Raw genomic sequence first — 222,441 nt, 5'->3', positions numbered from 1 at the left:
GGCCGGCGGCCAATATAGACCGACGGGAAGCGCCACCGTGCGGGGCGCGCCACGCACATGCCGCCATAGTCCGGTTGATCAGGGTTGACCCGGCTGGCGTTCGGCCGACGTCGTCACTTCTCCGGGGCGGCGCAGCATCTTGTCGACTTCGCCCGCGTGCATCTCTTCGACATGGATCATCTGACGGGCGAACTCCTCGAGTGCAACGGAGCGGTCCTCGACCAGCGCGAGCAGTTCGCGATAAAGCGCCAACGCGAGGTTCTCGGCTTGCAACGATTCACGGAGGATCGACGAGATATCGAATGTGTGCGAGTCGAGGAGGGGACCGATCGCAAGCGACGGATAGGCGCCCAGTGTGGTGATCCACTCTCCGACCTGCTGTGCGTGCAACAGCGATTCGTCGGCCTGCTCGCGCAGCCAGGATCTGATCGGAATGCGTCCGAATCCGAAAACAAGAAATGAGTAGTGCGTATATCGAACGACGCCGGCCAACTCGGATTCAAGAATCCGGTTCAGCACCGCAACGACGTTTTCCTTGTCTATCTCTGCCATTTTGTATCTCCTTTTATGTCACCGCCGCAGCCACATTCCGCGATTCGCCGCTCGTATCACGTCATATGATCTTGACGGATATTGATTAAATGTAGTCCCGCAAGGCGATCGCGCAAGGCGTTAGTTCGAACATACGTGTTTGCGTCGGGCAGCGGCGAGCGGGAAGGACATCTTATTGCAGGCTAGAGCGGCGTTTTCTTTCGTGGCAATTTGACATAATATAAATTATCAACACATTGGTTGTGGCGGCTTTGTGTAAATGTCGTGTTCTGGCCATTTGGAAATGTCGTGTTTGGACCTCGTTATGCTTGCCGGTTCCTCGTGGGACTGGGCAGCACGCAGCAGCATCCAAGCCAGGCTATGTTGTGCACAGGCAAAGAACAATGGCACACAACGGGAATACGGATTTGAAAGCTAGCAGACCCGTCTCCCCAACGCATGCTTCCATTCCTCAATGCTTGCCATACGTCGACACATACTCCGCCAACCCCGTCCACTGCGGCGAACTCAGCAATTGCGGATGATCCCTTGCCACCTGAAGCGCGACATTGTGAAAACCCTGCGCCGTATCCGACACTCCCGCTTGCACCGTCCCATTGAATACAGCCGCCGCTGCCTGCATCGGCGCACCGGCCAACGCAGGCACAGGCTGAGCAACAGGCTGACCATTAAGAGCACTTGCCAGCCGGTCAAGTTGCGCGTTGCGAGTGGTGACCGCAGCGGAATACTCTTTCTGCGAGTCGAACTTCTCCGCGAGCATCTGAAGTACCGCAGTGTGGTCGAGTTTCCCTGAGAAGACGCTCCCCGGCGTCACATACGGCGATACAAGAAACGCCGGCACCCGCAGCCCACTAGTCTTGAAAGAATACCCTGCGATATCGACAGCAATATCCAACGGCGCCACGTGATCGAAGAACCCGCCGTGCTCGTCATACGTCACGATCAGCAGCGTCTCTTTCCACCTGGCCGGATTCGAAATCAAGGTCCGGTAAATATCAGCGATGAACGCTTGCCCACCAGCCATCCCTGTTGGACAGTGATCGTCGTTAGCGGTGTTGTGAGGGCCGTCTGTGTATTCCGGTTCGATGAAAATCACTTTCGGCAGAATGCTGTTGCCCTGCCAGTCACGGGCAAACCTCGAATACCGCCGGAAGTTTCCGCCGGCGTCGTTGAGCGGCAGGGTCAAGGACAGCACGATTTCCGGAAGCCATTCCTTCATCAGGCTGAAGAACGGAAAGAAGCTCCCCGACTGATAGACACCCCAAGGTATGCCGCGCTGGCGGAGCCAATCATAGACAAGTGGCTGATCGGGCAGAAAGCTCAGCCCTTGCACGTTGTCGCTGATCAGGCTAGTCCCCGCCATCGCCATCAGGCGATTCGCCTGGGTTCCTGACGGCAGCGGAGCAAACCAGTTGTCGCACACGGTGAAGTGTTTCGCAAGAAAGTCGAAAGTGGGTAGAGTGCGAGCGTCGTAATAACCCATCACATCGGCCAGATTCGACGGTGCCGGTTTGCGGGCTGCATAGCTCTGCACGAATCCGCCGAGTTCCGGACATCCTCCGGGCACACACGGCGTGTAGATCTGCGTGGCGATCGGAGCGCGGTCGTGAGGCGGGTCCGATATAGCAGGTCCATTCGGACTCAACGCATGAATGGGATATTGCTTGCCGTTGTATACGTTGATGAAGTTCGCCTGCCATGTCGGATCCGCGGAAAGGCCGTTGACCTGGCTGCCGTTCAAGCTCAGATATCCGAGTGCGTGATCGAAGGAACGGTTTTCCATCATGACAATCACGATGGTGTCAATCTGGTCCAGAGCAGTCATCAAAGCTCCTAGAGCACCCGGCATTCAGCGTAAACCAATTCAGTATCGGAAAAGGTAGACGAAAACCATCGCTCTCACGTCTCAGGTAATTCCCTAAGGTCACGACATGAAGTGCCTGATGTCATCGCCTTCACTCCCCTCTGCTCCCACGCAGCACGCTGTTGTCACTCGCGACCCATAAATTGAAGGCGCTGTACCCTTTCAATCCATGAGAGCCGAAATGACAAAGATCAGATGGCATCAGGCAGGAACCGTTGCATTGCTGTTCGCTAGCAGCGTCTCGCACGCGGGCACGCCGTCCGTCGGCCACCGCGAACACGATCATCGCCGACGAGACGAGTGCCGGCGCGACCAGCGTTGAGCGACGTGATCGAACGCATTCCGGCGATCGGTCAACCCGCTCAGGTTGATCGCGGTCTGCGCGCTCTTGCTAGCCCTCTCAAGGCGTGCAGTTCGAACCCAGCTTCACCTTGCGCTTATCCAGTTGCAGACGGTTGCCGCTCAGTTTGACCTTGCCGGAAAACGAATCGCTCTTCCACTGGATCTTGCAGGTCGACGCATCGATCGCATAGACCACCTGCTCGCTGCCGGAATACGTGGAGACGAGAACCTGCTTGCCGTTCGTATAAAGCGGCCGCTCGACGATGCTGACGTTCGCATCCACAGAGCACGATGCGCCACCCGCGCGGCTCAGCGTGACCGGACCGAGCCAGGCCGTCGGACTATCCGTGCCATCGCTCTGACCCAGATCGATCGACAAATCGCCGACGCTGACCTTGCCCGTGCCGGGATTCACTTCGCTGTAGTGACACAATTGCGCGAAGGCAACCGGACCTGCGATCAACAGACCGGCAATGGTTATGACCGCTCGCGTGATAAGACTCTGCTTCATGGTTTGATGGCGTAATACTGGACGTTCGCGAGATCCGCATGCGTCCAGGAAAAGTTAATGGCGGTGTTTTTCCGTCCGGCGCCGCCATATCGGCCCCAATACGCGAGCGGATAAGGTTTCGATGGGCCCGGCATGATAATCACGACATGGCCGTGATGTGTGGCCTTCAATCCGGCAACCACAAGATAGCCGAGTGCGGCATAAGCGACGGCCTTATCGGCATCCGAATCGAGTTGCGTCCACGGTGCGCGGCCAATGGTGTCGATAATGCTGTTCGCATCACCCGTCAGCGTAATACCGAGTTCCGCGGCGACTGCCTTCAGGAACCCGCTGCAATCGGCTTTCCACTGCGTCCAGTGGTTCTCACACAGGGTTTTGATATTTTGTCCGCCAGCCATTATCGTTATCCGCTTCGCATGTGATGTTGTCAGTTTTTCTCCGGCCGCAAAAAGCCGCGACGTAAGCAAAGCCGCGACGTAAGCGTTCGGATTATAACGAGGCTTACAGAAATGTAAATCAATGAATGGCGCGGTGTGGTGCGAATTAAAAAATCATGTATCCATTCCGAATGCAATCGCATTCCGCCCAAGCCTTTGCCACGATAATTGCGCGCTCTGCCCGATCCGCCTCGCACCAATAAAAACTTCACTCCATTTAACAAACCGACGCAATGAAATTCAGTGCCCTGCTCGCTTCAGCCGCATGCGCATTGAGTGCCGCGAGCACCGCCGCGCTCGCCAACCACGGTATCGGCGGAACCGGGAAACGCGTGCCGCCGGTCCTCTCAAGCGACCGATATCTCGCTCGCCGTGCGCACCGCCTCTTGTTATAATCCTTTCACCAAATCGAACAAAACATAACGCCCCTCCACACACTGCGCGACAGGAGCTCCATGCTGAAACCCGACCGCCTCCGCGCCCTTGCCGATGCGCTGGCCAGGCAAAACGTGATGCGCCTGCGCGACGCCGCTGGCCTGCTGGGCGTTTCGGAAATGACTGTCCGTCGCGACATCGCCGGCAGTCCCGAGCGATTCACGTATCTCGGCGGCTATATCGTCAGCGCGACCGACGTCCCCAATAACGCCGGCTATTCACTCGAAGAAGAAAAAGACCACTTCGCGCAGGCCAAAGCCGAGGCGTCGGCGATCGCGGCGGGACTCATCGGCAACAACGAAACGCTGTTCATCGACTGCGGCACGACGCTCACCACGCTGGCCCGGCTGATTCCGGTCGAGCGGCATGTCACGGTGGTGTGCTATTCGCTGAACGTCGCGGAGATTTTGCGGCGCAAACCCAATGTGCGGATGATTCTGCTGGGCGGCGTCTATGTGCCTTCTTCAGATTCGTTCGCAGGCGAAGAAAGTCTGGAGATGCTGCGCCGCATGGGCATCAACAAGGCGTTCATTTCCGCGGGCGGCGTGGACGCGGCACGCGGCGTGACGTGCTGGAATTTTCATGAGGTCGCGCTCAAACAGGCGGCCATGGCCAGCGCGGTCGAGCGCCATCTGGTGGTGGACCAGAGCAAGTTCGGCGTCGTCAAAGCGGTGCGTTTCTCGCAAGTCGACGACTTCGACTCCATCATCACCGAGAAAGGCCAGGAACACCGCAAGCGCCGCTAAGCGCGCTAGCCGCCTCTGCATTGCGACGCCCGCAACGCAGAGGCAGCAGGTTGATTCGATTCAGTTCTTCCGCTGCAAGGCAAACAGCGTCCCGGCGATCAGAATAAACGCGCCGATGATCACCTTCTGCCAGGTGCTCGGCACGCCCACCAGAATCAGCACGCTATTGATCAGCGTGACCAGCACCACGCCGAGCAACGTGCCGGCTACCGTCCCCGTGCCGCCCGTAATGCGCGCACCGCCTAGAATCACCGCGGCGATCACGTCGAGTTCCGTGCCCACCAGATCGAACGGATTCGCGAGCCGGTTGTTCGAGACGTGCAGAATACCCGCGATGCCGGCGAGCATGCCGGTATAGCCGAACACGAACAGATGGATCGCGCGCAGGTTGTAGCCGAGCCGCTCGGCAATCGCGAGGCTGCCGCCCATCGCATAGACGCCGCGTCCCATCATCGTGCGATTCAGCAGCCACCACGTCACTATCGCGGCCGCCACCAGTGCGATCACCGACACCGGCAACACCGCGCGTAAGCCATCAGCCGTGTGATAGAAAAACAGCGGAATGCGGCCGAAGCGATCCATGCTGTGCGGAATGTTCATGAAGAACGTCGTGCCGATGAACGTCAGCAGCAAGCCGCGATACAGATACTGTGTGCCGATCGTGACGATCAGCGAAGGCGCCTTCAACCGATGCACCAGCAGCCCGTTGATGATGCCGAGCACGACGCCGCCGAGCGCGCCCGTGATCAGGATCAGTGCAAACGGCGCATCCGGCCACCACGCGAACACCGCCTTGGTGATGCCGTACATCGTCAGCGCGGCAATCGCGGTGAACGACACGTCGATCCCACCGGACGCGAGCACCACCAGCGTGCCGAGCGCGAACAGCGACATCGTGGTCGCCGAATGCAACAGGTCGAACAGCGTCGCGACCTGGAAGAAGCGCGGATTTATCGCGCCGACAATCAGGCACGTCACCGCGATCAACGCGACGGTGAACCATTCGGGATTACGCGCGAGCTTGGCCCGCAAGCTCGGCGGCTTGACCTCGGGGGCGACTTCGACGACGGTCGGGGTGGTCATGGTCTGGTTCAGGCGCGAATCGATGCGCGAGTTCATAAATGGGAACGTCCTTTATGCAGCTTCCGAAAGCAGCGCGTGATACAGATCGGCTTCGCTCAGCGTGTCGGCCTGGTATTCACTGGCCACACGCCCTTTCTTCATCATCAGGATGCGGTCGCAGTTCTGCAGCAACTCGGGCAAATCGTCGCTGATCAGAATGATGCCGATGCCGCGTTGCGACAGGCGCTGCATGATGCGGTAAATGATGTCCTTCGAGCCGACGTCGACGCCGACCGTCGGTCCATGCAGGATCAGCACACGTGGGTCGATGGCGAGCCAGCGGCCGATCAGCACGCGCTGCTGGTTGCCGCCCGACAGCGATTGCACGGGCTTGTCGACGCCCGGCGTGGCGATCTGCAGATCCTTCACCGTCTGTTCCGCGAGCGCCTGCGCGCGGGTGCGGTCGATCTGGCCGAAGCGGTCACGCAGGCTGGAGATCATCGCGGTGATCACGTTGTCGCGGATCGGCTTGTCGAGAAAGAGCCCTTCGTTCAGGCGGTCTTCCGGCACATAGCCGATGCGGTGGTTTTTCGCGTCCGAGGGCGTGCGCAACGAAATCGCCTTGCCATCGAGCGTTACCTGCCCGGCTTGTGCCGGCGCGACACCCGCGAGCGCGCGCGCGAGTTCGTTGCGCCCCGAATCGAGCAGCCCGGTAATGCCGAGAATTTCGCCGCCGTGCAGCGCGAACGACACATCGCTGAACTGGCCGGCGCGCGTATAGCCTCGCACGTCGAGCACGACATTCTGCTCACATGCGCCTTCACGATAACGTTCGTTCGACAGATGGCGTCCCGTCATCAACTCGCTGATCTGCGCCTTGGTGAATTGCGCGATCGGCCCTTGCGCCATTTTCTGACCGTCGCGCAGCACGATCACTTCGCCGCCGATCGCATAACACTCGTCGAGCTTGTGGCTCACGAATAGCACGGTGACACCCTGCGAGCGCAGATTGGCGAGCACGGCAATCAGATTGTCGACTTCCTTCTGCGTGAGCGACGTGGTGGGTTCGTCCATGATGACGAACTTCGCCTCGCTGGCGATTGCGCGGGCAATTGCCACGAGCTGCCGCGTGGCGAGCGGCAATTGTTCGATGAGCGTCGCCTGAAACTCCGCGTTGCCCGGCAGGCCGACCGCTTCGAGCGCGCGCGCCGCAGTGCGCGCCAACTCGCGCCGGTCGAAGGTGCGGGCCAGCTTGCCCGCGTGCGTGGCCAGCTCGGACGTGAGCGCGACGTTTTCGGCCACGTTCATGTTGGGCAGCAGCGAGAGGTCTTGGTAAACAGTTTCGATGCCGGCGGCGAGCGATTCGAGCGCGGAGAGCCGCGCATGCCGCACGCCTTCGATCACGAGTTCGCCTTCGTCGGGCGGTTGCGCGCCGGAGATGATCTTGATGAGCGTGCTCTTGCCGCAACCGTTTTCGCCGAGCAGGTGATAGATCTGACCGCGCTCGAACGACAGGCTCACGCCGCGCAACGCATGCACGCCGGTAAAGCGCTTGTGTACGCCGACAACCTGTAAAAACGGCTGCGACGCTTCCGACTGTGATGACTTCGTGGAGGTTGCGTCTTGATTCATTGTGGCGAGTCGCAGGTTGAGGCGTCCCCTTTCAGGGACGCCATGACACATGAAGCGAAAGTCAAAGCCGCAAAAAAGCTCAGAACGGATACTGCTTATAGTTCGACTTGTCGACGTTCACCCAACCCTGCCCGCGCACGATGATGCCCTTGCCCGGACCTTTCGCGACCGTCACCTTCGTATAGCCAGGAATGCCAAGATCGGCGCCGTTCTCGACCGTCTTGCCGTCCACCAGCATCTGCGCGACCTTGTTCATCGCGATGCCCGCGAGCTTCGGATCCCAGAACGCGATGCCGTTAATGGCGCCGCTTTCGAGGAACTTGCCGGCTTCAGTCGGCAGACCCGTGCCGTAGACGCAGATCTTGCCCTGCATGCCGGCCTCTTCCACCGCGCGGCCAATGCCGATCACATCGAGCGACGACGAACCCTGGAAGCCCTTCAGGTCCGGGTGCTTGCGCAGCACTTCCTTCGCGACTTCATACGCGCGCTCACCGTCGTTATTGGTTTCGAGCTTCGGCTCGACCAGGTTCATCTTCGGATATTTGGCCTTGGCGTTGCCGATGCCGCCGTCCGCCCATTGCACCTGCGAGCGGCTGCCGAGCGAGCCGACCAGCACGGCCCACTTGCCGTCGTCGTGCATGCACGAGGCGAGACGTTCGTTCAGACCGGCGCCGTAGGCGGTGTTGTCGAACGCCTCGATGTCGACCATCGTGTTCTTGGCGTTGTCGGCTTCATGCGTGACCACCTTGATGCCGCGATCCATCGCCTTCTTCAGCGCGGGTTCGAGCGTCGGCGGATCGTAGGGCACCACGGCGATCGCCGTGACCTTCTTGGCGATCAGGTCTTCGATGATCTTCAGTTGCTGTGCCGCGTCCGCACGGCCAGGGCCGGTCTGATACGCGTTTATGTTGGGGTTGTCCTTGGCGAACTGCTTGACGCCGTCGTCCATCCGGTTGAACCAGTTGATGCCGGTCACCTTGACGACCGTGACGATCGTTTCGTTCGTGGCAGCCTGCGCGGCAGCGATCACACCTACCGTCAGCGCGGCCGCTGCGAGCGCGGCACCCAGTCGAGTCAATTTCATGCGATGTCTCCTTTATCGTTCGATGTCGCCCACTTCACCGTCACGGACAGCCAGGGCTCGTTGTCCGCCGCGTACTGAAACTTTGTCGCGCGCCACTACCGCTTAGGCGTCGCACTCGAAGCGGCGGCGCTGCTTCCGCCGCCGAAGCCGAAGATCGCGCGCACCCGTTCGCCGCCCGCAAACGCGAGCGACAGCAGCAACAGAAATCCCCACGCGCAATCGCCGAAAAACTGCGACACGCCCATCAGGTTGAACAGGCTGGAGAGAAACTGCAGCACCGTCGCGGCGAAGAACACGCAAATGATGCGGCCATGCCCGCCCGCGGGATTCACGCCGCCCATCACCGCGATCAGGATCGCGATCAGCAGATAGGAGTTGCCGTAGTCCCATTTCGCGCTGGACGTATGCGTCGCGCTGATCAGCCCGGCCAGCGACGCGAGCACGCCGCACATCGCATAGGTCGTGATCAGCATCCGCGCGCGCGGAATACCCGCATAAAACGCCGCCTTGGGATTGGTGCCCATCAGATAGAGACGCAGGCCGAATGGACTGCGCTTGAGCAGCCACCCCAGCACGATCACCGCGGCGATAAAGATGCAGAATGCGATCGGCACCTGGAACACCGTACCGTTGCCGATATTGGACAACGGGTCCACGTAATCGACGTGCACCGAGGCGCCGTTGCTGAGCACCACTGCAAAGCCGGTGAACAGCAACTGCGTACCGAGCGTGCAGAGAATCGGCGTGAGCCTGAGGCGCGCGATCACCACGCCGTTCAGCAGTCCGCCGAGCAAGCCCATCGCCACCACGATCACGCAGAAGAGCGAGGTGTAAAGCGCGGGCGAATCGTCGCCGTTGACGAAGCGCGGCACGACCAGCGCGGCGACCATGCCGGACAGGTTCGCGAGCCCGACGCCGGACAGGTCGATGCCGCCGTTGCCCGACACCATCGAGAGCATGATGCCGAGCGCGAGCAGGCCGAGTTCCGGCAACTGGCCGCCCATCGACTGCAGATTGTCGATGTCGACGAATTGGCCGCGCGAGAGCCACGTCGCGACCAACACGACGAGCACATTGACGATCAGCAGAAAATTCAGTTGCCGGTCGCCGAACAGCTTTCCAGCGGTGAACGAAGACTTCATGGTGACGAGATGCTCCTTCAGGCTTCGCAAACGGTCAGGATGACTGGGACACGCCGGCCGGCTGGTTCGGCTGGCTCAGCACCTGATTCACTTCGTCGAGCGTCGGCATGGAAGGCGCCGTGCCCGGCCGCGTCACGGAAATGCCCGCGAGCGCGCAACCGAAACGCAGTGCGGCGATGGCGTCGTCGCCGCGTGCGAGCGCTGCCGCGAAGCCGCCCGTGAAGCCGTCGCCGGCGCCGGCGGTTTCCACCACGCGGCCGCAGTGGTAAGCGGGCACGAGGATCGATTGCGTCGACGAATGCAGCAGCGCGCCGCCCTCGCCCAGCGTGACGATGACCGTGCCGACGCCTTTGGCGAGCAGCACGTCGGCGGCGCGGCGGGCGTCGTCGGCATTCGCGATCGGCACGCCGGTGAGCGCGGCCGCTTCGGTTTCATTCGGGGTGATGTAGTCGCACAACGGGAAGATGGCGTCGTCGAGCGGCATGGCGGGCGCCGGATTGAATACGGTGATGACACCGTGCTTGCGCGCCACTTCCAGCCCACGGCGCGCAGCGGCGAGCGGCTGTTCGAGCTGCGTGACGAACACGCGAGCGGCGGCGATGTCGGCTTCGATTGCGTCGACGTCGGCGGCTTCCATCGTGCCGGCCGCGCCCGACGCGACGATGATCGCGTTCATGCCGGTGTTGTCGTCGACGAAAATGTGCGCCGCGCCGGTCGAGACGCCGTCGATCACCGACGCGCGCGCCGTGATGCCTTCCGCGGCCCACGTGGCGCGTGCAATGGAACCGAACGCGTCGTTGCCGATGCGCGTGCAGAACACCACTTCCGCACCGGCACGCGCGGCCGCGACCGCCTGATTCGAGCCCTTGCCGCCCGGCCCCATTGCGAACGCCGTGCCCGCGATGGTCTCGCCGATCTGCGGCATACGTCCGGCGCGAAACGTCAGATCGGTGACATAGATGCCGAGAATGACGACCCGTCCCTTTCCGTTTGGTTGCGTAGTCGTGTTCATGCGCGCTCCCTTTGCTCCTGAACAGCCGGGTTCAAGGGGATGTCCTTCGATGCCAGAGCTGCGCGCGGCACCTCGGCATGGAACAGCGGATCCAGATTCTTCAGCACGTTGTCTCCTCCATTTTCTGGTTGGCGTGCGTGTCTTTACTCTAAGACGTTTGGTACGGCTGCCGATCGGCCGGTCAATCTCCGTACGGTATCCAGATGTTCTTGACCTGCACGGCCTGGCGCAGGAATGGCCGGCCCTCGCTCGAACGGTCGTACCAGTCGAATTGGCGGCCGTGATCGACGAAGGTCCGCTTCAGATTGCCGACCGATTCGCGCTCGACCAGCGTCGAATCCGCCGCGCTGCCGAAGCACCAGACCGCATCGACGTCGTCGTGTTTGACGAGCGCGGGCAGCAATGCACCGCGTTCGCCCGTGACGATGTTCAGCACGCCGCCGGGCACGTCGGACGTCTCGGCCACCTGATAGAAGTCGGTGACCGTGAGCGGCGACGCCTCGCTTGGCAACACCACCACGCGATTGCCCATCGCCAGCGCGGGCGCCGCCAGCGAAACGAAGCCGAGCAGCGGCGCCTCGTCCGGGCAGGCGATGCCGATCACGCCGAGCGGCTCATGCATGGCTAGCGCGACGCCGCGCAACGGCGGCGTGTGCACAGCGCCGTCGAACTTGTCGGCCCATGCCGCGTAAGTGAAAAGACGTTGCACCGAGGCGTCCACTTCGGCGCGCGCGGCGGCTTCTGTCGCGCCGTTTCGCACCACGAGCTGGCGCACGAATTCGTCCGCGCGCACGGCCAGGTTTTCCGCCAGATAGAACAGCACTTGCGCGCGGTTATGCGTGCTCGCCTGCGACCACTTCTGCGCCGCGCGCGCCGCCTCGACCGCGTTGCGGATGTCCTTGCGATTGCCCGCGGCCACTTCGCCGACGGGCGTGCCGTCCGGCGCATGCACCGGCAGCGAATAACCGCTGTCTGGACGCGCCTGCTTGCCGCCGATAAACAGCTTCGCGGTGCGATCGATCGACGTCACGTTCGACAACGGATCGAGCGTGGCCGGGTTGTTCGTAGCGGCTTGCGCCGTCCGACGCTCCGCAAGATTGAGCCAGGCGCGTGGTTTCAGATATTCGTAGATGCCCTCACGCCCGCCTTCACGGCCATAGCCCGATTCGCGATAGCCGCCGAAGCCGACCGCCGCGTCGAACAGATTCGTCGCGTTGATCCAGACGACGCCGCTTGCGAGCCGCGGCGCGACATCGAGCGCGCGGCCGATCGTCTCGCTCCACACGCTCGCGGCCAGTCCGTAACGCGAGTTGTTGGCGAGCGCGATCGCTTCATCGGGCGTACGAAAGCTCATCGTCACGAGCACCGGCCCGAAGATTTCTTCTTGTGCCAGCGTGGAAGCCGGCGCGACGCCAGTTACGAGCGTCGGCGGATAAAAGCAGCCGTTAGAAGGCATTGTCGTGTCAGGCGACTGCCAGACCGAGCAGCCTTCACGGCGGCCGGTTTCCACCAGCGACTGAATACGTTCGAGTTGCACCGGATCGACGATCGCGCCGAGGTCGATGCTCTTGTCGAGCGACGTGCCCACGCGCAGCGTCTCCATGCGCCGTTTCAGTTTGGCGATGAAGCGCGCCTCGATGCCTTCCTGCACGAGCAGCCGCGAGCCCGCGCAACAGACCTGCCCCTCGTTGAACCAGATCGCGTCGACGACGCCTTCTACCGCGCCATCCAGATCCGCGTCGTCGAAGACGATGAAGGGCGACTTGCCGCCGAGTTCGAGTGTCAGAGATTTGCCCGAGCCAGCCGTGGCCGAACGGATCAGCCTGCCCACTTCGGTCGAACCGGTGAATGCAATCTTGTCGACTTGCGGATGCTCGACCAAGGCCGCGCCAGTGCGTCCGTCGCCCGTGACGACGTTCAGCACGCCAGCGGGCAAGCCCGCGCGATGCGCGAGCTCCGCGAACAGCAACGCGGTGAGCGGCGTGTACTCAGCGGGCTTCAACACGACGCAATTGCCCATCGCAATCGCCGGCGCGATCTTCCACGCGAGCATCAGCAGCGGGAAATTCCACGGCACGATCTGACCGACCACACCGAGCGGCGCGTAATCGGCGAACTCGCTCTCCTGCAACTGCGCCCAGCCCGCGTGATGCAGGAAGTGACGCGCGACGAGCGGCACGTCGATGTCGCGCGTTTCGCGGATCGGCTTGCCGTTGTCGAGCGCTTCGAGCACGGCGAAGAGCCGGCTATGACGCTGCACCATGCGCGCGAGCGCATACAGATGCCGCGCCCGTCCGGCACCGCCCAGCGCGAGCCAGCCCGGCTGCGCGGCGCGCGCGGCAGCCACGGCGGCGTCGATATCGGCCTCGTCGCCCTGGGCGATGTCCGCGAGCCGGTCGCCCGTCGCGGGCGCGTGCGAAGCGAAGCGCTCACCGGCCGCGGGCGCATGCCACGCGCCGCCGATGAAATGCCCGAAGCTGCCCTCATGCTGCGCCAGCCAGGCGCGCGCGGGTTGATCGTCCTCGGGTGCGGGACCGTACTCCATCGATGAAAAATACTCGGCTACGCTCATGGGATCGGTCTTCTGTTCAGGCTACGGGGTGACGGTTGAAAGCGGAGTAACGGCCGCTCACGTAATGTTCGAGCTGGCGTTCGATATCGGCCAGCAGGCTCGACGCGCCGATGCGGAACAGCTCCGGTTCGAGCCACGCACGGCCGAGTTCTTCCTTCATCAGGATCTGGTACGTCAGCACCGACTTCGCACTCGACACGCCGCCCGCCGGTTTGAAGCCGATCAGCACGCCGGTGCGTTCCTGGTACTCGCGGATCATGCGCACCATCACGAGCGAGACGTCGAGCGTCGCGTTGACGCCTTCCTTGCCGGTGGAGGTCTTGATGAAGTCGGCGCCGGCCATCATGCAGACCATCGACGCACGCGCCACGTTCGAGAGCGTGCGGATGTCGCCGGTGGCGAGAATGGTCTTCAGATGCGCCGGACCGCAGGCCGCGCGGAAATCGCGCACTTCGTCGTAGAGCGCCTGCCAGTTGCCGGTCAGCACATATTCACGCGTGACGACGATGTCGATTTCCTGCGCGCCGTCCGCGACGGACGCCTCGATCTCTTTCAGTTTCAACGGATGCGGGATCAGGCCGGCGGGAAAACCCGTGGAGACCGCCGCGACCGGAATGCCGCTGCCTCGCAGCGCATCGACCGCCGCCGCGACGAACCGGTGGTACACGCAGACCGCGCCCGTCGTGATGCCTTGCGGCGCGATGCCGAGCGCTTCGAGCAGATCGGCGCGCACGGGTTGGCGCGCCTTCGCGCAGAGTCGGCGCACGCGGCCTTCGGTGTCGTCGCCGTTGAGCGTGGTGAGGTCGATGCAGGTAACGGCTTTGAGCAGCCAGGCCGCCTGGGCATCTTTCTTGACGCTGCGGCGCGTGCCGAGCGTGGCGGTGCGCCGTTCCACCGCCGACTGATTGACGCGCAGGCCGTCGAGCCAGGACGCGTCGAACGGCATACCCGGATTGCGCTCGGGATGGACGATCGGTGTGCCGCGCAGCGCGACGACCGATGAAGACTGCAATGGGGCTTCTGGCATAAGACATCCGAAAATATGATGCGACGCACAACAGCCGCCGACAATTTGTTCGCACTTATGCTACAACGATTGATAGAATCATAACAAGCTTTGCGAGCAATCGTTACACAAGCAAGCGCTAAAGCCCGGCGAACGCCCGTGAATGTTATTGACGCACCATATTCATGATGCGAAGATCACAACACGGTTTCGGCCGGATAGCGTTATACAAAGAAAAGAATTCGTCGCGTGGACGAAGGAGACATGCCAGATGAGTGAGCCGGTTGCGGTCGCGGCCGCGTCATCGCCTCAGGTTCCATTGATCCGTGTTGCGGGCGTCACCAAGCGATTTGGCGGCGTGCAAGCGCTGCGCGGCGTCAACCTCGAAGTGTTGCCCGGCGAAGTCCATGCGCTGCTCGGTGAAAACGGCGCGGGCAAATCCACGCTGATCAAGATCCTAAGCGGCGTGCATGCGTACGACGACGGCGTCATCGAAATCGCCGGCCAGACGGTGGCGTTCGACTCGCCCGCGCAATCGCGCGACGCCGGAGTCGCCGTGGTCTATCAGGACTTGAGCTTGGTCGAATCGCTGTCGGTCGGCGCCAATCTCATGTTGGGCCGCGAGCCGCGCACGCGTCTGGGCTTCGTGAAGAACCGTCAACTCATGGCCACGGTCGGCGAGTTTTTGCGCTCGCATGGCATTCCGCTCGATCCGAAAGTGCCGGTCGGCTCGCTGCCCTTCGCTTACCGGCAAATGACCGAGATCTGCAAGGCCCTGATGGGCGAAGTGCGCGTGCTGATTCTCGATGAACCCACTTCCGCGCTGACGGGCGGCGAAGAGCAGATCCTGTTCGACGCGATTCGCGCGGTCACGGCTCGCGGCGTGGGCGTGATCTACGTGACGCATCGGCTGAACGAGGTGTTCCGGATTTCGCAGCGCGTCACGGTGTTTCGTGACGGCGCGAATGCCGGCACGTTCACGACGGCACAAACGGATATGAAGCAACTGGTGGCGGCGATCGTCGGTCCCGCTCACGCCGCGTTGCAAGCACGGCAGAAAACCGCGGTGGGCGACGGAGCGGTCGCCGCAACGGCAAGCGCGGTGACGACATCTGAAGAAGCGTCCAATGCCGGCGCTGCGCCCGTGCTGAAGTTATCGAACGTCAGCAACGATCGCCTGCATCACATCGACCTCGTGCTTCGCCGCGGCGAAATCCACGGACTCGCGGGATTGATCGGCAGCGGACGCACCGAGATTCTGCAAACCATCTTTGGCCTTCGCTCCGTCGATGCCGGCGCGATCGAGATCGACGGCCGAACGCGTGCGCGTATCACCCCCGCCGAGGCCATTCAACTCGGCGTCGCGCTCGTGCCGGAGGATCGTCATCTCGAAGGGCTCGTGCTCGATCATTCGATCGAACGCAATCTGACGTTGCCGCGCTTGCCGCATTTTTCCCGCTGGGGTTGGCTGCGCAGCCAGGCCGCCGTTCAGCAGGCGAAGCGCTCCATGAAAGAGTTGGCCGTCAAGGCACCCAACTCTTCCACCGCGGTCAAGTTCTTATCCGGCGGCAATCAGCAGAAAGTGGTCTTCGCGAAGTGGAATCATCCTCGACCCAAGCTGCTCATGCTCGATGAACCGACTGTCGGCGTGGATGTCGGCGCCCGCGAGGAAATCTATGGCGTGGTGAACGACGCCGCGCAGGCGGGCACGGGCGTGCTCATCGTGTCCTCGGACCTCGATGAACTCTTGCGCCTGTGCGACCGGATTTCGATTGTCGCGGACGGCTGCATTGTCAACACCGTCGAGCGTGCCGAACTCGCCAACGCCGAAGCGCTGCATCACCTGATCCAACTTTCCCGTTCTTCCCTCGAGGCGTCCGCAACATGAATGAATCTGTCACGCCGCTGACGGCCGAACGGCAGGCGTCGCCGCCGCAGAAAAGCCGTATGCGGCGCATCGCGCAAGCCCTGCTGCAAGGCGACCGTCCTTATGCGCTGTATGCCGCGTTCGCGATTCTGCTGGTGGTGTTCAGCTTCGCGTCGCCGTGGTTCTTATCCATCGACAACTTCCTGAATATCGGCCGGCAAACGGCGCTCGTGTCGATCATCGCGATCGGCATGACCTTCGTGATCATCGCGCGGCAGATCGATCTTTCCGTGGGGTCGACGCTGGCGCTGTCGGGTATGTCCGCGGCGCTCGCGATGGCGTATGTGGGCAACAACTGGGTGATCGGCGCGATTGCCGGTATCGGCACCGGCGCGATCGTCGGCGCGATCAATGGGATCGTGACCACGCGGGTCAATATTCCTTCGTTTCTCGTCACGCTCGGCACACTGAGCGCCGCGCGCGGACTCGCGCTGATGGTCACGACCACCAAACCCGTGATTATCGACAACGACTCGTTCATCTCGATCTTCGGCGAGGGCGACATTTTCGGCGTGCCGGTGCCGATCATCTGGACGCTGCTCGCCGTGATCGCCGGCATTCTGCTGCTGCACTACAGCGTGTTCGGCCGGCAGATCTACGCGGCCGGCGGCAATCCGACGGCGGCGCTCTATTCGGGCATCAATACGCGGCGCGTGACCACCCTCGCCTTCATTCTCACCGGCATGCTGGCCGGTCTTGCCGCGCTCGTGCTCTCGGCGCGCTCGCATGCGGCGCGGCCCGACGTCGTGCAAGGCATGGAACTGGATGTGATCGCCTCCGTCACGCTCGGCGGCTGCAGTCTGTTCGGTGGCCGCGGCTTCGTGCTGGGGACGTTGCTCGGCAGCCTGATCATCGGCACGCTCAATAACGGGCTTGTGCTGCTCGGGGTGAGTTCGTCGCTGCAACTGGTGATCAAGGGTGTGATCATCGTCGCGGCGGTTGCTTTCACCAGAAAATAGCCAGGAAGTAGCGAGAAAGTAGTTCGGACGTGAAGACGTGAAGCACAGACATGAAGACCAACGGAGGAGAAACATGAAACAACGTCGTGGTTCAAGAATAGCGTTAGCCAGCGTTATGGCGGCGGCCGCCGTCGCTTGTCTGGCTTCCCCGGGTGCTTACGCGCAATGCGTAACCGGCATACCCGCGGGCTCGATCGGCCCGAAGGGCATCGTCGGGCAAGGACCGAACGGCGAAAAAGCCGCCTCGGTGGATGCCGTGAAGCTGACCGACGCCGACATCGCCAAGATCAAGGCCGGCAAATTCAAGGTCGGCATTTCGATGCAGACCATGAACCTCGACTGGTCGCAACTGCAGGTGCAAGGCATCACCGATACGCTGAAGAAGTACGGCGTGGAAGTGATCGGCACCGCGTCGGCGGAGTATCAGGTCGACAAGCAGATCGCCGATATCGAGAACACGATCCAGCGCCACCCGAACGGCATCATCTCGATTCCGGTCGACGGCACGGCGACGGCCGCCACCTACAAGAAAGTGTCCGCGGCCGGCATCAAGCTCGTGTTCATGGACAACGTGCCGACCGGTCTGAAGCATCCGGAGGAATACTCGGCGATGATCTCGGCGGATAGCGAAGGCAACGGCCAGATCGCGGCGAAAGTGCTCGCCTCGTGCGTACCGCAAGGCGCGACGGTCGGGCTCGTGAATTTCGGTGTGGATTACTTCAGCACGACGGAACGCACCAAGGCCGTCAACGACTGGCTGAAGAAAAACCGTCCGGACATCAAGATCAAGCAGGTCGCGTTCACGGACCCGTCGAAAGTCGGGCAGATCGCGGGCGACTTTCTCACCGGGAATCCGGACGTGAAGGGTCTGTTCGCCGTGTGGGACCAGCCGGCTCTGGACACACTCACGTCGATGCGCGCGCAAGGCGTGACGATTCCCATGACGACGGTCGACCTGGGCCTGCAATCCGCGATCGAAATCGCCAAGGGCGGACCGCTCAAGGCGACCGGCTCGCAGCGTCCATATGATCAAGGCGTGGCCGAGGCCATGGCGATGATGAAGGCGCTGATTGGCCAGACGCCGCCGGCGTGGATCGGTGTGCAATCGTTGCCGGTGGTTCAGTCGAACGTGCTCGAGTCTTATAAGACCGTGTTCAAGAAGGATCCGCCGCCGCAGTTGGCGGAGGCCTGCAAGAAGGCCGCGCCGGCTTGCGGTTGACGTTTGAAAGCGGCGCATGGCCATCCGGTGTCATCGTGGCTATGCGCGCAGTACGAAGTATCCCCACGTCATCGCGTTAGTTGAGCTGAGGTTCTTCGGTTGCGTGCAACAACTCTTCGATGCAGTCTCTTGTGTCCGGCGTCTGGTAAAGCAGGAAGGCAGCGAATCTTTGCGCTTCCGCTTCCCCGCTTCCCCCTGCCTTGCATCGGGTGAGCGGTTGCTGGTTATAGGTCATCCACGCCTGCCAGAAAGAATCGTCAAACTGCTTGACAAAATGCTGATGGAAACTCCCACATACTCTTTCTATGCCTGGACTGTACGCGACCATTTCCGACATGAATGTTTTTGTACCCGCTTCATTTGGAAGTTGCCTCATGAAATTCTCAAAACTACCGGCATCGTCGCGTTGCTCCAGTAGGTATCGAACAATATATCCTTTGCCAAACTTGCCCAGAAACGTGAACTCAATACCACCGGCCGAGTAGTCGGAAAATTCAGGCCTGCTGCCCAGTTCGGCAATAAGATGTGCGACGCCTCCGGCTTTCTCCGTCGTTGACTGGCAGTAAAACGAGGCTTCGCGCACGCTGCGCGCAACAAAGTCGACCGCCAGTTCCTGAAGACTCGTCCCGGTTCGAGCGCTTCTGAGGCTGCTCACCACGTCGCTGAAGTTGATGTCGCTTTTCGGACCCTTACTACACCATGCCAACCAGTTTGAATACAGATTCCTCGCCGCCTCATCCAGTCCGGGAATGATCGCGGCATCCAGAGATTGGCAAATATCAGAACACGACTTTGCTATTTCACTCGTGGCCAGCCAGGAAGCGACGCGCGTATCGTACTTTTTCCCGTTGACTTCTTTTGTCTGCCGCGCAATCTCGTCGATCACCCAGTGCGGGAACGCAACCCGAGGATGCGCGAGAAGTCGAAGAATTCGCCCGTCCTGCTCAGCGACCGGGATTCCCCGCGAAACGACGACGTACTCCGCCGCGGCCACCTTGGCCGTAGCCCAGATGGATTTCAATTTTGAATCGAGGTTGTCGTTGAATTGGACAAAGTCACTCGACAACATAAAAAACGGCTTGAGCGCCTGCTCAAGAGACTCCGTCGCGTATCGCTGGTTTTCACGCCTTTCCGCCTGGGCACTCACAATCAGCGCGGTTTTGGCCGTTTTCAGCGAAGCATAACCGAGAAAAATAGCGGCAATCGCCCCAATGAGCGACACGGCAACGCCGAACGTCCCTTGAAATAAAGCGCCGACTGCCTGCGCCGCGCCAGCGACCGCGTAGCGGTTGGAATCCTTTGCACTGGAGGCAATCGTGATTCTGGAGCTGATCACGTCCCAATGCTGCATCAACGCATAGAAAGCCCAGCTCACGAAAATCAGAAAAGCAAGTGAAACCACTGAAAACAGCAATTGAAGCCAGAGTTGATTTTTAATTTTCATCCGAAAGATCGCTCGCATTCATCGGCTTATCGATTTTTCCAACAGGTTATTCTGGACGCAAAGTTATCGGCGAACCCACGCAATCAATGGTATTGGTCACGCTTCACGCGATTGACTGACATCAGACTGCGTGCCTGCAGATCTTTTACGGCATCACACGCTGGAACTTGAGTTATGAGGACACCCCGTCCGCAGGACTGTCTCAAATGCGCTGCGCACGCCTCCAATGGGGTCGGGCGCGAATCCTGCTACTCGATAGACCTACTACGTCGATTCGAACGAGGAGAAAAGATGACCCTGCTTATTTACCTGGTTGGCTGGATCATTCTGATCGGCGGCGTGTCATGGGGATTGATGGCCATGCACGTCGCGCAACATACGATTGCCATCGTGGCGGTCATTCTGCTCGGCGTCGCCGTCATCACCGGCGCGACACGGGCACGCAACCGCGACCGTTCGTAGCGTCAACAATCTGTCGCCTGCCGGAAGCAGCCCGCTCGATACGATGGTGAATTGGCGGCTGACGCCTCCCGACGACCATAAGCGGATGGCGGCCGGTTCGCTCCATGAATCGAATGGCCGGGCCGCCCGACCTCAATTCGAAGACGACTCCCCGTTCGCCGCCGGCACCTGTGCGGTGTGAACCGTAGCGGCGTTATCCGCGCGATGCTCGATCGCATAAAGCTCCCGATTTCGCGCTACTTCGTCATCCGTCAGCGGATAGTCGTCATCGTGTGACGGCACCAGCCCTTCGGCTTGTGCCTGCTGCAACTGCGCCATCACGTCGGCGCGCGTCAGACCCGACGTGCTGGCTTGCGCAAAGGCATTCGCGCCGAACGTCAGGCTGAGTGCGGTGACGGCAACGGCAGTAAGCAATTTCATGATGTCTCTCCGGGTAGGGGCAAGCGATGACTGGGTAGCCACACGCCTCCCATTCTTGTCATTTCCCCTGTCCGGGCACTGACCTTCAGATTACCGTTTTGTTATCTACGCCGGCCTCCCGAAATGCCGCGCGAAGCCCGCCTACGTCCCGCCGATTCGCATCAGCATCCACATAACAGAACGGTAATCTAACCGACGGCAGTCGGTCAGCGCCACCCCGCCACACTCCTGACTCACGAAGCCCGCGTCACGCGCCCCCTGCAGCACCGCATCGGCGCGTGCCTCCATCGGCCTCTTTTCAGGAACCCGTCATGTGGATTGTCAGGCTGGCGCTGCGCCGCCCTTATACCTTCGTGGTCCTCGCCGTGCTGATCTTTATCGTCGGCCCGCTCGCGATACTGCGCACGCCGACCGATATCTTTCCGAACATCGATATTCCGGTGGTCAGCATCGTCTGGAGCTATAACGGCTTCTCCGCGCAGGACATGGCCAACCGCATCACGTCGAACTACGAGCGCGCGCTGACCTCGGACGTCGACGACATCGAGCACATCGAGTCGCAATCGCTGAACGGCGTCTCCGTGGTGAAGATCTTTTTTCATCCGGGCGCGGACATCAATCGCGCGATTGCGGAGGCGGCGTCCAATTCGGCTTCGATCCTGCGCGTGCTGCCGCCCGGCACATTGCCGCCGAACATCATTACGTACAACGCGTCGACGGTGCCGATCCTGCAACTCGGCCTGTCCAGCAACACGCTCTCCGAACAGCAACTCTACGATCTCGGCAATAGCCAGATCCGCACGCAACTGGCGACGGTGCAAGGCGCGTCGGTGCCGCTGCCGTTCGGCGGCAAGGTACGGCAGATCATGGTGGATATCGATCCGCGCGCGCTGCAGGCCAAGGGACTTGCGCCGCTCGACGTGGTCAACGCGGTCAACGCGCAGAACCTGATCCTGCCGGGCGGCACGGCGAAGATCGGCACGAAGGAATACAACGTGCAGATGAACGGCAGCACCGACACGGTGGCCGCGCTCAACGATCTGCCGATCAAGACCGTGGCCGGCGGCGTGGTGTACGTGCGCGACGTCGCCCATGTGCGCGACGGCTACGCGCCACAGACCAACATCGTGCGCAGCGACGGCAAACGCGCCGCGCTCCTGACCATCGAGAAATCAGGCAGCACCTCGACCCTCACCATCATCCAGCAGGTCAAGGCGATGCTGCCGCATATCGCCGCCGGCCTGCCGAGCGCGCTGCACATCACCGCGCTGTCCGATCAATCGGTGTTCGTGAAGTCGGCCGTGGTGGGCGTGGCGCGAGAGGCGCTGATCGCCGCCGCCCTCACCGCCTTGATGATCCTGCTCTTTCTCGGCAGCTGGCGCGCCACGCTGATCATCGCGGTGTCGATTCCGCTCGCCGTGCTGACCTCGCTGATCGCGCTGTCCGCGCTCGGCCAGACCATCAACATCATGACACTCGGTGGCCTTGCGCTCGCCGTGGGGATTCTCGTCGACGACGCCACGGTCGCCATCGAAAACATCACGCATCATCTGGAGAACGGCGAGCCGTTGCACGACGCGATCCTGAACGGCTCCGGCGAAATCGCCGTGCCGACTTTCGTCTCGACGCTGTCGATCTGTATCGTGTTCGTGCCGATGTTCCTGCTCTCCGGCGTCGCGCGCTATCTGTTCGTGCCGCTCGCCGAGGCGGTGGTGTTCGCGATGATCGCGTCGTACTTTTTCTCGCGTACGCTGGTGCCGACGCTCGCGATGTATCTGATGCGCGCGCGCAGCAATGCGCCGGTCACCGGCAATGGGCCGATTGCGCGTCTGATCCGCTTTCAGGCCGGCTTCGAACAGCGCTTCGAACGGCTGCGCGAACGCTATCGCGGTGTGCTCGGCGCGGCGATCGCGAGTCCGCGGCGCTTCGTTGCGATCTTTCTGCTGCTTTGCATCGGCTCGCTCGCGCTGGTGCCGTTCGCCGGGCGCGACTTTTTCCCGGCTGTGGATACCGGCGAAATCCGCCTGCATCTGCGCGCGCCGACCGGCACGCGGATCGAGGACACCGCGAGCATTACCGACCAGGTCGAAGCCCGCGTGCGCGACGTGATCCCGAAGCAGGAACTCTCGGCGATGCTGGACAACATCGGCGTGCCGGTGAGCGGCATCAATCTGACCTACGACTCGTCAGACCCGATCGGCCCCGAAGATGCCGACGTGATGATCACGCTCGCGCCGCAACACAAGCCGACCGCGCAATACGTGGCGACGCTGCGCACAACGCTGACGAAAGACTTCCCCGGCGTCACGTTCGCCTTTCTGCCCGCCGACATCGTCAGTCAGATTCTCAACTTCGGCCTGCCCGCGCCGATCGATATCCAGATCGTCGGCAACAAGCTGGACGCCAACCGCGTGGTGGCGAATCGCCTGCTCGCGCAACTGCGCGGCGTGCGCGGCCTCGTCGACGCGCGCATTCAACAGCCCGGCGACGCGCCCGCGATCAACGTCAATGTCGACCGCACGCGGGCAATTCAGGCCGGTCTGTTGCAACGCGACGTATCGCAGAACCTGCTGATCGCGCTCTCCGGCAGTTCGCAGACCACGCCGAATTTCTGGCTCGATCCGCGCAACGGCGTGAGCTATCCGCTGATGGCGATGATGCCGCAGTACGACATCAACTCGTTGCAGGCGCTCGCCAATATTCCGGTCGCGCAGAGCGGCGGTGCGATGTCAGCCGCGGCCACGGCCGCGTTCCCGGCGAGCGGCGCCGGCCCCGCGCCGCAGAACCTGCTCGGCGCGTTGAGCACGCTGACACGCGGCACGCAGCAAGCGGTCGTCTCGCACTACAACGTGCAGCCGGTGCTCGATATCTTCGCGTCGACGCAAGGACGTGATCTCGGCGGCGTGGCGGCGGATGTGAACCGCCTCGTCGATCAGATCCGGCCGCAATTGCCACCGGGCGCGTCCATCGTCGTACGCGGCCAGGTGCAAGCCATGCACGATTCGTTCAGCGGCCTCGCGAGCGGCCTCGTGTTCGCCATCGGCCTCGTCTATCTGCTGATGGTGGTCAATTTCCAGTCGTGGCTCGACCCGTTCATCACGATCAGCGGCTTGCCGGGTTCGCTCGCCGGCATTGCGTGGATGCTGTTTAGCACCGGCACCCGCCTGAGCGTGCCGGCGCTCACCGGCACCATTCTGTGCATCGGCATCGCCACGGCCAACAGCATTCTCGTGATCAACACGGCGCGCGAAGTCCACCACGGCGGCAAGCCGCCGTTGCAGGCCGCGCTCGAAGCCGGCTTCAGCCGCTTCCGTCCGGTGCTGATGACGGCGCTCGCCATGCTGATCGGCATGCTGCCGATGGCGCTCGGCCTCGGCGACGGCGGCGAACAGAACGCGCCGCTCGGCCGCGCCGTGATCGGCGGCCTTGCGCTCGGCACGGTGTCGACCTTGCTGTTCGTCCCCGTCGTCTACGGGATGGTGCATGCGTGGCTCGACAAACGCCGCGCGGCACGCAGCGAAAAAACGGAATCCGCCGTCCCCGCCCGCACTCTTTGATTTCAACGAGACCTTTCCCATGAACGATTCATCACTTCTGCCGGCGTTGGGTGGGCAGGCAACCACGGGCGTGGAAACCGCCGGCACCGCTCACGCCGCTGACGCTGCGCAAGCCGGCGCGGCCGCTCAGCCTGCAAGCGGCAACGAAAGCATGCACGCCGCCGACGCCGCGTCCCACCACGCCACAAGCGCAAAACCGCGCCGCCGTCTCTGGCCGCTCGCGCTGAGCGGTCTTGCCGCGGTCTTGCTGATCGTCGGCATCGTGCCGCGCCTACATGCGAGCGCCGCGCTCACGCAGCAAACGCAAGCGCAAAGCATGCTCAGCGTATCGGTCGTCACGCCGCGCGCCGCGCCGGCCGTCAACGAACTGCTGCTGCCCGGCGCTGTCACGCCGTTCGCCGAAGCATCCATCTACGCGCGCACGAGCGGCTACCTCGCGCACTGGAACACCGACATCGGCGCGCAGGTGAAAAGCGGTCAGATCCTCGCGACGATCGAAGCCCCGGATCTGGACGCGCAACTGCGCCAGGCCCGCGCCGACGAAGCCACCGCGCAGGCCAACTTCGACTACGCGAAGACCACCGCGCAGCGCTGGCAGGAGATGCTGAAGACCCAATCGGTCGCACAGCAGGACGCGGACACCAAGGCCAGCGACATGGAAGCGCGCCGCGCGATGCTGGCGTCGGCGCAGGCCAACGTCGCGCATCTCGCCGAACTGGTCTCGTACGAGAAGATCACCGCGCCGTTCGACGGCGTGATCACCGCGCGCAACGTCGACGTCGGCGCGCTGGTGACGGCGGGCGGCACGCCCGGCACCGCGGGCATGTCGGGCGAGCTGTTCCATATTCAGCAGAACGGCGTGCTGCGCGTGTTCGTCGACGTGCCGCAGAACGACGCGCCGTACGTCACGCCGGCCACGGGCGTGTATCTGACCGCCCAGCAGTATCCGGGCCGCCACATTGCCGCGAAAGTGGCGCGCAGCACCGGCTCGATCGATCCGTCGAGCCGTACGCTGCGCGTCGAGGTCGACGTCGACAACAAGGATGGCGCGCTGATGCCCGGCGCTTACACACAGGTGCATCTGCAATTGCAATCGACCACGCCCGCGCTCGATTTACCCGTCAGCGCCCTGCTGTTCCGTCCGGACGGCGTGACGGTCGCCGTGGTCGACAGCAACGGCCGTGCGCTGCTCAAGACCGTGCACATCGGCCGCGATTTCGGCACGCACGTGGAAATCACGACGGGACTCGCCGCCTCGGACCGCGTGATCGACAACCCCGGCGATTCGATCGCCACCGGCCAGATGGTTCAGATCATGCCGGCCATGCACGGCTGAGTGCTCCGTCAGATAAAGGATTTGCCGATGATCAACCTGTCTCTTTCACGGCCTTTGCCGCGCCGCGCGCTGGCGGCCACGCTGATCGGCGCGCTGCTCAGCGCGTGCTCGACCTTGCCGCCCTACCAGCGCCCGAGCGCCGAGATTCCGTCGCACTACGCAGGCGCCGTGCATACGGGCGCCGCACCAGGCTGGGCGCAGGCCGTGCCGGCCGACGCCGCGCCGCGCGGTCCCTGGTGGACGATCTTCAACGATCCGGTGCTGAACCAGCTCGAGGCGCGCATCGACGTGTCGAACCAGACCGTGCGCAAGGCCGTTGCGCAAGTTCAGCAAGCGCGCTCGATGGTGGACTATCAGCGTGCCGGTTTCTTCCCGACCGTCACCGCCGGTGTTGCGCAGGACCGCTTCCGGACCTCGCAGAACGTCGAAGGGAGATCGCTTGCGGGCAAGACCGTGCCGGACTATTCGGCGGGCGTGGCCGCGAGTTGGGAGCCGGATCTGTTCGGAAAGATACGTGACAGCGTGAATGGCGCGCAGGCCGACGCTCAGGCGAGCGAGGCGGACCTCGAAGGCGTGCGCCTGTCGATGAGCGCCGATCTGGCCGTCGACTATTTCGCGCTGCGCTCGCTCGACACGCAGAAGAAGCTACTCGACGACAGCGTGAGCGCCTACGCCGCCGCGTTGAAGCTGTTGCAGCAGCAGCTGAAAGACGGCGCGATCGATGCCTCCGCCGTCGCCCAGGCCACGACGCAACTCGAAGCGACGCGCACGCAAGACACCGACATCGACGTAACGCGCGCGCAGATGCAGCACGCGATCGCCACGCTGATCGGCGAACCGGCATCGACCTTTACGCTGCCGCCGAACGGTTCGGCCGTGACGCCGCCTGCGATTCCCCCTGGTGTGCCGTCGCAACTGCTGGAGCGACGCCCCGATATCGCTGCCGCCGAACGGCGTGTGGCATCCGCCAATGCGCAGATCGGCGTGGCGCATGCGGCGTTTTTTCCGGATCTGGTGCTGGCCGCGAGCGCCGGTCTCGAAAGTACGTTTTTCGCGCCGTGGCTAAGCGCGCCGAGTCTGTTCTGGTCGCTCGGTCCGCAACTGGCCGGCACGCTGTTCGACGGCGGCAAGCGCAAAGCCGGCCTGCACGGCGCCACGGCGCAATACGACGGCGCGGTCGCGGACTATCGTCAGTCGGTGCTTGTGGCGTTCCAGCAGGTCGAGGACAACTTGTCCGCCCTGCATTCCCTCGCCGACGAAGCCGCCAGCCAGCAGCGCGCCACCACGGCCGCGGACCTGTCGTTGCGGCTCACGACGAACCGCTTCAACGCGGGCGCGGTCAGCTATCTCGACGTGGTGGCCGCGCAGACGATTGCGCTGACGAACCAGCGAATCGCGGATCAGATTGCCGCGCGGCAGTTGGAGTCGAGTGTGTTGTTGCTGAAGGCATTAGGCGGGACGTGGGATGGCGAAAGCAAGAGCGCGGCGGGGCCGCTGTAACCGGTTGTACTGCCTCACCTGGCGCGCGGGAACATCAATACAAAGCGCGTGCTGCGCCCATCGCTCTCCGCATGCACCGAGCCGCTGTGCAGTTCCATGATCGTGCGGACGATGGCAAGCCCAAGCCCCGTCGACCCCGTGGACCCTTGCGACAACCCCGACGAGGGCAGCGAACTGCGCGACGGATCGACCCGATAGAAGCGGTCGAAAATCCGTTCGAGATGCTCGGCGGGAATCGGCTGCCCCTGGTTCTCCACGGTCACGCGCACCGTGTCGGCCGACGCGCTCGCGTCCAGCACGATCTCGCCGCCCGGCGGCGTATACCGAATGGCATTGGCGAGCAGATTGCTCACGGCGCGGCGAAACAGTTCGAGATCCGCCGTCACGCTGGCCGCGCCGCTCACGCGCACGCGCACATTCGCATCTTCGGCAAGGCCTTCGAAGTAGTCGGCGATATGGGTCAACTCCTGCCCCGCGTCGAACTCGCGCAGCTGTTTGACGAACTGCGGATGCTCGGCGCGCGCAAGAAACAGCACGCTCCCGATCATTCGCGAGAGCCGGTCGCACTCTTCCAGATTCGAGGCGAGCAGCGATTCGTATTCATCGACGGAACGGGGCCGCGCGAGCGCGACTTCAGCGGCGCCGCGCATGTTGCTGAGCGGCGTGCGCATGTCGTGCGCGAGGTCGGCGGTGAAACGCGACAGACGCTGGAAACCATGTTCGACGCGCTCCAGCATCGCGTTCAGCGAGGCCACCAGCGTTTCGAGTTCGCTCGGCACCCGCGGCACCGCGATCCGCGTATGAAGACGGTTAACCGTGACGAGGCTCGCGCTCGCCGCAATATCGCGCAACGGCCGCAGCGCGGCACGAATCAGCAGGTAGCCGAGCAGCATGGCCAGCGCCACGCCGGCCACGCCAGCCATGTTGAGTTTGTCGCGGTAACGGTCCAGCAGGCGCCAGCGGTCGCTCATGTTGCGCGCCACCAGCAGGCTCGCCGTGTCGCCATTACGCAGCCGCGCGTCCGTGAAAATGCCGCGGATCGGCGCGCCGCCGCGGCCGGTCCAGTCGCCGATATCGGTCTCGGTGATGCGCGCCGTCGCGGCAACGCGCGTGAGCGGCGGCAACCCTGCGACGGTCGCGGCGTCGCTTGCCGCATCCGGCGCGGCGAGCGCGCCGGCCATGTTGTGTTCGATCGCCCGCCTGCCGTCGGGATCGAACACTTCCATCGACAGCGCTTCGTTGCCGAGCACGACGCTAGTCAAGCGCTCGCTGTGGTCGCGAATGCTTTGCGCCGAATCCAGCTCCTCAGCGAGGCGCCGCGCGTGGCGCGCCGCGAGCACGATGTCGAGATTGTCCTGCGCCTTGATCTGCTTTTCGAGCGCGAGATACAGAAAGCTGCCCACGAGCACGAAAACCGCCAGCGTCGTCGCGCCGAACGCCAGCGCCAGTGTCGCGGCAAGCGAGCGGCCGCGCATCAGGCAGCGTCCTTCAGTTCGAGCACATAGCCCACGCCGCGCACGGTGTGGATCAGCTTGACGGGAAAGTTGTCGTCGATCTTGGTGCGCAGACGGCGGATCGCCACTTCGACCACATTGGTGTCGCTGTCGAAATTCATGTCCCACACATACGACGCGATCTGCGTGCGGCTCAGCACTTCACCCTGACGCCGCGCGAGCAGTTGCAGCAGCGAGAATTCACGCGGCGTGAGGTCGATGCGCATGCCGCCACGCTTCACGCGACGGCGGTTCACGTCCATTTCCAGATCGCCTACCTTGATCAGTTCGCTTTCGCGCGGCGGGCCACGGCGCGCCAGCGTGCGCACGCGCGCCAGCAATTCGACGAAGGCGAAGGGTTTGACCAGGTAATCGTCCGCGCCGAGTTCGAGGCCGCGCACGCGATCGTCGACGTCGTCGCGCGCGGTGAGGAACAGCACGGGCGTGGTGCGCGTGGCGCGCAAGGTCTTGACGATGGTCCAGCCGTCCATGCCGGGCAGCATCACGTCGAGCACGATCACGTCGTACTCTTCTTCCTGGGCGAGGATCAGCCCTTGCGGGCCGTCGTTCGCCACGTCGACCGCATAGCCGGATTCTTCCAGGCCTTTCTTGAGGTAGGCCGCTGTTTTCAGCTCGTCCTCGATCACCAGGATTCGCATCGGTTACTCCGCTTGGCGTTGACGGTGAAATCATACCGTCAAGCACTCGGGCGGGTGATTACGATCCGGTAATGTTCATGCGCATCATTCGGGATGCGGGCCGCCCGTTCCGACGGATCCTGCATGGCCGGCCCCGGAGCCTGGCCTGTTTCCCGCGCATGCGGCGCCGCAGCACCGGCGTGCCGCAGTCTCGTCATCCTGCCGAACAGGCCGCGGGACGCGGGCCGCCCGCTGCAATGCGGCGTAACGGCGGTTTCGGTGAGGATGCGTCGATATGCGCTCGTGCCGGCGCCGCGAGGGTTGCGATCTATTCGACGTTGTCCGCGACATCGGTCATACGGATCATGTGCGGTTTGACGACGTCGTCCTCATCATCGTGGTTGTCAGTCGGCGGATGGATCAAGGCCTCGAGCCGCGCCTTGGTCGCCAGAAACTCCGGCGACGTGACCTGCGAATAATCGCGCGGCCGCGGCACCGGCACTTCGATCAACTCCTGCACCTCGCCGGGATTCGCCTTCAGGACCAGAATGCGGTCGGCGAGAAAAATCGCCTCGTCCAGATCGTGCGTGATGAACAGCACGGTCACGTCGATGTTGCGCCAGATATCGAGCAGGTGCGTCTGCATCTTCGCGCGCGTTTGCGCGTCGAGCGCGCCGAACGGTTCGTCCATCAGCAGGATGCGCGGCCGGTTGGCGAGCGCGCGGGCAATCGCCACGCGCTGCTTCATGCCGCCCGACAACTGATGCGGATAGGCATTGGCGAATTTCGTCAGACCGACCAGATCGAGCCATTGCAGCGCCTCGCGTTCCGCATGCAGGGTGCTGTGGCCGTTCATCTTCAGACCGAACATGACGTTCTTCTTGACCGTCAGCCACGGAAACAGCGTGTAGCCCTGAAACACCATGCCGCGATCGGCGCCCGGCCCCTGCACGGGCTTGCCGTCGAGCAGCACGCTGCCGCTCGTCTGCCGTTCGAGCCCGGCGAGAATGCGGATTAGCGTGGACTTGCCGCAGCCCGACGGTCCGATCACGCAGACGAACTCGCGCCGGTGCGTCTTGAAGTCGATGCCGTCGAGCGCCGTGCACTCGCCTTGCGGCGTCTCGAAGCGCTTGCCCAAGTCACGAACTTCGAGAATCACTTCGCGCGACTTGAGGCGGTCGAAACGCTCGCGTACCGCTTCGGACTGGATCAGGTACGACGGAACGGGTTGCGGATTTAACATGATGGAATCCTTTGAATACGGTGCGGTGCATGCGATAAGCCGGGTCACGAAGCCGTCCGCTACGCCTTGAGCGTGCGGTCCCACGGAAACAGCTTGCGGCCGAGAAAGGCCAGCACGAGATCGGTGCCCAGGCCGATGATGCCGATCATCATGATCGCCGCGTAGACGTTGTCGAAATGCTCGTAGCGCGCCTGCTGCGTGATGTACCAGGTGATGCCGGAACTCGTTCCCACCAGTTCCGCCACGATCAGATAGGTCCACGCCCAGCCGAGCAGAATGCGCTGATCGCGGTACAGGTCGGGCAGGATGCCTGGAATCACCACGTGCGTGAGCAGCTTGAGTTTCTTCGTGCCGAGCGTCATGGCGGCTTCGAACAGGCCGTACTCGAGCTTGCGCGTGGTGTTGGCCACGATCAGCACTTGCTGGAACAACGTGCCGATCACGATGATCGCGATCTTCGGGCCGTCGTAAATACCGAGGATCGCCACCATCAAGGCGCCGAACGCGGGCGCCGGCAAGTAGCGGAAGAACTCGAAGAACGGCTCCTGCAAGCGCGCGATCGCGCTGTACGTGCCGCACACGATGCCGATCGGCACGCCGATCACCGACGACAGCACGAAGCCCCAGAAAATCACCTGAATGCTGTGCCATAGGCTCTGATGCAGCCACACGCCGTCGCGGGATGCGGGCGGCGTGGTGAACGCGGTGTAGAACGCGCGCAGCACTTCGTGGGGCGCCGGCAGATACACCGGGTTGACCGGTTCGCCGGCCGGCAAGGCCGCATGGGCATCGCGCGCGTGCGCGAGTTCGTCGGCGAACACCGCCTTGTCGACGCGCATGCCCGGCTGGAAATAGTCGACGCTGCCCGGAGTGTCGATCAACACTTGCGGATGCCAGATGAACGGCACGTAGCTGACCAGGCACCAGACGAAGAGCGGCAACAGGAACGAGCCCGCGCCCAACAGCCATTTGCCGCGCACGGAGAGTTCGCGGCGCACAGCGAACCATTCGGTTCTGTCAATGACGGCCATGTGATTCTCCGGGGCGGACAGCGGTTGCGTCATGTGCGGACGTTGAGGCCGCGGCCCTTTGGTCGCGATCGTCGCTTTCGTCGAGCCATGCGCGCGCCAGATCGAGCAGCATGGCGTCCTCGTGCGCGCGCGCGACGAAGGTCACGCCGAACGGCAGGCCCGCGTGTCTGCCGACCGTGCAGGCGCCGGCCGGCACCGCCAGCGCGGACAGGTCGAGCAGGTTGACGAAGTTCGTGTAGTAGCCGAAGCGCGAATTCACGCGGATCGGGTCCGCTTCCAGTTCGTCGACGGTGGCGGTCGTCGCCGAGGTCGGCGTGACGATGGCGTCGATCCGCTCCCAGACTTCGGCGGCCTGCATGCGCAGGAACGCGAGACGGTCGAAGGCCGCGAACGCATCGGCCGCGCTCCAGCGCGCCGCGCCGCCAATGATCTCGCGGATCACCGGATGCAGCGCGTCCGGCTGCGTGTCGACGAACTCGCGGATCGCCGCGAGCCGCTCCGCCACCCACGGCCCTTCGTAGAGCAGCCGCGCGGTGGCGAGAAACGGCTCGAAGTCGATCTCGATCAGTTCGGCGCCGGCTGCACGCAAGCGCGTCAGCGCGGCGTCGAAAGCGTGCGCGTACGAGGCGTCGCCGAAAAATTCGAGCTGGTTCGCGCGCGGCACGCCGAAGCGCACACCACGCAGGGACGCTTGCGCGGCACGCGGTGCGGAACTCTGCGGCGGCTGGAATTCGCGGGCATACGGGTCGTTCGCCGTCACGCCGCGCGCGGCGTCGAACACGCACTGCGCGTCGTTTGCCGAGCGCGCGAAGATCGACACGCAGTCGAGCGATTTGCACGCCGGCACCACGCCGAGCGTGCTCAACACACCCTTGGTCGGCTTCAGTCCGATCAGACCGTGGAATGCCGCGGGCACGCGTCCCGATCCTGCCGTGTCGGTGCCCAGTGAAAACGCCGCCAGCCCAAGCGCAACCGATACCGCCGAGCCGGAACTCGAACCGCCCGACGCGTAGCGCGCATCGAGCGCGTTGCGGCAGGCGCCGTGAGGCGAGCGCTGGCCGGACAGACCCGTGGCGAACTGGTCGAGATTGGTCTTGCCGATCGGAATCGCGCCGGCTTCGATCAATCGCGTCACCACCGCGGCGCTGGCCGTGGGCGTGTACGCATAAGCGGGACACGCGGCGGTAGTCGGAATGCCGGCCAGGTCGATGTTGTCCTTGATGGCGAACGGCACGCCGTAGAGCGGCAGCGAGTCCATGTCACGGCCTTCGAGCGCATCGGCGTAACGCATCATCTCGTCGCGGCTCAAAGGACGGATCCACGCGTGATGCGGGTCGTCGCCCGAGGTACGGGCGGCGACCGCTTCCACCAGTTGCGCGGGCGTGAGGCTGCCGGCGCGATAGCGCGCCCGGAGCGCGGCGATCGACATGAAGCGGAATACATCGTCGTGTGATTTCATTTGCACGTAGCCTCCTCGGTGGCGTCGGCTGCAATGCCGGCGCGCATCACCATCAAGCGTTGTCCCGCGACGACTGCCGCGCCCTCCGCGCAATCGATCGTTTCGATGACGCCGTCGCCGATCGCAGTGACGGAGATTTCCATCTTCATCGACTCGACGATCGCGACCACCTGCCCGTCGCTCACCCGTTCGCCCTTGCTGACGAGCAGCTTCCACACGCTGCCCGACACGTCGGCGACGATGCCTTGCTGGCCGGCCGCGAGCGCGTCGTTCGCCGGGTTGCCGGCGGCGGCTGCGTCGCTATCCGTTTCACCGACGTATTCAGCATGTCCCGCCGCGTTCCAGCGCTCGCGTTCCGCGTCGAAGGCGGCTTGCTGCGCGCTTTTGAACGCGGCAATCGACTCGGCTTCGTCCTTCAGGAAGCGGTTGTACGCGCCGAGGTCGAACACAGACTCTTCGATCTTCAGACTCGCGCGGCCCGCGATGAAATCCGTGCGCAGCTCCGCCAGCTCGGCCTCGCTGACTTCGTAGAAGCGGATCTCATCGAAGAAGCGCAGCAGCCAGGGCTTGCCCGCCTCGAACTCGCGCGTCGTGCGATAGCGGTTCCACATCTGCACGGTGCGGCCGACGAACTGATAACCGCCCGGGCCTTCCATGCCGTACACGCACAGATACGCACCGCCGATGCCCACTGCGTTCTCCGGCGTCCACGTGCGCGCCGGGTTGTACTTGGTGGTGACGAGCCGGTGGCGCGGATCGAGCGGCGTCGCGACCGGCGCGCCGAGATAGACATCGCCGAGACCCATGACGAGGTAGCGCGCGTCGAACACGATGCGCTTCACGTCGTCGATGCTCGCCAGCCCGTTGATGCGGCGAATGAACTCGATATTGCTCGGACACCACGGCGCGTCAGGACGCACCGACTGCATGTAGCGCTCGATCGCGATCCGCGTCGACGGGTCGTCCCAGGAGAGTGGCAGATGAACGATGCGGTTCGGCACGCGCATCGCGTCCACGGCGGGCAGTTCGCGCTCGGCTTGCTGCAGATGCGCGAGCAACGCATCGTGCGACAGCACGCGGTGATCGAAATGCACCTGCAGCGAACGGATGCCCGGCGTCAGATCGATGATCCCCGGCAGCCGGTGCGCGTCGAGCCAGTTGATCAACGCATGCACGCGGAAGCGCAGGTTCAGGTCGAGCACGAGCGGACCGTATTCGATCAGCACGTTCTGATCGCCGGAGCGACGATAGACCACGCCGGTGCCCTCGCCTGCGGTGGGATCGCGATAGAGGATGCAATCGTGTGCCGGTTTGCCCGTCTGCGTCACGTGTTGCGGCGCGGCGAGCGCCGCTTTGACCGGCACCCGTTCGAAGCGCACCGTATCGCCGGGACGCAGTTGGCCGAGCTTCCACAATTCCTCGCCCACCACGGTGACCGGACACACGAAGCCGCCGAGGCTTGGACCGTCGGGGCCGAGAATCACGGGCATGTCGCCGGTGAAATCCACCGCGCCGACCGCGTACGCATTGTCGTGAATGTTCGATGGATGCAGCCCCGCCTCGCCGCCGTCCGTACGCGCCCATTGCGGCTTCGGGCCGATCAGGCGCACACCCGTGCGGCTGGAGTTGTAGTGCACCGTCCAGCGCGTGCCGTAGAGCATCGCGATGTCGTCGGGCGTGAAGAAGTCAGGTGCGCCGTGCGGGCCGTCGAGCACGCCAAGCGTCCAGTCGTGCGTCAGCACCGGAATCCGCGCCGCGTCGAGTTGCGCGCCCGCCTCGCCGCGACCCGCGCCATCGGCGAGATGCAGCACGTCGCCCTTGCGCAACGCGCGCCCCGCGTGGCCGCCGAACTGGCCGAGCGTGAAGGTCGCCTTGCTGCCCAGATAGTCCGGCACTTGCAGGCCGCCCTTCAGCGCGAGACACGCGCGCATGCCGGCGCCCGTCACCCCGCCGAGCTTGAGCACCGAACCCGCCGGCGCGCGCGTGACCTGCCATAACGTGACAGGCTCGCCGTCGAGCGTGGCCGCGAGTGGCGCGCCGCCTAGCACGAAGAGCGTCGCGGTGTTCAAACGCAGCGTGGCGCCGACCATCGCGCATTCGAGCCCAGCGGCGTCGGCGGGATTGTCGAGCAGTTCGTTGGCGAGGCGGAACGACAGATCGTCCATCGGACCCGAGGGCGGCACGCCGATGTCCCAGTAGCCGGTTCTTCCGGGCGTCTGCTGCACTGTCGTCTGCACGCCGCCGTCGAGCACGTCGATCGTATGCGGCGCGAACATGAAGCGCGACAGGAACGCGGTGGTCTGCTCGCCGCGCGCAAACGTCGCCGATCCGGCAATGGCGCGCAAATAGTCGAGATTGGTCTCGATGCCATAGAGCTGCGTTTGCTCGAGCGCGGCGCGCAACGCGGCGAGCGTGGCCTCGCGCGTCTCGCCTTTGACGATCAGCTTTGCGAGCAACGGATCGTAGAACGCGCTGATTTCCGTGCCCGAATCGACCCAGGTGTCCACGCGCGCGCCGGGGGCGAACGCGACATGCGTCAGCACGCCCGCACTCGGTTGAAACTGCTTGTGCGGGTCTTCCGCATACAGGCGCACCTGGATGCTCGCGCCCTGCGGCGCGGGCGCAAGCGTGTCGAGCGGCGCGAGTTCGCCCTCGGCCTCGCGAATCATCCACTCGACCAGATCGATACCCGTGACTTCTTCCGTCACGCAGTGCTCGACCTGCAATCGCGTGTTCACTTCGAGGAAATAGAAACGGCGCGTATCGGCATCGAAGACGAACTCCACGGTGCCCGCGGATTTGTACTTCACCGCCTGGGCGAGGCGCACGGCGCTCGCATGCAGCATGCTTCGTTCCGCGTGGGTCAGACCAGGCGCGGGCGTCTCCTCGATCACCTTCTGGTTGCGCCGCTGCACCGAGCAATCGCGTTCGCCGAGCGATATCACCCCGCCTTTGCCATCGCCGAAAATCTGTACTTCGATGTGGCGCGCGTTTTCGACGAACTTTTCGAGGTACACACCCGCGTTGGCAAAGTTCGCTTCGCCGAGCCGTGCAACTGATGCAAACACGCTCTCCAGTTGCGCCGCGTCGCGGCACAGCGACATGCCGATTCCGCCGCCACCCGCAGTGCTTTTCAGCATGACCGGATAGCCGATCGACTCTGCCTCGCGCAACGCCGCGCTTACGTCAGGCAGCAGCCCGGTGCCCGGCAGCAAGGCCACGTCGTTGGTTTGCGCGAGCTCGCGCGCCGTGTGCTTCAGTCCGAACTCGCGCATCTGCTGCGGGGTTGGCCCGATGAAGCGGATTTCCGCGTCGTCGCACGCTTGCGCGAAGGCGGCGTTCTCGGACAGAAAACCGTAGCCGGGATGCACGGCATCAGCGCCGCACGCACGCGCCGCTTCGAGAATCGCCGCACTGTTCAGATAGCTTTGCGACGCGAGCGCGGGGCCGATGCACACCGCTTCGTCGGCGAGCATTACATGCATGGCGTGGCGATCGGCTTCGGAATACACCGCGACCGACGCAATGCCCAGACGCTTGAGCGTGCGAATCACGCGGCAGGCAATCTCGCCGCGATTGGCAATCAGGACTTTGTGGAATCTCATTGGGCGTCCCATATCGTCAGTCGCACGGGCGTCGGGTTGTAGCCGTTGCACGGATTATTCAACTGCGGGCAGTTCGAAATCAGCACCGCGACATCCATCTCGGCGCGCATCTCGACGTATTTGCCCGGCGCGGAGATGCCGTCCTCGAAAGTCAGTTTGCCGAGCGGCGTCACCGGCACGTTCATGAAGAAGTTGATGTTGCTGACGATGTCGCGCTTGCCGAGTTGCGTGCCCACGCCGCACGTGCAATGCGTGATCGCATGCAGGAAGCTGTCGCGGCAGCTATGCATATGGCGCTTGTCGAGCGCATAACGCACCGTATTGCTCTCGGCCGCGCAAGCACCGCCGAGCGTGTCGTGGCGGCCGCATGTATCGGCGACGATGCTCAGCATCGGCTTGCCGAGGTTCGACATCAGCACGCTGCCGGCGGACAGATAGAGATTGCGTTGCGCGCGGATCGTGTCCTGCGCGCTATAGCGTTCGAGCGGATCGGCGCTGTTATAGAACAGCGTGTCGACCGCCTGATTGCCCTCCAGGTCGAGAATGCGGAACACCTGTCCGCGCTTGACTTCATGCAGCCACGGTTCGCCGGACGGCAGCGTGAGGTCGTAGACCGCATGACGGAGTTCGAGCTGGCTTTCGATGATAGGCATCGCGGGTCTCCTTAAACGAACAGACGGTCGGTATTGACGAAACCGCGCCCGTTCTCGGGGCACGCCGAGCGGCAGGGATCGTCGGCCGGTACGCAGGCGTCGGATGCGTACGCGCGGTACGCGATCAGCTTGACGGGCTTCGGTTCGTATTCGGATGAAGGGTCGAGCGGATGCGGCGTGCTCGAGAACGCGGCGAGCGTGTCCATTTCGAAGCGCAGGTCGAACGCGGCGCCGGCCGGTGAATGGCCCGCTACAAAGCTGAGCGCGCCGTCCTCGCCGATCGCGAGTTTGCTGAAGAAGTTGATGTTGGCGACGAGGTCGCGTGTGCCGAGCCCGTGCTTCGCCAGTTCGAGCAGCAGGCTGTCGCGGCCATTGCGGATCATCGCGTTGCGATGCTGCTGGTAACGGGCCTCGCCGTATTTGCTCGCAGACAATTCGGCGTCGCCGACGCCGCCGAGCGGATCGTGCCAGCCGAGCGTGTCGGCGGTGATCGAGGCCAGCACGCGGCCCATATCCGAATAGAGCACGTGGCCGTGCGTCAGATGCGCGGTGTGCTGCGCCTTCAGCGTATCGGCCATGTTGTAGCGTTCGAGCGGTTCGTCGTGCCGGTAGAACACGGCGGCCAGATTCGCGCCGCCTTCGGTATCGACGACGCGCAACGCCATGCCACGGCGCAGCACGCCGGACCAGTGCGTGCCGGCGGGGATCACCGTTTCCCACGCCACATGCGGGATCGGTGCGAGATCGACAGAGGATTGCGTCGACATGGAGGCTCCAGGTATCGGTTGGGAATAAGCATGAGAGGGCGATTGACCGACATCGCGACCTCCCGGGCTTTTATCCCTCCGTGGAGCCTCGCCGGCGCCTTGAAAGAAGGTGAACGGCAAGACCGGATTGCTCTCGGACCAGGCATCGTGCGCATGAAAGCGTCCGACCGGAACCCTAGCGATCCTGAAGATGATGCAAATTACTTCGCACCTCTCGCTGCGTAGCTAAGCGAGTTGTGTGCCAGCGCCGTGTTGAAGATGCGGCGAGCGCAGCGTGGCAAGGGATTGGATGCGATGAGCGGTGTAATTCGTTGTGCGTGGGACGATCGCTCCCGCACCAGTGCCGCGTGCGAAACCGCACCAGTTGAATGCGCCGGGCACCACGATTGGGCTCGATGTCCGCGCGTTTGACGCCAGAACATGGCGCCGGGCGATGGCATGGTGTGTGCGTATCAAGGCGCCACGTCCACTACCTTCATCACATGACCATGCCGACGCTTGCCGCTATTCGACGCGCGCTGTACACCCTGTTGTCGGCACGTTTCATCGAGTTGCAAAAGCAACAGCGCCGCTCGTAATCAAAGCGGCGCTGTTGTCGTGACACGGTGCATTGAAGCTCTGCTATCCGATCTGCGAGCGTTTTTATCTCAATCTTGAGGACTCGGCTCGGCGCTCGCATACCGCGCCTGTTGGCCGAAGCTCGCCAATGCCTTCGAACCATCGGGCAACGCCAGTTGTCCTCGTTCCAGACGTTCCTTCAGATAGGTAAAGCTCTGCGCCGTCTGCGCGAACAGATGGTCGCCGGCCGAGACAGGTGGGTATTTCGCCGCCGCCTCGGGCGTCGAAAACTGCGGCAACGGAGCGACAACCGTGTGATAGTCGCAGGCGAAAAAGAGCGGAAACGAGTAGCGCTCTTCCCTCACTTTGCGCACGCGATGCGACGTAGCGACATAGGTCCCGCCCGTCCACACTTCCAGCATGTCGCCGATGTTCACGACGAATGCGTTCTCGACCGGCGGCGCATCGATCCACTCGCCCTCGCCGTTCATCACTTCGAGTCCGGGCGCGGTCGGCAGCAGGATCGTGAAGCATTCGTAGTCGGTATGCGCGCCGATGCCAGGCCGGTCTTCCGCGGACGGATCGAGCGGATAGTGGATCAGGCGCAACTGGCTCGGCGGCTTGCGCAGATATTGGTCAAAGTGCTGTTCAGGCAAGCCGAGCGCGAGCGAGAAGCCGCGAAACAACGCGCGCCCGAGTTCGAATGCCGCTTCATAATAGCCGCCCACCGCCTCGCGAAAACCCGGCTGCTCGGGCCACGTGTTCGGGCCGAGCATCGGTGTGCCGGCGGTCACGTCGGGGTCGTCGGCGGGCAGTTCCCGGCCGGTGTCGAAGGCTTCCTTCCTGTCGCGCTTGCCGCCCGCGAAGACTTCCTCGCCTTCGGGCACATAGCCGCGATGCGCATCCGACTTGCCGATGTAGTAGCGCATCTTCCATTCATGTTCGGCAGCGAAGAAGCGCTTGGCCTGCTCGATCAGCGCGCGTTGCTGGTCGCGTGACACCTGGTGGCCGGTGACGTAGAAGAAGCCGGCCTCGCGTGCCGCGCGATCGAGTTCGCGGGCGGTCGCAAGGCGCCGGGTCTCGTCATTGCTGAAAAGGCCGCTGACGTCGACGATGGGTAGCTGCTGAAAACGTGTATGGGTTGGGCTCATGAGACGTGCCTAGGCAAGCTGCGGGTTAGTTTGCGATTGCGTTTGCTCTTGCCGCCCTACGTGAACCTTGCGGGCGGCGAGAAATGCAGCCAGATGGCGGCGTTCCTCGCGCCCCATCCAGGTATTGATCTCCCACAGATCGGCCACCGGCGCGTTGGTAAACGGCAGCGTGTGCAGATAGCCGTCGGGGCCGAACTCCGGCGTCATTGTCGTAACGGTGTAGCCCTGCTCGATCTGCGCGGTCCACAGCGCTTCCCAGATCCGCTGATGCGAGGCGAGGCAGTCCGCGTACTCGGGCGCCGCCGGATGCGGCACCTGCGGACCTTGCGGATAGCCGACACGGCCATGCAGATGATGCGCATGCGGCGCCAGTTCGAGGATCGTGTCCCATTCGCTGTCGAGCAGCCGCTCGCACACCGATACCCAATGGCTGAAGTCGCAGGTCAGCTTGAGCGCGGGCACGGCGCGCGCGACGTCGCGGGTAATCCACGGATTGAAAAACGAGCGCCCGCGATGTGTTTCGAAGCTGCAAATAACCTCGTGCTTCGCGGCGATCTCCACCGCGCGCGAGAAAAAGTCCACCTGGGCCGCGGCCGGCCACGCGTCGCAACCGGCCATCACGTTGAAGAAGCGCGGTTCGAGCGGTTTGCCCCAGACGATCTTCTCTTCGAAGTCCCGCAGATGATCGGCCGGCGTCGCCGAACGCTCCGGCACATAGCTGCCGGCCGTCGTGATCTCCGCGATAAAGCCGAGGCCTTCGTCCGCGATGGCCTGCGCAAACGCGTCGCGCGCTTCGCCGCCGGCCGGCACCGGCGCTTCAATGCCGTCGAAGCCGGCCGCCCGCACGAGCGGCGCGGCATCGCGAGGGCCTCCGTCGAATCCCCAGAACGTCTTGAACAATTCGAATTTCATCGCCTCTCCATTTACATGCAAAATTGCATGCAATAGTACACAGGAAAAGCGCGAGTCAATAAACTATCTGTGTGTGGTCGTGCATTATTTTCGCGCGCCCGATTTCCGGCTCAATTAGCACTTAAACTGTGCAGCCCTCCTCCTCGTGGTGAATCGATGAAGAAGAAAATTGCGCGTACCAAGGGGCAAGCCGTCGCGCGCGCCATTCTCGACATGGACTGGCAGTGGTCGGCGCATTTCGGCGATCTCGGCTTGAACGACCTGAACTACAGCGATCTGTTTTGCCGCATGTGGGTGGATCAGGACGACTACTTCGCCAAGACCGCGCTGTATGAGTTCATGCCGGGCGTGAGCCGCCGCACCGCCGTGCGTTACGTGCAGGAGTTGATCGACAGCGGCTGGCTGCTGGAGACGAGTTCCGCCGAGGATCGCCGCATCAAACAGGTGAGCCTCGCGGCTTCGATCGAGGAACGGCTGGAGCAGTTTCTCGCTTATGTGCATCAACGGTTTGCGGCGCTGGATTGACAGCGCGTGCGCGGCGCTCGTATTGAAGCGCTCGCATGGCATGTGCCGAGAATCCCCGCTGGCATATTTCTCGCTAGATGATTGACCGAGAGGTGCGGCAGCATCGCATCTTAGGGATGCTAGGGTTCCGGTTCGCGAGAATGTCTGGTCCGAGAGCAGCCCGGTGCGCCGGCCGGTTCGCTTGCAATCTGATTGCAGGCACGAACCGCCGGCCGCACTACACGGCGGGACAAAAGCCCGGGAGATTGGCGATAGCAATGTCTATCGTGCCTCTCCGTGGCCGGTGTTTGTCTCCCGCAGTTTCCGCGTGTTGTCGTTCTCTCGCGGGAACCGGTCATGTTGTTTCATCGCGCAGTCGCCGCGCGATCCAACTCAACAATCGCAATTGACCGGTCTCCTGGAGAAAACGATGAAACGCTTCGAATCCGCCCGTACGTCCCATGGTTCGCTCACCTCGCCTGCCCGCTTCGCCTCGTCCCTGCGCGTGCGCGGCGCGCTTGCAGCGGCGGCCGCCGCCCTTACTATCGGTTTTACCGCGGGTCTTGCCGCCAGCCCGGCGCAGGCTGCGGCTGCTCCGCTCGCCATCGGCTATAGCGACTGGCCCGGCTTCGTCGCTTTCCAGATCGCCATCGAAAAAGGCTGGTTCAAGGAAGCCGGCGTGGACGTCAATTTTCAGTGGTTCGATTACTCGGCGTCGCTTGATGCGTTCTCCGCCGGCAAGCTCGACGCGGTCGGCGCGACCAACGGCGACGCGCTCGTGACCGGCGCAAGCGGCGCGAAGAACGTAATGATCCTGCTGACCGACTATTCGAGCGGCAACGACATGATCGTCGCCAAACCGCCGGTGCGTACAGTGGAAGGATTGAAGGGCAAGAAGGTCGGCGTCGAAATGGGCCTCGTCGATCACCTGCTGCTCGACACGGCGCTCGAAAAACACGCGCTGAAGGAATCGGACCTCACGCTCGTCAATGCGAAGACCAACGAATTGCCGCAGGTGCTCGCCTCCTCCGGCGATGTCGCCGCGGTCGGCGCCTGGCAACCGAACGCCGGCGAAGCGCTCAAGCGCGTACCGGGCTCGCGGCCGATCTTCACCTCCGCCGACGCCCCCGGCTTGATCTACGACGCGATCACCGTCAATCCCGTCAGCCTGCAATCGCGCAAAGCCGAATGGGCCAAGGTGATCAAAGTCTGGTATCGCTGCGTGGCTTATATCAACGATCCGAAGACGCAACCGGACGCGGTCAAGATCATGTCCGCGCGGGTCGGCCTCACGCCGGCGCAGTACCTGCCCTTGCTGAAAGGCACGCATCTGCTCGACTCGGCGGCGGCGAAAAAGGCCTTCACCAAAGGCGACGGACTGGACTCCGTGTACGGTTCGAGCGTGAACGCCGACAAGTTCAACGTGCGCAATGCCGTGTACAAACAGTCGCAGAACGTGAGCGCCTATATCGATCCGGCACTCGCCAACGCGCAGTAAGCGACCCGCCAGGCACAGCAACCATCACCGCTGAAATAGCCCGCGGACCCGAAACTGTTATTCTTGCGTCTCTCCCGACCGTCAACTGGTCGCCTGCCGCCTTCGGGCGGCACTCCAAGCGGCGCTTTGCGCCCGACTTCCGAGAGACAGGAATTTGCATGTTCGGTTTTCTGCGCGGCTATTTTTCCAATGACCTGGCAATCGACCTCGGCACGTCGAACACCCTGATTTACATGCGCGGCAAGGGCATCGTGCTGGACGAACCCTCGGTGGTTTCGATTCGTCAGGAAGGCGGTCCGAACGGCAAGAAGATCATTCTGGCCGTCGGCAAGGAAGCAAAACAGATGCTCGGCAAGGTGCCGGGCAATATCGAGGCGATCCGCCCGATGAAGGACGGCGTGATCGCCGACTTCAACATCACCCAGCAGATGATCAAGCGCTTCATTCAGATGGCGCACGAGTCGCGTATGTTCGCGCCGTCGCCGCGCATCATCATCTGCGTGCCGTGCGGGTCCACCCAGGTGGAGCGGCGCGCGATCAAGGAGGCCGCGCACAGTGCGGGCGCCTCGCAGGTCTATCTGATCGAGGAGCCGATGGCCGCGGCCACGGGTGCGGGCCTGCCGGTCTCGGATCCGACTGGGTCGATGGTGGTCGATATCGGCGGCGGCACCACGGAAGTGGGCGTGATCTCGCTCGGCGGTATCGTCTATAAAGGCTCGGTGCGCGTGGGCGGCGACAAGTTCGACGACGCGATCGTCAATTACATTCGCCGCAACTACGGCATGCTGATCGGCGAGCAAACGGCCGAAGCGATCAAGAAGGAAATCGGCTCTGCGTTTCCGGGCTCCGAGGTCAAGGAGATGGAAGTCAAGGGCCGCAACATGTCGGAAGGCATTCCGCGCAGCTTCACGGTGTCCAGCAACGAGATTCTCGAAGCGTTGACCGATCCGCTCAACCAGATCGTCTCGGCTGTGAAGATCGCGCTGGAACAGACGCCGCCGGAACTGGGCGCGGACATCGCCGAGCGCGGCATCATGCTGGCGGGCGGCGGCGCGCTGCTGCGCGATCTCGACCGGTTGCTCGCCGAGGAAACCGGCTTGCCGGTGTTCGTCGCCGAAGCGCCGCTGACCTGCGTGGTGCGCGGCTCGGGCATGGCGCTTGAGCGCATCGACAAGTTCGGCGGCGCGTTTTCTTACGAGTGAGTCTGGCGCCCATCCGCGCGCTCAGGACGCTCAGGACACTCGGGCCACTCAGGACACGAACGGCAGCTTGCTATCGCGCGCTGCGGCGAGCATGGAGAGCGTGATCTTGCGCACCTCCAGCTTGCTCTGCGTGATATGCGCGCGCAGCAGAATGATCGCTTCGGTCAGGCGATTGCGTTCGATCAGGTTGAGCATGGTGGAATGCTCGTCGTAAGTGGCGCTGGTGCGGTGCGGCTTCAGAAAATCGAGCCGCCGCACAATGCGGATGCGCTCGGTCACTTCGTTATGCACGCGCAGCATTTCCGCATTGCCGGTGGCGGCGACCAGTTGCCGGTGAAAGTTTTCGTCCATGCCGAACATTTTCACCGGATCGCTCTCGCGCAATTCAGGCACGACGCACCAGATCGCCTTCAATTCCTCGACGGCCGCATGCGCGACATCGCCGCCCGCGCCCACCCGCTCCACCGCCGCGACTTCCAGCACGATGCGTAAATCGTAGAGTTGGTCAAGCTGATCGAAGTTGATCGGCGACACTTTCCATCCGCGCCGGAAACCGACCTCCAGATAGCCTTCGCGTTGCAGACGGAACAGGCCGTCGCGCATCGGCGTGCGTGAGACGCCGTAGTGCTGCGCAATGCCATTCTCCGAAAAGCGGTCGCCCGGAAACAGGCGAAAGCTGAAGATGTCGCTCTTGAGCTGCTGATAGACCTGCTCGGCGAGCGGGTTGGCCGCGGCCGGCGCCGCAGGCGTCTCCTGCATGCCTGAGGCCGCGGGCGTCTCCAGCAGATTCGTCGGGTCGTCGTTCATGATGCCAAGGTCCCTTTTTTCTTATTATCAGCGTTTCACGGCCTGGCGATAAGACTCACGTGCGCGGCGACGATTTTCCAGCTATCGTCGGGACCGACCCTTGCCCACGTTTGCATCTGCCGCCCGAGCAAGGGCGTGGCTTCGCTGGTGAATTCGGTGCTGACGGTGGCGAAGTCGGTGCCGAAAGTGGTTACTACAGTTCGATGCAGCTTGCGCGACTTCGGCACCGGCTCGCAGCACTCGCGCCAGGCGCGAATCGCCTCGCCGCCATGCTGGATTTCGGCGATGCCGTAGCGCACCGTTTCCGGCGTGTGCCAGAACAGCGCGTTCATCGCCGCGACGTCGTTGTCGACCAGCGCGCGCTCGTATTCGATGAACGCCGCGTGCACCTGTGCCACGATTTCGGGCTGATTTACTTCCATGCTGGGATTGTCTCGTCGATTGTCATGAGTGAAACAAGGGGCGCGGTCCAGCCGACAATGCCGCCTTGCGAACGCACCATGTCGAGCGTCGCCTGTTTGAACGCGGGGAAATAGCTCGCGGTGGCGTCTTCGACCAGCAGGCTGTCGTAGCCACGGTCGTTGGCTTCGCGCATCGAGGTTTGCACGCACACTTCGGTGGTTACGCCGGCAAACACCAGATGCGTGATGCCGCGCATCGCGAGTTCCTCGCCGAGCCGGGTCGCGTAGAACGCGCCCTTGCCGGGTTTGTCGATCACCAGTTCGCCGGCCAGTGGCGCGAGCGGTTCGACGATCGCATTGCCGGGCTCGCCGCGAATCAGGATGCGCCCCATCGGCCCGGCATCGCCGATGCGCGCATTCGGCGCGCCGCGCAGACGTTTGGCCGGCGGACAGTCGGACAGATCCGCCGCATGTGATTCACGCGTATGCACGACGAACCATTCATGCTTGCGTGCGAACGCGAGCAACGCGGCCACGGTCGGCACGATTTCAGCGAGCAGCGAGACATCGTTGCCGAGCGATTCGCCGAAGCCGCCCGGTTCGATGAAATCGCGCTGCATGTCGATCACGACCAGTGCGGTTTTCGCGGCGTCGAAGCTGAACGGGCCAGGTTGGGCGTCGATGGTCAACGTGTGGGTCGATGTCATCCGATGGCTTCCCTAAGTTTCTCTGCGGGTACGACGTGCCGCGTGGGCGTGTCGCCGTGGCCCGCCATATGCTGGCCGAGCACGGTGCGATCCGCGCGTGCCGCCGGGGTTTCGAACACCAGCTCGCCCTCGGCGATCACCATGATGCGGTCCGCGAGTTCGAGCAGTTCGTCGAGGTCTTCGCTGACCAGCAGCACGGCCGCGCCCGCATCGCGCGCGGCCATCAGACGCGCATGGATATCGGCCACCGACGCGAAGTCGAGCCCGAACACGGGATTGGCGACGATCAGCACATCCACCGGCTGCCCGAGTTCGCGCGCCAGCACGGCGCGCTGCACATTGCCGCCCGAGAGCGTGCCGATCGCTCGTTCGGGTACGGGCGGGCGCACATTGAATTCGCCGATCAACTGCGTGGCACGCTCGCGCATGGCGCGACGATCGAGCCACCAACCGCCGCGCCGCAACGGCTCGCGGTCGAAGTCGCGCAGCGCGAGATTCTGCGCCACGCTCATGCCGCCGACGCAGGCGTTTTTCAGCGGCTCTTCGGGAATCGCGAAGATCCGCCGTTGCGTCATCTGCTCGCGCGTCGCCTGGTACGGCTTGCCGGCGACCTGCATGTCGCCGGTCTTCACACGACGCTGGCCGACCAGCGCTTCCACCAGTTCCTTCTGACCGTTGCCGGAGACGCCCGCAAGGCCGAGAATTTCGCCGGCTCGCACGGACAGCGTCGCGTGCTTCACAGCTGTGTGGCCGCGATCGTCTTCCACGGATACATCGCGCAACGCGAGACGCACTTGAGCCGTTTCGTCGAGCGGCTTGCGCTGAACACGTTCTTCCGTCACAGCGGCCATGACAGGCGCGTCGGTCGTTGCCACGGTGCCCATCATCCATGCGGCGAGTTCATCGCGGCTCGTATTCGCCACTGCACTGGTGCCCACCTGACGACCTTTGCGCAACACGGTGACGTCGTCCGCGTAGGCCATCACTTCGCGGAACTTGTGCGTGATCATCAGCACGGTCAGCTCGCCGCGCGTGGTCAGGTCGCGCATCAGGCCGAGTACTTCGTCGGCTTCCTGCGGTGTCAGTACGGAAGTCGGTTCGTCCAGTATCAGAAAGCGCTGTTGCAGATAGAGCTGCTTGAGGATTTCGAGCTTCTGCTTTTCACCGGCGGCGAGGGCTGCGACCGGCGCGTCGAGCGGCAAGCGAAACGGCATGCGCTGCATGAATGCGGCGAGCGCGGCTCGTTCCGCTTTCCAGTCGATTTTCCACGGCATCTGCCCGCGCGCGAGCAGCAGGTTTTCTTCGACGGATAATCCCGAGGCCAGCGTGAAATGCTGATACACCATGCCGATGCCGAGCGCTTGCGCGTCGCGCGGCGAGTGGATGTGCACCTCGCGGCCATCGGCGGCAATCTGTCCGTCGTCGAGCACGCCGTAGCCGACGAGTCCCTTCACGAGCGTGCTCTTGCCCGCGCCGTTTTCGCCGAGCAGCGCGTGGATCGTGCCGGCCTTCACCTTGATCGAGACGCCGTCCAACGCGCGGAACGCGCCGAACGATTTGCTCGCATTCAGCACTTCGACACCGAGGGCTTGCCGTACGGTCGACATGATCATCCACCTAGCGTTAGCAGCAGAGCGCCGGAGTCCGACACCGTGCCGAACACGCCGCCTTGCATCGTGATCATGTGCAAGGCGGCGTCGTGATTGCTTTTGTCGGTCGCGCCGCAGCAGTCGGCGAGCACCGTGCATTCGAAACCGCGGTCGTTGGCTTCGCGCATGGTCGTATGCACGCAGACGTCGGTCGTGATGCCGGTCAGCACCAGATTGTCGATGCCGCGCGTGCGCAGGATCAGTTCGAGATCCGTCGCGCAGAAAGAGCCTTTGCCCGGCTTGTCGATGACGATCTCGCCCGCCAGCGGCTTCAGTTCGTCGATGATGTCCCAGCCCGGTTCGCCGCGCACGAGGATCTTGCCGCACGGGCCGTCGTCGCCGATACCCACGCCGTCGGTGCCCGCACGGCGGCTGCGCCAGCGCTTGTTGGCGGGCAGATCGGAGAGATCGGGCCGGTGGCCTTCACGCGTGTGGATGATCGTGAAACCCTGCTCGCGCATCGCCTTCAGCACACGTTTGATCGGCTCGATCGGCGCACGCGTGAGCGAGAGGTCGTAGCCCATCTTGTCGACGTAGCCGCCGTGGCCGCAGAAATCCGTCTGCATGTCGATGATCACGAGCGCGGTGTTGTCCGGGCGCAGATTGCCGTCGTAGGGCCAGGGGTAAGGTCTCGCTTCGATGAATCGGGTCATGGTCGGGTTATCCTGGGTTGGGTTCATGAGATCGACGCGGTCGAATGTGCGCGACCATCTCAGCGTGTCAGGCTCAGCTCGCCGGGCGCGCCCGCCAGCGTGCGATCCGGACGGCAATTGATGATCATGATCACGAGCGTCAGCACATACGGCGCGGCGTTGTACAGGTAGTAGCCGCTCGTCACGCCGATCGCCTGCAACGCGGGGCCGAGCGCGCCCGCGGCGCCGAACAGCAACGCGGCCCACAGACAGCGCAATGGCTGCCAACGCGCGAAGATCACCAGCGCGACGGCCATGAGCCCCTGCCCACTGGAAAGCCCTTCGTTCCAGCTCCCCGGATACACCAGCGACAGATACGCGCCACCGACGCCCGCGAACACGCCGCCCACCGCGGTCGCCGCAATGCGCACGCGTGTTAGTGGATAGCCCATCGCGCGTGCCGTTTCCGCGTGATCGCCGACGAGCCGCAGCACCATGCCCCAGCGCGTATTGCGCAAGCCCCATTGCAGAACGAAGGCGAGCGCCACGCCGATCACGAACAGCAGGTTCAGATGCAGCGCGTTATGCAGTTGTGGCGACGAACTCCACGCGCCGAGATCGATAAACGGCAGCATCGGCGCTTGCGGTTCGATAAAAGGTTTGCCGAGATAGAACGCGAGGCCGGTGCCGAGCAACATCAACGCGATACCGAAGGCAATGTCCGACACGCGCGGCAATGAGCACACGAGGCCGTGCAAGCAGCCGAGCAGCAAGCCGATCGAGCCCGCGGCGAGCACGCCGATCCATGGCGAGCCGCTCAGAAACGCGCCCGCATAACCGCTCATCGCGCCGGAGACGAGAATGCCTTCCAGGCCGAGATTCACGCGGCCGCCCTTCTCGGTCAGACACTCGCCCAGACTGACGAACAGATAAGGCGTGCTGACGCGGATCGCACCGGCGAACAGCGACAACAACAGAATGACGATGGGCGAATGCATATCAGGCATGGGTCTGCTCCAGTTGCACGGGAAGATCGGTCTGCGCGGCGGCCTGCAACTTCACGCGCCACGCGGCGATGCGGCCGCCGAGCGCTTCCCACGCGAGCAGGTTGGCGAACAGCAGGCCTTGCAGGACGAGGGTGGTGGCGTCGGGCAAATCGAGGCGCCGTTGCAGCAGACTGCCGCTCGCTTCGATGCCGCCGATCATCAGCGCGCACGCGATGATCGCGAGCGGATTCTGGCGCGCCGCAAAGGCGACGAGAATGCCCGCGTAACCGTAGCCCGCGAGCAGCGACGCGTTCGCGCTGCCCTGCACCGCCGCGACTTCGAACATGCCGCCGAGTCCGGCCGCGGCGCCGCCGAGCACGCACGCGGTCAGCGCGAGCGTATTGACGGGCAAGCCGACCAGACGCGCGGCGCGATTGCTGCCGCCCACTACGCGCATCGCAAACCCTTTGGTGCTGAACTTCACGAACACCCACGCCGCGATGCACGCGACGATGCCCCAGAACAGGCCCCAATGCGTGTCGAGTCCGGGGATCGAGCCGATCATCATCGCGTCGGGCACGGGCAGCGTCGACGGTTTGTTCAGGCTCGCGGGATCGCGCAGCGGCCCTTCCACGAGATGCTTGAACACGGCGATCGCGATATACGACATCAACAGACTGCTGATGGTCTCGTTGATGCCGCGCCATTGCCGCAATGCGCCGACCGCGCCGATCCAGACGCCGCCCGCGAGCATGCCGGCAAGCGCCATCAACGGCGTGGCGATGAGCCAGGGCGTGTTATGCGGCAGCATCTGCGGGACGATGGCGGCGCACATGCCGCCGAGTGCGAGCGCGCCCTCGCCGCCGATCACGATCAGCCCGACCTGCGCCGGCAAGGCGACGCACAATGCGGTCAGCATCAGCGGCGCGGCGCGCAGCAACGTGCTCTGCCACGCGAATGACGAGCCGAACGCGCCCTGGAAAATCAGCGCGATCGCGTCGGGCGCCGGTTGGCCCTGCACCAGCAGGAACAGCGAGAACAGCAGCAAGGTGCCGAGCACCGCCAGCACGGTCGGCAACGCGGGCAAGAACGAGAGCATCACTCTCGCGGCAGAGGCATTGGGGCGCATCACGGCTCCTTGATTGACGTAAACATCGTCACGCAAACTTCGCCGTCGTCAGAATCAGATCTGGCCGACGACGCCCGCGACCAGATAATTCATGCTTTCCAGCGTGTAGTCGGTCTGGCTGTGGCTCGCGCCCGAGGCGATCGCCGTGCCGCCCTTGTTGTCCTTCATCGGGCCTTTGAAGATCACGAAGTTGCCGGCCACCATGCTGCTTCTGATCGAGTCGGCGTTCTGCTTCGCGGCGGCCGTGACTTTCGCGCCGTACGGCGACATCTTCACGAAGCCCTCTTTCAGGCCGCCGCGCAGTACGTTGGGTTGCGGCGTGCCGGCTTGCGCGCCCGTCACCAGTTGCTTGTACGGCGTCGCCCAATCCCATTCCGCGCCGGTCAGATAACCCTTGGGCGCGAGCGCGGCCTGGCTCGCGTGATAGCCGCAACTCATCGCGCCACGTTTTTCCGCGGTCTCGACCACGACCTTCGGACCGTCGACGTGACAGGTCAGCACGTCGCAGCCTTGATCGACGAGGCTGTTGGTGGCCTCGGCTTCCTTGACCGGCATCGACCAGTCGCCGGTGAAAATCACCTGTGTGGTGATCGACGGATCGACCGACTGCGCGCCGAGCGTGAACGAATTGATGTTGCGCAGCACTTGCGGGATCGGTTTGGCCGCGACGAAGCCGAGCTTCTTGCTCTTCGTCATATGGCCGGCGACCACGCCGTTCAGGTACTGGCACTCGTCGATATAGCCGAAGTAGCTGGTGATGTTCGACGGGTTGCCCTGCTTCCACAAACCGCCGCAATGGGCGAATCGCACCTTCGGATACTTCGCCGCCATCTTCAGCACGTGCGGGTCGAAGTAGCCGAACGAGGTCGCGAAGATGAGCGTGGCGCCGTCCTGTTCGATCATCGCTTCCATCGTTTTCTGCACGGCGATGGTCTCGGGCACGTTCTCTTCTTCCACCACCTTCACGTCCGGCATCTTCCTGATCACCGCGGCGGCTTGCGCCTGCGCCTGGTTGTAGCCGTAGTCGCCGCGCGCGCCGACGTAGATCACGCCGACGGTGGTCTTCGGCGCGGCGAACACCGACTGGATGGGCAGAATATTGCCGAGCGCCAACAGGCTGGCGCTCTTGATGAAATGGCGGCGGCTGGTCATGGTGTCCAATTCCTGATCGAGGGTTAAAGAGCGTTGGCCTGAGGGTTGGCTTGCGGCTTTGGCTTAAGGCTCGCCAGATACGCGAGCCAGCCGCCGAACGACGTGATGTCGAGCGCGCCGCTGTCGTCGCTTACCGCCGACGGCTCGCAGATAAACCCTTTCACGCTGTGGCCGTCGGCGAGTTGCAACGTGCCGATGCCGAGCGGCGCGGGCACGTCGGCGACGAATTGGCCGAAGGTGCGCAGCGGCACTTCCCACAATTCGATGGCGATCGGCTGGCCTCGCTGCTGCGTCGAGCGCACGAGGCCGGGTTTCGGTGGTTGCGTGTTGGCGAGCGCGTAGAGCTTGTAGCCGGGCGCGGTGTGCGTCGCCTTCACGAAACGCGCGCCGGCTTGCTGGAGCTGCCAGTTCAACGGCTGGCCGCGCAGATGCGCGCCGACCACCGCGAGGGTGATGGCGGGCTCCTGGAACGGCAACGGCTGGATGAGCGTGTTCGTTGTCGTCGAAGCCTCGATGCCGTTCGCGAACAACGCCTGAATCCGCGCGCCCAGTTCGGCAAGACGGCGGTCCGCGCCGCTCGGCGCGATCAGTGTGACGCCGGCCGGCAAGCCGTCGCTGCGCCGCTGACACGGCACGGCCAGCGCGCACAGATCGAGCAGGTTGACGAAGTTGGTGTAGTAGCCGAGCTGGCTGTTCAGTTCGACGGGATTGGCCTGCACGTCCGCGATCAGTGGATGCGTCGGCGTGGTGGGCACGATCAGGACATCGATCGCGTCGAAGAGCGCTTCGGCGTGCCGCTTGAGATCGGCCAGCGCGTACTGGCCGTTGAACGCATCGGCGGCGCTGAACTGCTCAGCCTTGCCGATCACTTTGGCCACGACCGCATCGATCGCTCCGTGATGGGTTTCAAAGAAACCGCCGAGCGCGGCGCGCCGTTCCGCGACCCAGGGGCCGTCGTATAGCAAGGCGGAAACGGCCTTGAGCGGTTCGAAGTCGATCGCTTGCGTTGGCAGATGGAGATGCGTCGTGAGCGTGTCGAGTGCGCTTGAAAACGCCCGGCTCGCGATGGCGTCGCCGTAAAACTCCAATCGCTCCGGCACGCCGATGCGCGGAGCCGAACGCAGCAGGCCAAGGCTCGGCACCTTGCGCGAGTAGCCGTCGAGCGAATCGAAGCAGGCGATTTCGCTGAGCACGCGCCAGGCATCGCCGACGTCGTGCGCGAACACGGAGATCGTGTCGAGGCTTCGGCACGCGGGCACCACGCCACGTTTGCTGACCAGTCCCAGCGAAGGTTTCAGACCGACCAGACCGTTGAATCCCGCCGGCACACGTCCCGAACCCGCGGTGTCGGTGCCGAGCGAAAACGCCACGCACCCCGCCGCCACGGCGACCGCCGAGCCCGAACTCGAACCACCCGACACGCGCAGTGGCGACTCGGTGTGCCGCACGGCGCCATACGGCGAGCGCGTGCCGACGAGGCCGGTGGCGAACTGATCGAGATTGGTCTTGCCGATCAGGATGGCGCCGGCGTCGATAAGCCGCTGCACGGCGAAGGCCGATGCGTCCGGCGTATAGCTGAAGGAGTCGCAAGCGGCCGTGGTCGGCAAGCCGGCGACGTCGATGTTGTCCTTGACCGCGAACGGCACGCCGAACAGCGGCATGTGTTCGAACACCGCGCTGCCCTGCGCGTCGTACAACGCTTCGAGCGCTTTCGCGCGGGCCTGCAGGTCGGCAGTCGGCACGCGCAGAATCCAGACTTCCGGCCGGTCGATGGCGTCGATTTGCGCCAGCGCCAACGATACGGCTTCGGTCGGCGTGAGGCTTCCCGCAGCGTATGCCGCGAGCAGACCGTTGACCGTCATGGGTGAGGAAATAGACACCTGTTTTTCCTTGAGTTCAATCTTGAATACAAGTTTGGACTCAAATTAGCAGGAGCTATGCCAGTTGCTTTTTCCGCCGTGGAAATTCGGTTCAACGCCAAGCCAGGAGGCACTTCGCCAATTCAGTCACAGCGGCCGCGCCGGTCATGAAACGACGCCACTCCGCGCTTCCGATGGTGCAGCGCTCACCAACTCGGGGCTCACGCGCCCTGGATTCGCGCCGACTCGCGCATCGGCAACGCGGGCTGCGATGTGCCGGCCATGATGAACGCGCGCCCATTTCATGCGCCTCGTTTTGTGATCTTGCCGCTCACGCGTATGACCGAAACATTCGCGGCACGCGAGCCTAACGAATCCGACGACGCAACGCGGTTCGCCACGCGGGCCGAATCGCCAGGCGCGCACACATCGCCGGTGTGTTTAGCGTTAGCGAAGCGCGCCGGCCTACGTGCTACTCGACGGCTCATCATCCAAAAATTGGCGATCTATACTCGCGGCACCTTCCGGCGAACCTTCAGCAGCGGAGCCTCGATGCACAATCTGAAACCCGCCGGCACGCATGGCGGCATGGTCACCAGTCCTCATGCGCTGGCAAGCGAGGCGGGCCGCGACGTCCTGCGCGCGGGCGGCAACGCCATCGAAGCCGCCATCGCGATCGGCGCGGCGCTGTGTGTGACGTACCCGCATTTCACGGGACTTGGCGGCGACGCCTTCTGGGTGATCGGCGACCGGCAAGGGACGATGCGCACGCTATCGGGCATCGGTCAGGCCGCGGCGCAACTGCCGGCGTTCAACGGTGCGATCCCGTTGCGCGGTCCCGCGTCGGCGATCACCACCGCCGCGACCGTCGATACATGGCATCAGGCTTACGGGATCAGTCAAAGTGCCTGGGGCGGCGAGCAGTCGTGGTCGTCGCTGTTCGACCGTGCACTCGAACTTGCCGCCGACGGCTTTCCCGTCACGCCGTCACAGCATTTCTGGCAAACCATGCGCGCCGACGAATTGCAGGCGTTGCCAGGTTTCGCGGCAACCTTTATGCCGCACGGCCATATTCCCGCGATCGACGAGCGCTTCATGCAACCGGCGCTGGCGAAAAGCCTCGAGCGCATTGCGCGTTTCGGCGCACGCGAATGCTACGAAGGCGACCTGGCTGAGCGAATCGCCCATGGTCTACGGCAAGCCGGCTCGCCACTCAGTGCTAGCGACCTCGCCCGCACGCATGCGCGCAACGAAGCGCCGCTGCGTGTCGCTTATCGCGGCGGCGAACTGGTGAGCCTGCGGCCACCCACGCAAGGCGTGACGACCTTGCAGATCATGGGCACGCTGGAGCGCTTCGATCTTGGATCGATTCCGGAAGGCAGCGCCGATTACTATCATCTGCTGGTGGAAGCCGTTAAATGCGCGTTCGTGGATCGTGACCGTTTCGTCTCCGATCCCGAGTTCAACATCGTGCCGGTCGACGAGATGCTCTCGCCCGCCACGCTCGACGCCCACGCCCGCACGATCCATCAGCGCAAAGCACGCGCATGGCCGCATGTTTTCCGTCCGGGCGATACGGTATTTATCGGCGCGACGGATCGCGAAGGCCGCAGCGTGAGCGTGCTGCAAACGGTCTACTTCGACTGGGGCAGCGGCGTGGTGGCGGGCGACACCGGCATTCTGTGGCACAACCGCGGCGCGTCGTTCAGCACGAACCCCGCGCATCACAACGCCGTGCAGCCGGGCAAGCGGCCTTTCCATACGCTCAACCCCGGCATGTATGTGAAGGACGGCCGCCCGCAGTTACTGTTCGGCACGCAAGGCGCGGACGGTCAGCCGCAAACGCTGGCCGCGATTCTCACGCGGTTGATCGACTACGGCATGGACCCGCTGACCGCCCTCGCCCGTCCGCGCTTTCTGCTCGGCAAGACTTTCTCCGACACGCGCGATGCATTGAAACTCGAAGCGGACGCCGGTGCCGACGTATTCGCGGAACTCGCCGCACGCGGACACGAGGTGAGCGCGATCGATGCGCAAAGTCCGTTAGCGGGGCATCCAGGCGTGATTCGCATCGACGCGGACGGCGCGGCCACGGGCGCGCACGATCCTCGCAGCGACGGCCGGGCGCTCATGGTGTGACGCGACGGGCGCCGGCGCGTCACTCTAACGTGAACCGGTCCCGCGTCGTCACATAGTCGCTCGCGCCGAAGCGGCCCACCGGGAAATAGTGTTGCAAGCGCACGCGCCACGTTTCCGTATCGATCAACTCGTCCCGCGCGTGCAGCCGATGCACGCGTCCGATGAAAATCTGCCGGCTCGTCGTCTCCAGCGTCTCCCACGTCGTGCACTCGAACGCGACCGGCGCTTCGGCGATGCGCGGCGGCTTGACGTGTGAACTGGGCACCGGCGTCAAGCCGACTTCGACGAGTTCGCTTACGTTCGGCGGCAGCCTTTCACCACAGCGATGCATTTTCCCGGCGATGGCTTCGTCCGCGAGATGCACCACGAACTCGCCGGTGCGCACGATATTCACCGCCGTGTCCTTCAGCGTGCCGTCGGCCACGCGGTTGACGCTGATCATCACGATCGGCGGCTCCTCGCCGAGCATGTTGAACATCGAGAACGGCGCGGCGTTGATCGTGCCGTCGGCGCCGAGCGTGGTGACGAGCGCGATTGGACGCGGCACGATCAGGCTCGCCATCAGCTTGTAACGCTGGTATTCGGTGATCGCTTCGAAGTCGATTTCCATGTCCGCCACCTAGTTGGGAGTCACTGATGCGGTGATGCCGAGCAACTGGCCGAGGCTTTTTTCGCCGCGCATCCGCGAGGTTTCGATCCGTTCTTCGAGGTCGCGCAGATGCGCTTCCATATGCGCGATCGCGCCCGCTGCATCGCGCGCCTCGATGCAATCGACGATCGCCGCATGCTCCGCGTGTTCGCACGGCGCATGCCCCGGCGGTTCATACACGCCGACGATCAGCGAGCAGCGCGAGACCAGTTCCTTCAGATAGTTTTGCAGAATCGAGTTGCGCGCCAGCGCGGCGATGCGCATATGAAAACCGCTGGCGAGCGTCGCCCAGGAAGGCTGGTCGAAGCGATGCATCGCTTCATGTTCGCTCGCGAGTTGTTGGCGCAACGCCTTGATGTCCTTGGCGTTCGCGCGCTGCACGGCGAGCTCGACCAGCATCCGTTCGACGGAGCGCCGCGCCTCGAAGATCTCGCGCGTTTCCTCGGGCGTGGGTTCGGCGATCACCGCGCCCTTGTTCGGCCGCAATACGACGATGCCGTCATACGCGAGCTTTTCCAGCACGCGCCGCACCACCGCCCGGCCCACGCCGAACAACTGGCACAACTCGGGCTCCGGCAGTTTCGTGCCCGGCGTCAGACGATGATTCAGCACGCCGTCGAAGATCGACTGGTAGATGCGCGCGTCGAGGTCCGCGTCGTCTTTTGGGACTTTCTTTGCGGTGGCCGCGCCGGCTTTCGCGTTCACGCGACGGCCGGGCGCACAAGGCCGTCCCGCTCCAGCACATCCATATGAGTTGCAATGGCGCCCGGCGTGGTGATCCACACGTCGCCCCGAACGCGCGCCGCGGCAATATGCTCGAGCGCGCGGCGCAGATGCCGCAAGCGATACGGCTGCCCGATCAGATACGGATGCAGTGCGATGCCCATCACCAGCGCCTGCGGCTGCGCGCCGCGATTGGCCTGTTCGAGCATCTCGTCGAACTGGTCGATGATCATATCGGCGAAGGCGCGGCCATCCATATGGCGGCCCACCATCATCGGCAAATCGTTGAGTTCCTGCGGATACGGAATCGACCACAGCGGTGCACCGCGCGTGGCCATTCGCACGGGACGATCATCGTGACACCAGTTCAGCGTGTAGCGATAGCCGGTCTCGGCAAGCAGATCGGGCGTCAGATGCGACTCCGAAATCCACGGCGAAAGCCAGCCCTGCGGCGCCGTGCCGGACACTTCCGCGATCCGTTCGCGGCAATGCAGAAGCAGCTCACGTTCGCCGGTTTCGTCGAGATCGCTCTGCCGGTGCGCGTTCGTGTGGCCGTGGCCGATCAGTTCGTCGCCGCGCGCCACGCAGGCCGCGATCAACTCCGGGCAGTGATCGTAGAGAGCCGTATTGATGAGTGTGCCCGCAGGCAGTTCGAGTTGATCGAACAACTCGATGCAACGCCACGCACCGACGCGATTGCCGTACTCACGCCAGCTATGGTTCAGCACATCCGGTTGCGGCGAGACCGGACCGAGCGCGGCGCCGAGCCCTTCCCCAAAAGCAAAGTGTTCGATGTTGAAGCCCAGATAGACCGCGAGTCCGCTGCCGCCTGGCCAGCGGTACGCGTCGCCGTCGGTGATCGGGCGGTACGCGAAGCGGCCATGCGTGGCGAGCAATTGACGCGCGCGGTTCTCCGCGGCGGACATGTTCCGTGTGTCGTTCATTTGAAGAAGCCGTGGGTGAGGGAAAGCGCCGGGCCGCATCAGCGCATGAACCGGAATGGTCAGTTCATGCCCCGCGACGGACCCGGCACGCACCGTGATCGCGCAAAAGAATCGTTGGAATCGCTAACGATCGACGCTGCGGATCGTTTGCAATATGTGAGCCAACTCGTAGACGTTAAGCACACCGGCGCGTCGGCAATCAATCAACCATCAGGATGCAGACGATGGCACATGTCTTGCATTTGCTTGGCGTCGTTCAGGCGCGGTGTCAGTTTTTGTGCGCCCCGCTCTTCGCCGATTACGAGGACACCCCTTCATGATTCAGCCTGCTTCAACGGTGCTCGAAACCAAAGCCGCCGACATCGAGCTGGTGCACGTGTCGAAGCAATATGGCGACTCGCTCGCCGTCGACGCGATCGATCTGCGCATCGCCGGCGGCCAGTACTGCTGCCTGCTCGGACCATCGGGATGTGGCAAGACCTCGACGTTGCGCATGATCGCCGGGCATGAATCGGTCACCGAGGGTGACATTCTGATCGCCGGCCGCAACGTCACACGCGCCGAGCCCGCTGCTCGCGGCACGGCGATGGTGTTCCAGAACTACGCGCTGTTTCCGCATCTGAGCGCGCTCGACAACGTCGCGTTCAGCCTGAAGATGCGTGGCATCGGCAAAGACGCGCGGCGCAAGCGCGCTGCAGAGTTACTCGAACTGGTCGCCATGTCCGCGTACGCCGAACGCAAACCGGCCCAACTTTCCGGCGGCCAGCAGCAACGGGTCGCGCTCGCCCGCGCGCTGTTGAATCAGCCGGGTTGCCTGTTGCTCGACGAACCGCTCTCCGCGCTCGACCCGTTTCTGCGCGTGCAGATGCGCGCCGAACTCAAGCGCTGGCAGAAAGAACTCGGCATTACCTTCGTGCACGTCACCCATTCGCAGGAAGAAGCGATGGCGCTCGCCGATCTCGTCGTGGTGATGAGCCATGGACGTATCGAGCAAAGCGGCACACCGCATGAAGTCTTCAACCTTCCGCGCACCGAATTCGTCGCGCGCTTTCTCGGCGGTCACAACGTCTTCAATACCCATGGCCGGTCGTTTACCGTGCGCGCCGATCATCTGCGCGTCGTGCCGCATGGCATTACGCCGGTGCAGAACGCGAGCGGCGACAACGGCATGACGCGCATTGGCGGCGTGCCTTGCACAGTGCGTGAAGCCGAATATCAGGGCACGCATCTACGCGTGACGCTCGATCCGCTCGACGGTTCACCCGAACTGGTCTCGCTCGTCAGCGACGGCGATTACGACCCGGCGCGGCTCGGTCCCGAGGCACGCGTGGTGGTCTGGTGGGAAGAGCGGGACGCGCATCCGCTCGCGGCGTGAGTATCGAACGCGCGTCATCCCGTCGTGACTGCAACTTCGAACAAGCGATAACCAAACGTCAATCGAACGTCAACTGAGGAGAAAGCAATGAGTGAAGCGAACGAAAGCCCGGCAGCGGCCGCAACGGATGTGAAGGAAAAAGGCCTGTCGCGCCGCACGTTCATCAAGGGCGCGGTGGCGGCGGCCGGCATTGCCGGTTTTCCGTACGTGCACGCGCAGGAAAAAATCACGTTGCGCTACCTCGGCACGGCGGTCAATCAGAGCGCCGACATCGCGAAGAAATTCAAGGAAGACACCGGCATCGAAATCCAATACGTGCCGGTGACCACTGACGACGTCGCCAAACGCATCATCACCCAGCCGAACTCGTTCGACATCGTCGACACCGAATATTTCGCGCTCAAGAAGCTGATTCCGGCCGGCACGCTGGCCGGCATGGACGCGAAGCGCATCAAGCTCGCCGACAAGATCACGCCGGTGCTCACGCGTGGCGAAGTCAACGGCAAGAAGATCGGCGATCAAGGCACCGCGCCGAAGAAGGTCATGTTTCTCAACGGCCCGCGCTCCACAGAATTCTCCGCCACGCCCACCGAGTGGATGACGCTGATTCCCACCACCTACAACGCGGACACGCTCGGCATTCGCCCCGACCTGATCAAGCGGCCCGTCGACAGTTGGGCGGAACTGCTCAATCCGCAGTTCAAGGGCAAAGCGGCTCTGTTGAACATTCCGGCGATCGGCATCATGGACTCGGCCATGGCCATCGAGGCGATGGGTCACATGAGATACGGCGACAAAGGCAACATGACCAAGGCCGAGATCGATCAGACCATCAAGATCCTGATCGAAGCGAAGCGCGCCGGCCAGTTCCGCGCGTTCTGGAAGGACTTCAACGAGAGCGTGAACCTGATGGCCTCGGGCGAAGTGGTGATCCAGTCGATGTGGTCACCCGCCGTGACGAAAGTCCGCACCATGGGTGTCGCCTGCAAATTCCAGCCGCTCAAGGAAGGCTATCGTTCGTGGGCGTCGGGTTTCGGTTTTCCGCGCTCGCTGCAAGGCAAGAAGCTCGACGCCGCGTACGAGTTCGTCAACTGGTTCCAGGACGGCTGGGCGGGCGCCTATCTGATGCGTCAGGGCTATTACTCGGGCGTGCTGGAAACAGCGAAGACGCACATGCAGCCCTACGAGTGGGACTACTGGATCGAAGGCAAACCGGCTGCGCAGGACATCAAGGCGCCGGACGGCCAGTTGCTCGAAAAAACCGGCACCGTGCGCGACGGCGGCTCGTACAACCAGCGCATGGGCGCGATTGCCTGCTGGAACGCGGTGATGGACGAGAACATCTACATGGTCCAGAAGTGGAACGAGTTCATCGCGGCCTGATCGGCGCCGCGGTTCGATACGACAGCCGGCACGCGACACGCCGGCTGTCACCACCTGTCCGAATGAACGCATAGTCCATTGTCTAGAAATACGCCCATGGCAACGATCGACCTTTCCTCGCACGCGCGGGACGAGCCCGTCAAACACCGCCGAGCGCCAGCGTGGTTGCAGGCGACGCCGCTCTCGCTGACGTTCCTGCTGTTTTTCATCGTGCCGCTGGTCATCACGCTGATCGTCAGTTTCTGGGACTTCAACGAATACCAGATCATTCCCGCGTTCACGTTGAAGAACTACGCGGCGATCTTCAACGGCTGTTCGTCGGTCACCGACGTCTGCGTCACGGTCAAGACATATTGGTCGACACTCAAGTTCTGCGCCATCGTGTGGACGGTGACGTTGCTGCTGGGGTTTTCCATCGCCTACTTCCTCGCGTTCCATGTGCGCACCACGAGCATGCAGACCGTGCTGTTCCTCGTCTGCACGATTCCGTTCTGGACTTCGAACGTGATCCGCATGATTTCGTGGATGCCGCTGCTCGGACGCAACGGTCTCGTGAATCAGGCCCTGCTCGGCGCGCATCTGATCGATCAGCCGCTGGAATGGCTGCTGTATTCGAACTTTTCGGTGGTGCTCGCCTTCGTTCACCTCTACACGTTCTTCATGATCGTGCCGATCTTCAACGCGATGATGCGGATCGACCGATCGCTCCTCGAAGCCGCGCGCGATGCCGGCGCGAGCGGCTGGCAAGTGGTGCGTGACGTGGTCCTGCCACTGTCGAAAACCGGCATCGTGATCGGCTCGATCTTCGTTATCACGATCGTGATGGGCGACTTCCTGACCGTAGGCGTGATGGGCGGCCAGCAGATCGCATCGGTGGGCAAGATCATTCAGGTGCAAACCGGCTACCTGCAATTTCCCGCAGCAGCCGCCAACGCGATCATGCTGCTCGCCGTGGTGCTGATGATCGTGTGGGGTTTGACGCGGGTCGTCGACATCCGCAAGGAGCTGTGAAGATGCAGGCCGTTCGCCTCAAACATCGGGAACGCCGTCCGGCGAGTTTCTATTGGCTCGCGCTGCTGTTCGGCCTGTTCGTGCTGTTTCTCTACGGACCCGTGATCACGATTTTCATTCTGTCGTTTCAGGGCCCTGAGGGCGGCCTCACCTTTCCGATGCGCGGTGTGTCGCTGCACTGGTTCGCCATGCTGCGCGACGGTGTGGGCGATGTCGATATCTGGGGGGCGTTCGGACGCTCCGTGCGGCTCGCGTTCGCGGTCACGGTGCTGACGGTGCTGTTTTCCGTCGCGGCGGGCCTCGCGTTTCGCAGAAAGTTTCGCGGTGATACAGCGGTGTTTTATGTCTCCGTGGCGAGTTTGATCATGCCGTCCATTATCGTGTCGCTCGGCATCGGCCTGACGTTCCGTCTGCTGGATAACGGCGTGAAGTACTTCGCTTCCGCGTGGGGCTATCAGTCGTTCGCCGACAGCTACACCACTTCGATGGGCTTGTTTACCTCGGCACTCGGCGCGCATCTGACATGGACGCTGCCGTTCGGTTTGCTCGTCATGTTCGCGGTGTTCAACCGCTTCAATCCCGCTTACGAAGAAGCGTCGCGCGATCTGGGCGCGACGCCATGGCAGAGTTTCCGGCACGTGGTGCTGCCGATCATCGGTCCGTCGGTGGTGGGCGTCGCCATGTTCGGCTTCACGCTCTCGTGGGACGAGATTGCCCGCACGTCGCAGGCGATCGGCGATCAGAACACGCTGCCGCTCGAGCTTCAGGGTCTCACCACGTCGGTGACCACGCCCGTGATCTACGCGCTGGGCACCATGACGACGGTGTTGTCGCTGACCGTGATGGGCGTGTGTCTGCTCGCGGTGCGATTGCTGGCGCGCAGGCGTGCGGTGGCGGGATTGAAATAAGCCGTCCGCTTGCCTCGGCGCACGCCAAAACCATTTCACTCCTGCTGCTAAGAATCGGCCAAATACTTCGTTGCTAGCACCCTGCCGCGTCCCTTAACGTTCTCTGATTGCGCTTCGCGCGCATCCCGTTTCGGAGAACCCATGTCCGCAGTTGAGTTAGCAACGAATCCCGATCGCAGCATCGCCGACGCCGCGCAACTTTTCGGCGACGACCCGCTGACCCACCGCTTCGCGCCGGTTTTCGCGCGTATCGCCGCGGGCGCGGTCGAACGCGAGCAGCATCGCGAACTCGCTTATGCGCCCGTCGAGTGGCTGCGCGAAGCCGGCTACACCAAACTGCGCGTGCCCAAACAATACGGCGGCGAAGGCATCTCGCTTGCGCAGTTCTTCGCGCTGGTTACCCGCCTCGGCGAAGCGGATTCGAATCTGCCGCAAATCCTGCGCGTGCATGGCGGCTTTATCGAATCGCTGCTGGAACAAGGCGACGAGTCGCTGCGCGACCGTTGGCTCACGCGTGTTGCGCAAGGTCAGATAGTCGGTGGCGCGGTGTCCGAGCGCACCGGCGTCACCAACAACAGCGTGCGTCTCACGCAGGCCGATGGCGCCTGGCATCTCGACGGCGAGAAGTACTACACCACCGGCACGCTCTACGCGGACTGGGTGGACGTCACCGCGCACGACGGCCAGAGCGATGTGCGTGTGCTCGTCAAAGCCGACACGCCGGGCCTCGAACGCATCGACGATTGGGATGGTTTCGGGCAACGGCTCACGGGCAGCGGCACGGCGCGCTTCACCCATGTGCCGGTCTCGCTCGACAACCTCTACCGTCGCTATAACGCCTCCGAGCCGCGTCGCAACAGCCTGCTCACGGCTTACTACCAGGCGCTGCATGTCGCGAACCTCGCGGGGATCAGCCGCGCGGCGTTGCGCGATGCAGTCGCGTTCACGCAGGCCAAAACCCGCACGTTCGGTGTTCCGGGCGAATCGAGTCCGCGTGACAATCCGCTCGTGCATCGCGTGGTCGGCCGCCTCGCGAGCCTGGCCTACTCGACGCAGAGCATCAGCGCGTCGCTCGCGCGTGCCATCGATGACGTGTCGGTCGCGCGGCAGGAAGGCCGCACCAACGAACAGACCTACATCAACCTCGACATCCAGACCTTCCAGGCGCAACAGATCGCCATCGAGCAGACTTTGCAAGCAGCGACGCTGCTGTTCGAAGTGGGCGGCGCATCGGCGACCAGCGAGACACGCCGTTTCGATCGCTACTGGCGCAATGCTCGCGTGCTGGCGTCGCACAATCCCGCGATCATTCGCGAGGCCGCGATCGGTGATTTTTACCTGAACGGCAACGCGCATAGCGAGCGCTTCGGTGTGGCGCGGCAAGCGGTATTGGCGACCGAAGCGGCCACGGCAACAGCATAAGGACCGTTGCCGCGCGGGTCGCCGGCTTCATGTGGCACAGTATCGTCAGACGCATGCGCTAAGCTTGCGCAACCGAACAGCCCTGACGAGCGACATGAAGAATCTGCCTGCCTACGAGCCTCCGGTCGACGAGAACCAGCTTCTGCTGAAATGGATCCGGCGAGCGCGCGAATCCCAGATGAGCCATTACGACATGGCTGACCTGCTGTCGGCGCGCGACCGCCAGGTCGGCTGGCTGGTGACCGCCCTGACCGCCTTCGTGGGCACAGCGGTGTTTGCATCGCTGAATGTGTCCGCGGTTGCGCCGGGACTCAGGATTTTCATCGGCCTCGTGAGCGTGACGGCCGCGGTCTCGGCCGCGTTGCAGACGTTCCTGCGCTACGCCGAGCGCGCCGAGAAACATCGCGCGGCCGGCGCACGCTATGGCGCGGTGCGCCGCAGGCTCGAAGCGATCTTCGCGGGCGATGCCGATGCGCGCGACGGCCACTACCTCACCGCGATCCGCGACGAACTCGACCGGCTTGCCGAAGATTCGCCCAATGTGCCGCCGCGGGTTTTCTATCGCACGCAGCGGACGCTGTCAACGGATCCGCAGCGCAAGCGCGATACCTGAAGGCTTCACTCTCCCGCAGTGAGATCCGCTGCATCGATACCCAGCTCCGCTGCCATGCGGCGGACCACGATCTGCAGCCGGCTCACTTCATCGGCGAGACGCTTCTGTTCGGCCTTGACCGCCTCGAACGCGGACAGCGGCACCGAGTCGTCTTCAGCACCCGGCTGCGCCAACTCGCTCGCGCTCACCTCACCGCATAGCAGATGCGTCCAGCGGTTCTCGCGCTCGCCCGGCGTGCGAGCGAGTTTCGCGACCCGCGGCGGGTCGTTGGCCGCGAGTTCGTCGAGAAACGCTTCGACTGACGAGATATCCGCGAAGCCATGCAGGCGCGCGCTGTTCAGGCGTAATTCGGCCGCGGTTTGCGGGCCGCGCAGCAGCAAGGTGGTAAGCAGCGCCGCCGACTGGCTCGGCAGCCCCAGCACCCGATTCATGTTGTGCTCGAAGCGCGGCACGCGGCTGCTGCTGCCTTCCATCGCGAGGCTCAGCCGCTTCAAGCCGTCGACGGCGGTCAGCACCTCGGCTTCAGTGGCGTTCATGACCGGCGCGCGGCCGGTTTTCTGGTTGCAGCCCAACGTCAGCGCGTTGAGCGAAAGCGGATAGCTGTCCGGCACCGTGTGCTGCTTTTCGACGAGCACGCCGAGCACGCGTCCTTCAAGCAGGGTCAACGCACGGATCGAAGGACGGGAAGAAGCGTCGGGAGTGGAATTCATAAGTGATGTCGCGGCATGAGCCGCCGGGTCTCGTGGATGATGTGCTTTACCGCTGCACAGCCGGGCGGCGCTTTCTGGTTTGTGGGCACTATGATAAACGGCTGAGGCTGCGCAGGTGTATGAATCTCCGCTGCGCAGAGCGGCGCATGAGGCCGTGTGGCATGAGCCGAGCGGGCGTTGTCTGTGGATTCTCTCGAGCGTGGTGCCACACGCGCTGCAAGAGTGAAAGACGCGTTGATCTCAGCGCGTTCGCGCGTTGGGTTATGACACGCCGACGCTACGCATGACCCGGCGCGAGTAAGTGGAGTCGCCTGACAGGCCGGACGGCTCGCGCATTTTTTCCTTATTGACCAAATCCCATATTAGAGATAATTTCCCTAAGATGGAAAACACGTCTTCCGATGACAACGCCATCGACCGTCGCATTGCCCAGCGTCTGCGGGCGCTGCGCGCCGAGCTCAACTGGTCGCTCGACGACCTCGCCAAACTCAGCGGCGTCAGCCGCGCGACGCTGTCACGCCTCGAAAACGCCGCCGTGAGCCCGACGGCGAGCGTGCTGGGCAAACTCTGCGTCGCGTACGGCCTGCCGATGTCGCGACTCATGCACATGGTCGAAGAAGACTTCGCGCCGCTCGTGCCGCGCGACGCCCAGCCGCTCTGGACCGATACCAGCGTCGGTTTCCGGCGGCGCTCGGTGTCGCCGCCTGCGCAGGCGCTGAGCGGCGAGGCGCTGGAATGCGAACTGGACGCGGGTGTGCGCATCACCTACGACGCGTCGCCGCGGCCCGGCCTCGAACATCATCTGATCCTGCTCGAAGGGCAACTGCAAATCACCGTCGACGGCCAGAGCCACGACCTGCAACCGGGCGACTGCCTGCGCTATCAACTGTTCGGGCCCAGCGCGTTCGTGACGCCCGCGCATAGCGCGGCCCGCTACATTCTCTTCATCGTGTGAGCCAGAGTATGAGCAAGACCACCATCACCCCATTCACCGCCGACGACCTCGTGCGCCATCTTCCCGAACTCGGCGCACTGCTGCGCGCTTGTGTGCATGACGGCGCCAGCGTCGGCTTCGTCATGCCGTGTAGTGTCGACGAGAGCGAAGCGTTCTGGCGCGGCAAGGTGCTGTCTTCGTTGCGTGCCGGCGGGCTGGTGATGTTGGTCGCGCGCCGGGGCGAGACGATCGCGGGCACCGTGCAACTGGACTACGACACGATGCCGAATCAGCGGCATCGCGCCGAGGTGCGCAAGCTGCTGGTCCATCCAGGCTTCCGCCGTCAGGGCATCGCGCGGGCGCTGATGACGGAACTCGAACGCCATGCGCATGGATTGCAGCGCAGCCTGCTCACGCTCGACACCCGCACCGGCGACCACGCCGAGCCGCTTTATACCGGACTGGGTTATCGGACGGCCGGCGTGATCCCGGGATACGCGCGTGGCACGCATAGCCACGAGTACGATGCGACCACCATCATGTACAAGGCGCTGTGAGCCCCTGTATCAAGTCGTCCGTGAATACTTGAACGTGCCCTGCGCGCTGGCGATCAGCAGTTTGCCGTCCACCCAGGCCTCGCCGCGCGAGAAGAAAATCGAGCGGCCCGCGCGCTCTAAAAAACCCTTGGCGGTGACCGATTCGCCAAGTCCCTTGTCGAGATAATTGGTGGTCAGCGACAGCGTGAAAGCATGCCGCGCCGGTGCGCCACTTGCCGCAAAGAGTCCGGCGTAGCCTGCGGCCGCGTCGAGCAACGTCGCGATCGCGCCGCCTTGCAGCACACCCTGGCGATTAAGTTTGCTCGCGTCGATCGACATGAGCAGTTCGGCGTAGCCATCGCGCCATTGCGTGAGACGAACGCCGAGCGATTCGAGAAACGGGTTGTCGATGGGAAAGTCGGACATGGGCGTGCCTCTGTGTTCAAGGTGAGAAATGCGGGACGTGCGTGGTGCGAGATCAATGGCGCAATGGCGCAATAGTCAGCATACCAGGATTCATGGCCGCATCGTCCGGGCGGCACCAGAGTTCGTCGGTTAATGTTATCGGTTTGCCCTCACTGCGTCGCTCGATGGCCCATTGGTCGGCCGCGCCCCTGCCCGCTTCACCGGCCCGATTGCCCGCTCTCAGGCACAATCGGCTTTTCGCCGCGTCCGCGGCCCGACGTCATTCGCCCGCTTCCCATCCTGCCTCGATGAGTTCAGCCACTCCCACCGACGGCGCGCCCCACTGGCAGCGCAATCTCTATGTCTGCCTGTTCGGCTCGTTCACGACCATCGTCGCGATGACCCTGCTACTCCCTTTCCTGCCGCTCTATGTGCAGCAGCTCGGCGTCCATACAGCCGCGGCCGCCGTGCAGTGGTCCGGCGTCGCGTTCGGCGCGACGTTCCTCGCCGCCGCGCTGGTGTCGCCGCTGTGGGGGCGCATGGCCGATCGCTACGGACGCAAGCTGATCCTGATTCGCGCGAGCCTCGGCATGGCCATCGTGATGTCCTTGCTCGGGCTCGCGCAGAATGTCTGGCAACTGGTGGGGCTGCGTTTTCTGGCGGGTCTCGTCGGCGGCTATGCGTCGGGCGCGACCGTGATGATCGCCACGCAGACGCCGCGCTCGCGCACCGGCTGGGCGCTCGGCACGCTGGCTTCGGGCGTGATGGCGGGCAGTCTGGTCGGCCCGCTGGTGGGTGGCGCCCTGCCGCCGCTGATCGGCATCCGCAATACATTTTTCATTGCCGGCGCGATGATCTTCTGCGCGTTCATCGCGACCACGCTGCTCGTCAAGGAGCAACCGGTCGAGCGCACGCGCGGCAAAGCGCACGAGGCGGATACGCCGACCGGCTGGGCCACTGTGCCGGACCTGCGTCCCGTGCTGGCGATGCTGTTTACCGCCGGCTTGCTGATGTTCGCCAACATGTCGATCGAGCCGATCATCACCGTGTATGTCAGCCAACTGGTGCACGACGCACGGCATGTGACGCTGGTGTCGGGCTTCGTGATGTCGGCTTCGGCGCTGGGCAGCGTGCTGGCGGCTTCGCGTGTCGGCCGTCTCGCCGACCGCATCGGCGCGCCCAAGGTGATCGTGACGTGTCTCGCCGTGTGCGCGGCCTTGCTGGTGCCGCAGGCGTTCGTCACGAGCGGCTGGCAACTGGTGGCGCTGCGCTTTCTGATGGGCCTCGCGCTGGCCGGCCTGCTGCCGTCGATTACGAGCGTGATCCGCCACAACGTGCCCGACCGCTCGGCCGGCTACATACTCGGCTACGCGACTTCGGCGAATTACGCGGGACAGGTGGCGGGGCCGCTCGCAGGCGGCTTTGCCGGCGCGCATTTCGGCATGCAGGCAGTGTTTCTCATCACCAGCGCGTTGATGCTCTGCGGGGCGCTGTTCAATGGCTGGGTGTTCAGAGGTTCGGGGGACGGGGCTGGCTCATCAGGCAACGGATAGCGCGCCTCGAGACAGCTCAGCGGCGCGAATCGAGCGCGATGCGTACCGCGAGTCCCGCGAGCACGGTGCCCATCAGCCAGCGCTGCACCTGCAGCCACACCGGCCGGCCGCCGAGAAACACGGCGATCGAACCCGCCATGCTCGCGATCAGCGCATTGACCGTCACGCTGATGACGATCTGCACGCAGCCAAGCGCGATGGACTGCGAGAGCACACTGCCGTGCCCCGGCGAAATGAACTGCGGCAGCAGCGACAGGTACATCACCGCGATTTTCGGATTCGCGAGGTTGGTGACGAGGCCCATGGTAAAGAGCTTGCGGCGGCTGTCGTGCGGCAGATCGCGGACCTGGAACGGCGAACGGCCACCCGGCTTGACCGCCTGCCACGCCAGATACAGCAGATAGAGCGCACCGCCGAAGCGCAACGCGTCGTACGCGTACGGCACCGTCAACAGCAGCGCGGTGATGCCGAACGCGGCGCAGAACATGTAGAACACGAAGCCGAGCGCGACGCCCCCGAGCGATATGAGACCCGCGCGACGTCCCTGGCAGAGTGACCGCGAGATCAGATAGATCATGTTCGGACCCGGCGTGAGCACCATGCCGAGCGAGACCAGGCCGAAGGCGAGCAGCGTTGTGAAGGCGGGCACGGCGTTCTCCTCTGTAAATGAAGGTTGGGCGGTGCCGCCAAATATAGCCGATGCCGGCCATTCCGGCGCGGCATACGGGCTCGAAAATTCGTAGCGGCGCATGCTCCGCCTTCATCTCCACTCAGGCCGTTTCAGACCACCGCTTGCGCAGTGCATCGCAAGAAAGACTTGCGGCGGAATTTTTTGGACGGTATTGTCGAGCCGTTCTGCAATGCAGCGCGGGAGAGATCGTCAGACGTTCGTGACGACGCCGACGGAGCAACCGCCCCGGAAACTCTCAGGCAAAAGGACCGCGCAGCAGGAACATCTGGAGAGCGGCGCACTGATAACCTGTGCGCCCACCGAAGGGGATTCCCCGCACACGGCTCGCATCGGGCCCGGCTGCCGCGGGGAAGAAACTCTCAGGTACATGGACAGATGGGGCATCGACGCCGGTTTCGACACGAAATCGACACCGGTGATGCTCAACTACTCTGGACCATGTCATGTCACGAATCGCCATCATCGGCGCCGGCATTACCGGCGTCACGACCGCTCACGCCCTCGCTCAGCGCGGCCACCACGTCACCGTCTTCGAGCGCCATCGCTATGCGGCGATGGAGACCTCGTTCGCCAACGGCGGCCAGTTGTCCGCCAGCAATGCCGAAGTGTGGAACAGCGCGGCCACCGTCATGAAAGGCCTGCGCTGGATGCTCACGCGCGACGCCCCGCTCCTGCTCAATCCCACGCCCACCTGGCACAAGTACTCGTGGATGGGCGAATTCCTGCGCGAGATTCCGCACTACCGGGCGAACACCGTTGAAACCGTGCGGCTCGCCATCGCCGCGCGCGAGCATCTGTTTTCGATCGCCGAGGCCGAGGGCATCGACTTCGATCTGGAGCGGCGCGGCATTCTGCACATCTACAAGACCCGCAAGGAATTCGACGCCGCGAGCAAGGTGAACGAACTGCTGCGCGAAGGCGGGCTCGACCGCAATCCGGTGACGGCGAGCGAACTGCATGGCATCGAGCCCACATTGCACGGCGATTTTTACGGCGGCTTCTTCACGCCCTCCGATTCGACCGGCGATATTCACAAGTTCACGCGCGGCCTCGCTCAGGCGTGCGTGCGACACGGCGTCGAGTTTCATTACGACGCGCAGATCACGTCTATCGAGCAGCCTGCCGACGGCCGCTTTACGCTGATGGTCGATCTCGAAGGCGAGTCGCAGCGGTTCGCGTTCGAGCGGATCGTCGTGTGCGCGGGCGTGAAGAGCCGCGATTTCGCGTCGATGCTGGGCGACCACGTGAACATCTACCCCGTCAAAGGCTATTCGATCACGGTCTGTCTCGATGACGAACTCAGCCAGCAGCGCGCGCCGTGGGTCAGCCTGCTCGACGACAGCGCGAAGATCGTCACGAGCCGGCTCGGCGTGGATCGTTTTCGCGTAGCCGGCACGGCGGAGATCAACGGCTTCAACCGCGATATCCGTTCGGACCGGATCGCGCCGCTGGTGGACTGGACGCGGCGGTATTTCCCCGAGGTGTCGACCTCGCGCGTGATTCCGTGGGCGGGCTTGCGGCCGATGCTGCCGAGCATGCTGCCCAAGGTGGGCCGTGGCAAACGGCGCGGTGTGTTCTACAACACCGGGCATGGACATCTGGGTTGGACGTTGTCGGCCGCGACGGCGCAGGTGTTGGCAGGCGCGATTCAGTAGGCTCGCCATAGGGGTTTTGCTGGCGGGGGTCGCTCGATATGACTGCCGTCGCCAAATGCAAAATCCCGCCCATCTGCTAGTGTTCTCCCATTCGTATCACTTCTGTGGAGAACCCATGCCACATGCCCACTCCGCGAAACGCAAGGCAGACAGCGCACGCCTGAGCGACGCGCAGATCGCCGCCGAGGCGACCCGGCGTCTCGCCTGGGACGCCGCGGTCCCCGAACACGCCGTGCAGGTCCACGTCTCGCGCGGCCGCATCACGCTACGCGGCGAACTGCAACGCGATCAGCAACGCGCCGCGGCGCTCGAAGACGTGACGCGTCTGTTCGGCGTAACAGGCGTGTCGGATTACACCGTAGTCAAGGCCAAATGAGTTCAGCCCTTCGTTGCCTGACGTAGCAGCGCGCGGCAATGCCGCGCAATCTGCTTTTCCTCTTCGGTGTGAATCGCCCTCACCTTGCCCGCCGGATCGTTTTCCGTTAGCCCCATGAAAGCCAGCCCGTCACACACGCGTTGGCGAATCTCCTGGCTGTGTTCACCGATGCCGCCGGTAAACACCAGCAAATCGATTCCGCCCAGCAACGCCGCATAGCCGCCGACGGTTTTGCGCACGGCGGTCGCGAACGCGTCGAGCGCCAGCGACGCATTCGCATCGCCCGCCGCGGCACGTTTTTCCAGCGCTTGCATATCGCTTTCGCCATCCGCGTAACCGGCGAGGCCGCTTTGGCGATTCAGCAGCGTCTCCAATGCGCCGGCATCGAGCTTCTCCACGCGCATCAGATACAGCAGCACACCCGGGTCGAGATCGCCGCTGCGCGTGCCCATCGGCACGCCGCCGGTCGGCGTCAAACCCATCGACGTATCGATCGACTGGCCGTCGCGCAGCGCGCATACGCTCGAACCGTTGCCGAGATGCGCGAACACCGCGCGCGCCGGCAAGGCGGCGCCGAGCCGCGTCACCAGCGATTCGTACGAGAGCCCGTGAAAGCCGTAGCGCATCACGCCGGCTTCCGCATAACGGCGCGGCAACGCAAGGTGTGCCGCGCGCGGCGGCAACGTCGCGTGAAACGCCGTGTCGAAACAGGCGAAATGCGGCGCGTCGTCGAAAATTTTCTCGGCCTCGTCGATCAAGGCAAGCGCCGGCGGAATATGCAGCGGCGCGAAGTGCACGGCATCATGCAATTGACGGCGCACATCGGCGGTAATGCGCTGATGCGCGCGCAAATGCGGTCCGCCATGCACCACCCGATGCCCCACCGCCGAAGGCCGCGCATGGTGCTGTTCCGTGAGCACCTGCGCGAGCTTTTGCAACGCGTCGATCTGCGATTCGAGCACGCGCTCCTGCTGCACCAGCACGCGGCCATCGGGCGCCTTGATCCGCAGACTGCCGTCGTCGCGCCCGATGCCTTCCGCACTGCCTTCCAGCAACAGGGATTCGTCATCGCCCGCGTGCCTGAACAGCCCGAACTTCAGCGACGACGAACCGCTGTTCAACACCAGAATCGTTCGATCGTCAGCGCTGTTTTCAGTGTGCATGGCCATGCCTCGCTCAGCCTTTCCACGTCCAGTTGCGGATTTCTTCCTTATCGATGCCCTCGGCATGCGCATAAGCCAGATGCTCGATGATCTGGCCACGCAACCATTCCTTCGCATGGTCGCCGACACCGCGCAGCTTCGGCACGCGATCGATCACGTCGACCGCCAGCGAAAAGCGGTCGACCTGGTTGATGATCGCCAGTTCGAGCGGCGTGTTGATGTTGCCCTTCTCGTGATAGCCGTGCACGTGCAGGTTGTCGTGATTCGTGCGGTTATAGGTCAGCTTGTGAACCAGCGACGCATACGAGTGGAAGTTGAAAATCACCGGCTTGGTCGCGGTAAACAACGAATCGAAATCGCGATTGGACAGGCCGTGCGGATGCGCATGCTCGGGCATCAGGCGAAACAGGTCGACCACGTTGACAAAGCGGATCTTCAGGTCGGCGAACTGCTCCTTCAGAATCTGCACGGCGGCGAGCGCCTCCATGGTCGCGATGTCGCCCGCGCAGGCCATCACCACGTCGGGCTCGACGCCCTGATCCGTCGACGCCCAGTCCCAGATGCCGATGCCCTTGGTGCAATGCGTGACCGCCGAGTCCATGTCGAGATACTGCAGATGCGGCTGCTTGTCGGCGACGATCACGTTGACGTAATCGCGCGAACGCAGACAATGATCGGCAACACTGAGCAGGCAGTTCGCGTCCGGCGGCAGATAAATGCGCACCACGTCCGGGCTTTTATTCGTGACGACATCGAGAAAGCCGGGGTCCTGGTGCGTGAAGCCGTTGTGATCCTGACGCCACACGAGCGACGTGATCAGCAGGTTGATCGACGGCACCGGCTGCCGCCAGCCGAGATCGCGCTTGGCTTTCTCCAGCCACTTGGCGTGCTGGTTGAACATCGAATCGATCACGTGGACGAACGCTTCGTACGTGGCGAACAAACCGTGGCGGCCGGTCAGCACGTAGCCTTCGAACCAGCCTTCGAGCGTGTGTTCGCTCAACATTTCCATCACGCGGCCGTCTACCGCGAGTTCGCCGCCGTCCGCATCGCTCGGCTCGGTCTGCGCGAGCCAGGTTTTTTCCGACGCTTCATAGATCGCGGTCAGCTTGTTGCTCGCGGTCTCGTCGGGGCCGAACACGCGGAAGTTCGTCATGTTGTTGCGCATCACGTCGCGCAGGAACTTGCCGAGCACCTCGGTCGGCGACGTGTACGAGCCGCCCGGCTTTTTCACCGCCACTGCGTAATCGCGAAACGGTGGCATGTCGAGCGTCTTGCATAGCAGACCGCCGTTTGCATGCGGATTGGCGCTGATGCGGCGCGTGCCCGTGGGTGCGAGTTCGTGCAGTTCTTTCACGAGGCGCCCTGCTTCATCGAACAGCGTCTCGGGCTCATAACTGCGCAGCCAGTTTTCGACCAGCTTCAGGCTCTTGCTGTTGGTCACCGGATCGAGCACCGGCACCTGGTGCGCGCGCCACGAACCTTCTACCTTGTGTCCGTCGACTTCCTTCGGGCCGGTCCAGCCTTTGGGCGAACGCAGCACGATCATCGGCCAGCGCGGCCGCGACGCGTCGTTGCTTTCACGCGCGCGCTGCTGGATCGCGCGGATTTCGCCGATGCACTGTTCGAGCGTCGCCGCCATCTGCTGATGCATGACGGCGGGATCGTCGCCTTCGACGAAATACGGTTTGTGGCCGTAGCCGGTCAGCAAAGCTTCGAGTTCCTCGCGGGGAATGCGCGCGAGAATGGTCGGATTGGCGATTTTGTAGCCGTTCAGATGCAGCACCGGCAACACCGCGCCGTCGCGGATCGGATTGAGGAATTTGTTCGAGTGCCACGAGGTGGCGAGCGGGCCGGTTTCCGCTTCGCCATCGCCGATCATCACGGCGACGATCAGGTCGGGGTTGTCGAATGCGGCGCCGTAGCCATGCGAGAGGCTATAGCCGAGTTCGCCGCCTTCGTGAATCGAGCCGGGCGTCTCCGGTGTGCAATGCGAACCGATGCCGCCGGGAAACGAGAACTGCCGGAAGAAGCGCTGCATGCCGGCTTCGTCCTGGCTGCGGTCGGGGTAGATTTCCGAGTAATGACCTTCCAGATAGCAATGAGCCAGCGTGGCCGGCGCGCCATGGCCGGGACCGGCCACGTAGATCACGTTCAGATCGAGCTTCTTGATGAGCCGGTTCAGATGCACGAGCAGGAAACTCTGCCCCGGGTCCGAACCCCAGTGGCCCAGCAGGCGGTTCTTGATGTGCTCGGGCTTCAACGGTTCGCGCAGCAGCGGATTGTCGCGCAGATAGATCATGCCGGCCGACAGATAGTTGCAGGCCCGCCAGTAGCGATCCATGTTGCGCAACGTGTCGGCGTCTAAAGTTTGCGGCGGCGTGGGATGGGAGGTTGCTTCAGCCATGGCGTCACTCCTTGAAAAGGACTGTCAGGCAGGTTGGCGGATGCGGCAACGGTGATTCGTGAGGCGGCCGGCGCGAAAGAAATCAGCGAGATCGGCCATCCTGTCATGCAGACGACATAAGAAAAGCGTACGGGCAACGACCCGTGTTGGCGGCGGCCTTTAGCGCTCTTGCCGGTGAGCCTCAGTGTGACAGGAAGCGGGCCGCATGGTTCGACGCAATCGTCCAAAGCTTGATCCTTCTGCGACTGCGCAGCGGCGGCAATCAGCTTCGCGCGGCATCGGATAGACTTTAAGCCCAAACTGATTCAATGCGTTCAAGCTGCCGACGCCGCGTGCGCAAAGGCGGACCGCATCTGGCTCATTCCGCAATGCTCACCCCTTATCTGAACGCTCAATCATGCCGATACCAAGCCGCCTCAAAGCGCCATTGATCCTCGTTCTCACCTTCGTGTCGCTGTTCGCGGGTCTCGCCGTTCTGACCGGCGTGTTCGGCTTACTGGTCATTCTGTTCGGGCACCTCTGAGCGCCAGCGCGCGCGCCGCCGGTGCAAAATGTGTATGCTGAGCAATCTTTTGCGGCGCCTTCTAACGTATGCTCGCCGGCCTTCGAGACCTGGGCGCCCAGCCTGATTGCAAGGAGACTCCATTGACGGACCACGCTGATACTTCCCCGCCCTCCGGCCAGCCGATCGACCCGGAACTGCTCGAACTGGCGCAGCAGGTTTTCGACCTCGCACGGAGCGGCGATGCCGCCATGCTCGCGGCGGTGATCGAAAAAGGCGTACCACCGAATCTGCGCAACGACAAAGGCGACAGCCTCGTCATGCTCGCCAGCTACCACGGTCACGCGGACGCCGTGCGCACGCTGCTCGAACACGGCGCCGATCCCAATCTGCGGAACGACAACGGACAAACGCCGATTGCAGGCGCGGCGTTCAAGGGCTTCGACACCGTGATCGAGACCTTGCTCGCGCATGGCGCGGATGTCGAAGGGGCGTCGCCGGACGGACGCACCGCGTTGATGATTGCGGCGATGTTCAATCGCACGGCGATCATGGAATTGCTGATAGCGCATGGCGCGGACCCGCAGGCCCGCGATGCGAACGGCGTGACGGCACTGGATGCAGCGGGCCGCATGGGCGCCGGCGATGCGCAAGCGCGCCTGAAGGAACTCGGTTCATAAAGCGAACCGTTATTTGCATGCGGCGCTCTCGCTCGCCATCTACATGACACGTACATGGAGACGCACGAGCGCCGCGAGCCCTCTAGCGTTTTTCGGCCAACAGCGACTCCACGTCGATCTCCGCCAACTCCCCGATCCGCTCCACCGTCACATCCGCCGGTGGATTGCTGGAGATTTCTTTCGGATCGAATGCATAGTGTCCCTGGCGAGGAAACACCGTCGTCAGTTTCGCGCCCCAAGCCTTTTTCATCGCAGCGAGAATGCGCAGCTTGTCGTCGACCATCACATAGTGGCGAGCGGGATAACACTCCATCACCTGATCGAGCATCAGCTCTTTGTGGATGTAGATCAGCACCCGCCCTTCGACCTCGTCCCATAGCCCTGAGCGGGCGATCTTGCGCGGCTGGAACACCACGTCGCCGTCGGAGAGGATCACTGTGGGACCGCGCTCTCCCACATGCCGGAGCGCATCCAGCGCGCCCGGATACAGGCGGTTCGCAAACGGATAGTCGATCAGGAACGACGACATCAACAGAAGCCGCGTGTCCCGTGGATGCTCCGAGCGATAGCGCTGCAGCGCGCCCAGGTAGTCGGCATAGCCGAGTTCGGTGCGCAGGTTCTCGAAGATTTCCCAGTACCGCGCGCTGTCTTCCGCGCCGAACTCGCGCATCATATGCGCGCGCAGATCCGAGAGCACATGATCGTTGTCCAGCAAGGTGTTGTCGCAGTCGAACAGAAATACGACGTCGTGCGGCGTGGAGGTAGTGGCTGGCATCGCGGCTCCCTGGAATCAGCTTTTCGGCTTATCGGACGGCGTGGCCGCTTTCTCGGCGTGGCCACCGAAATCATTCCGCATGGCCGAGAGCACCCGGTTCGCGAAATCCGCCTCGCCGCGCGAGCTGAAACGCGCAAACAGCGCCGCGCTCAGCACCGGCGTGGGCACGCCCTCGTCGATAGCGGCCGCCACGGTCCAGCGCCCCTCGCCCGAATCGGATACGCGTCCTGCGTAGTTCTTCAGATCGACGTCGCTAACGAGCGACCCGGCGATCAGATCGAGCAGCCAGGAACTGATCACGCTGCCGCGCCGCCAGACCTCGGTGACGTCGGCGAGATTCAGATCGTACTGGTACAGCTCGGGGCGGCGCAGCGGCGAGGTTTCGGCGTCGGCCTCGCGCGCGTGCTTGCCGGCGTCGGCGTGATGCAGAATGTTCAAGCCCTCGGCATACGCGGCCATCATGCCGTACTCGATACCGTTGTGAACCATCTTGACGAAGTGCCCCGCGCCCTGCGGCCCGCAATGCAGGAAACCCTGATCCGCGGTGCTCGAGCCGGCGACACGGCCCGGTGTGGCCGGCTCTGAGCCGGCACCCGGCGCGAGAGTCGCGAAAATCGGTTCGAGCCGCTTCACGATCTCCGGCTCGCCGCCGATCATCAGACAGTAGCCGCGCTCGCGGCCCGCCACGCCGCCACTCGTGCCAACGTCCACATAGTGAAGTTTGCGCTCGGCCAGTTCCGCGCTGCGGCGGATGTCGTCGTGGTAATAGGAGTTGCCGCCGTCGATCACGATGTCGCCCGGCTCCAGCAAGGGCACGAGCTTCTCCAGCGTGATGTCGACCACCGCGGCGGGCACCATCAGCCACACGGCGCGCGGCTTCTCGAGTTGCGCGACGAGGTCTTCCAGCGACGCCGCGCCCGCCACGCCGTCCTGTTTCAGCTTCTCGACCGCCGCCGGCTGCACGTCGTAGGCGATACAGTGCTGACCGCCCTTCGTCAGGCGCCGCACCATGTCGGCGCCCATGCGTCCCAATCCAATCATGCCTAGCTGCATATCTCGCTCCGGAAAGTGCCTCGTTGCGCTGCTGGATTTGCTTCGATGATTTGCGTCGTTCTACTGCGGCTCTACTGCGTTTTCGCTGAGCGCTTCAGTCGCGGCGTCAGGGATTGCGCGTGGCTAAGCTTACTGTAGTGGGGTATCTTCGCGTGCGCCGGACACACGGTAGCAGCCCTGATTCGCTCTTGCAGCGAAATGGGCATCGCCTCGTGCATCGAAAGACGATACGCCTTTTTGCAGAGGTTTTGCGCGGCGTAAAGTTCCTGGCACGTGAGCTTGCGCCGGGTCGCGCGGCATGGCGCTCGCACAGGCTTCGATTCGGCTGACTGCCTTCTTACAGTTCGTTTTTTGCCTTTGGAGCCGGCGCGTCTAGCGCTCTCGCTGCCGCTGTCGTGCCTGGAGCTTGCCATATTGCGAACGCGCAAAACGCTTCATGGCATTCCACATCAACGGATAGCGATCGCCCGGCACGGCGAACAGCACCAGCGCGCACAGCGCCAGCAGGCCGCAGAACAGAAACGTGCCGCGATAGCTGAACGCCTGCACCAGCAAGCCCGACAACACGCCCGAGAGAATCGAACCGACGCGCGCCGCGTTGAAGAAGAGCGCGGTAGCGCGGCCCGGCGAGTGCGGCATCAGATCCTGCACATAGGTCATGCCGAGGCACGAGGTCACGGCGACCACGAAGGCGTTGAGCATCTGCATCGGAATCAGCACGTGGACGCTTCCCGCTAGCGACATGCCGACGAAATACACCGCGTGCACCGCGGCGCAGGCGGCCAGCCAGTTGGGCTTGTGCAGCGCCGACGACTTCGCGCCGAGCGCGAGCATCATCGGAATCTCCATCAAGGCGCCGAGGCCGAGCATGACCGACACGTCCAGATGCGTGCCGTTCAGCCCGTGCACGATATAAAGCGGCAGCACGATCATGGTCGCGTTCGCGGCGAGGCCGAGCAAGGTGAGCGCGGCGACCGCGCGGCCGATGTCGTTGGCCGAGGCGACGCCCGGCAAGTCCTCATGCGCCTCTTCGCCGGGCGTGGTCAGCGGCGGCACGGTGATCGAGGCCGACGGCTCCGACGCCGTGTCTTCCACCGTGTGATCGCCCAGATGGCCCTGCGGCTCCCGCATGCGCCACACAATCGTCGCGCAGGCGCCGAAACTGGCGGCGGCGAACAGGAAGAGCCCGTAAAAGCTGCTGGCGGCGAGCACCAGCGCGCCCACCGATGGCCCAAACACCCACGCCGCCGACAGAATGGTCCGCAAGGTCGCGCTGGCGAACACGCGCTCTGCCGGGTCGGCCACCGGCAAGGCCGCGCGGCTGAACGAGAACACCATCGAAATGGCCGAACCGCCCGCGCCGATAAACACGATCCCAACCACCAGCAGCAGCCGGTAGTCACGCACGACGCATAAGCACAGATAGCCGAGCGCCGCGGCGATCAGCGCGGCCAGCAGCAAGGGCCGGTGCCGCCCGCTCGCGTCGCTCCAGCGGCCCGCGAAGGTGCTGGCGAGCACTCCGCTCGCCGCGATCAGCGTCATGAAGACGCCGAGCCTGAACGGTGTCATGCCGGCGCGCTCGACGCCGAACAGGGAGAGATAGGGAGCGGTGAACGACATCGCCACACCGAGCATGAGCGTCGCGGCGGCGAGCGGCTTGAAGCCAGGAATGCGCAGCAGATCGAAAAAACGTGAGGTTTTTAACACGAGGGGCGGTGGGTCAGGAAAAGCGAGCCTGCGACGCACAATGCACGCCGCAAACTTCGTGGCCGGAACGACCGGGGCATTATCGGCTTAGCTCGCGGGCGCGTAAACCCGCGCCACCGCATCCCAAAATTGCAAACCATACCGTTGGCGGACAACTGACGGCGTACAGCACGCTACTTGCCGTCCGTTGCGCGCATTTGCTGCGCTTGCGCCTTGTAGTCGTAGGTCGGATAAAACTCGGTGCGATAGCCGCCCCACGCGGTGGTTTCGATCGCCCGGTTGACTTCGCGCAGGCGGCTCGCCGGCACGCGCAGCGTGACCACCTGGCCGATGCCCATCATCACGTACCACGACACCACTTCGATGCCGGGCGGCGGAAAGGTCTTGAAGAATCCTTGTGCGCGCAACTGGTCGTTGATCTTCGGCAGCGGCTTGGACTCGTCGTGCCGCAGGAAGATGGTGAGCAGGAAAGTGTCGTCGGGCGCTGACGCGGTGGATGTTGCCGGTGCCGTGGCGCTCGACGCGCCGGATGCGCCGGATGCGCCGGACATGCCCGCACCCGGCGCGGCGCTCGGGTCGGCGCCATGCGCAAGAGGCGCGACGCCAAGCGACAAGGCCAGCGCCGCGCCGGCCAGGTTGCGGCGCAGGAGATTGGACAACACGGCGGACCGGCGTGGAGCAACTGCATTTGGCATGGGATGCCTCCATGACGCGTTGGGAATATGTTCGAACGAACGCGCTTCGTTCTCTTTGTTTGGTTCGCTTCGGCGCATGCATGTGTGGCGTGCGGCGTGTGGCCAGCAATATCCGCTCCCACGCTGCAATTCCCGACCGCGCCCCGCAGCACTCGTTACTGCACGACGTAACCGCGTTTTTCCAGCGTCCAGCGGTGCCACTGATTGCCATACATGCCGCACGCGATACCGAACAGCACCGACAGCACGAGTCCGATCAGGTCGGCGGTTTCACCCCATAGACCCGAGCAGAAGAGCAGCAGGTTGATCGCCAGCATGACGAAAGCAGCAAACCACATCTTCTTCGACAATGCCCAGACGAAGCCCAGCAGACACGCACCCCAACTGAAACCGGTGGCCACCGCGACGGTTTCTTCCTTGCCGGGATACCGCAGATAAATCCTCTCGCCCATTTCTTTCCTTTCCTGCCTTCGATGATTCGCCGCCTGCCGGCAGCACCGGACGAATGTTTAACACGCCATGACGGCAAGAATATGCGTTCGCATGTAATTCAGGCCGCCGCGCGCCGCGCCGCGCATGGGGCAAAAAGCCACGCTCACTGACGATCCCGGGCATAGCTGCTACTCTTGGTAAATCCACCCGCAGGGGACGCCACGGCAGCGCAATCCCCTGCCCGTACAGGTTAAACCGCTCCGGAGCACGCATGGCAACCCAGACAGCCTATTCTTCCAAAGCCCCCTCGCGAGCCCAACTCGACGCCCTGCCGGGCGCCACCCTCGTCGAATTCGGCACGGACTGGTGCGGCTACTGCCAGGGCGCGCAGGCGTCGATTGCCCGGGCCCTCGAACCGCACGACGGCCTCAGGCATCTGAAGATCGAAGACGGCCCGGGCCGGCCGCTCGGCCGCTCGTTCAAGGTCAAACTCTGGCCCACGCTGATCCTGATGCGCGACGGCACGGAAGTCGCGCGCGTGGTCCGCCCAACCAACGCCGCGGCAATCGCGGACGTTCTGACGTCGCTCTGAGGTCGAGCGACGCACGTTGCGTGTTATGCGCCGCGCCATGTCCACCCGACAACTATCATGCGACAAGCCATCCATCACCTGAGCGTGAAGGCCCGCAGCCGCGGACTCGTCGAATTCACCGACGAAGCGCGCCGCTTCGTCGCCGCGCAGGCCATCGATACCGGCCTGCTGACGCTGTTTTGCCGCCATACGTCCGCTTCCCTGCTGATTCAGGAAAACGCCGACCCTTCGGTGCAGCGCGATCTGGAGCGCTACTTCGCGAGCCTCGCGCCCGAAGATGCCGAGCGTTACGAACACGACGCCGAAGGGCCGGACGACATGCCGGCCCATTTGCGCACCGCGCTCACGCAAGTGCAATTGTCGATGCCGGTCGAACATGGGCAGATGGTGCTCGGCACCTGGCAGGGGTTGTATCTGTTCGAACATCGCCGTCACACGCAGCATCGGGACATCGTGTTGCATCTGATCGGCGAATGAAGGCGCGGTCCATTGCGCCCGAAGATCGATCGAGAACCAAACGGACCGCTCACCGCCTCAAAGCGGCCCCCGCCGAACGCCTGGCGCTGCGCAAGCGACACGAAGGCCTGCGCATCGCGCGCCGCCTGCACCACCGCTGCCATGCCGAAGAACTCGTGCGTCGCGCCCCGATAGTTGCGATGCTCGACGGGCACGCCCGCGCTGTGCAGTTTCTGCGCGAGCTTCTCGCCGTCCGAGCGCAGTGGATCGATGCCCGCCGTCACCACCACAGCCGGCGGCAAGCGTGACAGATCCGCGCTCACCACGTCGATCAACGGACTGGTGAGATCGCTCTCGCTGTTGATCACGTTATGCATGAACCACAGCATCATCGGCTTGTTCAAGGGCTTGGCATTGCGATTCTCTTCATAAGAGATCGACACGATGTTATTGCTCGCCACCGGATAGATGAGCGCCTGGTGCATTGGCATGCGGATGCCCGTGTTGCGCGCGCGGATCGATACGTTGATCGCCAGATTGGCGCCGGCGCTCTCGCCCATGATCGCGATCCTGTCCGGGTTCCCGCCGAGGCTCGTCGCATTCCCGATCAGCCAACCCCATGCGGCGAACGCGTCGTCGTGCGCCGCCGGTAATCGGTGCTCCGGCGCCTGCCGGTAGTGCGCGGACACCACGATCGCCCGGCTCTGGGCGGCCATGGAACGCGGCGTGGCATCGTAGGTATCGAGGTCGGCGATCACCCAGCCGCCGCCGTGAAAATACAGAATTAGCGGGAACGGTCCCTCGCCTTGCGGCGTGTAGACCCGCGCCGAATTGCTGCCGGCCGCGCCGGGAATCATGATGTCTTGCGTGCGCACCGCCTCCAGTTCCAGCGCAGGCCGCGCGCTGAACGCGGGGTCCTGCATCAGCTTTTTGACGGCGTCGGCGGGCGTGGGCTGGTGCCTCGCCTCCTCCACGGTGCAATCTTCGATGGGCTTCGCGTTCAGACTCCTGAGCGCGTCGAGCACCGCTTTCATGTCGGGGTCGGCATGTCCCGTTGGATCGATGCCAACCATGCCTTTGATCGTATCGCCGAGTGTCATGTCCATGCTCCTGCAAAAAATGAAGGGGCACGGACTCATCGGAGGCTTTCAGGACCGGCGCTCGACAACCGTGCATGCGGTCAATTTCAGCAAGCGCTATACCTATGGATGGCATGCAACGCGGGCTACGGATGCATTACTGCCCCTTCGTATCGCTGCTCGCGTCCGCGCCCGGCATATTGGTCGAGTCGGTTGCCGGCTTCGTCTTCGACGACTTCATGTGATGCTTTTTAGTCGACTTCGAATGCGCCATCGTGCCGGATGCCTGCATGTCGCCGCCTTCACGGGTCGCGCCGGCATTGGTGCCCGCGTTCGGGTCGTTGCCTGCCGGGCCGCCACCGCCGCCCCCGCTGCCTTGTGCCATCGCGATTGAGGAAGCGGCGAGCAAGGCCGAGATGAGGACCGCGCTGCGAGTCTTGTTTCTGAGGTTCATGACTTTCTCCTGTGCGAAAAGAAGCGGGTTGCGCCGGCCGGTACGGCCAAATACGCATACCTCGTTCTCGTCTCAGCAAGGGGTGTGCCGCGAGTCATGAAACACTTCGAACATGCAAAGGCGATGCGCCGTGAATGGCGAGCCTTACGGTTCACAAGCCACCAGCGCGTGCAACTCGTCGATATTGAATGGCTTGGCGAGTATCGCCACGCCGAGCCGCCGCGCGCGTTCGAGTTCATCCGCGTAGCCGGTCATCAAGGCGATCTTCTGCGACGGCCACGCGCTGCGCACCTTCTCCGCGAGGTCGATGCCGTTGAGCTTGCCCGGCATCTGGATGTCGGACAGCACGAGCTCGAAGCGTGCGCCGCCCGTGAGGACGTCGAGCGCCTGGTCGGCGGTCGGTTCATGGCGCACCTCGCAGCCGAAGGTTTCCAGCACCGCCGCCACGCCCGCCGCGACATCCTCGTTGTCTTCCACCAGCAGCACGATGCCGCTCGGCGCAGGCACCGGCGCTTGCACTGTCTCGGCTTGCACCGCCGACGCCTTCTGGCGTTCGCGATACCGCGGCAGATACAGCCTGACCGTGGTCCCGCTGCCCGGCACGCTATCGATCTTCGCCGTGCCGCCCGCCTGTTCGCACATGGAAAGCACCTGCGCGAGGCCGAGGCCCGTGCCCGACCCGCGCAGCTTGGTAGTGAACAGCGGCTCGAAGGCGCGCCGCGCGACGGCCTCGGGCATGCCTTCGCCGTCGTCGGAACAGGCGATCAGCACGTACTCGCCGTCGGGCAGCAAGGTATCGCTGCCAACCAGCCGGTTGTTCTGGCAACGAATCACGAAGCGTCCGCCGCGCGGCATCGCGTCGCGCGCGTTGACGGCCAGGTTCATGATCGCGAATTCGAGGTCGGTCGGATCGGCCAACACCTGCCAGACGTGATCGACCAGGTTCAAGGCGAGCTCGACGTTGTCGCCGAGCGCGGCGTCGATCAGCGGCGCGGCGGCGGGCAGCCACGTGGCGAGCTCGAGCGGCTGCTGTTTGAGCGGCTGCTTGCGCGCCACGCTCAGAAGGCGCCGCGTCAGCGATTCGGCGGTGGCGGTGGCACGCTCCACCGCCAGCACTTCTTTCTCGACGTTGTTGAAGCGCTTGAGCCGCGCGAGCTCCGTGTTGGCAGAGACCACCATCAGCAGATTGTTGAAATCGTGCGCGACATTGGCGACGAGATTGCCGAGCGCGCCCATGCGCTGCAGTTGCCGGCTCGACGCTTCGGCTGACAGACGCATCGCTACTTCGCCCTGCCAGCGTTCCCACGCGCGGCGCTCGCCTTCCAGTTGACGCAGCGAGTAGAACACCAGCAGCCAGATGGCGATGCAGGGCACGGCCGTGAGTGCCGCGATCATGATGAAGTGCCGCCACCATGCTTCGCCGATCGACGACGTCGCGTAGGCGCTCATCACATAGAGCGGATACTCGCCGACGCGACGAAACGCCAGCAGGCGCTCCACGCCATCCACCGTCGAATTCAGACGGACGTGGCCGGACAACTGTTTGTCGCGTAACGCCTGAGTGAATTTGCTCTGCGGACTGGGCTTCGCACCCGTCGGCCACGCCGGATAGCGCACCAGCAGGCTGCCGTCCTGGCGATACAGGCCCAGCGCCAGCGACGAATCGCCGTTGGTCAGTTCACGATAGAAGCGCGAGAAGTACTCGTTGCGCAACGCCACCGAGACCACGCCGAGGAACTGACCGTCGGCGCCCGAGCGGCCCGTCGCGGTGGTGAACACATCGGTCTGCGAGAGTGGGCCGAACATCGGCAGAGAAAAATACGGCTGCGGCCGCATCGCCCTCGCGCTCGTGAAGTCTTCGCGCTGTGCGATCGACATGGCGGGCGCGGGAAACGTGCGGTTCGACACCAGCAGGTCACCTTTCGCGCCAAGCAGATAGATAGACGCGACCTGCGGAAAGTCGCCGCCGATTCCGCGCAGACGGTCGTGCAGCATCGCTTCGCGCGCGTGAATCTGCGCGTCGTCGTCATTGCCGAGCAGTTCCACGATGCGCGAGGACATCTGCTGGTTCAGGTCCAGCACCTTGACCGCCTGTTCCTCGGCGACGCGCGCGAGACGGTCGATCATGTCGTTCGAATCGGCGATCCGGCGCTGGTAATCGAAGTAGCCGTAGCCCGCGAGGCAGATCAGAGGAACGGCGATCGAAACGGCGAGGACGATCAGCAGCATGCGGCGCGTCGCCGCGAAGTTGCGCGACGGCATCGGGAAATCGACTGCGGCACGTTCTGCACGCTGCACGGTCACGATCTCCATGAAAGGTCAACCCAGGTCAGGGACGCCACGGCACGGCATGCCCGGTGCATGTTCGTGCGCTATTTCCTTTTCCGGAATTTACCGCACTTCGGCCGTTCTCCATAGCGTGATGGGCGAGGAAATAGCGCTCGAGCCGGCGCGCGCATGCGGGCACATGGATTGCTGAACCATTGGGAGTTCGGCGACCTGAAAGGCGTACTGCACCGCGGCGTGCCCATGGCGCCGCGCGCCGCCTGCGCTGCTGATTTGCTCATTCCACCGTCCGTGAGGAACCGGCCATGCCCACGACCGCCCAATGCGTCGCTCAGCTCTCGCAATTGCGAACCGACCGCGCTGAACGTGTCGTGGTGAACGACGAGAAGATTCTGCTGGTGCGCGACGGCGACACCGTGCACGCCTATTCCGCCGATTGCCCGCACGCCGGCGCGCCACTCGAAGAAGGCGCGCTATGCCACGGCCGGATCATCTGCCCGTGGCACAAGGGAACGTTCGACGTTGCCACCGGCAACGTGCTCGAACCGCCCGCGCTGGTCGCACTCGACCGTTATCCCGTGGTCGTGACAGGCGACGACGTGATGGTCACGCCGGAAAAACTCCCTCGGCCGACGCGCAATGCCCGCGCGAAAGAACCGCATTACGTGGTGATCGGCGCGGGCGCGGCGGGCGCCGCCGCTTGCGCCGCACTGCGCGAGTGTGACTTTGGTGGCCGCATCACGCTCGTAGGCGATGAGCCGCATGCACCCTACGACCGCACTTCGCTGAGTAAATTTGTCCCTTCCGGTGAAATGACGCCCGCCGACGTGCCGCCGCTTCTCGCGCCAGACTGGCTCGAGCGGCACGAGGTCGAGCGGATTGTCGGGAAAGTTGCGCGGCTCGATGTGCCCGCCCGTACGATTCATTTTGAAAGCGGTGGCGAACTGACTTACGACAGCGCCTTGCTCGCCACGGGCAGCGTGCCGAAGCTTCCCCCGATTCCCGGTGTTGAGCTCGGCGGCGTGCACGTGCTGCGCAGTCTCGACGATGCCGCCGCGCTCGTCGACGCCATTGGCGACGATGCCAGCGCAACCCAGGTCGTCATTCTCGGCAGCAGCTTCATCGGACTCGAAACCGCTTCCTCGCTGCGCAAACGCGGCACGCAAGTGACCGTCATTTCGCCGGAGAAAGTGCCGTTCGCGAGGCAGTTCGGTGAGCGCGCCGGCGCCATGTTCCGCGCGCTTCACGAGCGCAACGGCGTGGTTTTCCATTTCGAAGCAAAGGTCACTTCGCTCGAAGGCGATGAAGGCAACGTGCATCAGGTGATGCTCGAAAACGGCGAGCATGTTGCCGCCGACATCGTGCTGTTGGGCACGGGCGTCGCACCGGCCACGGGTTTTATCGAGGGATTGCCGCTGCAAAAAGACGGCGGCGTGCTCGTCAACGCGGGCATGCAAGCCGCGCCTGGCCTTTACGCGGCGGGTGATATCGCCGTGTTTCCGTTGCATGAAAATCAGGAACCGTTGCGCATCGAACATTGGCGCGTCGCGCAGCAGCATGCGCGTGTTGCCGCGAAAAACATGTGCGGCGCACGTCATCGCTACGTCGGCGTGCCCTATTTCTGGACCTATCACTTCGGCAAGAACTTTGAATATCTCGGCCATGCGAGCGAGTGGGACGAGATCGTGACCGATGGCGAACTCGATACCCAGCAATTCGTCACGCTGTATGTGAAGAACGACAAGGTGGTCGCCGTGCTTGCCTGCGAACGCGAAGCGCAGACCGCGCGCCTGATCGATGCGATGAGAGGCGGCGTGTCGCGCGCGGATGCAATGGCAATCGTCGGCGGCGCATCGTGCGTCACGGAATGAACACCCGGTAACCTGAAGGAGAAAACGCGATGACAGGACACAAGGAAAAGCACCCGAACTCGAACAAGAGCGAAAAGCAGATCGACAAGCAGGTCGAGGATAGCTTCCCGGCCAGCGATCCGCCTTCCACCGGCGGCACCACGAAGATCGTCCCCGACAAGGATGCCGCTTCGAAAGACAAGTCAGCCGCAAAAAAACCGGCTGGGCACTAGGCCTCGCTGACCGAATGTGAACCGCCCGACGCACTGCTGACGGGCGGTTTTCTCCACTTCTGCAATTGCAACCCCTCTGGACGACGGGACTGAATCGCCATGTCAGACGAGACCGCCTCCGCTCAAGACGAGCAAGACCAGGACGAACACAACGACAGCAAAGACAGCAAGTCCGACGATCGACAGGACGATAGCATCCTGACCACGCTTGCCGTGATGCAACTGGTGGAAGACCCGCCGTGGAAAAAGCGCATCGGTTTCCAATTGACGGCTCTCGAAAGCGCAGCAAGCTGAAGCGGCACTCGATTACCGGAAAACCGTGCTGATGGCGCTGCGCGACGTGGACAACGCGCTGGTGGTGTATCGCACCGATCAGGCGCGGCGCGATTCCCTCGGCGAAAGCGTCGCCGCGCAGCAGGCGGCCTTCGATCTTGCGCGGGACAGTTATCGCAAAGGGATTACGAGCTTCATCAATGTGCTGGATGCGGAGCGGTAATTGGCGCAGGCTCGCCAGCAATATGCTCAAGGGACCATGCAGGTGAGCACCGACCTCGTGTCTTTGTACAAGGCGCTGGGCGGCGGGTGGCAGAGTGATGCCGGTGCGTCGGCCACGCCCGGCCACGTCGCATCAAGGTGGCTGATGCCGAGGTGAATTCGTGCCGCGCTAACTAGCTGCTGACCACGAGCGGCAGCTCTTCCTCGGTGCGGGTTCTGGCCGTCTCGACACGCCGGCAAGCAGCGAGGATTTCCTGCAATGAGGTGGCATAACACTCCGCCCCCATCGCGCTTTGCAGATCCGCGCTCCACTTCTCCGTATCTTCCGCCGCCCACAATCCGACGACGATCGACACGTTCGGCAATCGTGCGCGAATGCGCCTGACCAGATAGCGCAAATGCGACGGGATGCCGTCAATCTGCAAGTAGAGGATACAGACGATGCCGACATCGTCCGCATCGAGTTGATCGATCGACGCGCGCGATGCGGCCTCATGCGGCAATGCGCGCGACGTGAAGCCGTGCTTGCCGAGCAACTGCAACAGGATCGTTATCGCCAATGCGTCGAGCGGGCCGCGTCCGGGAATGCACAACACCCGGTTGCTGGCTGCGAGTGGCGACTGGTCTGTTGCACGTTCTTCTCTCGAATTGCCTGGAGAAACGGGCCGCGTATTCGCCGGTTGAGCTTGTGCATCGTTGGAAGTGTCAGAAACTGAGGGCGCCAACGGTCCGACCGCACTCCACTCTTCTTCCGCCGCGGACCTGACTGGCTCGCGGTCGTCGTAGCCGTCGAGACCGTCCACGAGATCGTTCGTCGTCGCCTCGATGCGTGCAAGCTGCGCGCTCGTGACGCTACCGCGTACGACGTCGTTGGCCGCGAGCTGCAAGCCCTTGATCGCGACCTCGTCGTAGTACGCCGACAATGAGCGCTCACGCAGCAAGGCTTCCGCTTGCTCGATCGCCTCATCCGGGTCGCCGGCCAACGCACGTTGGTAGAAGTTTTCGACGGGCGTCAGCGCCGGCTGGTCGCCCAGCAGCACGTCGAGAAATTCCAGACGCCGCACATGCCGCCCGAGCACGAGCAGGCAAAGCGTCAACGGTGTCGACAGAATCAGTCCTATCGGCCCCCAGATCCAGCTCCAGAAAATTGCGGCCACCACCACCGAAAACGGCGAGAGCCCCGTGCTGCGCCCATACAGCAGCGGTTCGACGACCTGCCCCACCAACAACTCCACGGTGGCGAACAGTGCCAACGACCAGATCGCCATCGCCCAGCCGGGACTCACGGCGGCGGCGAGCGCGGTGGCCAGCGTCGCCGAGATCCAGATGCCGACGTAAGGCACGAGCCGCAGCAACGCCGCGAGAATGCCCCACAGAATCGGACTCGGCACGCCGATCATAAAAAGCCCCGCGCCGATCACCACGCCGACGCCCGCGTTCAGGCCAAGTTGCGACACGAAGTAACGGCTCAGACGGCGCGCGGCTTCATCCATCACCGTGGTCGTGCGATGCAGATCGCGCGAGCCGAACAGACGAATTGCGCGGTCGCGCAGATCGTCGCGTTGCAGCAGGATCACGATCATCACGACGAAAACGATAAACGCTGTTTCGAGCGGACTGATTGCCGGCGACAACACGCGCCTCGCGAGTTCGAATGGCGTCGGCACTGGCTCGCGCACTTCGACGGGCACGGCGGCGGGGGCACTGGCCGTGGTGTGCGCACTGCCACGAGACGCCGGGCCGGCCTGCGGTGCGGGTTGCGGCGGCTCGACCGTCGCGCGTTGCAGCGCCTGGCCGGCCGCGCTGGCAAACCGGTTCAGTTTGCCAATGGTCAGGCTGTGCGCCGTTTCCATCTTCTGCTCGATGGTCGCCTGATAGCGTGGCATGCCGGCCGCAAGATCGGACAGTTGCGTGGCGATCACCACGCCGAGCATCCCGATCACCGACACCGAGATCACCACCGCGGCGAACACGGACGCCACGTGACCGAGCCGCAAACGCGTGAGCGCATCGGCGAGCGGCGCGACGAGGAAGCTGAGCAGGATGGCGAGCGTCATCGGAATCAGCACGGCGCTCGCGAAGTACAGGCAAGCGACCACCGTGACGCCCACGGCAAGCGCGATCAGGCTGTCGAGGCCGAAGGCTGTGGCCGGAGCTTGAATGTGGGTGCCCGGCCTCACGCCGCGCGGTTCAGGTATGTCCTTCATTTGCGAATGATCTGTCCGGGTCCGTTCGGTTCCTGCTTGGCGGTTCCTGCTTTGGCCAGGCGCGACAGATCAGGCGAGTTGCGTGCGCCGATCGCGTCGACGTCCCAACCCGCTGCGGCGCCTCGCTGATACGTTCAACCTTTTATTCAATTTGCCTGCTTGGCTGCCGCCGCCGGCGTGCCGACGGGATAGCGTGCTTACGACGGGATAGCGCGCTTACTTCACCGGCTCTCCGGCAACCGGCCCACTTTCCACCGGCGGTGCTTCCTTCTCTATCTCGGCGCGTGCCTGGTCCCAATACTCGTCAGGCGTGCCTTTCGGATCGTCTGCCTGCTCCCACAGGTAATAAGCGCGCATGCGAATCTGTTCCTCTACAGAGGTTTGTTCCTGTTCCATTTGATCACCTCGGTTAAACCTGGCGTGGGCCGATATCGGCTGCGCTGCGCGTTCTCCGCAAAGAGCGGCATGGCGCGCAGTCCCTTGCAATCGAGCAAGTGCTATTCCCGGCAACGCAGGCTCGACGGCATTTGACACCTCGGTCCGTCAGGCTTCGGCGGAGGGTTCGCTTTCGTCAGTGGTGAGCTGCTCTTCGAGGCGGTCGAATACACGCTGCGTCGCGCGGTTCGGTGCGTCGAGCGCGAACAGCAGCAGCGAACGTCCCGTCACCTGATACGCGTCGCCGGCGCTGAACAGCGGCAACTCGGAGCGCACTGGCATATTGGTATCGAGCAGGCAGGTCCACTGATCGCCCTCGGGAATATCGGGCAACGTGAAGTTGACGACATCGTGATGCGCATTCAGCACCAGCAGCAAGGTCGCGTCCGAGGCCGGGCGGCGAATGCCGCTTGCCTGCGCACGGCCGTCGATCACGAGGCCGAAGCAGCGCATCGACGGATCGTCCCACTGCTCCTGCGAGAGATCCGTGCCGTCCGGCGAGAGCCAGCGTGCGTCAGTCACGTCCAGCGCCTCGTTGTATTCGCCGATGATAAAGCGGCCACGCCGCAATACCGGCAGACGGTGGCGCAACGTGGTCAGATTCTTGACGAATTCGATGAGCGCGCGGCCGTCGTCGTCGATGGCTTCCCAGTCCACCCAGCTGATTTCGTTGTCCTGGCAGTAGGCGTTGTTGTTGCCCTTCTGCGTGCGGCCGAATTCGTCGCCCGCGAGAATCATCGGCGTGCCTTGCGAAAGCAGCAACGTGGCCAGCAGATTGCGTTTCTGGCGCTCGCGCTGCTGACGGATTTCCGCGTCGTCGGTTGGACCTTCGACGCCCATGTTCCAGGACTTGTTGTCCGAGTGGCCGTCGTTGTTGTCCTCGCCGTTGGCGTCGTTGTGTTTGTCGTTGTACGAGACCAGATCGTTGAGCGTGAAGCCGTCGTGCGCGGCGATGAAGTTCACGCCGGCCCACGGGCGGCGGCCGCGATGGTTGAACTTGTCGCCCGAACCGGTGAGGCGCGTGGCGAGATCGGCGACCTTGCCTTCGTCGCCCTTCCAGTACTCGCGCACCGTGTCGCGAAAGCGGTCGTTCCACTCGGCCCAGCCGGGCGGAAAGCCGCCGACCTGATAGCCGCCTGGGCCGCAGTCCCACGGCTCGGCAATCAGCCGCACGCTCGAAAGCACCGGGTCCTGCCGGCAACTGTCGAGGAAACCGCCGCCCTCGTCGAAGCCGTGCAGTTCGCGGCCGAGAATCGTAGCGAGATCGAAACGGAAACCGTCCACCTTCATTTCCGTGACCCAGTAGCGCAAGCTGTCGGTCACCATCTGCAGCACGCGCGGATGCGACAGGTTCAGCGTGTTGCCGGTGCCGGTATCGTTGATGTAATAGCGCGACTCATCGGGCATCAGCCGGTAGTACGACGCGTTGTCGATGCCCTTGAACGAGATCGTCGGGCCACGCTCGTTGCCTTCCGCGGTGTGGTTGTAGACCACGTCGAGAATGACTTCGAGATTGTTGTTGTGAAAGCGGTCCACCATCTCCTTGAACTCGCCCACTGAATCGATGGACGACGCGAAGAAGCGCGGATCGGCTGCAAAGAAGCCGATGGTGTTGTAGCCCCAGTAGTTGGTGAGGCCCTTCTCCAGCAGATAACTGTCGTTCACGAAGGTCTGGACCGGCATCAGTTCGACCGACGTCACGCCGAGGTTCCTGATGTAGTCGAGCACGACCTGTTGCCCGAGTCCGGCGAACGTGCCGCGCAGATTTTCCGGTACTTCTGGATGCCGCTTGGTAAATCCGCGCACATGGGTTTCATAAAAAATCACGCGCTCCCACGGCAGCGCATTGCGTTCGGGATGACTCCACGAGAAATTGGCGTCGACCACCTTGCACTTGGGCACGAAGGGCGCGCTGTCGCGCTCGTCGAAGGACAGATCGCCCTCCTCGGAATCCAGCGTATAGCCAAAGATTTCCGGCGCCCATTTGAGCTCGCCGATATGTGCCTTCGCATACGGATCGAGCAACAGCTTGTTCGGATTGAAACGATGGCCCTTCTCCGGTTCATAAGGGCCGTGCACACGATAACCGTAAACCGCGCCCGGCTTGAGGTTCGGCACGAACACATGCCACACCTCGTCGGTGTATTCCGGCAGTTCGATGCGTTCGATTTCGTTTTCGCCGGTTTCATCGAACAGACACAGTTCGACCTTGGTGGCGTGCGCCGAAAACAGCGCGAAATTGACACCGCTTCCGTTCCATGTCGCGCCAAGCGGAAAAGGCGTGCCTTCCGAGATGCGCGTCGAGTAATGGGCCTGGGATGACATAGGGGTTCCTGTGGAAGCAAGAGGCGCTGAAGCGCGTGTTTTAGTGTAGCCAGTGGATCAGTCGATGCAGGGGTTTCCGTCCGCATGCAATGTTCCAGCGGAACGTCAAACAGCAAGCCCGCTGATTTAGCAAGTTCCGGACCTGAAAGGATTGGCGTGGGTATTTGCGCTGCGCGGCACAACTCTTGCAGCAAGCAAGGCAAAAGCTCACTCAATGAGGCGGCGCAGTACACGAAGAGCGCCGGACATGTCATCAGGGAGAACAACCATCATGCAACGAATACAGATCAAATCAGTGGCCGCCACCGCCCTGTTCCTTGCCACGCTGGCGTCGTACGGCAATGCGTACGCTCAGGGCGCGCCGCAGGCTATTACGGAAAGACGTACGGACGTGGTTCAACTCGCAAGCGGCTACCGCGCGTCGAAGTTGAGTGGCGCCGATGTCTATAACAAGAACAAGGACACTATCGGCACGCTGGACGATCTGATCGTCTCGCCAAGTGGAGACCGCAGTACGTACGCGATCCTCTCGGTAGGCGGATTTCTGGGCATGGGCAAACATCTGGTCGCCGTGCCGTTCAACGACTTACAGATCAATAACCGGCGGGTGGTGCTGCCTGAAGCGACCAAGAAGTCCCTCGAGGCGCTGCCTGAGTTCAAGTACGCGCCGGATTGAGCGGGTTCACGATTCGATTGACCGGTTGTAAGGAACTGGCCTTGCAGACCGGTTAGTTGCGCCGCTATCTGTAGCAGGCCAACCATCCGGCACGGCGATATATTCAATAAACCTAAATAATTTGCGTGCCGCTCAAATCCCGGTACAGCAAACCAGTCATTGAGCCACACCTTCCACACTATGCATCTGCTTCAATCTGCCGCCAATTCCATAGTCGCCGCATGGAGAATTTCTTTCAAAGCTCACGCGGCCTTTACGGCGGCCCGGCCGCATGAAGCGCCGCCGCCGATTCGAGCACCCGCAACAGACGCTCGGGCGTCAGTGGCTTCGCGCAATGCGCGTCGAAACCAGCGGCCTTGGCACGTGCCCGGTCGTCACGCGAGGCGAACGCGGTGCACGCCACCAGCAACATATGCGAAGTCGAAGGATGGGCACGCAGGCGCCGCGCCAGTTCCAGGCCATCCAGGCCCGGCATCTTGATGTCCAACACCACTGCGAACGGCTGCCATTCGTGGGCCATCGCGCACACGGCAAATGGATCCTCGAGCGCGCGGCACTCGAAGCCGTCGGCAGTCAGCAACATCTGCAATGCCTCTGCCGCTTCCCGGTAATCGTCCACCACGAGGACGCGCCGGTGCGAGGCCATCGCATACTGGATAGGCCGCCACACTACGACGTCTTCGTTATCGTCCATCCGGTCGTCGAACGTCACCATCTTCTCCTTGGCTTTTTCCGTGCGCCACTTGCGGGCACTTCGGAACACGGGCGCAAGATTCGCTCCTGACGCGCAGACAAAACTCACCGTTCGCCAGACGATGGCTTCTGTTTGCGTCGCGCCGCGCTTGCAGCGCCACGGCGTACGCCTTACCTCACCACCATAGCTCACGCAATAAAACGCCGCTGGTTGATTTAAGTTCGTGGAGGCAGTGTGAACGACGTTCGCGCGTCGACGAGACGCACTTGCGCCGTGCAGGCCGCACTTGTCGCGTGCGCTGGATGGCACGCCTTGAGGCTAACATCGATAACGCAGGAATCCTGTCGAGAAAAACCCGGCACCCTTTTAGGGATTTGTACTCAGCGGGTTATCCCGCACGATCGTCGATGAAGCCCTTGAGCATCGCCAGCGTATCGGCGTCGTCGATATGTTTGTCGGTGCGCCAGCGCAGCATGCGCGGGAAGCGCACCGCCACGCCGGATTTATGACGCGGACTCGCCTGAATGCCCTCGAAGCCGATTTCGAATACCAGGGTGGGCGTCACACTGCGCACAGGGCCGAACTTTTCGATCGTGGTCTTGCGAACGATTGCATCCACCTGACGCATTTCTTCATCAGTCAGACCGGAATAAGCCTTGGCGAATGGCACCAGGGTGCGCACGCCGTTCGCTTCGTCCCATACCGCGAAGGTGAAATCGGTGTAGAGACTCGCACGGCGGCCGTGTCCGCGTTGCGCGTAAAGCAGCACGGCATCGACTGCATAAGGATCGATCTTCCATTTCCACCATGTGCCTGAAGCTTTGGTGCGGCCCACGCCGTACATCGATTCACGTTGTTTGACCATCAGCCCTTCCACGCCGCGCGACCGGCTTTCGTCACGCAGCGCCGCGAGCGCCTGCCAGTCCGCAGCGCGCACTAGCGGCGACACACGCAGCAGATCGCGCGCGAGCGTGCCGTCGATGGAAACGGCCAGCGCATCCAGTTGCGCGCGCCGCTCGGCGAGCGGCGTCATGCGCAGATCCTTGCCGTGCGCTTCGAGCAGATCGTAAGCGAGCAGCGTGGCGGGCGAATCGGCGAGGATTTTTTTAGTCAGCGTTTTGCGTGCAATGCGTGGTTGCAGCCGCGCGAACGGCAATGGCGCGGTGGCGCCTGGCTCCCACGCGAGAATCTCTCCGTCGATCACGCAGCCGTCGGGCAACGCTTCACCCAACGACGCCACTTCGGGGAATCGATCCGTGATCAGGTCCTCACCGCGCGACCACAACCAGACGCGTCCACCGCGTTTGACGAGTTGCGCGCGAATGCCGTCCCACTTCCATTCGATCTGCCATTGCGACGGATCGCCGAGCGTCGCCGGATCGGCCTGCAACGGATGCGCGAGAAAGAACGGATACGGCAGGCCGAGGTCGCTCTCCTGCTGGTGCTCGCCGGGCTGCGTCTCGTCGCCTGTCGCTTCGGGTGCGATCAAGCGCAGATAGCGCGCGGCATCGGGCTTCTGTTGCGAGTCGGTCCAACCGACCATGCGTTGCGCGATCCGTTTATGATCGACGCCCGCTACTTCCGCAAGCGCCCTCACCACCAGTTGCCGCGCGACGCCGACCCGAAACCCGCCGCCGATCAGTTTGGTCAGCAGAAAGCGGCCGCCCCAATCGAGCTCGTCCCAGTAGCTGATCAAACGCGTGCGCAACTCTTCCGGCGCCACGCCACGCAGGGTCAGCACGCGTTGCTCGATCCATTGCGTGAGACCCAGTTCGGAACTGCGTTGCGCGGGCGGCAGGATATGGGCGATGGTTTCGGCGAGGTCGCCCACCGCGTGATAGGACTCCTCGAATAACCACGCCGGCAAACCGGCGCGCTCGCGGGCAATCTCGGTCAATAATCGCGTCGGCACCGACTGGCGCGGTTTGCCGCCGGCGAGAAAATACGATGCCCACGCCGCATCTTCCGGCTCGGCTACGGCGAAGTAGCTCGTGAGCGCTTCGAGTTTGTCGTGCGTGGACGTGGTCGCGTCAAGCGCGGTGTAGAGGGCGGCGAAGCGTTTCATGCGCGGCTCGACGGGTCGGCAGCATTGGCCGTGTCATCAGTGGAGGCGTCGTGCTCGGCGGCCTGTTCGAACTCGAGCGGCACGTTGTCCGTCGTGGCTGTTTCATCCGCACCTGCGGCGTCGGCTTCGACCGTATCGTCGCCATATTGCGTTTCAAACGCGCCAGCCTCGAGGCCTTGCTCACGCAACCAGCGCACCATCGGCTCGACCGAGCCATGCGTCACGATCACGCGTTCGGCACCTGTCGCCTGAATGGCTGTTTGCAAGCTGGGCCAATCGGCGTGATCCGACAGCACGAAGCCACGGTCGACGCCACGCCTGCGGCGCGCGCCACGCAGACGCATCCAGCCCGACGCGAACCCATCGCTATAGTCGCCGAAGCGCTTGAGCCATGCGCTGCCCTGCGCGGATGGCGGCGCCACGATCAACGCCTGCCGGAACGCTGCCTTGTCCTTGACCGGTATCTCGCTCACGAGACGCACCGGCGGCAAGCGCACGCCAGCGTCCCGATACGCGCGATTGAGCGGCTCCACAGCGCCGTGACAGAAGATCGGCCCAATGCCGGCGTCGACGCTCGCCAGCACGCGCTGCGCCTTGCCGAACGAATAGCAGAACAGCACGGACGCGCGTCCTTCGGCAGCGTTATGACGCCACCACGAATCAATACCGTCGAACACGGCTTGCGGCGCGTCCCATCGATAGATCGGCAGGCCGAAGGTCGACTCGGTAATGAAGGTATCGCAGCGTACCGGCTCGAAGGCATCGCAGGTCGGGTCGGGGTCGAGCTTGTAGTCGCCCGATGCCACCCATACGCGCCCCTGATGTTCGATCCGCAGTTGCGCCGAGCCGAGCACATGCCCCGCGGGATGCAGAGACACCGTCGTGCCGTTGAGATCGAGCCGCTCGCCATACGCCAGGGTTTGCAGTGAGATGCCGGGCAAACGCGACAGCAGCACGTCCGCCCCCGCTTGCGACGCGAGGTAATGCCGATGCCCGAAGCGCGCGTGATCGGAATGCGCGTGCGTAATCGCCGCGCGTTCGACGGGACGCCACGGATCGATATAGAAGTCGCCGGGCGGGCAATATAACCCCTCGGGCCGTGCCACCACCAGGTCCGCGAGATCTGCTTCGTCAGAGGCTATAGTCAATGGCGGTTCCGGAGAAATGTCGATATGACAGAGGACGTCTCCATACAGGTTGAAGCATGTCGATGCAACGCCGATACAGCCGCCAAGCAAACTGCATTCCTGGCACGCACGAACAAATCGGCGTATCAGCGAGAAACGGCAATGCCAACGTGGCTGCATTCTTGCTTGAGTATGCATGAGCGACAAGGTGAGCGCGTCGGCAAAGCCGGCATTCCAGCAGGCCAGCCACGTGCGCTGTGAGGTCCCATGCAATTCATCATCGACGACCACGCGTTATATGTGGCGAAACATCCCGGCACATTCGTACTGCAAACCTTGAAGGCATTTCGCGCCAATCAGGGCTTGCTACTCGCGGGCGCGGTCGCGTATTACGCGTTGCTGTCGATCGTGCCGCTCATGATCCTGATCGTGATCGCCCTGTCGCGCTTCGTGCCCCAACATGTTTTACTCGCGGCGCTCGCGCATCTATTGCAATGGCTGGTGCCGGGTCAGTCGAATGCGCTGGTGCGCGAGTTGGCCAATTTTCTCGCGCATCGCGCGGTGATCGGCTGGGTCTTGCTGCTGACGATGATCTTCTTCAGTTCGCTGGCCTTCACCGTGCTCGAGAATGCGATGTCGCTAATTTTCGTCCACCGCGTGGTGGTCAGGCGACGGCACTTCCTGCTCTCGGCGATGCTGCCGTATTGCTACATTCTGTGTCTCGGCGTGGGCCTGCTGATCGTCACCTTCGTGTCGAGCGGACTCGAGGCGATCGGCGCCGAAGGCATCGATCTGTTCGGGCTGCATGTTTCGTTGCAGGGCCTCTCGCGCGTCGTGCTGTATCTGCTCGGCCTCGCGGGCGAGGTGTTCGTGCTGACCTCGATCTATATGGTGATGCCCGTCGGGCGCCCTTCGCTCAAACATGCGCTGTTCGGCGGCGTGGTCGCCGCGGTGCTGTGGGAGATTACGCGGCACGTGCTGGTCTGGTATTTCGCGACGCTCTCGCAAGTCAGCGTGGTGTACGGGTCGCTGACCATGGCCATCGTGATCCTGTTCAGCCTGGAATGGCTGGCGACATTGCTGCTGCTCGGGGCTCAGGTGATTTCGCAATACGAACGATTCGGAAGCGAGCCGCTCCAGGCATCGCAGCCTGAAATCAAGACCGAGTGAGTGCTCGCCGCGATGCGCCTTACGGCACGGCGGCATGGCTTAACGGCAAGACTGGGGTAACATTCTCCTGAATACCGGCCGAGGCGCACGCCTGGCGTAACCGCCGCTGCCACCCCGGCAGGCTTCAGGACCCGACACAATGAGCATCACCCAGCGCAACAACATAAAGATTTCCGGCAACGGCAAACGGACCATGGTGCTGGCGCACGGCTTCGGTTGCGATCAAAGCATGTGGCGCTACCTCGCACCGTCGTTTCATGACGAATACCGGACCGTGGTGTTCGATCACGTCGGCAGCGGCTCGTCGGATCTGAGCGCCTACGACATCGACAAGTACGACTCGCTGTACGGGTACGCCAGCGATCTGATCGAGATCATCCGCGAAGTTGCCGACGGTCCGGTGGTGTTCGTCGGCCACTCGGTCAGCGCGATGATCGGCCTGATCGCGAGTCTCAAGGCGCCGCAACTCTTCTCCGCGCATATCATGGTGGGCCCGTCGCCGTGCTACGTGAACGACGGCGACTACGTCGGCGGCTTCTCGCGCGACGACATCGAAGACCTGCTGCGCACCCTCGAAAGCAACTACCTCGGCTGGTCGAGCACGATGGCGCCGGCCATCATGGGCGCGCCGGAGCAGCCTGAACTGGGCGTCGAACTGACCAACAGTTTCTGCCGCACCGATCCCGAGATCGCACGGCAATTCGCGCGCGTCACGTTTCTCTCCGATCATCGCGCGATACTGTCGCGCGCCACCACGCCCACGCTGATTCTGCAATGTAGCGACGACATCATCGCGCCATGCGCGGTCGGCGAATACCTGCACCGCATGATCCCTGGCAGCACGCTCCATCTCATCGAGAACGTCGGCCATTGTCCGCACCTGAGTTCACCGGGCGCAAGCGCGGCCGCGATGAACGCCTTTCTCGGGCCGATGAGCCTGTAGCACGATGCACAGCACGGACCGCCCGCTGCCCTCAGCCGACGCGTTGTTCGAGCACGCCGCCTGCGGCCTGCTCGTCACCGATGCCAACGGCCGCATTCTGCGCGTGAACGCGACCTTCTGCGGCTGGCTCGGCTATGAGACCGCGGAGCTTGCCGGGGTGAGGCAAATCCAGGACCTGCTGAGCACGGGCGGCAAGGTGTTCTACCAGACCCATTGGGCGCCGCTCCTGCAAATGCAGGGTTCGGTGGCCGAGGTCAAGCTGAACATGATGCATCGCGACGGCCACATGGTGCCGATGCTGCTCAACGCGGTGCGCCGCCGTCATGACGACGTGACTTACCTCGAAGTGGCGGTGCTGATCGTCGCCGACCGTCATAAGTATGAGCAGGAGTTGCTGCTCGCGCGGCGCAATGCCGAGGCGTCGGTGGCCGCGCATCAGCTCGCGCAGCGGGAGTTGCAGGAAAGCCGCGACGTGTTGAGTCTCGCCATGCGCGGCGCGCGCATGGGCGCGTGGTCGCACGAGCCGAAGTCGGGCAAGTTCTGGTGGAGCCGCGAACTCGAAGCGCTCGCGGGCTATGCCGAAGGCCGCTTTGCCAACACGCCCGGCGGCTTTTTCGAACTGATTCATCCGGGCGATCTGGTCGCGCTGAACGAGGCAGTGGACCACGCGGTGGAAACCGGTGACGACTATGTCGCCGAGTTCCGCTTTCTGCACGCGAGCGGCGACTGGTGCTGGATGGAAGGCCGCGGGCGCGCCACTTATGACCGCCACGGCGAGCCGCTGATGATCTACGGCCTCGGCATCGACATCACCGAACGCAAGGAAGCGCAGACGGTCCTGCTGCGCCAGGCCGCGATCTTCGAGCACCTGAGCGACGCGATCGTGATCACCGACCTGCGCGGCAATATCACCGACTTCAACGTGGGCGGCGAACGCATGCTGGGTTATCGCATGCGCGAGATTCTCGGCAAGCCGGTCGCGCTCTTCCTGCCGCCGGAAGAGGCGTTGAACATTCGCCGGGAAACGCTCGCGGCGCTCGCCGCCGAAGGCACATGGCGCGGCGAGTTGCCCTTCGTGCGGCGCGACGGTTCGCGCGGCGTGTGCGAAACCGTGGTCAAGCCGCTTGTGAACGCGCGCGGCGATATTTACGGTGCGGTCAGCATCAATCGCGACATTACCGAGCGCCGGCGCGCCGAGCGGCAACTCACGCGACTGAATCTCGAACTCTCGAAGGCCGATCGCCGCAAGGACGAATTTCTCGCCACGCTCGCACACGAACTGCGCAATCCGCTTGCGCCGATGCGCAACGTGCTCGAAATTCTGCGCCTGAAGGAGTTTGCCGATCCACAATTGAACTGGTCGCGCGACGTGTTCGACCGGCAACTCCAACACATGACACATCTCGTCGACGATCTGCTGGAAGTTTCGCGCATCACCCAAGGCAAGCTCGAGTTGCGCAAGCAACGTCTCGAACTGGCGCGCGCCATGCAATCGGCAATGGAAGCGGCGCGGCCGACCGTGCAGGCCTCGTCGCATCATCTGAGCGTGACGCTGCCACGCGAGCCGCTCTATCTGGTCGCCGATCCCACGCGCCTGTCGCAGATGATCCTGAATCTGCTGAACAACGCTGCCAAGTACACGCCGCCCGGTGGCAGCATTTCACTCGCCGCGGAACGCGAGGGCGATGAAGCGGTGATCGTCGTGCGCGATTCCGGCATCGGCATTCCGGGCGAGCATCTGAACAGCGTATTCGAAATGTTCTCGCAACTCGCGCCGGCGTTGGACCGCTCGCAAGGCGGGCTCGGCATCGGCCTCGCGCTGGTGCGCGGCCTCGCGGAACTGCACGGCGGCACCGTCGCGGCCTTCAGCGAGGGGCCCGGCAAAGGCAGCGAGTTCGTGATCCGGCTGCCGCTGACGAAAGGCGCGTCGCTGCCGTCCGACAGCGCGCCGGCCGAGGCGCCGCACGCGGCCGGCCTGCGCGTCGTGATCGTCGACGATAACGCGGACGCCGCCGACAGCCTCGCGATGGTGCTCGAGCTCGAAGGCCACCAAGTGCGCACGGCGGGCGACGGTATCGCCGGTCTTGAACTGATCGGCGCCTTCGCGCCGCAGGCGGTGATTCTCGACATCGGCTTGCCGAGTCTGAACGGCTATGAAGTGGCGCGGCGGATTCGCCACGATTACCAGGACGCCAACATAGTGCTGATTGCCGTGACCGGCTGGGGCCAGCAGCAGGACAAGCAGACGGCCGTGGCCGCCGGCTTCGACTATCACTTCACGAAACCGGTCGATCCAGGCGAGTTGCAACGGGTGTTGAGCCGGCAGCGGGTATGAGCGCTGAGCGCGCCTTGTTAAACTGACGCGATTTCCGCCCGCCGCCCCTTTATGCCCATCGACACCGCTGCCGCATTCGCCGACACCTCTTGCGAAATCGTTTCGCCGCGCACCGGCACGCCCGCCGATGCTTGACGACGCTCAGGTCACGCGCACCCTCGCCGCACGCGGCATCGTGCCCGACGCAAGCCAGCGTGAAGCGATCGCCGCGCTCGTCACACTGCTCGGCGCGAATGGCCGGCGCGCGCGGTCCAACTCGCCGACGGCGCATCAGGGCGTGTATTGCCACGGACTGCCCGGGCGCGGCAAGAGTCTGATGGTCGATACCGTGTTCGAGCTGGCGGCGTGCCGCAAGCGGCGTCTGCACTTCCACGAATTTCTGCGTGAGATGAACCGGCGGCTCGTGAGCGAACCGCGCGGCGACGACCGGCTCGGCTCGGTCTCGCGGCAATGGCTCGACGGCACCGAGTTGCTGTGCTTCGACGAATTCCACGTGCACGATATCGCCGACGCGTTCCTGATGGGCCGCTTTCTCGACACTGCAATCGGTCTCGGCACACGCATCGTGCTCACCTCGAACTATGCGCCGGACGGCCTGCTATCCGACCCGGAGTTTCACGAGCGCTTTCTGCCGACCATCGAGCAGATCAAACGCTGCTTCACCGTGATTCATTTCGACGGCGCGCGCGACTATCGTTTCGGCGGTGAAGAAGCGCAAGTGCCGCACTTCTTCGCGCCGCTCGATGTCGCCAACCGTGAAGCGATGCGCCAGATTTTCGTGCGCTACGAAGGCAGCGAAACGCTGGATCCGGTCATGGTGAGCGCCGCGGGCCGCCCGCTTGCCGCACGCGCGGCGGGCGCGGCATTGCTGTGGGTGGACTTCGAGAATCTGTGCGTGGCGAGCCGCTCGCATCTCGACTATCTGGATCTCGCCGAGCAATGGCATGGTCTGATTCTCGATAATCTGCGCACCGAATGGCTGACCCAACCTCACACGCTGCAACGGCTGATCTGGCTGGTCGATATCTTTTATGACCGCAAGCGTGCGCTGTTCATCGCGTCGGATGAACCGATCGAGGCGGCGCTCAGCGGTCTGGAAGGCGCGCACGATCTGTCGCGCACGCTGAGCCGGCTCGCCGAAATGCAATCGCGCGCTTATCGCAACACGCTCGACGGAACGGGCGAGGTTTCGGCGAACACGCCGGCAGATGCGGTGGACGGTTCCTCGTAAAGGTGCCAGGCCGGCAACTGACGTGCGTATTCTGCAAATCTTGCAAAACAATCGCAAATCCTGCTCGTTATAAAGTCGCAACCTTCGCGCGAAAAGCCCGCGATTCATCGGATGAAACGGCAACCGGCGCCTCCATTCCGCCATTCGGGAATAGGACCTGCTACCGCCGTTGCGGGCTCATTCTTCAGCGGATAGCGTTCCGCTCTTCCCGTTCTCATGATCAGAACCGCTTCTGTTGCCGCGGCTTTGTGCGCGGCCTGCCTCACTTCCGCCTGCGTTCACATCGGACCATCCCGCCTCAAAGCCGACCAGGTCGACTATGCGCGCGCCCTCGGCGACGCGAAGAAACGCGAGATTCTCGCCGCCGTGGTCGGGTTGCGGTACGGCGACGCGCCCGCGTTCCTGACGGTCAGCAGCATCATCGCCGCCTATACGTTCGACGCCACCGCCGGCGCCACGGCTAACGTCGGCTCGGGCAGCCAGCCGAACTACGCGCTCGCGACAGGCAGCGTTTCGTATTCGAATCACCCGACCTTCACCTTCACGCCGACCACGGGCGAAGCCTTCGCCTCGGCGTACATTCGCCCGCTTGCGCCGTCGCTGGTGCTGCCGCTTGCCGAAGGCGGCATTCCGATCGATCTGCTGTTGCGCATCACCGCGCAGTCGGTCGGCGGCTTGCAGAACGGCAATGCGCTCGGCGGTGAAAACAGCGCGGGCGCGCCGGGTTTCTTCGAACTGTTGCAAGCGCTGCGGCGCCTGCAACTGGCCGGTGAACTGAATGTCGAGTCGCGTCAGGCAGACGGCAAAAACGGGACGATGGGCGTGTACCTGGTGATGGGCGCGACCACCAGCGGCGAGTCGCCGGCCACGGCGGCGGATCTTGCCCGCGTGCGCAAACTGCTGCATCTGTCATCGACTACGCGGACCTATGAGATCGTCTACGGGCCGTCGTCGGCATCGCAAAAGGGCGACAAGATTCCGATGGTGACGCGCTCCGTGCTCGGCATCCTGACCGACCTCGGCGCTCAGGTGCAGGTGCCGGTCGAGCGTATCAGCGATGGCTCGACCAAGCCGACCGTCGGCCTGATCGGCGGCGAGACGCGGCCGACCATCATCGTGCACTCGGGCAAGACACCGCCTGAGAACGCCTACGTGATGATCGCGTACGGACCGTCGACCTATTGGGTCGATCGCAACGACTTCGACTCGAAATATGCCTTTACGGTCGTGCAGAATCTGATGGCGCTGGCGGAAACCGATACGAGCAGCAAGGCGCCGGTGGTGACGATTCCGGCGAATTGATCGTGCGATAGCAGCGGCCCGTCAATCCGCGGCGGCGAATAGAAAAACCGGCGGCTCTCATCAAGCCGCCGGCTCGTTACTGCGCAACTGTCCGTGCCTTTACTCCTGGCTGCGCTTCGACTTCACCCGCTCGATCTGCTGCCTGGCCGCTTCATATACACGCTCGGGCGTGAAGCCGAACTTCTTCTTCAGATCGGCGAGCGGCGCGGACGCGCCGAACGTATGCATCACCACCTGCGCGCCGAGACGGCCCACATAGCGGTCCCAGCCGAGCGAGGCAGCCTGTTCCACGGCGACACGCGCATCGACGTCCGATGGCAGCACCGAGTCCTGATACGCCTCGTCCTGACGCTCGAAGATGTCCCACGACGGCATCGACACCACGCGCGCCGCGATCCCCTCGCCCTTGAGCTTCTCGTACACGTCGACGCAGATCGAGAGTTCGCTGCCCGTCGCCATCAGGATCACTTGCGGCTTCTGTCCATCGGGTGCGTCGGCGAGCACATAGGCACCCTTCTGCGTGCCGCTGGCGGCGGCATAGCGGCTGCGGTCCAACGTGGGCAACGCCTGACGCGACACGACGATGCACGACGGCCGCCGCGGATGCGACAGCGCCACGCGCCAGGCCTCGGCGACTTCGTTGGCATCGCCCGGACGCAGCACGGTGAGCCCCGGCACGCCCCGCAGCGAGGCCAGTTGCTCGATCGGCTGATGGGTCGGACCGTCTTCGCCCACGCCGATCGAATCGTGCGTGAACACGAAGATGGACGGCACTTCCATGATCGCCGAGAGGCGGATCGGCGGCTTCATGTAGTCGCTGAAAATCAGGAAGGTGGAGCCGAACGGCCGCAGATTCGACAGCGCAAGGCCGTTTACCGCAGCGCCCATCGCGTGTTCGCGGATGCCGAAGTGCAGATTGCAGCCGCCGTAGCTATCGTGCTCGAAGCTGCCCGCGCCCTCGAATTTCAGGTTGGTTTTGGTGGACGGCGAGAGATCCGCCGCGCCGCCGATCATCCACGGCACACGCGCGGCGATTGCGTTGAGCACCTTGCCCGACGAATCGCGCGACGCGACGCCCTTCGGATCCGCGTCGAACGTGGGGATGTCGCTGTCCCAGCCCGCCGGCAATTCGTGCGCTTCCATCTGCGCGAACTCACGCGCGAGTTCCGGGTACTTCCTGGTGTACGTGTCGTACTGCGCCTGCCATTCCTCGCGAGCCGCCTTGCCGCGAGCGCCGATGCCCGCCGCAAAGCGCTCGTGCACGCCGTCCGGCACGTAGAAGAACTTGTCCTCCGGCCAGCCGTACGCCTTCTTGGTGAGCGCCACTTCTTCGACGCCGAGCGCTTCGCCATGCGCCGACGAGGTGTCCTGCTTGTGCGGCGAGCCCCAGCCGATGATGCTGTGCACCACGATCAGCGTCGGCCTGTCGGTGATGCTTTTTGCCTCGACGAAAGCGGCTTCGAGCGCGGCGGCGTCGTTGGCGTCGTTCACACGCAGCGTATGCCAGTTGTAACCGCGGAACCGGCTTTCCACATCGTCGCTGTACGCCAGGTCGGTGTGGCCCTCGATCGTCACGCGGTTGCTGTCGTAGATCCAGATCAGATTGGACAGCTTCAGGTGGCCGGCGAGCGAAGCCGCTTCGTGCGAGATGCCTTCCATCATGTCGCCGTCGCCGCACAGCGCGTAGACGCGGTGGTCGAAGAGCGGCGCATCCGGCTTGTTGAAGTGGCTCTCGCACCAGCGCCCCGCCATCGCCATGCCGACGCTGTTGCCGAGCCCCTGGCCGAGCGGGCCGGTGGTGGTCTCGACGCCGGTGGTCATGCGGTACTCGGGGTGCCCCGGCGTGTTGCTGTCGATCTGGCGGAAATGCTCTATGTCGTCGAGCGAGACAGCGGGTGCGCCAGTCGGCTTGCCCTCGTCGTCCACCGCTTTCACGCTGGCCAGATGCAGCAGCGAATACAGCAGCATCGACGCATGCCCCACCGAGAGCACGAAGCGATCGCGGTTCGGCCACAACGGTTCGTCCGGATCGTAACGAAGATGGTTTTGCCACAGATGATAGGCAACGGGTGCCAGTGCCATCGGCGTGCCGGGGTGACCGGAATTGGCCTTTTGCACAGCGTCCATCGACAGCGTGCGGATCGTGTTGATGCACAGCTGATCGAGGGCGGGATCGTTTTGCATGGGACACTCCTTGTTCGGCGGTTGAAGAGAGAGCCGGGACGCACTGTTTCGGCGCACCCGGCGAACCGTGTTACGTGGAAGAACGCATGAGGAACCGCTGCGAGGCTCAACGATGATGCGCCGATGCGCGCAAATCTGCACGGAGCGTTACACGCGGCGTCGGGCAGGCTCGCTGCGGGAAGTGGATCTTTCAGAGGGCTTGCGATGCGAACCCGTTCCGATCGGCGCGGACCCGAGGGAAGAAACGGCGTGCGCGAGCGTCAAGCCGCGCGCAGCCAATGCTCGACCAGTGGACCATGCTTGCCGTCGATCGGATCCAGCGGCGGAAAAGGCAAGGCCTCCATGGCCGCAAGTTCGTCCGGCGTAAGCGCCTCGCGGCGGATGTCCCACTGCTGGCCCTCCGGATAGCCGGCAACGACCCGGAAATGCCGCGCGAACGATTGCAGGCAATGGCCGGTCCCGGCCGGCAGCAGGATCGCGTCGCCGGCGGCAAGCGTCACCACTTTGCCGCCTGGACCGCCGATGATCACCTGCGCGGAGCCGTCCGTCACGCCCAGTATTTCGTGGGCGGTGGCGTGGAAATGGTGGTAATCGAAAATGCCGTCGCGCCACTGCGGCGGCCACGCGTTGCGTTCGAAGAGGATTTCGAAGGCGGCCGCCAGGTCGCCGCTATCCGGCATGAGGGCGCGTCTGTAAATCACGACCGGCAGTGTGCGGTTGTTCGGCACCCAGTCGTGCGGCGTGAGCATGAAAGCTTCGTACTCGGTCCTGGCGGCGTCGAATCCATGCTTTGAATCGTTGTACATGGTTTGCTCCTTTTCGTCCTGAAGATCGCAGTGCTCCCCTGCAGCCGGCGTCGAAGACGACGTGCGTGCCGGCTCGGGCGATCTTTTCAGCGCCGCATAAAGCGCGCCTGCTTTCGCGCGCGCTTCTTTCTGGGCAGTTCTGTGCGCGCTGCCGTGACGGTGGACGAATTTCGCAAACATATGAAGTATGGCTCGCCTGGTTCCTGGTTACTTCGGCTGGCGAGGCGACGGCCGTGAGGGCCGAGTGCCGCGCGAGCCGGTCGCCGGTCAGCCGCCGCCGATGCCTTGCAGCACTTTCCCCGTGCCGCCACACACCGCGCATTGCTTTCCTTCCACCGTGCCGGTGCCGTGACACGCGGCGCACGTATCTTCGCCGACGCCGGGCGCATCGGGCGTTGCTTCGTCGCCGGGGTTCAGCGGTTCGTTTTCCTGTTGCATGAATATCTCCCTCGGGTTTCTGGCTTGTAGTTTGAAACCAGCATACGCCGCATCATTCCTTGCGCTGCGATTCGCGTCCGCCGCCGCCGGGTGGCTCGGCATGCGAGCCCGTGCCGAGCGGCACTTCGGCGGTCTGGGGCGGGCGCTCGTTCGAGCGTGGCGGATTGGTTGCCTTGTCCACGCCCGTCTGCTCGACGGGCTCGATACCGAGCGGACTCGGTTCGACATAGCGCGTGCCGCTCGGTTTGTTGCGCTGTTTCACCTCCTCGGTGACCAGCGCGTCCAGCTCGTCCTGCGATTTGGTGCCCTGCATGTCGCCCTCCTCCTGATGTCGGGTATGTCTTCGATGCAGCAACATCCGGTCCCTCTCCGTCAACTCGCCCACCGGACGCGAACGGCAAGCTGGGCACGGCCGTTGCGGCAAGTGCGGCGGAGGTCTGGACCACCATTTGTAAAAAGGAGAACCTCATGACGATGACGACGATTCGCGTATCCGATACGGAAGTGCAAGTCGAACGCACGCTGTACACGTTCGCGCAAAAGAGCGACGCTGACGCATTCCAGCGCTGCCTCGCCGATACCTCGATTGACAGTTGCTATCGCACCCATCCGCCGCTCTCAGCCCGACCGACGCCGCCTGACGAACATCCCGACGACCCAGGTCGCGGCAGCACGATTGCTCCGTCGCTCGGCGGCATGCCATAAGGCAATCCCCTCTTCTGGCGGCGCGTTCGCGCCGCCATCCGTCACTTCTCAGGGCTCGCGCGATCCGCGGCCACGATCTCGCGGCCATAGTCGATCGCGGCGCGGCGCGCCTCGTCGGCGGTCGCATAGGGCCCGATTTCGGGCGCGCCATCGAATGGAAACAGAATTTTTCTGTCCGCTTTTCTGACAACCTTCAGTCCACCTACGTAACGGCCGTCGCCTGTTCCGTGATAGCTGGCGTAAATCTCGAAGTCATCGTCAGCAACGTCGGCCTTATGTCGCGCCATTTGCCTTTCCCTTGTCCCTGCACTTCAGTGCGTCGTGTTCGGTGAGATATCGCGGCGCGTACCGCCGCTGTGGCGCCACACGCATGCTGTGGTCGAGCAATAGCTGTTCCACACGGCGCACGCGCGCATTCGCGGCGGCTACGGCCGGGTGGCATGCCGGTTGCGGTCGACAGGCATGCACATCACGGAGACCACGATGACTATGACGAGCACGTGCTGCATGCCGAGTCTGCATCTGCATACCCCGATGCCACCGGAAGTCGACCCCGACGCGCCTCGCCCGACTAGCGATCCCGATCCGTCGCCGCCGCCCGACGACGTGCCGCCGAATGATCCGGATCGTGCGCCCGATGGCGATCCGCCTGCCAGGCCGCCGCCGGTCAGCGCCGCGCGACCCTCTCCGACGTGGTATTGCACACCGAACGTCGCGCGAGATGCTTGTAAGCGCAAATTAATCCAGTGGTCCGGTAATTGCGGGCCCGTCGGGCAAGCCGGCGCGCAGGGTCCGGCAACCCGCCAGGAGCCACCATGAGCACCGATCACATTGTCGAAACAGCGCCGGAGAGCGCACCAAAACGCACGCCCGGCACGCCCGATAGCGCGCCCATCAAGGAGTACCGCAACGCCGCAGGCGGCTGGGGCTCGGTGAAAGCGGTGGCGTCGATCCTCGTTCAGGAACACGTGACGCTGAACGGCAGCCGCATCCTCTCGCAGCAGAACAAGCCCGACGGCTTCGCCTGCGTGAGCTGTTCATGGGCCAAACCCGCGGACCCGCATCTCTTCGAGTTCTGTGAAAACGGCGCAAAGGCGACCGCGTGGGAAATCACCAGCAAGCGGATCGATGCGCAATTTTTCGCCGACCATACGATAAGCGAATTGCGCTCGTGGAGCGGCCTGGAACTCGAGTCGCGCGGGCGGCTGACCGCACCGATGCGCTGGGATCCGGCGACCGACCGCTACGTGCAGACCACCTGGGAACACGCGTTCACCGAAATCGCGAGCGAACTCCAAGCGCTCGATCCGAATGAAGCGGTGTTCTATGCGTCGGGCCGGGCGTCGCTGGAAACGTCCTACATGTATGCGCTGCTGGCTCGCCTGTACGGCACCAACAACCTGCCGGACAGTTCGAACATGTGCCACGAGAGCACCTCGGTCGGCTTGCCGAAGTCGATCGGCGTGCCGGTGGGCACCGTGCAACTCGAAGACTTCACGCATACCGACTGCATGCTGTTCTTCGGCCACAACACCGGCACCAACGCGCCGCGCATGCTGCATCAGTTGCAGGATGCGCGCAAACGCGGCGTGGAAATCATCACCTTCAATCCACTCAAGGAACGCGGGCTCGTCACATTTGCGAACCCGCAGTCGCCGCTCGACATGCTCACTCCGGCCGACACGCGGATCAGCACGCAATACCACCAGGTGAAGATCGGCGGCGACGCGGCGGCGATTGCCGGACTCTGCAAGCTGCTGATCGAATGGGACGACGACGCGCAACGCAACGGTGAGCCACGGGTGCTCGACGCGACTTTCATCGCGGAACATACGCATGGCTTCGAAACCTTCGCGGACGCCATGCGCGCGACTTCATGGGAAGAGATCGAACACCATTCGCAGCTCAGCCGCGCCGCGCTCGAAGACGCGGCACGTGTCTACGCGAAAGCGAATGCCGCGATGGTGTTGTACGGGATGGGCATCACGCAGCATCGCAGCGGCGTCCACAACGTGCAGATGCTGTCGAACCTGCTGCTTCTGCGCGGCAATATCGGCCGGCCGGGCGCGGGCATCTGCCCGATTCGCGGTCACTCAAACGTGCAGGGGCAGCGCACGGTCGGCATCACGGAAAAGCCTGAGCTCGCGCCGCTCGACAAGCTGAAAGATCTCTACGGCTTCGAGCCGCCGCGCGACAAAGGCATGACCACGGTCGAAGCCTGCCGCGGCGCGCTCGATGGCAAGGTCAAAGCGTTCATCGGCCTGGGCGGCAATTTTCAGGTGGCGATTCCCGATCATCATGTGATGGACCCCGCGTGGCAGCGCTTGCGACTGACGGTGCAGATTGCGACCAAACTCAACCGCAGTCATCTGCTGCACGGCGAGGTCGCGTATCTGTTGCCGTGCCTCGGGCGCATCGAGATCGACCGCCAGGCAAGTGGCGAGCAATGGGTCAGCGTAGAGGACAGCACGGCCTGCGTGCACGGCTCGCACGGACTCGCCGAACCGGCCGGCGACATGCTGCTGTCGGAACCCGCGATCGTCGCGGGCCTTGCGAAGGCGCTGCTGCCACGCAATCCGAAGATAGACTGGGATGCCTGGGTGGACGACTACTCGCTGGTCCGCGACGCAATCGAACGCACCTATCCGGATCAGTTCAAGGACTTCAACCAGCGCTTCAGGCAACCAGGCGGTTTCCACCGGCCGCTCGCCGCTTGCGAGCGCAAATGGAAAACGGAAAGCGGCAAGGCGAATTTCATCGTGCCCGAAACGCTCGACGAAGACGCGGACATGCCGTCGCGAGGTCCCGACGTGTTGCGCCTGATGACCGCCCGCGGCGACAGCCAGTTCAACACCACTGTGTACGGTCTCGACGACCGCTTTCGCGGCGTGCATGGCAGCCGCAACGTGCTGCTCATGCATCGGGACGACATGACGTGCCGCGGCTTTACGGAAGGCGACGCGGTGTGCATCTCCACCGTCTCGAACGACGGCGTGACGCGCGAGGTCGATGGCATGCATGTCCATGCGTTCGACATTCCGCTGGGCTGCATCATGGGTTACTACCCTGAATGCAATCGCCTGATTCCACTCTCGCATCACGCGGAATCGAGCCAGGTGCCGGCGTCGAAGTCAATTCCGGTGCGGCTGCGCAAGTCGGCGGTGAGTGAGGATTTAGCGGCGTAAGAATGCACAAAGGGCGCGCCGGCATGAACCGGGGCGCCCTTTCTGCCATACCGAGCTGCCGCTCTCTACGCCGCGTCAAAACTGATGCAGCATCCCCACATAAGCACCGGTTTGCGATTCGCCCACGAGCGGACTCGTATTGTTGCTCGCATCGCGCGGCGACGCTTCGAGCGAGAAATTCGAGTTGCTGCCGTTGCGCACGTAGCCCACGGTACCGTACAGGAAGGTGCGCTTCGACAGGTTGTAGGTGGTGCCGAGCACGTACATCATCGCGTGGCCGGACGGGTCGTGGGCGGCATCGCCCGAGCCGTCACCGACCTTCACGTAGAAGCCGCCCGCCGTCATGGCCCAGCGCGGCAGGAAGTTGTAGGTGGCGCCGAGCCAGTAGTGATCGGCCGAGTCAGCGACGCCGACCGGCGAGTCAGGCGCCGAGTAATGCGTGTAGGCACCCTGAATCTTCACCGCGTCGAAATGCACGTTGACGCCGGCGAAATATTCGCGCGATGCCTGGAAGATATTGCTGAAGCGGCCGTTGACGTCGCGCAGTTCGTCGTAGATGCCGCGCACGTCGAAGAGCGGCGAGTGATAGGTCAGCATGATGCCGTCCGAGCGGCCGAACTCGCCGGGCGCGCCGCTGTTGAAGGCGCCCGCCTGATTGCCGAACGCATATTGCGCCTGCAGATCGAAGCCCCAGAACACCGGGCTGTGATATTCGACGTTGTTGCTGGTTTGCTGCCAGTTGCGCCCACGCACGAGCGAGGCCGACGAAAACGCCTGCTGCACGAACGGATCGAATTCCCATACGCCGTCGCTGTCGATAAACAGATTACGGCCAGCCTGCAACGTGCCCCACTGCTCGCTCTTCAAACCGACGAACGCGCGCCGCGACCAGAGCCGCCCGCCGCTCGTGGTGCCGTTCATGACCTGCAAACCGGTTTCGAGGTTGAAGATCGCATTGAGGCCGCCGCCCAGATCTTCGTTGCCTTTGAGGCCCAGCATGCTGGTGCCCCAGTCGCCGCCTTCCGCGCTCCAGCGGCTCGAACTGCCGCCCGCGCCATTGTTGATGTGATTCAGGTATTCCAGGCCGGCGTCGAGTCGGCCATATAAGCTCACGCTGGTTTGACCATATGCCAGCGGACTTGCCACGGCGAGGGCCGTCATTAATTTTGTATGTAGTCTCATTGTTTTGCCGTCAATTTTTTGTGTTGCGATGTAGGGCAAAGAGGACTGCGGATGCTTCAAAACGCGATCTGCGAGAAAGATGTTTGTAAAACCAGAGCGCCGGGTCCGTCGAACTATAGGCGATACGCGCTTCATGACCTATTCGTTTGACGCAACAAATATTTGCCCGACATGCGCTCGACAAGGCCCGGTTGCGAACGGAATGGGAAGATCGAAAGCCGCTCAAGATAAGATAGTCGGTCATTCGGCCTCAGCCAAATTGCAATGCATGATTCGTTATTGACTATTCAACCTTCGCCATGAACTCGCCCGAACTCACCGAAGACGAAAACCTTGGCCTTTACCAACGCGCAACGGAAAACGGCGCGGAATGGTGGCGCGTGAGCGTGGCCGACCGGCCGGAAAACTATCGGCTCGAACATGGCGTCGACAATGGCAGCGGCCCTGGCGCTGTCGATATCGATCTCGTGGTGGACGAGGAAAATCTGCGCGCGAAGCTGAAGAAATGGCGCCGCGAAGGCTTCGCGATCGACACGGACGACGCCGCGAGCGAGCAGTCCGCGGCCGGTCGCGTCGCCTTCATGCCGGAATTGCAGCGCGTCGCGGCGCGGGCTTCGGCGGCGAAACACCGGCAGGCGGAAGGCACGGGCGAGACCGTGCGCATCGGTCATGTGGAGGTCCCTTGCGGCTTCGACAATCCGCTCGTGCCGCGTCTCAACCCGGCCTATCTGTTCTCCGAGCGCTTCAACGACATTGTCGAGGATATCGTCGAGAACCGGCGCGTGATGCTGATCGGCCACACCGGCGCCGGCAAGACCAGCCTGATCGAACAGGTCGCGGCGCGTTCGCGCCACGGCGTGCTGCGCTCGAACATGAATGGGCAGACCACCGTCGGCGACTTTGTCGGTTTCTGGACCGTCAAGGGTGGCGAGACGATCTGGGTCGACGGTGTGCTGCCCACGGCCATGCGCGAGGGGCTCTGGCTGATCGTCGATGAAATCGATTTTGCCGAACCGTCGATTCTCGCCGCCCTCACCGCCGTGCTCGAACCGCACGGCCGCCTCGTGCTGAAGGAGAAAGGCAACGAGATCGTCGCGCCCCATCCGGCCTTCCGGCTGTTCGCGACAGCCAATGCGGTCGGCGCGATGAGTCAGTTCCGGCATCTGTACCAGGGCGCCAATCTGATGAACGAGGCGTTTCTGGATCGCTGGCGCGTGTATCTGCTCGACTATCTGACGCCCGCTGAAGAAGCCGACGTGCTAATGGCCACCCTCGCCCCGCACATGACACGCGCGCTCGCCAGCACGCTCGCCGCGATCGCCGCCGACTGCCGCGCGGCGTTCGCCCGCGAAGATCTCTCGAGCGCGTTCTCGACCCGGCGGCTGCTCGACTGGGCCGAGTTGATGCTGCGCACGGGCGATCCCGAACGCGCCGCCGGGCCGGCGATCTACGCGAAGGTGAGCCCGGAAGACGCCGCATTGATTCGCGGCATCGTTCGTCATCACATCGCGCCGGCTCCTGAGGCGTGAGCGCGATGCACGCAACGCGCGACACGCGCGGCTTCGCCTTCGAATCCACGCTCAGCAAGGTCGCTCGCGTGCTGACCGGGCAATACGGCGTGACGGTCGCGTTCAGTCCGGACGGTCCGCGCGTGGAGCCCGGCCGCATTGTGATTCCCGACTACGAGTTGAACGGCGAAGTCGAGCGCGATGTGCTGATCGGCTATCTGGATCTGCTGGTCGCGCGCGCCAAGCATGCGTCGCTCGCACAGCTCGACGCGCTGCCCAAGGGTGTGGCGGCGAATCTCGCGCAGGTGATCGAAGACCGCCGCGTGTGTGCCCAATTGCTCGACGAATATCCGGGCGCGCGCTGGTTCATCGGCAAGCTGCGTCTGCATGCGGCCGAACGCGTGCTGCAGCGCTGGCCGAAGCTGCATTGGCGCGACCGGCTGGTGTGGCTGGTGGAGCGCTCGCTGTGGGATGAACAGCCCACCCGGACCGAAGCGAGCCATTCGCTCCTTGCCGCCTTGCATGCCTCGCAGGATCTGCTGCACGAAGCGCGCGCGAGTCGCTCGACCGCGCAGAGCATCGCGGCAGCGCAGGCGCTCGTGGCGCGCGTGCGCGCATTGTCGGCGGGCGATGTGAACAGCATGGCGTTCACCGCCGATCCGGTTGAGGACATCGATACGGAAACGGCCGCGGCATTGTCCGCGCCGCCCGAAGATGACGATACCGTACTGCCCGATCAGGACAGCGCGAACTCGCCGCCGTCCGATCGAAGCGCTGGCGCGCAGGCGGACAACGCGGTCGGCATGGGTCAATCGCTGGCGGATGCGCAGCAACCTTCCGCGCGTTCTTCAGAAGGCAAAGCTGGCAGTGCGAATACGGATGCGTTGAAAGCGACGCTGTCGATTCCGCTCGCCACCGAATTCGACTACGTCCGCGATCTCACGGGCCAGGGCGACAGCGCCGCCTGGCGCGAGCTGCGGGCGCAGGCTCGCGCGGACACCGCGCCGCTGAAGGAAAAGCTCGAACGCGCGCTGAGCGCCGACGAGCGCACGCGGTGGCGCCGCGAGCAGGAGCGCGGCGAGATCGATCGCACCGCGCTGGCGAAGCTCGCGACCTCGCCCGGTTACCGTACGCCGTTTCGCACGCAGCGGCCCGCCAAAGGACGCGATGTGGCCGTGACGCTGCTGATCGACCGCAGCGGCTCGATGGCCGGCCGCAAGATCGAACTCGCGCGCCAGTGCGCGGCCGCCTTGTGCGATGCACTGACGCAACTGTCGTTCGATTGCGAAGTGCTCGGTTACTGCTCGGTCGAATCCGCGCCCATGAAGCAGCTCTACGAGCGGCAACTCGCCGCCGGCGCGGATTTGCGGCGCTATAACCGCTTCGTCGAACGGCTCGATCTGAAGGTCTATAAGCGCTTCGGCGCGACGGACCTCAGCGGGATCGCCGCGATCGACTGCGGCCACGAGAATCCGGATGGCGAGGCGCTGGCCTGGGCCGCGACGCGGCTTGCCGACCATCAGGCCGAACGACGCATCCTGATGATGTTCTCCGACGGTTATCCGTCGACCGGCGACGGCGATCCGCAGGTATTACGCCGCGATCTGCGCGAGCGCGTCGCGGCCATCGGCAGGCGCGGCATCGAGCTGGTGGGGATCGGCGTGCTGACGGACGCCGTCGAGGATTTCTACCCGCACAACGTGGTGGTCAGCCGCCTTGCCGAATTGCCGTCGACGGTGTTCTCCGTGTTGAGCTCGATGCTGCTCACGCGTTAACGCCGGAGCTCATGCGGCTCATGCGGCTCATGCGGCTCACGCCGATCGTGGCCTGAACGGATACCGTTCGATTTCACCGCCGCGCGCCACCACCACCGTGCTCTCGGGAATCTCTTGCCACCAGCCCGGCAAGTCCGCGAGCGGCTCGGACAGCACCAGAAACGCATTCTCGCCGGCCGCCTCGATGCGCGGATCGTCGGGATACAGCGCGTGCAGTTGATGAAACGAACTGCTGTGAAAGAGCGAGCGCGACTGCCCTTCGCTCGAATAGCGCACTGCGACGATCTGCTCGCCGTCGGTGGCGCACACAGTCATGTTCAGCGGTTCATCCACGCCATGCTTGCGGCCGGTGTCCTCGACGAAGGCCACCATGCGCTCGAGCGCGGTAACCGGCGCCACTTCCAGGCCGAAGGTCAGCGCGAGGAAAAACATCACCTCGGAATCGGTCGAGCCTTCAATGGATGGAAACAGATCGGGGTCGATCGCCACCATCAGATCGCGGCGCACGGACGGATAGTTGCGTATCAGGCCGTTATGCGCGAAGAGCCAGCGGCCATGGCGGAACGGATGGCAGTTGGTTTCCTGCGATGGCGTATCCGTCGCCGCGCGTATGTGCGCGACGAACAGCGGCGCGCGGATTGCCCGCGCGGCTTCGCGCAGATTGCGGTCGCTCCACGCCGGCTGAATGCAGCGGTAGCGAAACGGGATATCGGTCGGATGACCGTACCAGCCGATGCCGAAGCCGTCGCCGTTGGTCGTGGTCTGGCCGAGCCGTGAGTGCAGGCTCTGGTCGATCAGCGAATGTTTAGCGTTGAACAGCACCGTTTCGAGTTGAATCGGGTTGCCCGTGTAGGCGAGCCAGCGGCACATAACGTTCTCCCGGTGAGATACGCGTTTACTTGACCACCGGCTGCATCGTCGCGATCGGGATCAGGAATTCGGAGAAGCCGGTCAGCATGATCTGCACGCCGATGCACAGCAGCAAAAAGGAAGATACACGCATGGCGACCTTGGTGCCTTCCACGCCGAGGTACTTGGCGAACACCACCGCGCGGCTATAGATCAGATAGACCGTGACGGCCACCGCGACCGAAATGATCACCGACGCGATGCCCGAAATCACGAACGCCGAGAGCTTGTGCGTGCGATTCGCGGTCAGCGCGACAGCCGTCGCAATCGAGCCGGGCCCGGTCGTGAGCGGAATGGTGAAGGGGAAAAACGCCTTCGACATCGCATTGTCCGCGTCCACGCGCTTGACCGCCGGCTGCTCGCCCGGCTGCGTGTCGGGCGCATTGAGCATTTGCCAGCCGCCCACCGCGACGGCGAGCCCGCCGCCGATGCGCAGCGCCTGCATGGAGATGCCGAAGAAATGCAGGATCGGCGTGCCGATGAAAAACGCCACCAGCAGCACGCACATCACGTTGATGGCGATTTTGCGGGCTAGCGCGGTGCGCTCCTCCGTGGTCAACGAAGCAGTCCGGTCCAGGAAGACGAAAGCAATGCCGATTGGGTTGATGATGCTGATCAGCCCGGTAAAGCCAAACAGAATGTCCGAGATCAGACTTTCGACCATATGCGTTCCGTGTCGAGCGGCAGTTCGGGTCGCCTCTGCGCACCCGGCACGCCGCGCCATGTTGATGAAGCCGGGCTCTCTCCGGCGATCCCGAATGATGCCCGCGTTGCGTGGCGAGATGATATCGCGGCGCGCCAGGCAAGACCGTAAAAAAGCCAGGCGCCAGCGGGCGTGCCGCGGCGTGCCTCACTCTGCGCGCCGCCTTGCAGCGCAGCAACCGACCCTATAAAGATGCGCCCGCAACTTTCAGAAAGCCTACACTTTTTTGACCAGCTTTACGGGACCAAAGCATCCGGCATACAGTCCCCAGCGAAGCCGCGCTTTCAACGAGACGTACTTACCCGTTCGAGGAGTTGCCCCCATGTTGCTTCGTGTACTCGCCGCGTTGCCGTTCATCGGCATTCTGCTCGGTGTTCCGTTTGTGAATCGTGTCGAGCCGCTGATGCTCGGCATGCCGTTCGTGCTGGCCTGGATCGTCATGTGGGTGGTGCTCAGTTCGATCATCATGGCGATCGTCTACCGTCTGGATCCGTCCAACCGTCAGCTCGCCGCCGATGGCGAGGAGGTCAGTTCATGAGCGCACTCATCATCATTGCTGCGATTACGCTGTTTGCGCTTTACCTGGGCGTGCGCGCCAAACGCGGCCACGACATGAGTCTCGAGCAATGGACCGTGGGCGGCCGCAGCTTCGGCACCGCCTTCGTGTTCCTGCTGATGGCCGGTGAAATCTACACGACCTTCACCTTCCTCGGCGGCAGCGGCTTTGCTTATGGCAAGGGCGCGCCGGTCTATTACATTCTGGCGTACGGCACGCTCGCGTACATCCTCTCGTACTGGATGCTGCCGCCAATCTGGCGTTACGCTAAAAATCACCGCCTCGTCTCGCAGCCGCACTTCTTCACGCGCAAATACGACAGCCCGGCACTCGGCACGCTCGTCGCGCTGGTCGGCGTGGCCGCGCTGATTCCCTACCTGGTGCTGCAGCTGAAGGGGCTCGGCATCATCGTGGCGACGGCCTCGTACGGCGCGATTTCGTCGACGGCGGCCGTGTGGATCGGCGCCTGTGTCGTGACGGCCTACGTGATCGTCTCCGGCGTGCGCGGCTCCGCGTGGAATTCGGTGGTGAAGGATATGCTGATCCTCGCGATCGTGCTGTTCCTCGGCATCTATCTGCCGCTGCACTACTATGGCGGCTTCAGCGACATGTTCCGCGCCATCGACGCCGCGCGCCCCGGCTTCCTGACCTTCCCGGCCAAGGGCTCGAGCGTGACGTGGTTCCAGTCGACCGTGCTGCTGACGGCGCTGGGCTTCTTCATGTGGCCGCATACGTTCGGTTCGATTTTCACCGCGAAGGACGAACGCATTTTCCGCCGCAACGCGATGGTGCTGCCGCTGTATCAGTTGATTCTGCTGTTCGTGTTCTTCGTGGGCTTCGCGGCGACGCTGAAGGTGCCGGGTCTGAAGGGCGGCGACATCGACCTGTCGCTGTTCCGCCTGTCGCTGCAAGCCTTTGACCCGTGGTTCGTCGGCGTGATCGGCGCGGCCGGCATTCTGACCGCGCTGGTGCCGGGCTCGATGATCCTGACGTCCGCGTCGACGCTGCTCGCCAACGACGTGTATCGCGGCATGGTGAGCCGCAAAGCCTCGGACGCCACGGTGACGAAGCTCGCACGATTCCTCGTGCCGGTGGTGGCGCTGGTGGCGGTCGGCTTCACGCTGCAAGGCGGCGAAACCATCGTCGCGTTGCTGCTGATGGGCTACAGCTTCGTGACCCAGCTCTTTCCGGCGGTGATCTGCAGCCTGCGTCCGCATAACCGCGCGACCAAGCAAGGCGCGTTTTGCGGGATTCTGGCCGGCGTCGCGGTGGTGGCCGTGACGACCACCATGCACCTGAGCATCGGACAGTTGATGCCGTTCCTGCCCGATGCGTTGAAGGACATCAATATCGGCTTCCTGGCGTTGGCGGTGAATATCATCGTCTTCGCGGTGGTGAGCGCGGTGACGCAGCCGCGGCCGGTCGAGCAGACGCACGCGCCGGTGCATTGACTCAGGCTTTCTTCTTTGCGCGGTGAATGAAAGGGCTGTCGCTTCGGCGACAGCCCTTTTTGTTTGGTGCGCTCCGCGCCGGTGTTTGAAACCGAAAGTCAAATCTACACATGAATGAAAAAACGCCTCACGGGCGGTGAAGCGTCAAGACAAATAAATAGGTCTTCGAAGCCAAAGAATCGCTCGCCCGCACTGCAACACAAACCCTCCTCGCACCCCCTGCAAAACCGCTGACCTCAGGCACATCCCTTGCTGAACTGACGCGTCCGCGAATCTCACCGCACTGTGCAAGTGCAAAAAACCCGTCCTTGGGGGCCACTTTGCCGCTTAACGTTCTTCTGGTCGCTTCCGAAGCCCTGCCGCTCGCCAAATCCGGCGGCCTCGGCGACATGGTCAGCGCATACGCCGCCGCTCTGCGCGATGCCGGCGTCGATGTCTCGATCCTGATGCCCGCCTATCCCGCCGCGCTCGAACGCGCGGTCGACGTCGCGCCCATCGCGCGCATGACCGGCCTGCCCGGCGGCGACGCCCGCCTGCTGCGCGGCCAGATGCCCGACACCGGCGTGCCGGTGCTGCTGCTGCAGATGGATCACCTGTTCGCGCGCGAAGGCCTCTATCGCGATCCGCAAGGGCGCGACTACCTGGACAACCTCACCCGCTTCGCCTCGCTCGCGGCGGCGGCCGCGCGAGTGGCGCGCGGTGTGCGCAACGTCAGGCGCCCCGACATCGTGCACGCGCACGATTGGCATGCAGGACTCACGCCGCTGTACCTGAGGCTGGCGGGCGTCGCCGCGAAAAGCGTCTTTACGATTCACAACCTGGCGTTTCAGGGCAACCATCCGCTTGCCATGGGCGGCTGGATCGGCGTGCCGCCCGAATTGCTGGCGCCCGCGCTCTCCGACGAACGCAGCATCGAGTTCTACGGCTCGCTGAGCATGATGAAAGCGGGCATCGTCCATTCGGATCGCGTCACGACGGTGAGCCAGCGCTACGCGCGCGAGATCCTGACGCCGCATTTCGGGCACGGCATGGAAGGCGTGTTGCAGGCGCAGGCCGGCAAGTTATCAGGCATTGTCAACGGCATCGATACCGCCGCCTGGAACCCGGCCACCGACAAACAGATCGCGCGCCCCTATTCCGTCGACGACACCGCCGGCAAGCAGGCCTGCAAGCGCGAACTGCAACAGGACTTCGGTCTGACGCGCGATCCGTTCGCGCCGCTGGTCGCCATCGGCAGCCGCCTGACCGAACAGAAGCTCGCCGATGTCGTCGTGCATACGCTGCCGGCGCTGCTCGAACGGCATCCGCGGCTGCAGTTCGCGATTCTCGGCCAGGGCGAGCACGGTCTCGAACAGGCCCTGCAGGACGTCGCGGCCGCATGGCCGGGACGCGTCGGCGTGCAGATCGGCTATGACGAGCGGCGCGCGCACATGCTGCACGCGGGCGCGGACATTCTGCTGCACGGCAGCCGCTTCGAACCTTGTGGCCTCACCCAGCTCTATGCGATGCGCTACGGCACGATTCCGGTGGCCTCGCGCGTCGGTGGCCTGGCCGATACGATCGTCGACTATGTGCCGCACGATCCTCGTGGTGAACAGCGAGCGACGGGATTTCTGTTCGACGGCGAAAGCCCGGACGACGTGATGCACGCGCTCGGCCGCGCGTTGGCTGCGTTTGTGCAGCCGTCGTCATGGCATGTGTTGCAGCGGAATGCCATGAGCCGCGACTTCGGTTGGGATGCGTCGACCTCGAACTATCTCGCGTTGTATGCGGATCTGGTCGATGCACGTCCGGCGCTGCGCGATACGCGGGTTCGCAAGAGCGCGGTTCGGGCGCGGACGGCGGCCTCCGCAGGTAAGCACAGGGAAGAGTTCAACGCGGGTGTCGCGGAGATGGCGCGCAGCGCGTGAAGCGTTTGAGGCACTCGGGCGCGCTGCGGGGCGCACGGCACGTTATGCTAGGCGGCACATCCGTGTTTCGTGGAGTTGCCGATGCAGCCACCCGTTCTCCGAGTCGCCCGCCCTACTAACGATCTGCATCAGGTCGCTGACTTCTATACGCGGGGATTAGGCTTCGAAGTCCTGGCGAGCTTCGAGAATCACGAAGGCTTCGATGGTGTGATCGTCGGTCGGCGAGGCTGCCCCTGGCATATCGAGCTCACCCATCAACAAGGCGTGACCGTCGAACGGGCGCCGACCACCGAGCACCTTCTCGTGCTCTATCTTCCCGAACGCGATGTGTGGAGCGCGGCCGTCGAACGGCTCGAATCGCTCGGCGTGAAGTCGTGCGAATCGGAGAATCCTTACTGGGACCGTCAAGGCAAAACGTTCGAAGATCCGGATGGGTATCGGATCGTTTTGCAGAATGCGGCGTGGGAATGAACAGAAAGCTGCTTGACAGCTAATACCACCGTTAGGCAAGCTGCGGCGTGCAGAAGCTTGCACTGCGAGTCCCGTTTCCTGTTGCGCCTGTTGTGCCGCGCTGTATGAATGCGCTGTATGAACGAACGATCACGCTGCCGTCGTCCACGGCTCATTCCCGAGGGTCGCAATGCACAGAACACGAACCATCGCTGCCGCGCTACTTGCCATTGTCCTCACGGCCTGCCATACGGCGCCTACCAACGACTTCTCCAAAGCCCCCGTCGCACCCGTCAGCGCCAGCAGCACCGACATCCGCTCGATCGCCAAAGACGCGTATCTCTACGGCACCCCGATGGTCGATACGTACAGCATCATGTATGCGTTTTCGGTGGACTCCACCAACCCGCAATACAAAGGCCCGTTCAATTCCATCCTGAACATCTCACGCGTCTTCACGCCGGACGACACCGCCTTCGTCACGCCCAACTCCGACACGCCCTATTCGTTCGCCGGCCTCGATCTGCGCGCGGAACCCGTCGTCATCACGGTCCCGCCAATGGACGCGAAGCGCTACTTCGTGTTTCAGTTGATGGATCTCTATACCTTCAACTTCGCGTATATCGGCAGCCGCACCACGGGCAACAACGGCGGCAAATTCCTGATCGCGGGGCCGCGCTGGAACGGTCAGACGCCGAACGGCATCACTCAGGTGATCCGTTCCGAGACTGATCTCGTGAACGTGGTCGGTCGCACGCAGTTGTTCAATCCCGACGACCTCGCAAACGTCAAGCAGATCCAGGCGGGCTACAAGGTGCAAACGCTCTCGGCGTTCACCGGCAGCAAGCCCGCGCCCACCGCGGCGCCGGTGCAGTGGATCAAGCCGCTCGCGCCGGCCACCGCGCGGACGTCGCTCGAATTTTTCAATGAACTTGCGTTCGTGTTGCAGTTCGCACCGGTCAATCCGGCTGAGGCCGGACTGCGCAGCCGCTTCGCGCAGATCGGTGTCGTGCCCGGCAAGCGGTTCGACGCGAACGCGCTCTCGCCGGAGCAGAAAGCGGCATTTCAGGCCGGCATGCAGGATGGCCAGAAGGCGATCGACGACAAGCGCGCGTCGCTCGGCGGTAAGACGGATACGCTGTTCGGTTCGCGCGAGTATCTGAAGAACGATTACGTGGCGCGCGCCACCGGCACCCAGGTCGGCATCGGCGCGAACTCGCGTGAAGAAGCGTTGTATCCGGTACTCGACAAGGATTCGACCGGACAGCCGCTGGACGGCAGCCAGCATCGCTACGTGCTGCGCTTTCCGAAAGGACAGTTGCCGCCTGTGAATGCATTCTGGTCGGTGACCATGTATGCACTGCCCAGTCAGTTGCTCGTAAAGAATCCGATCGACCGGTATCTGATCAATTCGCCGATGTTGCCGCAACTCAAGAAGGATCGCGATGGCGGCTTGACGATCTACATCCAGGCGAAGTCGCCGGGCAAGGCTAAAGAGGCCAACTGGCTGCCGGCGCCGGAAGGACCGTTCATGATTACCATGCGGTTTTACTGGCCGAAACCGGTGCTGCTGGATGGCAAGTGGAAGACGCCGGTGGTCAAGCGGGTGAAGTAGGCATTCGGCGTTGCTGCGTGACGTGAGTCATGACCGGTTCGCGCCACGCGGCGAGGCAGGCCGCTATCGTACTCAGCCAGGCCCGTTTTTCACCTTCGTCCATCCATCCGCGCTCCACGCTTCCGAATTCACACCGTGATGGACGAAGAACAAACCGTCGGGATCGTACCGGTTTTTCACGGCAGCCAGCCGCGCGTAGTTGCTGCCCCAGTACGCTTGCTGCCAGTCGTCCTCGAAGAAATCGCTTTCGGAGAAGTACGCCCCCGGCATGGGGACGATTTCGCGCAGCGTCCGCGTGGCCTGTTTAATGCGCTTGGCGTAACGCCGCCCTTTCTGCTCGTCCGGCTCGTGCCCTTCGATGCCGGGAAATGCCGGTGGTCCCTCGCCCGCGATGATCGCGAGCGCGAAGGCGTCGAGTACCGCCGGGTTCATCGCCGTATCGCGCGTGGCGTTCAAGGCATCGGCCGGCGCGCCCGCCAGCCCTTTGTTGAAGTGCAAGTTGACCGTCCACTGCCGTGTGCTCGCGAATAGCGTGTCGGCGAGACGCGCCCGTTGGTCCGCACTCAGTAGCGAGGCCGGCAGCCATGTCGACGTGTAGCCGTAAAGGTACTGCCCCGCTTCGCCAACGTTATCCGCCCAGAACACATTGTCCGCGGGCGCGCCAGGACGGTCGTCCGCGACGAGCACGCCGGGCAAGTGCTGCATGATGAACGCGGCGTCCCAGAAGTGCCGCGCCGCCACGGCGAGAATCTGCGGCGGGCTCGTCTCGCAGCCGTGCTCGCCGTCCGCAATCCAGTCGAAAAAAGGCTGCCAGACACGGGAGGCTTCGTCGCGGCTGAGTCCCTGGTGCACCATGGAAATGCCCAACGTATTGTCGGCATGGAAGGCGACTGTTTCGCCCCAATGCTCGTTCATCAGGTTGTCGGCGTAGAAGGCCATGAATTCGCCGATCAATGCGCGGAACGCCGCGTCCGACGAGGCCTTCACCGTCGCACGCACGGCGCCGACGGTGTCGGGCAACGCGTGCGTGCGCAGCGTCAGCCGCGTGACGACGCCGAGGCTGCCGCCACCGCCTCCTTTCAAGCCCCAGAAGAGGTCCGGGTGCCGGCACGCGTTGGCAATTCGCACCACGCCGTCCGCGGTCACGACTTCGGCTTCCAGCAGACCGGCCGCGGCTGTGCCGAACTTCTTCGAAAAGTTGCCGAAGCCCCCGCCTTGCACGAGACCGGCTACGCCCACCGTCAGACAGCCGCCGCCTTGCACGTAGCGGCCGCCTCGCGTGCTCACGGCGTCGTAGACATGGCCCCATAGTGCACCTGCGCCGATCGTCACCGCGGCTTCCGGCTCGACCCGTCCTTCGCAGCCCGCCGGGACGAAAGCATCGTGCAACGTGACGTCGCGCATCGATCTGGTCCAGATCATCAGCGAGTCTGGCGCGTTGGATGTGCCCTGATAGCTGTGGCCGCCGCCCTTCACCACCAGCCGCAAACGATGCCGCCTGGCGAAGGCGACGGTTGTGGCGACGTCTAGCGCGTTGGCGGCCGCCACCGTGTACACGCTCGGCGATGAGGTCCACGCGTCGAGCCAGCCTGCGCTCTGCGTGAGCGCAGGCGTATCGCCGATGTAGTAGGGATTTTTCAAACGCCGGAACAGGTCGAGGCACGCTGTGCTCGTTGGAGATTCCGCGCAGATTGCCAGCGGCGATTCAACCAGACTCAAGCGTCCGCGTACGGCTCGGTCGAGGTCTTGCCAGGCGTTCGCCGAAGGCCACGCTGGGTCGCCGGGACGCACGCGGTGCAGCGTGAGTGTGGTCGAAACGATCGGCGAGGGCTTTGCGAGTGCCGGCGATGCCAGGGCCGCATTCAGCCATGGCGTGGCTAGCACGCCCTTGAGCAAGGTCCGACGGTCCAGTGCGCACATACGTTGCTTCACCTCCGCAAACACGGCTGCGTTGCCCACCTCCTGGCTGCCTCTTGCCCGTCTCCTGGACGGAACGGCGGAGCACACCTGCGTGCCCGCGCACGACGCGTGCGGATCGCCGCCTCGATCGGCCGACAAAAAATGAGTGAAGGGATGGTAGTCGCGAAAACGCGAGCGCGCCACTACGAGACTGCGCGTTCTCTGGGCGTTTGCGCATGGGCATCCGTCAGGAACGGCGGTAGACTGTCCGCCGGATCGAAACCGGACATCAACCCACTATGCACAGCGATTCCACACCTTACGTGCTTTACTATTCGCCCGGCGCGGCGAGTATGGCCGTGCACTGGATGCTGATAGAACTGGGCATCGCGTTCGACGCCCAGTTGATCGACATCGACGCGGGCCAGCAGCACGATCCGGCGTATCTGCGGCTCAATCCTTCGGGACGCGTACCCACGCTGCTGATCGACGGAGCGCCGCGCCACGAGTCGGCCGCGTTGCTGATGCTGCTGGCGGAGCGGCATCCCGATGCCGCGCTCGCCCCCGCGCCGAACGCCGTCGATCGCGCCGCGTGGCTCGAAATGATGGTCTATCTCGCCAACACGATTCTGCCGGCCATGCGCGACTGGTTCTACGCGGACTCCGACGGTGACCCGGCCGGCGCCGAAGCGGTTCGCGCGCTCGCATGCCGTCGGCTCGACGGGGCATGGGATAAGCTCGATGCCCATCTCGGCGAAAGCCATGACTATCTGATCGGCGACAAGCTCAGCACGGCCGACTTCATGGCCGTCATGTTGATGCGCTGGACCCGCAATATGCCGCGCCCGGCGCTCGGCTGGCCGAATCTTGCCCGCTATATTCGAAAGCTACGAGCGCTGCCTTCGTTCATCGAATTGAATGCGCGCGAAGGACTGACCGAATGGCGTAACGAGGAAGATTGACGCGCGCTTGAACGAGATCGCGCGCGCCTGCTTGCTGTGGCCACACTCGCATGAGCCATCTCTCGTGTCGCGCGCCTGAACGTCGTGGCCGCCTCGGCAAGCAGCCATCAATTCGACCGCTTGCCGATGATCACGATACCGCGTGAAAGTCCGCTCACGCTATCCACCGCCAGCGCGCCCGCGTACAACTGCGCGAGCGGCACCCACACAGCCGGATATTTGTAGCGCGCCACATCGAGCAGCAACGCGCTGTCGCTCGCCGAGTCGTAGGCGCCGAGCGGCGACCAGTGTCCGCCGCCCGTCTCGCCGATTTCCACCCGCCTGAAATTCAACAACACGAAGCGGTCGCTGTGGCCCGTGGTCGCGCGCACGAGGTCGCGAAACTGGCCGAGCGACAGGTCCGCCGCGTGGTATTTCCTGACATCGACCGGAAAGGCGTTCAGGACCGTGCTGAGCTGATCGAGCGTCATGCCCTCTTGCGAGACCCGCGCGGCGTTGGCCACCTGCGGATCGATGCCGTGAAAGAAATCTTCCTGCGAGAAAAACGGGAAGTCGGGGTACTGGGTCGACGGGGGCCGGCGGATGCCCAACGCGTTGAGCGCCATGACCGAAGTCGCGACGGAGCAATAGGCCTGGTTGCGCTGCGTTTCGAAATACTGCGAGAGCGGCCAGTACGACTGATTGGACGTGGAGTTCGTCAGCCGTTTCTGGCCGGCCGGCTGCGCCAACGCGACGAGGTTCGGCGGCACTGGCAGCGGGCCGTCGGCCGGGCGTGCGGTGGCTTGTGCGCCGGCCTCGCTGTCCGGCTGAACAGCGGGCTGAATAACCGCAGGTGGAACGGTGGCCGGACTGCTGGCGGGCGGCACCGGCGCACAGGCGGCCAGCGCCGCGGCCACAACGGCGACGATCCACTCAGGCTGGCTCAAGCGCCCGGCGGCGCGCATCAACGAATATCTGGACATGGATCTTTCCGCTGTGGATGAACCCGGAATGACTGCCGATGTGCCGGTGCATGACACGGCGCGCATCGGCAAGCCCCGATTTTGTAACACGAAACAAAGTTCGGCGTGCGCGACGATGCGCGCGCTTCTCCCCTACAATGCTGCAGCATTTTTTAACCGACTCTCGCACATCACCGTCGAAGTCAATCCAACGGAAGCGCTGGTCCGATCATGACAATCCAGTCACCCTGCATCGACATTTGCAAACTCGACGGCAAAACCGGCTTCTGCCTCGGCTGCCTGCGTACGCGCGACGAAATTCGCGCGTGGAAGACCATGAGCGATGACGTGCGTCTCGCGGTCATCAATGAAAGGCCAGGCCGGGAAGTGATGCTGAAAACGGAAACGCAAGCGCAAGCGATGCAAGCGACACCCGAGACGCAAACGTCCTAAGCGCTCCTCAGTCAGCCTGCGCCGCAAACGCGTAACCGTTCTTGCCGCCGCGCTTGACGCGATACATCGCGTCGTCCGCCGCGGCGACGAGGCGCTGGTAATCGCTGACGAGATCCGGATAGCTGGCAATGCCGATGCTCGCGCGCACCACCCCGATGCCCATCTGCTCATCGGTCTCGACCACACACGCGATGAGCCGCTGAGCAATTTCGGCCAATTCAGGCGCCGTCGAATATTCTCGCACCAGCACCGCGAATTCGTCGCCGCCAATGCGCGCGACAACATCCACTTTGCGCACCGATTCGCGAAAGGCGCGCGACACCGCGATCAGGAAGTCATCTCCGACGCGGTGGCCGAGCATGTCGTTGACCTGCTTGAAGCCGTCCAGATCCACATACAGCACGGCGATGTTGCGAGCCGTCGGACCGGCTTGCAGATTCGCCGCCGCCTCGTCGAGCGTGGCGAACAGCTTGCGCCGGTTCGGCAAGCCGGTCATGGGATCGTGCAACGCGGCGTACTCGAACTCGTGCGACTCGCCCACCAGTTGACGATTGCGTTTCGCGTACATGCCGAGCGCGGTGAGCAACATGCAGAACAGCAGCGCGGCCAGCGCGATCAACACGTTCGCGACATGGGCAACCCGCAGGCGCACGTCGGCGCCATCGGCATCGCGCTGGGCGCGCCAATACGGCGAGATTGTGGCAAGCAACGCATCGGTTCCAATCAGACTGGCATCGGCCGTCAACGCCGACGGCGGCACTGGCGGCGCAGCGGCAGGACTGGCATTCACCAAGGCTGCGAGCGACTTGAGACGCTCGGCGAGTTCGATGCGTGCATGCCGGTAACCCTGCGTTTGAATTTGCGCTTGCGTTTGCGTTTGACCGTCGCCGGCGTGTTGCTGCCACACACCGACCATCGCGCGAGCACTTTCCGCGCGCTCCGCCGCTTCGAGCACGAGCCCGGCGTATTCCTGCTTCAACTGATCGGAGAAGATCGTCCTGATCTGCAAGGCGAGATAGAGAAGACCGACCAGCAGACAAAGCAATGACGCGCCGGCCAGCACGGCGGGAGCCCGCCTGAAGCGGCTCATGAACGCGCCTTTTGAAGCGGCTCGCCCGGCTCGGTGCCGCTCAGGGATGGGAGTAGAGGTCTTGCCGATTTGCGTTGCCATGCTGCCGGTAATTCACACGACGGAAGAAGAGCCCCATGCGGGCAAACAGGGTGTCTTTGTGCCGCGCGGTCTCGGCGGCGCCGCGGCGCTCCTGAGGCGTGGCGCGGGCATTTTTGCCCGCACGCGCCGCGGCCAGTTGCTGCGTCGGTGGATTGGCTGCGCTTGCCGAACGGCGAGCGGACATGGCGGCGGGCGCCGGCGTGCCAGGTGCCGGATCTGCAACGACGTCAGGCTGCGCCGTCGGTGCCTTGACCTCACCGGACCAGGACGCGAGTTGCCCGCCCGCTTCCGGATCCGTGGCAACTGGCGCTGCCGCCAGCGTCGTATTGGCGACGCTTGTCGATGGCGACTGCGACGCTTGCGGCGCGTTCGGCCGCGCAGCCGCTGCCGGCTGCGTCGGCACGCTCGCGGTATTCGCCATGACGGCCCCGCGCGCCGGCGCGCCGTTGCCAAGCGCTTGCCGCGCGCCGGCCATGGCGTTGGCGTAGGCCTGCTGATCCTGGTTGAACCAGACGCTATACGCCACCGTACCCATCACGCCGATGGCGAGCGCGCTGGCCGCGGCCACGCACATGGCGAGGCGTCCAAACCTTGGCGGCGTGGCGGGAATTGGCAGATTGCTCATCTGGCCGCGGGTACTCTGGCCATCGAGCGCCGATCCTGGCGAATCGATATCGTTGTACATCGCAATACTCTCCGGAATCCTTACGTCTGAGCTGTTGGCCGCCTTTATTCACACGATTTTGCAGGTCGATGCAAAATCGCTCCACACGTGTAACCCGCTGATCGCACGATAACAACACGGCCATGCTGCGCTTTAAACGCCATCTTTGCGAGGCATGTTTGCACCGGAAAAACGGGGTAAAACCGTCCACGCCGCGTATAGTCGCGCGCCAAGCCGGGAGTTTTTCGCAAGGCGCGTATGCAGGCTATATGGGCCGCGCGCAGCGGGCATCGAGCGGGTGGCTGCATTCGTGCGAGCACGCCTGGGCGTGGCAGTTTGCGCGCGCTTTGAGGCCGCGTGTTTAAAGCGCAAGCGCTGTTCCCGCGCCGTGGCCGGTGGGCGGACTTCTAGCCGTTCCGGCTCCCCTGAATGAGTGCCCACCGGGCGATGCCGGATCGATCTGGAGCGCGCGTGGCTTACGTTCGGCGGCTCGGACCACGCTTTCACCGGCCGCTTTGGCGGCGTTCAACCTGGCGACCGATAGCTCGATTTCGGCGGCGTTCAGCTACTTTGCTTGACCAGTGATGTCCCATGTCGTCGGCTCGCCGCGCCGCGACGTCCGGCCGTTTTCGGCACGCTCCACACGTTGATCGCGGCGCACCTGCAGTCGAGCATCGCCGCCGACTTGCAGGTCGAGCGGCCGCCCTTGCTCCGCGCCGCCATTGATCCCGGTCTGGAATGATTCATATGCCGGTGCGTGCCTTCCCGGCGCATATCGGAATGGATAAATTCTCCATCAACGAATCGGCAATCAGCTGATTGCGTCTCCGAACTCACTACCCGGTAAAGGAAAGATCATGGCTCACCTGTTCACCCCGAAGAAGGTCGGCGCCTACACCCTGACGCATCGCGTCGTGCTCGCACCGATGACCCGCCTGCGCACCAATCAGCCCGGCGATATTCCCAGCCCGATGATGGCTGACTTCTACGGCCAGCGCGCCTCGCAAGGCGGCCTCGAGATCGTCGAAGGCGTCAGCATTTCGATTCCCGCCCGCTCGTATCTCGGCGCCGCGAGCTTCTATCACGACGGCCAGGTGGAAGGCTGGAAAGCGATTGCCAATGCGGTTCACGCCAAAGGCGGCCGGGTCTTCATGCAGTTGATTCATGGCGGCCGGCAAAGCCACGTCGAGATGACCGGCGGTGTCGCGCCGCTCGCGCCCTCGGTCGTCCCGTTCGATGGTGTGGCACTGACCAGGGATGGCTTCGTGCCCGCCTCGCCGCATCGGGCGCTCGGCATCGAAGAGATTCCGGGCATCGTCGAAGAGTTTCGCCTGGCCGCCCAGCGTGCGCTCGAGGCGGGCTTCGACGGCGTCGAACTGCACGGCGCGAACGGCTACCTCGTCGATCAGTTCATTCAGGACGGCACCAACAGGCGCACCGACGCTTACGGCGGCCCGATCGAAAATCGCGTGCGCTTCCTGCGCGAAACCGTCGAGGCGCTGATTTCGGTGTGGGGCGCGGACCGGGTCGGCGTGCGCATCTCGCCGTCCGGCGAATGGGGCGGCATCTCCGACAGCGATCCTGAAGCCACCTTCAGCCACGTCGCCAGGGTGCTCGATGGATACGGCATTGCCTACCTGCATGTGATCGAGCCGCGCATCAAGGGCGACGACACGTTGCACGAGGGTCATGCGCCGGTCGCCGTGAAGTATCTGCGCCCGCACTTCTCCGGCCCGATCATCGCGGCAGGCGGATTCGACGGCGAGAGCGCGGAAGCGATCGTCGCATCGGGCGACGCCGATCTGGTCGCCTTTGGCCGCCACTTCTCGTCGAATCCGGACCTGCCGTACCGGCTTCAGCATAAGCTGCCGCTCACGCCGTATGTGCGCGCCGCGTTCTGGGGCGGCGACGAAAAGCATTACTCGGATTTCCCGGCATATTCGCCTACTGTAGAAGCCGCTGAACAAACCGCTGAAACTGCCTGAGCCGAAGCGGCCTGTCCTCTCGCTGCATCGCCTGCGGCAGGCCTGCTCGCCGAACCTGGAGACTGTCATGTCACGCACCATCATGTTTGCAAAAGCCGGTGGCCCCGAAGTGCTCGAATTCATCGAGACGCCGGTGGCGGCGCCCGGTCCGCACGAAGTTCGCATCAAGGTCGAGGCGATCGGCCTGAACCGCGCCGAGTCCATGTGGCGCAGCGACGCCTACATCGAACCCGTCCGCTTCCCTGCGGGACTGGGCTACGAAGCCGCGGGCATCGTCGATGCGGTCGGCGCCGAAGTCACGGGCATCGCGCCCGGTGACAAGGTCAACGTCATGCCGTCCTTTTCGATGAACCAGTACTTCACATACGGCGAAGTGATCCTCGTGCCGGACTACGCCGTCGTGAAGCACCCCGAGTCGCTCTCGTTCGCCGAGGCCGCCTCGGTGTGGATGATGTTCGTGACAGCGTATGGGGCGCTGATCGAAGACGCGAAGGTGACCGAGGGCGATTTCGTCATCGTGCCCGCCGCATCGAGCAGTGTCGGGCTCGCGGCGATTCAGATCGCCAACTACGCCGGCGCGACGTCCATTGCGCTCACGCGCACCTCGGCGAAACGCGAGCAACTGCTCAAGGCCGGCGCCGCGCATGTGATCGCCACCGAGGAAACCGATCTGGTACCCGAAGTCATGCGTATCACCGACGGCAAAGGCGCGCGCGTGGCGTTCGACCCGGTCGGCGGCCCGAGCTTCGCGAAGCTGCTGGCGGCACTGTCGTTCCAGGGCATTGCGTACATCTACGGTGCGTTGAGCGAAGACTCCACGCCGCTGCCGGTGCTCGACATGATCGCCAAGGTGCTCACCGTGAAAGCCCATAACATCTGGCTGACAAGCGGCGATCCCGCGCGTCAGAAAGCTGCGGTGGACTACGTGCTCAAAGGTTTCGAGAGCGGCGCGCTCAAGCCGGTGATCGACCGCACCTTCAGGTTCGACGACATGGTGGAAGCTCACCGCTATCTGGAGAAGAACGGCCAGTTCGGCAAAATCGTCGTGACGCTCTAGGCGGGTCTGGCGGATTCGAGCGTTGAGCGTGTGGCGCGTGAAGCGGGAGCGGCTTCGTCGGCGAGACAGTTTTCCACGAACGCGGTGAACTGTCTCGCCTTGGTGCTGGCAAGACGGCCGGTCGGATAGACGGCCGAGAGGCTGATGGTGGGCAGCATCCAGTCGTCCATGACCGACACCACCGCGCCCGATTTCAGTTCGGGCGTGAAGGCCCATTCGGACGCGACGGCCACGCCCATGTCGGCGAACACGGCCGCGCGCAAGCCTTCGGTCGCCGTGATCTTGAGCCGCCCTTGCGTCCTGACCGACACTTCCGCGGTCTCCTTGCGGAACGTCCAGTCTTCGCCGCCGCCGTCGCGCGTGTAGATCAGGCATGTGTGCGCGAGCAGATCGGCCGGCGCCTCGGGAATGCCATGACGGCTGAAGTACGCCGGTGTCGCGATCACCCGGCGGCGGGCCTCGGCGATGCGGCGCGCGGTCATGTTGGAATCCGCGAGCACGCCCATCCGCAAGGCGACGTCGATGCCTTCCTCGACGAGGTCGATGTTCCTGTCGTCGAGAACGAGTTCGAGCTCGAGGTTGGGATGGTCCTCCAGAAACACCGGCAGACGCGGCACGATATGCAGCCGCGCGAAACACACGGCCGCCGAGACGCGCAGCTTGCCCGAGAGGCCGGACGCGGTGCCGCGCGCGGCGAGCACGGCCTCGTCGGTTTCCTCGACGGCGCGTTTGGCGCGCTGGTAGAAGCTGGTGCCGGCTTCGGTCGGTGTGAGGGTGCGCGTGGTTCGAAGCAGGAGCTTGACGCCGAGCCACTCCTCGAGTTGCGCGATGGCCTTCGACACCGTCGGCTGGCCGACGTCGAAGTGGCGCGCCGCGGCCGAAAACGAGCCGGTGTCGACCACGCGGATGAAGATTTCAATTGCCGCCAGCCGGTCCATCACGTGTCTCCCGTGGAATAAGTGCCAGCCGATTTTGCACCTTTGGCACGGGCAGTGGAATGGATAAATGCGTGAGAACCAGGCGGAGGCAAAGATGGCGGACCTGCAAACCGAAGACAGCGTGACGCCGCGGCAGTCGGACCTCGACGCCGAACTTGCGCTCAGCGCCGCGGCTTCAGCGGCGGCGAACGCCCTGCGCGCAGGCGCGCGCGCGCCGCTTTTTACGTTGACGGATACCATTGGTCAACGCGTCAGTCTCGAAGCATTGCTGAGAGCCGGGCCTGCGGTGCTGCATTTCTTTCGAGGCGGCTGGTGTACTTTCGGCGAGCGCAGCCTCGCCGATCTTGCGACGGGCTACGACGACATGCTTGCACTCGGCGCGAGTGCCGTCGCCATCGCGCCGCCGTGCGAGAGGCCCGCGCATCACGCCGCCGGCGGCCTGCGTGAACTGCTCGACGTGGACCTGAAGCTGGCGCGCGCTTATGGCGTGGCGTTCGAGCTGCCGGTCCGCCTGCGCGCCAGCTACGAACAACTGGGCTGCGCAACGCCCTCGGCCAGCGAGGCAAGCCGCTGGCTGGTGCCCATCCCCGCCACGTTTCTGATCGATCGCGACGGCAGGATCGCCTTGGCCCACGTCGACGTGGACTACCGCAAACGTCTCGACATCGAATCGTTGCTGCGCGCGCTGAAGGCGCTGCACGCAAGGCATGCAACGAAGCTGCATGCCTTGCGTGAGCGTCTTGGGCGCAGTCTGTAGTTTGGGTCTCCTGCTGCGCTCACTGCACGGTAATGGTCTCCTTCATATTCGGGTGAATGCCGCAAAACACCTTGTACACGCCCGGCTTGTCGAACTTGAACTGGTACGTGTCGTTCTGGTCTAGCGCGGCGGAGCGAAACATGCCCGCGTCATTCACGACGGTATGCGGTTCGCCGTCGAGATTTTTCCAGGTCACGGTCGAGCCGGCTTTGACCGTCATCTCCATCGGCGCGAACATGAAGTTCTTGATGACGACCGCGTTCGGCGTCTCCGCCCGCGCCACGGACAATCCGGACGATACCGCGAACAATGCCGAACTTGCGGCCACTGCGAGCAATACGCGGCGAATGTTTTTAGTTTGCATAACTGATCTCCTGCGATAAAAAAGGTCTGATTGTCAAACGAGCGTCGTGTCGTCGAGCGTGGCTTTGAGCGGATGCCGCGCGATCTTGATGCTGGTCACACCGAGCATTTTCGGCAGCTGGTCGCTGGCCACCGTCAACGGTCCGGGGCCGGTGCCGTTGCCGGCGGTCGGCTGCGGATAAGCCGTCGAGCGCGCCGTGTGGAAGGTGATGTTGCCCTCCACTTTCGACACGATCTGATGAATGTGGCCGTTCAGCACCGTCACCGAGCCGAAGCGTTTCAGATAGCTCATCGCCTGGCCCGCATCGCCGGTGCCCCAGCCCCACGGCTCGTAGATCGTCCACATCGGCATGTGCGCGAACACGACGATCGGCGTGCTGGACGAGCGCCCCTTCAAATCGTTTTCGAGCCACTCGAGCTGTTCGTCGCCGAGGCCGCCCAGGCCGTTCGGCTTGAAATGCATCACGTTGACCAGGCCGATGAAATGCACGCCCTGATGATCGAAGCTGTAGTAGCCCTTGTTGTCCGAGGCCTTGCCAAAGCGGCTGAAGTATTCGGTCCCGGGACCGTCCGTCACGTCGTGCTCGCCAGGCACGGTGTGCAGCTCGGTGATCTTCAGACCGGACATCAACTGGGCCGCGAGATCGAACTCCGCGGGCTTGGACAGGTGCGTGATATCGCCGGTATGGATGGTCAACGCGGGCTTGACCGGCATCGCGTTGACGTACTCGATGGTCTGCTTCAGTGTGCCCGCCACGTCCGGATTGGCTTCCTTGTTAAAGCCGATATGCGAGTCGCTGATCTGCAGGAAAAGCGGCACACCCGCTGTCGCAGCGGATGATTTCTGGTCGGCGGCGAGTGCCAGTTCCACCGGCGTGAGAATGCCGCCGGCGAGAACGAACACGGTGCCCAAACCACCGAATGCAAGACACTTCAGTGCGCCGCGCCGCGACGCGTCGAACGATTGATGTGACGACATGTTGACCTCACGATAAAGAGTCGCAGCCGAGCCGTGGATCATCCGGCGGCCCTCGCGAGTCGGTTCGTCAGGCATGACTGCGCCAGGGTCGGTTTTATTCCAGCGTCGATCAATCGGCAGATGAATCGTCGTGCGGTGTTGGCGGATTGGCAGAGGGCTCAGGTCGCTGCCACCAACGCCCGGCCCGTCTCGGGCGCCTGCATGGCCCACCCTATCTCCATGCCTGCCAGGCATGCCGACCAGCTTATAAAGTCTTTTTACTTCGACTGGCAAGCCGCTAAATTGCACTCAAGGCAATGATTTGAGGCAGATCGCAACCCGCTTAGCCGGACGCCGCCTGCTTCGCCCCATACCGCACAAACATACCTATCAGGAGTTGAAAATGAGCCATCCCGTCATTCTGATTACTGGCGCCCTCACCGGCATCGGCCGCGCCACGGCCCTCGCTTTCGCCGAAACCGGCGCCCGTCTCGTCGTCTCAGGCCGTCGTGAAGCCGAAGGCAAGGCGCTCGAAAAAGAACTGCGCGAACTCGGCGCAGATGCCCACTTCATCCAGGCCGACGTGCGCCGCGACGACGAAGTCGCGAGCCTCGTCGATCAGACGGTCGCGCGCTTCGGCCGCATCGACGCCGCCGTGAACAACGCCGGCACCGAGGGCCAGCCTGGCGCCATCACCAGCCAGACCGTCGAGAGCTACACCGCGACGTTCGACACCAACGTGCTCGGCACGCTGCTCAGCATGAAGCACGAACTGCGCGTGATGTCGGCGCAAAAGAGCGGCAGCGTGGTGAACGTTTCGTCGACTTACGGTCATGAAGGCGCGGCCTTCGCATCCGTCTACGCGGGCAGCAAGCATGCGGTGGAAGGCATGACCAAGTCGGCGGCGCTCGAAGTGGCGTCCACCGGCGTGCGGGTCAACGCCGTTGCGCCGGGACCGACCGACACCGGCATGCTCGACCGCTTCACCGGCACGCCGGAGAACAAGGCCGCGCTCGCCGCGAAGGTGCCGCTCGGGCGCATCGGCAAGCCGGACGACGTGGCGCGCGCCATCGTGTTTCTGGCATCGGATGCGGCGTCGTTCATCACGGGGCAGATCGTGACCGTCGACGGCGGCAAGACCGCCGGCTGATCGCCGCCCGCTCGCAGTGGCGCGCGGCCACACGCGCGCCTCGAAACATCATTCAAAGGTCTATCAACATGACTACCGAAACATTGACGCTTTACCATTCCACTGCGTCGCCGAACTCGCGGCGCGTACGCATCTTTCTTGCCGAAAAAGGCGTGACGGTGACGCTCGCGGCGGTCGACCTCGGCAAACGCGAACAGCACGGTGACGCCTATCGCGCGATCAATCCCCGGCGCGTCGTGCCGACGCTGGTGCTCGAAGACGGCACGTCGATCGGAGAGGTGCCCGCCATCCAGCGCTACATTGAAGACGTCTATCCCGACACACCGCTTTTCGGCACCACACCGAAAGACAAAGCGCTGATCACGATGTGGGAACGGCGCGCGGAACAGGAGGGGTTTGCCTCGGTGATGGAAGCGATCCGCAACACCGCGCCCGGTTTGAAGGGCCGCGCGATTGCCGGCCCGCACGACTACGAGCAGATTGCGGCACTCGCCGAACGCAGCCGGCAACGGGCCGCGCATTTCCTGGCGGACCTCGACGATCGCCTGAAACAGTCCGCGTTCGTGGCGGGCGAGCGCTTCTCGGTTGCCGACATCACCGCGCTGGTGACGATCGACTTCGCCGCGAAAGCAATCGACATGCAAGTGCCGGGTGATCTGAAATCGCTCAGGCGCTGGTACGACACAGTGTCCTCGCGACCCAGCGCTGCGGCGTGACCTGTTGCCGCATCTGAAGCGGTATGAAAAAAGCGGCCCGCATCGCTGCAACACGATGCGGGCCGCTGAACTACCCAATACGGCCGCTTACTGGCCTTGCTGCGCCTGTGGCTTCAGTTTGAATTTACCCTGATAGCGGATCGTCGGACGCTGCGATTGCGTCGTCGGCGCCGCCATCAGCAACTGACGTGCGAGCGGTGTGGCCGCCGGACTCAGCGAGCCGATACTGGTGACGCGCGACGGGTCCGCGAGACCGTTGTTCACCAGCAGCTTCGCCTCGAGTTGCAGACTGGTCAGCAGGACCGGATCCTTCAGCGCGTTACCCTGCGCGAGCAACTGGCTCCACGCGTTGTTGCTGTAGTTGGTCACGTAGTAGTCGAGACCGCTCGGATCGGCGAGCACCGCGGAGCAGCCGTTCAGACGCACCTGGGTTTGCGTGTCCTTCATCGCCAGCGTCTTGCGTGACGTCAGGCCGTCGCCATACGCGAGCGTCAACGGAATGGTCCACTGCGTGCCCGGGTACTGATTCTGATTCGGGAACGGCGACTGCTTCAGCGTGACCACGGTCTGATTGGTCGTCAGATCGCACTGCGTATCGAGCGAGATCAGCGGCACACCTGTTTGCCGCACGAAACTGTCGCCGATCGCCACCATCGGCTGACCACTCGCCTTCGCCAGTTCGTCCCACAGACGCTTGGGCGTAACGTTGCCAAACGAATAGTCGGCGAGGTACGACTGCAGACCCTTGCGCATCACTTCTTCGCCAAGGTAGTTCTCCAGCATCTTCAGCACGTGACCGCCCTTGTCGTACGTGAAGGCGCTCGCGCTCAGCACGAAGTCGTTCGACGCCCAGCCGTTGAAGTTCGGCTGCACCGGGAACGCGGTGGACTTCAGGTCCGCATTGATCACGGCGTACTTGTTCTTCACGTCGTCGACCCAACTGAAACGGTCCGGGAAGAAACGCACCTTGGTCTTGTTCTCGAAGAACGTCGCGAACGACTCGTTCAGCCAGACGTCGTCCCACCAGTCGAGCGTGACGAGGTCACCGAACCATTGATGCGCGGCTTCGTGCGTGAGCACCGTCACGCCGTAGTCGGACATGGTCGTGCCCGGCGCCGGCAGAATGTCGTCGGCGAATTCGAGGATCGCGCCCCAGTTCTCCATGCCGCCGAAGTTCAGGTCCTTCTGCTCCTTGAACGCGTCGTTGGCCGCGACCGTGTCGAACTTGGTGAGCGGCAGCGGAATGCCGGTGTAGCGATAGTAGTAATCGAGCGCCTGCTTGGTCTGTTGCATCGCCGGTTTGGCCCAGTCACGCATGCCGGGCGGCGTAAAGATGCGCAGATGCAGACCTTTGCCGTCGGGCAGTGGGCTCGAGAAGTCGTCTTCGAGAATGTCGAACTGGCCGCCGCCGAAGAACAGCAGATACGACGGCATGGGCGGCGTCTTCTCGAACGACACAAGCTTGTAGCCGCTATCCACGTTCACCGCCGGTTTCTCGGCCGCGTTCGAGACGACGTTCCAGTTCTGCGGGACCTCCGCGCTCACCTCGTAGGTGGGCCGGAAAGCCGGCTCGTCCCAACCCGGGAACCACTGCCGCGCCAGGTTCGATTCGCCTTGCGTGAGGATCGCGCCGCTTGTCGTGCCGTCGGTCGATTTCAGATCGACGCGGAACACGCCTTCGGCCGCCGAGCAACCCGGATAAGGATCGTCGCCGCAACTGCCGCCGGTCTTGGCGACCGGATCGTCATAAGTCTTGAAGTTGATGATGCCGCTCCACTCCATGTGCAGCGAGTAGTTGCCGGCGGCGATCTGCCCGCTCACGGGGCGCAGTTGATAGAAATCGCCGTCGTCCTGCGGCGTGGCGATCAGCGCGATGTTGCCCGGCTGAAGCGTGATCGTGCCGTTGGTGAACTTGACCCGGTGCCCGGCGATCGTGATCGCGTTGACGGCCTTCTGCACCTTGATCTGCACGTCGGCGCGGCCGTCGAACGAAGACAGCGCGGGGTTCGGCCGGAACCACAGCTTGTAGTTGATCGGCGTGACCGTGTCGGGCAACTCGACCGGCGGAACCGTCTTGTTGATCGATGTGTCCGCCACGACCGGCGCGGCGGGCGGCGCCAGCGCCACTTCGGAGGCGCCTGACGCGGCCGCGGGCGCCTGCCCGGATTTGCTCGTCAAGGACGACGAGCCGTCGCTGCCGCCGCATCCCGCCAGAACCGCAATTCCGGCTAGTGCGAGGCACTGCATCTGCAATCGGAAATTTATACGCATGATTAATCCTCGACAGACAATATCGGCATTAAAGAAAGTGCGATGAGTGCTTAAGCTGGTTTTCTCTTTTTTTCAGCGAAAAAGGTCTCCCGCACTAGCACCGAATTGCTAGCGAGAATATAGGGACGTGTTGGCGCCTCAGCACTTGTGGCTAATTTCAGAATTGCGACACACGTTTATTACAATGCTTTCATATCGACAGCTTGGGCCATTTTTCCGGCCTTCATTCGATCGTCCGACTGACCGGCAAAGCGGCGGCTTACCTGCGTCTCCGGGCAGGTGGATTAAACCGAGGTCAGTTTTTGACGACAGTGCGTAGCCTAGTTTGGCAAACGTTCCCGTGTCAACTTCCTTTCACAATCTTTCTTTCACTTGTGTTTTGCGTATGCAAACCGAATGGCTGCAGTAATGGGACCGAGTTAATCCTCTAGAAATCTCAATATCGTTCTCGACTACGGGAAACTTTATTTTTCTTTGCGCAGTGTTGTGCTATGGAGCAATGGCGCGTGCGAATAACCTCGAGCGAGGTATTAATTTGAACTAGCTGGAGAGTTCACGAAGGAATTAGCGCGAATAATAGGCAAACGATCGGCTAGCCATTCACCGCTGCCGCGATTCGCGCGCACATCGCCTTGTCGGGTAATGGGCCCGAACCGGCCCGAACGTTGTCCGCCATGTATTGCGGACGCCCCGTGCCGGGAATCACCACCGTCACTGCCGGCTGCGCGAGCACGAACTTCAGAAGAATCTGCGCCCAACTCGTGCAGCCGATTTCCGCAGCCCACGCGGGCAGCGGCGTTTTGCCGACGCGTGCCAGCAGGCCGCCGCCGCCGAACGGCTGATTGATCACGACGCCGATGCCCAACTCCGCCGCGAGCGGCAGGATGCGCGCCTCGGCGGCGCGGTCGTCGGCTGCGTAGTTGATCTGCACAAAGTCGGGCTTGTCGCTGCGCATGACGGCCGCGACCTCGTCGAAAGCACTCGACGTGTAGTGCGTGATGCCGATATAGCGAATCCGGCCGCGCGCTTTCCAGTCGCGCAGCGTGGCGAGTTGCGTGCGCCAGTCGAGCAGGTTGTGAACCTGCATCAGATCGATACGCGGCTGCTGAAAGCGGCGCAACGATTCTTCCATCTGCGCGATGCCCGCCTCGCGTCCTTCGGTCCAGACCTTGGTGGCGACGAAGGCCTGGTTGTGCGCGTTCAACTGCGTGAGCAGCGCGCCGGCGACGGCTTCCGACGAACCGTACATCGGCGATGAATCGATCACCGAACCACCGGCTTCGAACAGGATGCGCAGCACCTCGGCGAGTTGCGCGCGGCCGGCGGGATCGTTGCCGACATCGAAGGTGCGCCAGGTGCCGCAGCCGACCACGGGCAGGCGTTCGCCCGTGGCCGGAATCACGCGTTGCGCCATGCGTGGCAGCGGCGCGGTGGCGGCTTCGGCTTGCGACCGAGGCGGCGTTGGCGTTGGCGCTTGCGTTGGCGTCTGCGTTGGCGTTTGGCCCGCCGCCAATCGTGGCAGTGCGAACGACGCCGACAAGCTGATTGCGGTGTTGCCTGCTGAGCGCAGAAAACGGCGTCTACCGGAAAGCCTTGTAGCGGTTTTCGACGAAAGTGCCATGACGTGCCCTCGATTCGCGCGCAGTACAGTGACTCTGTACGATACGGCAAATCGGCACAGCACGTTGAAGCCACCCAAAGCGCCCTGCTTCGACGATCACACGTCACACGCCATTAGCGGATAAAGTGCCCGCAAATCGGCATGCTAGCCAGTCGCGCGATCAACGACGATTGTTGTCCGCCGCCCGCCGCCGCGAACTGATCCGCAGCCGTGGCGGACCCCGCCGCCGCGCCGATCGCGATAACCGCGATCGCGATCCTGCGTAGCCGCCCGACGCGGCCGGCGAGCGAGCCCGACACGCTGCGCCAGCTGGCCAGCAAGGTCATCGTGAGTGCAACTATCGCGCAGCACATGACTCCTCCTCACGCATTCGCCGTGGCGCGTTCCTGCCGCGCGGGAAACGGGTCGCGCCATGCGTCGATCGCGTTCAACTGATCGTGCCAGCGCACCACTTCCGGAAACTCTTCAACCGGCATCGCCGCGCTTTTTGCATACGGCAGCGCGATGCCGACCGAGAAGTCCGCGACCGACATGTCATCACCCAGCAGCCACTTGCGTCCCTTCAGATGCTGGTTGAGCACGCCTGCATGCTTGCGGAAAAACCCTTGCGCTTCTGCGACTTTTGCGGGGTCGGGCTCGCCGAGTCCGGCCCACGGCTTGATCAGGTACTCGAAGTAAAGCGCGCCGGCATGCCGGAGCAGATGCTGGCTATTCCAGCTGAACCAGCGCACGATTTCGATCTGCTGCTGCGCGCCCCGCGGCCAGAGCGGGGATTCCGCGCGCTGTGCAAGATGGCACATGATCGCGTCGGCCTCCCAGATGATCTTGTCGCCGTCGACGAGACAAGGCACCTTGCCGTTCGGATTGATCGCCAGATAGTCCGGTCGCGTTTGCTCGCCTTTACCCAGATCGACAAAGGCGTAGTCGATTGGCAAGCCTAAATATTTGGCCAGTGCGCAGGATTTTCTGGGAGACAGCGTTTCAGCATAGTAAAGCTTCATGGTCGACCTCAGTATGCGTTGACTTCGAGGGAATGTGCTTCATTTCACTTCGTTTTCCAGCTCGGCAATCAGTGCGTCCAGCTTATCGAATGCACCGTTCCAGCCGGTTTGATGACCGTCGCGTGCGGCCTCGTCGAAGAACTGTGCGTGAGTGAAATGCAGTTCGGTGCCCTCTTCGATCGGACGAAACCGGATCGTCACCAGCGACCGGCGCTCAGGCAGCGTGACCCACTCCCACGTGAAGACGAGCTTGCGGTCCGCTTCGACTTCCTGGTACTCGCCGCGGCAGTCGTGCGTTTCGCCATCCAGCGTCTGAAATACCACGCGAAAGCGGCCACCCACGCGCGGATCGGCTTCGGCGCTCAGCACCGGTCCGGCGTCCGGTCCCCACCAGCGCGCCATCAGTTCGGGCCGCGTCCATGCTGCGTAGACTCTTGCAGGTGGCGCCTTGATGCGCCGCACGATGGTCAGGCTGGGCTTTTCGTTCATTCGTCGTTCCTCTCAACAAAATCGGCGAGCCGGTCGAGACTCGCGGACCAGAAGCGTTCGTAGCGTCGCAACCACGCCATCGCTTCTTCCATCGGGCCGGCAACCAGTTCGACTGAGACGGTTCGGCCATTTTTTGTGCGCGCCACCAGACCCGCGTCGCTCAGCACGTCGAGGTGCTTCATGACGGCGGGCAGTTTGAGCGGCAACGGACGCGCGATTTCCGTGACCGACAGACCGGGCTCACGCTCGAGACGCGCGAGGATGGCCCGCCGCGTGGGATCCACGAGGGCGGAAAACGTGCGATCGAGTTGACTGACTGGAGACTTTGCCATATGGTGAACTATAGGCCGTGAGATTCGGGAGTCAAGGTTTTTTGCGGCCGACTCCGTGAACCCGTAGGCCGCTTCGCTCTGTCCGTCACCAACGCGCCGCGGCTATCATTCCAACGATTCGCGAGTAGGTCTTCGTTCAGCTTCCAGAGGACAGCACCGTATGGACCTTCTTCAAGGCATGGCAGTGTTCAAGCGCGTCGTGGACGCGTCCAGTTTCTCGAAAGCGGCCGATTCGCTGGAAATGCCGCGCGCCTCCGTCTCGACGGTCGTGCAGAATCTGGAGAGCCATCTGGGCGTGCGCCTGCTCAACCGCACGACACGCCGCGTGCAGGTTACCGACGACGGCGCCCTTTACTACGAATACTGCGCACGCATTCTCGCCGAGGTCTCCGACGCCGAATCGGCGTTATCGAGCAAACGCCAGAGTCCGCGTGGCACGGTCCGCGTCGACACGTCCTCCACGTTCGCGTCTCACGTGCTGATTCCCGTGATGCGCGATTTCAACGCGCGCTATCCCGACATCACGGTGAAGCTGGGACTCGCTGACCGCAACGTGGATCTCGTGCAGGAAGGCGTGGATTGCGTGATCCGCATCGGCGTGCTCGACGATTCGAACCTGGTGGCGCGCTCGCTCGGCAGCGTGCGCATGACGATCTGCGCCGCGCCCGCCTATCTCGAGCAAATGGGCGAGCCCGCCACGCCCGACGATCTCGACCGGCATCACGCGGTAAATTATTTTTCCGCGCGCACGGGGCGCGTCTATCCGATGGAGTTCGAAGCGGACGGCGCGCTCATCAGAAGACCGATCGAAGGCAAACTCGCGGTCAACGAAGGCCAGGTCTATGTCGCGTCCGCCGTGGAAGGCTTAGGCCTGATCCAGACGCCGCGTTTCATGGTGGCGAAGGCGATCGAATCCGGCGCGCTGCGTGAAATTCTCCGCGACTGCCATTGCGCACCGTTGCCGCTCTCGATCCTTTATCCGCACCGTCGTTCGAGCATGTGCGTGCGGGTGTTCAGCGAATGGGTGCACGAACTGGTGCAGCAGAATCCGGACCTTAGCGGGGAGTGAACTCGAGACCCACCGGCTCCGCTATATCAAGCCGCGACGCTGCAATTCGTCCGACAATGCGCCGACGCTGACGAACATGTGCCCTTGCAGTCCCGCATCGACTGCGCCGTTCACGTTGGCGGCCGTGTCGTCGACGAAAAGCGTTTGAGCCGCGGGTACGCCGAGTTGCTCAAGACAACGCAGATAGGTTTGCGCCGCCGGTTTCGCGGCACCAAACGCCGCCGACGAGTAAACGTCCGGGCCGAACAGCCGCGCGACAGGCGGATTCAGATAAGCGATGTGATCGGTCAACAGGCGGCAATTGTTCGTCAACACCGCGATGCGGTGCCGCTCGGCGACTTTGGCGGCCAGCGCGAGCGCTTCCTGATTCGGGGTAATCGACGCGAGACGGGCAGCCAGCCAGTCGTCGCGATTGATCGGGTAGTTCAACAGCAAGCCCAGTTCGCGCAGATACTCGTCATCGCTGAGCTGGCCTGCGTCCGCACGCGCTTCGAGTCCCGATCCCCAGATCGCGTGACGCACCGTGTCCGGCGGGCAACCCGCGGTCGCCGCCAGATGATCGACTCGCGCGGCGCGGTCATAGTGAGTCAGAACACCTTCCATGTCGAACAGAACCAGCGTGATGGATGCGGTCATGCTGTCGGCCTCGCGTCGAAAGCTTTCAGAAATGAAGCAACCGCGCGGCGCGATGGCGCCGAACGGTTGCCTGTTTCTATTGTGCCTCGACAAAAACGCGACTGCCGGCAACCGCCGGCGTCACGTTTTTCTCGGACCTCAGCGAAACAGCGAAATACGGGCTGCTTCCGGACCGGCCATCATGCGCCGCTGCCGCCCACCGTCTTGACGCTTTTCCATTGGCCTTGCTCAACCTGGAACAAGGTGTACGGCGGCTTGATCAGATCGCCATACGGATCGAAGGTGATATTGCCGGTCACGCCCGTGACCGTGACCTTGGCGAGGCTGTCGACGATCTTCGCGCGATCGAGCGAATCGGCCGAGTGAATCGCTTTCAGCATGGCGAGCGCCGCGTCATAGGAAAACGGTGCGTACAGTTCGACATCCTGATTGAAACGCGCCTTGTAGCGCTTGCCGAACGCCTGTGCGGCGGCCAGCTTGTCGAGCGCCGTGCCGGCGATCTGCAGGAACGCGTTGCTCTTCAGCGCGCCGGCGCCGAACAGTTGTGTGGACATGCCGAGCGACCGCATCTGCTTGACCAGCATGGCGCCTTGCTCATCCAGCCCGCCGAAGAAAATCAGGTCGACGTTCTTGCTCTTGAGCGTGGTCAGAATGGCGCGAAAATCGATCGCCTTGTCGTTGGTGAATTCCCGATCCACGATGTTGCCGTTCGCTTCCTTGACGCCCTTCTCGAACGCATCGGCCAGCCCTTGCCCGAAAGCGGTGCGGTCGTCGATGATGGCAATACGCTTCGCCTTCATCTGCTCCACCACGAAATGCCCCGCCACGACGCCGCCGATACCGTCGTGACCCATCGTACGAAATACGTTCTTGAAGCCTTGCTTGGTCAATTGCGGATTGGTCGAGCCCGGCGTGATCATCGCCACGTTCGCCTGGTGATATACCGTCGACGCCGGAATGCTGCAGCCCGAGTTGTAATGGCCGATCACGCCGACCACGCCGTCGTCGACCAGTTTCTGCGCGACCTGAATCGCCACGCGCGGGTCGGCCTGATCGTCCTGCACGTCGAGCACGAACTTGACCGGCTTGCCACCGACCACCGGGTTCTTCGCGTTCTCTTCATCGAGCGCCAACTGCGCGCCGTACTGCAAGTCCTTGCCGACGCGGGCAACCGGCCCCGTCAACGGTCCGACGAAACCGATCTTGACGATCTGGGGGTCGGCGGCCCACGACAACGGCATATACGTGGCGAGTGCACAGACGGCGGCACTCAACAGCCAATAGCGGCGATTCATGATGCGCTCCTTGCGAGATGTGACGTCGCGCGTGTGTGTGTGCAGGTTGGCCGATCCGATGCGCGACGCGTCGAAACCGCTCTGCGATGCTTGCGTTAAAGCCTGAAAAAAACGACTCCGAACCCGTCCTCCGCTGCAGTCAAAAGCGCGTGGCCGCGTAGGGCGCGAGGTCCAGCGGCGGCGCACGCCGTGCGATCAGATCGGCGACAATGCGCCCGCTCACGCCCGCGAGCGTCAAACCCAGATGCTGATGGCCGAATGCGTAGATCACGCGCTCGCTCGCGCGTGAGCGCGCGAGCACCGGCACGCCGTCGGGCAACGTGGGACGAAAGCCGAGCCAGTTGCTATCCGGTGTTTCGAGTGCGGGCAACGCCCGCTTCGATGAAAACGTCAGCAGATCGAGCAGCGAGCGGTTGCGCGTGTCGCCAAAGCCGGCGAGTTCGACCGTGCCCGCCACCCGCAAGCCGTCGCTCATCGGCGTCATGTAGAAACCGCGCTCGGCCCAGCCGACCGGCCGCGATACCAGGTGCTGCGCGCCGGGAAAGCGCACGTGATAGCCGCGCTCCGTGTCGAGCGGAACCGGGTCGCCGCACTGGCTGGCGAAATGGGCCGAACGCGCACCGGTCGCCACCACCACGTGATCGAAACGCCGCGTCACGCCGCCGACGGTCAGGCTCGCGCCGTCCGCGCCGGGTTGCAGCGCATCGACAGTCGAACGTTCGAGCTTCAGGCCCTGCGCGGCGAGTTGCTCGTAAAGCGTCTGCAGAAAGCCTTGCGGATCGGAAAAGTGCCAGCTATCGCTGAACAGCACGCCGCGCTCGAAGATCGGCGCCAGCTCCGGTTCGAGTGCGCGAATGGCGGCGCCGTCGAGCACATCGAATGCGACGCCCAGCTTGTGCCGCAGATCGAGCGCGGGACGCGCGGCATCGAAGGAAGCCGCGTTCGAATACAGATAGAGACACTCACGCGGCCGGACGAAACGCGCCAGCTCCGCGTTGGCGAGCAGCGGCGCGTAGCCGTCCTGCGCGCAATCCAGCAGCGCGGCGAGCGCGCCGGCGCTCGTTTCGTAGCGGCGCGGCAGCGAGTTCATCATGAAGCGCGCGAGCCACGGCGCGAGATGCGGCAGATACCCCCAACGCAATCTGAACGGACTTTGGTTCGACAGCAGAAAGCGCGGTAAATCTCGGAACACGGACGGGTTGTTGACCGGAATGCACGCATAGTGCGCGAAGGTGCCGGCATTGCCGAACGACGCGCCCTGCCCCACGCCGGCCGGATCGAACAGCGTGACCCGATGGCCGTCGCGCATCAACGCCGCAGCGCTCGCGAGGCCGATGAATCCCGCACCGATGATGGCAATCTCCGGCATCACTTGCGCCCTTCAAATGCTTGCTGGCCGATCTGCGACCGATAGCCCGTGGCGGTGCCGCCGCTGTGCTGGCGTTTCGCCACCAGCATGTAAGCCGCCAACGCCACCGCAAGGCTCGCGGCGCTCGCCATCAACTGCGGACGCAAAGACGGATCGGAGCCCATCGCGACGAGCACGCCGACGATCGCCGCCACCACCGCATACGAGAGCCACGGAAACAGCCACATCTTCAGCGTGAGCCGTTGCGGCTCGGTGGCCTCGATGCGCCGGCGGATGCGGATTTGCGCGAGGGCCGTCGCGAGATAAACGAACAGCATCACGGCGCCTGACGCGTTCACGAGGAACAGGAACACGCCCTGCGGCGACACAATGGCCGCAACGATCGCCACATAGCCGACCACACTGCTCAGCAGCACGGCAAGCCGCGGCACTTTGTGCGGGGTCAGCTTCAGCAGCGAGTTCGGCGCATCGCCCCGTTCGGCGAGACGAAACAGAATCCGCGACGACACATACAAGCCCGAATTCAGCGCCGACAGCACGGCGACCAGCACGATGGCGTTCATGATGTCGGCCGAGCCGGGAATCCGCATCGTTTCGAGCGCGGCGACGAACGGCGAGTGTCCGGTGACGATGCTGCCCCACGGCACGATGCACGCAATCAGGAACATCGACCCGACATAGAACGTGATGACCCGCAGAATCACCGAGCGCGTCATGGCCGCGACGCTTTTGGCCGGATCATCCGATTCGGCGGCGGCGATGGTGGCGATCTCCGCGCCGCCCACCGCGAAAATCACTGTCGGCACAGCCGCGAAAATGGACATGGCCCCGAACGGCATGAAGCCGCGATGGCTCCTCAAATTCGCCACCGCGCTGCCGGTATGGCCGAAGCCGAACACATACGCCGCGCCGCGAGTCTGTGTCCGGAACTCACCTTCCACCTGGCGGCTACGTCGAAGATCCTCGCCCCCGGCCTGCGGCTTGGCTATCTGCTGAGTCCACCCGACAGCGCCGCGCTATGCGCGGAAGCCGTGCGCACCACGGCATGGATGCCCGCGCCGATGTCGATGCTGATCGCGTCGATCTGGATCGAGGACGGCACCGCGCGACACATCATGGACGCGCAGCTCGCCGAGATTCGCGCGCGCCAGGACCTCGCGCGCGAGCTGTTGCCGCAGGAGTTGTTGCAGACGGATCCGGCCTGTATGTTCGTGTGGCTCAAGTTGCCGCCGCCGTGGCGCGCCGACGACTTCGCGGCCAACGCGAAGGCGCGCGGCGTCGTAGTGATGCCCTCGTCGGCGTTTGCCGTGGACCGGTCGGAGATCGAGCACGGGGTACGGATCAACCTCGCCTGCGCGACCAGCCGTGATCAGCTCGTGAGCGCGCTGCGGCTGTTGACCGGCACGCTCAAGGATCGTCCGCGCGCGCTGTTCGGCACGATATGACGCGTCGCCCAACCGGCCACCCCATACGGATCAAAAAAACTTCTCTGCCGAAGGAATAAAGCCGCAACGCCGTGCGTTCAATAGACGCAGTGACCATCGGTCATGTCAGAGGGGTGCGGCCATGAAATCTGTGCTTAAGGCATTGGGCGTCGTCGTGGGCGGCGCTGCATTGGTGAGTCTCGTCGCGGCGTGTGGCGGTTCCGATTCGGTTAATAACCAATCGTTTACGTCGACGGCACTCGTATCGGACGGCGCGGTCGCGGCGGCGCATACGGACCCGAATCTGAAAAACGCGTGGGGCGTTGCGTTCAATCCGAAGGGTTTCGTCTGGGTGGCCGACAACGCCACCTCGCTGGCGACCCTCTATGACGGCAACGGCACGCCGCAATCGCTAGTCGTCAGCATTCCGAACGGAATCAACGGGCCGGCGAATCCGACCGGTATCGTGTTCAACGGCACGACGGACTTCATCGTGACCCAAGGCGGCAAATCTGGCGCGGGCGCATTCATCTTTGCCGGCGAAGGCGGCACGATTACCGCGTGGGCGCCGGCGGTCGGACCCACCACCGCCTTCGTCGTATTCGACAGCGGCAGCAGCGCCGCGGTCTACAAGGGCCTCGCGCTGGCCAGCAACGGCGGTGCCAACTTCCTCTACGCGGCCGATTTTCACAACAACAGAATCGACGTCTTCGACAAGAACTTCGCGAAGGTTTCAACACCGGGCAAGTTTCAGGACACGTCGCTTCCGGCAGGTTTTGCGCCGTTCGGCATTCAGGCAATCAGCGCGAAGCTCTTCGTGACCTACGCGAAACAGGACGCGGAGGCGCACGACAACGTTGACGGCGCGGGCCTCGGCTTCGTCGATGTCTACGATACCGCGGGCAACCTGTTGCAGCGTTTCGCCTCGGGAGGCGTGCTGAATGCGCCGTGGGGCGTCACGCAGGCGCCCGCCAATTTCGGGCGGTTCAGTGGTGACGTGCTGATCGGCAACTTTGGTGACGGCACGATCAATGCCTTCGATCCGGCGAGCGGCGCGTCGCTCGGCGCCATCAATCTGCCTGACAACACCTCATTCGTGCAGCACGGCCTGTGGGGAATCGCGTTCGGCAATGGACTCAGCAATCAGCCGGTGAACACGCTGTTTTTCGCCGCCGGGCCGAATGACGAGGCGAACGGAGTCTATGGACGTATCGACGTGAAGATGTGACGAACTCACGAGCGGTGCGGCGCTCACCGCAATGCGTATGTGACTGACGCGGCTAGCTCTTCACGCCGCGCAGCGCATACGCGCTGCGAGCCGCTCCACGCTCAACATCCTGGCGATCCGCTTGACTGCGTGGCGCACGCGGCCACGCAGGTGCGCCACGCGCATATGGCGCCAGAAACGGTCCGGCGCGAAATCGTCGAAACGCGCTTCCTTTTCGAGCAGTGCCTTGCCGCCAGGCAAATGAACGAACGAACAGCAGCGGAACCAGCGCAAGTCGCGATAGTTGTTGCCGGGCCAATGACGCCCTACAGCCTGATACGCGCCGACTTCGATCAGCACTTGCCCTTCGTCGCTGAGCGCATTGAGCGCGGCCGAGATGAACGCTTCATCGCCGTGATGCCTCAGGTGCTCGCTTTCGCCGAGATAGCGTGCGTAACTGACGCGCGCGCGCGGCACCAGCCGGCGCAACGAAGCGGGTGTCGCGAGTAGAAACTCGCCGCCGTACCAGCGCGGATTCATCAACCGCTGGTCCGCAACAATCTCCAGATCCGCGACCACGCGTTCGCTGCCGTAGGCCGGAAACACCTGATCCGAAATATCGAACACGCCGAGGCCGGCTTGCGCGCATCGTTCGATCAGATCGTGGTCGAGCGGCAGCAGCGCCACCATGTCGGCGTCGAGCAACAACATCATCGTGTCGGCCGGCAAGGTCTCCGCCACCTGGTCCATCAGATCGAGTTTGAAATGCGCGGCGTAGAACGGCGTGTTCTTCGGCAACTCGATCGTCGCGGTAAGTGGCGTCACTGCTGGACGATTCTCCGTCGGCATCCCTTCGAGCCGGCGCGCGACCAGGTCCGGCGCGTTGGTCATGATGGTCAAGGTCGGCATGCCGACGCGCCGCAAGCTGTTATTCAGGCAGATCGCCTGGCTCACATATGAGAGAGGATCGCGATTCGTCGAGTTGGGCCCCGGCTTCGCATCGACATCCACATAAACGAGAGTGCACGGAAAAAGATTCACATTGCTCCTCGGCACGCGTGAGCGACAGATCGCCTTTTGAGCGCTGCCGTTACTGTCGGAGGTTGATCCCTATGTTCTTGCGTGGGGCACGAAAGCCCTCGCAAGGTGCGCGGCATTTGAAATTGCGACTCGTGCCATCGTGGCGTCACATTCGAGCCGGGCACGTTGATCTGCGGCGATGGAGTCGGATGAACCGGGGCGCAGGGATCAGATAGGGTCTATCGTTTCACGTCCTTGCATTGCCTTTCCGCCAAAACGCAGAGAGACATGACGTGGACGCTGTCGCAGGTTCATGTGGATCATCGGCATCGCGCAATAATTGCGGACGCGTGTTTGAGGGTAGCGAATAACTTACTCGTTAGCGATTCCGTCGATGTGCTTACGATTGGCAGACACATTCATTTGCGTACCCACGCGCTCGTAACTTTACGACAGACGAGAGCGTTATTCCGCCGCGTCCGTTTCATCTCCGTATCGCATGCCGAAACGGGCGGAAAAACGTGCGAATCTCCGCTGCGAGCAAATCGGGCTTTTCCATCGCGGCGAAATGTCCACCGGCCGGCATGTCGGCCCATTGCACAACATCGAAGGTTCTTTCGAGCCAACTGCGCGGCGGGTGATTGATCTCCTTCGGGAAGTGCGCAAAGCCGACGGGTGGCGCGACGCGTTGTTCTTCAGCGAACCGCATCGGCTGCAAGCGGTTTTCCCAGTACATCTGCATCGCCGGGCCAATGCACTGCGTGTGCCAGTAGAGCGAGATGTTGGTGAGCAGTTCGTCTTTCGAAAACACACGCTCCACGTCGCCGTGGCAATCGCTCCACGCGCGAAACTTCTCGCCGATCCATGCAGCCAGTCCCACCGGCGAATCGTTGAGCGACGCAGCGAGCGTCTGCGGTTTGGTGCTGTGCATGTGCGCATAGCCGCCTTCGAACGCGGCCCATTCGTTCTTCTCACGCAGGAAGCTTTCCTCGGCCGGTGTGAGCGGTTTCTGCGCCGCGCCGACTGCCGGCTCATACGAGCTCGGCAGGAAGTTGAGATGAATTCCCCCGACAGCTTGCGGATGCCGCGCGGCGAGCGCGATCGACACGCCCGCTCCGAGATCGCCGCCTTGCGCGCCGAAGCGCTCATAACCGAGGCCTCGCATCAGCGAGGCCCACAGATCCGCCACCTGAAACGCGGACATGCCCGGCTGCGCGGGCGCCTGCGAAAACGCGAAGCCAGGTAGCGAAGGCACGACGACATCGAAGGCATCGGCAGGATCGCCACCGGATGCGGCCGGGTCGCACAACCGGTCGAGCAACGCATGGAACTCGAAGAACGATCCGGGCCAGCCATGTGTGATCACGAGTGGATATGGCGCCGGGCCTACGCCACGCCGATGGACGAAATGCACGCGCTGCCCCTGTACATCGGCGAGAAACTGCGGCTGCTGATTCAAGCCGCGCTCGGCCGTGCGCCAGTCGAAATGTTCGGCCCAGTACTCGGCCAGTTCGCGCAGCCATGCGGAATCGGCGCCCTGTTGCCAGGCCGGCGATGGCGTCGCCGGTGCCCAGCGGGTCGCGCGAATACGCCGGCGAAGATCGTCGATATCGTGATCGGCAATTGCAATCTGAAACGGTTGTGTCTGCATGGCAACTCGTCCGGTACAGGGTGTTGGTTGACGTGCGCATCTACTTCAACCGGCAAGGTCCGCGCTTGGCTCAGGCAGCGAGCAGGCACGAGGCAATCTGCATGGTACACAATGGCGCATTTTCTGTTTTCGCGTTATGGAGACTGCCATGCTTCAAGCGCTCGCTGCGCTGCTCACTTTCCAGTGCCTCGGCGAAGGTGTGTCGTACGTGTTCCATTTACCGGTGCCGGGTCCGGTGATCGGCATGCTGCTGTTGTTCGGCTTCATCATGCTGCGCCCACAAACCGCCGACGCGATCGAGCCGACTGCGCTCGAATTGCTGCGCCATCTGTCGTTGCTATTCGTTCCGGCGGGCGTCGGCATCATGGTGTCGGCGAGCCGGATTCGCGGCGACGCCGTCGCGGTGATCGTCTCCATTGCGGTCAGCACGACGCTCGCGATTGCGGTGGCCGCGCTCGTCACGCGTGCGCTGATGCGCCGCCAGCGCCGCGATCCATCCGCGACGGAGGCCGCATCATGACCGCCATACCGAAGCTCGGCGCCATCTGGGTTTATCTCGCCGCCAGTCCCTTGCTCGGGCTGACGATCACGCTGATCGCCTACCTGATCGCCCAGACGATCTACGCGAAGGCGCGCTTCAATCCGCTTGCCAATCCCGTGTTGATCGCGGTGGCGCTGCTGGTCGTGCTGCTCGAAATCACCGGCACGCCGTACACGACGTACTTCGAAGGCGCGCAATTCGTTCACTTTCTGCTCGGGCCCGCGACCGTGGCGCTCGCGTTGCCGCTCTACCGGCAGTGGCCGAAACTGCGCCGCTCCGCGTTGCCGTTGATCGGCGGACTCGTCGCCGGGTCACTGACAGCCATCGTTTCCGCGGTCGGCGTGGCGGCGCTGTTCGGCGCATCGCATCAAACGATAGCGTCGCTCGCACCCAAATCGGCGACCACGCCGATCGCGATGGCGGTCGCTTCCGAGATCGGTGGCATTCCGTCCCTGACCGCCGTGCTAGTCATTTCTACCGGCGTATTCGGCGCCGTATTCGCGCGCGCGATTCTCAACGCGCTGCGTATCGCCGAACCCGAGGTGCGCGGTTTCGCGCTGGGTATCGCGTCGCACGGCATCGGCACGGCCCGCGCCTTTCAGGTGAGCGAGGAAATGGGCGCGTTCGCCGGCCTCGGCATGGGGCTCAACGGTGTGTTCACCGCGTTCGTCGTGCCGGTGTTGATGCCGCTCGCCGCGCGCTGGTTGACGGGCTGAGCGGCACGCACTGGCCGATGGCGGGATAATGAGGCTTCCCTTCCCCCCGAGAGGAGTTTGCCGCGATGTCTGCCTATGAATCCAAAGTGCCGCGCGTACTGTTGACGAACGACGACGGTATCGACGCGCCCGGCCTCGCCGTGCTCGAAGCCGTTGCCGCCGAGCTCGCGCACGAAGTCTGGGTGGTCGCGCCGGAACACGATCAGAGCGGCACGTCGCATTCGATCAGCCTGCATTCGCCGCTGCGCGTGAGCCGCCAGGGCGAGCGGCGTTTCGGCGTGGCCGGCACGCCCGGCGATTGCGTCGTGATGGGCGTGCGCCACCTGATGCGCGACGCGCCGCCCACGCTGATTCTTTCCGGCATCAATCGCGGCGGCAATCTGGGCGTGGAAACAATGTTTTCAGGCACCGTCGGCGCCGCCATGACGGGCCTGCTGCTTGGCTTGCCGTCGTTCGCGCTGAGCCAGACTTTCAGCAACCGCGACAACGTCCGTTGGGACACCGCGCGTGCGCTCGCGCCCGGCGTGATCCGCCAGTTGCTCGCAATCGAGCAGGCCGCGCCCACCTGCCTGAACATCAACTTTCCCGATGTCGACGCGGCGCTCGCCGGTCCGCTCACGCCGACTCGTCAGGGCGTTGGACTCGTCGAAGATATCGACGTGTTGCCCCAAGTGGATCCGCGCGGCATGGCCTATCACTGGTTGCGCTTTCAACGCGGCGCACGCGCGAACGATCCCGATAGCGAAACGGCCGTGGTGGCTTCTGGGCGCGTGTCGGTCACGCCGCTCGCCTTCGATCGCACCGACGAGCCCACCTTCGCGCGGCTCGCGGCTTCGCTGAGTTAATTCTCTGATTAGCCTCTGCCGATCGCCGGTTTGCGCAGCCTCACGGACGCGGCGCGCCGGTGAGGCTCGGCGCCCCGCCTGGCCCCGCGGGATCGGGATTGCCGAACGCGGGAAGGCCGCCGTTCTGCCGGGCGCGGGCGATCTCCGCGCGCACCTGCGCGCGTGTCTTCGGACCGTCGTCCGTTTTCACCCCTGTGGCGGCGGACGGCGTGGATTGAATCAGTGGCGATGACGGCAGCGTGGCTTGCGTGGTCAGGTCGGCTTGCGGCTCCGTCGGCACAGTGGAAACAGCCGGCGGTTTTTGTGCTCCCTGTTGAACCGGCGGTGCCGGCACGGCAACGGGCGCACTGCTCGTACCCTGCATCACGTTGAGCCCGGTCTGGATGGACGACGGTTGACTTGCCATAGTGGGTCCGCCGGTGGCCGGCTTTCTCACGTTCGACGCGCTATTGCTGTCGACCCGTGCCACCAGCTTGTCCAACGCCTCCTGACTCTTTGCATAACCCGATGAACGGTTCGTCTGTTCGCGGCCCGCAGGGCGACTTTCCCGTGACCGTCCATGTTTCATCGACGAAGACGTCCGTGCTGGCTTCGCGACAGGTTGCGGCGCCTTTTCGACTTGCGCAGCGTTCACTGCACGCTGCTCGTTATCCGCGCGCGTCTGCACTTCCTTTTGCAGCGCGCGAACCTGATCGTTATCCTGGTGGGCTGAACGGACCGCGTCCAGTTGCGCCTGCGCGGCGGCGAGATCGTTGCGTTGCAGACTATTGCGTGCCGCCTGCAGGCTGCCGGCCATTGCGCTGCCCGCATCGCTGCGAGCAGTGACCGGACCGGATGTGACCGCGCCGCTGATGGTGTCGCCATGCGTGCGGTAAGCCGGCGTGTCACCGCGCGCCGAGCCGAATTCGTCCGTCGACACCCAGGGTTTGCTGGCGTGCGAGACATAGGCGGCGATTGCAACAGCGCTGACGACGAGGCCCGTGAGAACGATCTTCCTGGGTTCGCTATACATGTGACGTCTCCCCCTTCCAGTCGTGTTACGCGCGCGTCCGCGGGTTCGCAAACGTGCCCGAATTCATCAGACGGCTAGCGGCGAACGGGCATTCGACGCCGACGGGATGACCGCGAGATCGGGCCACGGATTCGGCCGCGGGTTCAACGGAACCAAGTTACGTACGAAGGCGCACGCGAACTGGATGCGCCCATTTTCTATTTATATTCTTCAGGCGTCGAATCGTCCGATTGCGCCTGCCTCGTTGGCCGAAAAAGCCAGCTTCACGGCACACTTTCCCCTGACGACTATTTGGAACTGCGAAGCAACCTCAGCAGCGCAGCGCCCACATTTACACGAGCGGCCCCTCTTCCTGCTTCCCACGCATCGCGACGGCAATCGAACTGCCGACAATCAATGCAATGCCGAGCAGCGACATGGCGCCGATCGTCTCGCCCCACACCACATAACCGAACAGCGCCGCCCACACGATACTCGTGTAGTTATACGGCGCGAGCGCGCCGGCGTCGGCCTGGCGAAACGCCATGGTCATCAGCAACTGTCCGGCGGTGGCGAAGCCGCCGAGCAAGGCCATCACGGCAAGCGCCTGCAGCGTTGGCGTGCGCCACGCGAAAAACAGCGAAGCGCCGGTGACGAGCGTGCCGATCACCGTGAAATACAGCACCGTGGTGCCGGAATCGTCGGAGGCGCGAATGCGCTTGATCTGAATGATCGATAGTGCGCCGAAGAAGGCGCTCGACATCAGCAGGACGGGGCCGAGCCAGCTCGAATGAGAGCCGTCCGGGCGCACCACGAACAGCACGCCGGCAAACCCGACCGCAGCCGCCACGGCATCGCGCGACTTCAGCGCCTCCTTCAGCAACAGCGGCGCGAGCACGATCACCAGCAAGGTCTCGGAGTAGACGATCGCCACCGCTTCGCTAAGCGGCATATACGGCAAACCGGCGAAGAAGAGACCCGAGGCGCCGAGCAGCGTCAGCGCGCGAATGGTCTGCCCGCGCACGTCGATGTGTCGGATCCGCTCGACGATCGGCTTGCCACGCAGGCACACCGCTACGGCCGGCAGCAGGCCGAACAGCATGCGAAAGAAAGTCACCTCGTTGGCTGGATAAGCGAGCGCTACGGATTTGGCGAGCGCATCGACCAGCGCGAAACAGAACATCGACACGAGGATCAGCGCAACGCTGCGCAGGGGCACGGCGCTCGTGCGGACAGCGGTGATGGGCGGCATGGATTTTCCTGGGGGCGCGCGAAACGACGCGTCGCCCTGGTTTCGCGCGCCGGCTACGCGGCTCGCAACGTTGGAAAACGGATTATGCCTGCGGCTCCGCGAAGGATCGGCGAGTCGCATGACATCGACTCGACCCGCATCGCCCTCGCCACCGGTTTCCACTTCGCCTAGCGCGATCTTCATCGTCCAACAATCCGGGGTAAGTACCGATACAGGTCCGCGAAACTAATAATATTATTCATATCGATTTCCGCAATCGTCAGACCAGGAAGCTCTATATCTGGCCCTATGCGGAATTAATAATAATTATGACCATCAATTAAGCGGGGACATCAGGAGATACAGGTGCGCAATTACTTTGTGCTTGCGGCGCTCGCCATGCTGGGCGCTTGCGGCGGCAATGACGGTTCGCCGAACGCGACGGCGTCGGCGGACAAGCAGGTGGCCACGGTCGATTCCTCCGCGGCGTCGGCCGCTTCGGCGGCCTCGGCAGCCGACACGGCCAACATCGAAAGCGAATTCAAGGCCGCGAAGGCCATTCCGGTCGGCATGAAGACGACGACCCCGCCACTCGTGATCGCCGACCCCACCCTCAACCTTCCGCCCTACACGCCGCCGGCGCCGCCCGCTCCGGTCTCCACCACCACCCTTTCGTTCGGCGACTTCACGAACTACCTCGCGCCGGGATCGACCCAAGGCTGGGGCCCCGGCGCCAACAATTCGACCATCACCATTCCCGCGCCGGCCACCAACGGCAGCGGCGCGGGCGATAAAACGGTCGCGCTCGCCAGCACCTACGCCACCGCGTCGTATGAAGCGGACGTGACGGTCAGCGCGCCAGTCGGCAACGGCGCCGCGAACGCGGGCTTTATCGTGCGCGTCACGAACCCGACGGCCGGCGGCCCCGACAGCCTGACCGGCTACTTCATCGGTCTCGATACGGGTACGCATTCGCTCGTGGTCGGCCGTCAGAACAACAGTTGGACGAACTTCATCTCGTACCCGGTCAGCACGATCGTCGGCGGCAGTACGCACCATCTGAAGGTCACGACGAGCGGCACGGCCATCACCGTCGACCTCGACCAGCAGCGCGTGATCAGCGTGAACGACGCCACCAACGCCCTGCCCGCCGTGTTCCAGTCGGGCAGCTTCGGGCTGCGGCGCTTCGGCGTCGGCGCGACCTTCAGCAACATCACGATCCGCACGTATCCGACCGTGACGTCGCCGAGCTACGATTTCTCGAAGGTGGTCGGCGCCGTCTATACGCCTTCCAACGCGGTGAACGCCATCGACTTCTGGGAGAACTACGATCCGGAGATCGTCAATCGTGAACTGACGTACGCGCAGACCTACGGCATGAATACGATCGCGGTCTACCTGCATTACCTGGTATGGGCGAACGATCGTGTGGCATTCCTGAGCAAGTTCGAGAACCTGTTGAAGATCGCCGCGCGCCACGGCATCAAGGTCTCGCCAATCTTCTACGACGACTGCTGGAACCCTACGCCGCAATACGGCCCACAGCCGGCACCGGTCTGGGGCGTGCACAACAGCCAGTGGGTGCAGTCGCCGGGCACGCCGGTGGAACAGGCGTATTTCCAGCCGACCGCGTCCAATTCCGCCATTACGTACAAGGCGAGTCTCGCGAGCTACGTCACCGACTTCGTCGCACCGCACCGCAAGGATCCGCGCATCATCTTCTGGGAGACCATGAACGAACCCGGTTGCAGCGGCAATGGTGCATTGCAGGAAACCCGCGCGGCGCTGATGAACGATGCACGCATCGCCATCCTGAACGCGGGCGCGACGCAGCCGATCAACGCGCCGCAAGTGCAGGAGGACGAAGGCACATACTTCTCCGACTTCTACGCGTTCCACCCGTACGGCAACCCGTACACGGGTCCGGCGAATGGCAGCAACGTCAGCGCGCTGAATTCCGAAACGCTGCAACGCGGCTTTCCCGGCACCACGGGTCAAACCATGCCGGGCATCGTGTCGAACTACGGCGGCACGACGGGGTTCATCGTGTGGGAGTTGATGATCGGCCGCACCAACACGCGCTTCCATTGGGGCCAGGTGCCGAGCGCGCCCGCCACGGTCGAACCGGCGACGCCCTTCCAGGGGACGATCTATCCGGACGGCCATCCGTGGCAGACCTCGGAGACGCAGGCGTTGACGGGTGGCTTCAGCGTGAAGCTGCCGGTGCTGCAGGTCGGCTACTACAACGACCCGACGTTCAGGAGCGCGCCGGCCAAGACGTCGGTTACGCCGCTGATCGACTTCGATCTGAACACCGAGCGCGGCACCGATTCGCCTGACGCTTCGGCTGGGATCAACGCAACGAACTACGGCGTGCGCTGGACCGGCGCGATCCAGGCGGCGCAGGACGGCCTCTATACGTTCTCGATCGACAGCGACAACGTTGCGCGCCTGTGGATCAACGGCGTGAAGATCATCGACAAGAAGACCTCGACGCAATCCACGGTGAGCGGCAAGACCTGGCTGGCCGCGAAGCAGCGCGCGTCGATCAAGGTCGAGTATGTGCACGGCACCGGTCCGGCCAGCATGCATCTGCTGTGGTCCAACCCGGCGGCGAGCAATCCGAACGCCCTGCGGATCGTGCCGTCCGATTCGCTCGTGACGTCGAACTAGAGGCAGTCAGACTCAGCGGGCCGGCAAAAAAGCAAGACCGCCGGCCCGGCTTGTGCAGCGCAGCGGATGCGCATCTCTCGCATGCCGCTCGCATAGCCGTTTGTAACGCCCTGTAATTTGTGCGATCCTAGCCACGCCCTGGTCATCCCAAGAAGAAACCGTGGGCGCGAGGCAGACCAATCCTGTTGTCCATTCCTCTGGAGGAGACATGATTGAGTCATCGCAAGTGCGCAGCTTCGGGCGCGCCGACATCGCATCTCGCACCTCGTTCCGCCCCACTGGATCCATAAGGCTGCACCGCATAGCCGTCGCTTCAAGCTTCGTTTTCCTGATCAGTCTCGCCGGCGTCTGCCACGCCGACACCCAGGTCGGCGGCACGCTTCCGCCCGCGCCCGACAAACTCTACGGCGATCTCTTCGTGGCCGTGCAAACCGCGCAGATCTATCCGGACCAGAAGACCTTCGTCGACGCCACACCCAACGCCGATCCCGCCACGATCGTGCAGCTGTACGAGCAGCAGAAGAACAACGCCGGTTTTTCGCTGGCGAACTTCGTCAACCAGTACTTCACGCCGCCGAGCGAGCCGGTCATCACGCCGCCCGCCAATCAGACGCTGCGTGAACACATCAACTGGCTGTGGCCCGCGCTGACCCGCACCACCACCAGCGCGCCGCCGAACAGCTCGCTGATCCCGTTGCCGAAGCCGTATGTGGTGCCGGGCGGCCGCTTCCGCGAAGGCTACTACTGGGACACGTACTTCACGATGCTGGGGCTGCAGGAATCGGGCAATGAAAATCTCGTCGACGACATGCTCGACAACTTCGCCTACGAGATCAATACGTTCGGTCACATTCCGAACGGCAATCGCACGTACTATCTCGACCGTTCGCAGCCGCCGTTTTTCTCGCACATGGTGGAGCTCGCGGTGAAGGTGGAAGGCCACGGCGTGTACCAGAAGTACCTGCCGGCGTTGCGCAAGGAATACGCGTACTGGATGCAGGGCGAGAACACCACGCAACCCGGCTCGGCCACGCGCAATGTCGTCGTGATGCCGGATCGCACGGTACTCAACCGCTACTGGGATGAGCTCGACACGCCACGCGACGAGTCGTATCTGGAGGACATCCAGACCGCGCAACAGGCGAGCGGCCGCAGCCCGAACGACGTCTACCGCGAATTGCGGGCGACCGCCGAAAGCGGCTGGGATTTCAGCTCCCGCTGGTTCGGCGACAACATGACGCTCGCGACTGTGCGCACCACGTCGATCATTCCGGTCGACCTGAACAGCCTGATGTTCCACCTCGAGATCACCATCGCCAAAGGTTGCGGCGAGACGCGGGATTTCCGCTGCGTCGGTGAATTCGCGCAACGCGCCGCGAAGCGTGCGCTCGGCATCAACCGCTATCTGTGGAATCCCAACGGCTATTACGGCGACTATGACTGGCAGCTCGCCAAACCGCGCGACAACAAGACCGCGGCGATGGTGTTTCCGTTGTTCGTCGGCGCGGCGTGGCCGGATCGCGCGCTCAAGACCGCGAAACAGGTGCAGTCGACCCTGTTGCAACCCGGCGGGCTCGTCACGACGACCTACAACACGACGCAACAATGGGACGCGCCGAACGGCTGGGCGCCGCTGCATTGGGCCGCGATTCAGGGCTTGAAGCGGTATGGCCAGGACGCGCTCGCGCAACAGATCGGCACGCGCTTTCTCACCGACGTCAAAGGCGTCTATGCGTCCGATCAGAAACTGGTGGAAAAATACGTGGTGGAAGGTGCGGGAACGGGCGGCGGCGGTGGTGGCGAATATCCGCTGCAGGACGGCTTCGGCTGGACCAATGGCGTGACGCTCAAGCTGCTCGACCTGTATAGCCCGGGCGAGTGAAGCTGAACGGAGGGCGGCCTTTCGTTCGTGGCAGGTCATGAATACTGTATAAAAACACAGTATAATGATTGGCCCGAGCCGCCCTCTCTTTCCTGACCGGGCGGCGCCCAGCTCACGTCGGAATCATGGTCTCCCAGCAAGCCCTATTCGCGCCCGAGCCCGTCGCTCTCCTCCATGACGAGGAAGGCGGCATCCGCTATCTGCCCGAGTCGATCCCGGCTGACACGGCGCAGGCGTGGTTCGAGGAAGCGTTGCGCAATGTCGGCTGGCTCAGTCAGCAGCGCATGATGTACGAGCGCGAGGTCGCCGTGCCGCGCCTGCTCGCCACCTTCGCGCGTGATTCCGGCGACCTGCCCGCGCCGTTGGGCGAAGCCTTCGAAGCCGTCCGCGCGCTCGTGGGCGCGCCGTTCAATCGCGTCGGTCTCAATCTGTATCGCGACGGCAGCGACAGCGTCGCGCTTCACAGCGACAAGACAGAGAAGCTGGTGCCCGCGCAGCCGATTGCCATCGTCTCGCTAGGCGCGAGCCGTCGTATGTCGATCCGGCCGAAGACCGGCGCCGCACGGATCGTGCATGTCGAACTGGAGCCCGGCAGTTGTCTTGTCATGAGCTACGCGTCGCAATTCACTCATGAGCACGGCATTCCCAAGCTTGCGGGCGTGACGGAGCCGCGCATCAGCCTCGCGTTCCGCTGCTTCAGCGGTTAACGAACGCGAGCAGCGGTTCGGCTTCACGGCTTCGAACCGCCCGTTCCAGACATGCGCGGAATCAGTCGGCGTGACATTCCGGGAGCGCGGCGCGTCAGAGCAACGTGACCTTGCCGGTCGCCAGATCGTAAATACCGCCGACAATCTTGACCTTGCCGCTCTTCACGTATGGCCCGATGAGCGGTCTGGATACGATCAGCCGGTTGACATTCAACCTGACGTTTTCGATCGTGGTTTGCGCAACGAGATCCTCGCCTTGATCTCCTTTCGCCACTTTCGCCATCTGCACGGCCGGCTTGATCGCGCGGACGAGTTCAGGCAGATGGCCGGGCAAATGAGCTCCGTCCTTGAGCGCCTTGACCGTGGCGGTCACCGCACCACACTGCGTATGCCCGAGCACCATGATGAGCGGCACGCCGAGAAACTCGACGCCGTATTCGAGGCTCGCGAGAATATCGTCGTTGACGAAATTGCCTGCCACGCGCACCACGAACAGATCGCCCGGCCCTTGATCGAAGGCGAGCTCCGGCGCGACACGCGAATCCGCGCAGCCCACGATGGCGGCAATCGGATACTGCGCCGAAACACGCGCCGCGCGGCCAGCAGAATAGTCCTTGTTTGAAGGGGTATTCGCGGCGTAACGGGCGTTGCCCTGCATCACGCGGTCGAGCGCTTCAGAAGGTGGAATCGAATTCGGCGCATTGCCGGACACCGGCTCCGCCGCCACGGCAACGTGCCGCGACAAACCCGCCAGCGTGATCGACGACGCGCCGACCAGCAGCAGATTGCGCCGCATGGGGGAAGACAGATGACGGCCGCACATGGCTCGCCTCCTATGTCATGAGCAACGCCCCAGCGGTGCCGTTCGAACCGGCATGAGCCGTGAAAGTTGGTCGCGCACGCGACGTCTCATCGTGCGCCTCCCACGTTCAAACATCAAGTTAGACGGCGTAGATGTCCGGGTTGTCCACCAGCGGCAAGAATTGTCCGGTAGGTCCGTCGAGCGCGAGCATCGTGCCGCTTTCGATATCGAAGATCCAGCCGTGCAGCCGCAGCGTTTTGTTCGCGAGTCCAACTGCCACCGACGGATGCGTGCGGATGTTCGCAAGTTGCGCAATCACGTTGTCCTTGACCAGCGCGGAGAGGCACTCGGCGTCCGAATGGTAAGTGCGTGACGCGTTGATGGCCTTGGCCGCATCCGCGTGACGCAGCCAGCCCGCCACCGCCGGCAGATGGTCGAGGTTCTTGCAGGTCGAGATCGCCGTCATCGCGCCGCAATTCGAGTGGCCGCAGATCACTATATCGCGCACGCCCAACACGGCCACCGCGTACTCGACGGTCGCGGACACGCCGCCCGGCTCCGGACCATAAGACGGCACGATATTGCCCGCATTGCGGATCACGAACAGCGAACCGGGCTCCGTCTGCGTCAGCAACTCAGGCACGACACGGCTGTCCGAGCACGTCACGAAAAGCGTACTGGGACTTTGCGCCATCGACAGACGCTTGAACAATGCGCTCTGCTGCGGAAAGACTTCGCGTTGAAAGCGAATGAGACCTTCGATGATTTCCTGCACGGTTGTTCTCCAGATAAATCGAAGCCTGAGCCTGCAGTGCTCGCGACAATAAAAGCCGGGAGCATACATGCGATCTATTGGCGCGACTATACCGCAGCCGCGAACTGGACAAACATGCGGGCGCGAGCGTCACCGACGCGCCATCGTCAGAACATTTTCACGCGTTCGCAGCGAAATAAAAAAACCCCGGCTGTTACCAGCCGGGGCCAACTCTCTCGCTCGCACACCGGAAACCGTGCGTGCCTGACTACTTTACCGATACCGCCGAAGCGGATATATACGCCATACTGGAAGAGTCCCTTCCAACGCGGCCCGCCCCACAGTACGCCGGGCCCGTCGAATCAACGGCTATACATCGCATTCCAGTCGGCGGCGGACACAGCCGGGCGGCCGCTTTGCGACGAACCCGCCACACTGCCGCCATAACCGCTGGTCTCGCCGTTGCGCGCGGCGACGCGCGCTTGCGCGGCCTGAATCGCTTCCGGGTAACGCGCCTGATCGCCGTCGCCAACGTGATAGCCGGCCTGCTGCAGTTGAACCAGTTCCGCGCGCACCTGCTCGCGCGTGATGCGGGAATTCGATTGGGCGAATACGGTGGCCGAAGCAGCCAGCGAAGCGACGATAACGACAGCCTTGATCAGGGACTTCATGATGGAAACACCTCCGATAATTGATGATCAGCAGCGCTTCGAATCACTCTCCGCGCAACCGCTGAAATCAATATAGGCGTCGATTGCTCATAGAATAACGGCCCGGTGTCAAAGGGATTGTTCCTGAATCTGGAGAAATCACGCTCAGAAGCGCGTGCGGATTCCCACCGTGCCGACCACCTGATTACCCGTCGACGACGCGCCGCCCGCCGTGTTGATAAACGCGGTGTAGCCCTTGCCGCTCACGTGCTGGTACATCGCTTCGGCATACACGTCGGTGCGCAACGACAGCGCATAGACGGCCTGCAGGTTCACCTGATTCCATTTCGGATCCGAGCCGAAGCTCGAGGTGCCGCTCACGTGCGCGTCCGTATAGGTGTAGGCCGCGCCGAGACTCAGCGCCGGCGTCACGGCGTACTTGCCGTTCACTTCGTAGTTATCGAAGCGCATCGAGCCATGCGTGGCGCCGAACGACGCGGTGTTCTGGAACTGGCTATGCGTATAGACGAAGCCGGCCGTCACGGGACCGAAGCCATAGCTCAACGCGGCGCCGGCCGTGCGCTGCACATCGGCGCCGATCTGGAAGCCGCCCGTGCCGTTGGCCGCGGATTCGCCAAGATCGACCGCGCCGGCCGTGTTGGCGGTCGAGTTCGAACCGTTGATCTGCAAATAGCCGGCAGCCGCCTTGAACGGACCGTTGGCATAGCTCACGCCCGCGCTGTAGGCGCGATTGACCGCAAAATCCGTGTTGTTCGAAAACGCGTACATCCCGCCGAACTTCAGACCGGCATAGTTCGCGCTCGTGTATTTCACGGCGTTGCTCATGCGCACGGAGTGATTCAGATTGTCATTGTCGAACGGATGTGCGAAGCCAGTATCGCCGAACGTGCCCGCCGTGCCCGAGAGCGGCGCAACGAAATCGACCAGCGAGTCGTACTGGCGGCCCAGTGTGAGCGTGCCGTACTGCTTGCTGCTCAAGCCGACAAACGCCTGACGGCCAAACAGCCGGTTGTTCTGGCCGAGCTTGCCGTTCTGCACGTTGTAGCCGTTCTCCAGCACGAAGATCGCCTGCAGGCCGCCGCCGAGATCCTCGCCGCCGCGCAAACCAAAACGGCTGCCGTTGATGTTGCCGCTCGTCGCCTGAACCAGCGCGCCCTGCGATCCGCCCTTCTTCACGTTGTTGGTGTACATCACGCCGGCGTCGATGAGGCCGTACAGCGTGACCGAACTTTGCGCATGCGCCGTGGCGGCGAGTCCTGCGAACGCCGCGACCGCGGCGGAAATCTTTTTCACGTCAATGCTCCTGCGTAGCTGAAATGTCAGGTTGAACAGCGACGCGAGTATAGAAACGCGGGCATCGAAAACGAATGCCCGGACCCTGGAGCAGTCCTTTATGGAATCTGGAAGAATCCGTCATCTAAACGCAGCAATCGCGATGCGCCGCGCTTCGACGAGGTGTTTGAAAAGCTAAAGACGCGCAACCATGGGTCTGCGCGGAATGAACGGGTTGTGCGTGAACAACAGCCGTTGAGTCGCTTGCGAGCCCGGCGCACGCGCCGGACTCATCGTCAACCAGAAACCAGGCCGCTCAGGCCCTGTTGAAATCGCCAGTCTCGAGTTCCACGGACTGTCCCCCGTTTTTTTCGAGGACCCGGCGTGTAGCGTTTTCAATCCGCGCGCGATTTGCCTCGAACGTGTTGACAAGGTTATGGGCCGAAGGGCCATCGTTGCCGAAATGGTCGTTCAGCGCATCCAGCGACACGCTGCACCAGACGTCGGCCCCGTCGACATTGGCTTCGAAGGCGACGCGTGCCGCTGCTACGACTTCACGGCGTCCGGTGAATTCGATCCTCATGATGACCCTCCATTTGTCGAAAGAAAGCTTCGAACGCGCAAACGCTGTGCCAAGGCGGCGTGGTCCGCAAGGCCGCCCAAGGTTAGCGCACATTCTCAGCAGGGTGCATACTCGACACCGGCCGTCCTCGTACGGTCGTGCTGATGCGTCACGGCGTGCCCGCTTATGGCCACGCCGCCCGACGTGCCTTATATCCTAATACTAACTCCTGGCCCATGTCCCGCAACCCGCAATCGTCGCGTCCTCTCGTCATTGCCGCCGTGATGGCGTCCATGGCGATGGTCGCCATCGAAGCCACTATCGTTTCCACCGCCATGCCTCAGATCGTCGCGCAACTCGGCGATCTGCATCTGTATAGCTGGGTCTTCTCGTCGTTCCTGCTCACCCAGACCGCGATGACCGTGGTGTTCGGCAAACTCGCCGACCTGTACGGCCGCAAGCCGATCATGCTGGCCGGCATCGCGATCTTTCTGATCGGCTCGGTGCTGGCCGGCTTCGCCTGGTCGATGCCGGCGATGATCGCGTTCCGTCTGATTCAGGGCGTCGGCGCGGGCGCGATCCAGCCGGTCACGCTGACCATCGTCGCCGATCTCTATCCCGCGCGCGAACGCGGCAAGGTGCAAGGCTACCTCGCGAGCGTCTGGGCGATCTCGGCGGTGGTGGGTCCGATGGTCGGCGGCTTCATCATTCACAACATGTCGTGGGCCTGGATCTTCTGGATGAACGTGCCGATCGGGCTCGCCTCCGCGGCGGGCTTCATCGCGTTCCTGCGCGAATCGGAACGGCATGCGCGCCCCTCGATCGATTTCGGCGGCGCGGCGCTGTTCATGGCGGCCATCGCCGCGCTCATGACGGCGCTCACTTTCGCTGGCGACGACCAGGTCGGGCAGGCCTCGATGGCGGGCGGGGTCTTCGTGCTGTGCGTATTGCTGTTCGTGTGGCAGGAGCGCCGCGCGGCTGAACCGATGATCTCCTTCGCGCTGTGGAGCCGCCGGCCGATTGCCGCCTCCAACGGCGCGACCTTGCTCTCCGGCATGATCCTGATGGGCGCCACCACGTTCCTGCCGATGTATGTGCAGGGCGTGCTGAACCGCTCACCCGTGATCGCCGGCCTGGCTCTGACGATGATGATGGTCGGCTGGCCGACCGGCGCCACGCTCGCCGCGAAGTCGTTTCATCGCCTCGGCTTGCGGCGCATTCTGATCGGCGGCAGCGCGGCCATTCCGCTCGGCGCGGTGCTGCTGCTGTTCCTGTCACCGGGCGGCTCGCCGCTCGTCGCGGCGTTCGGCTCGTTGATCATGGGCTTCGGCATGGGCACGTCGAGCGTCAGTTGCCTGATCCTGATTCAGGAGATCGTCCGCATGGACGAACGCGGCAGCGCCACCGCGTCGAACCTGTTCTCGCGCAATCTCGGCAGCACGTTGGGCGCGACGCTGTTTGGCGCGGTGCTCAACTTCGGTCTCAGTCATTCGAAGGGCGTGGCCGTGGTCACGTCGGATCAGTTGAAGGCGCTGCTGCAGAATCAGGCCGCCAGGCTCGGCGATAGCGACATGATCCGCATGGTGCTGCATCAGTCGCTGCACCTGACGTTCATCTCGCTCTTCGTCATCGCGATCTTCGTGGTCGTGCTGCTGCTGTTCGTGCCCGCCATCAGCATCGGCGCGGAGAAGAAGATGCCGCTCGAAGCGTTGTCGCCGCTGGAGGATTGAAATGCGTGGTGGGCGCGGCGGCGCACTGCCCGCTGCCGCGCTCGACTCGATAGCACGACGGCGCTGCTGCTTGCATCAGCGCGCGGGCAACGTTGCTGCGAAAAAGCTGATCGCGCGGTCAGCCGCCAGCGCATGCACCGCATCACGATCGACGCCCGCTCCGTCCTGGCAAATTCCGGCGAGTTTTGCGACGACATCGGCGAGACAAGTATCCAGAAACGTGTAATGCGACGCGCCCGGCACCATCTCGACATGCGCGTTGGGCAGCAAGCCCGCGATGCGGTGAATGTTGGTGGCCACGGGCGCGGTGACGTCGGCCTCGCCTGCGAGCAGCGAGACGGGAATCGTCACGTCGGCAAACGAGGCGCTGTCGAAGGCTTCGCCGAGCGCGGGCGCGATGGCGAACACGGCTTTGATGCGTGGATCGCGATACGATGCGCCGGACCGTGCGCGCGACGCCTTGGTCTCCGGCGAAAGATCGTCGAGCGTCAAGGGCGCCGCGCCCGCTGCGTCGCTAATCCGCGCCGCTTCCGGTGGATGGCAGATGGCGTCGGCCTGGGGTGAGGTGCAGAAGCGCTCGAACGCTTGCAGGTTGGTCCGCGCGCCCGCCAGTTCGAGCACCGTATAACCACCGAGCGAGAACCCCACCGCGCCGATCCGCTCACGCTCCACATGCGGCCCGAGCGTCGGATCGGCGAGCACGCCGTCGAGCACTTCGCTCGCGTCGGTGGCGCGCTCCCACCAGAGCATGAAGCCGTCGCGGGTCATCGGCGCCGCCGCGGTATTACCCGGATGATTGGTGCCGGCCACGATATAGCCTTGCGCGGCGAGCGCTGCGGCCAGCCAGTCGAGACTGTCCGCGGTGCCGCCCGTGCCGTGCGAGAGCACCAGCAGCGGATAGCTTGCGCGCGCGGTGGACAGCGGCGCATCGTCGGCGGCGGCGTGGCCGTGAAAGATCGGATGACCGGGCGCGCCGATCTCGCGCGGCGTCTGCGGCACCGACGTATCGACCGGATACCAGATGCGCGTCACCAGCGCCTCGGTTTTCGCCCCGCGCCAATTGCGGGCCACGGCGGGATGAAACACCCGCGTCGTCTCGCCCACGTGCAAGTCGGCCTGATCCGCCGACACGGCACCCGCCCAGCACAACGCCGCCGCACTCGCCAGCCTGGCGATGACGGCACAGCACATACGAAACATGGTCAGTCCTTGCGGATAGGAATCATCAGGTCGGTCACGCACGTCTGCTGCAGACCGGCGACCAGTGGACTGCGATACAACTCGAGCGCGGGACGCCGGTCGCGCAGAAAGCCGCTTTGCGGCAGCCAGCCGCCGTAAAGTGCGCGAAAGGTCGGCGAGATCAGCGCATACGGGCCGATCAGCCGATGCACCGCATACAACCCGCCGTCGAGCCGCAGCGGTTCGACGGCATCGTCCATCTCGACGGCCACGGCATGCGGCCCCGCGACAATGGCCGCGCGATAGCTGAAGCTGTCCTTCACCGCGGGATCGCGCACGCAGATGCCCACCCGCTGATCCATCGCCGCGTTTTCGTCGCAATGCAGCATCGTCATGAGCGAGCGAAAGGTCTGGCCGATGGTCGCGACCGGCCCGTCATGCCGAAGACTGAGCACATCGAACGGCGCGATCTCCGTGAGTTCGACGGCGGGCAGCGCCGGCGTCGGGGCGCTGTTTTTCGACGCGGTATGCTGCTCGCCCGCCACGCTGCCCGTGCACGGCGCGGCCAGATGCTTCTGCCGTGCCTTGAACTCGCTCGGCGAGACGCCGGTGAAGCCGCGAAACGCACGCGCGAAGGCCTGCGGGCTGTTGTAGCCGGCATCGTGCGCGACCGTGGTGACCGACGCAGCGGCATCGGTCAGCCGTTGCGCCGCTTGCGCTAGCCGCAGGCGTTGCACGGTCTCCACGACGCGTTCGCCCGTCAACGCCAGGTAGACGCGATGAAAATGAAACGGCGACAGATGCGCCACCGCAGCGAGGCTTTCCAGCGTGTGGTGCGCGCCGGGTTCGAGCAGAATCGCCTCGACCACGCGAGCGATCCGTCTGCGGTAATCACGTTCGGTGCTGGGCTTCATCATGGAGCTAGGATAGCGGCGTCGCTGCCGCAAGACGGTGCAGAGCTTGCGAAATTTCAGGCGTCGCGCGCCGGCGATGTTTCACGCTCTGTTCCGTTTGCCTGGCGGCAGCTCGTGATCAAGCTCCGTTGCGGCATAGCCCGATCATCCACGCATGAACGGCATCGACCGCAGCCGAACGCGCCGGTTGCGCGGAGCGCATTAACCAGAGCGGCGTGAGCGCGAAGCCCGGCACTTGTGGCAGAACTTCGACGCGGCCGCTCGTCAGCGCGTCGCCCGCGTCGAGTCGCGACACCATCGCGATGCCCGCTTCCTGTTCCGCTGCGGCTACGAGAAAACGTGGATCGCTGACCGTCATGGCCCGGCGCGTGCGCAAGCCGCCGCGCCTCAATTCGGGCAGCCACGGCGCCCATTCGGGATGCGCCTCGTGAACCAGCAACGGCGCTTGCGTCAACACCTCGGGAAACGGCGCGTCGCGCAGACGGCTCGCCGTCATCGGTCCGCAGATCGCCACGGCCGCTTCTTCGAGCAACAGCTCGCACACGACTTCCGGCGTACGGATTGCCTTCGCCGACACCACCAGGTCGACATCCACGCGATCGATCTCGTTGACTTCCTCGCCGGTGACGAGCCAGAGCTCCAGATTGGGCAAGGCCTCGGCGAACACACGCATGCGCGGCATCAGCCAGCCTGAAGCGAATTGCGGCGTGCACACGAGAATCACCGAATCCGGATTGCCGTACGGCTCGATGCGATCGCGCCCGTCGGCAAGCGTGGCGAGCGCCGTCGTCACGGTCTGCGCGTACAGCGTGCCAGCGGCTGTCAGCGCCACGCCCCGGCCGATGCGCCGAAACAGCGGCTGCCCGGTCCACTCCTCGAGTTGCAGGATCTGATGGCTGATCGCCGATTGCGTCAGCGCCAGTTCCTGCGCGGCGCGCGTGAAGCTGCCGAGACGCGCGGCGGCGTCGAAGGCGAGCAAGGCTTGCAGAGGGGGAAGTCTTCGCATTGGGCGGTCGAGGTCAGATATTAGAAATATCGATACTTCCAGCAAGATTCTTCGCTTTTCGTCGGAATTTTTCCCCGCAATCATAGACCCAGTTGCCCGTCACGCATAACTCGCCGCTCATTTGCCATTGCGGCAGACATGAGAAATATTTGTGCGACGGGCGCCTCATTCAAACCGATTGGATCGCTCGCATGCCCCTGAATCTGAACTCCCCGCACCCGTATTTGAAAAGCCCTGCCCAGGACGGCGGCCAGCCTGCCGCGCCGACCTACTCGGGCGTGCTGTCATTCATGCGCCGCCCGTACTCGCGCGACCTCAGCGGCGTGGACGTCGCCGTCTCGGGCATTCCGCTCGATCTCGCCACGACCTTCCGCCCCGGCACGCGCTTCGGTCCGGCGGGCGTGCGCGCCGCCTCCGTACAACTGGCGGAACTCGGCGCGTTTCCGTGGGGCGTCGATCCTTTCGATCATCTGAATGTGGTCGACTACGGCGACTGCTGGTTCGACGCGCACAACCCGCTGGGCATTCGCGACGCGATCATCGCGCACGCCCGCGGCATTCTCGCCACCGGCACGCGCATGCTGACCTTCGGCGGCGACCACTACATCACGTATCCGTTGCTGGTCGCGCACGCCGAGAAATACGGCAAACCGCTGAGCCTGATCCATTTCGACGCGCATTGCGACACCTGGCCGGACGACAACCCCGATTCGCTGAACCACGGCACGATGTTCTATAAGGCGATCCGCGAAGGGCTGATCGATCCCGCGCGTTCGGTGCAGATCGGCATTCGCACCTGGAACGACGACTTCATGGGCGTGCGCATTCTCGACGCGCCGTGGGTCCATCGCAACGGCACGCAAGCGACGATCGACGAAGTGCTGGGCATTGTCGGCAGCGCGCCCACTTACCTCACCTTCGACATCGACTGTCTCGATCCCGCCTTCGCGCCCGGCACGGGCACGCCGGTGGCGGGCGGCCTGAGTTCGGCGCAGGCGCTGGAGATCGTGCGCGCGCTGGGCGCCGTGAATCTGGTCGGCGCGGACGTGGTGGAAGTGTCGCCGCCGTACGACCACAGCGACGTAACCGCCCTCGCCGCAGCACATCTCGCGGCGGACATGCTGTGCCTGATGCGCAATCAGAAGCTGCAACGCCTCGCGCGCCTGTAAGCGCGCCCGTGGCCCGTTGAACTCTTTCCGGACGAGATGACCGACATGCCCCACACTTCGATGAAACCGCTTCTGGCCGCACTACTGCTCGGGGCATTCAGCGCCGCCTCGCACGCCGACGAAAAACAGCTCAACCTGTACAACTGGGCGGACTACATCGCGAAAGACACCGTGCCGAACTTCGAGAAAGAGTCCGGCATTCACGTGCGCTACGACGTGTACGACGGCGACGAGACCTTGCAAGCCAAACTGCTGACCGGATCCACCGGCTACGACGTCGTGGTGCCGACCTCGAACTTTCTCGCGAAACAGATCGAAGCCGGCATCTATCAGAAGCTGGACAAATCGAAGCTGCCGAATCTGGCGAACCTCGACCGCAATCTGCTGAAGCTCGTCGCCGACGCGGACCCCGGCAATCAGTACGCGGTGCCGTGGGCGTGGGGCACGACAGGGCTCGGCTACAACGTCACTCGCGTGAAAAAGATTCTCGGCAGCGAGATGCCACTCGATAACTGGGACATCCTGTTCAAGCCAGAGTACCTGAGCAAGCTGAAGAGTTGCGGCGTTTCCGTGCTCGACGCGCCGTCCGATGTGTTCGCGGTCACGCTGCACTATCTGGGCCGCGACCCCAACAGCGAGAATCCCGCCGACTATCAGGCCGCGTATGACGCGCTGAAAAAGATTCGCCCGTATATCACACAGTTCAACGCGACGAGCTACATCAACGACCTCGCCGGCGACGACGTCTGCTTCGCGCTGAGCTGGTCGGGCGATGTGTCGATGGCGAGCCATCGCGCGCGTGAAGCCGGCAAGAGCTACGAGGTCAAGTACTTCATTCCGCAAGGCGGCGCGCCGGTCTGGTTCGACATGATGGCGATACCGAAAGATGCGCCGCATCCCGAAGCGGCGCTCAACTGGATCAACTATATCGAGCGCCCCGAAGTGCACGCCGACATTACCAACGCCGTGTTCTATCCGAACGCGGATGCCGCCGCGCGTAAATTCGTGCGGCCGGAAATTCTCAACGACCCGACCGTGTATCCGCCTGAGCCCGTGCTGAAGACGCTGTTTCTGCTCAAGCCCTTGCCTGCGCAGATCAAGCGCCTGGAAGGCCGCTTGTGGGCGCAGTTGAAATCGGGTTCGTGATGTACCGCTGAACTGGCCGAGCGGCCGTCAGGCCGCCTGGCCTTCGGCCGTCAGCAACTCGATGCCGTCGAGTTGCGCTGCGCAGGTATCGCGCACGATCGTGACGAAATCATCGAAATACGGCCGGCTCGCGAAGCCTTTCCCGGCCACCGCGAACAGCTCGCTCCACAGTCCCTGCGTGCCGACGCGTTTGGCCAGCACGTAATCGTGATCGACGTAGTTTTTCACACCCCAGTTCGGCAGCGCCGCGATCCCGCGGCGGCTCGCCACCAGTTGCATGATGGCGATGGTCAGTTCCGCCGTGCGTCGTTCGAGCTTGATGCCGGCCGGCTCCAGCACCTCGCGAATCAGATCGATGCGCGCCTCGGGTACCGGATAGGTAATCAACGTCTCGTCGCGCAGATCGTCCGACACCACGCGGCGCTTGTTGCGCAGCCGATGCTCGTTGGCCATCACCACCAGGATCTCGAAGCGGAACAGCGGCGCGATATGCAGGCTACGCCGCGTGGCGGGTTTCGAGCCGATCACCACATCGGCCTTGCCGTCGCTCAGCAACCGCAGCGGGTCCGCGTGGAAGCCGGCGACCAGATCCACTTCGACTTCCGGCCAGCGCCGGCGGAACTCGTCCATCACCGGCATCAGCCAGTCGAAGCAGGTATGGCATTCCAGCACGATCCGCAACTCGCCGCGCGTGTCGCCCTTCAGGCGCACGAGATCGCGCTCCGCCGCGCTCACCGCCGCGATCGTCTCACGGCCGAGCGCCAGCAGCCGCTCACCGGCGGCGGTAAAGCGCAAGCCCTGTTTGGTGCGCTCGAACAGCGACACCTCGTAGTGCGCCTCGATATCGCGAATCTGATGCGAGAGCGCCGACTGGCTCAGATGCACGCGCTCGGCGGCCGCCACCAGCTTGCCCGAATCGGCAATGGCGATCAGCGAACGCAAGTGGCGAAGCTCAAGCATGAGATGGCTCCGCTTTAGTCGAATCAGGTTGGATATGAATCTGGCTCATACATTGGTGAAAACATGTCGCTTGATGAATCATAGCGCGACTTTCACACTGGGCGCCAATTCACACAACGCACAACAGGACTTCACATGGCCCGCACGCATATTCCCGGCTTTCCTCGCATCGGCGCACAGCGCGAACTGAAATTCGCGCAGGAATCGTTCTGGCGCGGCGAATCCGACGAACAGTATCTGCGTGGCGTCGCGCGCGAACTGCGCGCCCGTCATTGGCAATTGCAGCAGGACGCCAGGCTGGATTTCGTCACCGTCGGCGACTTCGCCTACTACGACCAGATGCTCAATCTGAGCGCGCTGCTCGGCGCATTGCCGCAGCGTTTCGGCTTCGATGCGAAGGCGCTGTCGCTCGCGCAGTACTACGAGCTCGCGCGCGGCAACGCCGCGCAACCGGCGATGGAAATGACCAAATGGTTCGACACGAACTACCACTACCTCGTCCCGGAACTGGGACCGCAGACGAGCTTCGACGGCGGCGTCGAGTGGCTGTTCGAGGAGATCGACGAAGCGCTCGCGCTGAATCTGCCGGTCAAGCTCGTGCTGATCGGGCCGATCACTTACCTGTGGTTGTCGAAGAGCCATGTCGCCGGTTTCGACCGTTTGTCGTTACTGCCGAAGCTCGTGATCCGCTACAGCCGTTTGCTGGACAAGCTCAAGCAGCGCGGTATCGAATGGGTGCAGTTGGACGAGCCGGCCTTGTGCGTCGATCTGCCCGCTGAATGGCTCGACGCGTTTTCCGCCGCGTATGACGTGCTCGGCACGTCGGGTGTGAAAGTGCTGCTGGCCACGTACTTCGAAAGCGCCGCCGAGCACGCGCCGCGTGTGGCCGCGCTGCCCATCGCCGGCGTGCATCTCGACCTGGTGCGCGCCCCGCAGCAACTCGACGCGTGGCGGGCGGCCTTGCCCGCGCACGCGGTGTTGTCGGCCGGCGTGATCGATGGCCGCAATATCTGGCGCGCGGATCTCGGCGAGATCGTCGAATCGTTGCAGGCCTTGCATGCGGAGTTCGGCGAGCGCTTGTGGGTTTCGTCGTCGTGCTCGCTGCTGCATGTGCCGGTCTCGCTCGACGCGGAGAAAAAACTCGACGCCGATCTGAAATCCTGGCTCGCCTTCGCCACCGAAAAACTCGACGAAGTCGCCACGCTCGCCCTCGCCTTGCGCGATCCCGCCGCAGCCGCAGCGACGCTCGCCGTAACCGACCGCGCGCTCGAAGCACGCCGCCGCTCCAGCGCGGTGGTCAACGCGCTCGTGCAAAAACGCGTGGCCGCGGTGAGCAGCGCGATGGCCGAACGGCAAAGCCCGTTCGCCGAACGCAATCGCCTGCAGCGTGAGGCGCTCGGCCTGCCGCTCCTGCCGACCACCACGATCGGCTCGTTCCCGCAAACGCCGTCGATCCGCCAGGCGCGTGCCGCCTACAAGCGCGGCGAACTGCGCGCGCTCGACTATCTGCAGCGCATGCGCGCCGAGATCGAGATCGCCGTGCGCAAACAGGAAGAGCTGGGGCTCGACGTGCTGGTGCACGGCGAAGCCGAACGCAACGACATGGTCGAATACTTCGGCGAACAGTTGTGGGGCTATGCGTTCACGGAAAACGGCTGGGTGCAGAGCTACGGCTCGCGCTGCGTGAAACCGCCGATCATTTACGGCGAAGTCTACCGTCCCGAACCGATGACGGTCGAGACCACGCGCTACGCGCAATCGCTCACGCAGCGTTTGATGAAAGGCATGCTGACCGGCCCGGTGACGATGCTGCAATGGTCGTTCGTGCGCGACGACCAGCCGCGCTCGACCACCGCGCTGCAACTCGCGCTCGCGATCCGCGACGAGGTCTTGGATCTGGAAAAGGCCGGCATTCGCATCATCCAGATCGACGAACCGGCTTTCCGCGAAGGCTTGCCGTTGCGTCGCGACGATTGGGCCGCCTATCTGGAATGGGCCACGCGCGTGTTCCGCATTTCAGCGGCGGGCGTCGCCGATCAAACGCAGATTCATACGCATATGTGCTATTCGGAGTTCAACGACATTCTGCCGTCGATTGCCGCAATGGATGCCGACGTGATCACCATCGAGACTTCGCGCTCGGCGATGGAACTGCTCGACGGCTTCGGCGCCTTCGCGTATCCGAACGAAATCGGCCCCGGCGTCTACGATATCCACTCGCCGCGCGTACCGGATGCGCAAGCCATGCAGCGTCTGCTGGAACGCGCGTGCGAAGTGATTCCGGCCGAACGCCTGTGGGTCAATCCGGATTGCGGGCTGAAGACGCGCGGCTGGCCGGAAACCGAAGCGGCGCTGACGAATATGGTTCGGGCCGCCAAGGCATTGCGTGTGAAGCTGGCGGCGAGGCAGCCGGATGAATTGACGGCGTAAAGGGATCAACGTTGATCTAGCGTTGATCGCCCATCCGTGCACGGTGTCGTGTCGCGCGGATGGGCTTTTTCACGTAGGCAGGTTCAGTCTTTCGCGTACAGCGTCGAGTCCGCGAAGCCTTCCGCGGCGAGCACCTGTCCGACCAGAATCAACGCGGTCCGCTCGATGGAGGTCGATTGCACCTTGCCGACGATGTCGTCGAGCGTGCCGGTGATCTTCTCCTCGTCGGGCCAACTCGCGCGGTAGATCACCGCGATCGGACACGCGCCGCCGTAATGCGGCCGCAATTCATCGACGATGCGCGCGAGGTGCCGCACGCCGAGGTGAATCGCCATCGTCGCACGATGACGGGCGAGGTCGGCCAGTTGTTCGCCGTCGGGCATGCTGGTTTTGCTCGCGAAGCGCGTGAGGATCAGCGTCTGCGAAATATCGGGCAACGTGAGTTCGCAACCCAGCGCCGCCGCGCTTGCCGCCGTGGCGGTGACGCCCGGCACGATCTCGTAGGGAATCTTCAGTTGGCGCAGCCTGCGGATCTGTTCGCCGATCGCGCCGTACAGCGACGGATCGCCGGAATGCACGCGCGCCACATCCTGGCCTTTGGCATGCGCCGCCGCGAGCAACGCGACGATCTGATCGAGGTCGAGCTCGGCGGTGTTGACGACCTGCTGCGCCGCGTGACCTTCGAGCACCGCGGCCGGCACGAGCGAACCCGCGTACAGGATCACCGGACAGCTGCGCACGAGGCGCTGCCCTTTCACCGTGATCAGTTCCGGGTCGCCTGGACCCGCGCCGATAAAAAACACCGTCATTCACTACTCCATGATTCGTTGGGGCGGCATGGCATGCATGTGCGATTCAGGCTGCGGCTTGCAGCGCGTCGAGCAGATCTGAAACTCGTTCGAACTCCCTCTCTGCCGCCGGCAACTCGGGTCGGCTCAGCATCACGACCGGCAAGCCGCGTTCACGCGCGACTTCGAGCTTCGCCTCGGTCGCGTTGCCGCCGCTATTCTTGCTGACCACCACGTCGAAGGCTTGCAGGGCGAACAGCGCGCGCTCGCCTTCCAGCGTGAATGGGCCGCGCGCCGCGAGCATCCGCGCACGCGGCGTGTCTGCGTGTGCTTCGAGACAACGCACGGTCCAGAACTGATGCGGGGGAACCTCGTCGAGATGCGCGAGCGGTTCGCGGCCGAGCGTGAAGAGTGGCTTTCTGAACGGCGCCAGCGCACTCGTGAGCTCGTTCCAGTCGCTGACTACGCGCCAATCGTCGCCGGCTTGCGGCTGCCAGGCCGGGCGGCGCAGCGCCCAATACGGCACGCGTGCGGCGCGGCTCGCCTGCGCCGCATTCGCACTGATTTGCGCGGCATAGGGATGTGTCGCGTCGATCACGAGGCCGATGCCCTCGCTTTCGATGTAGCGCGCCATACCTTCGCTGCCGCCGAAGCCGCCGACTCGCACCGTGCACGCCAGATCGTCCGGCACCTTGCCGAGGCCGGCGAGACTATACACGTGCTCAGGGCCGAGTTGCCGCGCGATCCGCAGCGCGTCGCCGGTGCCGCCGAGCAGCAGAATCCGCTTCATTGCGCGGCTCCGATCAGCAAGCCCTGGCGGTCGATCGCGAACATTTCGACGTTGACCTGCGGCGGCACGATCTCGCGTGCCACCGCCAGCGCATGCCGGCAGACGATATCGCCGAGCGGCACCTGCCGCGCGCGCGCCAACGCGACCGCCTGCTGACTTGTGTTGGCCGCGCGGATCGCTGCCTGGAGCGCGTCGTCGGCACCATGTTCGGCGGCCCATTGCGCGAGCCGTTCGAGGTCGATGCTCGAATTGCGGCTATGCAGATCGAGATGCCCCGCCGCCAGCTTGCTGAGCTTGCCGAAGCCGCCGCACACGCTCAGACGCTCGACTGGCGCGCGCTTCATATGCTTGAGCACCGCGCCGACGAAGTCGCCCATTTCGATCAGTGCGATATCTGGCAGGCCGTAATGCGCGCGCATCGCGTCCTCGCTCGCGTTGCCGGTGCAGGCGGCGAGATGGGTATAGCCGTTCGCGCGGGCGACATCGATGCCCTGATGAATCGACGCGATATACGCCGAACACGAAAAAGGCCGCACGATGCCGGTGGTGCCGAGGATCGACAACCCGCCGAGAATGCCGAGGCGCGGGTTCATCGTTTTCAGCGCGAGCGCTTCGCCGCCTTCGACGCCGATCGTCACTTCGAAGCCGCCTCCGTACGCATGCTCCGCCGCGAGTTCGGCCAGGTGCTCGGTCATCATTCTGCGCGGCACCGGGTTGATAGCGGGCTCGCCGACCGGCAGCGTCAATCCCGCGCGCGTCACCGTGCCGACACCCGGCCCCGCGCGAAATATCACGCCTGGTTCGGCGACGAGACGCACGCGAGCGAAGACGACCGCGCCGTGCGTGACGTCGGGATCGTCGCCGGCGTCCTTGATCGTGCCGGCCTCGGCGCCGCCGTTGCCATTGTCGATCAGGCGGCAGAACACCAGCGGCATCGGCACATGCTGGCCCTTCGGCAACACGATCTCCGCGACTTCGCTGACGACACCCGCGAGCAACAGGCGCGCCGCCGCCAGCGACGTCGCGGTGGCGCAACTGCCGGTCGTGTAGCCGCTACGCAGCGGCGCGGGTTGTTCGGGCGTTTCTTCGCGCATCAGGGTTCTTGGGTGGTGTTCGTCGCGTTTGTGATGCTTGTGGCGTTAGTCACCTTGTTGGTTCGAATCGTGTTCACGCCCCCGCCGCTCGCCTGCTTCGTCACCTCCAGCAGCGTGATCGGCAACGCCTGCCGCCACGTATCGAAACCGCCAAGCGGTTGCGCATCCCCCAATCCGATCCGCGTCAACGTCCCGCCATGCCGTTCGCGCCATGCCGCCAACACCGCCTCGCCTTGCAACGTGACCGCATTAGCGACCAGCCGCCCACCTTCGCGCAGACCAACCCAGCATGCCTCCAGCACGCCCGGCACAGTCACACCGCCGCCGATGAACACAGCATCCGGCACCGGCAATCCCTCCAGCGCTTCAGGCGCGCGCCCCGCGACGAGTTGCAGCCCCGGCACGCCCAACGCATCGCGATTGTGTTCGATAAAGCGTTGCCGCTCCGCGTGCCCTTCAATCGCAATCGCGCGGCAGGTGGAATGCGCTCGCATCCATTCGATACCGATCGAGCCGCTGCCCGCGCCCACGTCCCACAGCAATTCGCCCGGCGTCGGCGCGAGGCGCGCGAGCGTGATCGCGCGCACGTCGCGTTTGGTCAACTGGCCGTCGTGGAGAAAGGCGTCGTCGGGCAAACCGCAGGTCAGCGGCAGACGCGGCGCGCCTTCGGTGGCGCGGCAGTCGAGCGCGATCAGGTTCAGCGCGGCCACGTCGCCCGCGGACCACTGATCCGCGCGAGCGTCGATGCGCCGTTCCAACTCGCCGCCCAGGTGTTCCAGCACGCTCATGCGGGTCGCGCCGAAACCGCGTGCGTTCAGCAGTTCCGCGAGCGCCGCAGGCGTGCGCCCGTCCGCGCTCAGCACGAACACGCGCGCGCCGTCGTGCAGATGCGCGTTCAGCGTGGGCAACGGCCGGCCCACCAGCGATACCGTCGCGACGTCCTGCAACGGCCAGCCGAGGCGCGCGGCCGCCAGCGACAACGACGACGGCGCGGGCAACACCCGCAACTCCCCCGCCGGCAATTGCCGCGCGAGCGTCGCGCCGCCGCCGAATAGCATCGGGTCGCCGCTCGCCAGCACGCACACGGCGCCGCCGCGCTCGGCCAGCAACGGCGCGAGGTCGAACGGACGCGGCCACGCGGCACGGCGCGCGGCGAGGCGCGCGGGCAGCATCGCCAGATGGCGTTCGCCGCCGTACACCACCGACGCTTTCAGCAAAGCACGCCGCGCAGGCCTTCCCAAACCGGCGAAGCCGTCGTCGCCTATGCCCACCACCGTCAGCCACGCCGGCATGCATCCATCCTCATTCTGTGTCTTCAAATAATGCGCTGTGCCACGCCGATCAAAGCGTCCAGCCTCGTTGTGCTGTTCGAAAAAAGGCATAATACAGCCGCCGGTGCCCTTCGGGGCCGAAGAGGGAACACAGTGCGCTGTGGCTGCCCCCGCAACTGTATGCAGCGAGTCCGCCTGCGCTCCACGCCACTGGTTCGACCGGGAAGGCCGCGGCGGACCATGACCTGCCAGCCAGGAGACCTGCCGGCGAGACTGTTCGTGCCAGCCAACATCGGGCGGGGTGTACCGATGCCGCAGCCATGCCCGCCTCAGGGCATGCTCGGGCCGTCGCGCGACGCTAAACCCGGTGTCCGTCTTGAATCAAGCTTCGCCTTCCACCGTTTTGTCCGACGCGGCCCCAACGCCACGGCCCTCGGCGTGTCCGGGACTGCTGCGCATCGTCGCCGCGCGCGACGGCGGGATTTGCCGGATCAAGCTGCCCGGCGGTGAGCTGAGTGCGGCGCAGGCTCGGGTGATCGCGCAGGCTAGTGCACGGTACGCGGCCGGAGTGGTTGAACTGACGAATCGCGCGAATGTGCAGGTGCGAGGGGTGAAGCGTGGTGAGGAAGCGGCGTTGATCGCGGCTTTGGTCGATGCAGGTCTCGGGCCGATGCCGGCGCCGGGCGCGGCGAACGCCGCGGACGCCGAAGCCGGGAACGGCGTGTACGCAAAAGCCGCCGACGCTGCGGATGCAATCGCCGGGAACACAGCCGACGCTGCCCGCGCAATCACCGCCGCCGCAGCCGCGGACGATGTCCGCAACGTAATGATCAGCCCAACTGCCGGGCGCGATCCGTTCGCACTGTTCGACACTCGCCCGCTATGCGCCGAATTGCTCACTCTGCTGCAAAGCGAAGCGCGCTTCGCGGCGCTGTCGCCGAAATTCGCGCTCCTGCTGGACGGCGGCGAGCGGCTCGCGAGAGTGGATCATCCGCACGATGTGTGGCTGGCGGCATCGCAAGAAGGGGATGGCATGCGGTTCGTGTTCGGGCTGGCGGGTTGTCCGCCTGTTCGCGCCTATGCTGGCTCGCCAACGCAATGCGAGCACATCGCGCCGGAAAAGCCCAGCGCAGACGCCACAGATGCACTAGCCGCGATCCTGCCTTCACAAGTCCCCGCACTGGTACGCGCGCTGCTCCTCACATTCCTCGACCTCGCCACCGCCGACGCCACACGCATGCGTCACCTGCTAGCCGCGCATTCCGTCGATACGCTACTGCATCACGCACAGCGCTATCTCGACTTCCCGCTGACACGAGACACCGTGCTGAGCAACTGGCACCGCAGCACACCAGCCGACGCCAACCTTCGCCTCGGCGCCCACGCTCAACGCGCTCTCGAAACCTGGCACGTCGGCGGCCAGCCGCCGCTCGGACGCCTCGACGCCGACGCCCTCAACGGCCTCGCCGCGCTTTCGCAACAGCACGGCGACGGCACGCTTCGCCTGACACCCTGGCAAAGCGTGCTGCTACCCGACATCGCCACACACGCCGTCCCGACAGTGCTGTCCGGTCTAAACACGCTCGGCCTCGCCTGCGATCCCGCGCAAGCCATCACACGCCTGATCGCCTGCGCAGGCTCAACCGGCTGCGCGAAGAGCCTCACCGACACGAAGGCCGACGCGCTGCGTCTCGCCGCCCGCCTGCCTGCCGGCGTCGACGTGCATCTGAGCGGCTGCTCGCGCTCGTGCGCCGCCGCGCATTGCGCGCCGTACACGCTGCTCGCCGCGGCGCCCGGCCTCTATGACCTTTATCGACGCGACGGCCAGCCCGGTTTCGGCCAGTGCGTCGCACGCCAACTGACGATCGGCGAGGCCGCCGACATGCTCGAACGCCTCGCCCGGAGTGACACCGATGCTTGATTACATTCGCGACGGTCAGGAGATCTATCGCCAATCCTTCGCGACGATCCGCGCGGAGGCCGACTTGTCGCGCGTTCCCGCCGACCTCGAGAAACTCGCGGTGCGCGTGATCCACGCGTGCGGCATGGTCGATGTGATCGACGATCTGCGGTTTTCCGCAGGCGCGGGCGCAGCGGGCCGCGCGGCGCTCGCGCAAGGCGCACCGATCCTGTGCGACGCCGGCATGGTCGCGCAAGGCATCACGCGTGCGCGGCTGCCGGCCAACAACGAAGTCATCTGCACGCTCTCGCATCCGGACGTGCCGGCGCTCGCACGCGAACTCGGCAATACGCGCTCGGCGGCCGCGCTCGAATTGTGGCGGCCGCATCTGGCGGGCAGTGTCGTCGTGATCGGCAATGCGCCGACCGCCCTCTTTCATCTGCTCGATATGCTCGACGCCGGCGCACCCAAACCTGCGCTGATTCTCGGCTTTCCGGTGGGCTTCGTCGGCGCCGCCGAATCGAAAGCCATGCTCGCGGACGACAGCCGCGGCGTGCCCTACGTGGTGGTGCACGGCCGGCGCGGCGGTAGCGCGATGGCCGCGGCCGCCGTGAACGCGCTGGCCACGGAGGTCGAATAAATGACGGCGCAAGGACGTTTGTTCGGACTCGGCGTCGGCCCCGGCGACCCGGAACTCATCACGCTGAAAGCGCTGCGTTTGCTGAAGGCTTCGCCGGTGATCGCGTACTTCGTCGCGAAGGGCAAGAAAGGCAACGCGTTCAGCATCATCGAGGCGCATTTGCACGACGCGCAGCAGCATCTGCCGCTAGTCTATCCCGTCACCACCGAAGCGCTCGAACCGCCGCTTTCGTATGAAGCGATTATTGCCGACTTCTACGACACGGCCGCGGAAGTCGTCGCCGCGCACCTCGACGCGGGCCGCGACGTCGCCGTGATCTGCGAAGGCGATCCGTTTTTCTACGGCTCGTACATGTATCTGCACGACCGGCTCGCGGCGCGCTACGAGAGCGAAGTGGTGCCGGGCGTGTGCTCGATGCTCGGCGGCGCCGCCGTGCTCGGCGCGCCGCTGGTGTATCGCAACCAGAGCTTGTCGGTGCTCTCGGGCGTGTTGCCCGAAGACGAATTGCGCCGCCGTCTCGCGGATGCCGACGCCGCCGTCGTGATGAAACTCGGCCGCAATTTCGACAAGGTGCGGCGCGTGCTCGGTGAACTCGGTCTCGCGGACCGCGCGCTCTACGTCGAACGCGCGACAATGGGCAATCAACGCATCGTGCCGCTCGCCGACGTGGATCCGATGGCGTCGCCGTATTTTTCGCTGCTCGTGGTGCCGGGGGAAAAATGGCAAGGATGAGCGCGCCCGCAATCGTGGTTCTCGGCACGGGCGCGTTGGCGACGGCGCGGCGCATTCAGGCGTTGTATGCCGATAGCCAGGTGCATGCGCTGCAGGGACGCGTCGAAGCGGACGTGTCGTACAGCGAACTCGGCGCGCATCTGCGCGAACTGTATGCACGCGGCACGCCGATTGTCGCGTTGTGCGCGGCGGGGATCGTGATTCGTTGTCTGGCGCAGTCGTTGTCGAATAAAGGCGTCGAGCCGCCGGTGCTCGCCGTCGCCGAAGAAGGCAGCGCGGTCGTGCCGCTGCTCGGCGGTCTCGCCGGCGTCAACCTGATGGCGCGCGAGATAGCCGCGATGCTGGCCGTGCCGCCCGCCATCACGACGAGCGGTGAACTGCGTTTCGGCGCCTGCGTGCTCAATCCGCCCGACGGCTATACGCTCGCCGACATCGGCCAAGGCAAGCGCTTCGTGTCGGATCTGCTTGCCGGTGAAAGCACGCGCATCGAAGGCGAAGCGCCGTGGCTCGATGACGCGCAACTACCCCGCTCCGCCTCGGCGCGTCTTGCGATTCGCGTGACGCCGCGTGCGTGGGACGGACGCGAAGATGAACTGGTGATTCATCCACGCAGTGTGGTCGCGGCGGTGTCGGCCGTGGATGGCGACATCGTGGCGCGCGTGCGCGAGGCACTGGACGCGCAGGGTCTCGCGCCGTTGTCGCTTGCGGCATTGCTGGCCTCGTCTGAACACATGGCGGACCCGGCGCTTGGCGAGGCCGCGGCGAACCTCAACGTGCCGTTGCGTTTCGCGCTGACACGTCCCGAAGATGGCGAGCCGCCGGGCAACCTGGTGCATGCCGCGCTGCGCATTCCCTACGAAACGCTGCACAACGATTCGCCGGCAGGCGTCGCGCTGGCGTTGGCGCCGCTCGCCATCGATCCGAACACCATCGGCCGCGCGCGTGGCCGCCTCACTGTGATCGGCCTCGGCCCCGGCCGCACCGATCTGATGGTGCCGGCCGCTCGCACGGCGCTCAACGATGCCACCGATATTCTCGGCTACGACACCTACGTGAAGATGGCGGGCCCGTTGCGCGCCGACCAGCGCGTGCGCGGCACGGACAATCGCGAGGAAATGCAACGCGCGCGGCATGCATTCGAACTGGCGAGCGAGGGACGCGCGGTGGTGATGGTGTCGTCGGGCGATCCGGGTGTATTCGCGATGGCGGCGGCGGTGCTCGAAGCGTTAGAGGTGTCGCAAAACAGGGGCTGGGCCGCGGTCGAACTGGCGATCGTGCCGGGTGTATCGGCGGCGATGGCAACAGCGGCGCAAGCCGGTGCGCCGTTGGGTCATGACTTCTGCATGCTGTCGCTGTCCGACAATCTGAAGCCCTGGACGATCATCGAAACGCGTCTGAGGCATGCGGCCCAAGCTGACCTGGTGATGGCGTTCTATAACCCGATTTCGCGCGCCCGACCCTGGCAACTGGATAAAGCGCTGGACATCGTGCGGGAATATCGCGCGGCCCACACTCCGGTGGTGCTGGGCCGCGACATCGGCCGGCCCGGCAGCACGCTGCGCACGCTCACGCTAGGCGAACTGCGTTCGTCCGATGTGGATATGCGCACGATGGTGATCGTGGGGTCGTCCACGACGCGGCGGTTTGGCAACGCGGCCGAAGGAAGTGAGTGGGTTTATACGCCGCGCTGGTATGAGTGAGTGGGAAGCGCGCCGACTGAGCGACACCAGCCCGCGCGCTACATTTTCATCGCCTTGAGCAGCGCCCGCATTTGTACGCCATCCGGCCGCGCCAGGTCTTCCAGAATCGTGAAGTGATTGCATCCGGGCAACGGTACGAACTCCACCCGTTCGCCCGCCCGCTGACACGCCGCCGCATATTCGTCCGAGTGGCGAATCAGTTCCGGCAATTCCGCCGTGCCGACGCTGATAGTCATCGGCACGCCGCGACCGATATGGCGCATCGGACTATAGGCTTCGATCTCGTGCGGCGTGAGTTGCAGTTTGTCGTTCAGCCACGACATCGCGATCGGCTCCAGATCCACCAGCGCGCTGATCGGCATGGCATGCACGACCGCTTCATGCGCCCGAAAATGCGCACTCAGTTGCCCGCCCGCCGAGTGTCCAGCGAGGCACACAGGGCCGCGCGTGCCGAGTCCGTCACGATCGTCGGCCAGCGCCGCCAGCAACGCCTCGATTTCGCCGACGATGTCCGTCATCGACGCCTCCGGTGCCAACGTGTACTCGGCCAGCACGACATTGAAGCCGCAAGCGAGCGGCCCGCTCGCCACAAACGCGAAATCTTCCTTGCTGCGCGCCTGCCAGTAACCGCCGTGGATGAACACGAAAATCGGCGCACCCGGCTGACCACACGGCAACCAGTCGAAGCGCTGACGAGGACGCGGCCCATACGCGACATCGCGCCGGCACGGCACGGCTTCATAGAGCGCCGCGCTGCGCGTCTGAAAGCCGAGCATGCGTTCGGCGACGTCCTCGACCGCCGCCACGTTGTCGTAGGCGGCACGCAGCGCCGTTTGATCCATGCCTCGGAAAAGCTCGCTCATGATGTCCTTGAATCGTTGGTCGAAGAGAAGCGTTTGAAGAGCGCTAGGCCGCAACCTTCAGATCGTCAATCGCCCGCTGCCGCACACCAAGATCGTCCCACAACTCCGGGTGGCACGTGAACACCAGAATCTGATGCCGCGTGGCCGCGTCGATCAGCGCGCGCTTGATCGCATCGCGCCGCGCGGCATCGGTATGCACCGCCGCGTCGTCGAGCATGAGCAAGGTCGGCCGGCCCGACGCCTTCAGCAGATCCGCGTACGCGAGCCGCGTCAGAATGCCGAGCTGTTCGCGCGTGCCGAAGCTCAGCGCATCGAGCGTGTCCGCGCGGCCAAAACGATCCAGCGTGGCGGGACTCAGATCGTCGCCGAGCGCGATCGTCGATTGCGGGAAAATCCGCTTCAGATAATGGCCGAGCCGTTCGGTCAACGGCGCGCGCAATTGCGCCACTGCGGCGTCGCGTTCGTCGACCAGCACTTCGTCGAGCAGACTCAACGCGCTCGCGCGCAAGCCGAGTTCGTCCTTGCGCCGCGTCGCCTGCTCGACCTTGGCCTCGACGGCCGCCAGACGCTCGCCGAGACCGGACGCGCCGACCGTCTCCAGTTGACTGCGCAATCCCGCGATCCTCACTTGCCGCTCGTTCTGCTCGCCGCGCGCGAGTTCCGCCGACGCGCGATAGCGCTTCGCCTCGGCCGCCGGGTCGTCGAGGCGCGCCGCTTCCAGCTCGCGCTCACGCCCTTCGCGCTGCTTGCGCAATGCCTCGACCTGCACGCGTTGTTCGACAATCCTGGTTTGCCACTGCGCGCGATTGCGGCAGAACGCTTCGTCGTTCAACTGCGCTTCCTTGCGCTGTAACTGTGCCGCGAGTGATTCCTCATTCGCCATGCCGGTCGATTTTTTATCGGCCGCCTGGGTCAACACTTTGCGGGCGGCGTCCAACGCGTCGCGCGCGATCTCGGCGTTGCGGCGCGCTTCGTCGAGCGGCGGCGCAGCCGACACGTCCGGCAGACCCGCGAGCCGTTCGTTGGCGGCTTGCATGCGCGCCGCAGCCGTCGCCGATGCCGCGCGCAACGCCTCGATGCCTTGCGGCGCGTGCACGTCGAGAATCTTCGCCTGGCTTTTCTGCTGCGCGACCGCCGCCTTCCAGCGCTCGTGCCTCGACTCGCCCTCGCCGAGCGAGGCGACGCCGAGCGCCTGCAACAACTGCGCATGCTGGGCTTCGAGCGACGCGAGTTCGGACAAGCGCGCCGGCAAATCGGAGACACCCGGAATCACCCGCAATTCGCCGAGCGCGCCGAGGCCGATCCGCTTCTCCTCGTCCAGACGCAGCACGCCCTCGCCGCTCACTGGTTCGTCGTCGATGGTAATCGCGCCGTCCAGGCGGTATTCGATGCGCGTCATCGCGGCTTCGGTGCGGGCGCGCAGCACGGTCAGCTCGCTGCCGAGCGTGGCGAGCCGCTTCAATTTCGCCTCGTCGATTTCGAGCGTGGCCGCCTCGCGCGCGGCTTCGAGCACGGCGTCATTCGCTTTGCTGGCGGCGGCGATCGACGCTTCGAGCCGCTCGCTCTCGGCGCGATAGAGCCCGATCTGGCTGCGCAGATCGGCTGCGGTCACGGCCGCGTTGGCCAGTTCGAGCGCGCGGTTGGCATCGGCGAAAGCCTGCTCGAATTGCGTCACGCTGGCCTCGGCGTGCCCGTGCTCGGCCTGGACGGCCGCCACGCTCGCCCGCAGCGCGTCGAGTTGCTGGCGCTCGCGCGCGACGGCCGCTTCCAGTTCGAGCGCGTTCTGCTCCTGTTGCAATGGCAGTGCCAGTTCGGCTTCACTTGCCTTGAGCGACTGCTCAAGTCCTTTCAGGCTGCTCTCAAGTTGCACGACGGCGTCGGCGCGCAATTGCGCCTGCAAGGCCTTCTGCTCGTGAAGTTCCCAAGGACGCTTGCGCTGCGTGTCGTCGAACGCCTCCTGCTGCGCGGAGAGACGCGCGATGTTCTCCTCGAACTGTTGACGCTGCTGCTCCAGTTCGTTGCGCTCCTCGATCAGCCGGGCGAGCGTTTGTTCGGCTTCGGCAAGCGGACCGGTGGACTTCTGCGTACGCGCGGTGAGCAGTTGCCGAAGCTCACGCTGCACGGCGGCGATCAGCGCGTCCTCGCCCGCCGATTCGCGGCCGCCCGACAGTTGCGACAGCGCATCGCGCAGATACTGCGCCGCATGGCCGGTGGAATCGCGCACCTCCTGCGTGCCGCCTTGCTGCACCCACAACAAACCGGGAACGCCCGCGTTCTCGGCTTTCAACGGTCCACGCGCGGGACGCGAAAAACCGAGCAGCGCCGAGAGCTTGTCTTCGGCTTCATCCTCGCCGAATACGCTCTGGCCGATCTTCAACTCGCAGCGCTGGCGCGTGACGAACTGCTTCGACAATCGGCACGCCGTGCCGTCCAGATCGAAACTCACTTCGACCGACGGCTGCCCGCTCGCCTTGCCCCACGGCAACAGGTCTTTCAGATGCGAGGCCTTGTAGCGCTCCAGAAACACGGCGCGCACGGCTTCGGCAATGGTGCTCTTGCCGGCCTCGTTCGGACCGACAAAGAGATTCAGACCGGGCTGCAGATCGTCGATGACGAGCTTTCCGGTGAACTGCTTGAACTCCTGAATCGCAATACTTTGCAGCTTCATGCGGACCTCGCTTCGCGCGGCAATTCACGTTGAAAACGCGCCAGAAGCAGCAATGCCTCGGCGGCGCGCTTGACCTCCTGCGGGTCGGACTGCGGGTCTTCCTGCAAGCCACGCAGACGCGCCACCACTTTCGCGAGGTAGCCGCTTTGCGCGCCGAGTTCGGCGAGGTCGTCGTCGGTGGGCAGCACTTGCAGGCCGCTCAGGTCGACGCGCAAGGCTCGCACACGTGCACGGGCTTCTTCCACGGCGACGTGAAGCGCTTCGGCGTCGGCCAGCGCGGCTGTGCCTTCGACCGTCATGCGCAGCACGTCGTGGCTGCCCAGCGTGGCGAGGCGCGCGTTGAGCGTATCCACATCGGTAGGCACGGCGATCGTTTCCTCCCAGCGATGCCATTGATATTGACCGACCCGCACCGGCTCGACCACCGGCGGCGCGCCCGGCTCACTCAGCGTGACGTCGAGCATGAAACCCGGATCGTTGGCACGGAAGCGGTCCTGCTCGTGCGTGCCCGCATACCAGATACGCTCATCGACACGCAGATGGCCGTGCCAGTCGCCGAGCGCCAGATAGTCCAGACGCGCGCTCACCGCACGCGTCGGCGCGATCGGATTCGACGAGTCGATGCCTTCCTGCAGGATTCCGCTCACGCTGCCGTGCGCGAGCCCGACGCGGTGATAACCGGGCGGCGTCTCCGTGCTGTCGAAGAAACCAGTGGTGTCGTCATACGTGATGCGTTGCGTGAGCGGCGCGCACAGCAGCGCGCACCGGCAGGCGTCCAGCAACACCACGCCGGGTTCGAGCACCAGGCGCACATTCGGCGCGATGCAGTTCAGGCGCTGCGCGCGAGTCCACACGCTCTCGACAAGCGCGGCGTCGTGATTGCCGGGCAGCATGATCCACGCCCCGGCGAAGGCTTGCAGCGCGCCGAACAGACGGCGGATCACCGTGTCGGAGACGGTTTGCAGATCGAATACGTCGCCGGCCACGAGCACCGCGTCGACATTGCGCGCAGTAGCTTCTCCGGCGATCCGGCGCACGGTCTCGAAGCGCGCTTCGGCAAGATGCGCCGCTTCGTCCGGCTCGAACTGGCCGAATTGCGTGCCGATCTGCCAGTCCGCGGTGTGCAGAAACCTGATCACTGTGCCTCCCTTCCATTCGATTGCAATCTGCCTCGCCGGACAAGGCTGCGCAGTCTAACCGCAGATGTTACCGTGCCCGCGCGGCAAAGCTAGTCCTTGACGGCAAGAGCGGCCTGGCCCATGCGCTGACGAGCGGCGCTACACTCGCGTTTCCGGACGCGCGAGCCACGCGCCCCGCATCCCTCAATCGACCTGGACCCGCTGCCCTGCCGCCGATGAACAAAGCAATCGAACTGAAGAAGGCCAAGCGCACCCCGCTACTGCTGTTGCTCGCCGCCGCCTGCGTTTTCCTGGTGACCGCATTCTTGCCGCGCGGCATCTGGGTGGACGGCATCAAGGCGATCGCCGAGGCCGCGATGGTGGGCGCGCTCGCCGACTGGTTCGCGGTGGTCGCGCTGTTTCGCCGCGTGCCGATCCCGATCGTCTCCGCGCACACCGCGATCATTCCAAGGAACAAGCACAAGATCGCCGACAACCTCGCGGTGTTCGTGCAGGACAAGTTTCTGGATGTACCTTCGCTGGTCGGCCTGATCCAGAAACACGACCCGGCGCGCAGCATCACCGGATGGCTGACGCAGCCGGCCAACACCGCGCGTTTGGGCGACTATGTCGTCAAGCTCACCAGCGGCATTCTGGAATTGACCGACGACGTGCGTATCCAGGTCTTCATCAAGGACGCGCTGCGCGACGTGCTGGCCAAGGTGGATCTGTCGCAATCGATGGGCGCCATTCTCGACACGCTCACCAAGGACGGCCGCCATCAGGAGTTGCTCGACGCCGGCATCGAACAGGTCGTGGCGCTGTTGCGCGAACCGCATGCGCGCGAGTTCATCGCCGAGCGGATCGTCGATTGGGTGAAGAGCGAGTACCCGAAGATGGAAAAGATTCTGCCTTCGGCATGGCTGGGCGAGAAAGGCGCGGAAGCCATCGCCAACGCGGTGAATCGCATGCTCGAACAGATCAGCGAGAATCCCACCCATCAGTTGCGCCAGAAGTTCGACGACGCCGCGCACAAGCTGATCGTCAAGCTCAAAACCGATCCCGCGTTCCTGCAAAAAGGCGAGGAACTGAAACGCTATCTGGTGGAAGGCGATGCGCTCAGTTCGTATGTGAAAGACATGTGGGGCGAATTGCGCGCGTGGCTCAAGCGCGATCTGCAAAGCAGCGACTCGGCCTTGCACGCGCGAGTGGTCGCGATGGGGCAATGGGTCGGCCGCGAACTCGCGCACGATCCGGCGTTGCGCCAATCGCTCAACGATCACCTCGAAGAAGCCGCACGCACGATGGCGCCGGACTTCGCGCAATTCCTGACCCGCCATATCAGCGATACGGTCAAGAACTGGGACTCGCACGAGATGTCGCGGCAGATCGAACTGAACATTGGTAAGGATCTGCAATACATCCGTATCAACGGGACGATTGTCGGCGGCTTTATCGGCCTGCTGCTGTATGCGAGCTCGCAACTGCTCGGCTTGCTGCGTCTGCACATGGGCTGAGCAATGGGCCGTCCTGCGTCAAAGCGCCTACAATCCGGGCATATGATTTGCTCATGCGTTTGGTCCGGACGCCCTCTCTATGTCCGCGAATGGCCCGCATAAGAACGACAGCGCGTCTCAATCGGAAAGTGTGCTCATGAAAATATCGTTACCGCCGCATGGGCGGCCGAACCGCGTTTACCCACCGGGCACGCCCAGTCTGCATGGCCTCGCGTCGGTGATTACCGGCGTGGTGGTGGTGTGTGCGCTGTACTTCGGCCGCGCGGTGTTGATCCCGATCACGCTCTCAGTGTTGCTCAGCTTCCTGCTTGCGCCGCTCGTGCAGATGTTGCGGCGGTTCCATATGGGGCAACTGCCGTCGATCTTCATTGCCGTGTTGTTCGCATTGGCCAGCTTGCTCGCGGTGGGTGCGCTGATCGGTGCCCAACTGGTGCAACTCGCGGCCGACCTGCCGCAGTATCAGGAGGCGATCGAGCAGAAGATCGAAACGGTTCAGGAAAAAACCGTCGGCCGCGCCGATTCGCTGATGAGCCGCGCCGCCGTCGCCTTGCAGCGCGTGGCCCCGCCCAAGCCGAACCCGCCGCGTCCCACCGGACGCGCCGCGCGCAATGCGCCCGCCGTGCCGCAGCAGGTCGAAGTGCACGAGCCGTCGCCCACGCCGATGCAACTCGCGCAACGCGCATTGTCGCCAGCCATCGCGCCGATCGAAACGACCTTCATCGTGCTCGTTGTAACGATTTTCATCCTGCTGCAACGCGAGGATTTGCGCGACCGCTTGATCAGCCTGTTCGGCTCGCGCGATCTGCACCGCACCACCACCGCGATCAATGACGCCGCCGTGCGTCTCTCCCGCTACTTCGTCGCGCAACTCGGTGTGAATCTGAGCGCGGGCGGCGTGATCGCTATCGGTCTCGCCATCATCGGCGTGCCGGGTGCGCTGCTGTTCGGCGTGATCGCCGCGTTGCTGCGCTTCGTGCCGTATATCGGCATCTGGATCGCCGCGATTCTCGCCGTGTTCCTCGCGGCCGCGATTCAGCCGCAATGGACCATGGCGGTCTATACGCTGATCCTTTTCATCGTCGTCGACGTGGTGGCCGGGCAGATCGCCGAGCCGCTGCTGTATGGCCACCGCTCCGGCCTGTCGCCGCTCGCGGTGGTGGTGGCGGCGATTTTCTGGAGCTGGCTGTGGGGGCCGATTGGCCTCGTGCTGTCGACGCCGCTCACGTTGTGCGTGGTCACGCTGGGGCGCTATGCCGACCGGCTGAACTTTCTCACGGTGCTGCTGGGCGATCAGCCCGCGCTCACACCCGCGCAGAACTTCTATCAGCGGCTGCTCGCGGACGATCCGCACGAGGCCATCGTGCAGGCGGAGCGCCTCTTGCGCGAGATGTCGCTGATCGACTACTACGACAAGGTCGCGCTCGAAGGCCTCAAGCTCGCCCGCAACGATGCGATGCGCGGCGTGCTGATGCCGGACCAGTTGCAGCGCATCAACGACGCGCTGGTGGACATCGTCGAAAACCTGGAAATCGCCGACGGCTTGCCGGACCGCCTCGCACGCAGCGAACCCGCCGATACCGCGAGCGCGCTGCTCGCTTCGGCCTCGGCCGATCTTTCCGAGCGGCACGACAGCCACATTTCAGCGCACCCACAGATGCGCCGCGAAACCGAAAAAACGTCGGTGCTGTGCGTGCCCGGACGCGGTTCGTTCGATGAAGTCACCACCGCGATCGCCGTGCAACTGCTCGGCCGCCAGGGTCTCGCGCCGATGATGGCCACGCATTCGGGCTATCGCAGCGCGCGCGCCGACGAACCGAGTTTCAAGGACGCGCCGATCATCTGCATTGTCTCGCTCGATGCGCCGGAATCGCCGCCGTATCTGCGCAACATGCTGCGGCGCACGCGCGAATGGCGGCCACGGGCGACGCTGGTGGTCGGCGTCGGCGGCGCGCCGGAAGGTGGTCCGGAGGCGGGCGCGACCGGCGCTTCGCACGCGGCCCCGACCTTCCGCGCGATGATCGAGGAATGCCAGGCGGCGTCGAGCCTGCAGCATGCGCGCCAGCCTTCCCATGTGGGCGGAGCGGACTGAACGCGATGAAACAGGCGGGGAACAAGAAAGGCTTGACACCCGGATTTGCCCTCGAGCCTCTCTCATGATCTGCTCCTGACCAGCGACGACAATCGCGAGGAAAGTTCAGCGGCGCAAACCGCCGCCTCTCATCCCGCCACCGGCAAAGCCTTGTCCACCGAAGCGCCCCGCCCCCAGCGAATCGCTTTCACCGCCCCGTTGGTTCGCAGTGTGATCGAATCTCTGCTGGCCGACATCGCGCGCCTGGCGCTGCTGCTCCAGATCATTGCCGTCGCCCGCTTTCGGCTGAACCGGTTGCCAGCCGTTGGCGGTGTGTTGTTGCCAACCGTTGCCCTGGGTATGTTGATAAACGTTGCCGTCATGCCCGGCATAGACGTCGCCGTTGTTCCAGGCCACGGTGTTGCCTTTCGACTGATTGGTCACGAAGCCTTTGCCGGCGGTCGAGTATTGGCCGGTTTGCGTGTTGCCGGCAACGCCGAACTCGGCCGCGCCGGCCCGGCCGGTCTGCGCGTTGTAGCCGGCCACCTGACGGCCGCCCGCAAAATTGCCGTTGTACTGATTGCCGGCGATGCCGCCGCGCGCGGCGCCCTCCTGCCCGGTGGACGGATTCGCGAATGAACCCTGGCGCCCGGCCGCATAGTTCCCCGAGTACGGATTGAACGCGGCGCCACGGCTACCCTGATAGTGCGCTCCGGTCGTGGGGTTATAGCCGGACACCGCGGAGCCGCGCCCTTCAGTACCCGTCCACGGGTTCCAGCCCGATGCATGCGTGACCGTACCTTGTCCCCAGCGTCCATAGAAGTTGGCCTGGTTCACGTTGACGTTGTTCCATCCCGCGCCGCCCCAGTACGGTCCCCAGTAGGGTTCGGCCGAGCCCCAGATCGCGCCCGCCGCGAAACCGAAGGCGAACCCCGCCACCGCGTTGAGCGCAAAGCCCGCGTCGTAACCGTAGGTGGGCGGATAGCCGTAGTAGACCGAGCCGACATACGGCGGATAGATATAGCCCGTGCCGTAGACCACGGTGCCGTCGGCGTTCACGACGACGCCCATGTAACCGGGCGTATATCCGACGACCACGGTATCGGGCGTCACGGAATAGATACGCACGTACACCACGTAATGCAACGGCGAGCCGGCCGGAATGGAGTAGATCACGCCGGGCACTTCGGTGGCCACGCGCCATGGGCCTTCCGGCAGATTGGCGATGAACCAGATGCCGTTCGACACCGCGTAGTAGTGACCGGAATCGACCGCGATCACGGGTGTGGCGGTGTTGATCGCATAAATCAGCGTAGTGCCCGCGATCGATGCGAAACGTGGCGCGCCGTCGTACTTGACGCTCAGTGCAGCGCCCGCGCGCGAGACCGTGGCTGTTTGCGCAATCGTGGCGGCGATGGCGGCCTCTCTCGCCTGAGGCGTGCCCGGCACGGAGACCAGCACGTTCGCTTTGGGATCATGTGGAGAAATCTTCGCGAAGTCCGCGGGAAGTTCGTTGCCGGGGACGTACTGCCAGGGGCCGCCTTCGGAGGCGGCGCGGAACCATCGGCCAGAGATGAGCACGTAGTACTGGTTCGTCGAAGGGTCCACGAAGACGGCGTGGTCGGTATTGGAGACCGACAGGAGCCCGCCACCCTCGACCGGCGTCAGCTTCATCTGGCCGTCAGTCACGATCAGTTCCGTCGGCTCCGTGGCGAGCAGCACGACCGGCACCCGTGCGGGCCGCTGCCCATCGGCCGGCAACAGAGGATCGGCCTTCGCGCTCGCCTCGGCAGCATGCGCCGCCGCGACCAGGGCCTGCGGCGGCGCTCTGCGCACGTCCCAGTGGCTGCTCACCGATGCGGCGGAATACCAGTAGCCCGCAGCGTGTAGATACAGGGTGCCGCTCGCATCTTGCAGCAACAACGCGCGGCTGTTCAGCGCCCGTCGATAGTCGGTGCCGGTCACCGGCCGCCAGACCGGCGCACCGTCCACGAGGACCAGCACGGTCGGCCGCGTCGCGAAAACGATGCGCGGAGCGTCGTTCTTCACGGCGATGCTCTGCGTAGCCGCGCGTTCCTTCGACGCGGCGTAACTGGTCTGCAGTTCATCGAGCGAGGTGGTCAGCCCGCCTGACGGCAAGTGCGCTACCAACGCGCGTCTGATCTGATCGGAGATGCCCTGGTTGGTCGGCACCTCCACGCTCGCGATTTCGATGTGGCTGAGTTGCGCGAGCCCCGACAATCTGTCGATCTCGGCAATCGCGGAAAAATGCGCGACGCCGTAGGTCGGCGCGCCCTCGCGCGCGCCGACGGCTACCGCGGCGCGGCCCGATATGCGGTTGCCTTCCCATGTTTCGATCTGCGGCTGGTAGAGTTCGACATGCTGATTGTCGGCATCGAAGCTGCGAGGCCAAACCGACGGCGACGTCGTTGCGGGGGGATTCGCCGCATCCGTCTGCGTGCCCCACCACGCAAGGCACGTCGTAGCAAACAGCATGGTCAGGTGTTTATTCAGTTTGGACATCTCATCATTCTCCTTGTTGGATTCCTCACGTTCCACTGGCCCTACTCTCGCTATGTCGCGCCCGTTGTTCAGCATTCGCTGAACCCGGCGTCGCTTTTTCTATCTGGTTTGGTCCGTTTGCATCGTCCCGTCTCGCGCCATGCCAGCCGGCGCGTCGGCGCCCCAGCCGCCGCCCAGCGCCTTGTAAAGCGTGACGAGAGAGATGTATTCATTGCTGCGGGTTTGCGTACCGGCCAGTTGCGCACTGAACAGACTGCGCTCGGCATCGAGGACTTCCATGTAGCTGGTGTAGCCGCCTTCGTAGCGTTGCCGCGCGAGCCTCGCATACGCGTTCAGCGCGTCGATCTGGCGTTCTTGCGCGATCAACCGTTCGCGCGACTTCTCGACGCCGAGCAGCGCGTCGCTGACTTCCTGGAATGCGGCCTGAACCGACTTCTGATAGGCATACAGAGCCTGTTGCTGCCGTGCATTGGCCTGGTCGACCTGTCCGGCAATGTTGCCGGCCGAGAAAATCGGCTGTGCGAGCGCGCCTGCGAACGACCAGGCGTTCGCAGGCCCACTGAAGAGCTCGCTCAACTGCGTGCTCGACGAACCCAGCAGCCCGGTCAGCAAAATCTGCGGAAAATAGAGCGCGCGCGCCGCGCCGATCAACGCATTGGCGGCGATCAGGTTCTGTTCCGCCTGCAGCACGTCGGGACGGCGCTCGAGCAACGCCGAAGGCAAACCGGCCGGCACGGCGGGGGACTGAAACTGGTCGAGCGTGCGGCCACGAAGAATCGGACCCGGGTTGCGGCCGAGCAGTCCCGAGAGCGCGTCTTCCTGCTGCCCGATCTGCGCTTCGATGGCCGGAATATCCGCGAGTGACGCCTCATATTCCGACTGACTTTGCGCGAGCTCGACCTGCGAGATCTGGCCACCCTCGAAGCGCAGTTCGAAGACTTTCACCGAACCCGCGCGGCTCGTCGCCGTGGCTTTCGCAATCTCGAGTTGCTGATCGAGACTGCGCAGATTGATATAAGAGGTCGCCACGGACGAAACGAGCGACAGGATGGTGGCCCGCTGGCCTTCTTCGCTGGCGAGCAGATTCGCGCGCGCGGCTTCGGTCTGACGTCGCACGCGGCCGAACACGTCGATCTCCCATGAGATGGGTAACGTGGCATTGAACGAGTTGTAGACCGTACCGGCACCCGCCGGCAGCGACGCCTGCGCAAGTGGCGAGACCCGCTGGCGGCCGGCGTCGAAACCGGCGCTGACCTGCGGAAACAACTGCGAGCGCGTGCTGACGAATTGACCGCGATACTCGTCGACTCGGGCCGCTGCGATTTTCAGATCCCTGTTTTGTGCGAGCGCCGTGGAGATCAGTTCGTTTAGCACGGGATCGCCGAACTGCGCCCACCATGCCGTATCGGCGATTTGCGCCTGCGTACCCTCCGCAAAGCGGAACGTGGCAGGCGTGTCGATAGACGGCCGGGTATAGTCGGGGCCCAACACGCATCCGCCCAGACACAGGCAAATCCCGAATGCGGACACCCAGGGAAAACTTGAACGGACAGCACGCATGTCAATCATCCTGCTTCGTGCCGGGCTGCACACCCGTCGAACTGTTAGCCACCGAGGGCGAACCGGACGGTGCGCGTTCGTTTCGTCCTTCCGGCATGACACTCCTCTTTCTCACGGCACGCCGCTCGCTTGTCGATTCGAGCAGGAAGAAGAACATCGGAATGAAGAAGACGGCAACGCCGGTTGCGCCCAACATGCCGCCGATCACGCCTGTGCCGATGGAATGCCGGCTGTTCTGCGACGCGCCGGTCGCGATGGCAAGCGGGACGCAGCCGAGAATAAAAGCGAACGACGTCATGACGATGGGCCGCAAGCGGTCTCGGGCAGCGGTCACTGCAGCGTCGAACGCCGATGCGCCTTGTGCGCGATTGAGCACCGCAAATTCGAAAATGAGGATCGCATTCTTGGCTGCGAGTGCGACCAGCATGGTGAGGCCGATCTGGAAATAGACGTCGTTGTTCAGGCCTCTCAACAGAATGGCCAGCAATGCGCCGAACAGGGCGAACGGCACCGCCATCAGAACGCCGACCGGCAGGCTCCAGCGTTCGTATTGCGCGGCGAGAATCAGGAACACCATCACCAGACCGAACACGAAGACGAGGCCGGACGTGCCGCCTGACTGACGAGCTTCGTACGCTTCGCCGCTCCACCCCACGCCATATCCTGCGGGCATCGTTCGCGCCAGTTCCTCGAGCACGCCAATCACTTCGCCCGAGCTATAGCCCGGTGCCGCATTGGCGGTCACCATCACGGCGGGGAAATCGTTGAAGCGCGTCATCAGCGACGGCCCGGTCACGTACTGGTACGTCACGACCGATTTGAGCGGCACCATCGTGCCGGTGGCGCTACGCACGAAGACCTGATCGAGGTCCGCTGGCTTTAACCGGTATGTCGGCTCCGCCTGAAGAATCACCTGCCACAGACGGCTCGACTGGTTGAACTGCGACACGTACAGCGAGCCGAACATCGTCTGCATCGTGCTATAGATTTCGTCGATCGGAACGCCGAGCGTGGCGGCCCTGTCGCGATCGACATCGACACGCAACTGCTGCGAAAACGCGTTGAAGGTCGACGTGACGCCCGCCAGTTCGGGGCGCGCCTTCGCCCTGGCGACGAAATCCTGCACGACTTGCGCGAGTTGCGCAGTGGTCGCATCGCCTTTGCTCTGAATCCACATCTCGGTGCCGCCCGTCGTGCCGAGCCCCGGAATCGACGGCGGATTGACCGGCACGACGATGCCTTCCTTGACGCGTGACAAGGCCTGGTACGCGCCAAGCAACAGAGCATGCGCATTCTGTGTGCGAATGTTCGCCCATGAATACCGCTCGTCGAATCCCTTCAATCCGACAAAGAACGTCGAGGCGTTGTTCATGGTCTGGTTATCAAGCAGGCTGTATCCGTCGACCACCGTGACGCTGCCTACCGCCGCCTGCTTCGCAAAGTAGTCGGTGACGCGCGCCGACACGCGCCCCGTGCGATCGAGACTCGCCGCATCGGGCATGATGACCGCGCCGAGCAGATAGCCCTGGTCTTCAGGCGGCAGGAAGGCGTGCGGAATGGACCGCATCATCGTGACCGCGAGCACGATCATGCCGGCGAACAGCAATAGCGCAACGGCAAACCGCCTGATCGCGAGCGTCACGGCGCGGCTGTAGCCCGCTGTGACGCGAGCGAACGCGTTGTCGAACCACTTGAAAAAACGATGTTTTTCATGTGATCGCGGTTTCAGTAGCACCGCCGCCAGCGCCGGCGACAATGTCAGAGCCACGATGCCGGACAGGACAACTGAAATCGCAATGGTGATAGCAAACTGCTTGTACATCTGCCCTGTGATACCGCCCAGAAACGCTACCGGCACGAACACGGCGCACATGACCAGCACGATCGTGACGACCGGGCCCGACACCTCATCCATCGCGCGCTTGGCCGCCGCATTCGGCGAGAGGTCGAACTCGCGCATGTTGCGCTCGACGTTCTCGATCACGACGATCGCATCATCCACCACGATGCCGATTGCCAGCACCATGCCGAACATCGTCAGCATGTTGATCGAGAAACCCAGCGCGGCCATGCCCATGAACGTCCCCAGAATGGAGACCGGGACCGCCAGCACGGGAATCAGCGTCGCCCGGAAGCTCTGCAGGAAGATGAATACGACGATCACGACCAGCACGACCGCTTCGAAGAACGTCTTCACCACATCCGCAATGGACGCACGCGTGAAGTCGGTGGTATCCATGGCGATGCTGTAATCGACGCCCTCGGGAAACGACCGCTTCATGTCCGCCAGCGTGGCACGCACCTGCTTCGACACGTCCAGCGCGTTGGCGCCGGGCTGCTGGTAGACGGCGATCACCGTGGCGGGCTTGCCCTGAAATTTGCTGCGTATCGAGTAGTCTTTCTGCCCGAGCTCGGCGCGTCCGACGTCTTTCAAGCGCACGATCGCCGCACCGTTGCTCGACGCCCGAATGATGATGTTGTCGAATTCGGCCGAGCTGGAAAGACGCCCGCTTGTCGTCACCGCGAACGACTGTTCGACCGGCGCGCCGGTCGGCGCCTGGCCGAGACGCCCGACCGCGAATTGCTGGTTCTGGTTGGCTACCGCGTTCTGCACGTCGGTCGCCGTAATGCCGAGCTGCGCCATTCGGTCCGGGCGCAGCCAGATGCGCATGGCGTAGTCCGGCGTGCCGAAGATGCTGGCCTGATTCGCGCCCGGAATGCGCTTGAGCGCATCAAGTACGTACACGTTCGCGTAGTTGGCGACGTACGTCGGATCGACACGGTTATCGGGTGAGTAAACCGCGACAACCATCATGAACGCGGAAGACTTTTTTTGCACCTGTACGCCCTGCGACTGCACGGACTGCGGCAGCTGCGGCAAAGCGAGGCTGACGCGGTTCTGCACGTCGACCTGGGCCAGATCGGGATTGGTGCCGTTACGGAAGAACACGTTGATCGTCAGACTGCCCGTCGACGAACTCGACGAGGTCATGTAGATCATGTTGTCCGCGCCGTTCACCTGCTGCTCGATGGGTGCTGCAACGTTGTTCGCCACCACGTCGGCGCTTGCGCCGGGGTAGCTGGCCGTGATCGTGATCTGCGGCGGCGTGATGTCGGGGTACTGGGCAACCGGCAGCGCGAACATGGCCAACAGGCCGCCAAGCGCAATGACAATGGAGATGACGGACGCGAAAATCGGTCTGTCGATACAGAAATGGGAGAGCTTCATCCGGTTTGCCGCCTAGTGCGCAGAGTGGTCTTCGGAATCTTGTTGCGCAACGGGCGGCATGACTTTCGCGGGATGCTCCGCGGAGGAACCATTCCCCGCTATCCTGATCCGCGCATCGGGAGATAGCCGCACCGCGCCGTCCACAACGACTCTTTCTCCGGCGCGCAAGCCGTCGTTGATGAAACTGTCTTCGCGTTGCCATTCGCCAATCTCGACGAAACGTTGGCGAGGCTTGTTATCCTTGTCGACCGTCCACACGAAATGGCTTTTCGCGCCTTGCTGCACGGCACGCTGAGGAAGCAGAACGGCGTTCGGCCGCACGGCGCCCGACACTCTCGCGCGCACGAACTGCCCCGGACGCAGCGTGCCTTTTTCATTGGCGAAGACGGCTCGCACGAGGAACGTGCCGGTTTCCGCGCTGAATACGGGATTGGCAAAATCGATATGCCCGCGCGCGGGAAACGCCGATCCGTCGGCCAGCAGCAGCGAGATCTCGAACTGATTGTTGGCGGGAAAACGCAACTGGCCTTTTGAAATCTGATCACGGTATCGCAGCATCTCGTTCTCGGAGATGCTGAACTCGACCCACATGGGATCCATCTGATAGACGTACGTCAACAGGCCGGATTGGGCCGGCGTGACATAACTACCTTCCTGCTGTCTCGCATAACTCGATAAGCCGGCAAGCGGCGATTTGATCGTGGTGTAGCCGAGATTCAGCTGCGCCGCCCGGACCTGCCCTTTTGCGGCGATCACGGCGGCTTGCGCCTCGCGCTCGCTCCCGGTCGCGTCGTCGAGGTCCTTCTTGCTCAATGCGTTCTGCGCCGCGAGTGGCATGACGCGTGCAAGATTGGCCTTCGCTACCTCCAGCCGTGCCTGCTGCTGGGCGAGTGCGCCCTGCGCCGATTGCAATGCGGCCTCGAATGGCTTGGGATCCATCAGGAAGAGCGTCTGGCCCTCACGAACCATCTGACCTTCCGTGTACGTCCGCTTATCCAGGAAGCCGTCCACCCGTGCGCGAATTTCCACGGCGCGCGAGCTTTGAGTCTGGGCGACAAACTCGAAGTCCACAGGGGTATCGCGCGGCGCTACGGTCATGACCGTGACGTCGACCGGCTGGGAGGGTTCGGGAGCGGCTGGCTTCCCGCAAGCGGCCAGTAACGCAAATAGACTCAACGCCAGCGCCGGCCGGCTCAGTCCCTTATCAAGCAGGCGCTTCGGCGAGTTCAACGAGCGAATCAGGTATCCCAACAACGAAACTGGCATGAACGTTCCGTGAAAAATGGTTCAACAGCCAGAGGTCCGCGCCAAGGCAATTGATTGGATCCGACCGCGCCAGAAGCGCGGCCGCCCGTCATTCGCCAATGAATTGCGCTGACTGGAAACCGCTCACGTCCCCAAAGGGATCGCCGGTCAGAGCGGCCCGGCAAAACCGAAACCGCGTGAAATCAGAACCGGTGACGGATGCCCGTCGTCACGAGAAACTGATTGCTCGCCGTGGACGGCGCGGAGGTTCCGTTGATTTGCACAGTGTTCAGCCCACGGCCGTTGTTCGCGCCAAGCTGCGTGACGGCCTCCGCGTAAACGTCGGTCCGCTTGGACAGCGAATAGTCAGCCTGCAGGCCGAACTGATTCCAGTGCGCCGCGCCCGTGTTCGTGTCGGAGCTGCCCGGCGCCGCGCGCAGCGCCTGCGTATAGGTGTAGGCCGCGCCCAGACCCAGCTCCGGCGTCAGGTTGTAGCGCGCATTGACCTCGTAGTTGTTGTAGCGAACCGAGATATCCGAAAACTTGTCCTGGAAGCGGCTCTGTGTAAACACGGTGCCGACCACGAACGGACCGAACGCGTAGCTGCCGCCCAGACCCCAGGTGCGCTGATTCTGAACGCCGCTGACAGCGGACGCCGCGAAGGTGCCGCCGTTGACCGCGCCATTGCTCTGGTTCAGATCCATGCCCTGGTACTGAAGATAGGCGGCGCCCAACTGCAAACCACCGTTGCGGTAACCCGCGCCGACGCTGTATGCCCGGTTATCCGCGAAGCCCGCATTGTTCGAGAAGCCATACAAGCCGCTCATCGAGAAGCCATCGTAGTTCGCGCTCTGGAACTTGACCGAATTGTTCACGCTGATCGAGGAGTTGGCATTGTCGTTGTCGCCGTAATGCGCGAAATACGTGCCGCCCCAACTACCGGCCGCGGTCAGCGGCGCAAGATAGTCGACCACGGAGTCGTACTGGCGGCCGAACGAAACCGTACCGTATTCGTTGGACAGACCGACATACGCCTGACGGTTGAACAGCGTGTTGGCCACCGCCTGCTTGCCGTTTGCGATGTTGAAGCCGCTTTCCAGGTTAAAGACCGTCTTCAGTCCGCCACCCAGATCCTCCACACCGCGCAGCCCCCAGCGGCTCACCTGCACATTGCCGCCGGTCATGCCGACCATGGCCTTGCCCCCCGTGACACGCCCGTCGGACGTCACGGTGGAATCCTTGCTGACTTCGTTGCTGACGTATGTCAAACCGGCGTCGACGATGCCGTATAGCGTCACGCTGCTCTGAGCGTGCGCCGCGCACGCAAACGTGGCGGATACGGCGGTCGCAGTAATGATTTTTTTCATTTGAATACCTTGGCGTTTAATCTTAAAACTCGGCTGCGGACATAAGAATACAATTTGCCTCAACCACAATGCACCTGCTTTCATTTATTTAATTCAGCATTGAAAACAGACTCTGCGTGCAATTGGAATATTAGATGCCACGCTCCCGACATGCCGAATTCAATAAAGCAAAAGTATTTTGATTTTTATTTGAGATAACGTTTGAAATTAGGCACGAAGCCGGCGCGGCGTCGAATGCGTAGAACGCCTACGCACTCTCGATGTCACGGCAGTGAGACTCAAACCGTTGTTGAGTGCCAACAGACGAAAACCCGATCTTTTTTTGAGAAAGAAACACCGATACCGTGACTCAAAATTAAATAATATTTTACAAGCCTGTAAATTTTAAGGCGTAGGTCGCTGTTTTACTTTCGAAAAGGTTACAATTCTAATCTTCCCGCAAATGTTATTTGCTTTATCGTCGGTAATATCATGAATCAGCTTCAGGCAATGCGAGTATTTGTCAACATCGCTGACACAATGTCATTCGGCCAGGCCGCGGCCAATCTCGGCATCTCGAATGCCATGGCCACGCGCTACCTCGAGCAGCTCGAGGCTCACCTCAATACCCGGCTCGTGAACCGCAATACGCGCGGCCTCTCCCTGACCGAAGAGGGCGAGATCTATCAAAAGGGCTGCCGTAACGTGCTCGACGAAATCGAGGAAATCGAGACGGTGGCGATACGCGGCACGACCGAGCCTTCCGGCACGTTGAGGCTGGCCGCCGGCGCGTCGTTCTCACTGTCCAGTCTGACGCCGTTGCTGCAGGAATATCTGCGGCAGTATCCGAATGTCAAACTTTCCCTGACGCTGCTGCATCAGCACGTCGATTTCGTGAAAGAAGGCTTTGACGTCGGCATCGTTCTGCCGAAGCAGATCAGCGGCACCACATTGATCAGACGCGCCTTGCTGAGTGTGCGTCCCATTGCCGTTGCGTCTCCCGGCTATCTTGCCGCCAAAGGGATTCCCTCGCGGCCGGCGGAACTGACCTCGCACAAGTTACTTGCCCTCGCTTCCGCTTCGCATGACGGCGACTGGGTCTTCATTTCACCGGAACGGCGGGAGAAACGCGTGACGCTCGCCGCCACGCTGGTGGTGAACAACGCCTCGATGCTGCGCCAGGCCGCGCTCGCGGGCATGGGTATCGCGGTATTGCCCGAAAATCATGTGCTGGCCGATCTGCGCGACGGCACGCTCCAGCAGGTCATGCCGGACTTCCACATCACGAATGCCGACAAGGAACTCGCCCTCGTGTACGCGGACCGGCGGCACATTTCCGCGAAAACCCGTTCGTTCGTCGACTTTTCGGTCGAGTGGTTTCGCACCAACGCCAGTCGTTTGACCTCCATGGCCTCCGCCAGCAAGTAGTCCGTGCGGACCGCGAGCCGCCGGTGAACCGGCCCCGCGGGTGGCCACGCGAGCCTGCTTCAGCGACACGGCTTGCCCGGCGCCGCCGTACCCAAAATGAGGACAGCTGTACGCGCGCCCTCCTTCATACTTCGTTATCGATTCGCACCGCCTCGAAGAGCTGACCAGCCCGGCGGGCGATCCCCGGCATCGAAGATCCAGGAGACACGCATGAGCCGCCCCTTCAAACCCTATCCGTTTTCGCCTCGTCACTATGAGGGTGGGGTACCACCGCTGGTCGACGGGCGCGACCCGCTCAGGCGGCCCGTGGCGATCGTCGGCGGCGGACCGGTCGGCATGACGCTGGCACTCGCGCTAGCTCGCCAGGGTGTGCGCTCGGTGCTGATCGAAGCCGACGACGGCGTCTGCACCGGCAGCCGCGCGATCTGCATCTCGCGGCGCAGTCTGGAGATATTCAAGCGACTCGGCGTCGTGCAAGGCTTCCTGCAAAAAGGCTTGCCGTGGACGGGCGGCCGCAGCTTCTACCGCGACACCGAAGTGTTCCGCTTCGCCATGCATCAGGACGACGAGCAATCGCTGCCCCCAATGATCAACATCGCGCAATACCAGATCGAACAGTTGCTGCTCGACGAGGTGGAACGGCATGCCGATCTGATCGAGATCCGCTGGCAGACGCGCGTGACCGGCATCGAGCAATATACGGCGGAAGGCGCTCTCGGGAACCCGGCAACCAGCGACATCACGGCCGGCGCCACGCTCGCGCTGCGCACCGGCGACACCGCATGGCAGATGCGCGCCGACTGGGTGGTCGCCTGCGACGGCGGCCGCAGCACGATTCGCGAGGCGCTCGGCCTCAAGCTCACGGGCACCACGTACGAAGGCCGCTACGTGATCGTGGACATCGAACTGGACAGCGCGCGCGCCACCGAGCGCCTCGCCTATTTCGATCCGCCGTCCAATCCCGGCTCGACGGTGCTGGTGCACAAGCAGCCCGACAACGTCTGGCGTATCGACTACCAGCTTCGCGACGACGAAGACCCCGAAGCCGCTGTGCAACCGGAGAACGTCATGCCGCGCGTGCAGAGCGTGCTCGACTCGATGGGCGAAACCGGCGCATGGTCGCCGATCTGGATCACCGTCTACAAGGCCAACGCGTTGACGCTCGAACGCTACCGGCACGGCCCGGTGCTGTTCGCGGGCGACGCCGCGCATCTCGTGCCGATTTTCGGCGTGCGCGGCGCCAATTCCGGCATCGACGACGCGGACAACCTCGGCTGGAAACTCGCCTGTGTGGTGAACGGCGCGGCATCGCCGCGGCTGCTCGACAGCTACAGCGACGAACGCGTGTTCGCTGCGCGCGAGAACCTGAGCTACGGCATGAAGAGCACGGAGTTCATGGCGCCGCCCTCGTTCGCCTTCGATCTGATGCGCCAGGCGGTGCTCGGCCTCGCCGAGCGGCATGCGGCCGTGCGTCCGTTGATCAATCCTCGGCAGACGCATGCGATCGCCTATGCGCAGTCACCGCTCAACGAAGCCGCAGGTGACGCGAGCGGCGCTTTCGCGCAAGGCCCGGCGCCCGGTACTGTGCTTCCGGAATGCAGGCTCAAACGCAGGGACGAAGGCGTGGTTGTCGATGTTCATCTGACGGATCTGCTCGGGGCTTGCTTCACTGCGTTGCGCTTCGGTCCAAACCCGAACGCGAACGACGACTCTGCGCAAGACACAGCGTGGCAACAGTTGCAAACCACGCTGGCCGAACAACGTATCCCGTTCAAAGCCGTCACGCTGGTCAGGAACGACGCGCAAAACGGCGCGAACTCAAACGTGATCGACCACACCGGCCGTCTGCACGACATGCTCGACGCCACGCCCGGCACGGTCTATCTGATCCGTCCCGACGGCCATGTACTCGCCCGTTGGCGCGACGGCAGCGCAGCGGCCACGCAGCGCGCCATCAGCACGGCGCTGACCATCCAATAAAAAGGAGACCCACTTCATGACCGATAGCGATCTCGACCTCGTCTACACGACGCTCTGCAAGACCCTCACAAACGAAGGCGAACCTCAAGCGCCCTTGTATCTGGCGCGTCTCGCGATGCTGTGCCTGACCGAACTCGACAACCCGCGGCGCGCGTTGTCGTTGATCGAAGCGGCGCGGCTACCGGCTTCGACCGCGGTGACGGCATAAGGCGCAAAAAAGCCGCCGCGCCTCACATGGCGCGGCGGCTTTTCCTTGAGGCAGGTGTCACTGCTTCGGATACAAACCCAGCGTGCTCGCATGCAGGCGCGCGAGACCGAGCAACGCATCCGTGTACGGCGTAGCGACGCCTGTCAGTTGTCCCAGTTCGCGCACCGCGGCCACCAGCGCGTCGAGTTCGACCGCTTTACCCGCTTGCACGTCCTGCAGCATCGAGGTTTTCATCGCGCCGAGTTTCAGCGTGACCTCGTGGCGATCCGCCGGCTCCTGGTCGATCGGAATGCCGAAGCGCGCGCCGATTTCCTTTGCCTCCAGCATGATGCTCGTCACGAAGTTGCGCGCCAGTTCGTCGCTGAGAATCCGGTCGGTGGTCGCGCCGGTGATGGCGCTGATCGGATTCATCGTCATATTGCCCCACAGCTTGTACCAGACGTCGCGCTGTATCTGCGCCGACATCGACGCATTAAAGCCCGCCGCCGCGAGCGTGGCCGTAAGCGCCGCGACACGCTCGCTCGGCTGCCCCGACGCCTCGCCGATAATCAGCCCATTACCCTGATGATGGCGGATGACACCCGGCGCTTCGACGAGACAACTGGCGTGTACCACGCAGCCCACGGTCTGCGCGGACGGAATCGCGGCGGCGATCGCGCCGTCGGGATCGATCGACTTCAGGCGCTTGCTGGCGAAGTCCGCGCCGAGCCCGTCGCAGAACCACCAGGGCACGCCGTTCATCGCGGTCAGCACGATCGTTTGCGCATCGAGCAGCGGCGCGATCTGCGCGGCCACCGACGCCATTGCCGGCCCCTTGACGGCGACCACGACGAGATCCTGCACGCCGAGGTCCGCGGGCCTGTCGCTCGCGTTCACCTTCACGGCATGCGTGACGCCGCCTTCAATCAGACGCAAGCCATGCTCGCGCAGCGCGTTCAGCGTCGCGCCGCGCGCCACCACGCTTACGCCGTGGCCGGCCTGCGCGAGCTTCACACCCATCCAGCCGCCGATCGCGCCTGCGCCGTAGATAGCTACTTTCATCGTTTCAATCCTTGTAACTGGCGTCGATGCGGTCCACTCGCCGCACCAACGCATCGAACACGTCCTGCCCCGCGCCGTGACGCGGATCGAACTGCAGCGCGTCGCGCGAGCAGCGAATCGCGACGTCTTCCGGCACCGGCCGCGCGCGGCCCATCGCAAACGTCGCCATCTGGATCTCGCAGGCGCGGTTGAGCGTCCACAGGACCGCGAAAGTTTGCGGCAAGGTGTGGCCCCACGCAAGCAAGCCATGATTGCGCAAGATCACCGCCTGCCTGTTGCCGATGTGTTCCAGGAGGCGCGGACCTTCTTCCGCGTGAACCGTGATGCCCTCGAAGTCGTGATACGCAATGCGGTCGTGCAATTGCGCGCTGTAGAAGTTGGTCTGCTGCAGACCGTCTTCCAGACAGGCCACGGCGACGCCCGCCGTGGTATGCGTGTGCATCACGCAGTGCGCGTCGGGCAAGCCTTCATGAATCGCCGCATGCACGACGAAGCCGGCCGGATTCACCGGATACGGCGAGTGATCGAGCACGCGTCCCTGTGCATCGATCTTCACGAGGTTGCTCGCGGTCACTTCGCTGTAATGCAACCCGAACGGATTGATCAGGAACTGCCGCTCGCCGCCGCTCACGCTGGCGGGAACGCGCAGCGTGATGTGGTTGTAGATCATCTCGGTCCAGCCGAGCATGTCGAAGATCCGATAGCACGCGGCGAGTTGCACGCGCGCGTGCCATTCGTCCGGATGCATAGCGTGGGCCTTCGGCTCGCCCGGCACCTGTATGTCGAGGGTGGTCATCTGGTCTCCCTTGATGTCGTTCTGTTGATCGAAAGGCGCGCTTATGCGCCCGACACCACGGCCGCGATCGACGCCGCCACATATTCCGCGTTGCGTTCGTTCAGACCGGCCACGCACATGCGTCCGGAGCGCAGCACATACACCGCGTATTCGCTGCGCAGGCGCTCCACCTGGCTTTCGCTCAAACCCGTATAGGTGAACATGCCGCGCTGCGCGACGTAGCGCGCGCGCATCACTTCATCCACACGGCCCGCGAGTCCGGCGTGAATCGTTCCGCGCATGGCGAGAATCCGCTCGCGCATGGTCGCGAGCTCCGCTTCCCACGAAGCGCGCAGCGACGCATCCGCGAGCACGTTGGCGACGAGCCGCGCGCCATGCGTCGGCGGATTGCTGTAGTTCGCGCGCACCGTCGACATCAATTGACCGAGCACGCGGCCGGCCTCTTCCGCGCTCTTGCAGACCACGCTCAACGCGCCGACACGCTCGCCGTACAGCGAGAAATTCTTCGAGAACGAATTCGCCGCGATCAACGGAATGCCCGCGTCGGCCAGCAGACGCACGCAGGCGGCGTCTTCTTCCAGACCGGCGCCGAAACCCTGGTAAGCCATATCGACGAACGCGATCAGCTTGCGGCGCTGCAAGACCGGCACCAGCTCGGCCCATTGCGCCGGGCTCAGATCGACGCCGGTCGGGTTGTGGCAGCAGGCGTGCAGCAGCACGACGCTCTGTTCAGGCAAGCGGCCGATCGTCTCGATCATGTCGGCGAAACGCAAGCCGCCGGTGTGTTCGTCGTAATACGGATAGGTGTTGACCGTCAGCCCCGCGCCTTCGAACACGACGCGATGGTTTTCCCAACTCGGATCGCTGATCCACATCTGCGAGCCGGGGAAATAGCGCTTCAGGAAATCAGCGCCGACCTTGAGCGCGCCCGATCCGCCGATGGTTTGCAGCGTCGCGATCCGGCCCGCCTTGCGCGCCTCGCTGTCCGCGCCGAATACCAGCGCCTGCGCCGCGTCGCGATAGAGCGGCAGGCCGGCCATCGGCAGATACGAGCGCGGGCCAATCGAGTCGAGCAACGCGGTTTCGGCGCGGCGCACGGCGTCTATCACCGGCAGCTTGCCGGCGTCGTCGAAATAGATGCCGATGCTCAGGTTGACCTTGTTGGTGCGCGGGTCGAGTTGAAAGTCTTCGTTCAGGCTCAGAATCGGGTCGCCTGGATAAGCGGGAATGTGGTCGAACATGGCAATTCCTTGAATGCGGCCGCACTGCGGCCTCGGTGTGGCGCCTGGTATTGCGCGCGGTGTTGTGTAATGACAGCCCGGCTTGGACCGGCTTGCGTGCCGGCCTGGCTCAGACAGCAATCATCTTGCATGGGACCAGAGTCAGTGCTTTGCATGGGACTGGAGTAACGCGCCAAAGCGCGAACCCGGGTCGACAGAGCGAGACGGAAGTCTAAGCGGGTTTGGCTGGGTGCGTCGATTAGGGCAAGTCTCCGCGCATGGCGCACGGTGCACAATCAATCGATTTTTCACGATTCGTTAGTTTTTCTTTAGAATCGCCGAATGCCACTCACGCGCGTCACCATCCGTCAGTTCGAAGCGTTTCTCGCCATCGTCGATTTGCATAGCATCGGCGCGGCGGCAGACCGGCTCGGCCTGACTTCGTCGGCGGTCAGTCAACTGCTGGCCGATCTGGAAACTGAACTCGGCTTCCGTCTGTTCGACCGGACCACGCGGCGCGTGAATCTGTCGAGCGCAGGGCAGGATTTTCTATCGTCGGCGGAATCGGTGCTGCGCCATGTGCGCGCCGCCGCGCAATCCGCCGACGATATCCGCAACCGCGCCGCCGGCATCGTGCGGATCGGCGCGCCGCTGGTGCTGGCGGCGACCGCGCTGCCCGCAGCCATCGCCGAATATGCGCGCGACAAGCCGAAAGTGGTCGTGCGCATTTGCGACACCGTGGTCGAGCAACTGGTGGAACGCGTGGAAAGCGGCGACGTGGACCTCGCGATCGGCCCGGACCGGCAAAGCGGCACCCGCGTGCGTTGCGATCCGGCGTTCGCGAGCCCGTGGGTGATGTGGTGCGCGCCGACCCATCCGTTGAACACGCGCCGCCGCGTGCTGTGGCCGCATTTGCGCGAGGTGCCGATCGTCGCCACCGGCCGCGACCACGAACGCGCGGTCGGTCAAATGCTGGCCAATCTGCCGGCGGAGGCGCGCATCATTCCGGTGGACGTGGTGGACAACGTCACCACGGCGTTCGGCCTCGCGTCGCAAGGACTGGCCGTCACGCTCGCGCCCGCCTATGTCGCGCCTCTCGCGCGGACCTTCGGGCTGGTGATGAAGCGCATCGTCGATCCTGAAACGATCCGCGAGGTGTGCGTGTATCGCTCCACTGAGCGCGCATTGTCGCCGCCCGCCGACGGTTTCGCGGATTTCATCATGCCGTGGCTGAAGCGCTGGGATCGCGAGACGCAGGCCGACGTGCGGGTCAAGCGTGCGTGATGGGCGACTGATGAGCCCGTCGGGTCACGCCCGTTCGGGCACGATGCACAGCGCGAACAACTGGCGCTGGCTCGAAATGCCAAGCCGCGCGTAAGCGCGCTTTTGGTACGTGACCACGCTGGCAGGCTTGACGCCCATTTGCACCGCGATTTCCGCGGCGCTGGCGCCTTCGAGCGTGCCGCGCAGCACATCGAGCTCGCGCGGCGTGAGCGCCGGGCAAGCGCGTCTGACCCGCGCCAGCATCGCGGCGGCCGAACCCTGTTGATGCAGTCCGTTCAGCGCGTAATGGCTCTTCGCCGCGTGCGCGAACAGGTGCGCGAGGCTTTCCACGCGTTCCAGTTCACCCGGCTGAAACACACCATAGGCGCGGTCACGGTACAGATTGATCGACAGCCAGACGCTTTCCATCGGCTGCACGAGCAGCGATAGCCGGTCGGACACGTTCGGCTGCGCGTAACAGGCCGCGCGATAAGCTTCGTTTTCGATCTCTTCGCTTTGCTGCTGGTGCAGAACCAACGCGTCGCGTGCTGGTTTTTCATGCGGGCGGCCGATAATCGCCCGATTGCCGTCGAGCGCATAGAAATGCGTGGCGTAGCGATCGGCGACGTCGCGCAGAAAGCGGCCGCCGCGATGATCGGCGGCAGACACCGTGCGCGGCCTCCCGTCGAATTCATAGGCGAAGATGGTGCACTGCGAGACCGGCAGCGTATCGCCGACCGTTCTAAGGATGCTTGCGGCGAGCGCGTCGGCGTCCGTGTGCGATATCGACATGACGAGCTCGGTCGCGCGCGAGGCGCTGATCTGTTCGCTGCGGTGCGGAGGGGAGATGCGCCAGGAACGCATGATGAGAGTCGGGTCGCCGTGCTGGGGTTCGTGCCGCCAAGCGTAGCACAGCGGAACGCGAGACTGTTTCCGGTGGTCGGCAAGAACGCCTACAGTTGTCCAGGACGCATGATCGATTCACTGACTGATCAAGGAGCACTGCCATGACGTCAACACGCGCGGACATGCGCTATCGCAGCATCGAGATCGACGGCCTGGACATTTTCTACCGCGAAGCCGGCCCCCGTGACGCGCCGGTGATTCTGTTGCTGCACGGGTTCCCGTCATCGTCGCGCATGTATGAAACGCTGATGCCGTTGCTCGCACGCGACTACCGGCTGGTCGCGCCGGACTACCCGGGTTTCGGCCACAGCAGCGCGCCGCAACCCGACGCATTCGAGTACACCTTCGACCATCTCGCCGACGTCACCCTGCATTTCATCGATGCGTTGGGATTGCAGCGCTACACACTCGTGATGCAGGACTACGGCGGCCCGGTCGGCTTCCGGGTGGCGTTGTCGAGGCCAGAACGAGTCGAAGCGCTCGTGGTGCAAAACGCCGTCGCGCACGAAGCGGGGCTCGGTCCGTTATGGGAAACGCGCAAGGCTTTCTGGAATGACCGCACGACGCACGAAGCGGCGCTGCGCGCGCATCTGCTGGAAGGCGGGCACTTCGTACTGGACGAAGCAGCCGATCAGGTCGCCGAGCTGATGAGGCAGTTTCTCGCGACACGTCCCGCGCGTTAATTGCCGGAGGCTGTGGGAGGCTTCGGGCGCTTACTTGCCCGTAAACGACCCGCGCTGGAACGTCACCATTCTCGGCAACTCGATCGTGAAGATCGTCCCTATCACCTCGTCGGAATGCACGCTGACGTTGCCGCCGTGCATCCGCGCGATCTCCTGCACGATATGCAGCCCGAGCCCCAGCCCTTCGCGCGAGCGCGCACCGCTGTTGTTCGGGCCAAACGCCTTGAACAGATGCGGAAACACCTCGGCCGGAATCGTGCCGCGATTGGCGACCTTCAGACGCACGGACTCGACCGCTTCGCCATCCACCTCGACGCCGATATCGCCGCCCGGCGCGCCATGATGCAGCGCATTGCTCACCAGATTCGACACGGCCTGCCAGACCAGGTCCGTGTCCCACGCGCCCGATGTATTGCCGCGGCTCGCGAACACGATCTGCTTGCCGTTCTCGCGCGAAGCGAACTCGTCGATCACCGACCGGCACAGCGTCGCCAGCTCGATCGAGCGCGGTTGCAACGGTAGGCGCCCGCCCTGCAAGCGGGCAAGATTGAGCAGTTGATCGACCATGCGCGCCATGCGCAGCGAACTGTTCTTCACACGCGCTGCCACCGTCACCGACTGTTCGTCGGCCGCCGTGCGCATCAGGTATTCCGCCGACGCCAGCACCGCGCCGAGCGGCGTGCGCAGATCGTGACTCAGCACCGCCATCAGCATCTCGTTGGCTTCGAGCATCTGCCGCGTGGTGACAAGTTGCGCCGCGAGCTGGCGCTTCTGCTGTTCGAGCTGCACGAACACATCGACCTTGGATTGCAGAATCCGCGGATCGAACGGCTTGTAGAGAAAGTCGACCGCGCCGGCCTCATAGCCGCGGAACGTGCGCGACGCATCCTGCGCGGTTGCCGTCAGAAAGATGATCGGCACGTGCGAGGTGCGCGGGCTGCCACGCATCAGCGCGGCCAGTTCGAAGCCATTCATGCCGGGCATGTTGACGTCGAGAATCGCCAGCGCGACTTCGTGCTTGAGCAGCAGGTCGAGCGCCGCCGTGCCCGAGTCGGCCACCAGCACGGCGAGATCCGGCCGCGCCAGCAAGGCTTCGAGCGCCGTGATGTTGTGGACGATGTCGTCGACGATCAGAATGTTCACAGGTGAGTTCGTCATGGCATCGGGTCAGAAAGAGGCCGGCAATGCGGCAAGCCGCCGGGCCATGGTTTCGGGAGTGTAAATAGAATCCGCCACGCCGCGTTCAATCGCGGCGCGCGGCATCTCGGGGGAAGCAGCGGTGTCCGGCGCCTGCACCCAGGCCGTGCCGCCGAACGCGCGCACACGCTTCAGGCCTTGCGCGCCATCGTCGTTGGCGCCGGACAGCAAAAGCGCCAGCAGGCGTTCGCCATACACGGCGGCCGCCGACTCGAACAGCACGTCGATCGAGGGACGCGAAAAGCGCACGGCGGCGTCGGTCGACAGCGCGACGGTGCGGTCCACCTCCACCAGCATGTGATAACCGGGCGGCGCAATGTGCACGCGGCCCGGCATGATGCGTTCGCCCGCATCGGGTTCGAGCACCGGCAACGCGCAGCGATGCGCGAGCGCATCCACCAGATAGCTCGGCGAATCGGGCGGCAGGTGCGTGACGATCATCACGGCCGGCACAAAGTCCGCGGGCAGCGCGCCGAGCAGCACGTTCAGCACTTCGATGCCGCCCGCCGAGCCGCCGATCACGACGAGCTCATAGCCGTGCGCCGCTTCGGCGCGCGGTTCGGAGTGGACGGCTGGCTGGACAGTTGAGCGTGGCATGGTGAGCGTGCTAGCGCTTCTGATAAATGCGTTCGCTCGGACGGAACTCGTCGAACGCTTCGTAATGACGGGAAAAACGCAAACTTTCCTTGCTGCCCAAGCCCAGAAAACCGCGCCGCACGAGCGCGTTCTCGAACAGACCCAGCGCGCGATCCTGCAAGCCGCGATCGAAATAGATCAGCACGTTGCGGCACGACACCAGATGCGCTTCGAGAAAGACTTCGTCGGTGGACAGGCTGTGGTCGGCGAACACCACGCGCTCTTTCAGCGAGCCCGCAAAGCGCGCGCCGCCATAGGCAGCATGATAGTAGTCGGACAGCGAACGCTTGCCGCCGGCTGCCAGATAGTTCTGCGTGAAGCCCTGAATCCGGTCCAGTGCGTAGATGCCCGACTCGGCGCGCGCGAGCGCATCCGGGTTGATGTCGGTCGCGTAGAACAGCGTGCGCTCGGTCAGGCCCTCCTCGTCGAAGAGGATTTTCAGCGACCAGAGTTCCTCGCCCGTGCTGCATCCCGCCACCCACACCTTGATCGACGGATAGGTGCGCAGACGCGGCAGCACGTGTTCGCGCAGCGCGAGGAAATACGCCGGGTCGCGAAACATCTCGCTGACCTGGACCGTGAGGTACTGGAACAGCCGCGAGAACTCGTCGCCGTTGCGCATGATGCGGTCCTGCAGCTGCGACAGCGTCTTCAGCCCGAATTCCTCGAGCGCCTGCGACAGGCGGCGCCGCAGCGACGACATCGCGTAATGGCGGAAGTCGTGCTGATATTTGAGGTAAACCGCCTCCAGCAGCAGCTTCAACTCGATGTCGAAGTCGCTGATGCGTTGCGGCGCGTCGAATTCTGACTGGCTCATTCTGTTCCCGTGTTACTGCTACCGTTGCCGCAACCAGACGCGGCACAGCGCGACCAGCTTGTCCACGTCGATCGGCTTCGAGACGTAGTCGTCCGCGCCGGCTTCGAGGCAGCGCGTGCGGTCGTTCGCCATGGCCTTCGCCGTCAGCGCGATGATCGGCAGATGAGCAAAACGCGGATTGCGGCGAATCTCGCCCATCGCGGTCAAACCGTCCATCTCCGGCATCATGATGTCCATCAGGATCAGATGCACTTCGGGACCGTTTTCCAGCGCTTCGAGCGCTTCGCGGCCGTTGCGCGCAATCTGCAGTTTCGCACCGAGCGGCTCCAGCACGTGCGAGAGCGCGAAAATATTGCGGACGTCGTCTTCGGCCAGCAGGATCGTGCGGCCCTCGAAGGCATTGTCGCGCTGACGTACGGTGCGCAGCATGCGCTGCTGCTCGGGCGCGAGCGACGACTCCACGCTGTGCAGGAACAGCGTCACTTCGTCGAGCAGGCGTTCGGGCGACTTGGCGCCCTTGATGATGATCGATTTCGAATAGCGGCGCAGGCGGTGCTCTTCCTCGTCGGACAGCATGCGGCCCGTGTAGACGATGACCGGCAGCGCGGCATGCGCGGTGTTCGCGGCGAGCCGTTCGAGCAGATCGTAGCCGGTGCCGTCGGGCAACGCGAGATCGGTCACCACGCAGTCGAAGGTGAATTTCCCCAGATACTCCAGCGCTTCCGCCAAGGTTGCGACTGCAACGATCTCGGTGTTCTCGCTTTGCAGGAGCGCGCGGATGCTTTCGCGCATCGGCGCATCATCTTCGATCACCAGCACGCGTTTGAGGCGCTGCTGCAGACGCGCTTCGAGGCGGCGGATCGCGGCTTCCATCGTGCTGCGCGCGGTCGGCTTGAGCGTGTAGCCGATGGCGCCGAGGTGCAGCGCCTTGTCGGCGTGATCGGTCGCCGAGACGATGTGGATCGGAATATGACGCGTGAGCGGATCGTTCTTCAGCCACTCCAGCACGGTCAAGCCGGAGCGGTCCGGCAGGCCGACGTCGAGCAGCACCGCCGCCGGGCGCATGTCGCGCACGAGGGCGAGACCGCTCGCGGCACTGCTGGCGTGGACGAAGTCGAAGTCGAGCTCATGCGTCAGATCGCGCAGGATTTCGGCGAAGGCGAGATCGTCTTCCACGGCGACGATCAGACGGCCGGCACGGGTGCGGTTGTCGCGGTCGTCGGCGATCGGGCCGTCGGTGGTGTCGGGCGCGTTGCCGTTGCTGAAACCGCTAGTCAGGCCGTTGGCCGGCGTGATCACCGTGGGCTGGCTGCCGCCCGAAGACGGGCGCACCAGCAGCGGTTCCGCCGCCGCTTCGGCCACCGCCGGCGCGTGAGGCGAGGTGAGCGCAGGCGCAGGGTGCGCGCCCTGATTCGCGCTCAAGGCCGCCTCGGCGTCCAGCGGCAACCACAGCGTGAACACACTGCCCTTGCCGACTTCGCTGGCCACGGTGATCCGGCCGCCCAGCAAGCGCGAAAACTCGCGCGAAATCGATAAACCCAGGCCGCTGCCGCCGTATTGACGGCTGGTGGAACCGTCGGCCTGCTGGAACGCCTCGAAGATCATGTCGAGCTTGTCGGCCGCGATGCCGATGCCGGAGTCGCGCACATCGATACGCAGCATGTCGCCTTCGGCCGGCGCCACCGACAGCGCCACCTCGCCGCGTTCGGTGAATTTCACCGCGTTCGAAAGCAGGTTGCGCAGAATCTGCGTGACGCGCTGGCCGTCGGTGATGAAGGTATCCGGCGTGCCCGGCGAGCGGTCGAACGCGAGGCGCAAATGCCTGGCGCTGGCCATCGGCCTGAACATTTCCTCGAGCGCCTGCAGGGTCGCATCTATCGACACCGTTTCGAGTTCGACCGTCACCTGGCCGGCTTCGACCTTCGACAGATCGAGAATGTCGTTGATCAGCACCAGCAAGTCGCTGTTGGAAGCATGAATCGTTTCCGCGTAGCGCACCTGCTCTTCCGTCAGATTGCCAGTGCGGTTCTGCTGCAGCAGCTTGGCGAGGATCAGTGAACTGTTCAGCGGCGTACGCAGTTCGTGCGACATGTTGGCAAGAAACTCGGACTTGTAGCGGCTCGACTGCTCGAGGCGCGCCGCGTTGGCCGCGAGGTCGTCCTGCGCGCGCAGCAGATCGGACTTCTGCCGTTCGAGACGCTGCGCATATTCTTCCAGCTGCACGTTGGTCTGTTCGAGTTCGGCCTGCTGCGCTTCGAGCCGCGTTTGCGATTCCATCAGCGCGCGGCCGCGCTCTTCGAGTCCTTCATTGGAGACGCGCAATTCTTCCTGCTGCACTTGCAGCTCTTCGTTCAACTGCTGGGTTTCGGCCAGCGCGTCCTGCAGACGCTCGCGATACAGCGCGGCTTCGACGAAGTCGCCCATGCTGCTGGCGATCAGTTCCATGAATTCCTGGTCGCGCACCGTCAACTCGCGCATGAAGCCCAGTTCGACGACGCCGTTGACCTCGCCGTCGTTTTCGATCGGCATGACGAGCAGGTTCTTCGGCGCGCTGCTGCCGGTCGCGGACACCACCTGCACGTAATTCGCCGGCACGTCGCGCAAGATCAGCGTGCGGCGCGCGAGAGCCGCCTGGCCGATCAACGTCTCACCTTCGGCAAAATTGCGCGCGCTGGCCTGCTCGCTTTCGCGGCTGAAACCGTATGTCGCGATGCGCCGTAGCGCGCCGTGCTGCCTGTCGCGCACGTAGAGCGCGGCCACGGCGGCGTCCAGATACTGCGCGAGAAAGTCGAGCATCGCGCGGCCCACCAGCGGCGAGGTCGCCTGACCGACCACCTTTTCCGCAAGCAGGCGCTGCCCCGAGCGCAACCACACTTGCCCTTGCAGCATCTCGGTCTGTTCGGCCTGCTGGCGCAGCGCGCCGTCATACGTGGTCGACAGGCTCATCAATTCGCGGCGGCCCATCCACGCGAGCAGGCCGCTGACGCTCAGGCTGAAGAGCAGGAACACGCTCACCAGCGTGGTGGTGACACGCCGCGTCGCTTCACTACGCTCCTGGCGCAGCCGCAACTCGACGTCGAGAAAATCCCCGAATTCACGGCGCGTTTCGTCGAATTCGATCTTGCCGCGACCGCTCGCCACGGCGGCCTCGAAGTTCTGATTACGACGGCGTGCGTCGATCATCTCTTCAGCAAAACGGCTCCAGCGCTGCTGGATCGCCTCGATCTGCTTGAGCTTTTCGACTTGCGGCGGGTTGTCGGCGACCATCTCCTGCAAGGCTTCGATCTGCGTCTTGAAGCGCGGGCCGCCGGTTTCATAAGGCGCGAGGAAACTCTCGTCGCCTGTGATCAGGAAGCCTCGCATCGACGATTCGCGATCAACCGCGAGACGCAGCATTTCATTGGCCTGGCCGATCACGCGCTCGGAATGCTCGGCCCAGTTCATGGTCGAGACCAGATAAGCGATCAGGCCGACGAAGACGGCCATCGTGACGAGGCCGACACCCAGGGGCAAGGCAATGTTGCGGCGAATGATGTTGCGAAAACGATTCTGGTCGACGGCCTGGGATGCGGTCATTTTTTCTGTCTTCGGCGTGGCGAATCGAGTCGATTCGGAATATTTTTCGGGTATTTCGCGTGATTCATTTTTGTCGCGATGCGACGCGCGTAATCATACAGGATGGGGTTTGTTTTTGAGGCGCACATAAGCGGTTCAGGCTTGCTGGACGGGGCTGTTGCCGACTCACGCAACTTTGCGCCACTCACGCGTGTCAATCGTGCGAGGAATGCAAATCCGCTCTCTTCGATCATCCGATCGCCGTCCACTTTCTTCCGGTAGCCGATGCCTTCTCACGCCTTCACCGATTTCTCCCGCGCGCCCTGGCGTATCGCCCTCGCCGCCGCGTTCATGTGGCATGCCTCGTTGAGCGGCGCGGCGCAAGTTGCCGAGCCGCCCGCGGCACACGGCGGCATCGTGGCCGCCACCGTGCACGTCGAGGCGCCCACGCAAGCTTCGCCGGTCGTGCCCGTGCCGCCGTCCGAGCAATACCCGACGCTCTATCGCGATGTGCAGCTCGCGCATCTCTATCCCGACAGCAAAACTTTCGCGGACATGGTGCCGCTTTCAGCCCCCGCGCAGATCGCAGCCGCGTACGCCACCGCGAAGCAACAGCCCAACTTCAATCTTGCCGACTTCGTGAAGCACAACTTCACGTTGCCCACGCGCACGGCGAAGGCCTATGTGTCCGATCCGAATCAGGATGTGGTGGGCCATATCGACACGCTCTGGAACGTGCTGCGCCGCGAGCCGGATGCGACCGCGAGCCCGTGGTCCTCACTGCTGCCGCTGCCGTACGCGTATATCGTGCCGGGCGACCGCTTCGACGAGATCTACTACTGGGACTCGTACTTCATCATGCTCGGCCTCGAACAGAGCGGACAGCATGCACTGGTCGTCGACGAACTGAAGAATTTCGCAACCCTGATCGACCGGTATGGCCATATTCCGAACGGCAATCGCACCTACTACCTGAGCCGCTCGCAGCCGCCGTTCTTCGCGCAGATGGTGCGGCTCGTCGCCGACAAAGATGGCGACGCCGTCTATGCGCAGTATCTGCCGGAGTTGCAGCGCGAGTACGCCTACTGGATGGACGGCAGCGATGGCCTGCCCGCCGGCCACGCCAACCGGCATGTGGTGCGCATGCCGGACGGCACCCTGCTCAACCGCTATTGGGACGAACGCGCCACGCCGCGCGACGAGTCGTATCGCGAAGACGTCCTCACCGCGCAGCAGACCGCGCAACGCGATTCCGCGGATCTCTGGCGCAATCTGCGCGCAGGCGGCGAAACCGGCTGGGATTTCAGCTCGCGCTGGTTTGCGGACGGCAAGACGCTCGCCACCGTGGACGTGACATCGCTCGTACCCGTCGACCTGAATTCCCTGCTGGCCGATCTGGAGCGCACGCTGGCCAAGGCTTATCGTCTGCGCGGCGACGTCACGCATGCGGAGAATATGGAACAGCGCGCCGCGTCGCGCGCCGAAGCCATTCGCCGCCTGCTGTGGGACCCGCAGTTGCAGGCATTCGGCGACTACGACTTCGTGCATCACTCGCTCACGCACAGGCTCACTGCCGCGACGGTCTATCCGTTGTATACGGGGATAGCGACCCGTCAGCAGGCGAAAACCGTCGCCGCTACGTTGCAGCGCGAATTGCTGCGCCCGGGCGGACTCGCCACCACGCAAGCGGCGACGGGCCAGCAGTGGGACGCGCCGAACGGCTGGGCGCCGTTGCAGTACCTGGCGGTGATCGGTTTGCGGCGTTATGGCGAAGCGGCGCTCGCGCAAACCATCGCGACGCGCTGGATCAGGACCAATGTGTCGTACTACCAGCATACGGGCAAGCTCGTCGAGAAATACGATATCGACGCGGCTACGCCCGGCGTTTCGGCGGGCGGCGGCGAGTATCCGCTGCAGGATGGGTTCGGCTGGACCAACGGCGTGCTGCGCGCGTTGCTCGTGTTGTATCCGCAGACGGTGCAGGCCTCGCGTCCTAGCGATATTCCCGAAGGTCCGGCGGGCGTGTCGGGGGGGGGGCGGGGGGGCCCC

General features: G+C 63.8%; 188 protein-coding genes, 4 pseudogenes and 4 riboswitches. Of the genes and pseudogenes, 79 read left to right on the top strand and 113 right to left on the bottom strand.

What is annotated here, in order from left to right; all coding sequences use genetic code 11:
- Window positions 1-78: 78 nt before the first annotated feature.
- The 4 genes from PQR32_RS11945 to PQR32_RS11930 form a co-directional block, all read right to left on the bottom strand.
- Window positions 79-552 (bottom strand): ferritin-like domain-containing protein, encoded by a 474-nt coding sequence (locus PQR32_RS11945; RefSeq protein ID WP_408226222.1) that lies wholly within the window; start codon window positions 550-552, stop codon window positions 79-81.
- A gap of 451 nt (window positions 553-1,003) precedes the next feature.
- A complete protein-coding gene (locus tag PQR32_RS11940) occupies window positions 1,004-2,377 on the bottom strand; it encodes an alkaline phosphatase family protein (protein ID WP_408226219.1) in 1,374 nt (457 codons plus the stop codon).
- A 439-nt stretch (window positions 2,378-2,816) separates the two neighbouring features.
- Window positions 2,817-3,269 (bottom strand): hypothetical protein, encoded by a 453-nt coding sequence (locus PQR32_RS11935; protein WP_408226216.1) that lies wholly within the window; start codon window positions 3,267-3,269, stop codon window positions 2,817-2,819.
- Window positions 3,266-3,667, bottom strand: a complete 402-nt coding sequence (locus PQR32_RS11930; RefSeq protein WP_408226213.1) for a hypothetical protein — start codon at window positions 3,665-3,667, stop codon at window positions 3,266-3,268. The genes PQR32_RS11935 and PQR32_RS11930 overlap by 4 nt, the downstream gene beginning before the upstream one ends.
- A gap of 494 nt (window positions 3,668-4,161) precedes the next feature.
- On the opposite strand from PQR32_RS11930, the gene PQR32_RS11925 reads away from it, so the two are divergent.
- On the top strand, window positions 4,162-4,887 hold the full coding sequence (locus tag PQR32_RS11925; protein WP_408207334.1) for a DeoR/GlpR family DNA-binding transcription regulator: 726 nt from the start codon (window positions 4,162-4,164) through the stop codon (window positions 4,885-4,887).
- A gap of 60 nt (window positions 4,888-4,947) precedes the next feature.
- On the opposite strand, the gene PQR32_RS11920 is transcribed toward PQR32_RS11925, so the two are convergent.
- The 7 genes from PQR32_RS11920 to deoC form a co-directional block, all read right to left on the bottom strand.
- Entirely contained in the window at window positions 4,948-6,006 is a 1,059-nt protein-coding gene (locus PQR32_RS11920) for an ABC transporter permease (RefSeq protein WP_408226209.1), read from the bottom strand.
- Window positions 6,007-6,021: 15 nt separating this feature from the next.
- Window positions 6,022-7,581 (bottom strand): sugar ABC transporter ATP-binding protein, encoded by a 1,560-nt coding sequence (locus PQR32_RS11915; RefSeq protein WP_408226206.1) that lies wholly within the window; start codon window positions 7,579-7,581, stop codon window positions 6,022-6,024.
- Window positions 7,582-7,660: 79 nt separating this feature from the next.
- The gene (locus PQR32_RS11910; RefSeq protein ID WP_408226203.1) at window positions 7,661-8,665 is read right to left on the bottom strand and encodes an autoinducer 2 ABC transporter substrate-binding protein; all 1,005 of its coding nucleotides are present in this window, start codon (window positions 8,663-8,665) and stop codon (window positions 7,661-7,663) included.
- 95 nt (window positions 8,666-8,760) lie between these two features.
- A complete protein-coding gene (locus PQR32_RS11905; protein WP_408226200.1) occupies window positions 8,761-9,807 on the bottom strand; it encodes an ABC transporter permease in 1,047 nt (348 codons plus the stop codon).
- Window positions 9,808-9,841: 34 nt separating this feature from the next.
- Window positions 9,842-10,819, bottom strand: coding sequence for a ribokinase (rbsK, locus tag PQR32_RS11900; protein WP_408226197.1), 978 nt, complete (start codon window positions 10,817-10,819; stop codon window positions 9,842-9,844).
- A gap of 181 nt (window positions 10,820-11,000) precedes the next feature.
- Entirely contained in the window at window positions 11,001-13,391 is a 2,391-nt protein-coding gene (locus tag PQR32_RS11895; RefSeq protein ID WP_408226194.1) for an aldehyde dehydrogenase family protein, read from the bottom strand.
- A gap of 16 nt (window positions 13,392-13,407) precedes the next feature.
- Entirely contained in the window at window positions 13,408-14,418 is a 1,011-nt protein-coding gene (gene deoC, locus PQR32_RS11890; RefSeq protein ID WP_408226191.1) for a deoxyribose-phosphate aldolase, read from the bottom strand.
- A gap of 250 nt (window positions 14,419-14,668) precedes the next feature.
- Between deoC and PQR32_RS11885 the strand changes: the two genes are divergently transcribed.
- From PQR32_RS11885 to PQR32_RS11875, 3 genes are all read left to right on the top strand, one after another.
- The gene (locus PQR32_RS11885; RefSeq protein WP_408226188.1) at window positions 14,669-16,285 is read left to right on the top strand and encodes a sugar ABC transporter ATP-binding protein; all 1,617 of its coding nucleotides are present in this window, start codon (window positions 14,669-14,671) and stop codon (window positions 16,283-16,285) included.
- Complete coding sequence (locus tag PQR32_RS11880) at window positions 16,282-17,283, top strand: ABC transporter permease (protein ID WP_408226185.1); 1,002 nt, start codon at window positions 16,282-16,284, stop codon at window positions 17,281-17,283. Before PQR32_RS11885 ends, PQR32_RS11880 begins: the two co-directional genes overlap by 4 nt.
- Before the next feature lie 73 nt (window positions 17,284-17,356).
- Window positions 17,357-18,502 (top strand): substrate-binding domain-containing protein, encoded by a 1,146-nt coding sequence (locus PQR32_RS11875; protein WP_408226182.1) that lies wholly within the window; start codon window positions 17,357-17,359, stop codon window positions 18,500-18,502.
- 76 nt (window positions 18,503-18,578) lie between these two features.
- Here the strand turns inward: PQR32_RS11875 and PQR32_RS11870 are convergent, their stop codons facing one another.
- Window positions 18,579-19,946, bottom strand: a complete 1,368-nt coding sequence (locus PQR32_RS11870) for a hypothetical protein (protein ID WP_408226179.1) — start codon at window positions 19,944-19,946, stop codon at window positions 18,579-18,581.
- 291 nt (window positions 19,947-20,237) lie between these two features.
- On the opposite strand from PQR32_RS11870, the gene PQR32_RS11865 reads away from it, so the two are divergent.
- The gene (locus PQR32_RS11865) at window positions 20,238-20,408 is read left to right on the top strand and encodes a hypothetical protein (RefSeq protein WP_165923918.1); all 171 of its coding nucleotides are present in this window, start codon (window positions 20,238-20,240) and stop codon (window positions 20,406-20,408) included.
- Between the two features lie 132 nt (window positions 20,409-20,540).
- On the opposite strand, the gene PQR32_RS11860 is transcribed toward PQR32_RS11865, so the two are convergent.
- On the bottom strand, window positions 20,541-20,828 hold the full coding sequence (locus PQR32_RS11860; protein ID WP_408226176.1) for a DUF4148 domain-containing protein: 288 nt from the start codon (window positions 20,826-20,828) through the stop codon (window positions 20,541-20,543).
- Between the two features lie 311 nt (window positions 20,829-21,139).
- Here PQR32_RS11860 and PQR32_RS11855 point away from each other — a divergent pair, with 311 nt between their 5' ends.
- The 3 genes from PQR32_RS11855 to PQR32_RS11845 are packed head-to-tail and all read left to right on the top strand — an operon-like array spanning window position 21,140 to window position 27,221.
- A complete protein-coding gene (locus PQR32_RS11855) occupies window positions 21,140-24,385 on the top strand; it encodes an efflux RND transporter permease subunit (protein ID WP_408226173.1) in 3,246 nt (1,081 codons plus the stop codon).
- Between the two features lie 19 nt (window positions 24,386-24,404).
- Complete coding sequence (locus PQR32_RS11850; RefSeq protein ID WP_408226170.1) at window positions 24,405-25,721, top strand: efflux RND transporter periplasmic adaptor subunit; 1,317 nt, start codon at window positions 24,405-24,407, stop codon at window positions 25,719-25,721.
- A gap of 27 nt (window positions 25,722-25,748) precedes the next feature.
- A complete protein-coding gene (locus tag PQR32_RS11845; RefSeq protein ID WP_408226167.1) occupies window positions 25,749-27,221 on the top strand; it encodes an efflux transporter outer membrane subunit in 1,473 nt (490 codons plus the stop codon).
- A 14-nt stretch (window positions 27,222-27,235) separates the two neighbouring features.
- On the opposite strand, the gene PQR32_RS11840 is transcribed toward PQR32_RS11845, so the two are convergent.
- From PQR32_RS11840 to PQR32_RS11795, 10 genes and pseudogenes are all read right to left on the bottom strand, one after another.
- The gene (locus tag PQR32_RS11840) at window positions 27,236-28,696 is read right to left on the bottom strand and encodes a heavy metal sensor histidine kinase (protein WP_408226160.1); all 1,461 of its coding nucleotides are present in this window, start codon (window positions 28,694-28,696) and stop codon (window positions 27,236-27,238) included.
- Complete coding sequence (locus PQR32_RS11835; protein ID WP_408226157.1) at window positions 28,696-29,373, bottom strand: heavy metal response regulator transcription factor; 678 nt, start codon at window positions 29,371-29,373, stop codon at window positions 28,696-28,698. Before PQR32_RS11835 ends, PQR32_RS11840 begins: the two co-directional genes overlap by 1 nt.
- A gap of 307 nt (window positions 29,374-29,680) precedes the next feature.
- Entirely contained in the window at window positions 29,681-30,595 is a 915-nt protein-coding gene (locus tag PQR32_RS11830; RefSeq protein WP_408226154.1) for an ABC transporter ATP-binding protein, read from the bottom strand.
- Window positions 30,596-30,654: 59 nt separating this feature from the next.
- Window positions 30,655-31,626 carry an ABC transporter permease gene (locus tag PQR32_RS11825; protein ID WP_408226151.1) on the bottom strand — a complete coding sequence of 324 codons (972 nt, stop codon included), beginning with the start codon at window positions 31,624-31,626 and terminating at the stop codon, window positions 30,655-30,657.
- A gap of 25 nt (window positions 31,627-31,651) precedes the next feature.
- A pseudogene (atzF, locus tag PQR32_RS11820) lies at window positions 31,652-33,085 on the bottom strand (allophanate hydrolase); the annotation flags it as partial.
- Complete coding sequence (gene uca / locus PQR32_RS11815) at window positions 33,082-36,690, bottom strand: urea carboxylase (protein ID WP_408226148.1); 3,609 nt, start codon at window positions 36,688-36,690, stop codon at window positions 33,082-33,084. The gene uca and the pseudogene atzF (PQR32_RS11820), both read right to left, overlap by 4 nt.
- Window positions 36,687-37,343 (bottom strand): urea amidolyase associated protein UAAP2, encoded by a 657-nt coding sequence (locus PQR32_RS11810; RefSeq protein WP_408226145.1) that lies wholly within the window; start codon window positions 37,341-37,343, stop codon window positions 36,687-36,689. The genes uca and PQR32_RS11810 overlap by 4 nt, the downstream gene beginning before the upstream one ends.
- Window positions 37,344-37,354: 11 nt before the next feature.
- Window positions 37,355-38,110: an urea amidolyase associated protein UAAP1 gene (locus tag PQR32_RS11805; protein ID WP_408226142.1), complete on the bottom strand. Its 756-nt coding sequence runs from the start codon at window positions 38,108-38,110 to the stop codon at window positions 37,355-37,357.
- A gap of 57 nt (window positions 38,111-38,167) precedes the next feature.
- Window positions 38,168-38,300: riboswitch (guanidine-I (ykkC/yxkD leader) on the bottom strand.
- Window positions 38,301-38,757: 457 nt separating this feature from the next.
- Entirely contained in the window at window positions 38,758-39,819 is a 1,062-nt protein-coding gene (locus PQR32_RS11800; protein WP_408226139.1) for an isopenicillin N synthase family dioxygenase, read from the bottom strand.
- 9 nt (window positions 39,820-39,828) lie between these two features.
- Complete coding sequence (locus PQR32_RS11795; protein WP_408226136.1) at window positions 39,829-40,731, bottom strand: sugar phosphate isomerase/epimerase family protein; 903 nt, start codon at window positions 40,729-40,731, stop codon at window positions 39,829-39,831.
- Window positions 40,732-40,887: 156 nt separating this feature from the next.
- On the opposite strand from PQR32_RS11795, the gene PQR32_RS11790 reads away from it, so the two are divergent.
- The 3 genes from PQR32_RS11790 to PQR32_RS11780 all read left to right on the top strand — a co-directional run bounded on the left by PQR32_RS11790 (window position 40,888) and on the right by PQR32_RS11780 (window position 43,935).
- Window positions 40,888-41,256: a helix-turn-helix domain-containing protein gene (locus PQR32_RS11790; RefSeq protein WP_168790464.1), complete on the top strand. Its 369-nt coding sequence runs from the start codon at window positions 40,888-40,890 to the stop codon at window positions 41,254-41,256.
- Window positions 41,257-41,364: 108 nt separating this feature from the next.
- Window positions 41,365-41,502, top strand: a riboswitch (guanidine-I (ykkC/yxkD leader).
- 163 nt (window positions 41,503-41,665) lie between these two features.
- A complete protein-coding gene (locus PQR32_RS11785; RefSeq protein ID WP_408226133.1) occupies window positions 41,666-42,733 on the top strand; it encodes an ABC transporter substrate-binding protein in 1,068 nt (355 codons plus the stop codon).
- Window positions 42,734-42,891: 158 nt separating this feature from the next.
- Window positions 42,892-43,935 (top strand): rod shape-determining protein, encoded by a 1,044-nt coding sequence (locus tag PQR32_RS11780; RefSeq protein ID WP_168790462.1) that lies wholly within the window; start codon window positions 42,892-42,894, stop codon window positions 43,933-43,935.
- Between the two features lie 48 nt (window positions 43,936-43,983).
- Here the strand turns inward: PQR32_RS11780 and PQR32_RS11775 are convergent, their stop codons facing one another.
- From PQR32_RS11775 to atzF (PQR32_RS11735), 9 genes are read right to left on the bottom strand one after another with little or no spacing between them, the layout of a single operon-like run.
- Window positions 43,984-44,742 (bottom strand): GntR family transcriptional regulator, encoded by a 759-nt coding sequence (locus PQR32_RS11775; RefSeq protein WP_408226130.1) that lies wholly within the window; start codon window positions 44,740-44,742, stop codon window positions 43,984-43,986.
- Between the two features lie 35 nt (window positions 44,743-44,777).
- The gene (gene hpxZ / locus PQR32_RS11770) at window positions 44,778-45,164 is read right to left on the bottom strand and encodes an oxalurate catabolism protein HpxZ (RefSeq protein WP_408226127.1); all 387 of its coding nucleotides are present in this window, start codon (window positions 45,162-45,164) and stop codon (window positions 44,778-44,780) included.
- Window positions 45,155-45,850 carry a cysteine hydrolase family protein gene (locus tag PQR32_RS11765; protein WP_408226124.1) on the bottom strand — a complete coding sequence of 232 codons (696 nt, stop codon included), beginning with the start codon at window positions 45,848-45,850 and terminating at the stop codon, window positions 45,155-45,157. Before PQR32_RS11765 ends, hpxZ begins: the two co-directional genes overlap by 10 nt.
- Window positions 45,847-47,457 carry an ABC transporter ATP-binding protein gene (locus PQR32_RS11760; protein ID WP_408226121.1) on the bottom strand — a complete coding sequence of 537 codons (1,611 nt, stop codon included), beginning with the start codon at window positions 47,455-47,457 and terminating at the stop codon, window positions 45,847-45,849. Before PQR32_RS11760 ends, PQR32_RS11765 begins: the two co-directional genes overlap by 4 nt.
- A 2-nt stretch (window positions 47,458-47,459) precedes the next feature.
- A complete protein-coding gene (biuH, locus tag PQR32_RS11755; protein ID WP_408226118.1) occupies window positions 47,460-48,152 on the bottom strand; it encodes a biuret amidohydrolase in 693 nt (230 codons plus the stop codon).
- 59 nt (window positions 48,153-48,211) lie between these two features.
- Complete coding sequence (locus PQR32_RS11750) at window positions 48,212-49,138, bottom strand: ABC transporter permease (protein WP_408226115.1); 927 nt, start codon at window positions 49,136-49,138, stop codon at window positions 48,212-48,214.
- Complete coding sequence (locus tag PQR32_RS11745; protein ID WP_408226112.1) at window positions 49,131-50,246, bottom strand: ABC transporter permease; 1,116 nt, start codon at window positions 50,244-50,246, stop codon at window positions 49,131-49,133. The genes PQR32_RS11750 and PQR32_RS11745 overlap by 8 nt, the downstream gene beginning before the upstream one ends.
- Before the next feature lie 54 nt (window positions 50,247-50,300).
- On the bottom strand, window positions 50,301-51,398 hold the full coding sequence (locus tag PQR32_RS11740) for a BMP family ABC transporter substrate-binding protein (protein ID WP_408226109.1): 1,098 nt from the start codon (window positions 51,396-51,398) through the stop codon (window positions 50,301-50,303).
- Window positions 51,399-51,421: 23 nt separating this feature from the next.
- The gene (atzF, locus tag PQR32_RS11735) at window positions 51,422-53,260 is read right to left on the bottom strand and encodes an allophanate hydrolase (protein ID WP_408226233.1); all 1,839 of its coding nucleotides are present in this window, start codon (window positions 53,258-53,260) and stop codon (window positions 51,422-51,424) included.
- 549 nt (window positions 53,261-53,809) lie between these two features.
- On the opposite strand from atzF (PQR32_RS11735), the gene PQR32_RS11730 reads away from it, so the two are divergent.
- Window positions 53,810-55,396 (top strand): gamma-glutamyltransferase family protein, encoded by a 1,587-nt coding sequence (locus PQR32_RS11730; protein WP_408226106.1) that lies wholly within the window; start codon window positions 53,810-53,812, stop codon window positions 55,394-55,396.
- Between the two features lie 19 nt (window positions 55,397-55,415).
- Here the strand turns inward: PQR32_RS11730 and PQR32_RS11725 are convergent, their stop codons facing one another.
- The 3 genes from PQR32_RS11725 to PQR32_RS11715 are packed head-to-tail and all read right to left on the bottom strand — an operon-like array spanning window position 55,416 to window position 57,712.
- On the bottom strand, window positions 55,416-56,006 hold the full coding sequence (locus tag PQR32_RS11725) for a flavin reductase family protein (RefSeq protein ID WP_408226103.1): 591 nt from the start codon (window positions 56,004-56,006) through the stop codon (window positions 55,416-55,418).
- A gap of 9 nt (window positions 56,007-56,015) precedes the next feature.
- A complete protein-coding gene (locus PQR32_RS11720; RefSeq protein WP_408226100.1) occupies window positions 56,016-56,750 on the bottom strand; it encodes a GntR family transcriptional regulator in 735 nt (244 codons plus the stop codon).
- Window positions 56,747-57,712, bottom strand: coding sequence for a polysaccharide deacetylase family protein (locus tag PQR32_RS11715; protein ID WP_408226097.1), 966 nt, complete (start codon window positions 57,710-57,712; stop codon window positions 56,747-56,749). Before PQR32_RS11715 ends, PQR32_RS11720 begins: the two co-directional genes overlap by 4 nt.
- 316 nt (window positions 57,713-58,028) lie before the next feature.
- Between PQR32_RS11715 and PQR32_RS11710 the strand changes: the two genes are divergently transcribed.
- From PQR32_RS11710 to PQR32_RS11685, 6 genes are all read left to right on the top strand, one after another.
- The gene (locus PQR32_RS11710) at window positions 58,029-59,087 is read left to right on the top strand and encodes an ABC transporter ATP-binding protein (protein WP_408226094.1); all 1,059 of its coding nucleotides are present in this window, start codon (window positions 58,029-58,031) and stop codon (window positions 59,085-59,087) included.
- Between the two features lie 87 nt (window positions 59,088-59,174).
- Complete coding sequence (locus PQR32_RS11705; RefSeq protein WP_408226091.1) at window positions 59,175-60,470, top strand: ABC transporter substrate-binding protein; 1,296 nt, start codon at window positions 59,175-59,177, stop codon at window positions 60,468-60,470.
- Window positions 60,471-60,566: 96 nt separating this feature from the next.
- Complete coding sequence (locus PQR32_RS11700) at window positions 60,567-61,481, top strand: ABC transporter permease (protein WP_408226088.1); 915 nt, start codon at window positions 60,567-60,569, stop codon at window positions 61,479-61,481.
- A 2-nt stretch (window positions 61,482-61,483) separates the two neighbouring features.
- Window positions 61,484-62,389, top strand: a complete 906-nt coding sequence (locus tag PQR32_RS11695; RefSeq protein WP_408226085.1) for an ABC transporter permease — start codon at window positions 61,484-61,486, stop codon at window positions 62,387-62,389.
- Between the two features lie 141 nt (window positions 62,390-62,530).
- A complete protein-coding gene (locus PQR32_RS11690; RefSeq protein ID WP_408226082.1) occupies window positions 62,531-63,811 on the top strand; it encodes an acyl-CoA dehydrogenase family protein in 1,281 nt (426 codons plus the stop codon).
- A 94-nt stretch (window positions 63,812-63,905) separates the two neighbouring features.
- Complete coding sequence (locus PQR32_RS11685) at window positions 63,906-64,424, top strand: SLATT domain-containing protein (RefSeq protein WP_408226079.1); 519 nt, start codon at window positions 63,906-63,908, stop codon at window positions 64,422-64,424.
- A gap of 5 nt (window positions 64,425-64,429) precedes the next feature.
- On the opposite strand, the gene PQR32_RS11680 is transcribed toward PQR32_RS11685, so the two are convergent.
- Entirely contained in the window at window positions 64,430-65,134 is a 705-nt protein-coding gene (locus PQR32_RS11680; RefSeq protein WP_408226076.1) for a YceH family protein, read from the bottom strand.
- 382 nt (window positions 65,135-65,516) lie between these two features.
- On the opposite strand from PQR32_RS11680, the gene PQR32_RS11675 reads away from it, so the two are divergent.
- Both PQR32_RS11675 and PQR32_RS11670 read left to right on the top strand, forming a co-directional pair.
- Window positions 65,517-66,089, top strand: coding sequence for a helix-turn-helix domain-containing protein (locus PQR32_RS11675; protein WP_408226073.1), 573 nt, complete (start codon window positions 65,517-65,519; stop codon window positions 66,087-66,089).
- Window positions 66,090-66,097: 8 nt separating this feature from the next.
- Complete coding sequence (locus PQR32_RS11670; protein ID WP_408226070.1) at window positions 66,098-66,625, top strand: GNAT family N-acetyltransferase; 528 nt, start codon at window positions 66,098-66,100, stop codon at window positions 66,623-66,625.
- Between the two features lie 9 nt (window positions 66,626-66,634).
- Here PQR32_RS11670 and PQR32_RS11665 read toward each other — a convergent pair whose 3' ends face one another.
- Window positions 66,635-67,030 carry a PaaI family thioesterase gene (locus tag PQR32_RS11665; RefSeq protein WP_408226067.1) on the bottom strand — a complete coding sequence of 132 codons (396 nt, stop codon included), beginning with the start codon at window positions 67,028-67,030 and terminating at the stop codon, window positions 66,635-66,637.
- A 287-nt stretch (window positions 67,031-67,317) separates the two neighbouring features.
- On the opposite strand from PQR32_RS11665, the gene PQR32_RS11660 reads away from it, so the two are divergent.
- A complete protein-coding gene (locus tag PQR32_RS11660; protein WP_408226064.1) occupies window positions 67,318-68,562 on the top strand; it encodes an MFS transporter in 1,245 nt (414 codons plus the stop codon).
- Between the two features lie 16 nt (window positions 68,563-68,578).
- Here the strand turns inward: PQR32_RS11660 and PQR32_RS11655 are convergent, their stop codons facing one another.
- Window positions 68,579-69,211, bottom strand: coding sequence for a LysE family translocator (locus PQR32_RS11655; RefSeq protein WP_106308813.1), 633 nt, complete (start codon window positions 69,209-69,211; stop codon window positions 68,579-68,581).
- A gap of 209 nt (window positions 69,212-69,420) precedes the next feature.
- A riboswitch (glycine riboswitch) is annotated at window positions 69,421-69,514 on the top strand.
- Window positions 69,515-69,696: 182 nt separating this feature from the next.
- On the opposite strand from PQR32_RS11655, the gene PQR32_RS11650 reads away from it, so the two are divergent.
- Complete coding sequence (locus PQR32_RS11650; RefSeq protein ID WP_408226060.1) at window positions 69,697-70,908, top strand: D-amino acid dehydrogenase; 1,212 nt, start codon at window positions 69,697-69,699, stop codon at window positions 70,906-70,908.
- A 115-nt stretch (window positions 70,909-71,023) separates the two neighbouring features.
- Window positions 71,024-71,284, top strand: coding sequence for a BON domain-containing protein (locus PQR32_RS11645; protein WP_408226057.1), 261 nt, complete (start codon window positions 71,024-71,026; stop codon window positions 71,282-71,284).
- Window positions 71,285-71,286: 2 nt separating this feature from the next.
- Here the strand turns inward: PQR32_RS11645 and PQR32_RS11640 are convergent, their stop codons facing one another.
- A complete protein-coding gene (locus tag PQR32_RS11640) occupies window positions 71,287-72,447 on the bottom strand; it encodes an acetate/propionate family kinase (protein WP_408226231.1) in 1,161 nt (386 codons plus the stop codon).
- Window positions 72,448-72,460: 13 nt separating this feature from the next.
- Window positions 72,461-74,854: a phosphoketolase family protein gene (locus tag PQR32_RS11635; RefSeq protein WP_408226054.1), complete on the bottom strand. Its 2,394-nt coding sequence runs from the start codon at window positions 74,852-74,854 to the stop codon at window positions 72,461-72,463.
- 397 nt (window positions 74,855-75,251) lie between these two features.
- On the opposite strand from PQR32_RS11635, the gene PQR32_RS11630 reads away from it, so the two are divergent.
- Window positions 75,252-75,377 (top strand): hypothetical protein, encoded by a 126-nt coding sequence (locus PQR32_RS11630; RefSeq protein WP_408226051.1) that lies wholly within the window; start codon window positions 75,252-75,254, stop codon window positions 75,375-75,377.
- A gap of 122 nt (window positions 75,378-75,499) precedes the next feature.
- Window positions 75,500-76,036, top strand: a complete 537-nt coding sequence (locus PQR32_RS11625; protein ID WP_408226048.1) for an ankyrin repeat domain-containing protein — start codon at window positions 75,500-75,502, stop codon at window positions 76,034-76,036.
- Window positions 76,037-76,118: 82 nt separating this feature from the next.
- On the opposite strand, the gene PQR32_RS11620 is transcribed toward PQR32_RS11625, so the two are convergent.
- From PQR32_RS11620 to PQR32_RS11600, 5 genes are all read right to left on the bottom strand, one after another.
- Window positions 76,119-76,811 carry an HAD family hydrolase gene (locus PQR32_RS11620; RefSeq protein WP_408226045.1) on the bottom strand — a complete coding sequence of 231 codons (693 nt, stop codon included), beginning with the start codon at window positions 76,809-76,811 and terminating at the stop codon, window positions 76,119-76,121.
- A gap of 15 nt (window positions 76,812-76,826) precedes the next feature.
- A complete protein-coding gene (gene gnd, locus PQR32_RS11615; RefSeq protein WP_408226042.1) occupies window positions 76,827-77,864 on the bottom strand; it encodes a phosphogluconate dehydrogenase (NAD(+)-dependent, decarboxylating) in 1,038 nt (345 codons plus the stop codon).
- A 372-nt stretch (window positions 77,865-78,236) separates the two neighbouring features.
- Entirely contained in the window at window positions 78,237-79,571 is a 1,335-nt protein-coding gene (locus tag PQR32_RS11610) for a sugar efflux transporter (RefSeq protein WP_408226039.1), read from the bottom strand.
- A gap of 173 nt (window positions 79,572-79,744) precedes the next feature.
- Window positions 79,745-80,266, bottom strand: a complete 522-nt coding sequence (locus PQR32_RS11605) for a hypothetical protein (protein WP_408226036.1) — start codon at window positions 80,264-80,266, stop codon at window positions 79,745-79,747.
- A gap of 155 nt (window positions 80,267-80,421) precedes the next feature.
- A complete protein-coding gene (locus PQR32_RS11600) occupies window positions 80,422-80,718 on the bottom strand; it encodes a DUF2628 domain-containing protein (RefSeq protein ID WP_132377249.1) in 297 nt (98 codons plus the stop codon).
- Window positions 80,719-80,969: 251 nt separating this feature from the next.
- Here PQR32_RS11600 and PQR32_RS11595 point away from each other — a divergent pair, with 251 nt between their 5' ends.
- A complete protein-coding gene (locus PQR32_RS11595) occupies window positions 80,970-81,290 on the top strand; it encodes a thioredoxin family protein (RefSeq protein ID WP_408226032.1) in 321 nt (106 codons plus the stop codon).
- Between the two features lie 57 nt (window positions 81,291-81,347).
- Window positions 81,348-81,767 carry a secondary thiamine-phosphate synthase enzyme YjbQ gene (locus PQR32_RS11590; RefSeq protein WP_408226029.1) on the top strand — a complete coding sequence of 140 codons (420 nt, stop codon included), beginning with the start codon at window positions 81,348-81,350 and terminating at the stop codon, window positions 81,765-81,767.
- Here PQR32_RS11590 and PQR32_RS11585 read toward each other — a convergent pair.
- The 3 genes from PQR32_RS11585 to PQR32_RS11575 form a co-directional block, all read right to left on the bottom strand.
- Complete coding sequence (locus PQR32_RS11585) at window positions 81,722-82,846, bottom strand: alpha/beta hydrolase (protein ID WP_408226027.1); 1,125 nt, start codon at window positions 82,844-82,846, stop codon at window positions 81,722-81,724. The genes PQR32_RS11590 and PQR32_RS11585 overlap by 46 nt on opposite strands.
- A 136-nt stretch (window positions 82,847-82,982) precedes the next feature.
- On the bottom strand, window positions 82,983-83,279 hold the full coding sequence (locus PQR32_RS11580) for a hypothetical protein (protein WP_408226024.1): 297 nt from the start codon (window positions 83,277-83,279) through the stop codon (window positions 82,983-82,985).
- A 144-nt stretch (window positions 83,280-83,423) separates the two neighbouring features.
- Window positions 83,424-85,577, bottom strand: a complete 2,154-nt coding sequence (locus PQR32_RS11575; protein WP_408226021.1) for a hybrid sensor histidine kinase/response regulator family protein — start codon at window positions 85,575-85,577, stop codon at window positions 83,424-83,426.
- 293 nt (window positions 85,578-85,870) lie between these two features.
- Between PQR32_RS11575 and PQR32_RS11570 the strand changes: the two genes are divergently transcribed.
- The 4 genes and pseudogenes from PQR32_RS11570 to PQR32_RS11555 all read left to right on the top strand — a co-directional run.
- Window positions 85,871-87,436: an FAD-dependent oxidoreductase gene (locus PQR32_RS11570; protein WP_408226018.1), complete on the top strand. Its 1,566-nt coding sequence runs from the start codon at window positions 85,871-85,873 to the stop codon at window positions 87,434-87,436.
- A gap of 29 nt (window positions 87,437-87,465) precedes the next feature.
- A complete protein-coding gene (locus tag PQR32_RS11565) occupies window positions 87,466-87,648 on the top strand; it encodes a hypothetical protein (protein ID WP_408226015.1) in 183 nt (60 codons plus the stop codon).
- 99 nt (window positions 87,649-87,747) lie between these two features.
- A complete protein-coding gene (locus tag PQR32_RS11560) occupies window positions 87,748-87,942 on the top strand; it encodes a hypothetical protein (RefSeq protein ID WP_408226012.1) in 195 nt (64 codons plus the stop codon).
- Window positions 87,917-88,300: pseudogene (locus PQR32_RS11555) on the top strand (TolC family protein); the annotation flags it as partial. The gene PQR32_RS11560 and the pseudogene PQR32_RS11555, both read left to right, overlap by 26 nt.
- A gap of 16 nt (window positions 88,301-88,316) precedes the next feature.
- Here PQR32_RS11555 and PQR32_RS11550 read toward each other — a convergent pair.
- From PQR32_RS11550 to glgX, 3 genes are all read right to left on the bottom strand, one after another.
- Window positions 88,317-90,350 (bottom strand): AI-2E family transporter, encoded by a 2,034-nt coding sequence (locus PQR32_RS11550; RefSeq protein WP_408226009.1) that lies wholly within the window; start codon window positions 90,348-90,350, stop codon window positions 88,317-88,319.
- A 216-nt stretch (window positions 90,351-90,566) separates the two neighbouring features.
- On the bottom strand, window positions 90,567-90,746 hold the full coding sequence (locus tag PQR32_RS11545; RefSeq protein WP_408226006.1) for a DUF2934 domain-containing protein: 180 nt from the start codon (window positions 90,744-90,746) through the stop codon (window positions 90,567-90,569).
- Window positions 90,747-90,893: 147 nt separating this feature from the next.
- A complete protein-coding gene (gene glgX, locus PQR32_RS11540; protein ID WP_408226003.1) occupies window positions 90,894-93,110 on the bottom strand; it encodes a glycogen debranching protein GlgX in 2,217 nt (738 codons plus the stop codon).
- Window positions 93,111-93,381: 271 nt separating this feature from the next.
- On the opposite strand from glgX, the gene PQR32_RS11535 reads away from it, so the two are divergent.
- The gene (locus tag PQR32_RS11535) at window positions 93,382-93,786 is read left to right on the top strand and encodes a PRC-barrel domain-containing protein (protein WP_408226000.1); all 405 of its coding nucleotides are present in this window, start codon (window positions 93,382-93,384) and stop codon (window positions 93,784-93,786) included.
- Between the two features lie 253 nt (window positions 93,787-94,039).
- On the opposite strand, the gene PQR32_RS11530 is transcribed toward PQR32_RS11535, so the two are convergent.
- From PQR32_RS11530 to PQR32_RS11520, 3 genes are all read right to left on the bottom strand, one after another.
- Entirely contained in the window at window positions 94,040-94,498 is a 459-nt protein-coding gene (locus tag PQR32_RS11530) for a response regulator (RefSeq protein ID WP_408226228.1), read from the bottom strand.
- 370 nt (window positions 94,499-94,868) lie between these two features.
- Window positions 94,869-96,545 (bottom strand): ATP-dependent DNA ligase, encoded by a 1,677-nt coding sequence (locus PQR32_RS11525; protein ID WP_408225997.1) that lies wholly within the window; start codon window positions 96,543-96,545, stop codon window positions 94,869-94,871.
- Window positions 96,542-97,693: a ligase-associated DNA damage response exonuclease gene (locus PQR32_RS11520; RefSeq protein ID WP_408225994.1), complete on the bottom strand. Its 1,152-nt coding sequence runs from the start codon at window positions 97,691-97,693 to the stop codon at window positions 96,542-96,544. Before PQR32_RS11520 ends, PQR32_RS11525 begins: the two co-directional genes overlap by 4 nt.
- A gap of 246 nt (window positions 97,694-97,939) precedes the next feature.
- On the opposite strand from PQR32_RS11520, the gene PQR32_RS11515 reads away from it, so the two are divergent.
- From PQR32_RS11515 to PQR32_RS11495, 5 genes are all read left to right on the top strand, one after another.
- Window positions 97,940-98,842, top strand: coding sequence for a YihY/virulence factor BrkB family protein (locus PQR32_RS11515; protein ID WP_408225991.1), 903 nt, complete (start codon window positions 97,940-97,942; stop codon window positions 98,840-98,842).
- Between the two features lie 139 nt (window positions 98,843-98,981).
- Window positions 98,982-99,785: an alpha/beta fold hydrolase gene (locus PQR32_RS11510; protein ID WP_408225988.1), complete on the top strand. Its 804-nt coding sequence runs from the start codon at window positions 98,982-98,984 to the stop codon at window positions 99,783-99,785.
- Between the two features lie 4 nt (window positions 99,786-99,789).
- Window positions 99,790-102,120 carry a hybrid sensor histidine kinase/response regulator gene (locus tag PQR32_RS11505; protein WP_408225985.1) on the top strand — a complete coding sequence of 777 codons (2,331 nt, stop codon included), beginning with the start codon at window positions 99,790-99,792 and terminating at the stop codon, window positions 102,118-102,120.
- Window positions 102,121-102,247: 127 nt separating this feature from the next.
- Window positions 102,248-103,351 (top strand): cell division protein ZapE, encoded by a 1,104-nt coding sequence (gene zapE, locus PQR32_RS11500; protein ID WP_408225982.1) that lies wholly within the window; start codon window positions 102,248-102,250, stop codon window positions 103,349-103,351.
- Between the two features lie 216 nt (window positions 103,352-103,567).
- Window positions 103,568-104,653, top strand: a complete 1,086-nt coding sequence (locus PQR32_RS11495) for a hypothetical protein (protein ID WP_408225979.1) — start codon at window positions 103,568-103,570, stop codon at window positions 104,651-104,653.
- A 99-nt stretch (window positions 104,654-104,752) separates the two neighbouring features.
- Here PQR32_RS11495 and tkt read toward each other — a convergent pair whose 3' ends face one another.
- From tkt to PQR32_RS11475, 4 genes are all read right to left on the bottom strand, one after another.
- Window positions 104,753-106,837, bottom strand: coding sequence for a transketolase (gene tkt / locus PQR32_RS11490; protein WP_408225976.1), 2,085 nt, complete (start codon window positions 106,835-106,837; stop codon window positions 104,753-104,755).
- Window positions 106,838-107,097: 260 nt separating this feature from the next.
- A complete protein-coding gene (locus tag PQR32_RS11485) occupies window positions 107,098-107,643 on the bottom strand; it encodes a cupin domain-containing protein (protein ID WP_408225974.1) in 546 nt (181 codons plus the stop codon).
- 267 nt (window positions 107,644-107,910) lie between these two features.
- Window positions 107,911-108,081 (bottom strand): hypothetical protein, encoded by a 171-nt coding sequence (locus PQR32_RS11480; RefSeq protein ID WP_408225971.1) that lies wholly within the window; start codon window positions 108,079-108,081, stop codon window positions 107,911-107,913.
- A 52-nt stretch (window positions 108,082-108,133) separates the two neighbouring features.
- Window positions 108,134-108,394: a hypothetical protein gene (locus PQR32_RS11475; protein ID WP_408225968.1), complete on the bottom strand. Its 261-nt coding sequence runs from the start codon at window positions 108,392-108,394 to the stop codon at window positions 108,134-108,136.
- Window positions 108,395-108,549: 155 nt separating this feature from the next.
- Between PQR32_RS11475 and PQR32_RS11470 the strand changes: the two genes are divergently transcribed.
- Window positions 108,550-108,786, top strand: a complete 237-nt coding sequence (locus PQR32_RS11470) for a hypothetical protein (protein ID WP_408225965.1) — start codon at window positions 108,550-108,552, stop codon at window positions 108,784-108,786.
- A gap of 41 nt (window positions 108,787-108,827) precedes the next feature.
- On the opposite strand, the gene PQR32_RS11465 is transcribed toward PQR32_RS11470, so the two are convergent.
- Window positions 108,828-109,073, bottom strand: coding sequence for a DUF6723 family protein (locus PQR32_RS11465; RefSeq protein ID WP_168790408.1), 246 nt, complete (start codon window positions 109,071-109,073; stop codon window positions 108,828-108,830).
- A 528-nt stretch (window positions 109,074-109,601) separates the two neighbouring features.
- Between PQR32_RS11465 and PQR32_RS11460 the strand changes: the two genes are divergently transcribed.
- The gene (locus PQR32_RS11460) at window positions 109,602-111,971 is read left to right on the top strand and encodes an FdhF/YdeP family oxidoreductase (RefSeq protein ID WP_408225962.1); all 2,370 of its coding nucleotides are present in this window, start codon (window positions 109,602-109,604) and stop codon (window positions 111,969-111,971) included.
- 75 nt (window positions 111,972-112,046) lie between these two features.
- On the opposite strand, the gene PQR32_RS11455 is transcribed toward PQR32_RS11460, so the two are convergent.
- Entirely contained in the window at window positions 112,047-113,153 is a 1,107-nt protein-coding gene (locus PQR32_RS11455; protein ID WP_494471417.1) for a porin, read from the bottom strand.
- Window positions 113,154-113,452: 299 nt separating this feature from the next.
- Here PQR32_RS11455 and PQR32_RS11450 point away from each other — a divergent pair, with 299 nt between their 5' ends.
- Together PQR32_RS11450 and PQR32_RS11445 are read left to right on the top strand one after the other, a co-directional pair.
- The gene (locus PQR32_RS11450; RefSeq protein ID WP_408225957.1) at window positions 113,453-114,682 is read left to right on the top strand and encodes an AAA family ATPase; all 1,230 of its coding nucleotides are present in this window, start codon (window positions 113,453-113,455) and stop codon (window positions 114,680-114,682) included.
- Between the two features lie 5 nt (window positions 114,683-114,687).
- Window positions 114,688-116,436, top strand: a complete 1,749-nt coding sequence (locus PQR32_RS11445; RefSeq protein ID WP_408225954.1) for a cobaltochelatase CobT-related protein — start codon at window positions 114,688-114,690, stop codon at window positions 116,434-116,436.
- Window positions 116,437-116,472: 36 nt separating this feature from the next.
- Here PQR32_RS11445 and PQR32_RS11440 read toward each other — a convergent pair whose 3' ends face one another.
- Entirely contained in the window at window positions 116,473-117,306 is an 834-nt protein-coding gene (locus PQR32_RS11440; RefSeq protein ID WP_408225952.1) for a class II glutamine amidotransferase, read from the bottom strand.
- 25 nt (window positions 117,307-117,331) lie between these two features.
- Complete coding sequence (locus tag PQR32_RS11435; protein WP_408225949.1) at window positions 117,332-118,009, bottom strand: MarC family protein; 678 nt, start codon at window positions 118,007-118,009, stop codon at window positions 117,332-117,334.
- 361 nt (window positions 118,010-118,370) lie between these two features.
- Between PQR32_RS11435 and PQR32_RS11430 the strand changes: the two genes are divergently transcribed.
- The 5 genes from PQR32_RS11430 (at window position 118,371) to PQR32_RS11410 (ending at window position 124,030) form a co-directional block, all read left to right on the top strand.
- Complete coding sequence (locus tag PQR32_RS11430; RefSeq protein WP_116144978.1) at window positions 118,371-118,586, top strand: DUF3311 domain-containing protein; 216 nt, start codon at window positions 118,371-118,373, stop codon at window positions 118,584-118,586.
- On the top strand, window positions 118,583-120,055 hold the full coding sequence (locus PQR32_RS11425; protein ID WP_408225946.1) for a sodium:solute symporter family protein: 1,473 nt from the start codon (window positions 118,583-118,585) through the stop codon (window positions 120,053-120,055). Before PQR32_RS11430 ends, PQR32_RS11425 begins: the two co-directional genes overlap by 4 nt.
- A 320-nt stretch (window positions 120,056-120,375) precedes the next feature.
- Window positions 120,376-121,965, top strand: coding sequence for a glycogen synthase GlgA (gene glgA, locus PQR32_RS11420; protein ID WP_408225943.1), 1,590 nt, complete (start codon window positions 120,376-120,378; stop codon window positions 121,963-121,965).
- A gap of 81 nt (window positions 121,966-122,046) precedes the next feature.
- Complete coding sequence (locus PQR32_RS11415) at window positions 122,047-122,436, top strand: VOC family protein (protein ID WP_408225940.1); 390 nt, start codon at window positions 122,047-122,049, stop codon at window positions 122,434-122,436.
- A gap of 169 nt (window positions 122,437-122,605) precedes the next feature.
- On the top strand, window positions 122,606-124,030 hold the full coding sequence (locus PQR32_RS11410; RefSeq protein WP_408225937.1) for a DUF1254 domain-containing protein: 1,425 nt from the start codon (window positions 122,606-122,608) through the stop codon (window positions 124,028-124,030).
- Between the two features lie 72 nt (window positions 124,031-124,102).
- On the opposite strand, the gene PQR32_RS11405 is transcribed toward PQR32_RS11410, so the two are convergent.
- Window positions 124,103-125,950, bottom strand: a complete 1,848-nt coding sequence (locus PQR32_RS11405) for an FAD-binding oxidoreductase (RefSeq protein ID WP_408225934.1) — start codon at window positions 125,948-125,950, stop codon at window positions 124,103-124,105.
- Between the two features lie 278 nt (window positions 125,951-126,228).
- Between PQR32_RS11405 and PQR32_RS11400 the strand changes: the two genes are divergently transcribed.
- Complete coding sequence (locus PQR32_RS11400; RefSeq protein ID WP_408225931.1) at window positions 126,229-126,891, top strand: glutathione S-transferase family protein; 663 nt, start codon at window positions 126,229-126,231, stop codon at window positions 126,889-126,891.
- Between the two features lie 107 nt (window positions 126,892-126,998).
- Here PQR32_RS11400 and PQR32_RS11395 read toward each other — a convergent pair whose 3' ends face one another.
- Window positions 126,999-127,853, bottom strand: coding sequence for a phytochelatin synthase family protein (locus PQR32_RS11395; RefSeq protein ID WP_408225928.1), 855 nt, complete (start codon window positions 127,851-127,853; stop codon window positions 126,999-127,001).
- Here PQR32_RS11395 and PQR32_RS11390 point away from each other — a divergent pair.
- Window positions 127,852-128,067, top strand: coding sequence for a hypothetical protein (locus PQR32_RS11390; protein WP_408225925.1), 216 nt, complete (start codon window positions 127,852-127,854; stop codon window positions 128,065-128,067). The genes PQR32_RS11395 and PQR32_RS11390 overlap by 2 nt on opposite strands.
- The gene (locus tag PQR32_RS11385) at window positions 128,064-128,285 is read left to right on the top strand and encodes a DUF1289 domain-containing protein (protein WP_408225922.1); all 222 of its coding nucleotides are present in this window, start codon (window positions 128,064-128,066) and stop codon (window positions 128,283-128,285) included. Before PQR32_RS11390 ends, PQR32_RS11385 begins: the two co-directional genes overlap by 4 nt.
- A gap of 7 nt (window positions 128,286-128,292) precedes the next feature.
- Here PQR32_RS11385 and PQR32_RS11380 read toward each other — a convergent pair whose 3' ends face one another.
- Both PQR32_RS11380 and PQR32_RS11375 read right to left on the bottom strand, forming a co-directional pair.
- A complete protein-coding gene (locus PQR32_RS11380) occupies window positions 128,293-129,375 on the bottom strand; it encodes a GGDEF domain-containing protein (RefSeq protein ID WP_408225919.1) in 1,083 nt (360 codons plus the stop codon).
- 40 nt (window positions 129,376-129,415) lie between these two features.
- Window positions 129,416-130,141, bottom strand: a complete 726-nt coding sequence (locus PQR32_RS11375; RefSeq protein WP_408225916.1) for a hypothetical protein — start codon at window positions 130,139-130,141, stop codon at window positions 129,416-129,418.
- Window positions 130,142-130,977: 836 nt separating this feature from the next.
- On the opposite strand from PQR32_RS11375, the gene PQR32_RS11370 reads away from it, so the two are divergent.
- Both PQR32_RS11370 and PQR32_RS11365 read left to right on the top strand, forming a co-directional pair.
- Window positions 130,978-132,105: an alkene reductase gene (locus PQR32_RS11370; RefSeq protein ID WP_408225913.1), complete on the top strand. Its 1,128-nt coding sequence runs from the start codon at window positions 130,978-130,980 to the stop codon at window positions 132,103-132,105.
- A gap of 67 nt (window positions 132,106-132,172) precedes the next feature.
- Window positions 132,173-133,162, top strand: a complete 990-nt coding sequence (locus tag PQR32_RS11365; protein ID WP_408225910.1) for a zinc-dependent alcohol dehydrogenase family protein — start codon at window positions 132,173-132,175, stop codon at window positions 133,160-133,162.
- Here the strand turns inward: PQR32_RS11365 and PQR32_RS11360 are convergent.
- Window positions 133,159-134,100, bottom strand: coding sequence for a LysR family transcriptional regulator (locus PQR32_RS11360; protein WP_408225907.1), 942 nt, complete (start codon window positions 134,098-134,100; stop codon window positions 133,159-133,161). The two genes, PQR32_RS11365 and PQR32_RS11360, sit on opposite strands and share 4 nt — an antisense overlap.
- Window positions 134,101-134,167: 67 nt before the next feature.
- Between PQR32_RS11360 and PQR32_RS11355 the strand changes: the two genes are divergently transcribed.
- On the top strand, window positions 134,168-134,857 hold the full coding sequence (locus PQR32_RS11355) for a peroxiredoxin-like family protein (RefSeq protein WP_408225904.1): 690 nt from the start codon (window positions 134,168-134,170) through the stop codon (window positions 134,855-134,857).
- Window positions 134,858-134,876: 19 nt separating this feature from the next.
- Here the strand turns inward: PQR32_RS11355 and PQR32_RS11350 are convergent, their stop codons facing one another.
- Window positions 134,877-135,221 carry a cupredoxin domain-containing protein gene (locus tag PQR32_RS11350; RefSeq protein WP_408225901.1) on the bottom strand — a complete coding sequence of 115 codons (345 nt, stop codon included), beginning with the start codon at window positions 135,219-135,221 and terminating at the stop codon, window positions 134,877-134,879.
- Window positions 135,222-135,254: 33 nt separating this feature from the next.
- Entirely contained in the window at window positions 135,255-136,199 is a 945-nt protein-coding gene (locus PQR32_RS11345; RefSeq protein ID WP_408226225.1) for a metallophosphoesterase family protein, read from the bottom strand.
- A gap of 382 nt (window positions 136,200-136,581) precedes the next feature.
- Between PQR32_RS11345 and PQR32_RS11340 the strand changes: the two genes are divergently transcribed.
- A complete protein-coding gene (locus tag PQR32_RS11340; RefSeq protein WP_408225898.1) occupies window positions 136,582-137,328 on the top strand; it encodes an SDR family NAD(P)-dependent oxidoreductase in 747 nt (248 codons plus the stop codon).
- 68 nt (window positions 137,329-137,396) lie between these two features.
- Window positions 137,397-138,044 (top strand): glutathione S-transferase family protein, encoded by a 648-nt coding sequence (locus PQR32_RS11335; protein ID WP_408225895.1) that lies wholly within the window; start codon window positions 137,397-137,399, stop codon window positions 138,042-138,044.
- Between the two features lie 87 nt (window positions 138,045-138,131).
- Here PQR32_RS11335 and PQR32_RS11330 read toward each other — a convergent pair whose 3' ends face one another.
- The 6 genes from PQR32_RS11330 to PQR32_RS11305 form a co-directional block, all read right to left on the bottom strand.
- Window positions 138,132-140,315: a M1 family metallopeptidase gene (locus tag PQR32_RS11330; protein WP_408225892.1), complete on the bottom strand. Its 2,184-nt coding sequence runs from the start codon at window positions 140,313-140,315 to the stop codon at window positions 138,132-138,134.
- A gap of 592 nt (window positions 140,316-140,907) precedes the next feature.
- On the bottom strand, window positions 140,908-141,936 hold the full coding sequence (locus tag PQR32_RS11325) for an aldo/keto reductase (RefSeq protein ID WP_408225889.1): 1,029 nt from the start codon (window positions 141,934-141,936) through the stop codon (window positions 140,908-140,910).
- A gap of 113 nt (window positions 141,937-142,049) precedes the next feature.
- Window positions 142,050-142,289, bottom strand: coding sequence for a hypothetical protein (locus PQR32_RS11320; protein WP_408225886.1), 240 nt, complete (start codon window positions 142,287-142,289; stop codon window positions 142,050-142,052).
- A 9-nt stretch (window positions 142,290-142,298) separates the two neighbouring features.
- On the bottom strand, window positions 142,299-142,937 hold the full coding sequence (locus PQR32_RS11315) for a glutathione S-transferase family protein (protein ID WP_408225884.1): 639 nt from the start codon (window positions 142,935-142,937) through the stop codon (window positions 142,299-142,301).
- 39 nt (window positions 142,938-142,976) lie between these two features.
- The gene (locus PQR32_RS11310) at window positions 142,977-143,426 is read right to left on the bottom strand and encodes an SRPBCC family protein (protein WP_408225881.1); all 450 of its coding nucleotides are present in this window, start codon (window positions 143,424-143,426) and stop codon (window positions 142,977-142,979) included.
- Window positions 143,423-143,758 carry an ArsR/SmtB family transcription factor gene (locus PQR32_RS11305; RefSeq protein WP_116121756.1) on the bottom strand — a complete coding sequence of 112 codons (336 nt, stop codon included), beginning with the start codon at window positions 143,756-143,758 and terminating at the stop codon, window positions 143,423-143,425. Before PQR32_RS11305 ends, PQR32_RS11310 begins: the two co-directional genes overlap by 4 nt.
- Before the next feature lie 160 nt (window positions 143,759-143,918).
- On the opposite strand from PQR32_RS11305, the gene PQR32_RS11300 reads away from it, so the two are divergent.
- Window positions 143,919-144,827, top strand: a complete 909-nt coding sequence (locus PQR32_RS11300; protein WP_408225877.1) for a LysR family transcriptional regulator — start codon at window positions 143,919-143,921, stop codon at window positions 144,825-144,827.
- A 21-nt stretch (window positions 144,828-144,848) separates the two neighbouring features.
- On the opposite strand, the gene PQR32_RS11295 is transcribed toward PQR32_RS11300, so the two are convergent.
- The 4 genes from PQR32_RS11295 to PQR32_RS11280 form a co-directional block, all read right to left on the bottom strand.
- The gene (locus PQR32_RS11295) at window positions 144,849-145,463 is read right to left on the bottom strand and encodes an HAD family hydrolase (protein WP_408225874.1); all 615 of its coding nucleotides are present in this window, start codon (window positions 145,461-145,463) and stop codon (window positions 144,849-144,851) included.
- 179 nt (window positions 145,464-145,642) lie between these two features.
- Window positions 145,643-146,758 carry a branched-chain amino acid ABC transporter substrate-binding protein gene (locus tag PQR32_RS11290; protein ID WP_408225871.1) on the bottom strand — a complete coding sequence of 372 codons (1,116 nt, stop codon included), beginning with the start codon at window positions 146,756-146,758 and terminating at the stop codon, window positions 145,643-145,645.
- A 139-nt stretch (window positions 146,759-146,897) separates the two neighbouring features.
- A complete protein-coding gene (locus PQR32_RS11285) occupies window positions 146,898-148,127 on the bottom strand; it encodes an NAD(P)/FAD-dependent oxidoreductase (protein ID WP_408225868.1) in 1,230 nt (409 codons plus the stop codon).
- The gene (locus PQR32_RS11280) at window positions 148,127-148,951 is read right to left on the bottom strand and encodes a hypothetical protein (RefSeq protein ID WP_408225865.1); all 825 of its coding nucleotides are present in this window, start codon (window positions 148,949-148,951) and stop codon (window positions 148,127-148,129) included. Before PQR32_RS11280 ends, PQR32_RS11285 begins: the two co-directional genes overlap by 1 nt.
- Before the next feature lie 84 nt (window positions 148,952-149,035).
- Between PQR32_RS11280 and PQR32_RS11275 the strand changes: the two are divergent.
- Window positions 149,036-149,572 (top strand): annotated as a pseudogene (locus PQR32_RS11275) (aminotransferase class I/II-fold pyridoxal phosphate-dependent enzyme); the annotation flags it as partial.
- Between the two features lie 121 nt (window positions 149,573-149,693).
- Window positions 149,694-150,779, top strand: coding sequence for a TIGR03118 family protein (locus tag PQR32_RS11270; RefSeq protein WP_408225862.1), 1,086 nt, complete (start codon window positions 149,694-149,696; stop codon window positions 150,777-150,779).
- Between the two features lie 60 nt (window positions 150,780-150,839).
- Here the strand turns inward: PQR32_RS11270 and PQR32_RS11265 are convergent, their stop codons facing one another.
- Window positions 150,840-151,799 (bottom strand): hypothetical protein, encoded by a 960-nt coding sequence (locus PQR32_RS11265; protein ID WP_408225859.1) that lies wholly within the window; start codon window positions 151,797-151,799, stop codon window positions 150,840-150,842.
- Between the two features lie 463 nt (window positions 151,800-152,262).
- The gene (locus PQR32_RS11260; protein ID WP_408225856.1) at window positions 152,263-153,429 is read right to left on the bottom strand and encodes an epoxide hydrolase family protein; all 1,167 of its coding nucleotides are present in this window, start codon (window positions 153,427-153,429) and stop codon (window positions 152,263-152,265) included.
- Between the two features lie 148 nt (window positions 153,430-153,577).
- Here PQR32_RS11260 and PQR32_RS11255 point away from each other — a divergent pair, with 148 nt between their 5' ends.
- From PQR32_RS11255 to surE, 3 genes are all read left to right on the top strand, one after another.
- Window positions 153,578-153,949, top strand: a complete 372-nt coding sequence (locus PQR32_RS11255) for a CidA/LrgA family protein (protein WP_408207556.1) — start codon at window positions 153,578-153,580, stop codon at window positions 153,947-153,949.
- A complete protein-coding gene (locus PQR32_RS11250; RefSeq protein ID WP_408225852.1) occupies window positions 153,946-154,686 on the top strand; it encodes an LrgB family protein in 741 nt (246 codons plus the stop codon). The genes PQR32_RS11255 and PQR32_RS11250 overlap by 4 nt, the downstream gene beginning before the upstream one ends.
- A gap of 65 nt (window positions 154,687-154,751) precedes the next feature.
- Entirely contained in the window at window positions 154,752-155,531 is a 780-nt protein-coding gene (surE, locus tag PQR32_RS11245; protein WP_408225849.1) for a 5'/3'-nucleotidase SurE, read from the top strand.
- A 40-nt stretch (window positions 155,532-155,571) separates the two neighbouring features.
- On the opposite strand, the gene PQR32_RS11240 is transcribed toward surE, so the two are convergent.
- Together PQR32_RS11240 and PQR32_RS11235 are read right to left on the bottom strand one after the other, a co-directional pair.
- Entirely contained in the window at window positions 155,572-156,543 is a 972-nt protein-coding gene (locus PQR32_RS11240) for a DUF4148 domain-containing protein (RefSeq protein WP_408225846.1), read from the bottom strand.
- Between the two features lie 331 nt (window positions 156,544-156,874).
- Window positions 156,875-157,774, bottom strand: a complete 900-nt coding sequence (locus PQR32_RS11235; RefSeq protein WP_408225843.1) for a DMT family transporter — start codon at window positions 157,772-157,774, stop codon at window positions 156,875-156,877.
- 345 nt (window positions 157,775-158,119) lie between these two features.
- On the opposite strand from PQR32_RS11235, the gene PQR32_RS11230 reads away from it, so the two are divergent.
- The 3 genes from PQR32_RS11230 (at window position 158,120) to PQR32_RS11220 (ending at window position 163,015) form a co-directional block, all read left to right on the top strand.
- Complete coding sequence (locus PQR32_RS11230) at window positions 158,120-160,426, top strand: PA14 domain-containing protein (RefSeq protein ID WP_408225840.1); 2,307 nt, start codon at window positions 158,120-158,122, stop codon at window positions 160,424-160,426.
- Window positions 160,427-160,634: 208 nt separating this feature from the next.
- Window positions 160,635-162,308 (top strand): alpha,alpha-trehalase TreA, encoded by a 1,674-nt coding sequence (gene treA / locus PQR32_RS11225; protein ID WP_408225837.1) that lies wholly within the window; start codon window positions 160,635-160,637, stop codon window positions 162,306-162,308.
- Window positions 162,309-162,433: 125 nt separating this feature from the next.
- The gene (locus PQR32_RS11220; RefSeq protein WP_408225834.1) at window positions 162,434-163,015 is read left to right on the top strand and encodes an alpha-ketoglutarate-dependent dioxygenase AlkB family protein; all 582 of its coding nucleotides are present in this window, start codon (window positions 162,434-162,436) and stop codon (window positions 163,013-163,015) included.
- A 94-nt stretch (window positions 163,016-163,109) separates the two neighbouring features.
- Here the strand turns inward: PQR32_RS11220 and PQR32_RS11215 are convergent, their stop codons facing one another.
- From PQR32_RS11215 to PQR32_RS11195, 5 genes are all read right to left on the bottom strand, one after another.
- Window positions 163,110-163,838, bottom strand: a complete 729-nt coding sequence (locus PQR32_RS11215; protein WP_408225831.1) for a carbonic anhydrase — start codon at window positions 163,836-163,838, stop codon at window positions 163,110-163,112.
- A gap of 118 nt (window positions 163,839-163,956) precedes the next feature.
- Window positions 163,957-164,592, bottom strand: a complete 636-nt coding sequence (locus PQR32_RS11210) for a carbonic anhydrase (protein ID WP_408225829.1) — start codon at window positions 164,590-164,592, stop codon at window positions 163,957-163,959.
- 341 nt (window positions 164,593-164,933) lie between these two features.
- Window positions 164,934-165,242: a DUF4148 domain-containing protein gene (locus PQR32_RS11205; RefSeq protein WP_408225827.1), complete on the bottom strand. Its 309-nt coding sequence runs from the start codon at window positions 165,240-165,242 to the stop codon at window positions 164,934-164,936.
- 144 nt (window positions 165,243-165,386) lie between these two features.
- On the bottom strand, window positions 165,387-166,535 hold the full coding sequence (locus PQR32_RS11200; protein WP_408225824.1) for a porin: 1,149 nt from the start codon (window positions 166,533-166,535) through the stop codon (window positions 165,387-165,389).
- A gap of 295 nt (window positions 166,536-166,830) precedes the next feature.
- Complete coding sequence (locus PQR32_RS11195) at window positions 166,831-167,097, bottom strand: DUF1488 family protein (RefSeq protein ID WP_408207581.1); 267 nt, start codon at window positions 167,095-167,097, stop codon at window positions 166,831-166,833.
- Between the two features lie 215 nt (window positions 167,098-167,312).
- Here PQR32_RS11195 and PQR32_RS11190 point away from each other — a divergent pair, with 215 nt between their 5' ends.
- Window positions 167,313-168,806, top strand: a complete 1,494-nt coding sequence (locus tag PQR32_RS11190; RefSeq protein WP_408225820.1) for an MDR family MFS transporter — start codon at window positions 167,313-167,315, stop codon at window positions 168,804-168,806.
- Between the two features lie 75 nt (window positions 168,807-168,881).
- Here PQR32_RS11190 and PQR32_RS11185 read toward each other — a convergent pair whose 3' ends face one another.
- The 3 genes from PQR32_RS11185 to PQR32_RS11175 all read right to left on the bottom strand — a co-directional run bounded on the left by PQR32_RS11185 (window position 168,882) and on the right by PQR32_RS11175 (window position 171,905).
- Entirely contained in the window at window positions 168,882-170,006 is a 1,125-nt protein-coding gene (locus tag PQR32_RS11185; protein ID WP_408225817.1) for an alpha/beta hydrolase family protein, read from the bottom strand.
- A 2-nt stretch (window positions 170,007-170,008) separates the two neighbouring features.
- Window positions 170,009-170,902 (bottom strand): AraC family transcriptional regulator, encoded by an 894-nt coding sequence (locus PQR32_RS11180; RefSeq protein WP_408225815.1) that lies wholly within the window; start codon window positions 170,900-170,902, stop codon window positions 170,009-170,011.
- Window positions 170,903-171,017: 115 nt separating this feature from the next.
- Window positions 171,018-171,905 carry a LysR substrate-binding domain-containing protein gene (locus tag PQR32_RS11175; protein ID WP_408225812.1) on the bottom strand — a complete coding sequence of 296 codons (888 nt, stop codon included), beginning with the start codon at window positions 171,903-171,905 and terminating at the stop codon, window positions 171,018-171,020.
- A gap of 191 nt (window positions 171,906-172,096) precedes the next feature.
- Here PQR32_RS11175 and speB point away from each other — a divergent pair, with 191 nt between their 5' ends.
- On the top strand, window positions 172,097-173,074 hold the full coding sequence (speB, locus tag PQR32_RS11170) for an agmatinase (protein ID WP_408225809.1): 978 nt from the start codon (window positions 172,097-172,099) through the stop codon (window positions 173,072-173,074).
- Between the two features lie 36 nt (window positions 173,075-173,110).
- Window positions 173,111-174,220 (top strand): polyamine ABC transporter substrate-binding protein, encoded by a 1,110-nt coding sequence (locus PQR32_RS11165; protein WP_408225806.1) that lies wholly within the window; start codon window positions 173,111-173,113, stop codon window positions 174,218-174,220.
- Window positions 174,221-174,247: 27 nt separating this feature from the next.
- Here PQR32_RS11165 and PQR32_RS11160 read toward each other — a convergent pair whose 3' ends face one another.
- Window positions 174,248-175,180 (bottom strand): LysR family transcriptional regulator, encoded by a 933-nt coding sequence (locus PQR32_RS11160; protein ID WP_408225803.1) that lies wholly within the window; start codon window positions 175,178-175,180, stop codon window positions 174,248-174,250.
- A 135-nt stretch (window positions 175,181-175,315) separates the two neighbouring features.
- Here PQR32_RS11160 and metE point away from each other — a divergent pair, with 135 nt between their 5' ends.
- On the top strand, window positions 175,316-177,610 hold the full coding sequence (gene metE / locus PQR32_RS11155) for a 5-methyltetrahydropteroyltriglutamate--homocysteine S-methyltransferase (RefSeq protein WP_408225800.1): 2,295 nt from the start codon (window positions 175,316-175,318) through the stop codon (window positions 177,608-177,610).
- A gap of 83 nt (window positions 177,611-177,693) precedes the next feature.
- Here metE and cobM read toward each other — a convergent pair whose 3' ends face one another.
- From cobM to cbiE, 4 genes are read right to left on the bottom strand one after another with little or no spacing between them, the layout of a single operon-like run.
- Entirely contained in the window at window positions 177,694-178,419 is a 726-nt protein-coding gene (gene cobM / locus PQR32_RS11150; RefSeq protein WP_408225797.1) for a precorrin-4 C(11)-methyltransferase, read from the bottom strand.
- 46 nt (window positions 178,420-178,465) lie between these two features.
- Window positions 178,466-179,188 (bottom strand): cobalt-precorrin-6A reductase, encoded by a 723-nt coding sequence (locus PQR32_RS11145; RefSeq protein WP_408225794.1) that lies wholly within the window; start codon window positions 179,186-179,188, stop codon window positions 178,466-178,468.
- Window positions 179,185-180,282 carry a cobalt-precorrin-5B (C(1))-methyltransferase gene (locus PQR32_RS11140; RefSeq protein WP_408225791.1) on the bottom strand — a complete coding sequence of 366 codons (1,098 nt, stop codon included), beginning with the start codon at window positions 180,280-180,282 and terminating at the stop codon, window positions 179,185-179,187. Before PQR32_RS11140 ends, PQR32_RS11145 begins: the two co-directional genes overlap by 4 nt.
- The gene (gene cbiE, locus PQR32_RS11135; RefSeq protein ID WP_408225788.1) at window positions 180,282-181,574 is read right to left on the bottom strand and encodes a precorrin-6y C5,15-methyltransferase (decarboxylating) subunit CbiE; all 1,293 of its coding nucleotides are present in this window, start codon (window positions 181,572-181,574) and stop codon (window positions 180,282-180,284) included. The genes PQR32_RS11140 and cbiE overlap by 1 nt, the downstream gene beginning before the upstream one ends.
- A gap of 84 nt (window positions 181,575-181,658) precedes the next feature.
- Window positions 181,659-181,836, top strand: a riboswitch (cobalamin riboswitch).
- A gap of 84 nt (window positions 181,837-181,920) precedes the next feature.
- On the opposite strand from cbiE, the gene cobG reads away from it, so the two are divergent.
- Genes cobG through cobJ form a run of 4 tightly spaced genes read left to right on the top strand, consistent with a single transcriptional unit; the run spans window position 181,921 to window position 186,525 of the window.
- Window positions 181,921-183,474 carry a precorrin-3B synthase gene (gene cobG, locus PQR32_RS11130; RefSeq protein WP_408225785.1) on the top strand — a complete coding sequence of 518 codons (1,554 nt, stop codon included), beginning with the start codon at window positions 181,921-181,923 and terminating at the stop codon, window positions 183,472-183,474.
- Window positions 183,467-184,093, top strand: coding sequence for a precorrin-8X methylmutase (locus PQR32_RS11125; RefSeq protein ID WP_408225782.1), 627 nt, complete (start codon window positions 183,467-183,469; stop codon window positions 184,091-184,093). The genes cobG and PQR32_RS11125 overlap by 8 nt, the downstream gene beginning before the upstream one ends.
- Complete coding sequence (locus PQR32_RS11120) at window positions 184,094-184,825, top strand: precorrin-2 C(20)-methyltransferase (protein ID WP_408225779.1); 732 nt, start codon at window positions 184,094-184,096, stop codon at window positions 184,823-184,825.
- Window positions 184,822-186,525 carry a precorrin-3B C(17)-methyltransferase gene (cobJ, locus tag PQR32_RS11115; protein ID WP_408225776.1) on the top strand — a complete coding sequence of 568 codons (1,704 nt, stop codon included), beginning with the start codon at window positions 184,822-184,824 and terminating at the stop codon, window positions 186,523-186,525. The genes PQR32_RS11120 and cobJ overlap by 4 nt, the downstream gene beginning before the upstream one ends.
- Before the next feature lie 38 nt (window positions 186,526-186,563).
- Here cobJ and PQR32_RS11110 read toward each other — a convergent pair whose 3' ends face one another.
- From PQR32_RS11110 to PQR32_RS11100, 3 genes are read right to left on the bottom strand one after another with little or no spacing between them, the layout of a single operon-like run.
- Window positions 186,564-187,388 (bottom strand): alpha/beta hydrolase, encoded by an 825-nt coding sequence (locus tag PQR32_RS11110; RefSeq protein WP_408225773.1) that lies wholly within the window; start codon window positions 187,386-187,388, stop codon window positions 186,564-186,566.
- A 43-nt stretch (window positions 187,389-187,431) separates the two neighbouring features.
- On the bottom strand, window positions 187,432-190,056 hold the full coding sequence (locus PQR32_RS11105) for an AAA family ATPase (RefSeq protein WP_408225770.1): 2,625 nt from the start codon (window positions 190,054-190,056) through the stop codon (window positions 187,432-187,434).
- Window positions 190,053-191,195, bottom strand: coding sequence for a metallophosphoesterase family protein (locus PQR32_RS11100; protein WP_408225767.1), 1,143 nt, complete (start codon window positions 191,193-191,195; stop codon window positions 190,053-190,055). The genes PQR32_RS11105 and PQR32_RS11100 overlap by 4 nt, the downstream gene beginning before the upstream one ends.
- Before the next feature lie 215 nt (window positions 191,196-191,410).
- On the opposite strand from PQR32_RS11100, the gene PQR32_RS11095 reads away from it, so the two are divergent.
- Both PQR32_RS11095 and PQR32_RS11090 read left to right on the top strand, forming a co-directional pair.
- On the top strand, window positions 191,411-192,691 hold the full coding sequence (locus tag PQR32_RS11095) for a DUF445 domain-containing protein (RefSeq protein WP_408225764.1): 1,281 nt from the start codon (window positions 191,411-191,413) through the stop codon (window positions 192,689-192,691).
- Window positions 192,692-192,827: 136 nt separating this feature from the next.
- Window positions 192,828-194,780 (top strand): AI-2E family transporter, encoded by a 1,953-nt coding sequence (locus tag PQR32_RS11090; RefSeq protein ID WP_408225761.1) that lies wholly within the window; start codon window positions 192,828-192,830, stop codon window positions 194,778-194,780.
- Window positions 194,781-194,885: 105 nt separating this feature from the next.
- On the opposite strand, the gene PQR32_RS11085 is transcribed toward PQR32_RS11090, so the two are convergent.
- From PQR32_RS11085 to PQR32_RS11065, 5 genes are all read right to left on the bottom strand, one after another.
- Window positions 194,886-197,282 (bottom strand): carbohydrate-binding family V/XII, encoded by a 2,397-nt coding sequence (locus tag PQR32_RS11085; protein ID WP_408225758.1) that lies wholly within the window; start codon window positions 197,280-197,282, stop codon window positions 194,886-194,888.
- A gap of 99 nt (window positions 197,283-197,381) precedes the next feature.
- The gene (locus PQR32_RS11080) at window positions 197,382-198,842 is read right to left on the bottom strand and encodes an efflux transporter outer membrane subunit (RefSeq protein ID WP_408225755.1); all 1,461 of its coding nucleotides are present in this window, start codon (window positions 198,840-198,842) and stop codon (window positions 197,382-197,384) included.
- A 1-nt stretch (window position 198,843) separates the two neighbouring features.
- Entirely contained in the window at window positions 198,844-202,071 is a 3,228-nt protein-coding gene (locus PQR32_RS11075) for an efflux RND transporter permease subunit (protein WP_408225752.1), read from the bottom strand.
- 12 nt (window positions 202,072-202,083) lie between these two features.
- Complete coding sequence (locus PQR32_RS11070; RefSeq protein WP_408225749.1) at window positions 202,084-203,337, bottom strand: efflux RND transporter periplasmic adaptor subunit; 1,254 nt, start codon at window positions 203,335-203,337, stop codon at window positions 202,084-202,086.
- Window positions 203,338-203,519: 182 nt separating this feature from the next.
- Window positions 203,520-204,683 carry a porin gene (locus PQR32_RS11065; protein ID WP_408225746.1) on the bottom strand — a complete coding sequence of 388 codons (1,164 nt, stop codon included), beginning with the start codon at window positions 204,681-204,683 and terminating at the stop codon, window positions 203,520-203,522.
- 471 nt (window positions 204,684-205,154) lie between these two features.
- Between PQR32_RS11065 and PQR32_RS11060 the strand changes: the two genes are divergently transcribed.
- From PQR32_RS11060 to PQR32_RS11050, 3 genes are all read left to right on the top strand, one after another.
- Entirely contained in the window at window positions 205,155-206,090 is a 936-nt protein-coding gene (locus tag PQR32_RS11060) for a LysR family transcriptional regulator (RefSeq protein WP_408225743.1), read from the top strand.
- A 210-nt stretch (window positions 206,091-206,300) separates the two neighbouring features.
- Window positions 206,301-208,070: an FAD-dependent oxidoreductase gene (locus tag PQR32_RS11055; protein WP_408225740.1), complete on the top strand. Its 1,770-nt coding sequence runs from the start codon at window positions 206,301-206,303 to the stop codon at window positions 208,068-208,070.
- A 16-nt stretch (window positions 208,071-208,086) separates the two neighbouring features.
- Window positions 208,087-208,278 carry a hypothetical protein gene (locus PQR32_RS11050; protein WP_408225737.1) on the top strand — a complete coding sequence of 64 codons (192 nt, stop codon included), beginning with the start codon at window positions 208,087-208,089 and terminating at the stop codon, window positions 208,276-208,278.
- Between the two features lie 57 nt (window positions 208,279-208,335).
- Here the strand turns inward: PQR32_RS11050 and PQR32_RS11045 are convergent, their stop codons facing one another.
- The 3 genes from PQR32_RS11045 to PQR32_RS11035 are packed head-to-tail and all read right to left on the bottom strand — an operon-like array spanning window position 208,336 to window position 211,356.
- Window positions 208,336-209,319 carry a 2-dehydropantoate 2-reductase gene (locus PQR32_RS11045; RefSeq protein WP_408225734.1) on the bottom strand — a complete coding sequence of 328 codons (984 nt, stop codon included), beginning with the start codon at window positions 209,317-209,319 and terminating at the stop codon, window positions 208,336-208,338.
- A gap of 4 nt (window positions 209,320-209,323) precedes the next feature.
- The gene (locus PQR32_RS11040; RefSeq protein ID WP_408225731.1) at window positions 209,324-210,115 is read right to left on the bottom strand and encodes a class II aldolase/adducin family protein; all 792 of its coding nucleotides are present in this window, start codon (window positions 210,113-210,115) and stop codon (window positions 209,324-209,326) included.
- Window positions 210,116-210,156: 41 nt separating this feature from the next.
- Window positions 210,157-211,356, bottom strand: a complete 1,200-nt coding sequence (locus PQR32_RS11035; RefSeq protein WP_408225728.1) for an amino acid aminotransferase — start codon at window positions 211,354-211,356, stop codon at window positions 210,157-210,159.
- 321 nt (window positions 211,357-211,677) lie between these two features.
- Between PQR32_RS11035 and PQR32_RS11030 the strand changes: the two genes are divergently transcribed.
- Window positions 211,678-212,619 (top strand): LysR family transcriptional regulator, encoded by a 942-nt coding sequence (locus PQR32_RS11030; protein WP_408225725.1) that lies wholly within the window; start codon window positions 211,678-211,680, stop codon window positions 212,617-212,619.
- 24 nt (window positions 212,620-212,643) lie between these two features.
- Here the strand turns inward: PQR32_RS11030 and PQR32_RS11025 are convergent, their stop codons facing one another.
- The gene (locus PQR32_RS11025) at window positions 212,644-213,462 is read right to left on the bottom strand and encodes a helix-turn-helix transcriptional regulator (protein WP_408225722.1); all 819 of its coding nucleotides are present in this window, start codon (window positions 213,460-213,462) and stop codon (window positions 212,644-212,646) included.
- A 143-nt stretch (window positions 213,463-213,605) separates the two neighbouring features.
- Here PQR32_RS11025 and PQR32_RS11020 point away from each other — a divergent pair.
- Window positions 213,606-214,097: pseudogene (locus tag PQR32_RS11020) on the top strand (alpha/beta fold hydrolase); the annotation flags it as partial.
- Between the two features lie 120 nt (window positions 214,098-214,217).
- Here PQR32_RS11020 and PQR32_RS11015 read toward each other — a convergent pair.
- From PQR32_RS11015 to PQR32_RS10995, 5 genes are read right to left on the bottom strand one after another with little or no spacing between them, the layout of a single operon-like run.
- Window positions 214,218-215,345 carry a hybrid sensor histidine kinase/response regulator gene (locus tag PQR32_RS11015; protein WP_408225716.1) on the bottom strand — a complete coding sequence of 376 codons (1,128 nt, stop codon included), beginning with the start codon at window positions 215,343-215,345 and terminating at the stop codon, window positions 214,218-214,220.
- 9 nt (window positions 215,346-215,354) lie between these two features.
- Window positions 215,355-215,981 (bottom strand): chemotaxis protein CheB, encoded by a 627-nt coding sequence (locus PQR32_RS11010; protein ID WP_408225713.1) that lies wholly within the window; start codon window positions 215,979-215,981, stop codon window positions 215,355-215,357.
- Between the two features lie 10 nt (window positions 215,982-215,991).
- Complete coding sequence (locus PQR32_RS11005; RefSeq protein ID WP_408180985.1) at window positions 215,992-216,837, bottom strand: CheR family methyltransferase; 846 nt, start codon at window positions 216,835-216,837, stop codon at window positions 215,992-215,994.
- A gap of 18 nt (window positions 216,838-216,855) precedes the next feature.
- Window positions 216,856-220,413, bottom strand: a complete 3,558-nt coding sequence (locus PQR32_RS11000; protein ID WP_408225710.1) for a response regulator — start codon at window positions 220,411-220,413, stop codon at window positions 216,856-216,858.
- Window positions 220,410-220,646: a hypothetical protein gene (locus tag PQR32_RS10995; RefSeq protein ID WP_408225707.1), complete on the bottom strand. Its 237-nt coding sequence runs from the start codon at window positions 220,644-220,646 to the stop codon at window positions 220,410-220,412. Before PQR32_RS10995 ends, PQR32_RS11000 begins: the two co-directional genes overlap by 4 nt.
- Window positions 220,647-220,677: 31 nt before the next feature.
- Between PQR32_RS10995 and treF the strand changes: the two genes are divergently transcribed.
- On the top strand, window positions 220,678-222,441 hold a 1,764-nt coding region (treF, locus tag PQR32_RS10990; protein ID WP_408225704.1), incomplete at its 3' end, for an alpha,alpha-trehalase TreF.

This window comes from Paraburkholderia dipogonis, from assembly GCF_046027395.1.
In the GTDB taxonomy this organism is placed as follows: domain Bacteria; phylum Pseudomonadota; class Gammaproteobacteria; order Burkholderiales; family Burkholderiaceae; genus Paraburkholderia; species Paraburkholderia dipogonis_A.
This window is presented reverse-complemented; position numbering and strand designations above follow the sequence as displayed.

Excerpts from the sequence above, each read along its gene's own strand:
- PQR32_RS11465 (WP_168790408.1), bottom strand. The coding sequence starts at position 109,073 with ATGGCGCGACATAAGGCCGACGTTGCTGACGATGACTTCGAGATTTAC.
- PQR32_RS11800 (WP_408226139.1), bottom strand. The coding sequence starts at position 39,819 with ATGAGCCCAACCCATACACGTTTTCAGCAGCTACCCATCGTCGACGTC.
- PQR32_RS11395 (WP_408225928.1), bottom strand. The coding sequence starts at position 127,853 with ATGTCCAGATATTCGTTGATGCGCGCCGCCGGGCGCTTGAGCCAGCCT.
- PQR32_RS11350 (WP_408225901.1), bottom strand. The coding sequence starts at position 135,221 with ATGCAAACTAAAAACATTCGCCGCGTATTGCTCGCAGTGGCCGCAAGT.
- PQR32_RS11430 (WP_116144978.1), top strand. The coding sequence starts at position 118,371 with ATGTTGCTTCGTGTACTCGCCGCGTTGCCGTTCATCGGCATTCTGCTC.
- PQR32_RS11790 (WP_168790464.1), top strand. The coding sequence starts at position 40,888 with ATGAAGAAGAAAATTGCGCGTACCAAGGGGCAAGCCGTCGCGCGCGCC.
- PQR32_RS11710 (WP_408226094.1), top strand. The coding sequence starts at position 58,029 with ATGATTCAGCCTGCTTCAACGGTGCTCGAAACCAAAGCCGCCGACATC.
- PQR32_RS11055 (WP_408225740.1), top strand. The coding sequence starts at position 206,301 with ATGAGCCGCCCCTTCAAACCCTATCCGTTTTCGCCTCGTCACTATGAG.
- PQR32_RS11080 (WP_408225755.1), bottom strand. The coding sequence starts at position 198,842 with ATGCGTGCTGTCCGTTCAAGTTTTCCCTGGGTGTCCGCATTCGGGATT.
- PQR32_RS11300 (WP_408225877.1), top strand. The coding sequence starts at position 143,919 with ATGGACCTTCTTCAAGGCATGGCAGTGTTCAAGCGCGTCGTGGACGCG.
- PQR32_RS11545 (WP_408226006.1), bottom strand. The coding sequence starts at position 90,746 with ATGGAACAGGAACAAACCTCTGTAGAGGAACAGATTCGCATGCGCGCT.
- PQR32_RS11280 (WP_408225865.1), bottom strand. The coding sequence starts at position 148,951 with ATGTCCATTTTCGCGGCTGTGCCGACAGTGATTTTCGCGGTGGGCGGC.
- biuH (WP_408226118.1), bottom strand. The coding sequence starts at position 48,152 with ATGACCCGATTCATCGAAGCGAGACCTTACCCCTGGCCCTACGACGGC.
- PQR32_RS11360 (WP_408225907.1), bottom strand. The coding sequence starts at position 134,100 with ATGGACCGGCTGGCGGCAATTGAAATCTTCATCCGCGTGGTCGACACC.
- PQR32_RS11945 (WP_408226222.1), bottom strand. The coding sequence starts at position 552 with ATGGCAGAGATAGACAAGGAAAACGTCGTTGCGGTGCTGAACCGGATT.
- PQR32_RS11905 (WP_408226200.1), bottom strand. The coding sequence starts at position 9,807 with ATGAAGTCTTCGTTCACCGCTGGAAAGCTGTTCGGCGACCGGCAACTG.
- cobJ (WP_408225776.1), top strand. The coding sequence starts at position 184,822 with ATGAGCGCGCCCGCAATCGTGGTTCTCGGCACGGGCGCGTTGGCGACG.
- PQR32_RS11860 (WP_408226176.1), bottom strand. The coding sequence starts at position 20,828 with ATGAAATTGCTTACTGCCGTTGCCGTCACCGCACTCAGCCTGACGTTC.
- PQR32_RS11415 (WP_408225940.1), top strand. The coding sequence starts at position 122,047 with ATGCAGCCACCCGTTCTCCGAGTCGCCCGCCCTACTAACGATCTGCAT.
- PQR32_RS11870 (WP_408226179.1), bottom strand. The coding sequence starts at position 19,946 with ATGAAAATTAAAAATCAACTCTGGCTTCAATTGCTGTTTTCAGTGGTT.
- PQR32_RS11390 (WP_408225925.1), top strand. The coding sequence starts at position 127,852 with ATGGATCTTTCCGCTGTGGATGAACCCGGAATGACTGCCGATGTGCCG.
- metE (WP_408225800.1), top strand. The coding sequence starts at position 175,316 with ATGGCCCGCACGCATATTCCCGGCTTTCCTCGCATCGGCGCACAGCGC.
- PQR32_RS11690 (WP_408226082.1), top strand. The coding sequence starts at position 62,531 with ATGTCCGCAGTTGAGTTAGCAACGAATCCCGATCGCAGCATCGCCGAC.
- PQR32_RS11320 (WP_408225886.1), bottom strand. The coding sequence starts at position 142,289 with ATGTGCTGCGCGATAGTTGCACTCACGATGACCTTGCTGGCCAGCTGG.
- PQR32_RS11235 (WP_408225843.1), bottom strand. The coding sequence starts at position 157,774 with ATGCCGCCCATCACCGCTGTCCGCACGAGCGCCGTGCCCCTGCGCAGC.
- glgX (WP_408226003.1), bottom strand. The coding sequence starts at position 93,110 with ATGTCATCCCAGGCCCATTACTCGACGCGCATCTCGGAAGGCACGCCT.
- PQR32_RS11725 (WP_408226103.1), bottom strand. The coding sequence starts at position 56,006 with ATGGAAATCGACTTCGAAGCGATCACCGAATACCAGCGTTACAAGCTG.
- PQR32_RS11050 (WP_408225737.1), top strand. The coding sequence starts at position 208,087 with ATGACCGATAGCGATCTCGACCTCGTCTACACGACGCTCTGCAAGACC.
- PQR32_RS11915 (WP_408226206.1), bottom strand. The coding sequence starts at position 7,581 with ATGAATCAAGACGCAACCTCCACGAAGTCATCACAGTCGGAAGCGTCG.
- PQR32_RS11105 (WP_408225770.1), bottom strand. The coding sequence starts at position 190,056 with ATGAAGCTGCAAAGTATTGCGATTCAGGAGTTCAAGCAGTTCACCGGA.
- PQR32_RS11345 (WP_408226225.1), bottom strand. The coding sequence starts at position 136,199 with ATGTCGTCACATCAATCGTTCGACGCGTCGCGGCGCGGCGCACTGAAG.
- PQR32_RS11425 (WP_408225946.1), top strand. The coding sequence starts at position 118,583 with ATGAGCGCACTCATCATCATTGCTGCGATTACGCTGTTTGCGCTTTAC.
- PQR32_RS11405 (WP_408225934.1), bottom strand. The coding sequence starts at position 125,950 with ATGTGCGCACTGGACCGTCGGACCTTGCTCAAGGGCGTGCTAGCCACG.
- PQR32_RS11145 (WP_408225794.1), bottom strand. The coding sequence starts at position 179,188 with ATGAAGCGGATTCTGCTGCTCGGCGGCACCGGCGACGCGCTGCGGATC.
- PQR32_RS11340 (WP_408225898.1), top strand. The coding sequence starts at position 136,582 with ATGAGCCATCCCGTCATTCTGATTACTGGCGCCCTCACCGGCATCGGC.
- PQR32_RS11355 (WP_408225904.1), top strand. The coding sequence starts at position 134,168 with ATGCGTGAGAACCAGGCGGAGGCAAAGATGGCGGACCTGCAAACCGAA.
- PQR32_RS11385 (WP_408225922.1), top strand. The coding sequence starts at position 128,064 with ATGACAATCCAGTCACCCTGCATCGACATTTGCAAACTCGACGGCAAA.
- PQR32_RS11620 (WP_408226045.1), bottom strand. The coding sequence starts at position 76,811 with ATGCCAGCCACTACCTCCACGCCGCACGACGTCGTATTTCTGTTCGAC.
- PQR32_RS11165 (WP_408225806.1), top strand. The coding sequence starts at position 173,111 with ATGACCGACATGCCCCACACTTCGATGAAACCGCTTCTGGCCGCACTA.
- PQR32_RS11605 (WP_408226036.1), bottom strand. The coding sequence starts at position 80,266 with ATGCCAAATGCAGTTGCTCCACGCCGGTCCGCCGTGTTGTCCAATCTC.
- PQR32_RS11585 (WP_408226027.1), bottom strand. The coding sequence starts at position 82,846 with ATGACACTCGGCGATACGATCAAAGGCATGGTTGGCATCGATCCAACG.
- PQR32_RS11845 (WP_408226167.1), top strand. The coding sequence starts at position 25,749 with ATGATCAACCTGTCTCTTTCACGGCCTTTGCCGCGCCGCGCGCTGGCG.
- PQR32_RS11335 (WP_408225895.1), top strand. The coding sequence starts at position 137,397 with ATGACTACCGAAACATTGACGCTTTACCATTCCACTGCGTCGCCGAAC.
- PQR32_RS11025 (WP_408225722.1), bottom strand. The coding sequence starts at position 213,462 with ATGCGTTCCTGGCGCATCTCCCCTCCGCACCGCAGCGAACAGATCAGC.
- PQR32_RS11205 (WP_408225827.1), bottom strand. The coding sequence starts at position 165,242 with ATGAAGTCCCTGATCAAGGCTGTCGTTATCGTCGCTTCGCTGGCTGCT.
- PQR32_RS11410 (WP_408225937.1), top strand. The coding sequence starts at position 122,606 with ATGCACAGAACACGAACCATCGCTGCCGCGCTACTTGCCATTGTCCTC.
- PQR32_RS11880 (WP_408226185.1), top strand. The coding sequence starts at position 16,282 with ATGAATGAATCTGTCACGCCGCTGACGGCCGAACGGCAGGCGTCGCCG.
- PQR32_RS11445 (WP_408225954.1), top strand. The coding sequence starts at position 114,688 with ATGCACGCAACGCGCGACACGCGCGGCTTCGCCTTCGAATCCACGCTC.
- PQR32_RS11215 (WP_408225831.1), bottom strand. The coding sequence starts at position 163,838 with ATGTGCGGCCGTCATCTGTCTTCCCCCATGCGGCGCAATCTGCTGCTG.
- PQR32_RS11865 (WP_165923918.1), top strand. The coding sequence starts at position 20,238 with ATGACCCTGCTTATTTACCTGGTTGGCTGGATCATTCTGATCGGCGGC.
- PQR32_RS11925 (WP_408207334.1), top strand. The coding sequence starts at position 4,162 with ATGCTGAAACCCGACCGCCTCCGCGCCCTTGCCGATGCGCTGGCCAGG.
- PQR32_RS11310 (WP_408225881.1), bottom strand. The coding sequence starts at position 143,426 with ATGAACGAAAAGCCCAGCCTGACCATCGTGCGGCGCATCAAGGCGCCA.
- PQR32_RS11260 (WP_408225856.1), bottom strand. The coding sequence starts at position 153,429 with ATGCAGACACAACCGTTTCAGATTGCAATTGCCGATCACGATATCGAC.
- PQR32_RS11630 (WP_408226051.1), top strand. The coding sequence starts at position 75,252 with ATGCCGATACCAAGCCGCCTCAAAGCGCCATTGATCCTCGTTCTCACC.
- PQR32_RS11030 (WP_408225725.1), top strand. The coding sequence starts at position 211,678 with ATGCCACTCACGCGCGTCACCATCCGTCAGTTCGAAGCGTTTCTCGCC.
- PQR32_RS11180 (WP_408225815.1), bottom strand. The coding sequence starts at position 170,902 with ATGATGAAGCCCAGCACCGAACGTGATTACCGCAGACGGATCGCTCGC.
- rbsK (WP_408226197.1), bottom strand. The coding sequence starts at position 10,819 with ATGAACACGACTACGCAACCAAACGGAAAGGGACGGGTCGTCATTCTC.
- PQR32_RS11695 (WP_408226085.1), top strand. The coding sequence starts at position 61,484 with ATGCAGGCCGTTCGCCTCAAACATCGGGAACGCCGTCCGGCGAGTTTC.
- PQR32_RS11450 (WP_408225957.1), top strand. The coding sequence starts at position 113,453 with ATGAACTCGCCCGAACTCACCGAAGACGAAAACCTTGGCCTTTACCAA.
- PQR32_RS11085 (WP_408225758.1), bottom strand. The coding sequence starts at position 197,282 with ATGTCCAAACTGAATAAACACCTGACCATGCTGTTTGCTACGACGTGC.
- treA (WP_408225837.1), top strand. The coding sequence starts at position 160,635 with ATGATTGAGTCATCGCAAGTGCGCAGCTTCGGGCGCGCCGACATCGCA.
- PQR32_RS11220 (WP_408225834.1), top strand. The coding sequence starts at position 162,434 with ATGGTCTCCCAGCAAGCCCTATTCGCGCCCGAGCCCGTCGCTCTCCTC.
- PQR32_RS11175 (WP_408225812.1), bottom strand. The coding sequence starts at position 171,905 with ATGCGAAGACTTCCCCCTCTGCAAGCCTTGCTCGCCTTCGACGCCGCC.
- PQR32_RS11670 (WP_408226070.1), top strand. The coding sequence starts at position 66,098 with ATGAGCAAGACCACCATCACCCCATTCACCGCCGACGACCTCGTGCGC.
- PQR32_RS11930 (WP_408226213.1), bottom strand. The coding sequence starts at position 3,667 with ATGGCTGGCGGACAAAATATCAAAACCCTGTGTGAGAACCACTGGACG.
- cobM (WP_408225797.1), bottom strand. The coding sequence starts at position 178,419 with ATGACGGTGTTTTTTATCGGCGCGGGTCCAGGCGACCCGGAACTGATC.
- PQR32_RS11045 (WP_408225734.1), bottom strand. The coding sequence starts at position 209,319 with ATGAAAGTAGCTATCTACGGCGCAGGCGCGATCGGCGGCTGGATGGGT.
- PQR32_RS11435 (WP_408225949.1), bottom strand. The coding sequence starts at position 118,009 with ATGGTCGAAAGTCTGATCTCGGACATTCTGTTTGGCTTTACCGGGCTG.
- PQR32_RS11305 (WP_116121756.1), bottom strand. The coding sequence starts at position 143,758 with ATGGCAAAGTCTCCAGTCAGTCAACTCGATCGCACGTTTTCCGCCCTC.
- PQR32_RS11470 (WP_408225965.1), top strand. The coding sequence starts at position 108,550 with ATGACGATGACGACGATTCGCGTATCCGATACGGAAGTGCAAGTCGAA.
- PQR32_RS11060 (WP_408225743.1), top strand. The coding sequence starts at position 205,155 with ATGAATCAGCTTCAGGCAATGCGAGTATTTGTCAACATCGCTGACACA.
- PQR32_RS11510 (WP_408225988.1), top strand. The coding sequence starts at position 98,982 with ATGAGCATCACCCAGCGCAACAACATAAAGATTTCCGGCAACGGCAAA.
- PQR32_RS11005 (WP_408180985.1), bottom strand. The coding sequence starts at position 216,837 with ATGAGCCAGTCAGAATTCGACGCGCCGCAACGCATCAGCGACTTCGAC.
- PQR32_RS11185 (WP_408225817.1), bottom strand. The coding sequence starts at position 170,006 with ATGTTTCGTATGTGCTGTGCCGTCATCGCCAGGCTGGCGAGTGCGGCG.
- PQR32_RS11675 (WP_408226073.1), top strand. The coding sequence starts at position 65,517 with ATGGAAAACACGTCTTCCGATGACAACGCCATCGACCGTCGCATTGCC.
- PQR32_RS11595 (WP_408226032.1), top strand. The coding sequence starts at position 80,970 with ATGGCAACCCAGACAGCCTATTCTTCCAAAGCCCCCTCGCGAGCCCAA.
- PQR32_RS11195 (WP_408207581.1), bottom strand. The coding sequence starts at position 167,097 with ATGAGGATCGAATTCACCGGACGCCGTGAAGTCGTAGCAGCGGCACGC.
- PQR32_RS11240 (WP_408225846.1), bottom strand. The coding sequence starts at position 156,543 with ATGTATAGCGAACCCAGGAAGATCGTTCTCACGGGCCTCGTCGTCAGC.
- PQR32_RS11455 (WP_494471417.1), bottom strand. The coding sequence starts at position 113,153 with ATGAGACTACATACAAAATTAATGACGGCCCTCGCCGTGGCAAGTCCG.
- PQR32_RS11120 (WP_408225779.1), top strand. The coding sequence starts at position 184,094 with ATGACGGCGCAAGGACGTTTGTTCGGACTCGGCGTCGGCCCCGGCGAC.
- PQR32_RS11315 (WP_408225884.1), bottom strand. The coding sequence starts at position 142,937 with ATGAAGCTTTACTATGCTGAAACGCTGTCTCCCAGAAAATCCTGCGCA.
- PQR32_RS11705 (WP_408226091.1), top strand. The coding sequence starts at position 59,175 with ATGAGTGAAGCGAACGAAAGCCCGGCAGCGGCCGCAACGGATGTGAAG.
- PQR32_RS11805 (WP_408226142.1), bottom strand. The coding sequence starts at position 38,110 with ATGTCGACGCAATCCTCTGTCGATCTCGCACCGATCCCGCATGTGGCG.
- PQR32_RS11680 (WP_408226076.1), bottom strand. The coding sequence starts at position 65,134 with ATGAATTCCACTCCCGACGCTTCTTCCCGTCCTTCGATCCGTGCGTTG.
- PQR32_RS11685 (WP_408226079.1), top strand. The coding sequence starts at position 63,906 with ATGAAGAATCTGCCTGCCTACGAGCCTCCGGTCGACGAGAACCAGCTT.
- zapE (WP_408225982.1), top strand. The coding sequence starts at position 102,248 with ATGCTTGACGACGCTCAGGTCACGCGCACCCTCGCCGCACGCGGCATC.
- PQR32_RS11875 (WP_408226182.1), top strand. The coding sequence starts at position 17,357 with ATGAAACAACGTCGTGGTTCAAGAATAGCGTTAGCCAGCGTTATGGCG.
- PQR32_RS11885 (WP_408226188.1), top strand. The coding sequence starts at position 14,669 with ATGAGTGAGCCGGTTGCGGTCGCGGCCGCGTCATCGCCTCAGGTTCCA.
- PQR32_RS11075 (WP_408225752.1), bottom strand. The coding sequence starts at position 202,071 with ATGAAGCTCTCCCATTTCTGTATCGACAGACCGATTTTCGCGTCCGTC.
- PQR32_RS11730 (WP_408226106.1), top strand. The coding sequence starts at position 53,810 with ATGCACAATCTGAAACCCGCCGGCACGCATGGCGGCATGGTCACCAGT.
- PQR32_RS11270 (WP_408225862.1), top strand. The coding sequence starts at position 149,694 with ATGAAATCTGTGCTTAAGGCATTGGGCGTCGTCGTGGGCGGCGCTGCA.
- PQR32_RS11325 (WP_408225889.1), bottom strand. The coding sequence starts at position 141,936 with ATGGCACTTTCGTCGAAAACCGCTACAAGGCTTTCCGGTAGACGCCGT.
- PQR32_RS11745 (WP_408226112.1), bottom strand. The coding sequence starts at position 50,246 with ATGCGCCCCAATGCCTCTGCCGCGAGAGTGATGCTCTCGTTCTTGCCC.
- PQR32_RS11475 (WP_408225968.1), bottom strand. The coding sequence starts at position 108,394 with ATGCAGGGCACCAAATCGCAGGACGAGCTGGACGCGCTGGTCACCGAG.
- PQR32_RS11400 (WP_408225931.1), top strand. The coding sequence starts at position 126,229 with ATGCACAGCGATTCCACACCTTACGTGCTTTACTATTCGCCCGGCGCG.
- PQR32_RS11840 (WP_408226160.1), bottom strand. The coding sequence starts at position 28,696 with ATGCGCGGCCGCTCGCTTGCCGCGACACTGGCGCTGGCGTTCGGCGCG.
- PQR32_RS11480 (WP_408225971.1), bottom strand. The coding sequence starts at position 108,081 with ATGCAACAGGAAAACGAACCGCTGAACCCCGGCGACGAAGCAACGCCC.
- PQR32_RS11940 (WP_408226219.1), bottom strand. The coding sequence starts at position 2,377 with ATGACTGCTCTGGACCAGATTGACACCATCGTGATTGTCATGATGGAA.
- PQR32_RS11070 (WP_408225749.1), bottom strand. The coding sequence starts at position 203,337 with ATGCCAGTTTCGTTGTTGGGATACCTGATTCGCTCGTTGAACTCGCCG.
- PQR32_RS11760 (WP_408226121.1), bottom strand. The coding sequence starts at position 47,457 with ATGTCGACCGTACGGCAAGCCCTCGGTGTCGAAGTGCTGAATGCGAGC.
- PQR32_RS11285 (WP_408225868.1), bottom strand. The coding sequence starts at position 148,127 with ATGCCGGAGATTGCCATCATCGGTGCGGGATTCATCGGCCTCGCGAGC.
- PQR32_RS11160 (WP_408225803.1), bottom strand. The coding sequence starts at position 175,180 with ATGCTTGAGCTTCGCCACTTGCGTTCGCTGATCGCCATTGCCGATTCG.
- PQR32_RS11040 (WP_408225731.1), bottom strand. The coding sequence starts at position 210,115 with ATGACCACCCTCGACATACAGGTGCCGGGCGAGCCGAAGGCCCACGCT.
- PQR32_RS11665 (WP_408226067.1), bottom strand. The coding sequence starts at position 67,030 with ATGTCCGACTTTCCCATCGACAACCCGTTTCTCGAATCGCTCGGCGTT.
- PQR32_RS11330 (WP_408225892.1), bottom strand. The coding sequence starts at position 140,315 with ATGCGTATAAATTTCCGATTGCAGATGCAGTGCCTCGCACTAGCCGGA.
- PQR32_RS11460 (WP_408225962.1), top strand. The coding sequence starts at position 109,602 with ATGAGCACCGATCACATTGTCGAAACAGCGCCGGAGAGCGCACCAAAA.
- PQR32_RS11505 (WP_408225985.1), top strand. The coding sequence starts at position 99,790 with ATGCACAGCACGGACCGCCCGCTGCCCTCAGCCGACGCGTTGTTCGAG.
- PQR32_RS11835 (WP_408226157.1), bottom strand. The coding sequence starts at position 29,373 with ATGCGAATCCTGGTGATCGAGGACGAGCTGAAAACAGCGGCCTACCTC.
- PQR32_RS11110 (WP_408225773.1), bottom strand. The coding sequence starts at position 187,388 with ATGAGCGAGCTTTTCCGAGGCATGGATCAAACGGCGCTGCGTGCCGCC.
- deoC (WP_408226191.1), bottom strand. The coding sequence starts at position 14,418 with ATGCCAGAAGCCCCATTGCAGTCTTCATCGGTCGTCGCGCTGCGCGGC.
- tkt (WP_408225976.1), bottom strand. The coding sequence starts at position 106,837 with ATGCAAAACGATCCCGCCCTCGATCAGCTGTGCATCAACACGATCCGC.
- PQR32_RS11780 (WP_168790462.1), top strand. The coding sequence starts at position 42,892 with ATGTTCGGTTTTCTGCGCGGCTATTTTTCCAATGACCTGGCAATCGAC.
- PQR32_RS11590 (WP_408226029.1), top strand. The coding sequence starts at position 81,348 with ATGCGACAAGCCATCCATCACCTGAGCGTGAAGGCCCGCAGCCGCGGA.
- PQR32_RS11065 (WP_408225746.1), bottom strand. The coding sequence starts at position 204,683 with ATGAAAAAAATCATTACTGCGACCGCCGTATCCGCCACGTTTGCGTGC.
- PQR32_RS11645 (WP_408226057.1), top strand. The coding sequence starts at position 71,024 with ATGCCACATGCCCACTCCGCGAAACGCAAGGCAGACAGCGCACGCCTG.
- PQR32_RS11255 (WP_408207556.1), top strand. The coding sequence starts at position 153,578 with ATGCTTCAAGCGCTCGCTGCGCTGCTCACTTTCCAGTGCCTCGGCGAA.
- PQR32_RS11035 (WP_408225728.1), bottom strand. The coding sequence starts at position 211,356 with ATGTTCGACCACATTCCCGCTTATCCAGGCGACCCGATTCTGAGCCTG.
- PQR32_RS11700 (WP_408226088.1), top strand. The coding sequence starts at position 60,567 with ATGGCAACGATCGACCTTTCCTCGCACGCGCGGGACGAGCCCGTCAAA.
- PQR32_RS11810 (WP_408226145.1), bottom strand. The coding sequence starts at position 37,343 with ATGCCTATCATCGAAAGCCAGCTCGAACTCCGTCATGCGGTCTACGAC.
- PQR32_RS11495 (WP_408225979.1), top strand. The coding sequence starts at position 103,568 with ATGATCAGAACCGCTTCTGTTGCCGCGGCTTTGTGCGCGGCCTGCCTC.
- PQR32_RS11580 (WP_408226024.1), bottom strand. The coding sequence starts at position 83,279 with ATGAACCTCAGAAACAAGACTCGCAGCGCGGTCCTCATCTCGGCCTTG.
- PQR32_RS11715 (WP_408226097.1), bottom strand. The coding sequence starts at position 57,712 with ATGAACGACACACGGAACATGTCCGCCGCGGAGAACCGCGCGCGTCAA.
- PQR32_RS11485 (WP_408225974.1), bottom strand. The coding sequence starts at position 107,643 with ATGTACAACGATTCAAAGCATGGATTCGACGCCGCCAGGACCGAGTAC.
- PQR32_RS11935 (WP_408226216.1), bottom strand. The coding sequence starts at position 3,269 with ATGAAGCAGAGTCTTATCACGCGAGCGGTCATAACCATTGCCGGTCTG.
- gnd (WP_408226042.1), bottom strand. The coding sequence starts at position 77,864 with ATGCAGCTAGGCATGATTGGATTGGGACGCATGGGCGCCGACATGGTG.
- PQR32_RS11850 (WP_408226170.1), top strand. The coding sequence starts at position 24,405 with ATGAACGATTCATCACTTCTGCCGGCGTTGGGTGGGCAGGCAACCACG.
- cbiE (WP_408225788.1), bottom strand. The coding sequence starts at position 181,574 with ATGCCGGCGTGGCTGACGGTGGTGGGCATAGGCGACGACGGCTTCGCC.
- PQR32_RS11095 (WP_408225764.1), top strand. The coding sequence starts at position 191,411 with ATGAACAAAGCAATCGAACTGAAGAAGGCCAAGCGCACCCCGCTACTG.
- PQR32_RS11565 (WP_408226015.1), top strand. The coding sequence starts at position 87,466 with ATGACAGGACACAAGGAAAAGCACCCGAACTCGAACAAGAGCGAAAAG.
- PQR32_RS11750 (WP_408226115.1), bottom strand. The coding sequence starts at position 49,138 with ATGCCTGATATGCATTCGCCCATCGTCATTCTGTTGTTGTCGCTGTTC.
- PQR32_RS11370 (WP_408225913.1), top strand. The coding sequence starts at position 130,978 with ATGGCTCACCTGTTCACCCCGAAGAAGGTCGGCGCCTACACCCTGACG.
- PQR32_RS11290 (WP_408225871.1), bottom strand. The coding sequence starts at position 146,758 with ATGAATCGCCGCTATTGGCTGTTGAGTGCCGCCGTCTGTGCACTCGCC.
- PQR32_RS11190 (WP_408225820.1), top strand. The coding sequence starts at position 167,313 with ATGTCCCGCAACCCGCAATCGTCGCGTCCTCTCGTCATTGCCGCCGTG.
- PQR32_RS11375 (WP_408225916.1), bottom strand. The coding sequence starts at position 130,141 with ATGTACAACGATATCGATTCGCCAGGATCGGCGCTCGATGGCCAGAGT.
- PQR32_RS11895 (WP_408226194.1), bottom strand. The coding sequence starts at position 13,391 with ATGAGCGTAGCCGAGTATTTTTCATCGATGGAGTACGGTCCCGCACCC.
- PQR32_RS11295 (WP_408225874.1), bottom strand. The coding sequence starts at position 145,463 with ATGACCGCATCCATCACGCTGGTTCTGTTCGACATGGAAGGTGTTCTG.
- PQR32_RS11660 (WP_408226064.1), top strand. The coding sequence starts at position 67,318 with ATGAGTTCAGCCACTCCCACCGACGGCGCGCCCCACTGGCAGCGCAAT.
- PQR32_RS11825 (WP_408226151.1), bottom strand. The coding sequence starts at position 31,626 with ATGGCCGTCATTGACAGAACCGAATGGTTCGCTGTGCGCCGCGAACTC.
- PQR32_RS11765 (WP_408226124.1), bottom strand. The coding sequence starts at position 45,850 with ATGACATCGACCCACACGTTGACCATCGACGCCCAACCTGGCCCGTTC.
- atzF (WP_408226233.1), bottom strand. The coding sequence starts at position 53,260 with ATGACGGTCAACGGTCTGCTCGCGGCATACGCTGCGGGAAGCCTCACG.
- uca (WP_408226148.1), bottom strand. The coding sequence starts at position 36,690 with ATGAGATTCCACAAAGTCCTGATTGCCAATCGCGGCGAGATTGCCTGC.
- PQR32_RS11775 (WP_408226130.1), bottom strand. The coding sequence starts at position 44,742 with ATGAACGACGACCCGACGAATCTGCTGGAGACGCCCGCGGCCTCAGGC.
- PQR32_RS11570 (WP_408226018.1), top strand. The coding sequence starts at position 85,871 with ATGCCCACGACCGCCCAATGCGTCGCTCAGCTCTCGCAATTGCGAACC.
- PQR32_RS10995 (WP_408225707.1), bottom strand. The coding sequence starts at position 220,646 with ATGATCGAAGAGAGCGGATTTGCATTCCTCGCACGATTGACACGCGTG.
- surE (WP_408225849.1), top strand. The coding sequence starts at position 154,752 with ATGTCTGCCTATGAATCCAAAGTGCCGCGCGTACTGTTGACGAACGAC.
- PQR32_RS11250 (WP_408225852.1), top strand. The coding sequence starts at position 153,946 with ATGACCGCCATACCGAAGCTCGGCGCCATCTGGGTTTATCTCGCCGCC.
- PQR32_RS11830 (WP_408226154.1), bottom strand. The coding sequence starts at position 30,595 with ATGTTAAATCCGCAACCCGTTCCGTCGTACCTGATCCAGTCCGAAGCG.
- PQR32_RS11560 (WP_408226012.1), top strand. The coding sequence starts at position 87,748 with ATGTCAGACGAGACCGCCTCCGCTCAAGACGAGCAAGACCAGGACGAA.
- PQR32_RS11440 (WP_408225952.1), bottom strand. The coding sequence starts at position 117,306 with ATGTGCCGCTGGCTCGCCTACACGGGCAACCCGATTCAACTCGAAACG.
- PQR32_RS11125 (WP_408225782.1), top strand. The coding sequence starts at position 183,467 with ATGCTTGATTACATTCGCGACGGTCAGGAGATCTATCGCCAATCCTTC.
- PQR32_RS11795 (WP_408226136.1), bottom strand. The coding sequence starts at position 40,731 with ATGAAATTCGAATTGTTCAAGACGTTCTGGGGATTCGACGGAGGCCCT.
- PQR32_RS11600 (WP_132377249.1), bottom strand. The coding sequence starts at position 80,718 with ATGGGCGAGAGGATTTATCTGCGGTATCCCGGCAAGGAAGAAACCGTC.
- PQR32_RS11855 (WP_408226173.1), top strand. The coding sequence starts at position 21,140 with ATGTGGATTGTCAGGCTGGCGCTGCGCCGCCCTTATACCTTCGTGGTC.
- PQR32_RS11000 (WP_408225710.1), bottom strand. The coding sequence starts at position 220,413 with ATGACCGCATCCCAGGCCGTCGACCAGAATCGTTTTCGCAACATCATT.
- PQR32_RS11640 (WP_408226231.1), bottom strand. The coding sequence starts at position 72,447 with ATGCACACTGAAAACAGCGCTGACGATCGAACGATTCTGGTGTTGAAC.
- PQR32_RS11015 (WP_408225716.1), bottom strand. The coding sequence starts at position 215,345 with ATGACGAACTCACCTGTGAACATTCTGATCGTCGACGACATCGTCCAC.
- PQR32_RS11650 (WP_408226060.1), top strand. The coding sequence starts at position 69,697 with ATGTCACGAATCGCCATCATCGGCGCCGGCATTACCGGCGTCACGACC.
- PQR32_RS11140 (WP_408225791.1), bottom strand. The coding sequence starts at position 180,282 with ATGCGCGAAGAAACGCCCGAACAACCCGCGCCGCTGCGTAGCGGCTAC.
- PQR32_RS11365 (WP_408225910.1), top strand. The coding sequence starts at position 132,173 with ATGTCACGCACCATCATGTTTGCAAAAGCCGGTGGCCCCGAAGTGCTC.
- PQR32_RS11635 (WP_408226054.1), bottom strand. The coding sequence starts at position 74,854 with ATGGCTGAAGCAACCTCCCATCCCACGCCGCCGCAAACTTTAGACGCC.
- PQR32_RS11550 (WP_408226009.1), bottom strand. The coding sequence starts at position 90,350 with ATGAAGGACATACCTGAACCGCGCGGCGTGAGGCCGGGCACCCACATT.
- hpxZ (WP_408226127.1), bottom strand. The coding sequence starts at position 45,164 with ATGGAAGTAAATCAGCCCGAAATCGTGGCACAGGTGCACGCGGCGTTC.
- PQR32_RS11910 (WP_408226203.1), bottom strand. The coding sequence starts at position 8,665 with ATGAAATTGACTCGACTGGGTGCCGCGCTCGCAGCGGCCGCGCTGACG.
- PQR32_RS11525 (WP_408225997.1), bottom strand. The coding sequence starts at position 96,545 with ATGAAACGCTTCGCCGCCCTCTACACCGCGCTTGACGCGACCACGTCC.
- PQR32_RS11090 (WP_408225761.1), top strand. The coding sequence starts at position 192,828 with ATGAAAATATCGTTACCGCCGCATGGGCGGCCGAACCGCGTTTACCCA.
- PQR32_RS11380 (WP_408225919.1), bottom strand. The coding sequence starts at position 129,375 with ATGAGCCGCTTCAGGCGGGCTCCCGCCGTGCTGGCCGGCGCGTCATTG.
- PQR32_RS11785 (WP_408226133.1), top strand. The coding sequence starts at position 41,666 with ATGAAACGCTTCGAATCCGCCCGTACGTCCCATGGTTCGCTCACCTCG.
- PQR32_RS11515 (WP_408225991.1), top strand. The coding sequence starts at position 97,940 with ATGCAATTCATCATCGACGACCACGCGTTATATGTGGCGAAACATCCC.
- PQR32_RS11535 (WP_408226000.1), top strand. The coding sequence starts at position 93,382 with ATGCAACGAATACAGATCAAATCAGTGGCCGCCACCGCCCTGTTCCTT.
- PQR32_RS11740 (WP_408226109.1), bottom strand. The coding sequence starts at position 51,398 with ATGACCAGCCGCCGCCATTTCATCAAGAGCGCCAGCCTGTTGGCGCTC.
- speB (WP_408225809.1), top strand. The coding sequence starts at position 172,097 with ATGCCCCTGAATCTGAACTCCCCGCACCCGTATTTGAAAAGCCCTGCC.
- PQR32_RS11920 (WP_408226209.1), bottom strand. The coding sequence starts at position 6,006 with ATGAACTCGCGCATCGATTCGCGCCTGAACCAGACCATGACCACCCCG.
- PQR32_RS11010 (WP_408225713.1), bottom strand. The coding sequence starts at position 215,981 with ATGCCACGCTCAACTGTCCAGCCAGCCGTCCACTCCGAACCGCGCGCC.